General features: G+C 71.6%; 221 protein-coding genes, 1 tRNA gene and 1 pseudogene (2 of these 223 only partly in view). 130 read left to right on the plus strand and 93 right to left on the minus strand.

Annotated features, from left to right (window positions below; genetic code table 11):
• The 3 genes in view from BLW76_RS12750 to BLW76_RS12760 are tightly spaced (at most 30 nt apart) and all read right to left on the minus strand, a layout consistent with a single transcriptional unit that may run on beyond the window.
• Window positions 1–637: the 5' portion of a glycerate kinase gene (locus tag BLW76_RS12750; RefSeq protein ID WP_091306549.1), read on the minus strand. Its footprint begins 482 nt before the window's first position; 637 of the gene's 1,119 nt are visible here — the first part of the coding sequence; its start codon is at window positions 635–637; the stop codon falls past the left edge of the window.
• Window positions 634–1,578 (minus strand): 2-hydroxyacid dehydrogenase, encoded by a 945-nt coding sequence (locus tag BLW76_RS12755; protein WP_091306550.1) that lies wholly within the window; start codon window positions 1,576–1,578, stop codon window positions 634–636. Before BLW76_RS12755 ends, BLW76_RS12750 begins: the two co-directional genes overlap by 4 nt.
• A 30-nt stretch (window positions 1,579–1,608) precedes the next feature.
• Window positions 1,609–3,714, minus strand: coding sequence for an alpha-galactosidase (locus BLW76_RS12760; RefSeq protein ID WP_091306552.1), 2,106 nt, complete (start codon window positions 3,712–3,714; stop codon window positions 1,609–1,611).
• 76 nt (window positions 3,715–3,790) lie between these two features.
• Between BLW76_RS12760 and BLW76_RS12765 the strand changes: the two genes are divergently transcribed.
• The 24 genes from BLW76_RS12765 (at window position 3,791) to BLW76_RS12880 (ending at window position 27,475) form a co-directional block, all read left to right on the plus strand.
• Window positions 3,791–4,960 carry an ROK family protein gene (locus BLW76_RS12765; RefSeq protein ID WP_244170148.1) on the plus strand — a complete coding sequence of 390 codons (1,170 nt, stop codon included), beginning with the start codon at window positions 3,791–3,793 and terminating at the stop codon, window positions 4,958–4,960.
• Window positions 4,961–4,970: 10 nt separating this feature from the next.
• Window positions 4,971–6,233 carry an ABC transporter substrate-binding protein gene (locus tag BLW76_RS12770; RefSeq protein ID WP_091306557.1) on the plus strand — a complete coding sequence of 421 codons (1,263 nt, stop codon included), beginning with the start codon at window positions 4,971–4,973 and terminating at the stop codon, window positions 6,231–6,233.
• Window positions 6,230–7,132 carry a carbohydrate ABC transporter permease gene (locus BLW76_RS12775; protein ID WP_091306561.1) on the plus strand — a complete coding sequence of 301 codons (903 nt, stop codon included), beginning with the start codon at window positions 6,230–6,232 and terminating at the stop codon, window positions 7,130–7,132. The genes BLW76_RS12770 and BLW76_RS12775 overlap by 4 nt, the downstream gene beginning before the upstream one ends.
• On the plus strand, window positions 7,132–7,965 hold the full coding sequence (locus BLW76_RS12780; protein ID WP_091306563.1) for a carbohydrate ABC transporter permease: 834 nt from the start codon (window positions 7,132–7,134) through the stop codon (window positions 7,963–7,965). Before BLW76_RS12775 ends, BLW76_RS12780 begins: the two co-directional genes overlap by 1 nt.
• A 24-nt stretch (window positions 7,966–7,989) precedes the next feature.
• Complete coding sequence (locus BLW76_RS12785) at window positions 7,990–9,297, plus strand: glycoside hydrolase family 27 protein (protein ID WP_244170149.1); 1,308 nt, start codon at window positions 7,990–7,992, stop codon at window positions 9,295–9,297.
• 111 nt (window positions 9,298–9,408) lie between these two features.
• Entirely contained in the window at window positions 9,409–10,218 is an 810-nt protein-coding gene (locus tag BLW76_RS12790; RefSeq protein ID WP_091306566.1) for a CoA transferase subunit A, read from the plus strand.
• The gene (locus BLW76_RS12795; RefSeq protein WP_091306568.1) at window positions 10,215–10,973 is read left to right on the plus strand and encodes a CoA-transferase subunit beta; all 759 of its coding nucleotides are present in this window, start codon (window positions 10,215–10,217) and stop codon (window positions 10,971–10,973) included. Before BLW76_RS12790 ends, BLW76_RS12795 begins: the two co-directional genes overlap by 4 nt.
• A complete protein-coding gene (locus BLW76_RS12800) occupies window positions 10,970–12,151 on the plus strand; it encodes a thiolase family protein (RefSeq protein WP_091306571.1) in 1,182 nt (393 codons plus the stop codon). The genes BLW76_RS12795 and BLW76_RS12800 overlap by 4 nt, the downstream gene beginning before the upstream one ends.
• An 11-nt stretch (window positions 12,152–12,162) precedes the next feature.
• Window positions 12,163–12,900 (plus strand): protocatechuate 3,4-dioxygenase subunit beta, encoded by a 738-nt coding sequence (gene pcaH, locus BLW76_RS12805; RefSeq protein ID WP_091306573.1) that lies wholly within the window; start codon window positions 12,163–12,165, stop codon window positions 12,898–12,900.
• The gene (gene pcaG / locus BLW76_RS12810) at window positions 12,897–13,451 is read left to right on the plus strand and encodes a protocatechuate 3,4-dioxygenase subunit alpha (RefSeq protein ID WP_091306576.1); all 555 of its coding nucleotides are present in this window, start codon (window positions 12,897–12,899) and stop codon (window positions 13,449–13,451) included. Before pcaH ends, pcaG begins: the two co-directional genes overlap by 4 nt.
• 4 nt (window positions 13,452–13,455) lie before the next feature.
• Complete coding sequence (gene pcaD, locus BLW76_RS12815; protein ID WP_091306577.1) at window positions 13,456–14,232, plus strand: 3-oxoadipate enol-lactonase; 777 nt, start codon at window positions 13,456–13,458, stop codon at window positions 14,230–14,232.
• The gene (pcaC, locus tag BLW76_RS12820) at window positions 14,229–14,630 is read left to right on the plus strand and encodes a 4-carboxymuconolactone decarboxylase (RefSeq protein WP_091306580.1); all 402 of its coding nucleotides are present in this window, start codon (window positions 14,229–14,231) and stop codon (window positions 14,628–14,630) included. Before pcaD ends, pcaC begins: the two co-directional genes overlap by 4 nt.
• 10 nt (window positions 14,631–14,640) lie before the next feature.
• Window positions 14,641–15,474 (plus strand): IclR family transcriptional regulator domain-containing protein, encoded by an 834-nt coding sequence (locus BLW76_RS12825; protein ID WP_091306582.1) that lies wholly within the window; start codon window positions 14,641–14,643, stop codon window positions 15,472–15,474.
• Window positions 15,475–15,534: 60 nt separating this feature from the next.
• Complete coding sequence (locus BLW76_RS12830) at window positions 15,535–16,125, plus strand: nucleotidyltransferase family protein (RefSeq protein WP_091306584.1); 591 nt, start codon at window positions 15,535–15,537, stop codon at window positions 16,123–16,125.
• A gap of 18 nt (window positions 16,126–16,143) precedes the next feature.
• On the plus strand, window positions 16,144–17,013 hold the full coding sequence (locus BLW76_RS12835) for an AAA family ATPase (RefSeq protein WP_091306586.1): 870 nt from the start codon (window positions 16,144–16,146) through the stop codon (window positions 17,011–17,013).
• A gap of 268 nt (window positions 17,014–17,281) precedes the next feature.
• Window positions 17,282–17,358: transfer RNA gene (locus BLW76_RS12840), tRNA-Arg, on the plus strand.
• A gap of 34 nt (window positions 17,359–17,392) precedes the next feature.
• Window positions 17,393–18,505, plus strand: a complete 1,113-nt coding sequence (locus tag BLW76_RS12845) for a vWA domain-containing protein (protein WP_091306590.1) — start codon at window positions 17,393–17,395, stop codon at window positions 18,503–18,505.
• Window positions 18,498–19,610, plus strand: coding sequence for an XdhC family protein (locus BLW76_RS12850; protein ID WP_091306593.1), 1,113 nt, complete (start codon window positions 18,498–18,500; stop codon window positions 19,608–19,610). The genes BLW76_RS12845 and BLW76_RS12850 overlap by 8 nt, the downstream gene beginning before the upstream one ends.
• 203 nt (window positions 19,611–19,813) lie before the next feature.
• Window positions 19,814–20,338 (plus strand): (2Fe-2S)-binding protein, encoded by a 525-nt coding sequence (locus BLW76_RS12855; RefSeq protein ID WP_091306596.1) that lies wholly within the window; start codon window positions 19,814–19,816, stop codon window positions 20,336–20,338.
• On the plus strand, window positions 20,338–22,779 hold the full coding sequence (locus BLW76_RS12860; protein ID WP_091306599.1) for a xanthine dehydrogenase family protein molybdopterin-binding subunit: 2,442 nt from the start codon (window positions 20,338–20,340) through the stop codon (window positions 22,777–22,779). The genes BLW76_RS12855 and BLW76_RS12860 overlap by 1 nt, the downstream gene beginning before the upstream one ends.
• Window positions 22,776–23,630, plus strand: a complete 855-nt coding sequence (locus BLW76_RS12865) for an FAD binding domain-containing protein (RefSeq protein ID WP_091306603.1) — start codon at window positions 22,776–22,778, stop codon at window positions 23,628–23,630. The genes BLW76_RS12860 and BLW76_RS12865 overlap by 4 nt, the downstream gene beginning before the upstream one ends.
• A gap of 84 nt (window positions 23,631–23,714) precedes the next feature.
• Entirely contained in the window at window positions 23,715–24,626 is a 912-nt protein-coding gene (locus BLW76_RS12870) for an SRPBCC family protein (RefSeq protein WP_091306606.1), read from the plus strand.
• Window positions 24,627–25,019: 393 nt separating this feature from the next.
• Entirely contained in the window at window positions 25,020–26,246 is a 1,227-nt protein-coding gene (locus BLW76_RS12875) for a GGDEF domain-containing protein (RefSeq protein ID WP_091306609.1), read from the plus strand.
• Between the two features lie 170 nt (window positions 26,247–26,416).
• The gene (locus BLW76_RS12880; RefSeq protein WP_091306612.1) at window positions 26,417–27,475 is read left to right on the plus strand and encodes an NAD(P)-binding domain-containing protein; all 1,059 of its coding nucleotides are present in this window, start codon (window positions 26,417–26,419) and stop codon (window positions 27,473–27,475) included.
• A 133-nt stretch (window positions 27,476–27,608) separates the two neighbouring features.
• Here BLW76_RS12880 and BLW76_RS12885 read toward each other — a convergent pair whose 3' ends face one another.
• Window positions 27,609–28,658 carry an aldo/keto reductase gene (locus BLW76_RS12885; protein ID WP_091306615.1) on the minus strand — a complete coding sequence of 350 codons (1,050 nt, stop codon included), beginning with the start codon at window positions 28,656–28,658 and terminating at the stop codon, window positions 27,609–27,611.
• Window positions 28,659–28,750: 92 nt separating this feature from the next.
• Between BLW76_RS12885 and BLW76_RS12890 the strand changes: the two genes are divergently transcribed.
• The 4 genes from BLW76_RS12890 to BLW76_RS12905 all read left to right on the plus strand — a co-directional run bounded on the left by BLW76_RS12890 (window position 28,751) and on the right by BLW76_RS12905 (window position 33,331).
• Window positions 28,751–29,326 (plus strand): TetR/AcrR family transcriptional regulator, encoded by a 576-nt coding sequence (locus BLW76_RS12890; RefSeq protein WP_091306618.1) that lies wholly within the window; start codon window positions 28,751–28,753, stop codon window positions 29,324–29,326.
• Window positions 29,327–29,592: 266 nt separating this feature from the next.
• Window positions 29,593–31,149: a discoidin domain-containing protein gene (locus tag BLW76_RS12895; RefSeq protein WP_091319338.1), complete on the plus strand. Its 1,557-nt coding sequence runs from the start codon at window positions 29,593–29,595 to the stop codon at window positions 31,147–31,149.
• Window positions 31,150–31,160: 11 nt separating this feature from the next.
• Window positions 31,161–32,390 (plus strand): MFS transporter, encoded by a 1,230-nt coding sequence (locus tag BLW76_RS12900; protein ID WP_091306621.1) that lies wholly within the window; start codon window positions 31,161–31,163, stop codon window positions 32,388–32,390.
• Window positions 32,387–33,331, plus strand: coding sequence for a PD40 domain-containing protein (locus BLW76_RS12905; RefSeq protein WP_091306623.1), 945 nt, complete (start codon window positions 32,387–32,389; stop codon window positions 33,329–33,331). Before BLW76_RS12900 ends, BLW76_RS12905 begins: the two co-directional genes overlap by 4 nt.
• Here BLW76_RS12905 and BLW76_RS48455 read toward each other — a convergent pair.
• The 9 genes from BLW76_RS48455 to BLW76_RS12945 form a co-directional block, all read right to left on the minus strand.
• Window positions 33,321–33,467, minus strand: a complete 147-nt coding sequence (locus BLW76_RS48455) for a hypothetical protein (protein ID WP_167384588.1) — start codon at window positions 33,465–33,467, stop codon at window positions 33,321–33,323. The genes BLW76_RS12905 and BLW76_RS48455 overlap by 11 nt on opposite strands.
• A 144-nt stretch (window positions 33,468–33,611) precedes the next feature.
• Entirely contained in the window at window positions 33,612–35,474 is a 1,863-nt protein-coding gene (gene iolD / locus BLW76_RS12910; protein WP_091319339.1) for a 3D-(3,5/4)-trihydroxycyclohexane-1,2-dione acylhydrolase (decyclizing), read from the minus strand.
• A 38-nt stretch (window positions 35,475–35,512) separates the two neighbouring features.
• On the minus strand, window positions 35,513–36,403 hold the full coding sequence (gene iolB / locus BLW76_RS12915; protein ID WP_091306626.1) for a 5-deoxy-glucuronate isomerase: 891 nt from the start codon (window positions 36,401–36,403) through the stop codon (window positions 35,513–35,515).
• Window positions 36,400–37,125 carry a Cgl0159 family (beta/alpha)8-fold protein gene (locus BLW76_RS12920; RefSeq protein ID WP_091306628.1) on the minus strand — a complete coding sequence of 242 codons (726 nt, stop codon included), beginning with the start codon at window positions 37,123–37,125 and terminating at the stop codon, window positions 36,400–36,402. Before BLW76_RS12920 ends, iolB begins: the two co-directional genes overlap by 4 nt.
• Window positions 37,122–38,051 (minus strand): 5-dehydro-2-deoxygluconokinase, encoded by a 930-nt coding sequence (gene iolC / locus BLW76_RS12925; protein ID WP_091306630.1) that lies wholly within the window; start codon window positions 38,049–38,051, stop codon window positions 37,122–37,124. Before iolC ends, BLW76_RS12920 begins: the two co-directional genes overlap by 4 nt.
• Complete coding sequence (locus tag BLW76_RS12930; protein ID WP_091306632.1) at window positions 38,048–38,827, minus strand: ATP-binding cassette domain-containing protein; 780 nt, start codon at window positions 38,825–38,827, stop codon at window positions 38,048–38,050. Before BLW76_RS12930 ends, iolC begins: the two co-directional genes overlap by 4 nt.
• A complete protein-coding gene (locus BLW76_RS12935) occupies window positions 38,824–39,855 on the minus strand; it encodes an ABC transporter permease (RefSeq protein ID WP_208613531.1) in 1,032 nt (343 codons plus the stop codon). Before BLW76_RS12935 ends, BLW76_RS12930 begins: the two co-directional genes overlap by 4 nt.
• A gap of 77 nt (window positions 39,856–39,932) precedes the next feature.
• Window positions 39,933–40,931, minus strand: coding sequence for a sugar ABC transporter substrate-binding protein (locus BLW76_RS12940; RefSeq protein WP_091306636.1), 999 nt, complete (start codon window positions 40,929–40,931; stop codon window positions 39,933–39,935).
• A gap of 23 nt (window positions 40,932–40,954) precedes the next feature.
• The gene (locus BLW76_RS12945) at window positions 40,955–41,833 is read right to left on the minus strand and encodes a TIM barrel protein (protein ID WP_091306637.1); all 879 of its coding nucleotides are present in this window, start codon (window positions 41,831–41,833) and stop codon (window positions 40,955–40,957) included.
• Window positions 41,834–41,946: 113 nt separating this feature from the next.
• Here BLW76_RS12945 and BLW76_RS12950 point away from each other — a divergent pair, with 113 nt between their 5' ends.
• The 4 genes from BLW76_RS12950 to BLW76_RS12965 all read left to right on the plus strand — a co-directional run bounded on the left by BLW76_RS12950 (window position 41,947) and on the right by BLW76_RS12965 (window position 45,310).
• Complete coding sequence (locus BLW76_RS12950; RefSeq protein ID WP_091306639.1) at window positions 41,947–42,984, plus strand: LacI family DNA-binding transcriptional regulator; 1,038 nt, start codon at window positions 41,947–41,949, stop codon at window positions 42,982–42,984.
• An 81-nt stretch (window positions 42,985–43,065) separates the two neighbouring features.
• Window positions 43,066–44,064 (plus strand): Gfo/Idh/MocA family protein, encoded by a 999-nt coding sequence (locus tag BLW76_RS12955; RefSeq protein WP_143060616.1) that lies wholly within the window; start codon window positions 43,066–43,068, stop codon window positions 44,062–44,064.
• Window positions 44,065–44,562: 498 nt separating this feature from the next.
• Complete coding sequence (locus tag BLW76_RS48460; RefSeq protein ID WP_167384589.1) at window positions 44,563–44,706, plus strand: hypothetical protein; 144 nt, start codon at window positions 44,563–44,565, stop codon at window positions 44,704–44,706.
• A 106-nt stretch (window positions 44,707–44,812) separates the two neighbouring features.
• A complete protein-coding gene (locus BLW76_RS12965; RefSeq protein WP_091306643.1) occupies window positions 44,813–45,310 on the plus strand; it encodes a GNAT family N-acetyltransferase in 498 nt (165 codons plus the stop codon).
• A gap of 51 nt (window positions 45,311–45,361) precedes the next feature.
• On the opposite strand, the gene asnB is transcribed toward BLW76_RS12965, so the two are convergent.
• The gene (gene asnB, locus BLW76_RS12970; RefSeq protein ID WP_091306645.1) at window positions 45,362–47,203 is read right to left on the minus strand and encodes an asparagine synthase (glutamine-hydrolyzing); all 1,842 of its coding nucleotides are present in this window, start codon (window positions 47,201–47,203) and stop codon (window positions 45,362–45,364) included.
• 397 nt (window positions 47,204–47,600) lie between these two features.
• Between asnB and kdpF the strand changes: the two genes are divergently transcribed.
• From kdpF to BLW76_RS13000, 6 genes are read left to right on the plus strand one after another with little or no spacing between them, the layout of a single operon-like run.
• Window positions 47,601–47,693 (plus strand): K(+)-transporting ATPase subunit F, encoded by a 93-nt coding sequence (kdpF, locus tag BLW76_RS12975; protein WP_091306647.1) that lies wholly within the window; start codon window positions 47,601–47,603, stop codon window positions 47,691–47,693.
• The gene (gene kdpA / locus BLW76_RS12980; RefSeq protein WP_091306650.1) at window positions 47,693–49,354 is read left to right on the plus strand and encodes a potassium-transporting ATPase subunit KdpA; all 1,662 of its coding nucleotides are present in this window, start codon (window positions 47,693–47,695) and stop codon (window positions 49,352–49,354) included. Before kdpF ends, kdpA begins: the two co-directional genes overlap by 1 nt.
• A complete protein-coding gene (gene kdpB / locus BLW76_RS12985; RefSeq protein ID WP_091306652.1) occupies window positions 49,351–51,396 on the plus strand; it encodes a potassium-transporting ATPase subunit KdpB in 2,046 nt (681 codons plus the stop codon). Before kdpA ends, kdpB begins: the two co-directional genes overlap by 4 nt.
• Window positions 51,397–51,400: 4 nt before the next feature.
• A complete protein-coding gene (locus tag BLW76_RS12990; RefSeq protein ID WP_091306654.1) occupies window positions 51,401–51,991 on the plus strand; it encodes a potassium-transporting ATPase subunit C in 591 nt (196 codons plus the stop codon).
• Window positions 51,992–51,995: 4 nt separating this feature from the next.
• Complete coding sequence (locus BLW76_RS12995) at window positions 51,996–54,527, plus strand: sensor histidine kinase (RefSeq protein WP_091306656.1); 2,532 nt, start codon at window positions 51,996–51,998, stop codon at window positions 54,525–54,527.
• Window positions 54,524–55,222: a response regulator gene (locus BLW76_RS13000; RefSeq protein WP_091306659.1), complete on the plus strand. Its 699-nt coding sequence runs from the start codon at window positions 54,524–54,526 to the stop codon at window positions 55,220–55,222. Before BLW76_RS12995 ends, BLW76_RS13000 begins: the two co-directional genes overlap by 4 nt.
• Before the next feature lie 198 nt (window positions 55,223–55,420).
• Here BLW76_RS13000 and BLW76_RS13005 read toward each other — a convergent pair whose 3' ends face one another.
• Complete coding sequence (locus BLW76_RS13005; RefSeq protein ID WP_081655979.1) at window positions 55,421–56,554, minus strand: IS701 family transposase; 1,134 nt, start codon at window positions 56,552–56,554, stop codon at window positions 55,421–55,423.
• A gap of 124 nt (window positions 56,555–56,678) precedes the next feature.
• Window positions 56,679–57,278 (minus strand): hypothetical protein, encoded by a 600-nt coding sequence (locus BLW76_RS48465; RefSeq protein ID WP_167384590.1) that lies wholly within the window; start codon window positions 57,276–57,278, stop codon window positions 56,679–56,681.
• A gap of 201 nt (window positions 57,279–57,479) precedes the next feature.
• On the opposite strand from BLW76_RS48465, the gene BLW76_RS13015 reads away from it, so the two are divergent.
• Window positions 57,480–57,767: an acylphosphatase gene (locus BLW76_RS13015; RefSeq protein WP_091306664.1), complete on the plus strand. Its 288-nt coding sequence runs from the start codon at window positions 57,480–57,482 to the stop codon at window positions 57,765–57,767.
• Window positions 57,768–57,923: 156 nt separating this feature from the next.
• Window positions 57,924–61,526 carry a chromosome segregation protein SMC gene (smc, locus tag BLW76_RS13020; protein ID WP_091306666.1) on the plus strand — a complete coding sequence of 1,201 codons (3,603 nt, stop codon included), beginning with the start codon at window positions 57,924–57,926 and terminating at the stop codon, window positions 61,524–61,526.
• Here the strand turns inward: smc and BLW76_RS48470 are convergent.
• The 4 genes from BLW76_RS48470 to BLW76_RS13035 form a co-directional block, all read right to left on the minus strand.
• Window positions 61,519–61,686 (minus strand): hypothetical protein, encoded by a 168-nt coding sequence (locus BLW76_RS48470; protein WP_167384591.1) that lies wholly within the window; start codon window positions 61,684–61,686, stop codon window positions 61,519–61,521. The genes smc and BLW76_RS48470 overlap by 8 nt on opposite strands.
• 19 nt (window positions 61,687–61,705) lie before the next feature.
• Window positions 61,706–62,206 (minus strand): DUF3455 domain-containing protein, encoded by a 501-nt coding sequence (locus tag BLW76_RS13025; RefSeq protein ID WP_091319343.1) that lies wholly within the window; start codon window positions 62,204–62,206, stop codon window positions 61,706–61,708.
• 86 nt (window positions 62,207–62,292) lie between these two features.
• Window positions 62,293–63,858: a sodium:solute symporter gene (locus BLW76_RS13030; RefSeq protein WP_091306669.1), complete on the minus strand. Its 1,566-nt coding sequence runs from the start codon at window positions 63,856–63,858 to the stop codon at window positions 62,293–62,295.
• Window positions 63,845–65,071 (minus strand): anhydro-N-acetylmuramic acid kinase, encoded by a 1,227-nt coding sequence (locus BLW76_RS13035; RefSeq protein ID WP_091306671.1) that lies wholly within the window; start codon window positions 65,069–65,071, stop codon window positions 63,845–63,847. The genes BLW76_RS13030 and BLW76_RS13035 overlap by 14 nt, the downstream gene beginning before the upstream one ends.
• Window positions 65,072–65,210: 139 nt before the next feature.
• Here BLW76_RS13035 and ftsY point away from each other — a divergent pair, with 139 nt between their 5' ends.
• On the plus strand, window positions 65,211–66,509 hold the full coding sequence (ftsY, locus tag BLW76_RS13040; protein ID WP_091306673.1) for a signal recognition particle-docking protein FtsY: 1,299 nt from the start codon (window positions 65,211–65,213) through the stop codon (window positions 66,507–66,509).
• Window positions 66,510–66,805: 296 nt separating this feature from the next.
• On the opposite strand, the gene BLW76_RS13045 is transcribed toward ftsY, so the two are convergent.
• The 4 genes from BLW76_RS13045 to BLW76_RS13060 form a co-directional block, all read right to left on the minus strand.
• Window positions 66,806–67,105 carry a hypothetical protein gene (locus BLW76_RS13045; RefSeq protein WP_091306675.1) on the minus strand — a complete coding sequence of 100 codons (300 nt, stop codon included), beginning with the start codon at window positions 67,103–67,105 and terminating at the stop codon, window positions 66,806–66,808.
• Between the two features lie 61 nt (window positions 67,106–67,166).
• Entirely contained in the window at window positions 67,167–67,637 is a 471-nt protein-coding gene (locus BLW76_RS13050; RefSeq protein ID WP_091306678.1) for a hypothetical protein, read from the minus strand.
• Window positions 67,638–67,862: 225 nt separating this feature from the next.
• Window positions 67,863–68,183: a hypothetical protein gene (locus BLW76_RS13055; protein WP_091306682.1), complete on the minus strand. Its 321-nt coding sequence runs from the start codon at window positions 68,181–68,183 to the stop codon at window positions 67,863–67,865.
• 74 nt (window positions 68,184–68,257) lie between these two features.
• The gene (locus BLW76_RS13060) at window positions 68,258–69,034 is read right to left on the minus strand and encodes an IclR family transcriptional regulator (RefSeq protein WP_091306685.1); all 777 of its coding nucleotides are present in this window, start codon (window positions 69,032–69,034) and stop codon (window positions 68,258–68,260) included.
• Window positions 69,035–69,146: 112 nt separating this feature from the next.
• On the opposite strand from BLW76_RS13060, the gene aceB reads away from it, so the two are divergent.
• Both aceB and BLW76_RS13070 read left to right on the plus strand, forming a co-directional pair.
• Window positions 69,147–70,724: a malate synthase A gene (aceB, locus tag BLW76_RS13065; protein WP_091306688.1), complete on the plus strand. Its 1,578-nt coding sequence runs from the start codon at window positions 69,147–69,149 to the stop codon at window positions 70,722–70,724.
• Window positions 70,724–71,911 carry a DUF6986 family protein gene (locus BLW76_RS13070; protein ID WP_091306691.1) on the plus strand — a complete coding sequence of 396 codons (1,188 nt, stop codon included), beginning with the start codon at window positions 70,724–70,726 and terminating at the stop codon, window positions 71,909–71,911. The genes aceB and BLW76_RS13070 overlap by 1 nt, the downstream gene beginning before the upstream one ends.
• A gap of 60 nt (window positions 71,912–71,971) precedes the next feature.
• Here BLW76_RS13070 and BLW76_RS13075 read toward each other — a convergent pair whose 3' ends face one another.
• Window positions 71,972–72,313, minus strand: a complete 342-nt coding sequence (locus tag BLW76_RS13075; protein ID WP_091306694.1) for a hypothetical protein — start codon at window positions 72,311–72,313, stop codon at window positions 71,972–71,974.
• Between the two features lie 342 nt (window positions 72,314–72,655).
• Between BLW76_RS13075 and BLW76_RS13080 the strand changes: the two genes are divergently transcribed.
• On the plus strand, window positions 72,656–72,892 hold the full coding sequence (locus BLW76_RS13080) for a hypothetical protein (protein WP_091306696.1): 237 nt from the start codon (window positions 72,656–72,658) through the stop codon (window positions 72,890–72,892).
• Here BLW76_RS13080 and BLW76_RS13085 read toward each other — a convergent pair whose 3' ends face one another.
• A complete protein-coding gene (locus BLW76_RS13085; protein WP_244170150.1) occupies window positions 72,893–74,038 on the minus strand; it encodes a DUF2786 domain-containing protein in 1,146 nt (381 codons plus the stop codon).
• Window positions 74,039–74,130: 92 nt separating this feature from the next.
• Between BLW76_RS13085 and dctA the strand changes: the two genes are divergently transcribed.
• On the plus strand, window positions 74,131–75,411 hold the full coding sequence (gene dctA, locus BLW76_RS13090; RefSeq protein ID WP_091306701.1) for a C4-dicarboxylate transporter DctA: 1,281 nt from the start codon (window positions 74,131–74,133) through the stop codon (window positions 75,409–75,411).
• On the opposite strand, the gene BLW76_RS13095 is transcribed toward dctA, so the two are convergent.
• Window positions 75,408–75,896, minus strand: a complete 489-nt coding sequence (locus BLW76_RS13095; protein WP_091306704.1) for a MarR family winged helix-turn-helix transcriptional regulator — start codon at window positions 75,894–75,896, stop codon at window positions 75,408–75,410. The two genes, dctA and BLW76_RS13095, sit on opposite strands and share 4 nt — an antisense overlap.
• 89 nt (window positions 75,897–75,985) lie before the next feature.
• Window positions 75,986–77,305 (minus strand): PucR family transcriptional regulator, encoded by a 1,320-nt coding sequence (locus BLW76_RS13100; RefSeq protein WP_091306707.1) that lies wholly within the window; start codon window positions 77,303–77,305, stop codon window positions 75,986–75,988.
• 137 nt (window positions 77,306–77,442) lie between these two features.
• Here BLW76_RS13100 and BLW76_RS13105 point away from each other — a divergent pair, with 137 nt between their 5' ends.
• The 4 genes from BLW76_RS13105 to pucD are packed head-to-tail and all read left to right on the plus strand — an operon-like array spanning window position 77,443 to window position 82,356.
• Window positions 77,443–78,309: an FAD binding domain-containing protein gene (locus BLW76_RS13105; RefSeq protein ID WP_091306710.1), complete on the plus strand. Its 867-nt coding sequence runs from the start codon at window positions 77,443–77,445 to the stop codon at window positions 78,307–78,309.
• A complete protein-coding gene (locus tag BLW76_RS13110) occupies window positions 78,300–78,767 on the plus strand; it encodes a (2Fe-2S)-binding protein (RefSeq protein ID WP_091306712.1) in 468 nt (155 codons plus the stop codon). The genes BLW76_RS13105 and BLW76_RS13110 overlap by 10 nt, the downstream gene beginning before the upstream one ends.
• Window positions 78,764–80,104: an 8-oxoguanine deaminase gene (locus tag BLW76_RS13115; RefSeq protein WP_091306715.1), complete on the plus strand. Its 1,341-nt coding sequence runs from the start codon at window positions 78,764–78,766 to the stop codon at window positions 80,102–80,104. Before BLW76_RS13110 ends, BLW76_RS13115 begins: the two co-directional genes overlap by 4 nt.
• Window positions 80,101–82,356 (plus strand): xanthine dehydrogenase subunit D, encoded by a 2,256-nt coding sequence (pucD, locus tag BLW76_RS13120; RefSeq protein WP_091306718.1) that lies wholly within the window; start codon window positions 80,101–80,103, stop codon window positions 82,354–82,356. The genes BLW76_RS13115 and pucD overlap by 4 nt, the downstream gene beginning before the upstream one ends.
• Here the strand turns inward: pucD and BLW76_RS13125 are convergent.
• From BLW76_RS13125 to BLW76_RS13145, 5 genes are all read right to left on the minus strand, one after another.
• Window positions 82,343–82,915, minus strand: coding sequence for a TetR/AcrR family transcriptional regulator (locus tag BLW76_RS13125; protein WP_435792495.1), 573 nt, complete (start codon window positions 82,913–82,915; stop codon window positions 82,343–82,345). The two genes, pucD and BLW76_RS13125, sit on opposite strands and share 14 nt — an antisense overlap.
• A gap of 159 nt (window positions 82,916–83,074) precedes the next feature.
• Window positions 83,075–83,956 (minus strand): factor-independent urate hydroxylase, encoded by an 882-nt coding sequence (pucL, locus tag BLW76_RS13130; RefSeq protein ID WP_091306722.1) that lies wholly within the window; start codon window positions 83,954–83,956, stop codon window positions 83,075–83,077.
• A gap of 2 nt (window positions 83,957–83,958) precedes the next feature.
• On the minus strand, window positions 83,959–84,276 hold the full coding sequence (uraH, locus tag BLW76_RS13135; RefSeq protein WP_091306725.1) for a hydroxyisourate hydrolase: 318 nt from the start codon (window positions 84,274–84,276) through the stop codon (window positions 83,959–83,961).
• The gene (gene uraD, locus BLW76_RS13140; RefSeq protein ID WP_091306727.1) at window positions 84,273–84,722 is read right to left on the minus strand and encodes a 2-oxo-4-hydroxy-4-carboxy-5-ureidoimidazoline decarboxylase; all 450 of its coding nucleotides are present in this window, start codon (window positions 84,720–84,722) and stop codon (window positions 84,273–84,275) included. The genes uraH and uraD overlap by 4 nt, the downstream gene beginning before the upstream one ends.
• 55 nt (window positions 84,723–84,777) lie before the next feature.
• Window positions 84,778–85,254, minus strand: coding sequence for a helix-turn-helix domain-containing protein (locus BLW76_RS13145; RefSeq protein ID WP_091306729.1), 477 nt, complete (start codon window positions 85,252–85,254; stop codon window positions 84,778–84,780).
• 128 nt (window positions 85,255–85,382) lie between these two features.
• On the opposite strand from BLW76_RS13145, the gene allB reads away from it, so the two are divergent.
• Window positions 85,383–86,711: an allantoinase AllB gene (allB, locus tag BLW76_RS13150; protein ID WP_091306731.1), complete on the plus strand. Its 1,329-nt coding sequence runs from the start codon at window positions 85,383–85,385 to the stop codon at window positions 86,709–86,711.
• 13 nt (window positions 86,712–86,724) lie between these two features.
• Entirely contained in the window at window positions 86,725–87,726 is a 1,002-nt protein-coding gene (alc, locus tag BLW76_RS13155; RefSeq protein WP_091306734.1) for an allantoicase, read from the plus strand.
• Here alc and BLW76_RS48475 read toward each other — a convergent pair.
• From BLW76_RS48475 to BLW76_RS13170, 4 genes are all read right to left on the minus strand, one after another.
• The gene (locus BLW76_RS48475) at window positions 87,723–87,896 is read right to left on the minus strand and encodes a hypothetical protein (protein ID WP_167384592.1); all 174 of its coding nucleotides are present in this window, start codon (window positions 87,894–87,896) and stop codon (window positions 87,723–87,725) included. The genes alc and BLW76_RS48475 overlap by 4 nt on opposite strands.
• 114 nt (window positions 87,897–88,010) lie before the next feature.
• Complete coding sequence (locus BLW76_RS13160; RefSeq protein ID WP_091306737.1) at window positions 88,011–88,760, minus strand: MBL fold metallo-hydrolase; 750 nt, start codon at window positions 88,758–88,760, stop codon at window positions 88,011–88,013.
• Window positions 88,761–88,795: 35 nt separating this feature from the next.
• Window positions 88,796–89,272, minus strand: a complete 477-nt coding sequence (locus tag BLW76_RS13165; protein WP_091306739.1) for a CoA-binding protein — start codon at window positions 89,270–89,272, stop codon at window positions 88,796–88,798.
• Window positions 89,269–90,555, minus strand: a complete 1,287-nt coding sequence (locus BLW76_RS13170; protein WP_091306741.1) for an O-acetylhomoserine aminocarboxypropyltransferase/cysteine synthase family protein — start codon at window positions 90,553–90,555, stop codon at window positions 89,269–89,271. Before BLW76_RS13170 ends, BLW76_RS13165 begins: the two co-directional genes overlap by 4 nt.
• A 75-nt stretch (window positions 90,556–90,630) precedes the next feature.
• Here BLW76_RS13170 and BLW76_RS13175 point away from each other — a divergent pair, with 75 nt between their 5' ends.
• The gene (locus BLW76_RS13175) at window positions 90,631–91,068 is read left to right on the plus strand and encodes a VOC family protein (RefSeq protein ID WP_167384593.1); all 438 of its coding nucleotides are present in this window, start codon (window positions 90,631–90,633) and stop codon (window positions 91,066–91,068) included.
• Window positions 91,069–91,074: 6 nt separating this feature from the next.
• On the opposite strand, the gene BLW76_RS13180 is transcribed toward BLW76_RS13175, so the two are convergent.
• Window positions 91,075–91,893 carry an SDR family NAD(P)-dependent oxidoreductase gene (locus BLW76_RS13180; RefSeq protein WP_091306746.1) on the minus strand — a complete coding sequence of 273 codons (819 nt, stop codon included), beginning with the start codon at window positions 91,891–91,893 and terminating at the stop codon, window positions 91,075–91,077.
• 70 nt (window positions 91,894–91,963) lie between these two features.
• Here BLW76_RS13180 and BLW76_RS13185 point away from each other — a divergent pair, with 70 nt between their 5' ends.
• Together BLW76_RS13185 and BLW76_RS13190 are read left to right on the plus strand one after the other, a co-directional pair.
• Window positions 91,964–92,872: a LysR family transcriptional regulator gene (locus tag BLW76_RS13185; RefSeq protein WP_208613532.1), complete on the plus strand. Its 909-nt coding sequence runs from the start codon at window positions 91,964–91,966 to the stop codon at window positions 92,870–92,872.
• 82 nt (window positions 92,873–92,954) lie between these two features.
• Window positions 92,955–93,809, plus strand: a complete 855-nt coding sequence (locus BLW76_RS13190) for a sigma-70 family RNA polymerase sigma factor (protein WP_091319345.1) — start codon at window positions 92,955–92,957, stop codon at window positions 93,807–93,809.
• Here BLW76_RS13190 and BLW76_RS13195 read toward each other — a convergent pair.
• Window positions 93,806–94,432 (minus strand): (2Fe-2S)-binding protein, encoded by a 627-nt coding sequence (locus BLW76_RS13195; RefSeq protein WP_091306750.1) that lies wholly within the window; start codon window positions 94,430–94,432, stop codon window positions 93,806–93,808. The two genes, BLW76_RS13190 and BLW76_RS13195, sit on opposite strands and share 4 nt — an antisense overlap.
• Window positions 94,429–95,280 (minus strand): putative RNA methyltransferase, encoded by an 852-nt coding sequence (locus BLW76_RS13200; protein WP_341866486.1) that lies wholly within the window; start codon window positions 95,278–95,280, stop codon window positions 94,429–94,431. Before BLW76_RS13200 ends, BLW76_RS13195 begins: the two co-directional genes overlap by 4 nt.
• 173 nt (window positions 95,281–95,453) lie before the next feature.
• On the opposite strand from BLW76_RS13200, the gene BLW76_RS13205 reads away from it, so the two are divergent.
• The 3 genes from BLW76_RS13205 to BLW76_RS13215 are packed head-to-tail and all read left to right on the plus strand — an operon-like array spanning window position 95,454 to window position 99,493.
• Window positions 95,454–96,839 carry an ammonium transporter gene (locus tag BLW76_RS13205; RefSeq protein ID WP_167384594.1) on the plus strand — a complete coding sequence of 462 codons (1,386 nt, stop codon included), beginning with the start codon at window positions 95,454–95,456 and terminating at the stop codon, window positions 96,837–96,839.
• Window positions 96,836–97,174: a P-II family nitrogen regulator gene (locus BLW76_RS13210; protein WP_091306756.1), complete on the plus strand. Its 339-nt coding sequence runs from the start codon at window positions 96,836–96,838 to the stop codon at window positions 97,172–97,174. Before BLW76_RS13205 ends, BLW76_RS13210 begins: the two co-directional genes overlap by 4 nt.
• 9 nt (window positions 97,175–97,183) lie before the next feature.
• The gene (locus tag BLW76_RS13215) at window positions 97,184–99,493 is read left to right on the plus strand and encodes a [protein-PII] uridylyltransferase (protein ID WP_091306759.1); all 2,310 of its coding nucleotides are present in this window, start codon (window positions 97,184–97,186) and stop codon (window positions 99,491–99,493) included.
• A 166-nt stretch (window positions 99,494–99,659) separates the two neighbouring features.
• Here the strand turns inward: BLW76_RS13215 and BLW76_RS13220 are convergent, their stop codons facing one another.
• From BLW76_RS13220 to BLW76_RS13245, 6 genes are all read right to left on the minus strand, one after another.
• Window positions 99,660–100,988: an FAD-dependent oxidoreductase gene (locus tag BLW76_RS13220; protein ID WP_091306761.1), complete on the minus strand. Its 1,329-nt coding sequence runs from the start codon at window positions 100,986–100,988 to the stop codon at window positions 99,660–99,662.
• Window positions 100,981–101,637 (minus strand): VC0807 family protein, encoded by a 657-nt coding sequence (locus tag BLW76_RS13225; RefSeq protein WP_091306764.1) that lies wholly within the window; start codon window positions 101,635–101,637, stop codon window positions 100,981–100,983. Before BLW76_RS13225 ends, BLW76_RS13220 begins: the two co-directional genes overlap by 8 nt.
• Window positions 101,634–102,236 carry a TetR/AcrR family transcriptional regulator gene (locus BLW76_RS13230; RefSeq protein ID WP_208613282.1) on the minus strand — a complete coding sequence of 201 codons (603 nt, stop codon included), beginning with the start codon at window positions 102,234–102,236 and terminating at the stop codon, window positions 101,634–101,636. The genes BLW76_RS13225 and BLW76_RS13230 overlap by 4 nt, the downstream gene beginning before the upstream one ends.
• A gap of 70 nt (window positions 102,237–102,306) precedes the next feature.
• A complete protein-coding gene (locus BLW76_RS13235; RefSeq protein WP_091306768.1) occupies window positions 102,307–103,611 on the minus strand; it encodes a GGDEF domain-containing protein in 1,305 nt (434 codons plus the stop codon).
• A 433-nt stretch (window positions 103,612–104,044) separates the two neighbouring features.
• Window positions 104,045–104,797 (minus strand): glucose 1-dehydrogenase, encoded by a 753-nt coding sequence (locus tag BLW76_RS13240; RefSeq protein WP_091306770.1) that lies wholly within the window; start codon window positions 104,795–104,797, stop codon window positions 104,045–104,047.
• A gap of 23 nt (window positions 104,798–104,820) precedes the next feature.
• Window positions 104,821–105,408 carry a TetR/AcrR family transcriptional regulator gene (locus tag BLW76_RS13245; protein ID WP_091306772.1) on the minus strand — a complete coding sequence of 196 codons (588 nt, stop codon included), beginning with the start codon at window positions 105,406–105,408 and terminating at the stop codon, window positions 104,821–104,823.
• A gap of 121 nt (window positions 105,409–105,529) precedes the next feature.
• On the opposite strand from BLW76_RS13245, the gene BLW76_RS13250 reads away from it, so the two are divergent.
• Both BLW76_RS13250 and ku read left to right on the plus strand, forming a co-directional pair.
• Window positions 105,530–105,892, plus strand: a complete 363-nt coding sequence (locus tag BLW76_RS13250) for a hypothetical protein (RefSeq protein WP_086838928.1) — start codon at window positions 105,530–105,532, stop codon at window positions 105,890–105,892.
• Window positions 105,893–105,944: 52 nt separating this feature from the next.
• Window positions 105,945–106,817 (plus strand): non-homologous end joining protein Ku, encoded by an 873-nt coding sequence (ku, locus tag BLW76_RS13255; RefSeq protein ID WP_208613283.1) that lies wholly within the window; start codon window positions 105,945–105,947, stop codon window positions 106,815–106,817.
• A 278-nt stretch (window positions 106,818–107,095) separates the two neighbouring features.
• Here the strand turns inward: ku and BLW76_RS13260 are convergent, their stop codons facing one another.
• Both BLW76_RS13260 and BLW76_RS13265 read right to left on the minus strand, forming a co-directional pair.
• Complete coding sequence (locus BLW76_RS13260; protein ID WP_091306774.1) at window positions 107,096–107,575, minus strand: MarR family winged helix-turn-helix transcriptional regulator; 480 nt, start codon at window positions 107,573–107,575, stop codon at window positions 107,096–107,098.
• A 9-nt stretch (window positions 107,576–107,584) separates the two neighbouring features.
• On the minus strand, window positions 107,585–109,363 hold the full coding sequence (locus BLW76_RS13265; RefSeq protein ID WP_091306776.1) for an ABC transporter ATP-binding protein: 1,779 nt from the start codon (window positions 109,361–109,363) through the stop codon (window positions 107,585–107,587).
• Between the two features lie 194 nt (window positions 109,364–109,557).
• On the opposite strand from BLW76_RS13265, the gene ffh reads away from it, so the two are divergent.
• The 18 genes from ffh (at window position 109,558) to BLW76_RS13355 (ending at window position 124,473) form a co-directional block, all read left to right on the plus strand.
• Window positions 109,558–111,093, plus strand: coding sequence for a signal recognition particle protein (ffh, locus tag BLW76_RS13270; protein WP_091306779.1), 1,536 nt, complete (start codon window positions 109,558–109,560; stop codon window positions 111,091–111,093).
• The gene (locus tag BLW76_RS13275) at window positions 111,090–112,166 is read left to right on the plus strand and encodes an amidohydrolase family protein (protein ID WP_091306780.1); all 1,077 of its coding nucleotides are present in this window, start codon (window positions 111,090–111,092) and stop codon (window positions 112,164–112,166) included. The genes ffh and BLW76_RS13275 overlap by 4 nt, the downstream gene beginning before the upstream one ends.
• A 45-nt stretch (window positions 112,167–112,211) precedes the next feature.
• Complete coding sequence (locus BLW76_RS13280) at window positions 112,212–112,937, plus strand: CPBP family intramembrane glutamic endopeptidase (RefSeq protein WP_091306783.1); 726 nt, start codon at window positions 112,212–112,214, stop codon at window positions 112,935–112,937.
• A 101-nt stretch (window positions 112,938–113,038) separates the two neighbouring features.
• Window positions 113,039–113,833, plus strand: a complete 795-nt coding sequence (locus BLW76_RS13285) for a CPBP family intramembrane glutamic endopeptidase (RefSeq protein WP_091306784.1) — start codon at window positions 113,039–113,041, stop codon at window positions 113,831–113,833.
• Between the two features lie 159 nt (window positions 113,834–113,992).
• Window positions 113,993–114,436, plus strand: coding sequence for a 30S ribosomal protein S16 (gene rpsP / locus BLW76_RS13290; RefSeq protein ID WP_091306787.1), 444 nt, complete (start codon window positions 113,993–113,995; stop codon window positions 114,434–114,436).
• Window positions 114,433–114,672, plus strand: coding sequence for an RNA-binding protein (locus BLW76_RS13295; RefSeq protein ID WP_003103110.1), 240 nt, complete (start codon window positions 114,433–114,435; stop codon window positions 114,670–114,672). Before rpsP ends, BLW76_RS13295 begins: the two co-directional genes overlap by 4 nt.
• A 24-nt stretch (window positions 114,673–114,696) precedes the next feature.
• Window positions 114,697–115,209 (plus strand): ribosome maturation factor RimM, encoded by a 513-nt coding sequence (gene rimM / locus BLW76_RS13300; protein WP_091306789.1) that lies wholly within the window; start codon window positions 114,697–114,699, stop codon window positions 115,207–115,209.
• Entirely contained in the window at window positions 115,209–115,988 is a 780-nt protein-coding gene (gene trmD / locus BLW76_RS13305) for a tRNA (guanosine(37)-N1)-methyltransferase TrmD (RefSeq protein WP_091306791.1), read from the plus strand. The genes rimM and trmD overlap by 1 nt, the downstream gene beginning before the upstream one ends.
• Window positions 115,989–116,120: 132 nt before the next feature.
• Window positions 116,121–116,489 (plus strand): 50S ribosomal protein L19, encoded by a 369-nt coding sequence (gene rplS / locus BLW76_RS13310; protein ID WP_091306793.1) that lies wholly within the window; start codon window positions 116,121–116,123, stop codon window positions 116,487–116,489.
• A gap of 31 nt (window positions 116,490–116,520) precedes the next feature.
• Window positions 116,521–117,459 (plus strand): signal peptidase I, encoded by a 939-nt coding sequence (gene lepB, locus BLW76_RS13315; RefSeq protein WP_091306796.1) that lies wholly within the window; start codon window positions 116,521–116,523, stop codon window positions 117,457–117,459.
• Window positions 117,460–117,548: 89 nt separating this feature from the next.
• Complete coding sequence (locus tag BLW76_RS13320) at window positions 117,549–118,391, plus strand: ribonuclease HII (RefSeq protein WP_091306798.1); 843 nt, start codon at window positions 117,549–117,551, stop codon at window positions 118,389–118,391.
• Window positions 118,388–118,711 (plus strand): DUF2469 domain-containing protein, encoded by a 324-nt coding sequence (locus tag BLW76_RS13325; protein ID WP_003096226.1) that lies wholly within the window; start codon window positions 118,388–118,390, stop codon window positions 118,709–118,711. Before BLW76_RS13320 ends, BLW76_RS13325 begins: the two co-directional genes overlap by 4 nt.
• A gap of 267 nt (window positions 118,712–118,978) precedes the next feature.
• Window positions 118,979–119,356, plus strand: a complete 378-nt coding sequence (locus BLW76_RS13330) for a YraN family protein (RefSeq protein ID WP_091319350.1) — start codon at window positions 118,979–118,981, stop codon at window positions 119,354–119,356.
• Window positions 119,356–120,867, plus strand: a complete 1,512-nt coding sequence (locus BLW76_RS13335) for a YifB family Mg chelatase-like AAA ATPase (protein ID WP_091306800.1) — start codon at window positions 119,356–119,358, stop codon at window positions 120,865–120,867. Before BLW76_RS13330 ends, BLW76_RS13335 begins: the two co-directional genes overlap by 1 nt.
• Window positions 120,864–121,292 (plus strand): hypothetical protein, encoded by a 429-nt coding sequence (locus tag BLW76_RS13340; RefSeq protein WP_091306802.1) that lies wholly within the window; start codon window positions 120,864–120,866, stop codon window positions 121,290–121,292. Before BLW76_RS13335 ends, BLW76_RS13340 begins: the two co-directional genes overlap by 4 nt.
• Window positions 121,289–122,431 carry a DNA-processing protein DprA gene (gene dprA, locus BLW76_RS13345; protein ID WP_091306805.1) on the plus strand — a complete coding sequence of 381 codons (1,143 nt, stop codon included), beginning with the start codon at window positions 121,289–121,291 and terminating at the stop codon, window positions 122,429–122,431. Before BLW76_RS13340 ends, dprA begins: the two co-directional genes overlap by 4 nt.
• 103 nt (window positions 122,432–122,534) lie before the next feature.
• Complete coding sequence (locus BLW76_RS13350) at window positions 122,535–123,515, plus strand: tyrosine recombinase XerC (RefSeq protein WP_091306808.1); 981 nt, start codon at window positions 122,535–122,537, stop codon at window positions 123,513–123,515.
• A gap of 109 nt (window positions 123,516–123,624) precedes the next feature.
• Window positions 123,625–124,473 (plus strand): FliA/WhiG family RNA polymerase sigma factor, encoded by an 849-nt coding sequence (locus BLW76_RS13355; RefSeq protein ID WP_091306811.1) that lies wholly within the window; start codon window positions 123,625–123,627, stop codon window positions 124,471–124,473.
• Here BLW76_RS13355 and BLW76_RS13360 read toward each other — a convergent pair whose 3' ends face one another.
• Complete coding sequence (locus BLW76_RS13360) at window positions 124,474–124,968, minus strand: M23 family metallopeptidase (protein ID WP_244170651.1); 495 nt, start codon at window positions 124,966–124,968, stop codon at window positions 124,474–124,476.
• Window positions 124,969–126,059: 1,091 nt separating this feature from the next.
• Here BLW76_RS13360 and rpsB point away from each other — a divergent pair.
• From rpsB to BLW76_RS13385, 5 genes are all read left to right on the plus strand, one after another.
• On the plus strand, window positions 126,060–126,920 hold the full coding sequence (gene rpsB / locus BLW76_RS13365) for a 30S ribosomal protein S2 (RefSeq protein WP_091306814.1): 861 nt from the start codon (window positions 126,060–126,062) through the stop codon (window positions 126,918–126,920).
• An 88-nt stretch (window positions 126,921–127,008) separates the two neighbouring features.
• Window positions 127,009–127,824 carry a translation elongation factor Ts gene (gene tsf, locus BLW76_RS13370; protein WP_091306817.1) on the plus strand — a complete coding sequence of 272 codons (816 nt, stop codon included), beginning with the start codon at window positions 127,009–127,011 and terminating at the stop codon, window positions 127,822–127,824.
• A gap of 116 nt (window positions 127,825–127,940) precedes the next feature.
• Entirely contained in the window at window positions 127,941–128,684 is a 744-nt protein-coding gene (gene pyrH, locus BLW76_RS13375; protein WP_013223864.1) for a UMP kinase, read from the plus strand.
• A gap of 48 nt (window positions 128,685–128,732) precedes the next feature.
• Entirely contained in the window at window positions 128,733–129,290 is a 558-nt protein-coding gene (frr, locus tag BLW76_RS13380; RefSeq protein ID WP_003065592.1) for a ribosome recycling factor, read from the plus strand.
• Entirely contained in the window at window positions 129,290–130,492 is a 1,203-nt protein-coding gene (locus tag BLW76_RS13385) for a phosphatidate cytidylyltransferase (RefSeq protein WP_091306820.1), read from the plus strand. The genes frr and BLW76_RS13385 overlap by 1 nt, the downstream gene beginning before the upstream one ends.
• Here the strand turns inward: BLW76_RS13385 and BLW76_RS13390 are convergent.
• On the minus strand, window positions 130,489–131,334 hold the full coding sequence (locus BLW76_RS13390) for a VOC family protein (RefSeq protein ID WP_091306823.1): 846 nt from the start codon (window positions 131,332–131,334) through the stop codon (window positions 130,489–130,491). The two genes, BLW76_RS13385 and BLW76_RS13390, sit on opposite strands and share 4 nt — an antisense overlap.
• 114 nt (window positions 131,335–131,448) lie before the next feature.
• On the opposite strand from BLW76_RS13390, the gene BLW76_RS13395 reads away from it, so the two are divergent.
• A complete protein-coding gene (locus tag BLW76_RS13395) occupies window positions 131,449–132,258 on the plus strand; it encodes a class I SAM-dependent methyltransferase (protein ID WP_091306827.1) in 810 nt (269 codons plus the stop codon).
• Here BLW76_RS13395 and BLW76_RS13400 read toward each other — a convergent pair.
• Entirely contained in the window at window positions 132,198–132,818 is a 621-nt protein-coding gene (locus BLW76_RS13400; protein ID WP_091306830.1) for a PadR family transcriptional regulator, read from the minus strand. The genes BLW76_RS13395 and BLW76_RS13400 overlap by 61 nt on opposite strands.
• Window positions 132,819–132,923: 105 nt before the next feature.
• Between BLW76_RS13400 and BLW76_RS13405 the strand changes: the two genes are divergently transcribed.
• Together BLW76_RS13405 and BLW76_RS13410 are read left to right on the plus strand one after the other, a co-directional pair.
• The gene (locus tag BLW76_RS13405; RefSeq protein WP_091319354.1) at window positions 132,924–133,409 is read left to right on the plus strand and encodes an Lrp/AsnC family transcriptional regulator; all 486 of its coding nucleotides are present in this window, start codon (window positions 132,924–132,926) and stop codon (window positions 133,407–133,409) included.
• A 107-nt stretch (window positions 133,410–133,516) separates the two neighbouring features.
• Window positions 133,517–135,811, plus strand: coding sequence for a transketolase-like TK C-terminal-containing protein (locus BLW76_RS13410; protein WP_244170152.1), 2,295 nt, complete (start codon window positions 133,517–133,519; stop codon window positions 135,809–135,811).
• Here BLW76_RS13410 and BLW76_RS13415 read toward each other — a convergent pair.
• Complete coding sequence (locus tag BLW76_RS13415) at window positions 135,804–136,373, minus strand: hypothetical protein (RefSeq protein ID WP_091319356.1); 570 nt, start codon at window positions 136,371–136,373, stop codon at window positions 135,804–135,806. The two genes, BLW76_RS13410 and BLW76_RS13415, sit on opposite strands and share 8 nt — an antisense overlap.
• 152 nt (window positions 136,374–136,525) lie before the next feature.
• Between BLW76_RS13415 and rlmN the strand changes: the two genes are divergently transcribed.
• Both rlmN and BLW76_RS13425 read left to right on the plus strand, forming a co-directional pair.
• Complete coding sequence (rlmN, locus tag BLW76_RS13420; RefSeq protein WP_091306834.1) at window positions 136,526–137,632, plus strand: dual-specificity RNA methyltransferase RlmN; 1,107 nt, start codon at window positions 136,526–136,528, stop codon at window positions 137,630–137,632.
• Window positions 137,633–137,668: 36 nt separating this feature from the next.
• Window positions 137,669–137,935, plus strand: a complete 267-nt coding sequence (locus BLW76_RS13425) for a hypothetical protein (RefSeq protein ID WP_091319358.1) — start codon at window positions 137,669–137,671, stop codon at window positions 137,933–137,935.
• A 7-nt stretch (window positions 137,936–137,942) separates the two neighbouring features.
• On the opposite strand, the gene BLW76_RS13430 is transcribed toward BLW76_RS13425, so the two are convergent.
• Window positions 137,943–139,598: a DUF2079 domain-containing protein gene (locus BLW76_RS13430; RefSeq protein ID WP_091306837.1), complete on the minus strand. Its 1,656-nt coding sequence runs from the start codon at window positions 139,596–139,598 to the stop codon at window positions 137,943–137,945.
• A 332-nt stretch (window positions 139,599–139,930) separates the two neighbouring features.
• Here BLW76_RS13430 and BLW76_RS13435 point away from each other — a divergent pair, with 332 nt between their 5' ends.
• From BLW76_RS13435 to BLW76_RS13445, 4 genes and pseudogenes are all read left to right on the plus strand, one after another.
• On the plus strand, window positions 139,931–146,179 hold the full coding sequence (locus tag BLW76_RS13435; protein WP_244170153.1) for a PA14 domain-containing protein: 6,249 nt from the start codon (window positions 139,931–139,933) through the stop codon (window positions 146,177–146,179).
• A 3-nt stretch (window positions 146,180–146,182) separates the two neighbouring features.
• Window positions 146,183–146,686, plus strand: a complete 504-nt coding sequence (locus BLW76_RS47715; protein WP_143060617.1) for a hypothetical protein — start codon at window positions 146,183–146,185, stop codon at window positions 146,684–146,686.
• Window positions 146,687–146,753: 67 nt separating this feature from the next.
• Window positions 146,754–146,900, plus strand: a pseudogene (locus BLW76_RS47720) (dual-specificity RNA methyltransferase RlmN); the annotation flags it as partial.
• Window positions 146,901–146,931: 31 nt separating this feature from the next.
• Window positions 146,932–147,198, plus strand: coding sequence for a hypothetical protein (locus BLW76_RS13445; protein ID WP_091319360.1), 267 nt, complete (start codon window positions 146,932–146,934; stop codon window positions 147,196–147,198).
• Window positions 147,199–147,208: 10 nt separating this feature from the next.
• On the opposite strand, the gene BLW76_RS13450 is transcribed toward BLW76_RS13445, so the two are convergent.
• Both BLW76_RS13450 and BLW76_RS13455 read right to left on the minus strand, forming a co-directional pair.
• Window positions 147,209–148,417 carry a helix-turn-helix domain-containing protein gene (locus tag BLW76_RS13450; RefSeq protein WP_091306841.1) on the minus strand — a complete coding sequence of 403 codons (1,209 nt, stop codon included), beginning with the start codon at window positions 148,415–148,417 and terminating at the stop codon, window positions 147,209–147,211.
• Between the two features lie 70 nt (window positions 148,418–148,487).
• Window positions 148,488–148,994, minus strand: coding sequence for an NUDIX domain-containing protein (locus BLW76_RS13455; protein ID WP_244170154.1), 507 nt, complete (start codon window positions 148,992–148,994; stop codon window positions 148,488–148,490).
• Between the two features lie 233 nt (window positions 148,995–149,227).
• Here BLW76_RS13455 and BLW76_RS13460 point away from each other — a divergent pair, with 233 nt between their 5' ends.
• From BLW76_RS13460 to BLW76_RS13475, 4 genes are read left to right on the plus strand one after another with little or no spacing between them, the layout of a single operon-like run.
• Entirely contained in the window at window positions 149,228–150,301 is a 1,074-nt protein-coding gene (locus tag BLW76_RS13460) for a toll/interleukin-1 receptor domain-containing protein (protein WP_091306844.1), read from the plus strand.
• Window positions 150,288–152,549 carry a hypothetical protein gene (locus BLW76_RS48480; RefSeq protein ID WP_091306847.1) on the plus strand — a complete coding sequence of 754 codons (2,262 nt, stop codon included), beginning with the start codon at window positions 150,288–150,290 and terminating at the stop codon, window positions 152,547–152,549. Before BLW76_RS13460 ends, BLW76_RS48480 begins: the two co-directional genes overlap by 14 nt.
• Complete coding sequence (locus tag BLW76_RS48485; RefSeq protein ID WP_091306849.1) at window positions 152,546–153,598, plus strand: SPFH domain-containing protein; 1,053 nt, start codon at window positions 152,546–152,548, stop codon at window positions 153,596–153,598. The genes BLW76_RS48480 and BLW76_RS48485 overlap by 4 nt, the downstream gene beginning before the upstream one ends.
• The gene (locus BLW76_RS13475; RefSeq protein ID WP_091306852.1) at window positions 153,582–154,136 is read left to right on the plus strand and encodes a hypothetical protein; all 555 of its coding nucleotides are present in this window, start codon (window positions 153,582–153,584) and stop codon (window positions 154,134–154,136) included. Before BLW76_RS48485 ends, BLW76_RS13475 begins: the two co-directional genes overlap by 17 nt.
• Window positions 154,137–154,171: 35 nt before the next feature.
• On the opposite strand, the gene BLW76_RS13480 is transcribed toward BLW76_RS13475, so the two are convergent.
• Window positions 154,172–155,260, minus strand: coding sequence for an MAB_1171c family putative transporter (locus tag BLW76_RS13480; protein WP_091306853.1), 1,089 nt, complete (start codon window positions 155,258–155,260; stop codon window positions 154,172–154,174).
• Window positions 155,257–155,772: an ImmA/IrrE family metallo-endopeptidase gene (locus tag BLW76_RS13485; protein WP_091306856.1), complete on the minus strand. Its 516-nt coding sequence runs from the start codon at window positions 155,770–155,772 to the stop codon at window positions 155,257–155,259. Before BLW76_RS13485 ends, BLW76_RS13480 begins: the two co-directional genes overlap by 4 nt.
• A gap of 252 nt (window positions 155,773–156,024) precedes the next feature.
• Between BLW76_RS13485 and BLW76_RS13490 the strand changes: the two genes are divergently transcribed.
• Window positions 156,025–157,098: a serine hydrolase domain-containing protein gene (locus tag BLW76_RS13490; RefSeq protein ID WP_091306859.1), complete on the plus strand. Its 1,074-nt coding sequence runs from the start codon at window positions 156,025–156,027 to the stop codon at window positions 157,096–157,098.
• Here BLW76_RS13490 and BLW76_RS13495 read toward each other — a convergent pair.
• Entirely contained in the window at window positions 157,080–157,523 is a 444-nt protein-coding gene (locus tag BLW76_RS13495; protein ID WP_091306861.1) for a MerR family transcriptional regulator, read from the minus strand. The two genes, BLW76_RS13490 and BLW76_RS13495, sit on opposite strands and share 19 nt — an antisense overlap.
• 24 nt (window positions 157,524–157,547) lie before the next feature.
• Between BLW76_RS13495 and BLW76_RS13500 the strand changes: the two genes are divergently transcribed.
• Complete coding sequence (locus tag BLW76_RS13500) at window positions 157,548–158,927, plus strand: MFS transporter (protein ID WP_091306863.1); 1,380 nt, start codon at window positions 157,548–157,550, stop codon at window positions 158,925–158,927.
• Here the strand turns inward: BLW76_RS13500 and BLW76_RS13505 are convergent.
• Both BLW76_RS13505 and BLW76_RS13510 read right to left on the minus strand, forming a co-directional pair.
• On the minus strand, window positions 158,902–159,186 hold the full coding sequence (locus tag BLW76_RS13505) for a ubiquitin-like small modifier protein 1 (RefSeq protein ID WP_091306865.1): 285 nt from the start codon (window positions 159,184–159,186) through the stop codon (window positions 158,902–158,904). The two genes, BLW76_RS13500 and BLW76_RS13505, sit on opposite strands and share 26 nt — an antisense overlap.
• Before the next feature lie 3 nt (window positions 159,187–159,189).
• Window positions 159,190–160,272 (minus strand): WD40/YVTN/BNR-like repeat-containing protein, encoded by a 1,083-nt coding sequence (locus tag BLW76_RS13510; RefSeq protein ID WP_091306868.1) that lies wholly within the window; start codon window positions 160,270–160,272, stop codon window positions 159,190–159,192.
• 166 nt (window positions 160,273–160,438) lie between these two features.
• On the opposite strand from BLW76_RS13510, the gene BLW76_RS13515 reads away from it, so the two are divergent.
• A complete protein-coding gene (locus BLW76_RS13515) occupies window positions 160,439–160,810 on the plus strand; it encodes a YciI family protein (protein ID WP_091306870.1) in 372 nt (123 codons plus the stop codon).
• A gap of 122 nt (window positions 160,811–160,932) precedes the next feature.
• Complete coding sequence (locus tag BLW76_RS13520; RefSeq protein ID WP_091306873.1) at window positions 160,933–161,811, plus strand: M48 family metalloprotease; 879 nt, start codon at window positions 160,933–160,935, stop codon at window positions 161,809–161,811.
• Here the strand turns inward: BLW76_RS13520 and BLW76_RS13525 are convergent.
• The 3 genes from BLW76_RS13525 to BLW76_RS13535 are packed head-to-tail and all read right to left on the minus strand — an operon-like array spanning window position 161,777 to window position 163,427.
• Window positions 161,777–162,763 (minus strand): NAD(P)-dependent alcohol dehydrogenase, encoded by a 987-nt coding sequence (locus tag BLW76_RS13525; RefSeq protein ID WP_091306876.1) that lies wholly within the window; start codon window positions 162,761–162,763, stop codon window positions 161,777–161,779. The genes BLW76_RS13520 and BLW76_RS13525 overlap by 35 nt on opposite strands.
• Complete coding sequence (locus BLW76_RS13530) at window positions 162,760–162,984, minus strand: helix-turn-helix transcriptional regulator (RefSeq protein WP_091306878.1); 225 nt, start codon at window positions 162,982–162,984, stop codon at window positions 162,760–162,762. The genes BLW76_RS13525 and BLW76_RS13530 overlap by 4 nt, the downstream gene beginning before the upstream one ends.
• Window positions 162,978–163,427 carry a hypothetical protein gene (locus BLW76_RS13535; protein ID WP_091306880.1) on the minus strand — a complete coding sequence of 150 codons (450 nt, stop codon included), beginning with the start codon at window positions 163,425–163,427 and terminating at the stop codon, window positions 162,978–162,980. The genes BLW76_RS13530 and BLW76_RS13535 overlap by 7 nt, the downstream gene beginning before the upstream one ends.
• Before the next feature lie 105 nt (window positions 163,428–163,532).
• Here BLW76_RS13535 and BLW76_RS13540 point away from each other — a divergent pair, with 105 nt between their 5' ends.
• Together BLW76_RS13540 and BLW76_RS13545 are read left to right on the plus strand one after the other, a co-directional pair.
• Complete coding sequence (locus BLW76_RS13540; protein ID WP_091306883.1) at window positions 163,533–163,883, plus strand: YciI family protein; 351 nt, start codon at window positions 163,533–163,535, stop codon at window positions 163,881–163,883.
• A gap of 5 nt (window positions 163,884–163,888) precedes the next feature.
• Window positions 163,889–165,133 carry an RNA polymerase sigma factor gene (locus BLW76_RS13545; protein WP_091306886.1) on the plus strand — a complete coding sequence of 415 codons (1,245 nt, stop codon included), beginning with the start codon at window positions 163,889–163,891 and terminating at the stop codon, window positions 165,131–165,133.
• 87 nt (window positions 165,134–165,220) lie between these two features.
• On the opposite strand, the gene BLW76_RS13550 is transcribed toward BLW76_RS13545, so the two are convergent.
• Both BLW76_RS13550 and BLW76_RS13555 read right to left on the minus strand, forming a co-directional pair.
• Complete coding sequence (locus BLW76_RS13550; protein ID WP_091306889.1) at window positions 165,221–165,841, minus strand: enoyl-CoA hydratase/isomerase family protein; 621 nt, start codon at window positions 165,839–165,841, stop codon at window positions 165,221–165,223.
• On the minus strand, window positions 165,838–166,431 hold the full coding sequence (locus tag BLW76_RS13555; RefSeq protein WP_167384595.1) for a TetR/AcrR family transcriptional regulator: 594 nt from the start codon (window positions 166,429–166,431) through the stop codon (window positions 165,838–165,840). The genes BLW76_RS13550 and BLW76_RS13555 overlap by 4 nt, the downstream gene beginning before the upstream one ends.
• A 53-nt stretch (window positions 166,432–166,484) precedes the next feature.
• On the opposite strand from BLW76_RS13555, the gene BLW76_RS13560 reads away from it, so the two are divergent.
• Window positions 166,485–166,838: an arsenate reductase family protein gene (locus BLW76_RS13560; RefSeq protein WP_091306894.1), complete on the plus strand. Its 354-nt coding sequence runs from the start codon at window positions 166,485–166,487 to the stop codon at window positions 166,836–166,838.
• On the opposite strand, the gene BLW76_RS13565 is transcribed toward BLW76_RS13560, so the two are convergent.
• Window positions 166,835–168,046 carry a threonine synthase gene (locus tag BLW76_RS13565; RefSeq protein ID WP_091306897.1) on the minus strand — a complete coding sequence of 404 codons (1,212 nt, stop codon included), beginning with the start codon at window positions 168,044–168,046 and terminating at the stop codon, window positions 166,835–166,837. The genes BLW76_RS13560 and BLW76_RS13565 overlap by 4 nt on opposite strands.
• Window positions 168,047–168,112: 66 nt before the next feature.
• On the opposite strand from BLW76_RS13565, the gene BLW76_RS13570 reads away from it, so the two are divergent.
• Entirely contained in the window at window positions 168,113–168,892 is a 780-nt protein-coding gene (locus BLW76_RS13570; protein ID WP_091306899.1) for a DUF1295 domain-containing protein, read from the plus strand.
• The gene (locus BLW76_RS13575) at window positions 168,889–169,701 is read left to right on the plus strand and encodes a carbon-nitrogen hydrolase family protein (protein ID WP_091319364.1); all 813 of its coding nucleotides are present in this window, start codon (window positions 168,889–168,891) and stop codon (window positions 169,699–169,701) included. Before BLW76_RS13570 ends, BLW76_RS13575 begins: the two co-directional genes overlap by 4 nt.
• Window positions 169,702–169,716: 15 nt before the next feature.
• Here the strand turns inward: BLW76_RS13575 and BLW76_RS13580 are convergent, their stop codons facing one another.
• From BLW76_RS13580 to BLW76_RS13590, 3 genes are all read right to left on the minus strand, one after another.
• Window positions 169,717–170,463 (minus strand): SDR family NAD(P)-dependent oxidoreductase, encoded by a 747-nt coding sequence (locus BLW76_RS13580; RefSeq protein WP_244170155.1) that lies wholly within the window; start codon window positions 170,461–170,463, stop codon window positions 169,717–169,719.
• An 83-nt stretch (window positions 170,464–170,546) separates the two neighbouring features.
• The gene (locus tag BLW76_RS13585) at window positions 170,547–171,440 is read right to left on the minus strand and encodes a LysR family transcriptional regulator (protein ID WP_244170156.1); all 894 of its coding nucleotides are present in this window, start codon (window positions 171,438–171,440) and stop codon (window positions 170,547–170,549) included.
• Window positions 171,440–172,693 carry a cytochrome P450 gene (locus BLW76_RS13590; protein ID WP_091306903.1) on the minus strand — a complete coding sequence of 418 codons (1,254 nt, stop codon included), beginning with the start codon at window positions 172,691–172,693 and terminating at the stop codon, window positions 171,440–171,442. Before BLW76_RS13590 ends, BLW76_RS13585 begins: the two co-directional genes overlap by 1 nt.
• A 47-nt stretch (window positions 172,694–172,740) precedes the next feature.
• On the opposite strand from BLW76_RS13590, the gene BLW76_RS13595 reads away from it, so the two are divergent.
• Window positions 172,741–173,469: an alpha/beta fold hydrolase gene (locus BLW76_RS13595; RefSeq protein ID WP_091306906.1), complete on the plus strand. Its 729-nt coding sequence runs from the start codon at window positions 172,741–172,743 to the stop codon at window positions 173,467–173,469.
• 89 nt (window positions 173,470–173,558) lie between these two features.
• Entirely contained in the window at window positions 173,559–176,954 is a 3,396-nt protein-coding gene (locus BLW76_RS13600; RefSeq protein WP_244170157.1) for a tetratricopeptide repeat protein, read from the plus strand.
• An 82-nt stretch (window positions 176,955–177,036) separates the two neighbouring features.
• Here the strand turns inward: BLW76_RS13600 and BLW76_RS13605 are convergent, their stop codons facing one another.
• Window positions 177,037–177,819, minus strand: a complete 783-nt coding sequence (locus tag BLW76_RS13605; protein ID WP_091306911.1) for a methyltransferase — start codon at window positions 177,817–177,819, stop codon at window positions 177,037–177,039.
• Between the two features lie 28 nt (window positions 177,820–177,847).
• Between BLW76_RS13605 and pdxR the strand changes: the two genes are divergently transcribed.
• The 3 genes from pdxR (at window position 177,848) to BLW76_RS13620 (ending at window position 182,019) form a co-directional block, all read left to right on the plus strand.
• Window positions 177,848–179,302, plus strand: a complete 1,455-nt coding sequence (pdxR, locus tag BLW76_RS13610) for a MocR-like pyridoxine biosynthesis transcription factor PdxR (protein ID WP_091306913.1) — start codon at window positions 177,848–177,850, stop codon at window positions 179,300–179,302.
• 114 nt (window positions 179,303–179,416) lie between these two features.
• Window positions 179,417–181,186: an MFS transporter gene (locus tag BLW76_RS13615; protein ID WP_091306915.1), complete on the plus strand. Its 1,770-nt coding sequence runs from the start codon at window positions 179,417–179,419 to the stop codon at window positions 181,184–181,186.
• Window positions 181,187–181,212: 26 nt separating this feature from the next.
• Complete coding sequence (locus BLW76_RS13620) at window positions 181,213–182,019, plus strand: DUF6881 domain-containing protein (RefSeq protein ID WP_143060619.1); 807 nt, start codon at window positions 181,213–181,215, stop codon at window positions 182,017–182,019.
• A gap of 15 nt (window positions 182,020–182,034) precedes the next feature.
• Here BLW76_RS13620 and BLW76_RS13625 read toward each other — a convergent pair whose 3' ends face one another.
• Window positions 182,035–183,123 carry an acyltransferase family protein gene (locus tag BLW76_RS13625; RefSeq protein WP_091319368.1) on the minus strand — a complete coding sequence of 363 codons (1,089 nt, stop codon included), beginning with the start codon at window positions 183,121–183,123 and terminating at the stop codon, window positions 182,035–182,037.
• 189 nt (window positions 183,124–183,312) lie between these two features.
• Here BLW76_RS13625 and BLW76_RS13630 point away from each other — a divergent pair, with 189 nt between their 5' ends.
• Window positions 183,313–183,810, plus strand: coding sequence for an SUKH-4 family immunity protein (locus BLW76_RS13630; protein WP_167384596.1), 498 nt, complete (start codon window positions 183,313–183,315; stop codon window positions 183,808–183,810).
• Between the two features lie 27 nt (window positions 183,811–183,837).
• On the opposite strand, the gene BLW76_RS13635 is transcribed toward BLW76_RS13630, so the two are convergent.
• Window positions 183,838–184,497: a peptidylprolyl isomerase gene (locus BLW76_RS13635; protein WP_091306922.1), complete on the minus strand. Its 660-nt coding sequence runs from the start codon at window positions 184,495–184,497 to the stop codon at window positions 183,838–183,840.
• Between the two features lie 25 nt (window positions 184,498–184,522).
• Entirely contained in the window at window positions 184,523–184,780 is a 258-nt protein-coding gene (locus BLW76_RS13640) for a DUF2631 domain-containing protein (protein ID WP_091306924.1), read from the minus strand.
• 195 nt (window positions 184,781–184,975) lie between these two features.
• On the opposite strand from BLW76_RS13640, the gene dxr reads away from it, so the two are divergent.
• From dxr to ispG, 3 genes are all read left to right on the plus strand, one after another.
• The gene (dxr, locus tag BLW76_RS13645) at window positions 184,976–186,178 is read left to right on the plus strand and encodes a 1-deoxy-D-xylulose-5-phosphate reductoisomerase (protein ID WP_091306926.1); all 1,203 of its coding nucleotides are present in this window, start codon (window positions 184,976–184,978) and stop codon (window positions 186,176–186,178) included.
• A gap of 3 nt (window positions 186,179–186,181) precedes the next feature.
• Entirely contained in the window at window positions 186,182–187,408 is a 1,227-nt protein-coding gene (locus tag BLW76_RS13650; protein ID WP_091306929.1) for a M50 family metallopeptidase, read from the plus strand.
• A gap of 114 nt (window positions 187,409–187,522) precedes the next feature.
• The gene (gene ispG, locus BLW76_RS13655; protein WP_167384597.1) at window positions 187,523–188,674 is read left to right on the plus strand and encodes a flavodoxin-dependent (E)-4-hydroxy-3-methylbut-2-enyl-diphosphate synthase; all 1,152 of its coding nucleotides are present in this window, start codon (window positions 187,523–187,525) and stop codon (window positions 188,672–188,674) included.
• Between the two features lie 53 nt (window positions 188,675–188,727).
• Here ispG and BLW76_RS13660 read toward each other — a convergent pair whose 3' ends face one another.
• The gene (locus tag BLW76_RS13660; RefSeq protein WP_003057586.1) at window positions 188,728–188,982 is read right to left on the minus strand and encodes a hypothetical protein; all 255 of its coding nucleotides are present in this window, start codon (window positions 188,980–188,982) and stop codon (window positions 188,728–188,730) included.
• 83 nt (window positions 188,983–189,065) lie between these two features.
• Here BLW76_RS13660 and BLW76_RS13665 point away from each other — a divergent pair, with 83 nt between their 5' ends.
• Window positions 189,066–189,860 (plus strand): helix-turn-helix domain-containing protein, encoded by a 795-nt coding sequence (locus tag BLW76_RS13665; protein WP_208613285.1) that lies wholly within the window; start codon window positions 189,066–189,068, stop codon window positions 189,858–189,860.
• A 4-nt stretch (window positions 189,861–189,864) separates the two neighbouring features.
• On the plus strand, window positions 189,865–190,257 hold the full coding sequence (locus BLW76_RS13670; protein WP_091306933.1) for a VOC family protein: 393 nt from the start codon (window positions 189,865–189,867) through the stop codon (window positions 190,255–190,257).
• 12 nt (window positions 190,258–190,269) lie between these two features.
• Here BLW76_RS13670 and BLW76_RS13675 read toward each other — a convergent pair whose 3' ends face one another.
• A complete protein-coding gene (locus tag BLW76_RS13675) occupies window positions 190,270–190,476 on the minus strand; it encodes a DUF4177 domain-containing protein (RefSeq protein ID WP_091306935.1) in 207 nt (68 codons plus the stop codon).
• 99 nt (window positions 190,477–190,575) lie between these two features.
• Here BLW76_RS13675 and BLW76_RS13680 point away from each other — a divergent pair, with 99 nt between their 5' ends.
• From BLW76_RS13680 to map, 3 genes are all read left to right on the plus strand, one after another.
• Window positions 190,576–191,430, plus strand: a complete 855-nt coding sequence (locus BLW76_RS13680; RefSeq protein ID WP_091306938.1) for a GNAT family N-acetyltransferase — start codon at window positions 190,576–190,578, stop codon at window positions 191,428–191,430.
• Window positions 191,431–191,492: 62 nt separating this feature from the next.
• Complete coding sequence (locus BLW76_RS13685; RefSeq protein ID WP_208613286.1) at window positions 191,493–193,286, plus strand: penicillin-binding transpeptidase domain-containing protein; 1,794 nt, start codon at window positions 191,493–191,495, stop codon at window positions 193,284–193,286.
• A gap of 24 nt (window positions 193,287–193,310) precedes the next feature.
• Window positions 193,311–194,168: a type I methionyl aminopeptidase gene (gene map / locus BLW76_RS13690; protein ID WP_091306941.1), complete on the plus strand. Its 858-nt coding sequence runs from the start codon at window positions 193,311–193,313 to the stop codon at window positions 194,166–194,168.
• 3 nt (window positions 194,169–194,171) lie between these two features.
• Here map and BLW76_RS13695 read toward each other — a convergent pair whose 3' ends face one another.
• The 5 genes from BLW76_RS13695 to BLW76_RS13715 form a co-directional block, all read right to left on the minus strand.
• Window positions 194,172–194,975 (minus strand): ABC transporter permease, encoded by an 804-nt coding sequence (locus BLW76_RS13695; protein ID WP_167384598.1) that lies wholly within the window; start codon window positions 194,973–194,975, stop codon window positions 194,172–194,174.
• Window positions 194,975–195,931 carry an ATP-binding cassette domain-containing protein gene (locus BLW76_RS13700; RefSeq protein WP_091306945.1) on the minus strand — a complete coding sequence of 319 codons (957 nt, stop codon included), beginning with the start codon at window positions 195,929–195,931 and terminating at the stop codon, window positions 194,975–194,977. Before BLW76_RS13700 ends, BLW76_RS13695 begins: the two co-directional genes overlap by 1 nt.
• Before the next feature lie 26 nt (window positions 195,932–195,957).
• Window positions 195,958–196,800 carry a DUF4097 family beta strand repeat-containing protein gene (locus tag BLW76_RS13705; protein ID WP_091306948.1) on the minus strand — a complete coding sequence of 281 codons (843 nt, stop codon included), beginning with the start codon at window positions 196,798–196,800 and terminating at the stop codon, window positions 195,958–195,960.
• Between the two features lie 55 nt (window positions 196,801–196,855).
• Window positions 196,856–197,347 carry a hypothetical protein gene (locus tag BLW76_RS13710; protein ID WP_091306951.1) on the minus strand — a complete coding sequence of 164 codons (492 nt, stop codon included), beginning with the start codon at window positions 197,345–197,347 and terminating at the stop codon, window positions 196,856–196,858.
• Window positions 197,348–197,428: 81 nt separating this feature from the next.
• On the minus strand, window positions 197,429–198,112 hold the full coding sequence (locus tag BLW76_RS13715; protein WP_091306953.1) for a FadR/GntR family transcriptional regulator: 684 nt from the start codon (window positions 198,110–198,112) through the stop codon (window positions 197,429–197,431).
• A gap of 48 nt (window positions 198,113–198,160) precedes the next feature.
• On the opposite strand from BLW76_RS13715, the gene BLW76_RS13720 reads away from it, so the two are divergent.
• Window positions 198,161–199,378 (plus strand): CynX/NimT family MFS transporter, encoded by a 1,218-nt coding sequence (locus BLW76_RS13720; RefSeq protein ID WP_091306955.1) that lies wholly within the window; start codon window positions 198,161–198,163, stop codon window positions 199,376–199,378.
• A gap of 1 nt (window position 199,379) precedes the next feature.
• On the opposite strand, the gene BLW76_RS13725 is transcribed toward BLW76_RS13720, so the two are convergent.
• On the minus strand, window positions 199,380–200,534 hold the full coding sequence (locus tag BLW76_RS13725) for an epoxide hydrolase family protein (RefSeq protein ID WP_091306957.1): 1,155 nt from the start codon (window positions 200,532–200,534) through the stop codon (window positions 199,380–199,382).
• Window positions 200,535–200,634: 100 nt separating this feature from the next.
• Between BLW76_RS13725 and BLW76_RS13730 the strand changes: the two genes are divergently transcribed.
• Window positions 200,635–201,180, plus strand: coding sequence for a CGNR zinc finger domain-containing protein (locus BLW76_RS13730; RefSeq protein ID WP_091306959.1), 546 nt, complete (start codon window positions 200,635–200,637; stop codon window positions 201,178–201,180).
• 34 nt (window positions 201,181–201,214) lie between these two features.
• Here the strand turns inward: BLW76_RS13730 and BLW76_RS13735 are convergent, their stop codons facing one another.
• Both BLW76_RS13735 and BLW76_RS13740 read right to left on the minus strand, forming a co-directional pair.
• Window positions 201,215–202,609 carry a mycothione reductase gene (locus tag BLW76_RS13735; RefSeq protein ID WP_091306961.1) on the minus strand — a complete coding sequence of 465 codons (1,395 nt, stop codon included), beginning with the start codon at window positions 202,607–202,609 and terminating at the stop codon, window positions 201,215–201,217.
• A 96-nt stretch (window positions 202,610–202,705) separates the two neighbouring features.
• On the minus strand, window positions 202,706–203,584 hold the full coding sequence (locus BLW76_RS13740) for a M15 family metallopeptidase (protein ID WP_244170159.1): 879 nt from the start codon (window positions 203,582–203,584) through the stop codon (window positions 202,706–202,708).
• Window positions 203,585–203,749: 165 nt separating this feature from the next.
• On the opposite strand from BLW76_RS13740, the gene BLW76_RS13750 reads away from it, so the two are divergent.
• Window positions 203,750–204,574, plus strand: a complete 825-nt coding sequence (locus tag BLW76_RS13750) for a S1 family serine peptidase (protein WP_091306966.1) — start codon at window positions 203,750–203,752, stop codon at window positions 204,572–204,574.
• 17 nt (window positions 204,575–204,591) lie between these two features.
• Window positions 204,592–205,023: a GNAT family N-acetyltransferase gene (locus tag BLW76_RS13755; protein WP_091306969.1), complete on the plus strand. Its 432-nt coding sequence runs from the start codon at window positions 204,592–204,594 to the stop codon at window positions 205,021–205,023.
• A 10-nt stretch (window positions 205,024–205,033) separates the two neighbouring features.
• Here BLW76_RS13755 and BLW76_RS13760 read toward each other — a convergent pair whose 3' ends face one another.
• From BLW76_RS13760 to BLW76_RS13770, 3 genes are all read right to left on the minus strand, one after another.
• Complete coding sequence (locus BLW76_RS13760) at window positions 205,034–206,209, minus strand: 8-amino-7-oxononanoate synthase (RefSeq protein WP_091306970.1); 1,176 nt, start codon at window positions 206,207–206,209, stop codon at window positions 205,034–205,036.
• 99 nt (window positions 206,210–206,308) lie between these two features.
• Window positions 206,309–207,883 carry a DEAD/DEAH box helicase gene (locus BLW76_RS13765; RefSeq protein WP_091306972.1) on the minus strand — a complete coding sequence of 525 codons (1,575 nt, stop codon included), beginning with the start codon at window positions 207,881–207,883 and terminating at the stop codon, window positions 206,309–206,311.
• Window positions 207,884–208,206: 323 nt separating this feature from the next.
• Window positions 208,207–209,166 (minus strand): RIO1 family regulatory kinase/ATPase domain-containing protein, encoded by a 960-nt coding sequence (locus BLW76_RS13770; protein WP_091306973.1) that lies wholly within the window; start codon window positions 209,164–209,166, stop codon window positions 208,207–208,209.
• A 276-nt stretch (window positions 209,167–209,442) separates the two neighbouring features.
• Between BLW76_RS13770 and BLW76_RS13775 the strand changes: the two genes are divergently transcribed.
• On the plus strand, window positions 209,443–210,981 hold the full coding sequence (locus BLW76_RS13775) for a phytoene desaturase family protein (protein ID WP_091306975.1): 1,539 nt from the start codon (window positions 209,443–209,445) through the stop codon (window positions 210,979–210,981).
• A 72-nt stretch (window positions 210,982–211,053) separates the two neighbouring features.
• On the opposite strand, the gene BLW76_RS13780 is transcribed toward BLW76_RS13775, so the two are convergent.
• Window positions 211,054–211,938, minus strand: a complete 885-nt coding sequence (locus tag BLW76_RS13780) for an MBL fold metallo-hydrolase (protein ID WP_091306977.1) — start codon at window positions 211,936–211,938, stop codon at window positions 211,054–211,056.
• 83 nt (window positions 211,939–212,021) lie between these two features.
• Between BLW76_RS13780 and BLW76_RS13785 the strand changes: the two genes are divergently transcribed.
• Window positions 212,022–212,867: a LysR family transcriptional regulator gene (locus tag BLW76_RS13785; RefSeq protein WP_091306979.1), complete on the plus strand. Its 846-nt coding sequence runs from the start codon at window positions 212,022–212,024 to the stop codon at window positions 212,865–212,867.
• A gap of 50 nt (window positions 212,868–212,917) precedes the next feature.
• On the opposite strand, the gene BLW76_RS13790 is transcribed toward BLW76_RS13785, so the two are convergent.
• On the minus strand, window positions 212,918–213,472 hold the full coding sequence (locus BLW76_RS13790; RefSeq protein WP_244170160.1) for a suppressor of fused domain protein: 555 nt from the start codon (window positions 213,470–213,472) through the stop codon (window positions 212,918–212,920).
• A gap of 83 nt (window positions 213,473–213,555) precedes the next feature.
• Here BLW76_RS13790 and BLW76_RS13795 point away from each other — a divergent pair, with 83 nt between their 5' ends.
• On the plus strand, window positions 213,556–214,629 hold the full coding sequence (locus BLW76_RS13795) for an NAD(P)/FAD-dependent oxidoreductase (RefSeq protein WP_208613287.1): 1,074 nt from the start codon (window positions 213,556–213,558) through the stop codon (window positions 214,627–214,629).
• Window positions 214,630–214,664: 35 nt separating this feature from the next.
• Window positions 214,665–215,153, plus strand: coding sequence for a GNAT family N-acetyltransferase (locus BLW76_RS13800; RefSeq protein WP_143060620.1), 489 nt, complete (start codon window positions 214,665–214,667; stop codon window positions 215,151–215,153).
• Here the strand turns inward: BLW76_RS13800 and yaaA are convergent.
• Window positions 215,140–215,886 carry a peroxide stress protein YaaA gene (gene yaaA, locus BLW76_RS13805; RefSeq protein WP_091306987.1) on the minus strand — a complete coding sequence of 249 codons (747 nt, stop codon included), beginning with the start codon at window positions 215,884–215,886 and terminating at the stop codon, window positions 215,140–215,142. The two genes, BLW76_RS13800 and yaaA, sit on opposite strands and share 14 nt — an antisense overlap.
• Window positions 215,887–215,941: 55 nt before the next feature.
• On the opposite strand from yaaA, the gene BLW76_RS13810 reads away from it, so the two are divergent.
• Entirely contained in the window at window positions 215,942–216,907 is a 966-nt protein-coding gene (locus BLW76_RS13810; RefSeq protein ID WP_091306989.1) for a GNAT family N-acetyltransferase, read from the plus strand.
• On the opposite strand, the gene BLW76_RS13815 is transcribed toward BLW76_RS13810, so the two are convergent.
• From BLW76_RS13815 to BLW76_RS13830, 4 genes are all read right to left on the minus strand, one after another.
• Entirely contained in the window at window positions 216,888–217,790 is a 903-nt protein-coding gene (locus BLW76_RS13815) for a 2-hydroxyacid dehydrogenase (protein ID WP_091306991.1), read from the minus strand. The two genes, BLW76_RS13810 and BLW76_RS13815, sit on opposite strands and share 20 nt — an antisense overlap.
• 16 nt (window positions 217,791–217,806) lie before the next feature.
• Window positions 217,807–219,612: a S1 family peptidase gene (locus BLW76_RS13820; RefSeq protein ID WP_167384599.1), complete on the minus strand. Its 1,806-nt coding sequence runs from the start codon at window positions 219,610–219,612 to the stop codon at window positions 217,807–217,809.
• A 938-nt stretch (window positions 219,613–220,550) separates the two neighbouring features.
• The gene (locus tag BLW76_RS13825; RefSeq protein ID WP_091306995.1) at window positions 220,551–220,904 is read right to left on the minus strand and encodes a VOC family protein; all 354 of its coding nucleotides are present in this window, start codon (window positions 220,902–220,904) and stop codon (window positions 220,551–220,553) included.
• A 14-nt stretch (window positions 220,905–220,918) separates the two neighbouring features.
• Entirely contained in the window at window positions 220,919–221,974 is a 1,056-nt protein-coding gene (locus tag BLW76_RS13830; protein WP_208613288.1) for an IS110 family RNA-guided transposase, read from the minus strand.
• A 352-nt stretch (window positions 221,975–222,326) separates the two neighbouring features.
• Between BLW76_RS13830 and BLW76_RS13835 the strand changes: the two genes are divergently transcribed.
• From BLW76_RS13835 to BLW76_RS13845, 3 genes are all read left to right on the plus strand, one after another.
• The gene (locus BLW76_RS13835) at window positions 222,327–224,075 is read left to right on the plus strand and encodes a proline--tRNA ligase (RefSeq protein WP_091306996.1); all 1,749 of its coding nucleotides are present in this window, start codon (window positions 222,327–222,329) and stop codon (window positions 224,073–224,075) included.
• On the plus strand, window positions 224,075–224,971 hold the full coding sequence (locus BLW76_RS13840; protein WP_091307002.1) for a DUF8017 domain-containing protein: 897 nt from the start codon (window positions 224,075–224,077) through the stop codon (window positions 224,969–224,971). The genes BLW76_RS13835 and BLW76_RS13840 overlap by 1 nt, the downstream gene beginning before the upstream one ends.
• A 137-nt stretch (window positions 224,972–225,108) precedes the next feature.
• A protein-coding gene (locus BLW76_RS13845; protein ID WP_091307003.1) for a hypothetical protein crosses the window boundary here: on the plus strand, window positions 225,109–225,637 show its 5' portion. The gene runs 146 nt beyond the window's last position; the window shows 529 of its 675 coding nt (coding positions 1–529); its start codon is at window positions 225,109–225,111; the stop codon falls past the right edge of the window.

Raw genomic sequence — 225,637 nt, forward strand, 5'->3', positions numbered from 1 at the left:
CGGCGCCCTTCTGCGGCCCGAACACCGCCGCCGCGCCGTTCGGGCCCAGCAACGGGTTCGTCACGTCGGTCGCGACCGCCACGCTCACCCCGTGCAGCCGCTCCCGCACCGGTGCCAGCTCCGTCGACGCCACCCGCGCCAGCGTGCCGCCGCCCAGGCCGACCGGCGCGCCGAACGCGTCGAGCACGCCGGCGCCCAGCGCCCCCAGCATCCCGGCGCCGCCGTCGGTGCTGGCCGTGCCGCCGACCGTGAGCACGAGCCGCTTCGCGCCGTGCACCAACGCGTCCGCCAGCAGTTCGCCGACACCCCAGGTGTGCGCGGCCAACGCCACCGCCGGGGACGGTTCGACGAATTCGATCCCGCACGCGCGCGCCGACTCGATGTACGCCGTGCCGTCCAGCACCGCGTACCGCGCCTGGACCGGCTCTTCGAGCGGCCCGCGGACCGTCATCCGCACGATCCGCGCGCCCGCCGCCTCCAGGACGTCGAGGGTGCCTTCGCCGCCGTCGGCGACCGGGCAGGTGACGATTTCCGCGTCCGGCAAGGCATCCCGCACGCCGAGCGCGATGGCCTCCGCGGCCTCGACCGCGGTGAGACTGCCCTTGAACTTGTCGGGCGCGATGACGACACGGGTCACGGCTTCACCTCCGTCAGCGGGGGACGCCCGGCGAGCACCGCCGCGACGTTGCGCGCGGCCAGCACGGCCATCGCGGTGCGGGTCTCGACCGTCGCCGAGCCCAGGTGCGGGCTGAGCACGACGTCGTCCCGGCCGAGCAGCCGCGGCTCGACCTCGGGCTCCTTCTCGAACACGTCGAGCGCGGCGCCGGCGATCTCCCCGGCTTCCAGCGCGTCGGCCAGCGCGGCCTCGTCGACGACCGGGCCGCGGGTCGTGTTCACCAGGTACGCGCCCGGTTTCATGGCCCGCAACGCCGCGGCGTCGATGAGGTGCCTTGTTTCGGGCGTGAGCGGGCAGTGCAGCGAGACGACGTCCGCGCGCGCCAGCAGCTCCTCGAACGACACGTACTCGGCTTCGGTGTCCTTTTTGGACCGTCCGGAGTAGACGACCGACATCCCGAACGCCGCCGCCCGGCGAGCCATCGCCTGCCCGATCTGCCCGAACCCGACGACGCCCAGCGTCTTGCCCTGCAGCCCGGCGCCGAGCAGGAAGCCGAGGTGGAACGACCACGGCGTGCGCGAACGCAGCAGCCGTTCACCTTCGCCGAGCCGCCGGGTGACGGCGAGCAGCAGCCCGAAGGCGAGGTCGGCGGTCGCGTCGGTGAGCACGCCCGGGGTGTTCGTGACGACGATGCCGCGCGAAGCCAGCGCCGGGACGTCGACGTTGTCGTACCCGACGGCGACGTTCGCGACCACCTTCAGCTGCGGCCCGGCGGCGTCGGCCAGCGCGCCGTCGAGCCGGTCGTGCAGCATGCCCACGACCGCCGACGCGCCGCGGACGAGCTCGTGCAGTTCCGCAGGCGTCAGCGGACGATCGGCGGGGGAGACCTCCACGTCGCCTGCCTCGGCGAGGAGCTTCACCGCGTCGTCGGGAATCCATCGGGTCACCGCGATCTTGGCCACGACGACAGCCTAGGGCACCCCACCGACAATTCAGCCCACGCGCGTCAGCCGCACCACCGCACTGGCGTACCCGCTGCCGGGAAAATCAATGTCCAACCCGTGGCTTAGCAACACCGCCCCGTGGTGCTCGACGCCGTCCTGATCGCGGTACCGCCCCGCCGGATCGAGCCCCGCGAGCCGCGGCGGCGTGAACGGCCGCGCGAACTCCGTGGGCCGCCGCCAGAAGAAGACGACCGCGGAATCGCCGAGCACGTACTGCACCGCCGTCAGCGCCGAGACCGCCGGATCCGCCAGCCGGTACTGCGTGCCGTGCTGCACGACGGGCCGGATCTCCTTGTACAGCGCCACGAGCGACGCCGCTTCGGCGAGTTCGTCCGGTGTCCAGCGCGGCAGGTCGCCGCCGAGGCCGAGCACGCCGGCCATCGCCACGTGGAACCGGAAGCTCAGCGGCGCCTCCCGCCGCGTGGCCGGGTTGGGACTGTCGGTGACCCAGGCCGACATCGTGCCCGGCGGGTAGATCTGGCCGTAGCCGTGCTGGATGGTGATCCGGTCGGCGGCGTCGGTGTTGTCCGACGCCCAGATCTCGTCGGTGCGGGCGAGGATTCCCAGGTCGGTGCGCCCGCCGCCGCCCGCGCAGCCCTGGATCCGCAGCTGCGGGTGGTCGGCGCGCAGCCGGTCCAGGATCGCGTACACCGCCCGGATGTGCCCGACCCACAGCCGCTGCGCGTCCGGTCCGGCCTCGGGCCAGCCCGCCTCGGTGAACGCGCGGTTCATGTCCCACTTGAGGTAGTCGATGCCGTGCTCGCCGACCAGCCGGTCGAGCCACTTGTGCGCCCAGTCCGCGACGTCGGGACGCGCGAAGTTCAGCACCAGCTGGTTGCGCAACGTCGTCCGCGACCGGTTCGCCATGTGCAGCACCCAGTCCGGGTGCGCGCGGTAGAGGTCGCTGTCCGGGTTGACCATCTCCGGTTCGACCCACAGCCCGAACTGCATCCCGTGCGCGTGGACGGCGTCGGCCAGTGGCCGCAACCCGCGCGGGAAGCGCTGGTCGTTGGCGATCCAGTCGCCGAGCCCGGCCGAGTCGCCGGTGCGCGCGCCGAACCAGCCGTCGTCCATGACGAACAGTTCCGCGCCCAGCTTCGCGGCCGCCGCGGCGAGTTCGGTCTCGGTCTGCTCGTCGACGTCCCAGCCGGTCGCTTCCCAGGAGTTGTAGACGATCGGCCGCAGCTCGCTCGGATGCGGCTGCACGAACTCGCGGACGTACGCGTGCCACCGCCGGCTGGTGCCGCCGAAGCCGTCGGCCGCGTAGAGCCCGGCGAACACCGGCGTCTCCCACGTCTCGCCCGGCTGCAGCCGCCAGCTGACGTGGTCGTGCCCGAACCCGCCGGTCCACGTGACGCGGCCGGTGTGCGTGCGTTCCACCGTGATCCGCCAGCTCCCGCTCCACGCCAGCGCACTGCTCCAGACCTCGCCGGACGTCTCCGTCGCGTCGCCCGCATCGAGCATGACCCACGGGTTGACCTGGTGGCTGGAGGCGCCGCGACGGCTGGTGAGGGTGGTTTCGCCGACCGGCAGCGGTTCCCGCAGCACGGTGTACTCGGCGTTCCACGCGCCGGAGGTGTGGCTCAGCCGCGCGCCGTCGCGCCGGGGGAGTGTCCACGACGCGGAATCCGTGCGCAGCAAGGCGATCGGCTCTCCGGAGCCGGTGTGCCGCAGCGACGTCCAGCGCTCGACGACGTCGCCGCGGACGCGGTAGTGCAGGGACAGTTCGAGGGGGTAGTGCCGGTCCACGAGCCGGACGACGAGCGTGTCGTCTTCGAGCGCGAAGCCGTCGTAGCGCCACTCGAGCGCCGAAGTGCCGTCGGCGTACCGCACGGCCAGTGCCGCGACGCCGAAGAACGCGCCGCCTTCGGCCGGGAGTTCCTGCCGCTCGTCGCCGGGCTCGTCGAAGCTGCTGTCGGCCGGGTTGCGGCGCGCGGCGACCTGCGCGGCCTGCGCGGCCTGCGCCAGGGTCAGCGGCGGGCCCCAGTGGACGTGCCGCGGGCGGTCGTCGGCGTCCAGCCGGAAGGCGTACGAGCTCTCGGGGGTGCGCAGCAGCCAGAGCCGGCGCGCGGGGTCGTGTTCGACGAGCGACATGCCCGACAGCGTAGAGCTGACCAGCGCAAAAATAAATTCTTGACGAAGTTAATTAAATCTCCCTAGTCTTCCGGCCATGCCTCGCAGTGCACCGGCAAGGGCGCCGATCACCAGTCCCGCGGCGGCGACCGTGTTCACCACGGTCCTGACCGAGGGGCCGGTGTCGCGGGTCGACGTCGCCCGCCGCACCGGGCTCTCCTCGGCGGCGGTCACCAAGGCGGCCCGGCCGTTCATCGAGGCCGGCTACCTCGAAGAACTCGCCTCCGGCGGCCGGACGGCTCCGGGTGCCGGCCGCCCGGCGAACCCGCTGGCGATCCGGCCGGACCGCGAGTACTTCGTCGGCGTCAAGATCACCGGCGACGACCTGATCGGCGTGGTCACCGACCTGCGCGCCGACGTCCGGGCCAGCGCCCACCACGCCCTGACCGGCCACGACGTCGGCCACGTCGTCCGCGCGCTGGCCGACCTCGTCGGGGAGGTGCTCTCCGGCGACCTCCGCGAGCGCGCCTACTGCCTGGGCGTCGCGGTGTCCGGCGACGTCGACCGCTCGTCCGGCGTCGTCCGGTACTCGCCGTTCCTCGGCTGGCGGGACGTGCCCCTGGCCGCCCTGCTGGAAGAGGCCACCGGGCTGACCGTGACCCTCGAAAACGACGTCAAGGCCCTCGCCGTCGCCGAGCAGTGGTTCGGGGAAGGGGTCGGGGCGTCGTCGTTCGCGCTGGTCACCGTGGGTACCGGCATCGGCAGCGCGCTCGTGGTGGGCGGCGGGCTCGTCCGCGGCGCCCACGGCGTCGCCGGGGAGATCGGCCACGTCCCGGTCGCCGACGGCGGGCCGCCCTGCCACTGCGGCGGGCGGGGCTGCGTCGAGGCGATCGCGTCCACGGAAGCGATCGTGACCCGCGCCCGGCAGGTCACCGGCGAACCCGCCCTGACCATGGATGACGCCGTGACCCGTGCCCGTGGCGGCGACGAGCCGCTGCGGGAGGTCTTCGCCGCCGCGGGCCACGCGATCGGGCTGGGGCTGGCCGCGCTGGTCAACCTGTTCGGCCCGGAACGGGTGGTCGTCTCGGGCGAGGGCGTCGCCACCTACGACCTGTTCGAGGAGCAGATCCGCCGGACCTTCGCGGTCCAGGCGTTCGGCAGCGCGGCCCGGTGCGGCCTGGTGATCCGGCCGCTGCCGTTCGAGGAGTGGGCGCGGGGCGCGGCCGCCGTCGCCATCCAAAGTCTTTTCGTCGCCGAGAGCGTCTAAGGAGTCCCCCATGAATCGCCGAAGCTTCCTGGTCGGGTCCGTCCTCTTCGCCGGGGGAGCGGCCCTCGCGGGCTGCACTTCGGACCCGTTGAAGAAGAACGCCTCTTCGGGGGCGAAGGTCACGCTGCAGCAGTGGTACCACGCGTACGGCGAATCCGGGACGCAGCAGGCGGTCCAGCGGTACGCGCAGGAGTTCACCAAGGCCAACCCGGACATCGCGATCAACGTCAGCTGGATCGCCGGCGACTACGAGACCAAGCTGAACTCGGCGATGCTCACCGCGCAGGCGCCGGACCTGTTCGAGCTGGGCGACTTCCGCTACCAGAACGTCAAGAACGGCCTGCTCGCGCCGCTTGACGACGTTGTCAACCCGGTCAAGGCCGACTTCAGCCCGGCCGCGCTGGACACCGTCACCGTCGACGGCAAGGTCTACGGCGTCAAGATGATCGACGACGTCATGATGCTCTACTACCGCAAGAGCGCGCTGCAGGCCGCCGGCGTCCAGCCGCCGCAGACGTTCGCCGAGCTCCTGGAGGCGACGCGGAAGCTCAACACCGGCAAGCAGAAGGGCCTGTACGTCGGCACCGACGGCGTCGGCGAAGCGGCGACACTGCTGCTGTGGTCGTCCGGCGGGGACTTCTTCGACTCCAGCGGCAAGAAGGTCGCCTTCGCCTCGCCCGAGGCGATCGCCGCGATCGGCGGCCTCAAGCAGCTGCACGACACCGGCGGCCTCCTCCAGGGCTACCCGACCGACTGGTCCGACCCCGGCGCGTTCGCCAACGGCGCCACCGCCATGCAGTGGGGTGGCCTGTGGTCGCTGCCGGACATCAAGAAGGCACTGGGTGAGGACTTCGGCGTCGTCGCGTGGCCGAAGTTCGGCGACGCGGGCAAGCAGGTCGCGCGCGTCGGCGGCTGGTACCAGCTGGCGAACGCCAAAAGCCAGAATGTCGCAGCCGCCCTGAAGTACATCGACTGGCTGTGGATCAAGAACGCCGACCTGCAGAAGGACTGGTGCGTCAAGTACGGCTTCCACATCCCGGCCCGCAAGCCGGTCGCGGCGCGGACCACCGAGTTCTCCAGCGGGCCCGCGAAGGACGCCGTGACGATCTCGCAGCAGTTCGGCAAGTCCTACTCGGGGCTGTGGAACAAGGCGTCGGCGACGCTGTTCCTGCAGGCCGCGACGAAGATCGCGAACGGGAAGGCCGACCCGGCCGCGGAACTGGCCGACGCGGCGAAGAAGGCGCAGGCCGAAGTCGACAAGCAGCTGGCATGAGGCGGCGCGACTGGCAGGCGATCGGCGCGTTCGCGGCGCTCACCGGGCCGGTGGTGCTCGGGCTGGGGCTGTTCAAGTACGTCGCGATCGGCTGGAGCTTCCTGCTCAGCTTCAACGACGCCCGCGGCACCATCACGCTCGGGAGCTGGATCGGCTTCGACAACTACGCGTTCCTGTTGGCCGACGACGCGTTCCTGACATCGTTGTCGACGATCGCGATCTTCACCGTCTTCATCGTGCCGATCACCTTCGTCGCTTCGCTCGGTCTCGCGGTGCTGATCAACAGCATCAAGCGCGGCAAGGCGTTCTTCCGCACGGTGTTCCTCATCCCGGCCGCGGTGTCGTACGTCGTCGCGGCCCTGGTGTGGAAGATGGCGCTGTTCAACGGGTTGCCGTCCGGCGTCGCGAACGTCGTCGGCGGGCTGTTCGGCGCCGACCCGGTGCCGTGGCTGTCGACGACGAGCCCGCCGCTGTACTGGGTCGCGGTTGTCACGCTGCGGCTGTGGCTGCAGGTCGGGCTGTACATGATCCTGTTCCTGGCCGGGCTGCAGGCGATCTCGCCGTCGTTGTACGAGGCCGGTGAGCTGGACGGCACGACGAAGTGGCAGGCGTTCCGGTACCTCACGCTGCCACAGCTGCGGAACACGTCCGTCGCGGTGCTGCTGCTCATTCTCATCGCCGCCTTCCAGGCGTTCGACGAGTTCTACAACCTGTTCGGCACCGGCCTTTCCGGCACCGCGACCGCGCCGGTGAAGCCGCCGCTGGTCTACCTCTACGACTCCGCGCTCGGCGACCAGAACTACGGCGTCGGCTCGGCGGGGGCGTTCCTGCTGACGGTGATCATCGTGGTGATCACGCTGGTGCAGGGCCGGTTCGCCGGCTTCGGGAAGAAGGACTGATGGCCGTCCTGACCGCGTCTCGCAAGGCGCCGAAGTACGTCCTGGCGTCGGTGCTTTCGCTGATCTTCCTGCTGCCGTTCTACATCATGCTGCGCAACGCGCTGATGACGCGGCAGCAGGTCGGCTCGCCGGACTGGTCGTGGCTGCCGGACCCGCTGTCGTGGGTCAACTTCGGCGATCTGTTCGCCGACGCCTCGGTGCCGATGGCGCACTCGTTGTGGAACTCGTTCCTGGTCGCTGGAATCACCGCGCCGGTCGGCACGCTGTTCGGCTCGATGGCGGGCTACGCGCTGGCCCGGATCAACGTCCCCGGGCGGCGTGTCGTGTTCACGTACGTGCTGGTCACGTTGATGATCCCGCAGTCGGTGACGTTCGTGCCCACGTTCGTCGTCGTCGGCTCGATGGGCGGGGTCAACACCGAGTGGGGCATCATCGCGCCGAACCTGTTCAGCGCGTTCACCGTGATCCTCTTCCGCAACTTCTACCTGCGGTTCCCGGCCGAGATCGAGGAGGCCGGGCGGCTCGACGGGCTCGGCTACCTCGGCGTCTACCGGCGGCTCGTGCTGCCGAACTCGGGGAGCATGATCGCCTCGCTCGGGGCGCTGATGTTCATCGAAAGCTGGAACGCGTTCCTGTGGCCGCTGGTCATCGGGCAGGACCCGTCGTCGTGGACAGCGCAGATCGCGCTTTCGACGTTCCTGACCGCGCAGTCGGTCAACCTGCCGGCGCTGTTCGCCGGTGCTCTGGTCACCATCGCGCCGCTGGTCGCGATGTTCCTGGTCGCCCAGCGGTTCATCGTCCGCGGCATCGCGGCGAGCGGGCTCAAGGAGTAGGTCCCCCCTATCGAGGAGTGTTCGATGAAGCGCCTCCTTTTCGTTGTCATTGCTGTGCTCGCCTTCCTTTCCGTGGTGGTCGCCCCGGCCGGCGCGCGGACGCCGTTCGTCAAGCCGTTCATGGGCTGGAGCAGCTGGAGCCTCGAGTCGTCGACCCGCGCGGGTTACGGCACTTCGTGGCTGAACGAGTCACACATCCGTGACGCGGCTTCGGCCATGGCTTCGAAGCTCAAATCCGCCGGCTACACCTACGTCAACATCGACTCGGGCTGGAACGCTTCGCAGTCCTGGGTCTTCCACACCGACGTCAACGGCATCCCCGACCCCGATCCGACGCGCTTCCCGTCCGGGATCCCGGCGCTGGCTTCGTACGTCCACTCGCTGGGGCTCAAGCTCGGCCTGTACGCGGTCACGGGCCTGGAAAAGGAGGTCTACGACAAGAACGCGCCGATCCTGGGGACGTCGTGCCGCGCGCAGGACATCGCGTACCGGCCGCTGACGCCGTCGAACGGCTGGGGCGGCAACTGGAAGGTCGACTTCACGAACCCGTGCGCGCAAAAGTACTACGACTCGATCGTGGCGCGCTTCGCTTCCTGGGGCGTCGACTTCGTCAAGGTCGACGGGACGACCGCGGACAACGTCGCGGACATCGCGGCGTGGTCGGCCGCGATCGACCACTCGCGGCGGCCGATGTGGCTGACGGCGAGCGCGTGGCCCGTGCCGCGGTCCATCGGTGCCGCTCTTGCGCCTTACGCCAACGGCGTGCGCGTCGACACGGACATCGAGTGCTACTGCGAGACGGTGTCCACCTGGGACAGCTCGGTGAAGGCGCGCTGGGCGGACCTGCCGGGCTGGCTGGGCGTGTTCGGGCCGCAGTACCGGCCGGACCTCGACTCGATGCCGATCAGCAACAACACCGGCAGCGGCATCCAGGACGGGATCTCCGACGTCGAGCGGCAGAGCGTGATGACGTTCTGGTCCATGGCTTCTTCGCCGTTGTACGTCGGGGGAGACATTTATTTCCTGGACGCCTCCGCGGTGTCGATCCTGACGAACCCCGAGGTCATCGCGGTCGACCACGCGGGTACTTATCCGACCCGCGTCCGCGGCGGCGACCTGCAGGTGTGGAAGAAGCGCGCGCCGGACGGGCGGTGGTACGCGGCCGTCTACAACCTGGGTGCCACGCCCGCGGACATCACCGTGGACCTGGGGATTCCGGGGGCGCGGCCGGTGCGTGACCTGGTCGCGCGGAAGGACCTCGGGCGGTTCCGCGGCTCGTGGACGGCGGCCGCCGTACCGCCGCACGGCTCGCGGCTGGTCCGGATCGGCTGAACTCCGCGCGCGTCATCCATTGGGTGGAAGACGTCTGGCCGGGCGCGCGGTCTCCGTGCTATGTTCGCTGGCAGAACGAGTGTGCGTGATGCGAACAGTTCGGAGGGTGTGATGGCGGAGGTGCTGTCGCTGGAGGAGGCCGTGGCCCGGCTGGTGCACGACGGTGACACCGTCGCGCTCGAGGGCTTCACGCACCTCATCCCGGTCGCGGCCGGGCACGAGATCATCCGGCAACGCCGGCGGGATCTCACGCTGGTGCGGATGACCCCCGACATCGTCTACGACCAGCTCATCGGCGCGGGCTGCGCACGCAAGCTGATCTTTTCCTGGGGCGGCAACCCGGGGGTCGGCTCGCTGCACCGCTTCCGCGACGCCGTCCAGCACGACTGGCCCGTGCCACTGGAGATCGAGGAACACAGTCACGCCGGCATGGCGAACCGGTACGTGGCCGGCGCGTCCGGCCTGCCGTTCGCGGTGCTGCGCGGCTACACCGGCACCGACCTGCCGGCACAGACGGCCACGATCAAGCCGATCACCTGCCCGTTCACCGGCGAGAAGCTCACGGCGGTCCCGGCGCTGAACCCGGACGTCACGATCGTCCACGCGCAGCGCGCCGACCGCGCAGGCAACGTGCAGATGTGGGGCATCACCGGCGTCCAGAAGGAGGCGGTGCTGGCGGCGAAGCGCTCGATCGTCACGGTCGAGGAGATCGTCGACGAACTGGAACCCAGGCCGGGTGCGGTGGTCCTCCCGGCGTGGGTGGTCACGGCGGTGGCCGAGGTCCCGGGCGGCGCGAAGCCGTCGTACGCGGCGGGGTACTACGAGCGGGACAACGCGGCGTACCAGGCGTGGGACGAGGTGGGCCGCGACCGCGAAGAGTTCACGAAGTGGTTGAACGAGCTGACCGGGGTGAAGGCATGAGCGTCCAGTACTCGGCCGACGAGATGATGAGCGTCGCGGCGGCCCGCGCCCTCGGCGACGGCATGTCGTGCTTCGTCGGCATCGGCCTCCCGAGCAAGGCGGCGAACCTCGCCCGCCGGGCGCACGCCCCGAACCTCACCCTGATCTACGAATCCGGTTGCCTGGGCGCCAAGCCGTCGAGGCTGCCGCTCTCCATCGGCGACGGCGAGCTCGCCGACACGGCGGACGCGGTGATCAGCGTGCCGGAGGTGTTCAACTACTGGCTCCAGCCGGGCCGCATCGACGTGGGCTTCCTCGGCGCGGCCCAGCTCGACAAGTTCGGCAACATCAACACCACGGTGATCGGCTCGGACTACCACGACCCGAAGGTCAGGTTGCCCGGCGCCGGCGGTGCCCCGGAGATCGCGGCCTCCTGCGGCGAGGTGTTCATCGTGCTGCGCCAGAACCCCCGGGCGTTCGTGGAGAAGGTCGACTTCGTGACGTCCTTCGGCCACGGCTCGGGCAAGGGCGACCGCGAGCGCCTCGGCCTCCCCGGCCGCGGCCCCACGCTGGTGGTGACGGACCTGGGCCTGCTGCGCCCCGACCCGGACACGGCGGAGCTGACGTTGACGCAGCTGCACCCCGGCGTGGACCTCGACAGCGCCATCGCGGCCACGGGGTGGAAACTGAAGGTGTCCGAAGACCTCGAGACCACCCCGGCCCCCACGGCGCAGGAGCTGACCCTCCTGCGAGACCTGGAGAAGGCAAGCGCATGACCGACGTCTACATCCTCGACGCGATCCGCACCCCGTTCGGCCGTTACGGCGGCGCACTGGCCGGCGTCCGCCCGGACGACCTGGCGGCCGGGGTCCTGCGCGCTCTGGCGCAGCGCAACGATCTGGACCCGTCCACAGTGGACGAAGTCACCCTCGGCGACGCCAACGGCGCGGGCGAGGACAACCGCAACGTGGCCCGCATGGCCACCCTCCTCGCCGGCTGGCCCACCACCGTCCCCGGCAGCACGGTCAACCGCCTCTGCGGCTCCGGCCTCGACGCGGCGATCCAGGCCAGCCGCGCGATCCAGACCGGCGACGCCTCCCTCGTCGTCGCGGGCGGCGTCGAGTCCATGACCCGTTCCCCGCTGGTCATGCCGAAGCCGGAGAAGGCGTTCCCGGCCGGCAACCAGACCCTCTACAACACCGCGCTCGGCTGGCGCATGGTCAACCCGGCGATGCCCGCGCAGTGGACGGTCTCCCTCGGCGAGTCCACCGAGCAGCTCGCCGAGCGCTATGGCATCGGCCGCGACGAGCAGGACGCCTTCGCCGCCCGCAGCCACGTCACCGCCGCCAAGGCGTGGGACGAAGGCTTCTACGACGACCTGGTCGTCCCGGTCGAGGGCGTCGACCTGACCCGCGACGAAGGCATCCGCCCGGACTCCAGCCCCGAAAAGCTCGCCAAGCTGAAGCCCGTCTTCCGCAAGGAAAACGGCACCGTCACCGCGGGCAACGCCTCCCCGCTCAACGACGGCGCCTCGGCGCTGCTCCTCGGCGACGAAGCCGCCGCGGGCCGTCTGGGCAAGGCCCCGCTGGCCCGGATCGCCGGGCGCGGCGCGGCGGGCGTCGACCCGGACGTCTTCGGCATCGGCCCGGTGCGCGCGGCCGAGATCGCCCTCGAACGCGCCGGCATCGGCTGGGGCGACCTGGCCGCGGTCGAGCTCAACGAGGCCTTCGCCGCGCAGTCACTGGCCTGCCTGCGCGACTGGAAGGACCTCGACCCGGAGATCGTCAACACCCACGGCGGCGCCATCGCCATCGGGCACCCGCTCGGCGCGTCCGGCGGCCGGATCCTCGGCACCCTGGCGCACGACCTGCACCGCCGCGGCGGTGGCTGGGGCCTCGCCGCCATCTGCATCGGCGTCGGCCAGGGCCTCGCCGTCGTCCTCGAAGGCCGGTAAAGGAGAAAACCGTGGCCACTCCGACCGAATTCAGGCTGCCGCGCTACGGGGAAGACCCCGAAGGCACCCACCCGCCGCTCGACTCCAGCGGCTACCGCTCCACGGCCCTGCGCCACCCGAAGCAGGAGCTCGTCCTGCTCCCGCAGATGCTGACCGAGGTCACCGGCCCGCTGCTCGGCCCCGGCCGCCTCGGCGAGCACGACAACGACCTCACCCGGCAGCACGCCGGCGAACCACAGGGCCAGCGCATCATCGTCACCGGGCGGCTGCTCGACGGCGACGGCCGTCCGGTGCGCGATTCCCTCGTCGAGATCTGGCAGGCGAACGCGGGCGGCCGCTACCGGCACACCGGCGACCGCTGGCCGTCCCCGCTCGACCCGAACTTCGACGGCGTCGGCCGCACCCTGACCGACAGCGACGGCCGCTACACCTTCACCACCATCAAGCCCGGCGCGTACCCGTGGAAGAACCACGACAACGCCTGGCGCCCGGCGCACATCCACTTCTCGGTGTTCGGCTCGGCGTTCACCCAGCGGCTGGTCACCCAGATGTACTTCCCGGACGACCCGCTGTTCTCCCAGGACCCGATCTTCAACTCGATCCCGGACGAGAAGGCCCGGCAGCGGATGGTCTCCCGCTACGACCACGACGTCACGCAGGCCGAGTGGGCGCTCGGGTTCCAGTTCGACATCGTGCTGCGCGGGCGCGACGCGTCGGTGTTCGAAGAGGAAGAGGACGAGGACGAATGACCAAGCTGCTGCCCACCCCTTCGCAGACCGTCGGCCCGTACCTGTCGATCGGGCTGCCCTGGCCCGACGGCCCGCACGTCGTGCCCGAGGGCACGCCCGGCGCGTTCTGGATCCGCGGCACCGTCCGCGACGGCAACGGCGACCCGGTCCCGGACGCCATGATCGAGACCTGGCAGGCCGACCCGGAAGGCGGCTTCAGTCACCCGGACGACCCGCGCGGCGCGGCGAACGGCGAGTTCCGCGGCTTCGGCCGCTGCCCGACGGAGGCCGACGGCACCTACGGCATCTTGACCCTGCTGCCGGGCGTGGTTCCCGGCGAAGGCGGCACCACGCAGGCCCGGCACATCGACGTCTCGGTGTTCGCGCGCGGTCTGCTCAACCGGGTCGTCACGCGGATCTACTTCGAAGACCAGGACAACTCGGCCGACCCGGTGCTGGCGACGGTCCCCGAGGAGCGGCGCGGCACGCTGATCGCGGCGAAAACCGCAGACGGCTACCGCTTCGACGTGCGGCTGCAGGGAGACGGCGAGACCGTCTTCTTCCGGGTGTGACGCCGTGAGCGCCGTGAAACTGCATCGGGTCGAGCAGGGCCCGCGCGACGGGCCGGTGGTCGTGTTCGGCGGGTCGCTCGGCAGCGACCTGCGGATGTGGGAACCCCAGGTCGCGCCGCTGGTGGAGCGCGGGTTCCGGGTGGTCCGGTACGACACGCGCGGGCACGGCGCGTCGCCGGTCCCGCCGGGTCCGTACGAGCTCGAAGACCTGGGCGCCGACGTCCTCGCGCTGCTCGACGAGCTCGGCGTCGAACGGGCGCACCACGTGGGCCTGTCGCTCGGTGGCATGACCGGGATGTGGCTGGGCGTCCACGCGCCGGAGAGGATCGCGAGCCTGGTGCTGTGCTGCACGTCGGCGAGGCTCGGGCCACCGTCGATGTGGGCCGACCGGGCCCGCACGGTCCGCGCCGAGGGCACCGCGGCGGTGGCCGAGGCGGGCGTGGGCCGCTGGCTGACGCCGGGGTATCGCGAGCGTCACCCGGACCGGGCCGAGTTCCTCCGGGCGATGATCGCGGCGGTCCCGGCCGAGGGCTACGCGGCCTGCTGCGGCGCGATCGAGCGGATGGACCTGCTCGACCTGCTGCCGAAGATCACCGCGCCCACACTGGTCATCGCGGGCGCGGAAGACCCGGCGACCGCGCCGGCCGAGCACGCCCGGCCGATCGCCGAGGGCATCCCCGGCGCGCGGCTGGAGGTCGTGGCGGACGCCGCGCACCTGGGCAGCTACGAGCGGCCGGGGGAGTTCACCCGGCTGATCCTGGACCACTTGGAGCGAGCGTGACGGACCGCCACGAGCAGGGCATGAAGGTGCGGCGCGAGGTGCTCGGTGACGAGCACGTCGACCGCGCGGTCGCGGGCACCACGGAGTTCAGCCGCCCGTTCCAGGACTACATCACCGAGGGCGCGTGGGGATCGGTGTGGGCCCGCGAAGGCCTGGACCGCCGCACGCGCAGCTGCGTCACGCTGGCGGCGCTCACCGCGCTGCACGCGCACAACGAGCTGGCGATGCACGTCCGGGCGGCGGTCCGCAACGGCCTGACGGCGGCGGAGATCAGCGAGGTCCTGCTGCACACGGCGGTCTACGCGGGAGCACCGGCGGCGAACGCGGCGTTCGCCATCGCCCAGCGCACCCTGGCCGAGCTCGGCGAGCCGAGCGCCGTGCCGAGGGACGCCGGATAAGGTGCCGGACATGGACGTGACGAGGCCCGGGTTGGACGTCCGGCTGGACAGCGAGCCGGCGCACCGTGGTGCCCACCACGTGCAGTCGCTGGAGCGCGGGCTGGCCGTCATCAAGGCGTTCCACGCGGGCGCGGCCGAGCTGACGCTGAGCGACGTCGCCCGCGCCACGGGCCTCACCCGCGCGGCGGCGCGGAGGTTCCTCCTGACGCTGACCGACCTCGGCTACGTCCGCACGGACGGCAAGTACTTCTCGCTGACGGCCCGGGTGCTGGAGCTGGGGTACGCGTACCTGTCGAGCATGACGCTGCCGGAAGTGGCACAGCCGCACCTGGAGCACCTGTCCGCGCGCGTGCACGAGTCGAGCTCGGTGTCGGTGCTGGAAGGCACCGAGATCGTGTACGTGGCGCGGGTGGCGGTCTCGCGCATCATGACGGTGAGCATCAACGTGGGCACCCGCTTCCCGGCGCACGCGACGTCGATGGGCCACGTCCTGCTCGCCGGGCTCGCCGAGGCCGAGCTGGCGGCGTACTTCGTCCAGGCGAGCCTCGACCGCCTGACCGAACGCACGGTGACGGCCCCGCAGAGCCTGCGCGCCGAGCTGGCCAAGGTGGCCGGCCAGGGCTGGGCCATGGTCGACCAGGAGCTGGAGGAAGGCCTCCGCTCGGTGGCCGCCCCGATCCGCGACCGCACGGGCCGCGTGGTGGCAGCGGTCAACCTGTCGACGCACGCCAGCCGCACCACGGCCGAGTCGGTGCGGGAGGACCTCGTGCCCCCGTTGCTGGAGACGGCCCGGGCCATCGAGGCGGACATGGCCATCGCCGCCCCGAACCGCGCCCGTGTCTGAGCACCGCCACCCACCCCGCCGACCCACCCGGCCACCGCTCGCCGCTTCCGGAGCCGCCGTATGACCGTTCCGCCGGTGGCCGGCCTCCTCCTCGCCGCGGGTGCCGGCCGGCGCTTCGGCGGTCCGAAAGCCCTCGTCCAGGTCGACGATGAACCGCTCGTCCTCCGCGCCCTGCGCACGCTGACCGCCGCCGGGGTCGGCCCCGTGCATGTCGTCGTCGGGGCTGCGGCCGACGAGGTCCGTGCCCTGCTGCCCGAATCCGCCCACGCCGTCGTGGCCGAAGACTGGGCCACCGGCATGGGTGCCTCCCTGCGCGCCGGCCTCGCCGCCCTCGGCGCCCTCGAGGGGGCCGAGCACGTCGCGGCGCTCGTCCACCTCGTCGACCTGCCCTGGGTCGGGTCCGGCATCGTCGCCCGCGTCGCCGCCCTCGCCACCCCCGAAACCGTCGCCCGCGCGGCCTACGACGGCGTGCCCGGCCACCCCGTGCTGCTCGGCCGCCGGTGGTGGGGCGACGTCGCGAAAAGCAGCCGCGGCGACCGCGGTGCCCGCGACTGGCTCGCCGGCCGCGACGATCTGACGCTGGTCGAATGCGGTGATCTCGGCAGCGGCCGGGACGTCGATCGCCCCGGTGATCTGGCGGGGCCCGCCTGAACACCTACGATCGGCAGCGTGACGGACTCGCCCGAAGAACTCGCCGCCGCGCTCGACGCGACCGGTTACCTCGCCGATGACGGGCTCGCGACCGCCGGCTTCCTCGCCCTGCGGATGGGCCGCCCGCTGTTCTGCGAAGGCGAGCCCGGCACCGGCAAGACGTCGCTCGCGCTCGCGCTGGCCGCCGCGCTGGACCGGCCGCTCGTCCGCCTCCAGTGCCACGAAGGCATCGATGCCGCCCAGGCCCTCTACGAGTGGGACTTCCCGCGCCAGCTCCTGCACCTGCGCGCCCTCGAGGCGGCCGGGAACGGGCCGATCGACGTCGAGGCCGCGGAACGCTCCCTCTACACCGAGCGGTTCCTGCTGGCCCGGCCGCTGCTGCAGGCCCTGATCGACGCCCCGTGCGTCCTGCTCGTCGACGAGATCGACCGCGCCGACGACGAGTTCGAAGCCTTCCTGCTGCAGCTGCTCGACGAGCACGCCGTGACCATCCCCGAGTACGGCGAAGTCCGCGCCGCGCAGCCGCCGCTGGTGGTTCTCACCTCGAACCGCACCCGCGAGGTGCACGACGCGCTCAAACGCCGTTGCCTCTACCACTGGCTCGAACACCCGGACCTGGCGCGCGAGATCAAGATCCTCCACCGCCGGATTCCGCAAATCGGCGAAGTGCTGGCCCGGCAGATCGCCGAAGCCGTGCACCGGCTGCGCGAAATGGACCTGCTGAAACCACCGGGAGTGGCGGAGTCGCTCGACTGGGCCAGGGCGCTTTTGGCCCTGCAGCGCGACGAACTGGACGCGGCGACCGCGGCCCGGACCCTCGGCGCGGTCCTGAAATACAGCGAAGACCTCGACCGCGTCCGAGCCAAACTCGACGCCCTCTTCGCCTGACCGCGCGCGGCCGTTAATTGCGTTGCCCCGCCCGCGCGGCTGCGGCATGCTTTTCCCAGCACAGCAAGCACCACCCCGAAAGGAGGAGATCGTGAACCGACGGCAAGAACGGCAAGACCGGAACCGATGCGGCGCGATCTCCTGCGCCGTTCGCTGAATTCCGTTTCTTTCCGAAGGCTCTTCGCGCCCACCCGCCGCTACCTTGGGTCGGCCGCGGCGAAGAGCGCGGTCTGCGCACGCCCGGGGAGGGGCGCGTGCAGGCCGCCCCGTCCCGGTAGCTCAGCAGGACAGAGCGCGGCGCTACGAACGCCGAGGTCCGAGGTTCGACTCCTCGCCGGGATGCCAGCAGTGCCCCTGCGAACAGGCGCACAATGGAGTCATGACCACCGCCGCCGATCCCGTCGCCGGGTACGCCGGGTTCGCCGCCGCGCTGCGCGAAGCCGGTGTGGCCTGCGATGCGCGGCGCGTGCAGGCCTATCTCGCCGCCGTCGCGGAGATCGACGTCGCCGAGCCCGCGCAGCTCTACTGGGCCGGGCGGCTGACCCTCTGTTCCAGCCCCGACGACCTTCCGTATTACGAAGAGGCCTTCAGCCAGTGGTTTTCGATCGAGACCACCACCCCGCGGCGCGCAAGAACCGCCGCGCCCCAGCAGGCGAGGATCGCCCCGCTGGGCGAGGCCGAAGGCGGGGACGCCGACGGCGGGGCGGGCCACGACCAGCTGAAAGTCGCGGCCAGCGCGCAGGAAGTGCTGCGGCACCGGGATCTCGCCGAACTGACCACTGCCGAGCGTGAACACCTCCGCGAGCTGCTGGCCACGCTGAAACCCGCGCTCCCGCAGCGTGCGGCCGCCCGGCGGACGCCGGCGCGGCGCGGGCGGCTCGACCCGTCGCGCACGCTGCGCGCGATGCTGGCCGGCGGCGGCGAACCCCTGAAGCTCGTGCACGCCCGGCGCGGCCGCCGTCCGCGGCGGGTGGTGCTGCTCATCGACGTCTCCGGCTCGATGAGCCCGTACGCCGACGCCCTGCTGCGGTTCGCCCACGTCCTGACGCGGTCCGCGCCGCCGTCCGTCGAGGTGTTCACCCTCGGCACGCGGCTCACCCGCGTTTCGCGCCAGCTGCGGCAGCGCGACCCGGAACGCGCGATGCTCGCCGCGGGCTCGGCCGTGCCGGACTTCGCCGGCGGGACCCGGCTCGGCGAGACGCTCCAGGCGTTCCTCGACCGCTGGGGCCGGCGCGGTGTCGCGCGCCGCGCCGTCGTCACCGTGTTCTCCGACGGCTGGGAACGCGGCGACACCGGCCTGCTCGGCGAGCAGCTCGCGCGGCTGCGGCGGCTCGCGCACGCCGTGTTCTGGGTCAATCCGCACGCCGGTCGTGCGGGGTACGCTCCGGTCCAGTCGGGCATCGTGGCCGCGCTGCCCCACATCGACCGGCTCCTGGCCGGGCACACCCTGGCCACCTTGGAACGACTGCTCCGGGAGATTTCCGATGCGTGACGTACTGGACGACGTGTTCCGCCGCTGGTCCGCGGGGGAGACCGTCGGGCTCGGCACCGTGGTCGCCACCTTCTCCTCGGCCCCGCGCGCGCCCGGCGCCGCGATGGTCGTGGCGCCGGACGGGACCGTGGCCGGCAGCGTGTCCGGCGGCTGCGTCGAAGGCGCGGTCTACGAACTCGCGCAGGAGGTCGTCGCCGAGCGCAAGCCGGTGCTGCAGCGCTACGGCGTCACCGACGACGACGCCTTCGCGGTCGGCCTGACCTGCGGCGGGATCATCGACATCTACGTCGAGCATGTCGACCGCGAGTCGATGCCGGAGCTCGGCGAGGTCGTCGAGTCGGTGCGCGGCGGGGAGCCGGTCGCGGTCGTCACGATCATCGAGCACGAACGCGAAGGCCTGGTCGGCGAGCACATGATCGTCTGGCCGGACCGCACCGCCGGCTCCCTCGGCTCGTCGCGGATGGACGACGCGGTGGCCGACGACGCGCGCGGCCTGCTGGCCAGCGGCCGCACCGGCACCCTGCACTACGGCCCGGACGGGCAGCGCCGCGGCGAGGGGATGGCGGTGTTCGTCAACTCCTTCGAGCCGCCGCCCCGGCTGCTGGTCTTCGGCGCGATCGACTTCGCCGCCGCGATGGCGCGCATGGGCGCCTACCTCGGCTACCAGGTCACGGTGTGCGACGCGCGTCCCGTGTTCGCCACGACCAGCCGCTTCCCGGACGCGCACGACGTCGTCGTCGACTGGCCGCACCGCTACCTGAAGGCCGAGGCCGAGGCGGGGCGCATCGACCGGCGCACCGCGATCGCGGTGCTCACCCACGACCCGAAGTTCGACGTCCCCCTGCTGGAGGTCGCGCTGCGCCTGGACGTCGGCTACGTCGGCGCGATGGGGTCCCGCAAGACCCACGACGACCGCTTCGCCCGCCTGCGCGAAGCCGGGATCACCGAGGCGGAGCTGGACAGGCTGTCGTCGCCGATCGGCCTCGACCTCGGCGCGCGCACGCCGGAGGAGACGGCGGTGTCGATCGCGGCGGAGATCATCGCGCTGCGGTGGGGTGGCGGCGGCAAGCGCCTTGCCGAGCTCTCGGGACGCATTCACGGGTGACTGATCCAGGTGGCCGACAAAGTTCACCCATCCGGAATTCCGCACCTACGGAGTTGTGCCGCGTCTCGATGCGCATCTGCGGAATCGGTAGTTGAACGTGTGACATCAGGTCTTGAAGGCGCGAAGGTCGCGTAGCACGCTCGGGTCTTGTGAGCCCGATCACTGTCGGGCAGGCCGTTCCCGAACCGGCTTTTGGAGGCCTGATGCGCATCACCGTCACCGTCGACGGGACGAAGTACACCGACGAAGTCGAACCCCGCACCCTCCTCGTGCACCACCTACGGGAAAAACTCGGGAAGGTCGGCACCGTCGTCGGCTGCGACACCAGCAACTGCGGCGCCTGCACCGTCCACCTCGACGGGCACAGCGTGAAGTCCTGCTCCGTGCTGGCCGTGCAGGCCGACGGCTGCGAGGTCACCACCGTCGAAGGCCTCGCCCGCGACGGCAAGCTGCACCCGGTCCAGCAGGCGTTCCACGACAACCACGCCCTGCAGTGCGGGTTCTGCACCCCCGGCATGATCATGCAGTCGATCGACCTGCTGGCCGACAACCCGGACCCGGACGAGCAGGCCGTCCGCGAAGGCCTCGAGGGCAACCTCTGCCGCTGCACCGGCTACCAGAACATCGTCCGCGCGGTCCGCGACGCCGCCAAGCACATGAGCCCCGGCGCCGGCCCCGAAGCCGAGCGGATCGCCGAGAACAAGCACGTCGGCGTGGGTGGTGACTGATGACCGCCACGATCGAACCGGAGGTCGGGAAGTCCCGCCGCCGCAAGGAGGACGAGCGGCTGATCACCGGCCGCACCCGCTGGACCGACAACATCACGTTGCCCGGCATGCTGCACCTGGCCGTCCTGCGCAGCCCGTACGCGCACGCGAAGATCGTCTCGATCGACACGTCGGCGGCGAAGAGCGCTCCCGGCGTCATCGCCGTCTACACCGCGGCGGACCTCGACCCGGACGCCGCGATCGGCATGCCCTGCGCGTGGCCGATCACGCCGGACATGAAGGCGCCGCGCCGCCCGGTGCTCGCCGCCGGCACGGTCAACTTCGCCGGTGAAGGCGTCGCGGTCGTCGTCGCCCGGTCGTCGGCCGAAGCGCACGACGCGCTCGAGGAGATCGACGTCGAGTACGACGAGCTGCCGGTGATCCTCGACATGGAAGCCGCGCTCGCCGACGGCGCCCCGCTGGTCCACGAGGACCTCGGCACCAACACGAACGCCGTCTGGAAGTTCGACTCCGCCGAGGCGGGCACCGGCGGCAACGTCGAGGACGCGATCAGCTCGTCCGAGGTCGTGCTCAAGCGCCGCTTCCGCCAGCAGCGCCTGGTCCCGGCGTTCATGGAGCCGCGCGCCTGCGTCGTCGATCCGACCGGCGCGCAGATCACCGTGTGGTCGGCCACGCAGGTGCCGCACATCCTGCGCGTGATGTCGGCGCTGACGCTCGGCATCCCCGAGCACAAGCTGCGCGTGATCGCCCCGGACGTCGGCGGCGGCTTCGGCGGCAAGATCGGCGTCCTGCCGGAAGAGATGATGGCGCTGCTGATCGCGCAGAAGCTCGGCAAGCCGGTCAAGTGGAACGAGACGCGGTCGGAAACCATGCTCGCCGCCCACCACGGCCGCGACCAGATCCAGGACATCACGATCTCGGCCACCCGCGACGGCCGGATCACCGGGCTCAAGGCCGAGCTGCTCGCCAACCTCGGTGCGTACAACGGCCTGGTCGGCCCGGGCGTGCCGATCCTCGGCGCGTTCATGTTCAACGCGATCTACAAGATCCCGGCGTACCACTTCGCGTGCACCAACGTGTACACGACAACGACGCTGACCGACGCCTACCGCGGCGCCGGCCGTCCGGAAGCGACGTTCGCGATCGAGCGGATCATGGACGAGCTCGCCGTCGAGCTCGGCATGGACCCCCTGGAACTGCGCGAGAAGAACTGGATCAAGCACGAGGAGTTCCCGTTCACCACGGTGTGCGGGCTGACCTACGACTCGGGCAACTACGAGGCCGCGACCGAGAAGGCCAAGCAGCTCTTCGACTACGACGGCCTGCGCGCCGAGCAGGACAAGCGCCGCAAGGCGGGCGACAAGGTCCAGCTCGGCATCGGCATCTCGACGTTCACCGAGATGTGCGGGCTCGCGCCGTCGCGGGTGCTCGGCTCGCTGGCCTACGGCGCCGGCGGCTGGGAGTACGCGTCGATCCGGATGCTCCCGACCGGCAAGGTCGAGGTCACCACGGGCGCGTCCGCGCACGGCCAGGGCCACGAGACGGCGTGGAGCCAGATCGTCGCCGACCAGCTGGGCGTGCCGTTCGAGGACGTCGAGATCCTGCACGGCGACACGCAGTCCTCGCACAAGGGCCTGGACACCTACGGCTCGCGGTCGCTGGTCGTCGGCGGGATCGCCGTCGTCAAGGCCGCGGAGAAGGTGATCGCGAAGGCCAAGCCGATCGCGGCGCACCTGCTCGAATGCGCCGAGGACGACCTCGAGTTCACCGGCGGCAAGTTCACGGTGAAGGGCACCGACACGTCCACCACGATGGGTGACGTCGCGCTCGCGACGTTCTTCGCGCACAACCTGCCCGACGGGATCGAGCCGTCGCTCGACTCGGACGCCACCTTCGACCCGGAGAACTTCTCGTTCCCGCACGGCACGCACCTGTGCGCCGCCGAGGTGGACACCGAGACGGGCCGGATCAAGCTGCGTTCGTACGTCTGCGTCGACGACGTCGGCGTCGCGGTGAACCCGCTGATCGTCGAGGGCCAGGTGCACGGCGGGCTCGCGCAGGGCATCGCGCAGGCGCTGTTCGAGGGCACGGAACACGACGAGAGCGGCACGCTCACCACGGGCACGTTCGCCGACTACCTGCTGCCGTCGGCGGCCGACCTGCCGTCGTTCACCACCGACCGCACGGAAACCCCGTCGACGACCAACCCGCTGGGCGCCAAGGGCGTCGGCGAGGCAGGCACGATCGCGTCCACCCCGGCCGTGGTCAACGCGGTGATCGACGCGGTGCGCCCCTTCGGCGTGAACGACATCGAGATGCCGTTGACGCCGATGCGGGTGTGGCACGCCATCCAGCACGGCACCACCGACGCGGGCGGCCCCGGCCGCGACGAAGCCGGCGGTGGACTCGGTTCGATCGACGCCACCGGAGGTGCGCAGTGATCCCGGCTCCCTTCGACTACGTCCGCCCGTCCACAGTGGACGAGGCGGTCCAGGCACTGGCGGCGGCGGGCGAGGACGCCAAGGTGCTGGCCGGCGGCCAGAGCCTGCTGCCGGTGCTGCGGATGCGCCTCGCGGCGCCGACGACGCTGATCGACCTCGGCCGGATCCCGGAGCTGCGCGGCGTCCGCGAAGAGGGCGACTCCCTCGTGATCGGCGCGATGACCACGCACTACGACGTCCAGCGGGACGCGTTGGTGGCTTCGCACGCGGCGCTGCTCAAAGAGGCGACGGACACGGTGGCCGACCCCCAGATCCGCCACCGCGGGACGTTGGGTGGCGCGATCGCCCACGCCGACCCGGCCGGCGACCTGCTGGCACCGGTGCTCGCGCTGGACGCGTCGCTGGTGGTCGCCGGGCCGTCGGGGCGCCGGACGGTCCCGGCCGCGGACTTCTTCCGCGACCTGTTCACCACCGCGTTGGCGCCGGACGAGCTGCTGGTCGAGGTCCGCATCCCCCAGCACACGGGGTGGCGGGCGCACTACGAGAAGTTCAACCGCGTCGCCCAGGCGTGGTCGATGGTCGCGGTCGCGGTGACGGTGCGTACGGAAGCGGGGGTCATCGAGGAAGCCCGGGTGGCGCTGACGAACATGGGCTCGACCCCGGTCCGCGCCGCCGGAGTGGAGGCGGCCCTGGTCGGCGTCCAGGCCTCGGCGGACGCGATCGCCGCGGCGGCATCGCACGCCGCGGAGGGCACGAATCCGCCGGTCGACGGCAACGCCGACGTCGAATACCGCCGTCACCTCGCCAAGGTGCTGACGGGCCGCGCAATAGCGGCGGCGGCCGGGGCCTGAGCACGGTTCGCCACCCTGGCCGCCGGTGCCGCGGCGGCTAGGGTGGGGACCGGACCCGTCCGTTTTCAGGAAGGAGGTCGGCCCGTGCGGCTCGACCACGAATTCACCGTCCCGGCACCGATCGGCGAGGTCTGGCAGGCGGTCGTCGACCCCGAGCGCGTCGCCCCGTGCATGCCGGGCGCGACGCTGACCAAGGTCGAAGGAGACAGGTTCAGCGGCACGGTGAAGGTCAAGCTGGGGCCGATTTCGTTGCTGTACAAGGGAAATGGTGAGTTCCTCGAGAAGGACGAAGCCGCCCGCAAGGTGACGATCAAGGCATCGGGCAAGGACTCCCGCGGAGCAGGCACGGCGGCGGCAACGGTGACATTGACGTTGACGGAGACCGACGGCGCAACCCACGGAAAGGTGGCAACCGACCTCGCGATCACGGGCAAGCCGGCCCAGTTCGGCCGCGGGTTGATCAGCGAGGTGGGCGGCAAGATCCTCGACACGTTCGCGGGCTGCCTCTCGGGCAAGCTGGCCCCGGCCGAGGGCGCGGCACCGGCTGCGTCGACACCGGCCGCTTCGGTTGCTTCGACACCGGCTGCTTCGACACCGGCTGCCTCGGCTTCGGCCGCTGCGGCTGCTTCGGCGGCGACCGCCCCGGCCGAGTCCGCGGCGGCTGCGGCCTCCGCGGCGCCGGCAGCCGAACCCGCGGCCAAGCCGGCCCCGGACCAGGCAGCACAGCCGACCGAGCCGACGGCAACATCCGAGCCGCCGGCCAAGCCCCAGCCGACGGTGAAGCCGGCCCCGACGACAGCGGACATCAACACGGACCCGAAGCCCAAGCAGGCGGACCGCCCGGCATTGCACAGCGTCCCGGCACCCCCGGAGACAGAGGCGATCGACCTCCTCGACTACGCGGGCAAGTCGGTCCTCAAGCGGCTGGCCCCGGTGATCGCGGTGATCGCGGCGGTCGCCGGCGTGGTGGCGATCGTGCGGGCCTTGCGCAAGTGAGTGGTCCGGTCTGCGTGATCGGCTGGTGAGTTGCGGGCTGTGCCCGTGGGCGTGTGGTCAAGCGGTCCGCCGGTGGGTTGCGGAGGTGGGCCGGGGCGGCGACTTCGCCTGGGCCGGCCGGGTGGGCTCGTCGGTGATCCTCCCGTGTGTTGCTGAGCTGCGTTGATCTACCCTGCGCGGGTCTTCGAGCAGGACACATGCCCGCAATTCCCCCGGACCGGCGACGCGGCTCGTTGGAACGGCTACGCTGGGCTACCTGGTCGGCCGAACTTTGCGCAAGGGGTACGTCACGATGCCGGTTCGTCACGTCTGTGGCCTCGGCTCTTGAGAGCCCAGGCCGCCGTGCGCCGGGATGCGCTTTCCACCTGGGCGGGCTGGCCTGCACGATGGGCGATGTGGGGCGGGGGTGCGAAGACCCGCTGGATCGCCTATGCCCTCGGCTGTGAACTGCTCGCCGTCGTCGCGACCGGGGCCGCGCTCGCCACCGGGTTCGGGGGGCCTGTGCGTCCGGGGTGGTTCGCCGCGCTGGTGGCGCTCGGGGTCGTTCAGGCCGAGATGTCGCGCCGGATCGAGCGGTTGCGTCGGTGGATGAGCGGGCAGACGCACATCAACGTCACCTCCGTCTGGTACCTCGCCGGTGTCGTGCTGCTGCCGCCGGCTTGGGTGGCGCTGCTCGCCGTCGTGCTCTATGCCCACCTGTGGGTGCGCGTGTGGCGGCAGGTCCGTACGCGGCCCGCGCACCGTTTCGTCGCGAGCACGGCCTGGGCGATGCTCTCCTGTTTCGCTGCTTCCTCCGTTCTCGCCGTCCTCGGCCTGCACGGAACGCCGTTGCAGTCACCGCGCGGGTTGTTGGCTCTCTGCCTGGCCGCCGCGGTGTTCGAGCTGGTGAACGTCGGCCTCGTGGCGGCCGGGATCTACCTGTACACCAGCCAGCGCTCGGCGGCCGACCTGGTCGGTACCTGGGAGGACAACGCGTTCGAGCTCGCCACCCTCTGCCTCGGCGGGCTCGCCGCCCTCGCCCTGGTCGAACAGCCGGTGCTGGTGGTGTTCGTCGTCGCGCCGTTGTTGCTGCTCCACCGCTACCTGCTGCTGAAACAGCAGCTGCAGGTCGCGGCCGTCACCGACGAGAAGACCGGCCTGCTCAACACCGCGGGCTGGCACGAATCCGCGGTGCGCGAGCACGCCCGCGCCCAGCGCCGCGGCCCCGGTGCCGGCTTCGCCGTGCTGATGATCGACCTCGACCACTTCAAGCGGATCAACGACACCTACGGCCACCTGACCGGGGACGACGTGCTGGCCGCGGTCGCCGTGGCGATCTCCGGCGCGGTGCGCCAGGGCGACACCGTGGGCCGGTTCGGCGGTGAGGAGTTCGTCGTGCTGCTGCCGGGCATCGGCCGCGCGGACGTGCTCGCCATCGCCGAACGGGTGCGGGTGGCGGTGGGCGAGCTGAACGTCGTGATCTCGACGGGCAGCGGCACCGTGCGCGTGAACGGCCTCTCGGTGTCGATCGGCGTCGCGCGTCACCCGGATGCGGGCCCTGCCCTCGACGACGTTCTCCGCACCGCCGACGCCGCGCTGTACCGGGCCAAGGAGGCCGGCCGGAACCGGGTGGCGGTGTAGGGGCGTGGCCGGGTGGCGAGGTGTGCCGCCGCGGTGGTGGTGTGCGGGGTTGTGCCGGGTCGGGGGCCGGCCGTAAGGCGGTCGCCGGGGGCGCCGCGGTAGGCCGCCATACGCAGGCCGCTGTGACGCATCGCGCGAAATATGCCGCCGTGCCTGCCGTTGCATCTGGTATGAGCGGCGCTGATCACGAGACGGACGTGGTGGTGATCGGGGCCGGGCAGGCGGGCTTGTCCGCCGCCTATCACCTGCGGCGGGCCGGGTTTGCCAACCGGAGCGGGTTCGTCGTGCTCGATCACGGGAAGCGTGCCGGGGGTGCCTGGCAGTACCGGTGGCCTTCGCTGGTGCTCGGTAAGGTGCACGGCATCCACGACCTGCCCGGCATGGCCTTCGGGACGCCGGACGTGACGCGGCCCGCCTCCGAAGTGGTTTCCGAGTACTTCGCGCGCTTCGAAAGCGTTTACGACCTCCCCGTGCTCCGGCCCGTTGACGTCCGCTCGGTGACGCGGGCGGGGGAGCGGCTGGTGGTTTCGAGCCCCGCGGAGTCGTGGGCCGCGCGGGCCGTGATCAGTGCGACCGGGACCTGGGACCGGCCCTTCTGGCCGCGCTACCCGGGCCAGGAGACCTTCGCCGGCCGCCAGCTGCACACCGCCGACTACGCCGGGCCGGAAGACCTCCGCGGCCGGCGCGTGGTCGTGGTCGGTGGCGGCGCGTCGGCCGTGCAGCTGCTCATGGAGTTCGCCCCGCTCGCCCGCGCGACGGCGTGGGTGACCCGCCGGCCGCCCGTGTGGCGGGACGAGCCCTTCAGCGAGAACTGGGGCCGCAGCGCCGTCGCCAAGGTCGACGTGCGGGTGCGAGCCGGGCTGCCGCCCGAAAGCGTGGTCAGCGTGACGGACTTGGCCGTGACGCCGGAGGTGCGCGCCGCTCGCGCCGCCGGCATCCTCGACCGCCGCCCGATGTTCGACCACATCACGCCCGACGGCGTCGTCTGGGCGGACGGCTCCCGCTTCGACGCCGACGTGATCCTGTGGGCCACCGGCTTCCGCGCGGCGATCGACCACCTCGCGCCGCTGCACGTCCGCGAGCCCGGCGGGGGCATTCGCATGGACGGCACGCGGGTGGTGCTCGAACCGCGCCTGCACCTCGTGGGGTACGGGCCGTCGGCGAGCACGGTCGGCGCCAACCGGGCCGGCCGGGCCGCGGTGGCGGAAATCCGGAAACTGCTGGGCTGAGGGTCTTCGCCGGACTGTGCCGGCGCGGGTCGAAGGCGTCATAGGAACCACGCTACCGAACATCTGTGCGAACGACATCGCTGAATCGGGTGATCTTCCGAAGAAGTCGATTTCCGTTGAGGCACAAGGTAAATCACGAAAGCGCCATCCCGGGAACCCGGGCGCGGATCGCGGCCATGGTCGCTTCGTCCGAGACGCCCTGCCAGTCGTACCGCGGCGTGTACGGCGCCGTGAGAAGGCGAACGTCCTCATCGGACAGTTCGACGTCCAGTGACGCCACGGCGTCGTCGATCTGCCGCACCGACCCGGCACCGACCAGCGGCGCGGTGACGACGGGCTGCCGGTGCAGCCACGCCAGGGCGATGGCCGCGCGGCTCACGCCGTGGGCGGCCGCGACCGTCCCGACCGCGTCCACGATCGCGCGGTTCGACGCCTCTTCCGCGGGGGAGTAGAGCAGGTCCGCGTAGGCGCCGTCGGTGCCGGACCGGGTGGTCGACTTCGCGTCGTCCCAGGCGCGGGCCAGCCGGCCGCGGGCCAGCGGGCTCCAGACGATGGTGCCGACGCCCTCGTCGAGGCACAGCGGGATCATCTCGCGCTCTTCCTCGCGGGCCAGCAGGTTGTAGTGGTCCTGCATGGTCGCGAACCGCGCCCAGCCGTGCTGCTTCTGCAGGTGCAGGGCCTTGGCGAACTCCCACGCGAACATCGACGACGCGCCCAGGTAGCGCACCTTGCCCGCCTTGACCAGGTCATGCAGCGCTTCGAGAGTTTCCTCCAGCGGCGTGCTGTGGTCGTTGCGGTGCACCTGGTACAGGTCGACGTAGTCGGTCCCCAGCCGCCGCAGGGAATGGTCGATCTCGGTCATGACGGCCTTGCGGGACAACCCTTTCCCGTTCGGCCCGGGCCGCATCGGGTGGCGCAGCTTGGTGGCGATCACGACGTCGTCGCGGTCGGCGAAGTCCCGGAGCGCGCGGCCCAGGATCTCCTCACTGGACCCGTTCGAGTACATGTTCGCCGTGTCGAAGAAGTTGATGCCCGCTTCCAGTGCGTGCTTGATCAGCGGCCGGGCCTCGTCCTCGCCGAGTGACCAGACGGGGTGGCCGCGGTCGGGCTCGCCGTAGCTCATCGCGCCGATCGCGACGGGGGAGACGTCCAGGCCGGTGGTGCCGAGCTTGACATAACGCATGAGTGGCTCCTGACTTGCGGAGGATTCTCCGGATGTGCGACCGAAACTAACGGAGGATTCTCCGCATGTCAACGATGGGGCATGATCGGGGCATGACCGACGGGACGTACGGCACCCAGCGCAAGGCCGCCGCGCGCAACCGGGTCGCGATCATCGAGGCGGCCCACGAGCTGTTCGCGCAGAACCCCCTGGTGCCGCTGAGCGAGGTCGCCAAGCGCGCCGGCGTCGGGGCCGGGACCCTCTACCGCCACTTCCCGACCCGCGAGGACCTGATCCTCGGCGCCTACCAGCACGACATCGAGCGCCTGACCGCCACCGCGGACGACGTGCTGGCCCGCCACTCCTCCGCGAAGGCCGCGTTCGTCGAGTGGTTCGAGACGCTGTCGGCCTACATCCGCATCAAGCACGGCCTCGGCGACGCACTGCACAGCGCCGCGGCCCAGGAGCTGATCAGCGCTTCCTGGGCGCCGGTCACCGCCGCCGTGAAGAAGCTCGTCGACGCCTGCGTGGCCGAAGGCGCCATCGCGCCCGGGCACGACCCCGCCGACGTCATCATGCTCATGAGCTTCCTGTGGCGCGTCGCGAACAACGACGAGGGTGCGGCCCAGGGGCGACGGCTGATCGCTGCCGTTTTCGACGGGTTGCAGTCGCCGCCGAAGCCCGCCTGAGGGAGTCCCGGGCCGCGGAGCAGTATGCCGCTCATCGGCACATGGTCTGAGCAGCGAAAATCGTGAAAAACTCACCCTCTTGACCGATTCAAGGGCAAGACAAGTCTTGTCAGCCGGATCTTCCTCTCGTTACAGTCCGAGTTATTAGTTAGGAAACTTTCCTAACAGTTTGATTCCCGACGCCGCAGCCCACCAGCCACCGCCAGGCCCGTAAGGAGCGCGACGTGCCGTCGACCCGACTACGTCCATTGACCCGTCTCACCCCCGTGCTCGCCGCCGTGGTGCTGTTGCCGTCCGCGATCGCCGCGGCCGCCAGCGCCGAAGCCGCCGATGTCCTGCTGTCGCAGGGAAAGCCCGTCGCCACCTCGACGATCGAAAGCTCGTCCTACACCGGCGCCAAGGCCGTCGACGGCAACACCAGCACCCGCTGGGCCAGCGCCGAAGGCGCCGACCCGCAGTGGCTGCGGATCGACCTCGGCCAGACCGCGACCATCCACCGCGTCGTCCTCAACTGGGAAGCCGCCTACGCGAAGAAGTACCGCATCGAGGTCTCCGCCGACGGCACGACGTTCACCACGGCCGCCACCATCGACACCGGTGACGGCAAGATCGACGACCTCGGCGGCCTCACCGCCCGCGGCCGCTTCGTGCGTTTCGTCGGCCTCACCCGCGGCACCAGCTACGGCTACTCCTTCTGGGAGATGCAGGTCTTCGGCGGCACGGACTCCTCCGGCGACACCCAGGCCCCGACCACCCCGGCCGGCCTCGCCGCGGGCGCGGCGACCGCCACGAGCGTCCCGCTGACCTGGGCCGCGGCCACCGACAACGTCGGCGTCACCGGGTACGACATCCTCCGCAACGGCACCGCCGTCGCCACCAGCGCGACGACGTCCTACACCGACACCGGGCTCACCCCGGAGACGAGCTACACCTACGCGGTCCGCGCGCGCGACGCCGCAGGGAACGTCTCGGCCGCGAGCACGCCGATCACGGTGAAGACGGCGGCCGGGAGCGCGGGATTCGTCCTCGCCGCGGCCGGTGACATCGCCGAACAGTGCACCGCGAGCAGTTCCAGCTGCGTCCACCCGAAGACCGCGAAGCTCGTCGAGAACATGAACCCCGCGGCCGTGATCACCATGGGCGACAACCAGTACGACGACGCGCACCTCTCGGACTTCAAGTCCTACTACGACACGACGTGGGGCAAGTTCAAGAGCAAGACCAAGCCGATCCCCGGCAACCACGAGACCTACGACGACACGCCGTACAAGGGCTACGACGACTACTTCGGCGCCATCGCGAAGCCGCAGGGCAAGCGCTACTACAGCTGGGAAATGGGCAACTGGCACTTCATCGCCCTGGACTCCAACGACTTCGCCACCCACGAGTTCGGCCCGAGCGAGCAGCTGGAGTGGCTGAAGCAGGACCTGGCCAACAACCGGAAGGGCTGCGTCGCCGCGTACTACCACCACCCGCGCTGGAGCTCGGGTGACCACGGCGACAACCCGGACAGCATCGAGCTGTGGAACCTGATGGTGGCCAACAAGGTCGACCTCGTCCTCAACGGCCACGACCACGACTACGAGCGGTTCGTCCCGCAGAACGCCGACGGCAAGGCCGATCCCAACGGCCCGGTCGAGATCGTCGGCGGGTCCGGCGGCGCCAACCTGTACGACCTGAGCCCGGCGCACCCGACCACGGCCAAGCTGCTGAAGACCTTCGGCGTCCTGAAGCTGTCGATGACCGACACGTCGTTCCAGACGCAGCTGATCGGCGTCGACAGCAAGGTCCTCGACAGCAGCCCGACCTACACCTGCCACTAGGAGGCGCGGGCATGTACATCGCGGCAAGCCGTACCTCGGACCTCGCCTCCGGGACCGACCGCAAACCGGCGCTCAAGCGGGTGTCCGCCAACGTGGTGGCGCTCGGCATGGTCAGCCTGGTCACCGACGTCTCGTCGGAGATGGTCACCGCCGTCCTCCCGCTCTACCTGGTGCTCGGCCTGGGCCTGAACCCGCTGCAGTTCGGGCTGCTCGACGGGCTCTACGCCGGTGCCACCGCGGTCGTGCGGGTGCTCGGCGGGCACCTCGCCGACCGGTGGCGGCGGCTCAAGGCGGTCGCCGGGTTCGGGTACGGCTTGTCCGCGGTGTGCAAGCTCGGCCTGGTCGCGGCCGGATCGTCGGTCGCGGCCATCAGCCTTGTCCTGGCCGCCGACCGCACCGGCAAGGGGCTGCGCACCGGCCCGCGCGACGCGCTCATCTCGCTCAGCAGCGAGCCGGCCACCCTCGGCCGGTCGTTCGGGGTGCACCGGGCGATGGACACCGTTGGCGCGTTCCTCGGCCCGCTGGTCGCGATGGCGGTGCTCGCACTGAGCCTCGGCAGCTACGACAGCGTGTTCGTCACCAGCTTCTGCATCGCGGCGATCGCTGTCCTGCTGCTCGCCCTGTTCGTCCGCGACCGGCCCGGCAATGTCGACCGCGCGGCGGTGTCCGCGCGAGCCGCACTCGGCCTGCTGAAGCAGCAGGACTTCCGGCGCTTGACGCTCTGGGCGGCCCTGCTCGGCCTGGTGACGGTCGGCGACTCGTTCGTCTACCTCGTCCTGCAGCGCCGCTGGGAGATCGCGGCGACGTACTTCCCGCTGCTGCCACTGGGCACCGCCGGGGTCTACCTCCTGCTCGCGGTACCGCTGGGCAAGCTCGCCGACCGCGTCGGCCGCTGGCCGGTGTTCCTGGGCGGCCACGTGGCGCTGTGCCTGGCCCTGGTCCTGCTGTGCGGCCCGGTTTACGCGGTGCTCCCCGTCGTCGCGCTCGCCTTGCACGGCGTGTTCTACGCGGCCACCGACGGCGTCCTGATGGCCGCCGCCGGCCCGATCGTCCCGGCCGGCCTGCGCGCCACCGGGCTGGCCGTGGTGCAGACGGGCCAGGCCGTGGCCCGGATGCTCTCCTCCGTGCTCTTCGGACTGGCGTGGACGCTGTGGGACCTGCAGCCCGCGGTGCTCGTCGCCGCGGCCTGCCTGGCCGTCGTCGCCCTCGCCGCCGCCTTCGCGAAACCGGTGCGCCCGTGAAGAAACTCGTCCTCGCCCTCACCGGCACGGCCCTCCTGGTCGCCGCCGCCGTCACGTACACGGTCAGCGCCCGCCACGGCACGGCCGACGCCGAACCCGCGGCCGCGGTGACCCTCGCGCCGGGCCAGCTGCTGTTCCGCGACACCGCCACCGGCCGCGTCGGCACCGTCCCGCTCGGCCTGGCTGACGGGAAACCGCAGCTCAGCGGCCTGAAGTGCGATCGGTTCGCGGTGGCGAAGCAGACGGCGGTGTGCCTCGCCGTCCGGCCCGGCACGCTCCCGGCGATCACCGACGTCCTCGTCCTCGACGACCACCTCGCCGTCCGCCACGCCGAAGCCCTGCCCGGCACGCCGAGCCGCGCGCGCGTCTCGCCGGACGGCAAGCGCGTCTACTGGACGCTGTTCGTCACGGGTGATTCGTACGCGCAGACCGGCTTCTCGACCCGCGCCGGGCTGTACGAGGTCGAGACCGGACGGCTGGTCAAGACGATCGAGGAGCTGCCGGTGTTCGTCGACGGCAAGCGGTACTTCTCGCACGACGTCAACTACTGGGGCATCACGTTCGCCCCCGACGGCAACCGCTTCTACGCCACCCTCGGCAGCAAGGGCCGGACGTACCTGGTCGAGGGCGACTACGGGCGCTACCGGGGCAGAACGCTGCGCGAGAACGTCGAATGCCCGTCACTGTCCCCGGACGGCAAGCGGGTCGCCTTCAAGAAGAAGGTCGCCGAAGGTGTCTGGCGGCTGGCCGTCCTGGACCTCGCGAGCATGCGGGAGACCGAGCTCGCCGAGACCCGCAGCGTCGACGACCAGGCCCTCTGGCAGGACGACCGGACCATCCTGTACGGGCTGGAGAACGCCGTCTGGGCCGTGCCGGCGGACGGCACCGGGACGCCGCGCCGGCTGGTGGGCGGGGCGGCGTCGCCGGCCGTCACGGGGTGACGTCCACTGCTTGTTCGCACGGCGTGGTGGAGCCGGTGCCCAGCCTGAGGTAGGTGCTGTAGGTGAAGCCGACCGTGTTGGTGCCGTGGTCGATGCTCAGGTAGGTCGAGTCGAGGAAGGCTGGACGTGGGCCCACACCTCCGCGTAACGCAGGTCGGTCCGCTGTCCGATGCCGAGAATCGACGCTTCGCCGGCCGAAGCGGCAGGGATCGTAAACGCTTGATCAAGAGAGCCCCCGGCGAGTAAACGTGAGCGGGGCGCTCCGGTCTTGTCAAGGAGTTCAGGATCCGAGGTAACGCACCTGGCCGCCCTTCCCGCGCTCGTAACCCTCCCGCCCGGCGAGGTGTTCGGGCACGCCGACCTCCCACCACGCCCCGGCTTCGGTCCAGCTCGACGGCTGCGTCTTCACCACGACCACGGCCGGACGCTGCTCCGAGACAGCGGCTTCGCGAGCCGACGCGTAGGCCGCACGCAGGGAGTCCACAGTGGACGCGGTGAACACCACGCAGCCCAGTGACTCCGCGTGGCGCGCGAAGTCGACCCGCGGTGGCGAAGCGTGCGAAGTCGTGCAGTCGGCGTAGAAGTTGTTGAACGGCTTCCCGCCCTGACCCTCCTGCAGCCGCGCGATGACGGCGTACCCGTCGTTGTCGCAGACCACGGCGACGAACGGGTGACCGGCGAACGCGGCCGAGAACAGCTCCGAGTTCAGCATCAGGTACGAGCCGTCGCCCAGCAGCGTCGTCACCAGGCCCGGGTGCGCGATTGCCGCGCCCCACGCGCCGGACAGCTCGTAGCCCATGCAGGAGAACCCGTACTCGACGTCCATCGACACCGAACCGGACCCGCGCCAGCCGCCGATCAGCTCGCCCGGCAGCCCGCCCGATGCCGTCATGACGTAGTCGTCGGCGGCCGAGAGGTCGTTGACCACGCCGACGACCTGCGCGTACGACGGCAGCTCGCCCGCCGGGGAGCGCAGCGAGTCGATGTGCGCGTCCCACGACGCCCGCTCGGCCGCGGCCCGCGACGTCCACGACGGGTCCACCCGCCAGCTCTCCAGCTGCGCGGCGAGGTCCGCCAGCCCCGCGTCGGCGTCCGCGACCACCGACAGCGCGCCGTGCTTCACCGCGTCGAACCGGGCCGCGTTCAGCGACACCAGCCGGACTTCGGGGGAGAAGACGGTCCAGGACGCCGTCGTGAAGTCCTGCAACCGTGTGCCGACCGCGAGCACGACGTCCGCGGCCGCCGCGACGACGTTCGCCGACGTCGAGCCGGTGATGCCCAGCGGCCCGGCGTGCAGCGGGTGCCCGTGCGGCACGAGCGTCCGGCCCGCTGTCGTCTCCACGAGCGGGATCCCGTGCCGTTCGGCGAAGTCCAGCGCGCGCTGCCCGGCCCCGGAGTACCGGACGCCGCCGCCGAGCACCATCAGCGGCCGCTTCGCCGCGCGCAGCACCCCGGCTGCCTCGGTGAGCGACCGCCGGTCCGGGCGCGGGCGCAGCGGCCGGTGCGTCACCGGCTCGAACAGCGCTTCCGGGAAGTCGTACGTCTCCGCTTGGACGTCCTGCGGCAGCGCGAGGGTCACCGGCCCGGCCTCGGCCGGGTCCGTGAGCACCCGCGCGACCTGCGGCAACGTCGAGATCAGCTGTTCGGGCCGGGTGATGCGGTCGAAGTAGCGCGAGACCGCGCGGAAGGCGTCGTTCACCGTTGCGGTCGCGTCGCCGAACGGCTCGATCTGCTGCAGTACCGGGTCCGGCGCCCGGTTGGTGAACGTGTCGCCCGGCAGCAGCAGCACCGGCAGCCGGTTCGCGTGGGCGACACCGGCCGCGGTGACCATGTTCAGCGCGCCCGGCCCGATCGACGACGTCACGACGCCGACCTGCCGCCGGTGCGTGGCTTTCGCGTACCCGACCGCGGCCAGGGCCATGCCCTGCTCGGTGTGCCCGCGCCAGACGGGGATGTCGCCGCGGTGTTCCTCCAGCGCGGTGCCGAGGCCGAGGACGTTGCCGTGCCCGAAGATCGCGAACACCCCCGGGAACAGCGGGACTTCGCGCCCGTCGAGGGTTTCCGAGCGCTGGGCGAGGATCCAGCGGACCAGCGCCTGAGCGGTTGTCAGCTTCTGTGTTGTGCGGGGGCCAAGCCCCCGCACCCCGGCCGGGGGCTCTGCCCCCGGACCCCTGAAGTTGTTCACAGCACACGCCCTTCGTGACTCGTGACGGGACAACGCGGATCGAGCTCCTGCGTTGCCCACGTGTCGCGGACCCAGCCGTGCGCCGGGTCGTCGCAGAACGCCATGGACCGCTCTTCGGCCGGCCCGGCCAGGACGTTCAGGTAGTACATCGGGTAACCCGGCGCGGCCACGCACGGCCCGTGGTAGCCGCGCGGGATGAGGAAGACGTCGTGGTCGCGCACGGCCACGTCCTCGTCCAGCTCGCCGTCGCTCGTGTACGTCCGGTGCAGGCCGAAGCCTTCGCGGGACGGCGTCACGCCGTCGCGGCCGGCGATGCGGAAGTAGTAGATCTCCTCGTTGACGACCTCGCACTCGGTCGCTTCGTCGTGCTTGTGCGGCGGGTAGGACGACCAGTTGCCGCCCGGGGTGATCAGCTCGCACGCGTTGAGCTTGGCGGCGTGGTCCCACACGCCGGGCACGCCGAAGTTGGTCACCTGCCGCGTGGCCTGGCCCGCGCCGCGGACCTCGACCGGGACGTCCTCCGCCGGCCCGTACATCGGCGTGAGCCGCCGGGTGCAGCGCGCCATCGGCAGTGCCACCTCGAGGCCGTCCTTTGTCGACAACTCGACTTCGGCGTCGCGCGGGACATACGCGAAGTCCGTGACGCGCGTGAAGACCGAGTCGCGGCCCTGGAGTTCGAAGACCTCGCCGTCGACCCGGACCGTCGCCGAGCCGGACAGGGGCAGCACGAACGCCTCGAATTCGCCGGTGTGCAGGATCCGCGTCTCGCCGGGGGCGAGGGAGAGCACCCGCAGGCCGGAGTACCGCCAGCCCGCGGTGTCCGGGGTCAGCCGGACCGGGTCGGCGTCGTCGGACAGTGTCCCGAGTGGACGGTGCAGCTTGCTCACTTCGCGGCCTCCAGTGCCTTTGCGGCGGCTTCGACAGCAGCCTTGACGTTTCCGCCGAGCAGGGTGGTGTCCATCACCAGGCCGCGGACGACCCCGTGGGACAGCGTCCAGTCCGGCGGCAGGCCGCCGAGCACCACCGGCAGAGTCGTGGCGCCCAGGACGGCGGCCGGGCTGGTGGCCGGCAGCTTCAACCAGGTGTGCGCCGACGTCGTCCCAAGGGCGGACGCGACCGTGATCGCCCGCCCCAGCGACGCCGGGTCCTCCGGCAGCTCGATCATGGCGACCAGACCGTATGCGGCCAGCTCGGTGACGGCGTCCGCGCAGGCCTGGGCGGTGTCGGCCGGACGCAGCCGCATTTCACCGCCGTCCAGACCGCAGTCGACCAGCGTGCGGGCGTCGTAGCCGGTGAAGCCGTCGTCGGGGTTCATCGATCCGAAGACGACCTTGTCGTGCAGAGCGTGGAGCAGGAGCAGTTCCTCGACGACGTCCGGGGTGCCGATGATGCCGTCGACGGCCGGGTTGGCCAGCGCGACCAGCAGCCGCTCCAGCAGCGTCCGCCGGTCGAGCAGGTCCTCCTGATCGGCGGTGACCAGGAACAGCGTGCCCTGGTCGGACTGCAGCTGCGGACGGCGCTTGCGGGTCGCGTACACCTGCCGGACGGCGCCCGGGTTGGTGGCGCGGGTGTGCAGGAGGTGTTCCCAGCGTTCGTCGGTGAGGATCACAGCAGCTCCTCGATCTCCCCGGCGGTCGGCATGGCGTCGGCGCAGGCCAGCCGGGACGCCACCAGCGCGCCCGCGGCGTTCGCGTACTCCGCGATCCGCACCGGGTCCCAGCCCGCCAGCAGCCCGTGGATCAGGGCCCCGCCGAAGCCGTCACCGGCACCGAGGCCGCAGACGACCTCGACGCGCTGCGGCGGGACGGTCGACCGGCCGTCCGGGGTCGCCACCAGCACGCCTTCGGCGCCTTTCTTGATCACGGCCAGCCGGAGGCCGCGTTCGAGCAGGGCGTCCGCCGCCGCGTCGGGGTCCGCGGTGCCGACGGCGACCTCCACCTCCGTCCGGTTGCCGACCGCGACCGTGACGTGGTCGAGCAGCCCGCCGATCTCGGCCCGCGCCTGCTCGACGGACGGCCAGAACATCGGCCGGTAGTCCAGGTCCAGGACGGTGTGCTCCCGGCGGCCCCGGGCTTCGAGGATCTTGCGCTGGGTGGTCCGCGCGGGTTCGGCGGAGACACCGGTGCCGGTGACCCACAGCAGCGGCACCGACTCGACGACGTCCCACGGCACGTCTTCGTCGGTGAGCGTGAGGTCGGGGGCGATGGGGGAGCGGTAGAACAGCAGGGGCGGGTCCGCGGGCGGGTTCAGCTCGCAGAACACGACCGGCGTCTGCAGGTCCGGCGAGGTGCCCACGAACTCCGGCGAGACGCCGAAGCCGTCGAGGGCCTGCCGGACGTAGTCGCCGAAGCCGTCCGGCCCGACCTTGGTGAGCACCGCCGTGCGCCGGCCGAGCCGCGCGGCGGCGACCGCGACGTTGGTCGCGGTCCCGCCGAGCGACTTGGCGAACGTGCTGACCCCGGCCAGGGGCACGCCGCTCTGCTCCGGGTAGAGGTCGACGCCCACCCGGCCGATCGTCAAGGCCTCCAGAGTCACGCCTTTTCCACCTGCCGCAGCTCGTGTTCGAGGGCTTCCAGTTCGGCACCGCCCGCCATCTGCCGGGTCAGCTCGTTGATGTCGATCTCGGACTTCTCGTAGTGTCCGAGCGCGGCACCCCGCTTGAGCAGCAGGAACCGGTCGGCCACCGGATAAGCGTGGTGCGGGTTGTGTGTGATGAGCACGACGCCGAGCCCGCGGTCACGGGCCTGGGCGACGTACTTCAGCACCACCCCGGCCTGCTTGACGCCGAGCGCCGCCGTCGGCTCGTCGAGGATCAGCACCTTCGCGCCGAAGTACACCGCGCGGGCGATCGCGACACACTGACGTTCACCGCCCGAGAGCGTCCCGACCGGCTGCTCGACGTCCCGCAGGTCGATGCCCATGTCGGACAACGCCTTCTTCGTCGTCTCGCGGCCCTTCTTGCGGTCGAGCATCTTGAACGGCCCGAACCCGGTCGTCGGCTCGGAGCCGAGGAAGAAATTGCGCCAGACGCTCATCAGCGGCACCACGGCGAGGTCCTGGTACACGGTCGCGATGCCGTGGTCAAGGGCCTCGCGGGGCGACGAGAACCGCACCGGCTCGCCCTCGACGAGGAACTCGCCGCGGTCGTGCTGGTGCACGCCGGCCAGGATCTTGATCAGCGTGGACTTCCCGGCGCCGTTGTCGCCGAGCACGCAGGTGACCTCGCCGGCATTGACCACAGTGGACACATCGCGCAGGGCGATGACGCTGCCGTAGGTCTTCCCGATGTCGCGAACTTCCAGCAGGCTCATCGGCGTACCCTCTCCGCGCGACGCCGGAAGGCGTTGTTGACCAGGACCGCGGCCAGCAGCATGACGCCGAGGAACAGCATGAACCAGTCGCTGTTCCACTGCGCGAACACGATGCCCTGGCGAGCCATGCCGAAGATCAGCGCACCGATCGCCGCGCCCACCGCCGAGCCGAACCCGCCCGTGAGCAGGCAGCCGCCGATCACCGCCGCGATGATGTACTGGAACTCCAGCCCGATGCCCTGGTTGGCCTGCACGCTGGCGAACCGCAGGATGTTGATCGAGCCGACCAGCCACGCGCCGAGCGCGGTGCCCATGAACAGCAGGATCTTCGTGCGCACCACCGGCACGCCGACCGAGCGGGCCGACACCTGCGACCCGCCGACCGCGAAGATCCAGTTGCCGAAGCGGGTCCGCACGAGCAGCCACGCGGCGATCGCCGTGACGACGATCCACCAGACGATCGACGACTGGAACTCGGTGCCGCCGATGTCGAACGTCGAGGCGAACAGCCCGCCGGCCGACTCGTAGCCGCTGGTCGAGCGCATGCCCGAGACCTGGACGGTGTTGGTGACCAGCCGCGTCACGCCGAGGTTGAGGCCCTGCAGGGCCAGGAACGACCCCAGCGTGACGATGAAGCTGGGCAGCCCTGTCTTCATCACCAGCCAGCCGTTGAACGCGCCGACGCCGAGCGCGAAGGCCAGCGACGCGAGCAACGCGAGCCAGACGTTCCAGCCCGCCTGCGTCGCCAGGATCGCCGTGACCAGCGACGTCGACGCTGTCATCACGCCCGCCGACAGGTCGAACTCGCCGCCGACCATGAGCAGCGCGACCACGACGGCCATGATGCCCAGCGTCGAGGAGTCGTCGAGCCAGGTCGCCACGCCCAGCGGGCTGAGGAACTGGCCGGTGACCACGGAGAAGAAGACGAAGACCAGCACCGCGCCGAGGAGCGCGCCGATTTCGGGGCGGACGACCAGGCGGTCGGTCAGCCCTTTCCTGGCGACGCGCTCGTCGGGCTGGGCCTGGATCACACCCGCCTTTGGGGGGCCCAGGGGGGCTTGCCCCCCGGCTGGGGTCTGGGGCTCGGCCCCGGAAGATGGAGCGGTCATCGCGTGCCGCGCTGCGCGTACGGGGCCACGGTGTCGATGTTGGTCTTGTCGACGAAGCCGGGGCCGGTCTGCACGGGCTTGCCGCCGCCGATGGTGTTGCCGTTTTCCTTGTACAGCTTGAGGAACACGATCGGCAGGTAACCCTGCTCGTACTGCTGCTGGTCGACGGCGAAGAGGATGCTGCCGTCCTTGATGGCCGCGACGACGTCGGCGTTCAGGTCGAAGGTGGCCACCTGGGCCTTGGAGCTCGCTTCCTTCGCGGCGGCGACGGCGCGAGCCGCGACCTGGGAGTTCAGCGCCAGCACGGCGTCGATCGACGGGTCGGACTGCAGGGCGCCGCGGATCCGGGCCTGCGCGTCGGTCGGGTTGGAGATGTCGACCTGCAGCGTGGTGACGTTGCCGAAGGTCTGCTTCGCGCCGTCACAGCGCTGGTTCTGGCCGATGTTGCCGGCTTCGTGGATGACGCACAGCAGCTTGGTCTTGCCTGCCGCCTTGAGCCGCTGGCCTGCGCCCTGGCCCGCGAGGCCCTCGCTCTGCCCGACGTGCGCGATCGCGCCGAACTGGGCGCTGAAGTCCTCGCCGGAGTTGATGGTGATGACCGGGATGCCGGCCTTCACCGCGTTCTGGATCGACGTCTGCAGGGCCTGCGGGTTGGCCATCGAGACGACCAGGCCGCCGACTTTCTGCGCGACCGCGTTGTCGATCAGGCGGGCCTGGTTGCCCGGGTCGCCGTCGGAGAAGTAGTCGACGCCTACGCCCAGGTCCTTGCCCGCCTGCTCGGCGCCGTTCTTCACCACGTTCCAGAAGGCGTCACCGGCGCTGCCGTGGGTGACGACGGCGACCTTGAGCGGACCGCTCGAACTCGGCGCCGCGGCCGCGGAACTGCCGCTGGCGCTGGTGCTCGAGTTGTCGGCCGTGGGGCCGCTGCAGGCGGAGAGGACCAGCCCGGCGGCGGCGATCGCCGCCACGCCGGCCAGCTTCTTGAAAGACAACACAGTCACTCCTTTGGGACCAGGTTTCAGAGGGAGTCGGTGATCTTCGCGAGGTGGGCCAGGCTGCGCTCGGTGTCCCGCCGGGGTAGGTCGTCGGGGCTGTCCTCGCCGAGGGCGGTGTCCTGTTCGAGGACGTACCAGCCGTCGTAGCCGGCGGCCTGGACGGAGCGCACCATCGCCGCCACGTCCACGTCGCCCTCGCCGAGCGGGGTGTAGATGCCCCGCCCGACCGCGTCGGTGTAGCCGAGCCGTCCCGCGCGGACCTCCGCCGCCAGGTCGGCCCGGACGTCCTTGAGGTGCACGTGTCCCACTCGTTCGGGGTACCGCTTCGCCAGCTCGACCGGATCCGTCCCGCCGATCATCAGGTGCCCGGTGTCGAGGCACAACCCGAGATCGGAATCGGCGAGGAAGCGCTCGACCTCGGCCTGCTGCTCCACGTGCGTGCCGACGTGCGGGTGGAGCACCGTGCGCAGGCCGTGGCCCGCCGCGATGTCGCGGATCTTGCCCGCGGTGTCGACGAGCGTCGCCCATTCGGTGTCGGTGAGCTGTGGACGGTCGTCGTAGCCGTCGAGGCCGGTGGCGGCGGCGAGGACGAGGACATCGCCACCGCAGGCGGCGAAGAGCGCGGCCGATTCCTCGGCTTCCTTGAGCGCGTTTTCCTGGTCGGCGTGGAGGACGACGGCGAGGAAGCCGCCGACGAGCGTGAGGTGATATCCGGCCAGCAGCGTCCGCAGCTCTTCCGGGTCGCGGGGGAGGTACCCCGGCGGGCCGAGTTCGGTGGCCTGCACGCCCAGCCCGGCCATCTCGCCGAGCACGGTCGCCGCGTCCAGCACCCGGCCCCAGCCCGGGACTTCGCAGACGCCCCAGGAGATCGGGGCGGCAGCCACGCGGATCGTCGCTGTCACAGGAGGCCCTCCGTTGGTCCGTTGGAGCGCTCTATTGATTAGAGCGCTCTAATCATGTAGCGTCCGTCACAGCAAAGTCAAGGCCGAGTTTTCCGAGATCAGGGGAGGTGCGCATGGTGCGTCCGACCATGGAGGACGTCGCCGCACGGGCGGGAGTTTCCCGCGCGCTGGTCTCCCTGGTGATGAACAATTCACCGAAGGTGTCCGAGGCGCGGCGAGCGGCGGTACTGCGCGCGGCCGAGGAACTCGGCTACCAGCCGCACGTGATGGCGCGGTCGCTGGCCAGCCGCACGTCCACCGTGCTCGGCGTGATGGTCAACGACCTGCGCAACGCGTTCTTCGCCGACGTCGTCGAGGGGCTGGACGCGGCCGCGCAGGCCGCGGGCTTCGACCTGATCCTCAACACGGGCGGCCGCAGTCCCACCCGCGAGTGGAACGCCCTGCACAACCTGCTTTCCTTCCGCCCGGCGGGAATCATCCTGCTGTCCCCGGTCGTCCCGGCGGCGTCGATCCAGGTCGCGGCCAAGCAGTGCCCGGTCGTGCTGGTCTCGCGGACGATCCGCTCGTCCACTGTGGACACGGTGAACGACGACGGTGAGGCGGGTTCGGCGCTGGCCGTCGACCACCTCGTCGGGCTGGGGCACCGGCGCATCGCCCACCTGGACGGCGGCGGCGCGGCCGGGGCGGCCCAGCGGCGGCGCGGGTTCCAGTCGGCGATGCGGCGCCACGGGCTGGAGCCCATCGTCGTGCCCAGCGAGCACACCGACACCGGCGGCGAGAAGTCGGTGCGCGAGCTGCTGGCGACGTACTCGCGCGCCGATCTGCCCACGGGGCTGGTGGCCGGCAACGACTTCAACGCCGTCGGGGCGATCTCGGCCCTGGAGGAAGCCGGGCTGCGCGTGCCCGAAGACGTCTCGGTCGTCGGCTACGACAACACGTCGCTTGCCGCGCTGCGGCACCTCTCACTGACCACAGTGGACCAGCCGCGCACCGAAATGGGGCGGCTGGCCTTCGAAGCGCTGATCGAGCGCGTCCGCGGGGAGCGCACGGAGCCGGTCCGGCACCTGCTGCACCCGTCCTTGGTGGTCCGGGCGACCACCGCCGAGTTTCTGATCCGGCCAAAAGAAGGCCGTCTCCCGGGCGGCCCGTAACCGTTGCCGCGAAGTCATTCGGCCGTGGCTGTGGCCGGATCGGAAACCATCAACACAGTCTGCGACAGGAGGAGCACCACGATGAGGTTGGGACTGGCGGGCACCGGCCGGATCGGCACCGCGCACGCGGAGACGCTGAAGGGCTTCGAGGAGGTCGGATCGGTCGTCGTGGCCGACGTCGACCCGGCGCGGGCTCAGTCGGCCGCCGCGAAGCTCGGCGTCGAGTCGGTATCCCTCGACGAGCTGTTCGCCGCGGGGTTGGACGGTCTGGTCGTCACGGCGGCCACCGACGCGCACCCCGGCCTGATCATCGCGGCGGTCGACGCGGGCATCCCGGTGTTCTGCGAGAAGCCGGTGGCCGCGGACATCCCGGGCACCCTGGCGGTGATCGACCGGATCGGCGCGTCGGACGTCCCCGTCCAGATCGGCTTCCAGCGCCGCTTCGACGCGGGCTACGCGGCGGCGCGGGCGGCGGTCGCGTCCGGTGAGCTGGGCTGGCTGCACACGCTGCGCGCGACGACGTTCGACCCGGCACCCCCGCCGGCGGAGTACGTCGCCCACTCGGGTGGGTTGTTCCGCGACTGCGGCGTCCACGACTTCGACATCATTCGCTGGGTCAGCGGCCGGGAGGTCGAGGAGGTGTACGCGATCGGCTCGAACCGCGGCGAGCAGTTCTTCGTCGACGCGGGCGACGTCGACACGGCGGCGGCGACGCTCACCTTGGACGACGGAACCCTGGCGACGGTGTCGATGACCCGCTACAACGGCGCGGGCTACGACGTGCGCCTGGACGTGCTGGGCTCGGTGTCGGGCGTGGTGGTCGGGCTGGACGACCGGGCGCCGCTGCGGTCGGTGGAGCCGGGGGTGGCGCCGCTGCCGGGGCCGGCATACCCGGGTTTCATGGAGCGCTTCCGCGCGGCCTACACGACGGAGCTGCGCGCGTTCCTGGACGTCGTCGCGGGCCGGGCGCCATCGCCGTGTGGAGCGGCGGACGCCTTGGAGGCGTTCTACATCGCGGAGGCTTGCGAGGTTTCCCGCCGGGAACGGCGTCCGGTGAAGCTGGCGGAGGTCCGCCGGTAGCCGGAACTCGCGTGATTGAAGGCGGAAGTCGCGTGATTGGAGCCGGAACTCGTGAGTTACGGCCCTGATCACGCGGGTGACGGCTCTGGTCACGTGAGTTACGGCCCTGATCACGGGCGGAGGCGCTTGCGGGCCGTGCGTTCGACGAGGGTTGCGGCCTTCGGCGAGGGCGGCGTTTGCCTCGGCCGACCAGCCGGCCGGGTCGAAGGCCTGCTTGCCCGCGTCGAGGACCCGGGCGCCGTCGGGGTGCTTGCGGCGCCAGTGGACGACGCTCGTCGCCGCCGCGACGGCCGCGTTGCCGAGTGCGGTCGTGAAGGTGGCCTGGAAGTCGCGCAGGGTGCGGAGCCAGAGCTGGGCCGGCAGGGCCGGGCGGTCCGGGAAGCGGTGGTAGATCGAGCCGTTCGGCGCGCCAGCGGCCTTCGCCGTCGCGGCCATCGTGACCGCGCGGCGCCTCCGGCGGCGAACAACGCCGCCGCGGCGTCGAGGAACTGCGCTGTGGTGTGCGCCGCCGACCGGCTGCGGTTCCGCTTCACCGCCCCGGCGGGCGTCCACGGCCACCACGAGTTCACGATCGGCGGCGGCGCGCTCACCCACGTCCTGGTGACATCCCTGCACGGCTGGGCCCGGCTGACCTGGCGCTGACCGGCCGGGGCGAGCGGCCGGTCCGCTGGTCGCCGTACGTCCGGTTCCTGCGCGGGCTGGGCGAAATCCGGTCGCGCGGCCGGCCGCCGGCGGTGAAGATCCGGGCATGATCACGCTGACGCCGTTGGACGAGGCCGCCTTGGCGCGGCTGCTCGAAGCCGCCGTGGCCGGGGCCGATCCGCTGGAGGTCATGCCCCCGGTCGACGGTCCGCCCGGCTGGACGCCCACCCGCCGGGAGGCGTTCCTGGCGTTCCACCGCGCCCGGTCCCTGAACCCGGCGACGGCGGTGGAACGCACGTGGGTGATCGACGCCGACGGCACGGCGGTGGGCGCGGCCCGCCTGGAGCCCCACGGCGACGCGGTCGAGGCGGGCATCTGGCTGTCCCGCGACGCCCGCGGCCGCGGGATCGGCAAGCAGGTGACGGCGTTGCTGCTGGCCGAAGCCCGCAAAAGCGGCGCGGCGAGGTTCATCGCCTCGACGACGGCGGGCAACCACGGCGCCCGCGCCCTGCTGTCCGGCACGGGCGCGGCGCTCACCGCCGAGGGGGACGAGGTCGCCGCGGAGCTCCGGCTCGGCGGGGCTGCCGCGGCTGGTCGTGAGTGAGAAACAGTGTTCTGACACTGTTTCTCACTCACGACGGGTGGCCGGCGTACCTCAGTCGAGCTGCAGCTCCGGCGAGTACATCTCGATCCAGTGGTACAGATCGAGCAGCCGGTCCAAGCCGATCCGGTCCGCCGGGTCCATGGTCGCCGAGTCCACTTCGGATGCTCGGTGCGTCCACGACCGGTCGACCAGGTCGAACACCGCGTGGCCCGGCTCGGCCAGCACCTCCTTGGCCTGCTGCTGCAACGCCGCCGCGTAGCCCGGGTCCTGGGTCGACGGGTACGGGCTCTTCACCCGCTGGGCCACCGACTCCGGCAGCACGTGCGACGTCGCGTGCCGCAGCAGGCTCTTCTCGCGGCCGTCGAACGTCTTCAGTGACCACGGGGTGTTGTACACGTACTCCACCAGCCTGTGGTCGCAGAACGGGACGCGGACCTCCAGGCCCACCGCCATCGACGCGCGGTCCTTGCGGTCCAGCAACATCCGGACGAACCGCGTCAGGTGCAGGTGGCAGATCGTCCGCATCCGGGCTTCGAGCGCGGATTCGCCGTCCAGGTGCTCCACGGCCGACACCGCCGAGCGATACTCGTCGCGCAGGTAGGACTCCAGGTCCATCTTGCCCATCAGCTCGGGCGTGTAGATCGACGTCCGGTCGCTCATCATCGCGCTGCGGAACGCGATCCACGGGAACGTCTCCGCGTTGACCGACGCCTCGTCGAAGAACCAGCGGTAGCCGCCGAACACCTCGTCGGCCGACTCGCCCGACAGGGCCACCGTCGACTCGCCGCGGATCGCCTTGAACAGCAGGTACAGCGACGTGTCCATGTCGCCGAGGCCCGCCGGGATGTCCCGGGCCCGCAGGACCGCGCGCCGGACCTCGGGGTCGGTCAGCTCGGCCGGGTTGAGCACGACGTCCTGGTGCGCCGAGCCCACCAGGGAAGCGACATCACGCACGAACGGCGAGTCCGCCGTGTCGCGCATCTCGTCCGGCTTGAAGTTCTCCTCCTGGCCGAAGAAGTCGACCGAGAACGTCCGCAGCTGCTCCCCTTGCGAAGCGAGCCGGGCCGCGGCGAGGCCGGTGACGGCGCTCGAATCCAGGCCGCCCGACAGCAGCACGCACCGCGGGACGTCGGCGACCAGCTGCCGGTTCACGATGTCCGTCATCAGCTCGCGCACGCGGGCGACCGTCGTCTCCTGGTCGTCGGTGTGCTGCTTCGCGTCGAGCTTCCAGTACGTGCGGGTGCGGACGCCTTCGCGGGACACCGTCACGATCGTCCCGGGCTGGACCTCCTCCATGTCCTTCCACAGCGACCAGCCGGGCTTCTTGGTGAACGCCATCAGCTCGCGCAGCCCGGCGGTGTCGACGACCTTGCGCGCCAGCGGGTTCGCCAGGATCGCCTTGGGCTCCGAGCCGAACAGGACGCCGTCGCGGGTCGGGTAGTAGTAGAACGGCTTGATGCCCATCCGGTCGCGGATCATCACGAGCCTGTCGTCGCGCTCGTCCCAGATCGCGAAGGCGTACATGCCGTTGAGGTGGTCGACGACGGCGTCGCCCCACTGCAGGTAGCCGTGCAGCACCACTTCGGTGTCGCTGTCGGTTTCCCACGTGTGGCCGAGCTTCGTCAGCTCTTCCTTCAGCTCGGTGAAGTTGTAGGCCTCACCGCTGTAGACCATCGCCACTTCGCCGTTCGGCGTGGACACCGTCATCGGCTGACGGCCGCCCGGCAGGTCGATGATGGCCAGCCGCCGGTGGCCGAGCGCGACGTGCCGGCGCACCCAGGTCCCCGAGTCGTCCGGCCCGCGGCAGGCCATCGTCCCGGTCATGGCGTCGACGACGTCCTGGCGGCGGGTGAGGTCGGCGTCATAGGAAACCCAGCCGGCGATACCGCACATAGCCCCTCCCAAATATTGCTTAGCTGATACAACTATCGGTAACACAGGTGTAACACCTCACGAGGATCTTGTCTGCCCGAATTGCACGTTCCGCACTTGTTCGGTCACGCCGTGTGGTGCTTGTCACTGAGCCACTACGTGCCGTGAGAACAGGGCAAACGCTTGCGTGACCGCCGCCACCGGCCATCAAGGCGGCGTAAATGCGTGTCAGGAACGCATCAAGGCGCCATCAGCCGGTCTTCGGCCGGGTGTCTCAGGGCCGCACAGTGACGTCGTCCCCGGTCACCGAACCCGGTGACCTGTCCTGAGAGGTGCCTGTGGCCGACTTGCTCTACGCCGTTCTGCTGATCGGCATTTTCGTGGTGCTGGCGCTGGTGCTGCGCGGCTTGGAGAAGCTGTGAGCGCCGCGGCCGACATCGTGGGCGGGCTGCTCGCGCTCGGCCTGCTCGTCTACCTGTTCGTCGCGCTGATCAGGCCGGAGAAGTTCTGATGTCCGACACGACTGCCGGGCTCATCCAGCTCGGCCTGCTCCTCGCCGCCCTCGCCGCGGTCTACAAACCGCTCGGCGACTACCTGGCGCGCGTCTTCTCCACCGAGAAGCACCTGAAGCTCGAGAAGGGCCTCTACCGGCTCTTCCGCGTCAACCCCGACTCCGAGCAGCGGTGGCCGACCTACGCCGCGGGCGTGCTCGGCTTCTCGTTCGTCTCGGTCGTGCTGCTCTACCTGCTGCAGCGCCTGCAGCCGCTGCTGCCGTGGAACCTGGGCCGCGGCTCGGTGAGCCCGGCGGTCGCCTTCAACACGGCGGTCTCGTTCGTCACCAACACGAACTGGCAGTCCTACGTCCCCGAGACGACGATGGGCCACTTCGTCCAGATGGCCGGGCTGACCGTGCAGAACTTCCTGTCGGCGGCCGTCGGCCTGGCCGTGGCGATCGCGGTGACGCGGGGCTTCGTCCGGGCGAAGACCGACCGGCTCGGCAACTTCTGGGTCGACCTCACCCGCGGCACGGTCCGCGTCCTGCTGCCGATGGCCTTCGTGTTCGCGCTCGTCCTGGTCGCGCTCGGCGTCGTGCAGAGCCTCAAGGCCGGCGTCGCCGTGACGAACCCGGACGGCAGCCCCGGCACGATCGCGCTGGCGCCGGCGGCGAGCCAGGAGGCCATCAAGGAACTCGGCACCAACGGCGGCGGCATCTTCAACGCCAATTCCGCGCACCCCTTCGAAAACCCCACCGCGTGGTCGAACCTCGTGCAGCTGTTCCTGATCCTGGTGATCCCGGTCAGCCTGACCCGCGCGTTCGGCAAGCTCGTCGGCAACACGCGCCAGGGGTACGTCCTGCTCAGCGTGATGGGCCTGCTGTGGGCGGCTTCGCTGGCGCTCATCTGGTTCTCCGAGGCCAAAGCGAACAACCCGGCGGCGCTGGCGGCCGGCGCGAGCATGGAAGGCAAGGAGCAGCGGTTCGGCATCGGGCTGACGTCGATCTTCGCCGACACCACCACCGGCACTTCCACCGGCGCGGTCAACGGCGCCCACGACAGCCTGTCCGGCCTCGGCGGTGGGGGACCGCTGCTGAACATGCTCTACGGCGAGATCTCGCCCGGCGGCGTCGGCACCGGCCTCTACGGCATCCTCGTGCTGGCGATCATCGCGATGTTCCTGGCCGGCCTGATGGTCGGCCGCACGCCGGAGTACCTGGGCAAGAAGCTCGGCAAGCGGGAGGTCACCTGCGCGGCCATCGCGATGCTGGCGATGCCGACGGTCGTGCTCCTCGGCTCCGGGATCGCCCTGCTGCTGCCGGGCACGGCGGGCGCGCTGGGCAACACCGGCGCGCACGGGCTGTCCGAGATCCTCTACGCCTACGCGTCCACCGGCAACAACAACGGCAGCGCGTTCGGTGGCCTGACCGCGACCAGCGACTGGTTCCAGTCGTCGTTCGCCGTCGCCATGGCGTTCGGCCGGTTCGTGCCGATCGTCGCCGTGCTCTGCCTGGCCGGTTCCCTGGCCGCCCAGCGCAAGGTGCCCGAAACCGCGGGCACCCTGCCGACCACCGGGCCGCTGTTCGCCACCCTGCTCACCGGCACGGTGGTGCTCGTCGCGGCCCTCACGTTCATCCCGGCGCTCGCGCTCGGGCCCATCGCGGAGGCACTCGCATGACCGTCACCGAAGAACGACCGCAGGTGACTCCCACCGAAGACCAGGGCCGGGTCGGCGCCGGCGTCTTCAGCCCGCGCCAGCTCTGGACGTCGCTGCCGGAGGCCGTCCGGAAGCTGAACCCGAAGCACCAGCTCGGCAACCCGGTGATGTTCGTGGTGTGGGTCGGTTCCGCGCTCACCACCGTCTTCGCGGTCACCGACCCGAGCGTGTTCAGCGTCCTCATCGCCGTGTGGCTGTGGTTCACGGTCCTCTTCGCGAACCTCGCCGAGGCCGTCGCGGAAGGCCGCGGCAAGGCCCAGGCCGAGAGCCTGCGGCGGTCGAAGAAGGAAACCGTCGCCCGCCGGCTCACCGAAACCGGAGAGGAACAGGTCCCCGGCGTCGAGCTGAAGGTCGGCGACCTGGTCGTCGTCGAAGCCGGCCAGGTGATCCCGGGTGACGGCGACGTCGTCGAGGGCATCGCGACCGTCGACGAGTCGGCCATCACCGGCGAGTCGGCCCCGGTCATCCGCGAGTCCGGCGGCGACCGGTCCGCCGTCACCGGCGGCACGACCGTGCTCTCCGACCGGATCGTCGTCCGGATCACCACCAAGCCCGGCGAGTCCTTTGTGGACCGCATGATCGCGTTGGTGGAAGGCGCCTCCCGGCAGAAGACGCCGAACGAGATCGCGCTGACCATCCTGCTCTCGACGCTGACGATCATCTTCCTGCTCGCCGTCGTCGCGCTGCAGCCGATGGCCCGCTACTCCGGGTCCGAGCAGCCGGTGATCGTGCTGACCGCGCTGCTGGTCTGCCTCATCCCGACGACGATCGGCGCGCTGCTGTCCGCCATCGGCATCGCCGGCATGGACCGCCTGGTGCAGCGCAACGTCCTGGCGACCAGCGGCCGCGCGGTGGAGGCCGCGGGCGACGTCTCGACGTTGCTGCTCGACAAGACCGGCACGATCACCTTCGGCAACCGCCGCGCCACCGAGCTGATCCCGGTCGGGACGTCCACCCCGGACGAGCTCGCGCGGGCGGCCCGGCTCGCCAGCCTGGCCGACGAGACACCCGAGGGCCGCAGCGTCGTCGAACTGACGGCAGGCCACGCGGACCGGGACGAGCCCGGCGAGTTCGTCCCCTTCACCGCGCAGACCCGGATGAGCGGCATCGACATCGGGAGCAGGCGGATCCGCAAGGGCGCCGCGTCCGCGGTCCGCGCCTGGGTCCGCGACAACGGCGGCGAGTTCCCCGACGAGACCGAGCGGGTGGTCGACGAGATCAGCGCCCAGGGCGGCACCCCGCTGGTCGTCGCCGAGGACACGGTCGTCCGCGGCGTGATCCGGCTGTCCGACGTGGTCAAGCCGGGCATGAAGGAACGCTTCGGCGAGCTGCGCTCGATGGGCATCAAGACGGTGATGATCACCGGCGACAACCCGCTCACCGCGAAGGCCATCGCCGCCGACGCCGGCGTCGACGACTACCTCGCCGAGGCCAAGCCCGAAGACAAGATGGCGCTCATCAAGCGGGAACAGGAAGGCGGCCGCCTGGTCGCGATGACCGGCGACGGCACCAACGACGCCCCCGCCCTCGCGCAGGCCGACGTCGGCGTGGCGATGAACACCGGCACCTCGGCCGCCAAGGAAGCCGGGAACATGGTCGACCTCGACAGCGACCCGACCAAGCTGATCGAGATCGTCGAGATCGGCAAGCAGCTGCTGATCACCCGCGGCGCGCTGACCACCTTCAGCGTCGCCAACGACCTGGCCAAGTACTTCGCGATCCTGCCCGCCATGTTCACCGGCATCTACGCCCAGCTCGGCGGGCTGAACATCATGCACCTGGCCACGCCGAAGTCGGCGATCCTCTCCGCCGTCATCTTCAACGCGCTGATCATCGTCGTGCTCATCCCGCTGGCCCTGCGCGGCGTGCGGTACAAGCCGTCGTCGGCCTCCGCGCTGCTGCGCCGCAACCTGCTCGTCTACGGCCTCGGCGGGATCGTCAGCCCCTTCCTCGGGATCTGGCTGATCGACCTGCTCGTGCGCCTCATCCCCGGAATCGGGTGACACCGTGAACACACTCGTCAAACAGACCTGGGCCGGGCTGCGCGTCCTGCTCGTCATGACCGTCCTGCTCGGCGTCCTCTACCCCCTCGCGGTGTGGGCCGTCGCCCGCATCCCCGGCCTGGAGGGCAACGCCGAAGGCTCGGTCGTCACGCAGAACGGCCAGGCCGTCGGCTCGTCGCTCATCGGCGTCGACCCGGTGCCCGCCGACCCGGCGCACGACCCCTGGTTCCACACCCGGCCCTCGGCGGCCACCCCCGAGGTGCCGTCCGGTGCCTCCAACAAGGGCCCGTACAACGAGGACCTCGTGAAGACCATCGGGGAGCGCAAGGACGCCATCGCGAAACGCGAAGGCGTGTCGCCCGATCAGGTACCGCCGGACGCCGTCACCGCGTCCGGATCGGGCCTCGACCCGGACATCAGCGTCGCCTACGCCGAGCTCCAGGCCGCGCGGGTCGCGCGGAACACCGGCCTGCCGCTGGACCGGGTGAAGCAGCTGATCGAGCAGAACACGAGCGGTGCCGGGATCGGCGTTCCCGGCGTGGCTGTGCTCCCGCTCAACTTGGCCGTGCGCGCCGCGGCCGGAGGGGCACACTGACAGCGTGACCACCGAAAACGCGAGGCCGCGCCGGGGAGAGCTGAGGATCTACCTCGGCGCGGCCCCGGGCGTCGGCAAGACGTTCGCCATGCTCGGCGAAGCGCGCCGCCGGCTCGACCGCGGCACCGACGTCGTCATCGGGCTGGTGGAGACGCACGGTCGCGAGAAGACCGCCGCCCTCCTCGAAGGCCTCGAGACCGTGCCGCGGCGGCACGCCGAGCACCGCGGCCGCGCGTTCGAGGAGATGGACGTCGACGCCGTCCTGGCGCGCGCGCCCGAGGTCGCGGTGATCGACGAGCTGGCGCACACGAACGTCCCGGGCTCGCGCAACGCCAAGCGCTGGCAGGACGTCGAGGAGCTCCTGGACGCGGGCATCGACGTGCTCTCCACGGTCAACGTGCAGCACCTGCAGAGCCTCAACGACGTCGTCGAGCGGATCACCGGCGTCACCCAGCAGGAAACCGTCCCGGACGAGGTCGTCCGCCGCGCCGAGCAGCTGGAGCTGGTCGACATCACCCCGGAGGCGCTGCGGCGGCGGCTCGCCCACGGCAACGTCTACCCCGCCGAGCGGATCGACGCCGCGCTCGGCAACTACTTCCGCCCCGGCAACCTGACGGCGTTGCGCGAGCTGGCGCTGCTCTGGGTGGCCGACCAGGTCGACGTCGCCCTGCAGCGCTACCGCGCCGAGCAGCGGATCACCGACACGTGGGAGGCGCGCGAACGGGTCGTCGCCTCGATCACCGGCGGGCCGGAGAGCGAGACGCTCATCCGCCGGGCCAGCCGGATCGCCACCCGGGCCGGCGCCGAGCTGCAGGTGGTGCACATCCTGCGCGGCGACGGCCTGGCCGGCATCAGCCCCGCCTCGATGGCCCGCTACCGCAAGCTCGCCGAGGAGGTCGGGGCCACGTTCCACACGGTCGTCGGCGACGACGTCCCGGCCGCGCTGCTGGACTTCGCCCGCGGCGTCAACGCGACCCAGCTGGTGCTCGGGACCTCGCGGCGCTCCCGCGTGGCGCGGCTGTTCGACGAGGGCATCGGCGCCGCGGTGGTCCGCCGGTCGGGGCCGATCGACGTGCACATGGTCACCCACTCCGAGGCCGGCGGGCGGCTGCGGACGCGGCTGATCGCGAGCCCGCTGGGGCTTTCGCGGCTGGTGACGGGCTGGGTGCTGGGCATCGTGCTGCCGGTGCTGGTCACCCTCGTCGGCGTGTTCGTGCCGAGCGGGCTCGACTTCGCCACCGACGTCATCGCCTACGTCCTGGCCACGGTCATCGTCGCCCTGGTCGGCGGCCTCGGCCCGGCGCTGGTCGCGGCCGTGCTCGGCGCCGGGCTGCTCAACTTCTTCTTCACGCCGCCGCTGTACACGCTCAACGTGCACACCCCGCAGAACCTCGTGACATTGATCGCGATGGTCGTGGTCGCGGTGCTGGTCGCGCTGGTCGTCGACCAGGCCGCGCGCCGGGCGGCGCAGGCGGCGCGGGCCCGGACCGAAGCGGCGTTGCTGGCCTCCTACGCCCGGACCGTGCTCACCCACGCGAACCCGATCGAGCGGTTGCTGGCGAAGGTGCGCGAGAACTTCGCGCTGACGTCGGTGACGTTGCTGGAGAAGCAGGACGGGGTGTGGCAGTGCGTGGCGACCTCGGGGGAGCACCCGTGCGCCGACCCGGACGAGGCCGACGCCGACATCGCCGTCACCGCCGACGTCCACCTGACCCTGCGCGGCCGGGCACTGCCGGCGGCCGACCGGCGGGTGCTGGAAGCCGTGGCGGGACAGGCGTTCCTGGCCCTGCGGCAGCAGCGGGCCGCGGCCGCGGCGGCGCGCGCCGAGCGCAAGGCCGAGGCGACCGAGCTGCGCACGACGCTGCTCTCCGCCGTCGGGCACGACCTGCGGACGCCGCTGACGTCGATCAAGGCGTCGATCGGCAGCCTGCGCGCGCCGGACCTGGCCCTGTCCGAAGAGGACACCGCGGAGCTGATGGAGGCCATCGAGCTGTCCGCCGACCGGCTGGCCGGGCTGATCGACAACCTCCTGGACTCGTCGCGGCTGGCCACCGGGGCGGTCCGCCCGCACCTGCGTCCGGTGGGCTACGACGAGGTCGTCGCGCACGCCCTGTCCAATGTGGACAACTCGGACGACGTCGTGGTCGCGGTCGACGACCAGCTGCCGTCCGTGCTGGCCGACCCCGGCCTGCTGGAACGGGTGGTGGCGAACGTGCTGGACAACGCCCTGCGCCACGGCGGCGCGCCGGTGTCGGCGCGGGCCAGCGCCCACTCCGGCCAGGTCGAGCTGCGGATCGTCGACCACGGCAAGGGCCTGCGGAAGGGGGCCGCGGACTCGGCGTTCGCGCCGTTCCAGCGGCTCGGCGGCGACCGCGACACGACGCCAGGCGTCGGGCTCGGGCTGTCGGTCGCGAAGGGGTTCACCGAGGCGATGGGCGGCACGATCCGCGCCGAGGACACCCCGGGCGGCGGGCTCACGGTCGTGGTTTCGCTGCCGGCGTTCAGTGTGGAGTACGAAGAGGAGGGGGTGCGATGAGCGACCTGGGCGCCACCGTGCTGGTGGTGGACGACGAGCCGCAGATCGTGCGGGCACTGCGGATCAACCTGACCGCCCGCGGCTACAAGGTGATCACCGCGCACGACGGCACGGCCGCGTTGAAGGCGGTGGCCGAGACCAAGCCGGACGTGGTGGTCCTGGACCTCGGCCTGCCGGACCTGGACGGCACGGAGGTGATCGCGGGCCTGCGCGGCTGGACGACGGTGCCGATCATCGTGCTGTCGGCCCGCGGCGACTCGGCGGACAAGGTCGAGGCCCTCGACGCGGGCGCCGACGACTACGTGACGAAGCCGTTCGGCATGGACGAGCTGCTGGCTCGCTTGCGAGCGGCGGTCCGCCGTTCGGCGGTGGCGGGCGCGGACGGCGCGGACGCGGTGGTCGACACGGCGTCGTTCACGGTGGACCTGGCGGCGAAGAAGGTCCGCCGCCACGACGGCGAGGAAGTCCACCTGACGAAGACGGAGTGGGGCGTGCTGGAGCTGCTCGTCCGCAACCGCGGCCGGCTGGTGGCGCAGAAGCAGCTGTTGCACGAGGTGTGGGGCCCGTCGTACGAGACGGAGTCCCACTACCTGCGGGTGTACCTGGCCCAGCTGCGGCGGAAGCTGGAACGGGAGCCGTCCCGGCCGCGGCACCTGCTGACCGAGCCGGGGATGGGGTACCGCTTCGAGGTCTAGTACTACAGGGCTAGATCTCTAGCATTTGGAGTCGGAGGCGTCGCCTGAAGTGGCTTCGTCGTGCGTCTGCCTGGTGTCCGCGGCGCCAGGCGGACGCACGAAGACCGTGGTCGATGATGTGGTCGTCTTTGCCGATGAGGTTGAACAGGCGTCGGATCTCGGCGATGGAGAGTGCGATCAGGCGACGGGTCCGGGTGGTCATGGTGTGCGGCTTGCCCGCAGGTCGCGCTGATCTTTTTTTGCCTGGTGTCTCATCACTGCGAGGAATGCCATGGCCAGCATCGACAGGGTGATATGCCGGTACCAGGCGTGGTAGAGGCGGACTTGGTAGTTGTCCAGTCCTGCTTCGCTCTTGGCTGCTTCGAAACATTCCTCGATTGGCCAGCGGGCGCCGATGACACGGACAAGTTCCGTCAGTGATTCTCCGCGCGGGTTGTAGCAGTGGAAGTAGCCGAGTTCGCCGTCTGAAATGTTTCGGCGGAACACGTACTGATGGCCGTCACCGGCATCGACCATCGCCCAGTCGTAGACCCGGAAACCCTTGGCGCCGATCCCGCAGGCACGACGGGACCAGTCGTGGCCTGTCAGGCGGGATTGGGCATGTTTGACCAGTGTCGGCAGGCCGGCCGCGGAGGAGATACCGCCAGTTGTGATGTCGGTGTTCTTCGGCACGGCCATCGCATACGCGATTCCTTCGGCTTCCAGATACGTGCGCAGCCCCGGGTTCTGCCCGAACTCCTCGTCCGCGGCGAACCACGCGAACGGCACCCCGGCCGTCACCGCTCGCGCGATCATGGCCTGCACCTGCTTCGGGCGGGTAGCGAACGTCACCTTCTCCGGCACGTGCGCCTCGGCCCGACGCCCGGGATCAGCACACCACGACGCATCGGGCAGATACAGTTCTCGGTCAATGAGTACCCGATCGCCGGCCGTGTTGGCATAGGCCAGGAAAACCCCGATCTGACAGTTGTCGATCCGCCCCAGGGTCCCCGAATACTGACGTTGAACACCGGCCGACTTGTTGCCCTTCTTGGCAAACCCGGTCGGGTCCGCGATCAGCACGCCACGGGGATCAGCGAAATGTTCCATCGCATAGTCGCGTACCAGGTCTCGCGCCTCGGCGGCATCCCACGGCGACAGATTCAGCAACCGCTGGAGCGCCTTCGGCTCCGGATCTCCGGAATACTCCGCGATCGTCCAGCCGTTCTTCCGTTCCAGCGGGGCGATCAAGCCGCGCAGATAATGCCGGGCATGCGCACGCGAATCCGTCCGATAGAACAACCCGTCCAGTCGCGCGCACACGTCCCGAAACTCCCGATCCCACACGGCCAAATCTTCCCGCGTCGCACCGCCCGAGAGGTCGGCCCGCCCGACAGAAGGAGTGCTCACTCGCCAACACTCGCACAATCAGCAGTCGATATCACGAACCGACACGCAAAGATCTAGCCCTGTAGTACTAGGCCGGGGTGCTGGTCCCGGTCGTGCTCGACGTGGGGGCGCCGGCCGAGCTGGAGCCGCCACCGGACGGCGGCGGCTCCGACGAGGTGGAGGTCGTGGGCGGTGGCGACGACGTCGTGGTCGGCGTCGTCTTGGTGGTGGTCGGGGGCTGCGTCGGGTGCTGGCTCGTCGCCGGAGGCGGGTTGCCGCCCGTGTCGCCGCGCGGCGGCAGGGGCGGTGACGTCTGCGTGACGACCGTCGTGGTCGTCTTGCCGTCCGGGCTCACCGAGACCACCGTTGTCGGCGTGCTGGTCGACGTGGGGCTCGACGTCGTCGGCGCGCCGCTGGAGGTCGACGGGTCGGTGGACGACGGCGTAGCCGGCAGCGTCTGGACGCCGGCCGGGAGGGTGCCCTGGCCGCCGGGGCCGCCCGTGCCGCCCGCGGTCGACGCGGGACCCGGCCCGGCGAGCTCGGCCACGGCGGCGAACGCGGTCGCGACGACCAGCCCGGCCACCCCGAGCACGACGTACCCGGTGCGGTTCGGTTTGCTGCTCTTGGGCGGCGCGGTGTCGATCCTGGTGATCCGAGAGCTCGAATCCGACCCGGCGGGGCGGGGCATACGGGGCTCCTTGGGGAATGGGGAGGCGCGGTCGAGGCCGGGAACGGGGCTGTCTCGGGAGAGAGCGTCTCGTGAAAGACACAGCCACGGCGGGGGAGCGACCTCGGCGGGGAGGTTATCACCGTCGTGCGGGTATTCGCCCAGGTAGTGGCCTTGATCCGTTACTGTGCGCGGTCGGTTGACCCGGAAGGGAGGAACGGCGTGAGTGAGGAAGAAACGCACACCCGGCTGACGGCGTGGGTGCGCGGCCGGGTCCAGGGCGTTGGTTTCCGCTGGTGGACGCGCAGCCGTGCGTTGGAACTGGGCCTGGTCGGGAGCGCGAGCAACCTCGCCGACGGGCGTGTCGAGGTCATAGCGGAGGGTAGCCGCGACCACTGTCAGCGGTTGTTGTCCGCGTTACGGTCGGGAGAATCACCCGGACGTGTGGAGCACGTCGCCGAGCGCTGGTCTGACCCGAAAGGGGGACTCAGGGGGTTCGTCGAGCGGTAGGCCGTCCGGGGCCGGTGTGGCTCGTGATGTTGCTGAGGCCGCCTCCGGTGTGCTAGGCGCGCCGAGGAGGGGGCGCATCCGGCGGACCCGCCGGGCCCCCAGGTAGCCTGGGACGATTGAACCGCCAGTACCCGCGGCCAGAGGGGTCAGCACCACGTGCACCTGAAAAGCCTGACGCTCAAGGGCTTCAAGTCCTTCGCCTCGGCCACCACGCTGCGCTTCGAACCCGGCATCACCTGCGTGGTCGGGCCGAACGGCTCGGGCAAGTCCAACGTGCTCGACGCCCTGCGCTGGGTCATGGGCACCCAGGGCGCCAAGGACCTGCGCGGCGGCAAGATGGAGGACGTCATCTTCGCCGGCACCGCGGGCCGCGCCCCGCTCGGCCGCGCCGAGGTCACCCTCACCATCGACAACGCCGACGGCGCGCTGCCCATCGAGTACTCCGAGGTGTCGATCACCCGCCGGATGTTCCGCGACGGCGCCAGCGAGTACGAGATCAACGGCGACCGCTGCCGCCTGATGGACGTCCAGGAACTGCTCTCCGACTCCGGCATCGGCCGCGAGATGCACGTCATCGTCGGGCAGGGCCAGCTCTCGGCGATCCTCGAGTCCAAGCCCGAAGAGCGCCGCGCCTTCATCGAAGAGGCCGCCGGCGTCCTCAAGCACCGCAAGCGCAAGGAACAGACCCTGCGCAAGCTGGCCAACATGCAGGGCAACCTCGACCGCCTCGGCGACCTGACGACCGAGCTGCGCCGCCAGCTCAAGCCGCTGGGCAAGCAGGCCGAGATCGCCCGCAAGGCCCAGACGGTCCAGTCCGAGCTGCGCGACTCCCGCCTGCGCCTGCTCGCCGACGACCTGGTCACCCAGCGGGAGGCCATCGCGCGCGAAGAGGCCGACGAGAAGACGGCCCGCGCCCGCCGCGCCGAGGTCGAGCAGACCCTCGAGATCGTCTCCGCCGAAGAAGCCGAGCTGGAGGCCTCGCTCGCCGAGGACGCGCCGCTGCTGCAGACCGCCCAGGAGACCTGGTACAAGCTGTCCGCGCTGGCCGAGCGCCTGCGCGGCACCGTCCGCCTGGCGATCGAGCGCCAGCGGCACCTCTCCGCCGACGTCTCGGCCCACACCGGCGGCCGCGACCCCGAGGAGCTTCTCGAAGAGGCCGAGCGCGTCGCCGAGCAGGAAGAAGAGCTCAACGAGGCCGTCATGGAGGCCCGGGAGCTGCTCGCCCAGACCGTGCTGCGCCGCGAGGACCTCGAACAGCGCGTCCAGGCCGCCGAGCGCGCGCACTGGGCCGCCGTCCGCGCGATCGCCGACCGCCGCGAGGGCATGGCCAAGCTGACCGGCCAGGTCGAGGCGCTGCGCAGCAAGAACGGCGCGACCACGGACGAGATCGACCGGCTGAGCGTCTCCATCGAAGAGGCCGCCGAGCGCGCCGAGATCGCCGTCGAAGAACTCGAGCTGGCCAAGGCCGAGGGCGGCGCGGAGGAGTCCGACGACGCCGGCCTGATGGACCGCCACGACCGTGCGGTCGAGGCCAACAACGCGGCCAAGGCGCGCGTCGAAGAGCTGGTCAAGGCCGAGCGCGCGGCCGAGCGCGAGATCGCGTCCGAAAAGGCGCGTGTCGAGGCGCTGTCGATGGGGCTCAAGCGCAAGGACGGCGCGGGCGCGCTGCTCGGCGCGTCCCACGAGCTGCCGGGCCTGCTCGGCTCGGTCGCCGCGCTGCTGACCGTCGAGCCGGGCCACGAGGTCGCGCTGGCCGCGGCGCTCGGCCCGGTGGCCGACGCGGTCGCCGTCGCGGGCGGCGAAGACGCCCTGCGCGCGCTGAAGTACTTGAAGGACACCGACTCCGGTCGCGCGGGCATCCTGCTCGGCGGTCCCGAGTCCACTGTGGACACCTATTCGTGGCCGTCGCTGCCGGAAGGCGCGCGCTGGGCCCGCGAGGTCGTCACGGCGCCGGCGCAGCTGCGGCCCGCGGTCGAGCAGGCCCTCGACAAGCTCGCCATCGTGCGCGACCTCGACGCGGCCCGGCACCTGGTCGCGGTGCACCCGGACGTCCGCGCGGTCACCGCCGAGGGCGACGTCTTCGGCGCCCGCTGGGCGATCGGCGGGTCGGGCCAGCGCGAGAGCGTCATCGAGGTCCAGGCCGCCGTCGACGAGGCGGGGGAGCGGCTGCGGCTGGCCGAACGCTCGCTGGAGCGGTACGCGGCCGAGCTGGAAGGTGCCCGCGCCGAGCAGCAGGCACGGCGTGAAGAGGTTTCGCAGGCCAAGGACGCCCTCGGCGAGGCAAAGGTCCGGAAGGCCCGCTCGTCGGAGCGGCTCAACCGGCTGCAGCAGGCCGCCCGCCAGGCCCAGGCCGAGGTCGAGCGGCTGACCGGGCAGCGCGCGAAGGTCGAGCAGAGCCGCGTGCAGGCGCTGGCCCAGCTCGCCGAGCTGGAGGAACGGCTCGCCGCCGTCGCCGAGCAGCCCGTCGAGGACGACCCGGACACCGCCGAGCGCGACGCCGCGGTCGAGGAACTGGCCGTCGTCCGGCAGGAGGAGATGGAGGCGCGGCTCGCGCAGCGCACCTCCGAAGAGCGGGCGCGCAGCATCGCCGGCAAGGCCGAGGGCCTCCGCCGCGCCGCCCACGCCGAGCAGCAGGCCCGCGAACGCGCCGAGCGCGCCGCCGCGGCCCGCAAGCGCGGCGCCGAGATCGCCACCGCCGTCGTCAACGCCGGCGAGCTGGCGCTGGAGCGCATCGAGCACTCGGTGCAGCGCGCGGCCACCGAACGCGACCAGGTCCAGGCCCGCCGCCAGAGCCGCGAGCAGGCACTGACGAGTGTCCGCGCCAAGGTCCGCGAGCTCACCGGCGAGCTGGAGAAGCTGACCGACGCCGTCCACCGCGACGAGGTGCTGCGCGCCGAGCAGCGGCTGCGGCTGGAGACCCTCGAAGCCAAGATCGCTGAGGACTTCGGCATCGGGCTGGCCGACCTGGTCCAGGAGTACGGCCCGGACGTCCCGGTCCCGCCGAGCGCGGGCGAAATGGCCGAGTACGAGGCGGCCAAGGACCGCGGCGAAGACGTCACCCCGCCGCCGCCGATGCCCTACGACCGCGAAACCCAGGCCCGCCGCGCCAAGCGCGCCGAGAAGGACCTGTCCCTGCTGGGCAAGGTCAACCCGCTGGCCCTGGAGGAGTTCGCGGCGCTGGAGGAGCGGTACAAGTTCCTCTCCACGCAGCTGGAGGACCTCAAGGACACCCGCAAGGACCTCGAAGCCGTCATCAAGCAGGTCGACGAGAAGATCCTCGAGGTCTTCGCCTCGGCGTACGCGGACGTCTCCCGCGAGTTCGAGACGGTGTTCGGCGTGCTCTTCCCGGGCGGCGAGGGCCGGATGGTCCTCACCGAGCCGGACGACCTGCTGGCCACCGGCGTCGACGTCGAAGCGCGCCCGCCGGGCAAGAAGGTCAAGCGGCTGTCGCTGCTGTCGGGTGGCGAGAAGTCGCTGGTCGCGGTGGGCATGCTGGTCGCGATCTTCCGCGCCCGCCCGTCACCCTTCTACGTGATGGACGAGGTCGAGGCGGCGCTCGACGACACCAACATGCGCCGGCTGATCGGGCTGCTGGAGCAGCTGCGCGACTCGTCGCAGCTGATCATCATCACCCACCAGAAGCCGACCATGGAGATCGCCGACGCCCTCTACGGCGTGAGCATGCAGGGCGACGGCATCACGAAGGTGATCTCGCAGCGGCTGCGCACGACCGAGGAAGAGCCGGTTCCGGTCAGCTGACGTCGTCTTCGCGCGGTGCGCGGCGGTCCTCGCCGCGCACGCGCGGCTCGTAGTGCCTCAGGTCGCTGCCGGCGTCGCCGATCGTCGGGCGCCGCCCCAATGTGGCGTTCGGTGCGTTGGACGCACCGAACGCCACATTGGGTGCGTTGGACGCAACCAACGCCACATTGGGGCGCTGGTCAGCCCGCGACCCAGAAGGCGTAGTCCGCCGAGTAGCGGACCGCGGTCTGCGCGCCGGCCGTGCACGCCCCGGCCGGGGCCACGCCGCCGCGGGTGTTGAGGCGCTGGATGTACGTCACCTTGCCGAAGACGCCGTCGCCGGTGTTGAGGTTCGCCTTGAGCAGCAGTTCCGGGATCGCGTCCTTCCGCGGCGACGACGCGGCCGCCGCCGCGCCGACCGTGCTGCCGTCCACAGTGGACGTCCAGACCGGGCCCTTGCTGTGCAGCGCCACCGGCTTCCCGTGGCGCGTCAGCACCGCGGCGGGCTGGACCAGCGCCCACGCGCCGTTCGTGCAGCCGTAGATCTGCACGCCTTCGGCCGGGTACGTGGTCAGCGGCCGGTTGCCCGCGGGGACCTTGATCGCGTCCGGCACCTTCGAGGCCGCCGGGGTGGCCGAAGCCGTCGCCGCGCCGCCGACCAGGAGGGCGCCGATCGCGAGCGCCACCGTCATCCGCTTCATCGAATCCACCTTCGAAATCCTCCCGCCGCTTTTCGGCGGGCTCCCGCCATCCGACACGGGAGCCCGCCGGAAACGGTTCAGAAGGATCAGGCGGCGCGCACCTCCGCGGTCTCGCCGGCGGCTTCGGCTTCGGCCGCCTTCGGGTCCGGCGTGCGGTGCCGCAGCGCCAGCAGACCGCCGACGACCAGCGTGATGACCACGCCCATCAGCGTGTACCACGGGTAGGCGAGCGCCACCTTGTCGCCGGCCGCCTTGCTGAAGTCCACGCCGATCAGGCCGCCGGTCTTCGCGTTGAACTTCACCCCGAGGATGACGAACGCCATCACCACGACCGTGACGACGAACGCGATGATCGCGTCCGCCTGCCGCGCCTTCTTGACCAGCAGGCCGAGCAGGAACGACCCGAGCAGCGCGCCGTAGGTGTACCCGGTGATCGCCAGCCCCAGCTCGATGACCGAGTTCTTCGTGGTGGAGAACATCGACGCGAACACCGCGAACACGACGGCCCAGATCAGTGTCCACATGCGACCGTGCCGCAGCAGCTTCGAGTCCTCCGGCGAGCGCTTGGTGAACCGCTGGTAGAGGTCGGCCACAGTGGACGTCGAGAGGGCGTTCAACGCCGACGCCAGCGCACCCATGGTCGAGGCGAGCACACCCGCGATGAGCAGGCCGGACACGCCGACGGGGAGGTCGTCGATGATGAACCGCGAGAACACGTCGTCCGGGCTCTGCATGCCGAGCTGCGCCACCGGCTTGCGGCCGTTGAACACCCACAGCATCGCCCCGACCAGCAGGAACAGTGCGAACTGGATGGTGACGATGATGCCGCTGCCGATCAGGGCCTTCTGCCCGTCACGCAGGCTGCGCGTGGCCAGCAGCCGCTGCGCGATCAGCTGGTCGGCGCCGTGGGAGGCCATCGACAGCGCCGCGCCGCCGAGCACCGCCGTCACGAACGCGTACGGGCTGGTCAGCAGGTTCTTCGTGAAGTCGACGAGCATGAACTTGCCGTCCGCGGACGCCTGGGCGGCCCAGTCGGCGGGCAGCTTGTTCAGCAGCACGATCGCGGCCACCGCGGCACCGCCCAGGTACAGCGACAGCTGGATGACGTCGACCCAGACGACGGCCTTGATCCCGCCGATGTAGGCGTAGACCAGCGTCAACGCGGTGAGAATGACGACGATCAGCCAGTAGTCCAGGTGGATGCCGTAGTGGGCCAGGATCACCTTGATCGGGATGGCGCCGGCGAACAGCCGCACGCCTTCGGCGAGCAGCCGCGTGATCACGAACGTCACCGACGCGGTGCCCTGCAGCCCGGAGCCGAACCGCCGCCCGAGGAACTCGTACGCGCTGACGAGGTTGCCCCGGAAGTACCGCGGCAGCAGGACGAACGCGGCGATCGTCCGGCCGATGATGTAGCCGAAGGCCAGCTGCAGGAACAGGAACGCGTTGCCGAAGACCAGCCCGGGCGTGCTGATCACGGTGAGCGTCGAGGTCTCCGTGGCCACCACGGACAGCATCACCGCGCCCCACGGGAGGCTGCGCTCGCCGACGAAGTAGTCGGCCGCCGACCGTTGTCTCCGGCCGACGAGCACGCCGATCAGCGGCATCGCCGCCAGGTAGATCACGATGATGGCGAGGTCAACACCGCGCATGGATCTCTCCTCCGGTCTTCTCCGCGACTCGCAACCGCGTCACGGTGCCCCCCAGCGGGGCGGGAAGGGTCAGGGGGCCGCGGCCCGGGATCAGGGCGCCCAGCAGGCGCGGCCCGCGGGCGCCGGTCGCCGACGGCACCGTACCGGGCACGCCGCACCAGGTGAGCCAGCCCAGCAACGCCGTCAGGTACGCCTCCTTGCCTGCGCCGGGCAGGCCGAGGTCGGCACTGGTCTTGACCACCGCCGGGCCCACCGCGCGGATCAGCGCGGCCATCAGCGCCGGGTTCGCGACGCCGCCGCCGGAGGCGATCACGGTCGTGACGCCGTGGCGGCGGCACTCCCCGGCCACGGTGACGGCGGTCAGCTCGGTCAGCGTCGCCAGCAGGTCGCCGGGTTCGACCGGCTCGAGGCCCGCGAGAGCCGCGTCGAGGAAGTCCGCGTTGAAGTGCTCCTTGCCGGTGGACTTCGGCGGCGCGGCGGCGAAGTACGGGTCGGTCAGCAGCCGCGCGAGCAGGTCGGAGCGCACGGACCCGCCGAGGGCGAGCTTGCCGTCGACGTCGCTGCGCTGCCCCGAGACGCGGTGGGCGGCCAGGTCGAGCAGGGCGTTGGCGGGCCCGGTGTCGTAGGCGATCACCGGCCGTCCCTCGGCCACGACGGTGATGTTGGCGATGCCGCCGAGGTTCAGCGCGGCGACCGGGCGGCCGGTGTCCTCCGCGAGGCCGCGCAGCCACAGCTGGTCGAGCGTGCTCGCCAAGGGCGCCCCGTGGCCGCCGGCGGCGACGTCGCGGGCGCGCAGGTCCGCGCACACCGGCAGCCCGGTGCGTTCGGCGATCCAGGCGGGCTGGCCGAGCTGGAGGGTGCCGCGGACGTGGCCGTCTTCGACCCAGTGGAACACCGTCTGGCCCAGCGACGCGACGAGATCCGCGCTGCCGCCCAGTTCCGCGACGCCGCGCACGGCCGCGTCGGCGAACGCCTGGCCGACGCCGGTGTCGAGCCGGGTCAGCTCGCCCGCGGTGCAGGGGTTCGGCGGCAGGGCGGCGAGCAGGGCTTCGCGCAGCGGCTCCGGGTAGGGGACCTCGAGCTCGCCGAGCGGGGTCAGCACGACCGTGCCGGCCTCGGCGTGCAGGTCGGCGGCGGCCACGTCGATGCCGTCGAGCGACGTGCCCGAAATCAGGCCGATCACCCGATAGCCGTGGCTTGCGCGGTTCCCCATCCGGAGGGGTTTAGTGGAGCCTCCCGTGTGACGCAACCCACGTGGTTAAGTCTTGGCCCAATCGGGATCTAGGTTGTGATGAATTGCCTGTGCGGACGGGGTGTCCGGCGCGGCCGGGCGCGGATGAAAGGATGGGCGCGTGTCGAGCACCTGGTTCCTGTTCGTAGTCGTCGCCGTCGTCGTCCTGGTCGCCCTGCTGGTGACCGGCCTGCTGGTCGCACGCAGGCGGCGGATCAGCCTGGACGCCCAGCGCGAGGTCGAGGCGAAACCGAAGGGTGGCTCGTACGCGGCCAGCGGGGGCATCGCGCTCGCGCCCGGCGGCACGGCCGAGGCCGAAGCCCCGGAGCACCCGGTCGAGGACCGGCCGGAGGTCGACGGCCAGCCCGCGGTGGGCGACGACGCGGCCGTGCCGCGTGACTCGGCGCAGCGCACGGTCCGGGACGTCAAGCTGCCCGAGGCGCCCGAAGCGCCCGCGCCGGCCGAGCCCGCGCCGGCCGAGGAGATCGAGCCGGCGACCGGCCGCATGGAGCGGCTGCGCGGCCGGCTGTCGAAGTCGCGGTCGGTGTTCGGGACGAGCCTGCTGGGCCTGCTCGGCGCCGGCGACCTCGACGAGGACTCCTGGCAGGACGTCGAGGACACGCTGCTGATGGCCGACCTGGGCGCGGCCACCACGAACCAGATCGTCGAGCGGCTGCGCGACGAGCTCTCCCGGCGCGCGGTGCGGTCGTCGGCGGAGGCCCGCGAGGTGCTCCACGAGGTGCTGACGGCGCAGCTGTCGACCGACGGCCACCGCGCGGTCCGGGCGCTGCCGCACACCGTCGACGGCAAGAAGCAGCCGGCGGTGGTGCTGGTGGCGGGCGTCAACGGCACGGGCAAGACGACGACCACGGGCAAGCTCGCCCGCGTCCTGGTGGCCCAGGGCGGCACGGTGCTGCTGGGCGCGGCGGACACGTTCCGCGCGGCGGCGGCCGACCAGCTGCAGACGTGGGCCGAGCGCGTGGGCGCGGAGGTCGTCCGCGGCAAGGAGGGCGCGGACCCGGCGGCGGTGGCGTTCGACGCGGTCAAGCGCGGCGTGGACACCGGCGTGGACGCGGTCCTGGTCGACACGGCGGGCCGGCTGCACACGAAGACGGGCCTGATGGACGAGCTGGGCAAGGTCAAGCGCGTCGTGGAGAAGCAGGCGAAGGTCGACGAGGTGCTCCTCGTGCTCGACGCGACGACCGGCCAGAACGGGCTCATGCAGGCCCGGGTGTTCGCCGAGGTCATCGACGTGACGGGCATCGTGCTGACCAAGCTGGACGGCACGGCCAAGGGCGGCATCGTGTTCCAGGTCCAGAAGGAGCTGGGCGTCCCGGTGAAGCTGGTCGGGCTGGGCGAGGGCCCGGACGACCTGGCGCCGTTCGAGCCGGGTGCCTTCGTGGACGCGCTCCTGGGCTAGGTGATCTGCTCCCGGGTGGCCCAGTCGTGGCCCGGGCACAGCCCGTTCCAGCCTCGCCGGCCGACCGGGATCGTGCAGCGTGGCCCGAACCGGAACACCTCGGCCCGGCAGTTCGAGTCGCCCGCCGGCGAGCGCGGGGCGGCGCCCCGCTCGGCGGCGCGCGCGATGATCGAGGCGGCGGCCGACGGGGCCGGGAACCCGCCGGGTGCGGCCGGGAGCTGCCGGGGTGCGATGGGCGCCCGGCGGTGCCGGGTCGAAGGGACCCGTGCCGTCCGCCGCCTGCAGCCCCAGCTTCTTCAGCAGGCTCTCCGTCGGCTGCTCGGTCGCGATGGTGAGCCGGTCGGTCCCGCTGCTCGCGACCCAGTGCCGCACCCAGCCGATGCCGTACAGCACCGGCCGCCGAACCGGACGGTGATGTCGAGGTCGCTGGTGACGTCGCCGAGCCGGTGCCGGCGCGGCTCGGCGACCGGGGGCAGGACGAGCTGCCGCGGCCCGTCGAGCAGCCGGTCGACGCCGCGTTCGGCGAGACGGCCGATGACGGCGGCACCGGCCGTCTGCCCCAGCCAGAGGAGCGCCAGGGTGATCGGTTCGGCCACTTCGGCTCCCTCCGCGAGCGCGTGCTGCAGGGAAAGAGGCGCCTGGGCCCCGAGCTGATACCTAAAGCCGGAACAGCGGCGTTCCGTCGGCCTTCCGCAGGCCCAGCTGCAGGATCACCGGCGCCGACGGGCGGTTGACCGCGATCAGGCACGGCGACGTCCGGCGGGCCGCGACCGTCAGCCGCGACCAGCCGATGCCCTGCAGGGTCCGCCGCGTGGGGTCGACGACCATGGCCGCGCCGAAGTAGCGGCCGCCCGGGAGCGCGATGCGGGCGGTGTGGCCGAGTACCGCGGAGAACGCGGTGCCGGTCCGGCTGCCGTCCTCCTGCAGCGTGAGGATCACCGGCGTCCGGCCCTTCGCGGCGAGGTGGTGCCGGACGCCGATCTCGACGGTCCCGGCCGCGGTCTTGGCCGGCCGCGGCCAGGCGGGCGGTGCGGCGGGCCCGTCGAGCGCCCGGTCGACGAGCCGGTCCAGGAGGTTCGAAGCGGCGCCCTGTGCGAGCCAGGCCAAGGCACCGGTGTGCGTGTCCATGCGCGCCTCCGGCGATGTTCGATGACGGCGGACGCGCACCGGCGCAGAATCCGGGCATGCCCGGTTGACGCACGTCCGCTCGTGCCCCTCCTCGTAGCAGACGCTTCGAAGCCGTCATTCGCTACGAGAGAGGCCCCATCATGACCGCCAATCGCGGAGATCGGGTGCTGCTGCGTCCGATCGGCGCAGCAGCACCGCGTCCGAGCCGGACGCCGGGGAGCTGAGTCAGTCCTTGTCGATGACCTGCTGAAGCAGCCGGCTCATCTGCTCAATGCCGATGTTCACCTTGGTGAACCCGCGGTCGACCTTGGCGTCGAGCTGATCGAACTTCGACTCGAGCAGGTCGAGTCGCTGGCCCTGCTCGACCTGCGTCTCGCGCATGGCGTTGAGCACCTTGGTGTGGCCGTTCAGGATCTGCTTGAACTCGGACACATCGCGGTCTGCCGTTCCGGCGAGCACGCGGGCGGCCGCGGCGTCCTGCCGGATGCGCTGCATCTGTTCCTCCAGTGCGGTCACTCGGGTTTCGAGGTCTTCGAGGCTTGCCATGCCGCGTACTTTACCGGCGCAGGTTTCGCTCGCCGCAGGGGGGTCACTTTGTGTCACCCTAAATTCACCCAGTGTCACACTTGTGCGACGGCCTGGGACAGGCTGGCCCCGAGGGCGTCCGCCACCCGCTGCACCGCCGGGGCGATGTGCGCCACCGCCTCGGCGGTCAGCCGCCCGGACGGGCCCGACACCGACACGGCCGCCGGCACCGGCGCGCCCGGCACCGCCACCGCGACGCACCGCACTCCCAGCTCCTGCTCCGCCTCGTCCAGCGCGTACCCCTGCGCGGCGATCCGCGACAGCTCCACCGCCAGCGCGTCCGGGTCCGTGAACGTGTGCTCCGTGTACGCCGGCATCCCCGTCCGCGAAAGCAGCTCACGGACATCGGAAGACGGCAGGTGCGCCAGCATCGCCTTCCCGACCCCCGTCCCATGCGGCAGCAGCCGCCGGCCGACCTCCGTGAACATGCGCATCGAATGCTTCGAGGGCACCTGGGCCACGTACACGACTTCGTCGCGCTCCAGGACCGCCAGGTTCGCCGTCTCGCCGACCTCCTCCACCAGCTCGGCCAGCAGCGGCCGGGCCCACGCGCCGAACTGCATGCTCGCGTTCTCGCCCAACCTGATGAGCCGCGCGCCCAGCGCGTAGCGGCGGTTCGTGTTCTGGCGGACGTACCCCAGGTCCACGAGCGTGCGGATCAGCCGGTGGATCGTCGGCATCGGCAGCCCGGACAGCGTCGCCAGCTCGGACAGGCTCGCCTCGCCGCCGGTGTCCGCGAGGTGTTCCAGCAGCTCGAAGGCGCGCTGCAGGGACTGGACGCCGCCGTCGCGACCGTTCTTCTCCGCCGGCACGGTGGCCCTCCTTACGTCGGCGTTGAGCTTCCGCTATGCAGAAACTATAGTCCGGCTGGTAGAAAACCGTAGGGACGTTATCCAAAGATCCGAACCCTCGAGGTGTTTCCCCATGTCTTCTGAAGTCCAGGTGCTGGGCGACCCGGTCGAGCGCGGCGACGAGATCCTCACGCCGGAGGCGCTCGCCTTCCTCGCCGGCCTCCACGACGCCTTCGCCGGCCGCCGCGACGAGCTGCTCCAGGCGCGGAGCAAGCGCCGCGAGGAGGCCCGGACCACCGGCCGGCTCGACTTCCTGCCGGAGACGAAGGAGATCCGCGAAGGCGACTGGCAGGTCGCCGGCGCGCCCGCCGCGCTGCGGGACCGCCGCGTCGAGATCACCGGGCCGACCGACCGCAAGATGACGATCAACGCGCTCAACTCCGGCGCGAAGGTGTGGCTGGCCGACCTCGAGGACGCCAACACCCCGCACTGGCACAACGTCGTCTCCGGCCAGGTCAACCTCTACGACGCCATCCGCGAGACGATCACCCTGGAGAGCGGCGGCAAGAGCTACGCGCTCTCCGGCGACGTCGAGCACGCCACGATCGTGGTCCGCCCGCGCGGCTGGCACCTGCCCGAAGCCCATCTGTCCTTCGGCGGCCGCGAGGGCGTCGGCGCGCTCGTCGACTTCGGCCTGCACTTCTTCCACAACGCCGCCGAGCTGCTCAAGCGCGGCAAGGGCCCGTACTACTACCTGCCGAAGATGGAGAGCCACCTCGAAGCGCGGCTCTGGGACGACGTCTTCACGCACGCCGAGAAGACCCTCGGCATCGAGCACGGCACCGTCCGCGCCACCGTGCTGATCGAGACCATCCCGGCCGCGTTCGAGATGGAGGAGATCCTCTACGAGCTGCGCGAGCACGCGTCGGGCCTCAACGCCGGCCGCTGGGACTACCTGTTCAGCGTCATCAAGTACTTCCGCGACGCGGGCGAGAAGTTCGTGCTGCCGGACCGCAACTCGGTCACCATGACCGCGCCCTTCATGCGGGCCTACACCGAGCTGCTGGTGCGCACCTGCCACAAGCGCGGCGCGTTCGCGATCGGCGGCATGGCCGCGTTCATCCCGAGCAAGGACCCCGAGACCAACAAGGGCGCCTTCGAGAAGGTCCACGCGGACAAGTCGCGCGAAGCCGGCGACGGCTTCGACGGCTCCTGGGTCGCCCACCCGGGCATGGTCGAGCTCTGCAAGGAGGAGTTCGACAAGGTCCTCGGCGAGCAGCCGAACCAGCTCGGCCGGACCCGCGACGAGGTGAGCGTCACCGCCGACCAGCTGCTGGACGTCGCTTCGACGCCGGGGAGCGCGACGGCGGCCGGCCTGCGTGCCGCGGTCGACGTCGGCGTCCGGTACATCGCCTCCTGGCTGGGCGGCAACGGCGCGGCGGCCATCCACAACCTGATGGAGGACGCCGCCACCGCCGAGATCTCGCGCTCGCAGATCTGGCAGTGGGTCAAGAACGGGACCACTTTGGACAGTGGCGACACCGTGACGGCGGAGCTGGTGCGCGGCGTGCTGGCCGACGTCCGCGGCGAGCTGGCCGGCGAGCTCAAGCCGGAGCTGCTGGAGCCCGCGGTGGAGCTGTTCGAGCAGGTCGCGCTGGCCGAGGAGTTCCCGGACTTCCTGACGCTGCCCGCGTACGAGAAGATCAAGTAGTGCGCCTGCCCGAGGACGTCTACGCCGCCGCCGACGCGCGCTTGGCCGAGGCCGACGCGCGCGTCGCGGCGGCGTACCCGGGGGAGCGGCCGGGACGCCGGCCCGTGCACACGGTCTACGTCCCGGCTTCGCAGTACAAGACGCGCCTGGTGGCCGACTGGGGCAAGCAGGCGATGCGCGTGTTCATCGAGCACGGCGACCTGCTCGGCGTCGACGCCGACGTGTACGAACGCGTCCGGGCCAAGCTGCTGACCGAGCCGATCGAGGACCTGCGGATCGACTTCGAGGACGGCTACGGCCGCGTGCCGGACGACGTCGAGGACGCCGCCGCGCGCGCGGCCGGCCAGACTCTCGCGACGACCGGCGGGACACCGTTCTGCGGCATCCGCTTCAAGAGCTTCGAGGCGGCGACGCGCCGGCGCGGGATCCGCACCCTGGACCTGTTCCTCGGTTCGCTGCTGGACAACGGGCCGCTGCCACCCGGATTCGTCGTCACGCTGCCGAAGGTGACGGCGGTGGACCAAGTTGCTGTCGCCGCGGAAGTACTGGCGCACTTGGAATCCGCGTACGAACTAGCTTCGGGGACGCTGCGCTTCGAGGTCCAGATCGAGACCTCCCAGTCCATTGTGGACCTCGATGGAACGCTGTCGGTGGCGCGGATCGTGCAGGCCGCGGCGGGCCGCTGCTCGGGGCTGCACTACGGGACGTACGACTACAGCGCGGGCCTCGGCATCGCGGCGGCGTACCAGAGCATGGAGCACCCGGCGGCGGACCTGGCCAAGGGTTTGATGCAGGTCGCGGCGGCGGGCACCGGCGTCCGCCTCTCGGACGGCTCGACGAACAAGCTCCCGATCGGCGACGCCCTGCCCGCGGCGTGGGCCGAACACCTCCGGCTGGTGCGAAGGTCACTGGAGCGCGGCTTCTACCAGGGCTGGGACCTGCACCCCCACCAGCTGCCGACCCGCTTCGCGGCGACGTACACGTTCTACCGTTCGGGGTTCCCTGAGGCGGTGGAGAGGTTGCGCGCGTACGCGGAGAAGACGGCCGGGGGAGTGCTGGACGAGCCGGCGACCGCGCAGGCGCTGGCGGTGTACCTGCTGCGGGGGCTCGACTGCGGGGCGTTGGACGAAGGTGAGCTGCCGTTCGGCCGGGCTGAGCTGGAGAAGTACGCACTGCGGCTCGCGTGAGCAGTGGCAGAGCGGGCGCTCAAGGGGAAGCGCCCACTCAGCCACTGCTCACGGTGACTGCTACGACGGCAACCGGCCGGGGTGTTCCGGCCGGTGTGCGATCACGGCAACCACGGTCAGCACGGCGAGCTGACCCGCGATCGTCCCGGCTGTCGCCCACGTCGGAAGAGCCGCCGCAGCCGCCTTCAACGTCAGCGTCGGCCCGAGGACCGCGCCGAGCACCACCAGCACGTCCAGGACCGTGGTGAGCAGCCGGCGGGTCTGGCTCGACGGCACCGCCATCTCCGCCTTCACCTCCGACGTCTCGATCCGGACGTGCGCGAACCGGCTCGGGCTGTCGTCCCGGTCCGGTTCTCCTCCGTGAGGTGCGGATGGATCCGCACGCTCGATTTCGGCACCCATGCTCGTGCCCGTTCCTTTCCGGGCCCGGCCAGGCGTCCTCGGTGGCACGCTGGACCGGGGACCACTTTTCGTGACCGCGGCTCGCGCCGCGGCCGGTTTACCGGCCGGCGATTCCCCCCGACAATGGGCAGTCGCCGCCCGGTTCCCCCGGAGTCCCTGCCGCGAGGAAGCGTGGTCCTGCTTCCCGATCACTCGGCCCGCCTGCATGAAGACGAGTCCGCGTCAAGGGTGCCGTTCGACTGTAGAACCCCGCAGGCTAGATCGCAACACACTTCTGCTGCGAAAAATGTGTGCTTCCGGTGTCGAACATGTCATGATGGTGTGGCAAGCAGAGGAGGAAGCATGCCCGCAGGTGAGGAGAACCGGTCCGCGGTGGTCGACCGCGTCAACGTTGCGTTGATTGCCGAAGCGGTCGAGGCGCTGGCGAAGCTCCAAGAGCGCACCGGCCTGAAGAAAGTCGACCTCGTCAACCGGGCCCTCCTGGTCTACGAGTTCCTCGATGCCGAGCTCAAGGCGGGCAAGCAGGTCTTGTTGCGCGATCAGGACGGCCGCGACCAGCTCGTGAAGATCTTCCTGTAGTTACTCGCCGAGGCGGGCGCGGTCGGCGGCGGCCCGGCCCGCGCCCCAGCCTTCGTGGCTCCGGACGGTCACCGACTTGTTCACCACTTCGGGGAACAGCTCGGTGAACGCCGCCGCCACCTGCTTCTCGTGTGACGCCAGCACCGGCAGCAGCTCCGGCGATTCCGCGATCGTCGCCTCCGTGGCTCGCTCGAGCCGCTCGCCGATGCGGGTGGCGTAGGAGACGAGGAACGACTTGCGGAACGGGCGGGACCGGCCGGCCGGGTCGGCGATCATCGCCCGCGTCGCCTGGACGAGCAGGGACGTCGTCAGCAGCTCGACGGCGGCCAGGTCGTCCTCGTCGCCGACCGCCGTGACGAACTCCCAGCGCGGGTCGAAGACCGCGCGGCAGCGGTTGGCCTTCGCGACCACGTGGACCAGCAGCGACTTCGCGTCCGTGTACGGCGTGTCGAGCCAGATCCGGCGGGCCGCGGGCCGCTCGGGCACCTCGTCCGCCTCGACCAGCACTCGGTCCAGGGCGTGGCGGGTCATCAGCTCCTGCGCCTTCGCCGAAAGCGCCTCGGCCTCCTCCGGGTACGTGCTCGACTCGGCCTTGGCCAGCAGGGCGCGGACCCGGCCCAGCTTCTTCTCGTCGACGGCGTGGTGACCCGCCGGACGCCCGGGCGCGGTCCCCGGCGCGGGCAGGACGACGGTGACCGGCGGCAACGTCTTCAGCAGGCCGAAGGCTTCGATGGCCGCCGCGACGGCTTCGGACGGCGTCAGGATGTGCTTCGCCGCCCACTGCGGCAGGTGCGGCTCCGTCGTCGTCCACCAGCGGCCGGTGCTCACCGCGTCGAGCTGGGCCTGCCAGTCCGGGTGGACGACCGCGAACTGCCCGGCGTACGCGACCAGGGTGTCGAGCAGGTACGAGCCGGCGAACTCGTCGAGACGGCGGCGGGCCGCCTGGTGGAGGTCGGCGGGCAGCCAGCCGCCCCGGCACGCCCGGCCGATCAGCTGCCGGGCAATCAGATCGGCAGCCGAGGCGAGTTCGGCCGGCAGCGTGAACCCCGGCGCGAGCCGTCGGGCGTCGCCCGGTGCGGCGGCGAGCAGCGCGTCGCCGAACTCTTCGACCGTCGTCGGCGGCGGGCCGACGGGAACCTTGCCCACCCGCCCAGTCTGCCGCAGTGTCCTTTCCGGGCGTCGGGTACGTCACTGCGAGCGTTAACACCGCTGGAACATCCGATGCCTAGGGTCGCGCCATGGCGGAGAACAAGAAGCGCTGGTGGACGTCCGTGTTCGTGCAGCTGCTCGTCGCGGTGGTCGCGGGCGTGCTGGTCGGGCACTTCTGGCCGGTGCTCGGTGCGCAGCTCAAGCCGGTCGGCGACGGCTTCATCCGGCTGATCAAGATGATCATCGCGCCGCTGATCTTCTGTGTCGTGGTGACCGGGATCGCGGCCGTCGGCGACATCAAAGCGGTCGGACGAATCGGACTCAAGGCCATCGTCTACTTCGAGGTCGTCACGACGTTCGCGCTGCTGTTCGGCCTGGTCGTGGCGAACGTCTTCCGGCCCGGGGCCGGGCTGGACATCAACCCGGCGACCCTCGACCCGAAGGCCGTGGCGAGCCAGACGAAGGGCGGACAGCTGCCGTCCGTCGGCGACTTCCTCCTCCACACCATCCCTGACAGCGTGGTGAACGCCTTCGCGCAGAACCAGCTGCTCCAGGTGCTGGTGTTCGCGGTGTTCTTCGGCGTGGCACTGGCCGCGATCGGGCGCGAGCGAGCCCCGCTGGTGCTCGGCTTCGTCGACCAGGTGCAGCAGGTCATCTTCAAGGTGATGGGCTGGATCATGCGGGTCGCGCCGCTGGGCGCGTTCGGCGCGATGGCGTTCATCATCGGCCAGTACGGTCTGTCCACTTTGGGCACCTACGCGAAGCTGATCGCCGCCTGCTACGGCGCGGCCGTGCTCTTCACGCTGGTCCTCGCCGCGATTTCCCGGTTCTACGCCGGGGTTTCGGTCTGGAAGTTCCTCCGCTACGCGCGTGAGGAGTTCCTGCTCGCGCTGGGCACGGCCTCGACGGAGTCGGTGATGCCGCGGATCATGGTCAAGCTGACCGACGCGGGCTGCTCCCGCGCCGCGACGGGCCTGGTGGTGCCGACCGGGTACTCGTTCAACCTCGACGGCGCCACCATCTACCTGTCGATCTGCACCGTGTTCCTGGCGCAGGCGTTCGGCGTGGAGATGACACTCGGCCAGCAGCTCCTGGCCGTGCTGATCCTGATGCTGACGTCGAAGGGCATGGCGGGCGTGCCGGGCTCGAGCTTCCTGGCCCTGTCGGCGACGGCCGCGGCGATCGGGGCGTTCCCGGTGGCGGGCGTGGCCCTGCTGCTGGGCGCGGACCGCCTGATGGACTCGATGCGCGTGTTCGTCAACCTGCTGGGCAACTGCGTGGCGACGTTCGTGGTGGCGAAGTCCGAGGGCCAGCTCGACCGGGAGAAGCTGCGGGAAACCCTGGACGGAGCGACGCCGGTCGCGGCCTAACGCAGCCGCGGGAGCGCGTCCCGGGCGAAGTGGCTCAGCGTGCGCAGGTCTTCGGTGAACCGCTCCCGGTGGTCGTCGGGCAGGGGCCGGAAGAAGAACTGCTCGACGTTCGCCACGTGCACGCGGCTGGCGCGCACGGTCGTCTCTTCGCCGAACGAGGTCAGCCGGACCAGCTGGACGCGGCGGTCGGCCGGGGACGCCGTGCGGGTCACCAGCCCGAGCGCCTCCATCCGGTCGACCAGCCGGGTCGCCCCGCCGGTGGTGAGCACCTGCTCCTGCGCGATCGAGCGCATGGTCAGCCCGTCGTCACCGGTGCGGCCCACGATCAGCAGGACCTCGTACATCAGGTGGGTGATCCCGCATTCGCGCTCCAGTGCCCGCCCGAGCAGGTAACCGAGCCGGTTTGCGGCGCCCTGGAGCTGCCCGAAGGCCAGCACGCGGGCGTCGTCCGCCGCCTGCCGGGCCGAAGTTATCTCGGGGTCCACGCCCTCAGTCTCCTCCCGGCATGCGGCCGCGCAACGCGAGACGGCGGCCGGTGGGGTGCGAGGCACGTCCCCTGCGCCGAGCGGCGTTTCTAGTCGCCGGCGCGCAACGCCAGGTACACGTCGAGCTGGTCGGCGAACTCCGTCAGATCCACCCCCAGCAGCTCACCCGCCCGCCCGATCCGGTAGCGCAGCGTGTTCACGTGGACGTGCAACGCCTTCGCCGCCCGGGTGGGCGAGCCCGAGCACTCCAGGAACACCCGGACCGTGTGCACCAGGTCCGTGTGCTGCTCGGCGTCGTAGGCCAGCAGCGGGCCGAGCACCCGGCGCCGCAGTGCCGCGCGCAGCCCGGCCGGCGCACCCGCCAGCAGCAGCTCGTGCGCCGCCACTTCACCGGCCCGGACCACCGCCACCCGGCCCGGCTGCCGTGCCGCCACCGCCAAGGCGTACCGCGCGCTCTCCGCGGCCTCCGCCCGCGGTCCCGGATCGCCGACCCCGCACAGGAGCCGCGCCGCCCGCAGCAACGGCTCCACAATGGACAAGCCCGCGGGCTGGAACCGCGCGACAGCCGCGTAAGACGTGTCACCCGCGGAATCGAACACCACCGCGTCCGGCAGCCACTCGGTCAGCACGTCCCGGCTCTCGTCGCTGCCCTCGGTCCGCAACGCGACGACGCACACCTCCTCGGGCAGCGACACCGCCGGCGGCACGGCCCGCGCCCGGGTGACCCCGACGAGCCCCGCCACCTCCTCGGTCAGCTCCGCCTGCGCGGTGCTCACCGGCCCGCCGACGGCGATCAGCCACGGCACCGCGTGCCTGCCCTCGACCGGGAGCACGGTCAGCGGTCCCGGCTCGCGTGCCGCGTACCGGCGGACCACCTCCTCGGGCGGCATCGGCAGCGGGGCCGTCCCCGCGACGAGCCGGCCGAGGCCCGACAGCACCCAGCAGGGCAGCCCGAGTTCCGCCGCGGCGCGCTCCACCAGCGTCTCCACCGGGGCCTCGGCCGCCGCCTGCAAACGTTTGCGCGCACTGTCGGACGCCGCCGCCAGCGCCAGCACGACCTGCTCGGTGATCACCGAAAACGACAGGTCGGCCGGCACTTCCAGGAGCGGGATCCGGTGGCGGACGCAGGCGTCGACCACGTCGTCCGGGATGCCGCCGGAGTCGGCGCCGGACGCGGCCAGCGCCGCCGCGCCCGACCGGGCCAGCGCGGCCACGAACGGTTCGGCGTCCCCGGGCGCGTGCCACCAGAGCAGGCCGGACAGCACCAGCTCACCGGCCGACAGGTACCGTCCGGGGTCGGACAGCTCCGTGACGTAGATGCGCGTCACCGGCCGGTCGAGCAGGTCGGTCCCGGCCCGCGGGCGCAGCCGCAGCCCCGGCAGGTCCAGCAGAGTTTTCACGGTCGTCATGAGGCTTGTAGGAAAGCACAAACGCGCCCGGGTCCGCTCCCGTGCGGTTCATGCGTGCTGCCGTTGCCGCCCGGCCGTGATCCGTCGTCTACTGGTCTATCGCACCCGCGAAGGAGCACCTCTCTGAAGGAGAACCAGTGGAGTTCCTGCGTCCCGCGACGCTCGCCGAGGCGCTGGCCCTCAAGGCCGAGCGGCCGGACGCGGTGCCGATCGCCGGCGGCACCGACGTCATGGTCGAGCTCAACTTCGACCACCGGCGCCCGGCAGCCCTCCTCGACCTGACCCGGGTCCCCGAGCTGGCGCAGTGGTGGTCCACATCGGACGGCACGGTCCGGCTCGGCGCCGGCGTCCCCTACTCCCGCGTCATCGCCGAACTGGGTGAATCCGTCCCCGCGCTGGCCATGGCCGCCCGCACGGTCGGGTCGCCGCAGATCCGCAACCGCGGCACGGTCGGCGGCAACCTCGGCGCCGCCTCGCCCGCCGGCGACACCCACCCGGTGCTGCTCGCCCTGGACGCGCGGGTCGAGGTCGCGTCCGTCCGGGGGACCCGGATCCTCCGCGCGGAGGATTTCTACGTCGGCGTGAAACGGCACGCGCTGGCCCCGGACGAGCTGATCACCGCCGTCCACCTGCCCGGCCACGCCGGGCCGCAGCAGTTCGCCAAGGTCGGGACGCGCAACGCGATGGTCATCGCGGTCTGCTCCTTCGCGCTGTCGCTCCGGCAGGGCGAGGTCGGCGCGGCGATCGGCTCCGCCGCCCCGACCCCGCGCCGCGCCCGGGAGGCCGAGGCCTTCCTGGCCGCCGAGCTGCCCTGGACGTCACCCGAACCGCTGCCGGACTCGCTGAAACGCCGCTTCGGCGACCTGGTCGGCGCCGCCGCCCGGCCGATCGACGACGTCCGCGGCAGCGCCGCGTATCGGAAGCACGCGCTGGGGGTACTCGCGCGGCGTACGTTGACCTGGGCCTGGGACGAACACCGGACGGGGGAGCGCGCATGCGCCTGAATGTCACGATCAACGGCGAGCAGCGCCAGGCGGACGACGTCTGGGAAGGCGAAAGCCTGCTGTACGTGCTGCGGGAACGGCTCGGCCTCCCGGGCTCCAAGAACGCCTGTGAGCAGGGCGAATGCGGCTCCTGCACGGTCTACCTCGACGACGTCCCGGTGTGCGCCTGCCTGGTCGCGGCCGGGCAGGCCGAGGGCCGCGTGGTCCGCACGGTCGAGGGCCTCGCCGACGGCGACGCGCTCGACCCGGTCCAGCAGTCCTTTGTGGACGCGGGGGCCGTGCAGTGCGGCTTCTGCACCCCCGGCCTGGTCGTCGCCGCGCACGACCTGCTGAACCGCGTCCCCGATCCGAGTGACGAGGAGATCCGCGAAGCGCTGGCCGGCAACCTCTGCCGCTGCACCGGCTACGAGAAGATCCTCGACGCGGTGCGTGCCGCGGCCAAGGGAGGTGTGGCGTGAGGACGCTCATCGCGAACGCGGCGATCGCCACCGTCAGCGGTCCCGAACACAAGTCCGGGCACGTCGTCGTCGAGAACGACCGGATCGCCGAAGTCGGCGAAGGCGTCTACACCGGCGAGTTCGACGAGCGCGTCGAGGCCGAAGGCTGCCTGGTCACGCCCGGCCTGATCAACACCCACCACCACCTCTACCAGTGGGCGACCCGCGGGATGGCGGCCGACCACACGCTCTTCGAGTGGCTGGTCGCGCTCTACCCGGTCTGGAGCCGCCTCGACGACGAGATCACGCACGCCGCGGGCACCGCCGGGATGGCGCGGCTGGCGCTGACCGGCTGCACCACCGTCGCCGACCACCACTACGTCTTCCCGCGCGACGGCGGCGACCAGGTCGCGGCGCTGGCCGCGGCCCGCCAGCGCGTCGGCGTCCGGCTGCACGTCGTGCGCGGGTCGATGGACCGCGGCGAATCCGACGGCGGCCTCCCGCCGGACAACCTCGTCGAGACGACCGAGGGCGCGCTGACCGGCACCGAAGCGGCCATCGACCGCTTCCACGACGACTCCCCGGCCGCCCACCTGCAGATCGCGGCGGGGCCCTGCTCGCCGTTCTCGGTCACCGAGCGGCTGATGTCCGGCGCGGCCGAGCTGGCCCGCCGCAAGGGCGTCCGGCTGCACACGCACCTCGCGGAGACCGTCGACGAGGAGCGCCAGTGCCTCGCCGAGGTCGGCTGCACGCCCGCCGAGTACGCCGACAAGCTGGGCTGGCTCGCCGACGACGTCTGGCTCGCGCACACCATCCACCTCGCGCCCGAGGCGATCCGCCGGTTCGGCGCGACCGGCACCGGGTCGGCGCACTGCCCGACGTCCAACGGCCGCATCGGCGCCGGCATCGCGCCCGTCCGCGACCTGCTCGACGCCGGGGTCGCGGTCGGCCTGGGCGCCGACGGCGCCGCGTCCAACGAGTCCGGCGGCCTCGGCGAGGAGCTCCACCAGTCGCTCCTGCAGGCCCGCCAGCGCTGCGGGCCCCGCGGCCTGACCACGCGGGAAGCGCTGTGGATGGGCACGATGGGCGGCGCCCGCTGCCTCGGCCGCGCGGCCGACCTCGGCTCGCTCGAGCCGGGGAAGCTCGCCGACCTCGCCGTCTGGGACCTGACCGGGCTCAACTACGCCGGCATCACCGACCCGGTCGCGGCGCTGGTGCTCGGCACCACCCCGCCCCTGCGCCGCCTGTTCGTCGGCGGCAAGGCCGTCGTCGAGGACGGCACCCTGCGCGAAGCCGACGAGTCCGCGATCGCCCGCGAGCTGGCCGCCGCGAGCGCCCGGCTGAGGGAGAGCAGATGACGACGTCCGTCACCTCGCAGACCGCCAACGGCATCGGGACCTCGCCGCGGCGGCCCGACGGCACGGTGAAGGTGCGCGGCGAGTTCGCCTACTCCTCGGACCTGTGGCACGAGGACATGGTGTGGGGCGTGACGCTGCGCAGCCCGCACCCGTACGCGCGGATCACCGGCATCGACATCGCGGAAGCCCTCGCCGTGCCCGGCGTCCACGCGGTGCTGACGCACGAGGACGTCCCCGGCGTCAACCGGTACGGCCTCGAGCACGCCGACCAGCCGGTGCTCGCCTCTGACGTCGTGCGCTACCAGGGCGAGCCGGTGGCGCTGGTCGCCGCCGACCACCCGGAGACCGCGCGCCGCGCGATGAAGCGAATCAAGGTCACCTACGAAGAGCTGGAGCCGGTGACGGACTCCGAAGCGGCCGTCGCGGGCGAAGGGCCTTCGCTGCACTCCGGTGGCAACGTCGTGCGGCACGTGAAGATCCGCCGCGGCCCGCAGGACCTCGACGCCGACGTCGTCGTCTCCGGTGTCTACGAAGTCGGTATGCAGGACCAGGCGTTCCTCGGGCCGGAGTCCGGGCTCGCCGTGCCGGACACCGAAGGCGGCGTCGACCTGTACGTCGCCACGCAGTGGCTGCACGTCGACCAGCAGCAGATCGTCGCCGCGCTGGGCCTGCCGGTCGAGAAGGTGCGGCTGACGCTCGGCGGCGTCGGCGGGGCGTTCGGCGGCCGCGAAGACCTGTCGATGCAGGTGCACGCCTGCCTGCTGGCGCTGCACACCGGCAAGCCGGTGAAGATGGTCTACAACCGCGAAGAGTCCTTCTACGGACACGTCCACCGCCACCCGGCGAAGATGTACTACGAGCACGGCGCCACCCGCGACGGCCGGCTCGTGTACGTGAAGACGCGCCTGTACCTCGACGGCGGCGCGTACGCGTCCTCGACGGGCGCGGTGGTCGCGAACGCGGCGACACTCGGCGTCGGACCGTACAAAGTGGACAGTGTCTCGGTGGACTGCTGGGGCACGTACACCAACAACCCGCCGTGCGGCGCGATGCGCGGCTTCGGCGCGGTGCAGGCGGCCTTCGGCTACGAGTCGCAGATGGACAAGCTGGCAGCCGCCTGTGGACTGGATCCCGTCGACATCCGCGTCCGCAACGCGATGAGCGAGGGCGACCTGATGCCCACCGGCCAGGTCGTCGACGCGGAAGCGCCGGTCGCGGAGCTGCTTTCCCGGGTGCGGGAGATGCCGCTGCCCCCGGAGCGGCCCTTCGACCTGCGGCACATGCCGGGCGGGGTGTCGAACACGACGCACGGCGAGGGCGTCGTCCGCGGCGTCGGGTACGCCGTCGGGATCAAGAACGTCTGCTTCTCCGAAGGCTTCGACGACTACTCGACGGCCCGCGTGCGCCTGCAGGTGGTCGGCGGCGAGCCGGCCGCGACCGTGCACACCGCGGCCTGCGAGGTCGGCCAGGGCCTGGTGACGGTCATGCAGCAGATCGTCCGCACCGAACTCGGCGTCGACCGGGTGACGGTGCTGCCGATGGACACCTCGATCGGCAACGGCGGCTCGACGTCGGCGTCCCGCCAGACGTACGTCACCGGCGGCGCGGTGCAGGCCGCCTGCGTGGCGGTGCGCGCGCGGCTGCTGTCCCGCTTCGACCAGCGGGTGCGGGTGGTCGGCGGCAAGGTCGTCGCGGCCGACGGCCAGGTGGTCGCGGACCTGGTGGACGTCCTCGGCGACGACGTCCACGACGAGACGGTGGAGTGGCGGCACCGCCCGACGTCCGCGCTGGACCCGGAAACCGGCCAGGGCACCGCGCACGTGCAGTATGCGTTCGCCGCGCACCGGGCGGTCGTGGACGTCGACACCGAGCTGGGCCTGGTCAAGGTGGTCGCGCTGGACTGCGCCCAGGACGTCGGCAAGGCAGTGAACCCCCAGGCCGTGCTGGGCCAGATCCAGGGCGGCTCGGCGCAGGGGCTCGGGCTCGCGGTGATGGAGGAGATCCAGACGTCCGGCGGGAAGATCCGCAACCCGTCCTTCACCGACTACCTGATCCCGACGGTGCTGGACATGCCGCCGATGACCATCGACGTCCTGGAGCGCCCCGACCCGCACGCGCCGTACGGCCTGCGCGGGGTGGGCGAGCCACCGACGATCTCCTCGACCCCGGCGATCGTGGCGGCGATCCGGGCCGCGACCGGGCTCGCGCTCACCCGCGTCCCGGTGCGGCCGGAGCACCTCACCGGGACATGAGCGTCTTGGCCACCTCGACGGTCGCGGCGCCGGCGACGGCCATCGCTTCGGTGTCGCGCAGCGACCGGCAGAGCACGAACGCGCCTTCGAGGTTGTTGACGGCGGTGATGGTCAGCGTCCGGGCGGCTTCCGCGCTGAGCCCGAAGGCCGCGAACTTTTCGGTCCCGGCGTCGATCCAGGCGGTGAAGACGTCGGCGGTGGCCTGCCGCAGCGGCTCGTTCGTGGCGGCCGCCTCCAGGGCGACGGTCGCGATCGGGCAGCCTTCGACGTAGCCGGTGGCTTCGAGCGTGGCGATCCCGGCGGCGAAGAAGGCCTCGATCCCGCTGACGAGGTCTTCGGCCGGTGTGATGAAGAGGTCGAACAGCGCGATGTACGCCAGACCCGAGGTGCGGATGACCTCCTCGCCGAGCTGTTGCTTGCCGCCGGGGAAGAAGTGGTAGAGCGACCCGAAGGGCGCGTTGGCCTCGGAGACGATCTGCTTCAGCCCGGTGCCGGCGTAGCCGTTGCGCCGGAACAGCTCGGCGCCGGCGGCCATGATGCGGTCCTTGGTCCCTGCCACGGAGCCGAGGATACGCGGCCGGTAGAGCGTTCTATCAAATCCGGGTTGTCCACAGGTTGGCCGGGCTGTGGGCGCGGGTCCGAAACGTCATGAAAGAGTCGTTCATGACGTCGGACGTCATGAACGACTCTTTCAGTGCGTCGGCGACGGCTCCACCGCTCAGTGGAGGTCCCAGGCCGGGCCCGGGTCCTCGGCGTCGTCGCGCAGGATGGTGCCCTCGATCAACCCGTACGGCCGGTCCGCCGCGTAGAACACCTCGTTGTCGTTCTTCAGCCCGAACGGGCTCAGGTCCACCAGGAAGTGGTGCTTGTTCGGCAGCGACAGCCGAACCTCGGCCACCTCCGGGCGGGCCTCCAGCACCGCCGCGCCCATCGCGTACAGCGTCTGCTGCAGCGAAAGGCTGTGCTTCGTCGCGAACGTCTCCAGCATCACCCGCCGGACTTCGCGGTGTGATTCCGCCCAGTCGGCTTCCTCGCCCTGGTAGCGCCACCGGGCCGTGACGGCCGTGGCCAGGATGCGGTCGCCGGTCTCGGCGAGCGTCGTGTACTGGTCGCGGGGGAAGCCGTGGAACTCCGAGCCGGTCGACTTGAGCAGCGTCAGGCCGTCGATGCCGGACACCACCCACGCGCGGCCGCCCTGCACCGTCACCGCGGTCGTGCGCCGCTCGTTGCCGGAGCGGCTGAACGCGTGGTCGTGCGGCGAACCACCGACCGCGATCCGGTCCCAGCCGTGCTCGTCGATCTTGATCCGGGCGCCCGTGATGTTCTCCTGCGTGCCCACGAAGTGCCTGGCCAGGCGCAGGCCGAAGTCCTCGATCTCGCCGACCGGTGCCTCCTTCGCGAAGGCGTACACCGTGTTCTTCTGCGTGTCGGTCGCCAGCACGCCGGCGTTGTCGCCGGTCAGGTGCGTCGCGGCCAGCTCGCCGCGCAGCGACGTCGACACCGTCAGGTCCTTGAGGTGGTGCACCGGGCCGTCGCGGCGCACCGTGACCAGGCGGACCTCCGCCTTGCCGTACTGGTTGGGGCCCAGGGTGATGGCCACGGTCAGCTCCCTCGGTAGGTCGAATAGGCGAACGGGCTGAGCAGGAGCGGCACGTGGTGGTGCGCCGCGGGGTCGGAGATCCGGAACGTCAGCGCGACCTCCGGGAAGAACGCGGCCGGGCCCAGGTAGGCGCCGGTGTCGAAGACCAGGCGGTAGCTGCCAGGGGCAAGGGTTTCCGGGCCGAGGTCGCGGATGCGGCCGTCGGCGTCGGTGCGGCCCTCGGCGATCAGCTCGCCCTCGGCGGTCTCGAACCGGACGGCGATCCCCGCGGCGGGGCGCCCGGCCGCCGTGTCGAGGACGTGGGTCGTCACGAGGCTCACGCCGCCACCGCCTTGGTCAGCCGCAACGAGGCGATCTTCAGCAGCTCCCGGCCGGCGACGGCCAGTTCGGTCGCCGGGTCGTTGTGCAGCCGTTCGCGGAGGATCTTCAGCAGCTCGTCGCCGCTGCGGCCGCCGGCGCAGACGAGGTAGACGTGGCCGAACTTGGCTTCGTACTCGGCGTTCGCCGCGGCGAACGCGTCCGGATTGTCCACACCGGACTGTTCGGAACGCGCGAAGCCGCCCGCGGGTTTCTCTCCGATCCGCGGGTGCGCGGCCATCGCCTGCCGGATCTCGTCGCTGTTCAGCGGCAGGTCGGCGGCGGCTTTCAGCGCGTCGAGATCGGCGTACGGGCGCCCGGCGAGCACGGCGTCGACCCACCGGGGCACGGCGAGGCACTCCGTCAGCAGCGGCCGGACGTCGGTGGTGTTGAACTCGGTGAGCAGCACGGGCTGACCGTACGTCGGCGCCGGAGTTCCGTCAACATTTTGTTGAAAGACCTGGTCAGTCGGCTTCCCGGTTGAGGTAGTTGTAGACGGTGAACCGCGTGACGCCCAGCGCGTCGGCCACCGACGAGACGGATTTCCGCAGGCCGAAGGCGCCGCGTTCGCGCAGCAGCCGCACCGCGCGCTGCTTGCCCGCGCGGTCGAGTTCGCCCAGTCTGGCGCCCAGTTCCCGTTCGACGTCGGCGATCAGCCGGGCCAGGGCGTCGTTGAGCTCGACGACGGGCGCGCTGCCCGGGTCGTCGGCCCGGCGCAGCTGCAGCGTGACCCGCGTGGCGCCACCGTCCAGCGCCGCCTTCGCGATGGCCGGGAGGGCTTCGAGCAGCTCCTTCGCGTCGCCGCGGGCGAGGGTGCCGAGCGGGCCGAAATCGGTGTCCAGCCCGGCTTCCGCGGCGGCGTCCCTGGCGGCGACGGCGTGTTCGGGCGGCGAACCTTCGCCGTGGAACGGTTCGCTGGTGAACTCCGCTTCTAGCCGCACGAAGATGACCGTAACGCGCGACGTCCGTCGTTGACGAGCGGCGCGCGCCGTGGTTACTGTCGTTGTGCGAAACCGCCTTTCCGTTCTGTGAAATCGGCGGTGTCATTCCTCCCGACGAAGGGCTTCGGATGGATCTTGTGGTGCGCGCCGCCCGGGCCGTGACGCCCGAGGGCGAGGTCCCGGCGACCGTCGGCGTCGACGGCGGCCGGATCGTCGCGGTCGAGCCCGCCGGCACGGCGCTGGCCGGCGACCGCGTCCTCGACCTCGGCGACGACGTCGTGCTGCTGCCCGGACTGGTCGACACGCACGTTCACGTCAACGACCCCGGCCGCGCCGAGTGGGAAGGCTTCGAGACGGCGACCCGCGCGGCCGCGGCGGGCGGGGTGACCACGATCGTGGACATGCCGCTGAACAGCCTGCCGCCGACCGTCGACGTCGCGGCCCTGGAGGTCAAGCGCAAGGCGGCGGCCGGCCGGGTGCACGTCGACGTCGGGTTCTGGGGCGGCGCGATCCCGGGCAACGTCGGCGACCTGCGGGGCCTGCACGACGCCGGGGTGTTCGGCTTCAAGTGCTTCCTGCTGCACTCCGGCGTCGACGAGTTCCCGCCGCTCGACCCGGCCGGGCTCGACGAAGCGTTGCGGGAGCTGAGTTCCTTCGACGCGCTGATGATCGTCCACGCCGAAGACGCGCACGAGATCGACGACGCACCCGAACCACACGGCGGTCGCTATGTCGACTTTCTGCAGTCGCGGCCGCGCGAAGCCGAGAACCTCGCGATCTCGCAGGTGATCGACGCGGCCCGGCGCCACTCCGCGCGGGCGCACATCCTGCACCTGTCCTCTTCGGACGCTTTGCCGCTGATCGCGTCGGCGCGGCGTGACGGCGTCCGGCTGTCGGCGGAGACCTGCCCGCACTACCTCAGCTTCGTCGCCGAGGAGATCCGCGACGGCGCCACGCAGTTCAAGTGCTGCCCGCCGATCCGCGAGGCGGCCAACCGCGAGCTGCTCTGGCAGGGCCTCGCCGACGGCGTGATCGCCACGATCGTCAGCGACCACTCGCCGTGCACGCCGGAGCTGAAACGCTTCGACAGCGGCGACTTCGGCCAGGCGTGGGGCGGGATCTCCAGCCTGCAGCTGGGGCTGCCGGCGATCTGGACGCAGGCGCGGCAACGCGGGTTCGCGCTCCCCGACGTCGTCCGGTGGATGGCCGAGCGCCCGGCCGCGCAGGCCGGGATGCGCCGCAAGGGCCACCTCGCGGTGGGCTACGACGCCGACTTCTGCGTGTTCGCGCCGGACGAGGCGTTCGTGGTCGACGTCGCGAAACTGAAGCACCGCAACCCGGTCAGCGCCTACGACCGGCGGCCGCTCGCCGGCGTCGTGCGCTCGACCTGGCTGCGGGGCACCGAAATCACCGGCGACGAGCCGCGCGGCGCGCTGCTCACCCGGGGCAACTGCTGAAAGGGAGACCGTCGTGTCCGACCGTCCGGAGTGGACAGAACTGCCCGACCTCGCCTCCCGCCGCTTCGGCGGCACGGTGATGTGGGCGACCGACGAGCTGTTCGCCGAGAAGGAGAACCTGGTCAACCCGTGGGTGCCGGCGCACCGCGCGGAGACGTTCGGCCCGAAGGGCCAGGTCTACGACGGCTGGGAGACCCGCCGCCACCGCGAACCGGGCGACGACCAGGCCATCGTCCGGCTCGGCCTGGCCGGTACGGTCACCGGCGTCATCGTCGACACGGCGTTCTTCAAGGGCAACTACCCGCCGTTCGTCTCGGTCGAAGCGACGTCGCTTCCGGGCTACCCGTCGGCGGCGGAGGTGGCCGCGGCGGAGTGGGACGTCCTGGTCGACCGCGCCCCGGCGTCAGGCCACACGGAGAACTTCTACGCGGTCAACGGCTCGCGGCGCTACACGCACGTCCGGCTGACGCAGCACCCGGACGGGGGAGTGGCGCGCCTGCGCGTCCACGGCGCGCCGATCCCGGACCCGGCCCTGCTCGACCTGGACGCCCTCGACCTGGCGGCGCTGGAGAACGGCGCGATCGTCACGGGCTGCAGCAACCGGTTCTATTCGTCGCCGAACAACATCCTGTCGCCGGGCCTGGCTGCCCACCAGGCGGAGGGCTGGGAGACGGCCCGCCGTCGCGACGACGGCAACGACTGGGTGACGCTGCGGCTGGCGGGCGCCGGGATCGTCCGGTTCGTCGAGCTGGACACGAGCAACCTGAAGGGGAACGCGCCGGGCTGGGCGTCGGTGAGCGGCCGGGAGACGTACGGCGAGTGGGTTCCGCTGCTGCCGAAGACGCGGCTGCAGCCGGACACGCGCCACCGGTTCGCGCTCCCGGACGGCCCGGAGGTGTCGGAGGCCCGCCTCGACATCTACCCGGACGGCGGCCTGGCACGGCTGCGGTTGTTCGGCCGGCTCACCGAAGCGGGCCGGACGAACCTGAAGGCCCGGTTCGACAAGACGCGCTAGTTCGCGCCGGGCCGGTTGAGGTAGGCGGAGGCCAGCGACAGCACGCAGGCGCAGCCGACGATCGCGCTGACCCACCACTGCATGCCGACGACAACGCTCCAGACGAAGCCCGCCGCCGCAAGGGCGGCGACGAGGAGGTTCCGGAACTGCAGCGGGGTCGGCTTGGCCATGCCGCCAGCCTCTCACGGCCCCTGTCCGGCCCCGCGTTGTGCCCTGTTCTCCGACCCTATGGCCAACTGCGACATCGATGAGGCACTTAGCCATAGGGTCGGAGAACAGCCGCGTCAGACCTCCGCGCGCTGCCCGGGTTCGAGCAGCACGAGCCGGTCGGCGAGCCCCGCCGCGTCGAAGGCTTCCCGCAGCGTGTCCGGTCCCTCGCTGAAGTGTCCCCAGCCCCGGAAGTGCAGCGGAACCACCTTCGCCGCCCCGAGCACCTTCGCGGCCTCGACCGCGTCCACGCTGGTCAGCGTCAGCGGTGCCCCGTCGAACAACGGCGTCCGGGCCGCGCCGGCGAACAGCACCGCGATGTCCACCCGGAACCGTTCCGCGATCTCTCGCACCAGGCCGACCGACGCGTTGTCCCCGCTCACGTACACCGTCGGCAGCCCGTCGCCGGTCAGCACGAACCCCGTCACGTCCCCGGTGAGCCGTGCCGCTCCGGCGGGCCCGTGCAGCGCCGGAACCGCAGTCACGGTGAGGGCCCCGACCTGCGTCGACTCCCACGGCTCCAGGCCCCGCGCCGTCCCGCCGAGCCGCTCGGCCCCGCTCGGCGTGATCAGCGTCAACGGCACCGTCGCCAGGTACGCGCGGCCGCGGTCGTCGAGGTTGTCGGGGTGCTGGTCGTGCGACAGCAGCACCGCGTCCACCGCCCCGACCGCCTCCTCGGTCAGTGCCGAATCCTCGGTCTTGACCAGCACGCGCTCGCCGATCGGGTGGTCGCCGGGCGGGTCGAACGTCGGGTCGGTGAGCAGCCGGACGCCGCCCAGCTCCAGGAGGGCGGTCGGGCCGCCGGAGAACGTGATCCCGAAAGTCATACCCGGGCCAACAGCGGCAGCCGCCGTGGTCTTCCCTACGGCGCCGACTGCCGCCGCGAGCTGATCACGCCCGTGTTGAACCCGGCCAGGTGCAATCCACCGGCGAACCGCGCGTGCTCGATCTTGACGCACCGGTTCATCACGACGTCCAAGCCCGCCGCGCGCGCCCGGTCGGCCACCGGCTCGTGCCACAACCCGAGTTGCAGCCACAGCGTCCGCGCGCCGGCGTCGATGACCTCCTCGGCCACCTGCGGCAGGTCGTCGTGCCTGCGGAAGACGCTGACCAGGTCCGGTTCGCCCGGGACGTCCTTCAGCGACGCGTACACCGGCTTCCCGAACAGCGTGTCCAGCCGCGGGTTGACGAAGGTGACCTCGTAGCGCGTCGACGACAGCAGGTAGGTCGCGACGAAGTAGCTGGGCCGCGCCGGGTTGGCCGACGCGCCGACCAGCGTCACCGACTTCGTCCGCCGCAGGATCGCCCGCCGCTCGACGGCGCCGACGTCGTACGTCATCCGGCCACCGCCTTGCCGAGCGCCTGGTCGAGGTCCCAGAGGATGTCGTCGACGTCCTCCAGGCCCACCGACAGCCGGATCAGGTCGGGGCCGACGCCCGCGGCCGCGAGCTGCTCCTCCGACAGCTGGGCGTGCGTGGTCGACGCCGGGTGGATGACGAGCGTCCGCGCGTCGCCGACGTTCGCCAGGTGCGACAGCAGCTCCACCGACTCGACGAACTTCTCGCCCGCCGCGCGGCCGCCGTCGATGCCGAAGGAGAACACCGCACCGGGTCCCGCGGGCAGGTACTTCCGCGCGAGGTCGTGGTGCGGGTGCGACGGCAGCCCGGCGTAGGACACCCAGGCCACCCGTGGATCCGAGTGCAGGTGCTCGGCGACGGCTTTGGCGTTCGCGACGTGCGCGTCCATCCGCTGCGGGAGCGTCTCGACCCCTTGCAGCAGAAGAAAAGCCGAGTGCGGCGACAGGACCGCGCCGATGTCACGCAGCTGCTCGGCGCGCAGCCGCGTGCAGAAGGCGTACTCGCCGAAGTTCTCCCAGTAGCGGAGGCCGCCGTAGCTGTCGACGGTCTCGGTCATCCGCGGGAACTTCCCGTTGCCCCAGTCGAACGTCCCGGACTCGACGACGATCCCGCCGAGCGTCGTGCCGTGGCCGCCGAGGAACTTCGTCGCCGAGTGCAGCACGATGTCGGCGCCGTGCTCGATCGGGCGGCACAGGTACGGCGTGGCGAGGGTGGCGTCGACGACCAGCGGGATGTCGTGGGCGTGCGCGAGGTCGGCCAGCGCGGCGAGGTCGGCGATGCCGCCGCCGGGGTTGCCGATGACCTCGGTGTAGAGCAGCCGCGTCCGGTCGGTGATCGCGGCGGCGTAGTCGTCGATGCCGCCGCTGACGAAGGTGGTCTCGACGCCGAAGCGCCGGAGCGTGCCGGTGAGCTGGGTGACGGTGCCGCCGTAGAGGCCGCTCGCGGACACGATGTGGTCGCCGGCTTCGGTGAGCGCGCTGAAGGTGAGGAACTCGGCGGCCTGCCCGCTGGCGGCGGCGACCCCGCCGATCGCCCCTTCGAGACTGGCGATCCGCTCTTCGAAGGCAGCCACGGTCGGGTTCCCGATCCGGCTGTAGACGTTGCCGTACTTCTGCAACGCGAACAGGTTCGCGGCGTCGGCGGCGTCTTCGAAGACGAAGCTCGTGGTCTGGTAGATCGGGACGGCCCGGGCGCCGGTCGCGGGGTCGGGCGTGCCGCCCGCGTGCAGGGCGCGGGTGCGGAAGCCCCAGCTGCGTTCACTCATCGCAGCCCACGGTAACCGCAGAATCCCCCGGATGACACGCCTCTCAGGGCGTGGGCGCGGCTACGCTCTGAGTCCGTGACGGTGCGCTGGAGCGTGACGATCGACTGCGCGGACCCCCGCGCGCTGGCGAGGTTCTGGGCGGTCGCCCTCGGCTACATCGAACGGCCGCCCCCGGCCGGGTTCGCGAGCTGGGAAGCGTGGTTCGCCGAGCACGGCGTGCCCGAGGCGGAGTGGGACGACGGCGCGTACCTGACCGACCCGGAGGGCGTCCTGCCGAGCCTGAGCTTCCTCAAGGTGCCCGAAGGCAAGGTCGCGAAGAACCGCCTCCACCTGGACGTCCAGGCCGGCGGCGGGCGCGACGTGCCGTGGGAGACGCGCTGGGAGCGGGTCGTCGAGGCGGTCGCCCGGCTCACCGCCGCGGGGGCGAACGTCCTGCGCGAACACCGGCTGGACGGCCGTCCCGACCACTTCGTGATGGCGGATCCGGAGGGCAACGAGTTCTGCGTGCTGTGAACCGGGTCAGCTCCGCCACGGCAGCACCCGGCCGAACCGGACCAGCTCGCCGTAGGTCGCCGGATCCGGCTCCGCGAACACCAGGTCCAGCACCGCCCGTGCGGCCTCGTCCGGCGTCTGCGCCTGGCTGAAGTCGCTGAACCAGGGCCGCGACGCCCGCGTGTCGACCAGGCCGGGGCAGACCGCCGCCACCAGGGTGCCCTCCGCCAGGTCGGCGTCCCGGCGCTCGGCCGCCACCGCGCGGACCGCCGCGACCTGGGCCACCTTCGACGGCACGTTGATCCACTCCGGCCAGCCCGCCGCGGCGGCCGTGCCGTCGTGGATCGCCGCGCGCCAGTCCTCGACCGCCTTCTCGACGTCGTCCAGCGAGACGCCGTCGAAGCGCGGCCGCAACGGCTCGGGCAGGTGGTTCAGCGTGCCCAGCGAACTGGCCACGACCAGCAGCCGCCCGCCCGGCCGCAGCACCGGCCCGAACGACCGCAGCACCGCGTGGGTGCCGCCGTTGGCGACGTCGATGAAGACGTCGGCCTGCTCGGCCTGCGGGCGGCCCGGGTCGAGCGGGCCGATGGCGTTCGAAATCACGATGTCGGCCGGCTCGGCGAAGCGCGCGACCGCGGCCGCGTCGGAGACGTCGAGGACGTGGCCTTCGACGCGGCTGCGCGTCGCGGGATCGGCGGCGACGGCGGCGGCCGCCGCGGCCACCCGGCCGGCGTCGCGGCCGGTGAGCAGCACGACGTCTTCGGGCGCGAGGCGGGCGGCGAGCCCGCGGACGAGGGCGAAGCCGAGGCCCTGGTTGGCCCCGGTCACCACGGCGATGCGTGTCATACCCGCACGCTAAGCCGGTCCGAGCCATGCGAACAGCGAGAATCGAGCAACCCTGGTATGCGTGAACGTCATGGACTTCGGCGACGTCACCCTGCTCGCCCTGCGCGTGTTCCGCGAGGTCGCCGAGCGCGGTACCCTGACCGCGGCCGCGACGGCGCTCGGCTACACGCAGTCCGCGGTGTCGCGGCAGATCGCGTCGCTCGAACGGGTCACCCGGACGCCCGTGCTGGAACGGCGGCCCGGCGGCGTGCGCCTCACCGCCGCCGGGAACGTCGTGCTGCGGCGGGCCGTCGCGGTGCTCGACGAGATCGACGCCGCCGGGCGCGAGCTGGCCGGGCTGCCCGCCGACGCCGGGACGGTCCGGCTGGGCTGGTTCCCCAGCGCGGGCGCGGTGCTGGTGCCCCGCGCCGTCGCCGAACTGCGGCGGACACACCCCGCGGTCACCGTCGTCACCCGGGAAGGCACGACACCGGTCCTCGTCCGGGCGCTGCGCGCGGGCACGATCGACCTGGCGGTGCTCGGCTCGGCCCCGCCGTTCCGCCCGCCGGACGCCGAGACGCCCGCACTGCGCCTGGAGACGCTCGCCGAGCGCACCCTCTGCCTCGCCGTGCCCGCGGGCCACCCGCTGGCGGGCGCCGGCCCGGTCGACGTCGCGGACCTGCGCGGGCAGCGCTGGATCGCCGCGCCGTCGGCGGGGGAGGGGACGCTGATGGGCGTGTGGCCGGGCCTCGACGAGCGTCCCGAGATCGCCCACACCGCCCGCGACTGGCTGGCGAAGCTGAACCTGGTCGCCGCGGGCTGCGGGCTGACGACGTTGCCCGCCTCGCTGGCCGAGGCCGTGCCGCCGGGGGTGCGGGTGCTGGCCGTGCGCGGTGGCCCGGCCGAGCGGCGGCGGGTGGTGCTGGCGCGCCTCCCCGGCCCGGTGCCCGAACCCGCGGCGCTGCTGGCCGACGTCCTGCGCCGCGTCGCCGCCGGATGACCCGGATCACTCCCGTTCCGGTCACATCGGCCGCCGCCGTGGGGTCTACTCCTACGACGGCGAACGGAAGGAACCGGACACAGTGGACGCGTTGACCGAGCGGTTCGAGCAGGAGCGGCCGCGGCTGCGGGCGGTCGCCTACCGGATGCTGGGTTCGGCGGCCGAAGCCGACGACGCGGTCCAGGAGGCCTGGCTGCGGTTCCACCGCACCGACGCGAGCGAGATCGACAACCTCCCCGCGTGGCTGACCACGGTGGTCGCCCGGATCTGCCTGTCGCTGCTGCGCACCCGCCGCACCCACCGCGAGGAGCCCCTCGACGGGCAGCCCGAGCCGGACGACGACCGCCGCGACCCGGAGCAGGAGGCCGAACTCGCCGACTCCGTCGGGCTGGCGCTGCTCGTGGTCCTCGACGCGCTGGGCCCGGCCGAGCGCGTCGCGTTCGTGCTGCACGACATGTTCGCGGTGCCCTTCGACGAGATCGCGCCGGTGATCGGCAAGACCCCGGCCGCCACCCGGCAGCTCGCCAGCCGCGCCCGTCGCCGGGTGAAGGGTGGCGAGGCGGCCGACGCGGACCTGCCCCGGCGCCGCAAGGTCGTGGAAGCCTTCCTGGCGGCGTCCCGCGGCGGTGACTTCGAAGCCCTCCTGGCCCTGCTCGACCCGGATGTGGTGCTGCACGCCGACCGGTTCGCCGGCCCGAGCCCGGCGCCGATCGTGCTGCGCGGCGTCGAGAGCGTGCGCCGCGGCGCGATTCTGGCGTCCGAACGGGCCCGTGCCAGCGAGCTCGCCCTGGTCGACGGCACGCCGGGCCTGCTCATGGTCCGCGAGGGACGGCTCGCGGTGGTCCTGAAGTTCCAAGTCGACGCCGACCGCATCACGGGCATCGAGGTCATCGCCGATCCGGAGCGGCTGGCCGCGCTGGAGCTGGCGGTGCTCTAACCCAGTGCGGCGCGAAGGCGTGCTTCGCGCTCTGACGGTGTCTGACGCGGGCAGCTCACGCACTTGGGGTTGCCGACTTCGTAGATCAGGCAGCACGAAGCGCGCCGTACGGCGGGGGTGCGGCCGACGCGCACGAAGCGCGGCTTCGGCAGGCCCAGGTCGATCGCGGCGACCAGGGGCTCGGCGAGGGCCATCGCGCGTTCCGGGTCGGGCGTCCAGAGCAGCCGGTTGCCGATGGAGTCGGTGGCGATCGCGCCCAGCGCCCGCTCCCGCGCCCCGCTGACGGCGGCGATGGTGGCGATCGCCGTGCCGAGGGCGCCGGTGAGCGCGGCGCCGAGCTCGGGGAGGCCGCCGTCGAGGGCGCGGGTGGACCGGGCGCCCAGGAACCGCCCGTCGGCGACGAGGTCGAGCTCCACGGCGTCCAGCGACGGATCCACCGGCTGCCCGGCCACCAGGCCTGCCACCGCCGGGGCCACGAGGACCGACGACAGCGAGTACCACCAGATCGTCCCCAGCACCTCGGGCCGCGCGCAGCCGTAGAGCTTCGCCGCGCCGCCGATGCGGGCCCGCACCCAGTCCTCGTCCGCGAGCCGGGCGGCCGACACGGTCCAGTCGGGCTTCACCCCTTCCTCCGGTACGTGGAGACGGTGAACGACAGCGTGACGGCTTGCGGCTCGCTCAGCGCGTCAAGGCGTTCCCGGCGGCCGTCGCGGTCCAGGTGGAACCCCGCCGGCCCCATCTCGACGGCCTGGCGCACCTGCCGCGGCGTCAGCTCGACCTCGCGCCGCACCTCGGTGCGCCCGGTGCGCGTGAAGTACTCGCCGAGGGTGGCGTCGAGACGCTCGTCCTTGCGCTCGTCGACGGCCAGGACCAGGTCGCCGAGCTCGCGCAGGTGGTCCGGGGCGGGCGCGGCGACGACCAGGAGGCCGTCCGGCCGCAGCACGCGGTGGAACTCGGGGCCGTTGCGCGGCGCGAAGACGTTCAGCACGACCGACGCCACGCCGTCGCCCACCGGCCACGGCTCCCACAGGTTCCACACCGCCGCGCCCAGCCGCGGGTGGGCCCGGGCCGCCCGCCGCAGGGCGACCGCCGAGACGTCCAGCGCGAGGCCGTACGCCTCCGACGCCTCCAGCACGCGCGCGAGGTAGTAGCCCGTGCCCGCGCCGGCGTCGACGACCAGTCCGCCGGCCTCCGCGCAGACGCGGGCCAGTTCGTCGGCGAGGGGTGCGTAGGCGCCCGAGGCGAGGAAGTCCGCGCGCGCCGCCACCATCGGCGCGGTGTCCGCCGTCCCGGCCGGGATTCGCGCGTGCAACAGGTTCACGTAACCCTGTCGCGCTAGATCGAAAGAGTGGCGGTTCCCGCAACGCAGCGTGCGTCCCGCTGCGCCGATCGGGTCACCGCAGACCGAACACCGCAAGGCCGCCACCACCGGGGGTGGCAGTGGGTCATTCCCGTGGTCGGCCGGTGTCATGGAGGTATTCGACCACGACGTTTCGCAACCGGACACTCCAGGAGGGGTCCTGGGAAACCTGGCCGTAACAACGGGGCGCGGACAGTTCACGCGGGCGAAACCTCACGAGCCGCCCCGTGAAACACCGCGCGCCAAAACTGCCAACGCACGAACCCAGGGCACGGGAGGACGATGTGCTGAACGCAGGAGACACCGCGTGGGTATTGGCCAGCGCCGCGCTGGTCATGCTCATGACCCCAGGACTGGCGTTCTTCTATGGCGGCATGGTCCGCGCGAAGAGCGTCCTGAACATGCTGATGATGAACTTCATCGCGCTGGCCGTCGTGGGGGTGCTGTGGGCCCTCTACGGGTTCACGATGTCCTTCGGCGACGACGCGTTCGGAGGCTTCCTCGGTAACTTCCACTTCGCCGGGCTGGAAAACACCTTCGGCAAGCTCGCCGGCTTCGCGGTCGCCGCGACCGACACCACGCCGGCGGTCGCCTGGCCGGGTCCGGACGGCCTGCCCGTCCTCGCGTTCGTGATGTTCCAGCTGATGTTCGCGATCATCACGCCCGCGCTGATCTCCGGCGCCATCGCCGACCGCGCGAAGTTCTGGGGCTGGACGCTGTTCGTCGTCGTCTGGGTGACGGTCGTGTACTTCCCGGTCGCGCACTGGGTGTTCTCCTTCAACGGCTTCATCGGTGAGAACTCGGTCGGCGGCTGGATCGCCAACAACCTCAAGGCACTCGACTTCGCCGGTGGTACCGCGGTCCACATCAACGCCGGTGCCGCGGGTCTCGCCCTCGCCATCGTGCTCGGCAAGCGCAAGGGCTGGCCGAAGGACACCGGCCGTCCGCACAACGTGCCGTTCGTGCTCCTCGGTGCCTCGCTGCTGTGGTTCGGCTGGTACGGCTTCAACGCGGGTTCGGCGCTGGCCGCCAACGACCTCGCCGCCGTCGCGTTCACCAACACCACCGTCGCCACCGCCGCCGCGGTGCTTGGCTGGCTGGTCGTGGAGCAGATCAAGTTCGGCAAGCCGACCACCCTCGGCGCGGCTTCCGGCGCGGTCGCCGGCCTGGTCGCCATCACCCCGGCGTGTGGTTTCGTGAGCCCGCTCGGGGCCATCGCGATCGGCCTCATCGCCGGCGCGGTCTGCGCACTGGCCATCTCGCTCAAGTTCAAGTTCGGCTTCGACGACTCGCTCGACGTCGTGGGCGTCCACCTGGTCGGCGGCATCGTCGGCACGCTGCTGATCGGCTTCTTCGGCACCACGAGCGTCAACGCGCTCGGCGCGGACGGCCTGTTCTACGGCGGCGGGCTCACCCAGCTGGGGCGTCAGGCCGCGGCTGCCGGTGCGGTGCTCGCGTACTCCTTCGTGCTGTCCTTCATCATCGGCTTCGTGATCAAGAAGGCCGGCGGCTTCCGCGTCAGCGCCGAGGACGAGGTCAGCGGCATCGACGAAGCCCAGCACGCGGAGAGCGCCTACGACTTCACCGGGACGGGCGGTGGTCTCGGCCACCCGAACACCATCCCGGTCAAGTCCACCCCGGCCGCGAAACTCGAGGAGAGCAAGGCATGAAGCTCATCACGGCGATTGTCAAGCCGTTCACGCTCGACGACGTCCGCTCCGCGCTGGAGCAGCTGGGCGTACTGGGCATGACGGTCAGCGAGGTCCAGGGCTACGGCCGGCAGAAGGGCCACACCGAGGTCTACCGCGGCGCGGAGTACTCGGTGGACTTCGTGGCCAAGCTGAAGGTCGAGGTCGTCACCGACGACACGAACGTGGAGAAGGTCCTCGAGGCCATCACCACGGCCGCCCACACCGGCAAGATCGGTGACGGCAAGCTGTGGGTGACGCCGGTGGAGACCGTCATCCGGGTACGGACCGGCGAGCGCGGCACGGACGCTCTATAGGCGTCTGGGATGGCCGACGGGGGCGAACTGGTCAAGGCCACCGAGCGCTTGCTCGAGGGCAGGCACGGGAGGCTGGGGGCGTCCGCACTGCGGGCGGCCCTGGTCGACCTCTACGAGTTCTGGCTGGGCAGGGGAGCTTCGGCGGCCGGCGTCGACACCGCGGAACCGGGTGTCGCGCTGGTCGCCGTGGGCGGGCTCGGCCGCCGGGAGCTGGTGCCGTTCTCCGATCTCGACCTGCTGCTGGTGCACAACGGCAACAGCGGCGTCGGCGAGATCGCGGACGCGCTCTGGTATCCCCTGTGGGACGCGAAAGTCGGGCTCGACCACTCGGTCCGCACGCCGGGTGAGGCGCTGAAGGTCGCTTCGGAGGACCTGCGCGTGGCCATGGGCCTGCTCGACGCCCGGCACCTCGCCGGGGACGCCGAGCTGAGCGGCCGCCTGGTGTCCGCGGCGCGCGACCAGTGGCGGCGCACGGCGCGCAAGCAGATCCCGGACATGACGGCGTCGGTCCGGCAGCGCTGGGCGCGCAGCGGCGAGATCGCGCAGTCCGCCGAACCGGACCTCAAGCACGGCCGGGGCGGGCTGCGGGACTTCGCCGTCCTGGAAGCACTGGCCGCGGCGCAGCTCACCGCGCGTCCGGGCGAGGAACTCCTGGAAGCGAAGGGACTCCTCCTCGACGTCCGCACCGAGCTGCGGCGCGAGATCCGGCGCGAACGGGACGTGTTGTCCGCGCCGGAGGCCGAACTGGTCGCCGCCGAGCTCGGCTTCGGCGACCGGTTCACGCTGGCCCGCAAGCTTTCCGGAGCGGGCCGCACGATCGCGTACGCGCTGGACGTCGCGCTCCGGTCCACTGTGGAGCCTCCACGGTCGCGCTTCGGGCGGCGTCCTTCGCGGACGCCGCTGGCGGAAAACGTGGTGCTGCACGGGAACGAGGTCGCGCTGGCCCGCGACGCGGTTCCGGCGAAGGACCCGGCGCTGCTGCTGCGCGTCGCGGCGGCGTCGGCCCGCACGGGCAAGCCGATCGCGCTCGGCACGCTCAAGGCGCTGGCCGAGTCGGCGCCGGAGCTGCGCGCGCCGTGGCCGGCCGAAGCGCTGAACGCGCTGGTCGAGCTGCTGGGCGCGGGCGAAGGCCTGGTCGACGCGGTCGAGTCGCTCGACCGCACGGGCCTGTGGTCCCGGCTGTTCCCGGAGTGGGGCGCGGTCCGCGACCTGCCGCCGCGCTCGCCGGTGCACCAGTGGACGGTCGACCGGCACCTGATCCGCACCTGCGTCGAGGCGGCCAAGCTGACCACCACGGTGTCGCGGCCGGACCTGCTGCTGATCGGCGCGCTGCTGCACGACATCGGCAAGGGCCGCGACGCGGACCATTCCGAGCTGGGCGCCAAGATCTCGGCCCAGGTCGCGGCCCGGCTCGGGCTGTCCGCGGCCGACGCGGCCACGGTGTCGTCGATGGTCCGCCACCACCTGCTGCTGCCGCACACGGCGACGCGGCGCGACATCAGCGAGCCGGCGACGGTGGCGCGCGTGGTGAAGACCCTGGACAGCGACATCGTCCTGGTCGAGCTGCTGCACGCGCTGACCCAGGCCGACTCACTGGCGACCGGCCCGGGGGTGTGGACGGACTGGAAGGCCCGGCTGCTGGCGGAGCTGGTGTCGGGCTGCGAGGAAGTGTTGCACGGCAAGGGGTTCACGGCCCCGTCGCCGATGGACGACGAACAACGCGAGCTCGTCGCCTCGGCGGCGGCGTCGGGCACGGGCGAAATCCGGATCAGCTCGCACGGCAAGGTGGTGACGGTCCTGCTGGCGGTCCCGGCCCGGGCGGAGCTGCTGGCCCCGGCGGCGGGCGTGCTGGCCTTGAATTCTTTGGAGGTCCATTCGGCGGTCCTGCGCGGCCACGACGGCGGCCGGGCGGGGGTGTTCACGGCGTCGCCGAAGTTCGGGTCACTGCCGGACGCGACGTTGTTGCGCGAGCAGTTCGCCCGCGCGGTGGCGGGCACTTTGCCGCTGACCCAACGCCTGGCGGCGAAGGAGCGCGACTACGGGTCGCCGGCTCCGGTGGCGCCGAAGGTGCTGTGGTTCGACGACGAGACGACGGGCCCGGACACGGTGGTCCTGGAGCTTCGCGCGGCCGACCGGATCGGCTTGCTGTTCCGGGTGGCGGGCGCGTTGCGCCGCTGCGGCGCGGAGGTCCGCTGGGCCAAGGCATCAACGCTGGGCGGCGCGGTGGTGGACTCGTTCGCGGTGACACCGAAGAGCGGCCGCATCGAACCGGGCTGGCGCCGCGAGGTGGAGCAGGCAGTACTGGCCGCAGCTTCCTGACCGGCTCGGCCCCAAACGCCCCAATGTGGCGTTGGTTGCGTCCAACGCACCGAACGCCACATTGGGTGCGCTGGATGCACCGAACGCCACATTGGGTGCGTTGGATGCACCGAACGCCACATTGGGTGCGCTGGACGCACCGAACGCCACATTGGGGCGCATGGGGCTAGGCGGGCGCTCCGACCCAGCGGCGCAGGGCCTCGTCGAGGCCCGGCCCGCCGTCCCACACGACGTACCCGTCCGGCCGGACGAGCCGAGGTGCCGCCCCCTCGCGGCCCTCGACCCGTCCGGTCCACCCCGCCGGCACCGCGGCGCCGACCAGGACCGCGCGGCCGTCCGGGCCCGCCGGGTCGTCCGCCCGTCCGATGACCCCCGCGTACGTCACGCCGAGGCCCGACAGCTCCGCGGCGACCGCGCGGCGGGCCTCGGGCACCGCCAGCAGCTCCGTGACCACCGCCCGGACCGCCGCCGCGTCCGGGTCGGGCACGCCCAGCACTGCCTGGGCCCTCGTGCTGACCAGCACCCGCGCCGCGATCGGGTGGCGTTCGTCGTGGTAGCTGTCGAGCAGCCCGTCCGGTGCCGTGCCGTGGACCGTCGCCGCCAGCTTCCAGCCCAGGTTGGCCGCGTCCTGCAGGCCCAGGTTCAGCCCCTGGCCGCCGACCGGGAGGTGGATGTGCGCCGCGTCGCCGGCGAACAGCACCCGGCCGTGGCGGTAGCGCTCCAGCTGCCGGGACGCGTCGCCGAACCGCGACGCCCACAGCACCTCGCCCAGGACGACGTCCGGCCCGTGCGCCGCGGTCAGCGCCCGCTGCACCTCGCCGGCCGTGACCGGCGCGTCGCGGCCCAGCCGGTGCTGCTCCTCGCCGTACACGATCGTGCGGTAGCGGCCCCCGGACAGCGGCAGCAGGTAGCCCGACCCCGACGACGGCAACGTCCAGTCCTCGGCCAGCCTGGCGGGCTTGGCGGCCAGGGTGACGTCGGCGACGACCAGTGAGGTCCGCGCCGGGCGGCCGGGGAACGCGGCACCCAGCAGCGTCCGGACCGTGCTGTGCCCGCCGTCGGCGGCGACCAGCCAGCCGGCCTGGTGCTCGCGGCCGCCCGCGGTGACCGTCACACCCGCGTCGTCCTGGGCGACGGCGGTGACGGCCGCGCCGCGCAGCACCGGTGTGCGCAGCCGGGCCTCGATCGCCGCCGTGACGTGGACCTGCTCCACGCCGAGCTGGTACGGGAAGCGCGTCGGCAGGTCGCGGTAGTCGATCGGGACGCCGGAGAAGTGCCCGGCGGGCAGCTTCGCCCGCACGTGCGGCTCGATCGCCGGGAGCAGGCCCCGGTCGGCCAGCACCTCGACCGACCGCGGCTGCAGGCCGAGGGCCTTCGACTGCGTGGCGGGCTCCGGGGCGCGTTCCAGCACCAGGACGTCGACCCCGGCGCGCTCCAGCTCGAACGCCGTCAGCAGGCCGGTCGGCCCTGCGCCCGCGACCAGGACGTCAGGCATCGAGGTTCTCCTTGCGGAGGTACCAGACGTGCCAGGCGATCAGCAGGCCCAGCGCGCCGAACCAGGCCAGGTTGGTGACCAGCGCGATGAGGTCGATCGGGAGCGCGTAGACGAGCACGACGTGCAGCACCGCGCTGCCCAGCAGCACCGCGCCCCAGGCGGCGGTGTCGATCCGCAGCCCGCGCCGGAACCGGGCGTCGGTGTCCCAGCGGGCCGCCCACGCGTCCGCGCCCTCGGCGCCGCGCTTGACCTCGGCGATCGTGCGGCCGAGCGTCAGCTGCGCGGGACGGCCGACGAAGACCGACACCAGCATCCACGCGCCGAAGAGGCCGCCCAGCGCCGCCGTCCAGCCTTCGCGGATCACCAGCGTGCGCGGGTCGTCCGACAGCAGGCCGAGCACGACCGACAGCACCAGGACGCTGAGCGTGACCAGGGCGACCAGGTCGATCCTGCGGTTGCGGGCGATCGTCCACACCACGTACGGCGCGGCCACCACGATGCCTGCCATCAGCGCCCACCACTGGCTCACGCCCGCGGCACGCAGGCCGTAGAACAGGGCCATCGGCACGATCACTTCGAACACGACGTTCCGCACGTTGGCGCGCACGACCCGCCGCAGCCCGGCGTCGGTTTCCTGCTCGGTCGTCATTCGGGTCCCCCGGTGGATTCGGGTGCGGTCGCCCGCACGTAGAGGTCGGCGAGCTCGCGGCCGATGCGCGTGAGTTCGGCGGGCTCGGGCACGTTCGCCGCCGCGGTGGCGACGACGGCGTCGAGCCCGGTCGTCAAGGCGAGCGCCGTGATCCGGGCGTCGAAGGCGCCGAAGACGCCGGCTGCCTGCCCGGTGCGGAAGTGCTCTTCGAACAGCGCGAGCCGCCCGTCGACGGCGTCGCTCCGGGAGCCGGCGTTCTTGACGAGGTCGATCAGGGCCCGCAGCTCGGTGGCGTGCTCGCCGACGAGCTCGACGTTCGCCTCGACGAAGGCGCGCAGCTGGGCGACGTGCCCGACGGCGGCGTCGATGCGCGGCTGCATGAACGCCCCGGTGATCTCTTCGATCTCGGTGACGCACGCCTTGAGCAGGTCGTCCTTGCCCGCGAAGTGGTAGCTGATCATGCCGGTGCTCGACAGGCCCGCCTGCTTCGCGATCCGGCTGAAGGACGCCTTCGCGTACCCGGCCTCGGCGATCACGGCGATCGCCGCTCGCACGATCTGTGCTCGCCGGCCGGACTCGGTGAAGGTTCTTGCTCGCATGAGCAAAATTTAGCTCAATCAAGCAAATTCGACAAGTCGCCAGGTCAGAGCCCGGATTCGGGGGCTTTGCTCAGGCGGATGCGGTGCCTTCGACGACCTGGTTGCGGCCCGCGTCCTTGGCCCGGTACAGGGCCTTGTCCGCGGCCTGCAGCAGCCGGTCGACGGCCGTGCCGCCGTCCGGGTAGGTCGCGACGCCGATGGAGGCGGACAGGCCGTCGATCGCACGGACGCGGCTGTCGTCCTCGTATTCGACCCGCAGGCCCTCGATCGCCGAGCGGATGCGTTCCGCCACCGCCAGCACCGCGGCCGGGCCGATGTCCGGCAGCAGGACCACGAACTCCTCGCCGCCGAAGCGGCCGACCGAGTCGTAGTCGCGGACGGCGCTCTTGATCGTCGCGGCCACCGCGCGCAGCACCGTGTCGCCCGCCAGGTGACCGTGGCTGTCGTTGATCAGCTTGAAGTGGTCGAGGTCGATCATCAGCACGCCGAACGTGCCGTGCGTGTGGCGCTGCGCCCTGGCCAGTTCGCGTGAAGCGAGCAGGTGCCACCCGGTCGTGTTGAACAGGCCGGTCTTTTCGTCGGTCGTCGCCGCGATCTCCAGCTGCTTGATCAGCACCGCCCGGTGCAGCACCAGCAGCGGCGGCACGATGGCCAGGGTGAGCGCGGGCAGCGTCGCCAGCGTCAGGGCCGTCAGCATGCCCAGGCAGAGCGTCGCGACTTCGAGCAGGTTGTCGCCGAGGCCGCCGAAGAACGCCTTCACCGAGCGGGTCGTGATCGTCAGCGCCGGGATGATGGTGATCGCCGCGACCAGGAAGTACGTCACCGCGGCGAGCGCGATCGCGGTGACCCCGCGCCACCCGGCCGTCAGCGCGGCGGACATGTCGCCGACCCCGAGCCACGCGAGCACCAGGTCGGCCGAGTAGCAGGTGACGACGACGAGCGTGGCGTTCAGCGTCGTCCGGAACGGCGGGACGCGCTTGATCCGCGCCAGGCTGCGCGTGGCGAGGTGCACGTACAGGACGGCGACCAGGGCGGCGCCGAGCGCCGGCGGCAGGAGCAGCACCCCGGCGAACGTCCAGACCGACGTCAGGTTGATGTGCGGGGTGTCCGACACGAGCCGCCGGACGCGTTCGACCTGCCGGCCGAGTTCGGCCTGCAGCACCCCAAGCCCGGCGAGGACGCCGAAGACGGCCAGGTCCCAAGCCCGCACGGGCACGGCCAGCGCCGTCCAGACGGTGGCGGCGAGCGCGACCGACTCGACGAGGAAGCAGTAGAAGATCAGCGATCCGCGCTGCTGCCAGAGGGTCCAGTGAGCAGGGTTCAACGCCCCACGGATCCGTCCCGCGCGGGGTTGGGCCGGACGGGCGCCGTCCATACTCAAGGCGGTGCAACTCCCCTGGGTGATCCGACGATCCGCATCCACCCCACCACACCGGGCGCCCGCGATCGACGGTTGCCACACGTTCGGAGCAGTGAAGGGAGGCCGCCGCCATGCGCAACCGCGAGTCCTGAGCCGTCGTGACCCCCTGTCCGTCCGTGCCGGGAAGGAGAGCCGTCGTGCGCAATCGCGAGTCCTGAGCCCGCTGTGTGTCCTGTTCGTCCGTGCTCGAGAGGAGAGCTGTCGTGCGTAACCGCGAGTCCTGAGCCCGCTGTGTGTCCTGTTCGCCCGCGCCCGAGAGGAGAGCGTCGTGCGCAACCGCGAGTCGTGACCCCGGCCGTACCCCCATTCCGTTCCCGTCCGAGAAAGGAATCGTCACCATGCGCAACCGTGAGTCGTGAACCCTCGTCCGCCGGCCGGGTGGGACGCCTCAGGCGGTCGCGCCGCCGTCGACCACCAGGTCGTGCCCCACGGTGAACGCCGCTTCGTCCGAAGCCAGCCACAGCACCGCGGCGGCCACCTCGGCGGTGGCACCCACCCGGCCCAGCGGAATCGCGTCCTTCAGCCGCTCGGCGCGATCGGCGTCCGTCTCGCCGGGGCGCCGGGACATGTCCGTGTCGGTCGCGCCCGGGCTGACGGCGTTGATTCGGACGCCGTCGGCGATGTGGTCGCGCGCCGCCGTCCTGGTCAGCGCGCTCACCGCGGCCTTCGACGCCGCGTAGGCCGCCATGTTCGGCAGCCTGCCGTGCGCGCCGATGTTCGACGCCATGTTGACGATCGCGCCGCCGCCGTGTGCCCGCATGTGCGCGACCTCGTGCTTCAGGCACAGCCATGTCCCGGTGACGTTCGTGTCGAGCACGGCGCCGAAACCGGCCTCGTCGAGGTCCGCGGCCGGCGCCGGCGCCCCGAGGACGCCCGCGTTGTTGAACGCGACGTCCAGCCCGCCGTGCCGCGCGACGACCGTCTCCACCATCCGCGCCACATCCGCGGAGTCGGTCACGTCGACGGTCACCGCGCTCGCGCCGCCGCCGATTTCCTTGACGGCCGACGCCAGCCGCTGCTCGTCGCGCCCGGCGACGACCACCGTGGCGCCCTCGTCCGCGAACGCCCGCGCCGTCGCCCGTCCGATGCCCGAGCCGCCGCCCGTCACCAGGACGACTTTGCCCGCGAAACGTGCCCCCATCGTGTACCTTCTTTCTGGTCTGATCATTCTCGAATAAGCAGGCGCAGGGCCTGCGAGACGGCCGCGTGCACCCGGTTCGCCGCGTCCGTGCCCTTGCCGAGGACGCGCAGGCCCTGGAGCACGGTGAGCAGGAAACGCGCCAGTGTCGCCGGGTCGCTGTCCTGGGGGAGTTCGTCCTGGGCCTTCGCGCGTTCCAGAGCCATGGTCAGTGCGACCTCGAGGGTGTCCCAGCTGCGTTCCACCACCCGCGCGACTTCGGGATCGTGGGGGAGCAGCTCGATCGCCGCGTTGACGACGAAGCAGCCCATTTTCGTTTCGTCGCCGAGGATCTCCGCCGTGTAGCCGTCGAAAAGACGGCGCACCGCGCCCACCCCGGACCCCGGCTCCGACAGCTGGGCCATCACCCGTGCGTCGGTTCGTTCCGCGTAGCGCTTCAACGCCGTGACGTAGAGGTCGTGCTTCGTGCCGAAGGTGGCGTACAGGCTGGCCTTGGCGACGCCGAGGTGCGTGACGAGGTCGCTGACCGACGTCGCCTCGTACCCCTGCTGCCGGAAGAGCGTGAGCGCGCCGTCGCACGCTTCGCCGACGTCGAACTCCTTGACCCGGGACATGATCGAAACCCTAGCCGTATTGAGAATGATCGGTCAAATATGCGGGCGGCGGTGTGTCGCGTCCGGTGACGCGGCGTGCGGTGGCACTATGGCTGCTTCGACCGGCCCGAGGGGGTGAGCGATGCAGGATCGGCTGACGCTGCCGCCGACCGTCGTCGCCACCCACTTGCGCTCCTGCGCTGAGGAACTCGCCGCCGGACTGCGCTGTGGTGGTCCGGGTGCCACGACGGCCGAGCTCACCGACGTCGTCGCGCAGCTGGTCGCCGGCCAGGAAGCCATCTCCCACGCGCTCGCCGGGCTCGCCGCCCGGGTCGAGGGTGGTTCGGACGCCCTGGCCGCGGCCCCGCCGCTGGATGTCGAGGTGGTCACCGAGGTGCTCCGCGCGGCCGCGATCGCCTCCCGGTGTTCCGCGGAGGCGCTCGACGAGGTCACGCCGTCGTTCGAATGTGTGAGCGAATCCGTCGCGCCTGACACCCGTTTGTAGCTGTCGATCCGCCGCGGCCGCTGTCTAGCCTGGAGCTGCGGAGGTGGCACGGATGCGCGCGGTGTGGACGGGCACGATCGGGTTCGGCAGTTACGCCATCCCGGTGAAGGCGTACAGCGCCACCGAGGAGCGGGAAATCCCGCTGCACCAGGTGCACGAGCCCGACGGCGGCCGCATCCGGGTCAAGCGCGTGTGCGAGGTCGACGGCGCCGAGGTGCCGCCCGAGGAGATGATCCGCGGCTACCCGGTCCCCGGCGGCGACGTCGTCCTGCTGTCCGACCACGAGCTGGCGTCGCTGCCGATGCCGGGCCGCACGATCGCCATCCGCTGCTTCGCGCCGGTGTCCGACGTCGACCCGCTCTGGTTCGCGAAGAGCTACTACCTCGAACCCGAGCCGGCGGGCACGAAGCCGTACGTGCTGTTCAGCGAGGCGCTCCAGCAGTCGGGCCGGCTCGCGCTGGTGACGGTGGCGCTGCGCCGCCGCGAGACGCTGGGTGCGTTGCGGGTGCGCGACCAGGTGATCATCCTGGAAACGATGCGGTGGCCCGACGAGGTGCGCACCCCGGACTTCCCGTTCCAGCACGCCGACGTCGACATCCGCCCGGGCGAGCTGCGGCGCGCGGCGAACCTGGTCGAGGAGCTGACCGGCGAGTTCGACCCGGGCCGCTACCCCGACCGTTACCGCGAGGCCTTCCACGCGTTGGTCCAGGCGAAGATCGACGGCGCCGAGGTGGTCCAGCCGACGGCGGCCGAGCAGGCCGAGGGAGTAACCCGCCTGCTGGCGGCGTTGCAGGAGAGCGCGGCCGACGCGGAGGACGCGCGCAACGCGGCGGTCACGAAGGCCAAGGCGGCGGCGGCGAGGGCCGCGAAGGCGCGCACGACGGCGAAGCGAGCCGCGACACGCACCCGGTCGAAGACGTCCTGAGTATTACTACCCACGGGTAATTGAGGGTTCTCACACTCAACCGGCCGTCCCCGGCGCGGCAGACTTCTCCCTGTCAGCGGATACCGGATCGCTGGCGAGGGGGGAAGTCGGGACGGCCCCTGGGGAGGTGAGCCGTCCAGACGCCAGGGTTCCGGGGCGGGCCGAAGGAGGAGCGGCCCGTTTCCGGAACCCGTCCCGCACCACGGGGAGGTGGCGCGGGGCGCAAGGGGGTGTCCGAAGGCTGCCGTGGAGGGATCGAGGGGTCTCCACGGCAGCTTTCAGGCGTCCGCCACCCGGATCAGCAGGTCGGCGGCCAGCCGGAGCAGCTGCTGCTCCGTCGGCGAGAGCGTCGCTTCGAGCGCGCCGGCCAGCCAGCGTTCGCGTTGGGTGGTGTACCGGCGCAGCACGGCCAGGCCGTCCTCGGTGATGCTGACGCGCGACCGGCGCCCGTCATCGGGATCCGGTGTCCGCTCGATGTGGCCGCGGAGGTCGAGCGAGGCCAGGATGCGGGTGAGCGACTGCGGCTGCAGCCGTTCCGCTTCGGCCAGCTCGGTCGGCGTCTGCGTGCCGGCGCGGTAGAGCCGGCTCAGCACCGCGAGCACCGCCGGGCCGGGGATGTGCCGGTCCGCCTCGGCGCGCATCCGCCAGTTCAGCCGCCCGACGCCTTCGCGCACCCGCCGGGACAGGTCGGCGAGTTCGGCGTCCGCGGTGACCCGCGCGGCGGTCTCGTCAAGGGTCCGGGCCGGTTCGGTCTGCATGGCCCCACATTAGGTGGTTCCCCGCACCAGCCGGGCATAACGCCCTTCGCGCGCCAGGAGCTCTTCGTGTGTTCCTCGTTCGGCGATCCTCCCTTCGTGCAGGACGACGATCTGGTCCGCATGCTCCACAGTGGACAACCGGTGCGCGATCGTCAGCGTGGTGCGGCCCGCGGCGAGCCGGTCGAGCTCGGCTTGCACCGAGCGTTCGGTGCGGGTGTCGAGCGCGCTGGTCGCCTCGTCGAGGATGAGCACCGGCGGGTTGCGCAGCAGGATCCGGGCGATCGCGATCCGCTGTTTCTCGCCGCCGGAGAAGCGATAGCCTCGCTGGCCCACGACCGTGTCGTACCCCGCCGGCAGGCCGGCCAGGGTGTCGTGGATGTGCGCGGCCTTCGCCGCCCGCTCGATCTCGTCGTCCGTCGCGTCCGGCTTGGCGAAGCGCAGGTTTTCCCGCACCGTGTCGTGGAAGAGGTACGTCTCCTGCGACACCAGCCCGACGCCGGCCGCCAGGGAAGCCAGCGTGACGTCCCGGACGTCGGCGCCGTCGATCGTCACCGAACCGCCGCTCACCTCGTACAGGCGGGCGACGAGGTAGGCGAGCGTCGTCTTGCCCGAACCGGTCGAGCCGACCAGGGCCGTCGTGGTCCCGGCCGGGATGTCGAGATCGATGTCCCGCAGTGTCGGTGGGCCGTCTTCGTCGTAGCGGAACGAGACGCCGCGCATCAAGACGTCGCCGCGGCGCACCTCCAGCACGCGCGCACCCGGCTTGTCCGCAATCTCCACCGGCAGGTCCATGACCTCGAAGATGCGGCCGAACAGCGCCTTCGACGTCGCCACGTTCTGCCCGATCGTCTGCATCGCGCTCGCCGGCGCGACCAGCCGGTTGAGCATGCTGGTGAACGCCACGACGGTGCCGAGCGAGAACGGCGTCGCGCCGCCCGCCAGCGCCAGCCCGGCGATCCAGTAGACCAGTGCCGGGATCACTGTCAGGCTCATCGCCCGCGACGCCGTCTGCCAGCGGCCGGCCAGCGCGGCGGCCCGTTCCAGCGACGCGATCTCCCGCGACTCCGCGCCGAACCGCTCGCGCATCGCCCGCTCGTTGCCCATCGTCTTGGCGAGCAGCACCCCGGTGACGGACAGGGACTCCTCGACCATCGTCGTCAGCCGGGCCATCCGGCGGGTCCGGCCGCGGGCCAGGGTCCGCCGCTTCTTGCCCAGCCGCAGCGTGAACAGCAGGAACAGCGGCACGACGATCAGCGACAGCGCCGCCAGCTGCCAGTCGAGCAGGACCAGCGCCACCGCGATGGCGATCGTCGTGGTCGCGTTCTGCACCATCGACCCGGCGGTCGTGGTGATCACGTTGTCCACCCCGCCGATGTCGTTGAACACCCGCGAGAGCACTTCGCCGCTCTTCGTCCGCGTGAAGAAGCCGAGCGACATCCGCTGCAGGTGGCCGTAGACCGACACGCGCAGCTCGTTCATGACCCGCTGCCCGATGGTGTTGGACAGCCCGGTGGTGGCGACACCGAGGGAGCCGCTGCCGACCGCGCAGACGATCATCCCGGCGGACAGCAGGCTGATGAGCAGGGTGTCGCGGTGCGGCAGGGCGTCGTCGAGGATCTCGCGCAGCAGGAACGGCGAGACGACGCCGAGGCCGGCCTGCACGACGATCAGGGTGAACAGCGCGCCGAGCGGCCCGCGGTGCGGGCGGAACAAGCCCGCGATCCGCCGCAGCGGCACCGGTTCGTCGGTGTCGCCGGCCGGTTCGCGGAGGACGGGCGCGGTGGTCATGCACCTATGTTTACTAAAATCCGGCCGAGGCGCCAGCGATTTTCTTGAAATCAACCGGAAGCGTGTCGAACACTGGTTAACGCATGCGTACTAACGTGTGCGTACCCGCGAGGCAGGGACCCGGAGCGACTACCCTCGACAAGGCCGGCCGCGTCCGGCGCGCCACCATCGACCCAGCTGGAGCGTGCACACCCGTGTTCGACACCCTCTCCGATCGGCTCACCGCCGCCCTGCAGACGCTCACGCGCAAGGGCAAGCTGTCCGACGCCGACATCGACGCCACCGCGCGCGAGATCCGCATCGCGCTGCTGGAGGCCGACGTCGCCCTCGGCGTGGTCAAGACCTTCATCGCGAGGATCAAGGAGCGGGCGAAGGGCGCCGAGGTCTCCCAGGCGCTCAACCCCGCGCAGCAGGTCATCAAGATCGTCAACGAGGAGCTCGTCGGGATCCTCGGCGGCGAGACGCGCCGGCTCAACCTGGCCAAGACCCCGCCTACGGTCATCATGCTCGCCGGTTTGCAGGGTGCCGGTAAGACGACGCTCGCCGGCAAGCTGGCGATGTGGCTGAAGAAGCAGGGCCACGCGCCGATGCTGGTCGCCTGCGACCTCCAGCGCCCGAACGCCGTCACGCAGCTGCAGGTCGTCGGCGAGCGCGCCGGTGTCGTCACCTTCGCGCCCGAGCCCGGCAACGGCGTCGGCGACCCGGTCGACGTCGCCCGCCGCGCCATCGCCGAGGCCAAGCACGCGCAGCACGACGTCGTCGTGGTCGACACCGCGGGCCGCCTCGGTGTCGACGAAGAGCTGATGAAGCAGGCCGCGGACATCCGCGACGCGGTGAACCCGGACGAGGTCCTGTTCGTCGTCGACGCGATGATCGGCCAGGACGCCGTCACGACGGCCGAGGCGTTCCGCGACGGCGTCGGCTTCAGCGGCGTCGTGCTCACGAAGCTCGACGGCGACGCCCGCGGTGGTGCCGCGCTGAGCGTCCGCGAGGTCACCGGCCAGCCGATCCTCTTCGCCTCCAACGGCGAGAAGCTCGAGGACTTCGACACCTTCCACCCCGACCGGATGGCGTCGCGGATCCTCGGCATGGGTGACGTGCTCACCCTGATCGAGCAGGCCGAGCAGGCCTTCGACCAGAAGCAGGCCGAGAAGGCCGCCGAGAAGCTCTCCAGCGGCCAGCTCACCCTCGAGGACTTCCTCGAGCAGATGCTCGCGGTCCGCAAGATGGGCCCGATCGGCAACCTGCTCGGCATGCTCCCGGGTGCCGGCCAGATGAAGGACCAGCTGGCCCAGGTCGACGACAAGCACCTGGACAAGCTGCAGGCGATCATCCGCGGCATGACCCCGGCCGAGCGCGAAGACCCGAAGATGATCAACGGCTCGCGGCGGCTGCGCATCGCCAACGGCTCCGGCGTCACCGTCCGCGAGGTCAACGACCTGGTCAACCGGTTCTTCGAGGCCCGCAAGATGATGGCCCAGATGGCCGGCCGGTTCGGCTTCGGCGGCGGAGGCGGCTCGAAGTCCCGCAAGGGCAAGAAGGGCAAGAAGGGCCGCGGCCCCACGCCCCCCAAGGTGCGCGGCGGCTTCCCCGGCGGCATGCCGATGCTGCCCCCGGGCGGGCAGATGCCGGGCGGGATGCCCGACCTGTCGCAGCTCGGCGGCATGAACGACGTCCCGGGCTTCGACCCGTCGAAGTTCAAGCTGCCCAAGAACCCCAAGGACAATTGAGCACCGCGCTCCACGCCGCCGGGGTGATCCTGCCCGGCGGCGAGCCGGGGGAGCTGTGGATCACCGGCGGCCGGATCTCGTTCGAGCCGGTGCCGGACGCCGAGACGCTCGGCCGGGACGTCTTCCTCGTGCCCGGCCTGGTCGACGCGCACTGCCACCCCGGCATCGGCGTCGGCGGGCCCGTGTCGCTGGACGAGGCGACCGAGCAGGCGATCGCCGACCGGAACGCCGGGACGCTGCTCATCCGCGACTGCGGCCTGCCGATCGACGTCCGGCCGCTGCAGCGGCGGGCCGACCTGCCGACGATCATCCGCGCCGGGCGGCACCTCGCACTGGCCAAGCGCTACATCCCCGGCCTCGGCATCGAGCTCGAGGACCCGGAACAGCTGCCGGACGCCGTGGCCGAGCAGGCCCGCGACGGCGACGGCTGGGTCAAGCTCGTCGGCGACTGGATCGACCGCGGGGTGGGCGACCTCGCGCCGCTGTGGCCGGACGACGTCCTCGCCGAAGCCGTCAAGGTCGCGCACGACAACGGCGCCCGCGTCACCGCGCACGTGTTCGGCGAAGCGGCACTGCCGGGCCTGATCGCGTCCGGCATCGACTGCCTGGAGCACGGCACCGGCCTGAGCGCCGGCCAGCTGGCCGAGCTGGCGCGTCACGACGTCGCCCTGGTCCCGACGCTGATCAACATCGAGAACTTCCCGGGCATCGCCGACAAGGCGGGCAAGTACCCGACGTACGCCGCGCACATGCGCGCGCTGCACGCCGGTGTCGGCGAGATGGTCGCTTCGGCCATCGAAGCGGGCGTACGCGTCTTCGCAGGCAGCGACGCCGGGGGCATGGTCGAGCACGGCAGGCTCGTCGACGAGATCGAGGCGCTCCACCGCGCCGGCATGACCCGCGAGCAGGCCCTCGCGAGCGCGTCCTGGGCCGCCCGCGACTGGCTCGGCCACCCCGGCATCGCCGACGGCGCACCCGCCGACCTGCTCGTCTACCCGAGCGATCCCCGCGAGGACCTGGGCGTCCTGCGGCATCCTTCGCACATCGTGCTCGGCGGGGTCGTGTACGCCTAGACCCCGCTGATTTCCTTGCGGGGGCGGCACTTTAGCGTGGGGCGCGTGACGGACGACGACGGCGCACGGCGCGTGCTGAAGGCGCACTGGTGTTTCGTGGCGTTCTTCGCGGGGATCGCCGGCTACTACCTGGCCAACCTGATCATCGCCGCGGCGGTCAACCGCAACGTCGGCGAGTTCGACCCCCTCGAACTGCACGACATCGGCCCGCTGCTGCTCCTGGCGTTCGTGCCCAACCTGCTGCTCGGCCTCGGCCCGGCGGCCGGCTCGTGGCTGTGGGGCGAGGGGCTGCGCAGGGACTTCGGCCTCAAGCCGACCTGGCGCGACGTCCGGATCGGCCTCGCCTGCGGCGTGCTCGCGCTGGTCGTCGGCTACCTGCTCAACCTGATGCTGATCGCGGTCTACGGTGCCGACGACGTCTCCGACAGCCCGCTGACCGACCTCGCCGACACCTTCGACGGCGACACCGTGTGGCTGGTGCTCGCGGCCGTGATCGTCATCGCCGGCGCGCCGATCACCGAAGAACTGCTGGTCCGCGGCACGCTGTGGAACGCGCTGTCGGTCCACCGGGTCCCGCCGTGGGTGGTGCTCGTACTCACCTCGCTCGTGTTCGCCCAGCTGCACGGCGAGCCGACCCGCACCATCGCGCTGTTCGGCCAGGGCATCGCGATGGGCCTGGCCCGGTACCTGTCCGGCCGGGTCGGCGCCGGGGTGATCGCGCACGCGGCCAACAACCTGCCGCCCGCGGTGCTGCTGTTCGTCGCGCACTGAACGTTGCGAAGTTCGATGGACAGTAGCTGGACGGATACTGTGCGATCACATCCCGGCGGCTAGGCTCGACACCTGGAGCCGAGCGACGCGGAGGGCAAGGCGTGACCACTTCCCAGCCCCGGGACCCGGCTGCCGACGCGACGCCGTTGCCCGAGCCAGAAGAGCCCGTCTTCCTGCCGCCCGCGCCGCGGCACCGGTGGGGCTTCGGGGCGTTCCTGCTCGTCGAGGCGGTGCTGCTGGCGTCCGCGGCCTTCGTGTCCGTCCTCGTCGGCGACACCGGTCCCGGCCCGCTGCCGATGCGCGTCGTGCTGCTCGGCACGATGCTGCCGACGATGATCGCGGCCGGCGTCGCCGTGCTGATCACGTACGTCCGCGGCAACGGGCCCGTCGCCGACCTGCGGCTCGAATGGCGCTGGGCCGACGTGAAGACCGGGCTGCGGTACGGCTGCGTGGGGCTCGTCTTCACCACCGTCGCCGCCTACCTGTGGACGCGGCTGGTGGGCGACGCGAACGCGACGTCGGCGATCAGCGCTCTGGTCGAAGACCGCCGGATGTCGATCTCGGCGGCCCTCGTGATGTTCGTCTACCTCTGGCTGCTCGGCCCGATCTGCGAGGAGATCATCTACCGCGGCCTGCTCTGGGGCGCGGCGGAGCAGCTGCAGTGGCGCAGCGAGCGCTGGGGCCGCGTCGCGGCGTTCCTGCTGTCTACGGCGGTGTTCGCGGCCAGCCACCTCGAGCCGCTGCGGACGACGTTGCTGCTGGTCATCGCGGTGCCGATCGGCCTGGTCCGGCTGGTCACCGGGCGGCTGCCGGGCAGTATCGTCGCGCACCAGGTGAACAACTTCCTGCCGGCGCTGACCATCCTGCTCGGGGCGCTCGGGGTGGCCTCTTTCTGAGTGCGCGGGTGCCATCTGGCAGAATGGTGCACTGCCTGCTTCCGCCGGACCCTCTCACCGCGCGAAAGCTCCTGACCTTCGGGTGCCCGCGTCCGTGTCCCCACTCGGCCCGCGTGCGCCCAGCCCAGCACCAGAGAGACTCGAGGAGAACCCACACCCGTGGCCGTCAAGATCAAGCTGCAGCGCCTCGGCAAGATCCGTGCGCCGTACTACCGCATCATCGTCGCCGACGCGCGCACCCGCCGGGACGGCAAGGCCATCGAGACGATCGGCAAGTACCACCCGAAGGAAGAGCCGAGCCTGATCGAGGTCGTCTCCGACCGCGCCCAGTACTGGCTGGGTGTCGGCGCGCAGCCGACCGAGCCGGTCCAGCGCCTGCTGGAGATCACCGGTGACTGGCAGAAGTTCAAGGGCCTGCCGGGCGCCGAGGGCACCCTGAAGGTGGCCGAGCCGAAGCCGTCCAAGCAGGACCTGTTCAACGCGGCGCTGGCCGCGGCCGGCGAGGAGCCCTCCGCCGACGCCACCACGCCGAAGAAGAAGTCCGCCCCGAAGAAGGCCGAGGCCGAGAAGGCGGAGGCCGCTGAGGGCGAGAAGTCCGAGTGAGTTTCCTCGCGGACTCCCTCGAGCACCTGGTGCGCGGGATCGTCGACAACCCGGACGAGGTCCGGGTCGAGCTGCTGACCACCCGCCGTGGCCGCACGCTCGAGGTGCACGTGCACCCCGATGACCTCGGCAAGGTGATCGGCCGGGGTGGTCGCACGGCGACCGCCCTGCGCACCGTCATGGGTGGCATCGGTGGCCGCGGCGTCCGCGTGGACGTCGTCGACACCGACCGCTGAGCCTTTCTTTCGGAAACGGTCAGGATGGACGTCGTAGTCGGCCGCATCGCGAAGGCGCACGGAATCCGCGGGGAACTCGCGGTGGACGTGCGCACGGACTCGCCGGAAGAGCGGTTCAAGATCGGTGCGGCCGTCACGACGAAGCTGCGTGACGGCAGCAAGAGGGAACTCACCATCGCAGCCGCCCGCGAACACAGCGGGCGGCTGCTGGTGCGTTTCGAGGAGGTCCTCACCCGCGACGTCGCCGAGACGCTGCGGGGCGCGCTGCTCGTGGCCGACACGGCCGCGCTGCCGCCGACCGCGGACCCCGACGAGTTCTACGACCACGAGCTGGCCGGCCTGCGGGCCGAGCTGACCGACGGCACGGTCGTCGGGAAGGTCGTCGAGGTCGTCCACTCGCCCGCCGGCGAGCTGCTGGAGCTGAACGTGGACGGCCGTTCGGCGCTCGTGCCGTTCGTCCGCGCGATCGTCCCCACCGTGGACGTCGCCGGTGGCCGCGTCGTGCTCGACCCGCCGGAAGGGCTCCTGGACGCCTGATGCGGATCGACGTCGTCACGATCTTCCCCGAATACCTCGACCCGCTGCGCGCCGCGCTGTTGGGCCGGGCGATCGACCGCGGCCTCATCGAGGTCGGCGTGCACGACCTGCGCGACTGGACCCACGACGTCCACCGCGCGGTCGACGACGCGCCGTACGGCGGCGGTCCCGGCATGGTCATGAAGCCGCAGATCTGGGGCCCGGCCCTGGACGACGTCTGCACGGCCGAGACGCGCCTCGTCGTCCCGACGCCGGCGGGGAAGCCGTTCACCCAGGAGCTGGCGCACGCCTACGCGGCGGAAAAGCACCTGGTGTTCGCCTGCGGGCGCTACGAGGGCATCGACCAGCGGGTCGTCGACGACGCCGCGCGCCGGATGCCGGTCGACGAGGTGTCGATCGGCGACTACGTGCTGGTCGGCGGCGAGGCGGCGGTGCTGGTCATCGTCGAGGCCGTCGTCCGGCTGCTGCCCGGCGTGCTCGGCAACGCGCGTTCGGCCGCGGAGGACTCCTTCTCCGACGGCCTGCTCGAGGGGCCCAGCTACACGCGCCCGGAGGTGTGGCGCGACCTGGCGGTGCCGGACGTGCTGCGGTCGGGCAACCACGCCCTGATCGACCGCTGGCGGCGTGACCAGGCCCTCGAGCGCACGGCCCGCCGCCGCCCCGATCTCCTGGCGGCGCTGCCGGAAGGTAGTCTCGACAAGCACGATCGCGGGGTCCTGGAGGGCTTGGACCCCGAGCAGGCCGAGGGCCGGTTCTCCCGGCCCGATCCCGGTCTGTAATACTTGACAGGTTGGCGTGAGTGGACCTCCTCGTCCACGAGCCCGCCATCAGCCCCCCGGGTCGCCCGCAGCGGCACCGTTGCGCGCCCGGGATCTGTACGCAAGCCATACGAAGACGAGGACGGACCACCGATGAACACCCTGGACGCGCTGGACAAGCAGTCGCTGCGTTCCGACATCCCGGACTTCCGCCCGGGCGACACGCTCAAGGTGAGTGTCCGCGTCATCGAGGGCAACCGCGAGCGCAACCAGGTCTTCCAGGGCGTGGTCATCCGCCGTCAGGGCGGTGGCATCCGGGAGACCTTCACCGTGCGCAAGGTTTCGTTCGGCGTCGGCGTCGAGCGCACCTTCCCGGTGCACTCGCCGAACCTGGCCGAGATCGAGGTCCACAAGCGCGGCGACGTGCGGCGCGCGAAGCTGTACTACCTCCGCGACCTGCGCGGCAAGAAGGCCAAGATCAAGGAGCGCCGCGAGAACCGCGAGACGGCCTCGGCTAACTGAGTCACCACCCGGTTACCGGTAGCCTGACGACGTGGCCGAACCCGTGTCCCAGAACGCTCCCGAGGATGACCCCGATCGCTCCGCGGAGGACAAGCCCAGGCTGTCACGCTCCGAGGAGCGCGGGGGATCCCGCCGGCGGCGCGCCAAACCCGCCAAGAAACGGTCGTTCTGGAAGGAACTGCCGATCCTGCTCGTGATCGCACTGGTGCTCACGATCCTGATCCAGACATTCCTCGCGAAAGTCTTCATGATCCCTTCGGGGTCCATGGAGGCCACGCTGCACGGGTGTCCCGGGTGTACCGGAGACCGGATCCTCGTGGACCGGGTCACCTACGACTTCACCGAGCCCGCCCCGGGCGACGTGATCGTCTTCAAGGGCCCGCAGGCGTGGATCAACAACGAGATCCCGCCGCAGGAGTCGAGCAACATCGTCGTCCGCGGCCTGCGGGGTCTCGGCTCGCTGGTCGGGTTCGCCCCGCCGGACGAGCGCGACTTCGTCAAGCGGGTGATCGCGGTCGGCGGCCAGACCGTCCAGTGCTGCGACCAGCAGGGCCGCATGATCGTGGACGGCAAGTCGCTCGACGAGCCGTACATCTACTGGGAAAACCTGTCCAAACAGGAGCAGCAGTCCTTCGAACCGGTCAAGGTTCCCGCGGGGATGCTGTGGGTCCAGGGCGACAACCGCAACAACTCCGACGACTCCCGGTTCCAGGGCGGCGGCGGCGTGAACGGCGCGGTCCCGGTGGAGAACGTCATCGGCAAGGCCCGGATCATCGTCCTGCCGCCGAGCCGGTGGGGCGGGATCAGCGACCACAACCCGCAGCAATCGGCGCAGCCCGTGGCCCTGGGCGCGCCGGCCTGGCAGAGCGGGCTCCCGCTCGGCGCCGGGATCGCGGCGGCGTGGCCTGCGTTGTTCGTCGGGCGCAAGCTCAAGTCCGGACTGCGCCGGGCGGCCGGGCGGAAACCCTAGCCACCCGACCTTGCCGGCAGACGGGTGATCCAGCCTTGACACTTCCCGTTCCCCTGACGGCGGCCGAGCCGATCCGGCCACCGCGAGCCGTGGTGCGTGGCGACCTCTTCTGGGGGTTGCAGGGCGCGCTCGACCGCCGTGGCCTCGGCCCGGTCGCCGGTGTGGACGAAGCCGGTGCTGGCGCGTGCGCGGGGCCGCTGGTGGTCGCGGCCTGCGTGCTCAAGCAGGGCGACGCGGCGAAGCTGACCGACCTCACCGACTCCAAGATGATGACGGCCAAGGCGCGTGACCGGGTCTACGACCTGGTCCTCGCCCGGGCCGTCGACTACTCGGTGATCGTCATCCCGACCGAAGAGGTCGACCTCTACGGGATCCGGGTGATGAACCTGGAGGGCATGCGCCGCGCCGCGGCGGCCCTGCGCGTGTCGCCGGGCTACATCCTCACCGACGGGTTCCGCGTCCCCGGCCTCACGGCTCCGAACGCGGCGGTCATCAAGGGCGACCGGTCGGTGGCCTGCATCGCGGCCGCGTCGGTGCTGGCGAAGGTGACGCGAGACCGCATCATGGCGGGTTACCACAACGAACTCCCGCACTACGGGTTCGACGTGCACAAGGGGTACAGCACGTCCGACCACCTGGCGGCGCTGCGCGAGCACGGCCCCAGCGACGTCCACCGCTGGTCGTACACGAACGTGGCCACGGTCGCCGTCAAGCGCGGCCTGCGTCCGAGCCGCCCGGTCCTGCTGACGTACGCGGCGCTGGAAAAGGCCATGGAACCGCCCGCCGCGGCCGGCCTGTCCGCCGTCCTCGACGAGGCATTGGAGCCGCAACTCAGCCTGCCGCTGCATGCCCCGGCCGCGGGTGTGGGTCACAATGAACGCTCCGCCGGCGGAGCAGCAGCACGATCCCGAGGAGGGGCGCGGATTTCATGAGCGCAGAGGATCTCGAGAAGTACGAGACCGAGATGGAGCTCTCGCTGTACCGCGAGTACCGCGACATAGTCGGCCAGTTCTCGTACGTGGTGGAGACCGAGCGGCGGTTCTACCTGGCGAACGCGGTCGACGTCCAGGTCCGCGACGGCGGCGGCGAGGTGTACTTCGAGGTCCGCATGTCCGACGCGTGGGTCTGGGACATGTATCGCCCGGCCCGCTTCGTCAAGCACGTCCGGGTCATCACGTTCAAGGACGTCAACGTGGAGGAACTCGACAAGCCGGATCTCCGGCTCCCCGAGGACGGCCCCTTCTCGGGCTGACGTTCGTCTTCGTCCCGCGCCGGCTCACCACCTCGGTCGAGCCGGCGCGGTTTTTCGTGTCGTCGGTCCGGTAGCACATCCCACCGACACTTCGGGTGGTTCGCCGGTACTCCGTGGACCGGTTGTCCACAACACCCCGGTTGTCCACAGCTTCGCGATCCGGCTCTGGTGAGCCCCCTCCGTGGGCTGGCATCGTCGAATGCGCACGCACCGTGATCGCCGGGACCGTCCCGGTGACCAGTGCGGACCGACGAGGGGGCGAACACGATGACGGGCACCGACGAGCTCGCCAGACACCGCCAGGATCTGGGCGCCTGGGGCGAAGACCTGGCGCTCCGGTACCTGCAGGACCGCGGGCTGGTCCTGCTGGCCCGCAACTGGCGCTGCCGCGAAGGCGAGCTGGACCTGGTCTTCACCGACCGCACCCGCGTCATCGTCTGCGAGGTGAAGACCCGCTCCGGAACCGAATTCGGCCTCCCGGGCGAGACGGTCACGGAGGAGAAAGCGGGCCGGGTCCGCCGCGCTGCCCAACGCTGGCTGCGCGAGTTCCGCATCGGCTGGTGTCCCGTCCGCTACGACGTCGTCACGATCCTCGCGGAACCGGGCACCCGGCCCCGCCTCCAGCACATCGAGGCGGCGTTCTGATGCCCATCGCCAAGGCCTGGTCGGCCGGCCTCCTCGGCATCAACGGCCGGGTGATCGAGATCGAGGCCGACCTCGGCGGCGGCCTGAGCCGGATCACCCTCGTCGGCCTGCCCGACGCCGGGCTGCGCGAGGCGAAGGACCGCGTCCGGTCCGCCGTCCGCAATTCCGGGCAGCCCTGGCCCGACGGCAAGATCACCCTCGGCCTGTCGCCGGCGAACCTGCCCAAGATGGGGTCCGCTTTCGACCTGGGCATCGCGGCGGCGGTGCTCGCGGCGTCGGGCGCGGTCCCGGCGACCCGGCTGCTCGGCACCGTGCTGCTGGGCGAGCTCGCCTTGGACGGCCGGATCCGCGCGGTCCGCGGCATCCTCCCGGGCCTGCTCGCGGCTCGGGCGGAGGGCTACGGACGAGCCGTCGTGCCGACGGACTCCCTCGTCGAGGCCGCCCTCGTGGACGGCATCGAAGTCGCGGGCGCACCGCACCTGCGCGAGTTCGTGGCCTGGCTGAACCGCGAAGCGGAGCTGGCCCGCCCGGAGCCACCCGGCCCGGTGCCACCGCCGGAGGTACCGGACCTCGCGGACGTCATCGGCCAGCCGGAAGCACGCTGGGCGCTGGAGGTCGCCGCGGCGGGCGGCCACCACCTCCTGCTTTCCGGTCCGCCCGGGGTGGGCAAGACGATGCTGGCGAAGCGGCTCCCCGGCCTCCTCCCGCAGCTGACACCGGAGGAGTCCCTGGAGGTCACCGCGGTGCACTCGGTCGACGGCTCGTTGTCGAAGTCCTCACCGCTGGTCACGGTCCCGCCCTTCGTGGCCCCGCACTATTCGATCTCCGTCCCGGCCCTGATCGGCGGCGGCAGCGGAATAGCCTCGCCGGGCGCGATCAGCCGAGCCCACCGCGGAGTCCTGTTCCTCGACGAGGTGTGCGAGTTCGGCGGGCAGTGCCTCGAGTCGCTCCGAACCGTCCTGGAGGAGGGCGAGGTACGCATCGCCCGGGTCAAGGGCGCGATCACGTACCCGGCGCGCTTCCAGCTGGTCCTGGCCACCAACCCGTGCGCATGCGCACCGCCCAAGGACGCCGACTGCGTGTGCTCCCCGACGGCCCGGCGCCGCTATCTGGCCAAGCTGTCCGGACCCCTGCTGGATCGCGTCGACCTGAGAGTCCGCCTACGGCCCCTGAGCGCGATCACCGCCCACGACACAGGCCCGGCAGAGCCCTCGGAGGCGGTGCGTGAGCGGGTGCTCGCGGCACGCGAGCGCGCAGCCCAACGCTGGAGCGACCACGGCTGGCTGTCCAACTCCGAGGTCCCCGGCCCGGCCCTGCGTCGCGAGTTCGCCCTCCCCGCCACCGCAACGGCGGTGCTGGACCGAGCAATGGAGAGAGGAGCCCTGAGCGGCCGCGGAGCCGACCGTTGCCTACGCATCGCCTGGACACTGGCCGACCTCGACGCCGAGCCTCGCCCCGGAGCAGACCAGGTAAGTGCGGCCCTGGCATTCCGAGAGCGGGTGGCGGCATGACCGCGGACGAGGTGCGGCAGGCTCGTGCGACCGTGTCGCGCGCAGCCGAGTCCCCGGCGTCCATCGCCGGGCTCGGGCGCGTGGTTTACCTGTTGCCTGCAGCAGAGCCCTCGGCGCCGGCGGTGGTCGCCTCCCGCGTCCGGCGCGGTTTCGCGGCCTCCCGAGTTCTGGCGGTCTCGCCCCCGGCGCCGGCCGGCGTGACATTTGTCGGCGACGTTAGGTCGACACGGATGCCGGTCATCGGGGATCGGATGGCCGAGCGGCCGGTGTTGGCGGGTGTGGCCTTTGCTAGCGATGGCAGGTCGGCGCCGGTGTCGGCCCGCCGCGATCGGATGGTCGAGTTGCCGGTGCTGGCAGGCGTCTCGTTTGCCGGCGGCCGCGGGCCGGTGCGGGTGCCGGCCCTTCGGAAGCAGGTGGTGGCATGACCGCGGACGAGGTGCGGCAGGCTCGTGCCTACCTGTTGCGCGTGGCGGAACCTCCCGCACCCGCGCTCGTGGAGTTCGTCGCCGAGCACGGTCCGGTCGCGGCAGCCGCGCGGGTCCGGCGTGGCGATTGCCCGGCTGAAGTAGTCAAGGTGACCGAGGCGCGTCGCGGCTACGACCTCGTCGCCCAGGACTTCGCCCGCGCCGCCGCGGCAGGCGCTCGGCTGGTCGTGCCCGAGGACGAGGAGTGGCCCCGCTGGCCGCTGCACGCCGTGGACCTCGCCGCCCAGCATGGGGTGGCCGAAGCCGTGCCGCCCTTGGCCTTGTGGGTGGCCGGTGAGGGTGCGCTCGGCGCCGCTGCCGATCGGGCTGTGGCCATCGTCGGTGCCCGGGCCGCGACCGCCTACGGCGAGCACCACGCCGCCGAGTTCGCGTTCGGGCTGGCCGGCCGCGGCGTGCCGATCTTCTCGGGCGCCGCCTACGGCATCGACGGGGCAGCCCACCGTGGCGCGCTCGCCGCCGAGGGCGTCACCGTCGCGGTGCTGGGATGCTCTGTCGACACCGGCTATCCGGCGGGGCACATCAGCATGCTGAACCGGATCGCCCGCTCCGGCGGCAACGTCGTCAGCGAGTACCCGCCCGGCACCCCGCCAGGGCGGCACCGCTTCCTCGTCCGGAACCGGCTCATCGCCGCCCTGACCGAGGGCACCCTGGTGGTCGAAGCGGGGCGCCGCAGCGGTGCCCGCAACACCGCCAGTACCGCCGGTGCCTTCGGCAAGGTGGTGATGGCCCTGCCTGGACCCGTGTCGTCCGGGATGTCCGTCGGCTGCCATGAACTGATCCGCGACGCCAAAGCGACGCTGGTGTCGACCGTCGACGAGGTCCTCGAGACCGTCGGCCGCTTCGGGACCGCCGAGGACACCGCCACGAGCCGGCCGAAACGGCGTACGGACCGGCTGGGGCCCGAGGCACTGCGCGCCTTCGAAGCACTCACTGTGCGCGCCGACCGGTCCGACACCGAGGTCGCGGCCGAGTCGGGCCTCCCACTGCGGCGGGTGCGGGCACTGCTGCCCGAGCTGGAGATCGACGGATTCGCCGTCCGCGGGGACTCCGGTTGGCGACGACGAAAGGAAAGCGCATGACGGCCACGAAATCCGGGCGAAATCGTCGACGGCGTTCGGCCGGTCCGGTGGGGCCGCGTGGCGATCCTTGACCGGAGGCAATTGTTCGCGCAGCGTGACAGCCATGCCGTCACCACGCTCCGGCCGGGCCCGCCGTCCCGACTTGCGCGCGGTCCGGGCCGCGTTGCCCGAGCCCGTGCGGGCCGTCGTGACCGCCTACGAACGGCACCTCGGGCTCGAACGCGGCCTGTCCGCGCACACCGTCAGGGCGTACGTCGGCGATGCCGTGTCGCTGCTGGGGTTCGTCGTGGACGGCGGCGGCGAGGTCACGGAGCTCGACCTCGCCCGGCTGCGGGCGTGGCTCGCCGCGCAGCAGTCCGGCGGGGCGAGCCGGACGACGCTGGCGCGGCGGGCTGCCTCGGCTCGGACGTTCACCGCCTGGGCGCACCGCACCGGCGTGCTGGCGACGGACCCGGGTGGCCGGCTCGCCGCCCCGCGGGCGCATCGCACCCTGCCCGGGGTGTTGCGTGCCGGACAGGCGGGGGAGGTCATGCAGGCGTCGGCCGCCGGCGCGGCGCAGCGCGATCCCGTCGCCCTGCGTGATCGCGCGATCGTCGAACTGCTCTACGCCACGGGCATCCGCGTGTCCGAGTTGTGCGGGCTGGACGTCGGCGGGGCCGACTTCTCCCGTCGTGTCGTGACGGTGCTGGGCAAGGGCGGTAAGGAACGCGTCGTCCCGTTCGGCGTTCCGGCGGCGGAGGCGCTCGCCGACTGGATCGACGACGGACGGCCGAAGATCGTCGCCGAAACCGGTGGTGAGAGCGCCGAGCCCGCGCTTTTCCTCGGTGTCCGGGGCAAACGCGTCGATCCGCGCACGGTCCGGCGCGTCGTCCACGACGCCGTCACGGCGGTGCCCGGAGCGGCCGACATGGGGCCCCATGGCCTGCGGCATTCCGCCGCGACGCATCTGCTCGAAGGGGGTGCCGATCTCAGGAGCGTTCAGGAACTGCTTGGTCACGCTACGCTTGCCACGACGCAGCTCTACACTCATGTGACCGTCGACCGGTTGAAAGCGATCCATGACCGAGCGCATCCCAGGGCCTGAGGCGGTCCGGGGAGGCTCGCCGGGGTCGGCACCAGCAGGTCCGGCGGCGCACGCGCATCCGCACGAGCACGGAGACGACACTGAGCCGCATGCCGAGAACGACTGTGCAATGACCGCAGGCCCGCACGTGACCGAAGCCGCCGGAGTGAGCACTCACGGTGAGGCTGGCGCGCCCGCGGAAACCCGCGCCGGCTACGACGTCGACGCCGGGATCGCGGCTCTGTGGCAGCAGTTCGCCGACAGTCCGGACCAGGCGTCGCGCGATCGGCTCGTGCTCCACTACGCCCCGCTGGTCAAGTACGTCGCCGGGCGGGTCGGCACCGGCCTGCCCACCCACATCGACGTGGGCGACCTCGTGCAGTCGGGCATCTTCGGGCTCGTCGACGCGATCGAGAAGTTCGACCCCGAGCGCGGCCTGCGCTTCGAGACCTACGCGATGCAGCGCATCCGCGGCGCGATCCTCGACGACCTCCGTTCGCAGGACTGGGTGCCCCGTGCGGTCCGCAGCAAGGCGAAGGAGGCGGAACGCGCGATGGAGCGCCTCGGCGCCCGCCTGCACCGCACCCCGACCGACGCGGAGCTCGCCGCCGAACTCGGCATCGGCCTCGACGACCTGCGCGACTTCTACGGCCAGCTGCAGCTCACCAGCGTCGTCGCGCTGGAGGACCTGGTGGCCGCGGGCAAGGACAGCGGCTCACTGGTCGACACGCTGCCCGACGACGACGCCGTCGACCCGGTCGCGGTGCTCGTCGACCAGGACAACCGCCGCCAGCTCGCCCAGGCGATCGCGCAGCTGACCGAGCGGGACAAGATCGTGGTCAGCCTCTACTACTTCGAGAGCCTGACCCTCGCCGAGATCGGCAAGGTCCTCGGCGTCACGGAGTCGCGGGTCAGCCAGCTGCACACGCGGGCGGTCATGCGGCTGCGCGCCAAGCTGGTCGAGCAGACCGGCACCTGATCACCGACCACCTCCCCACGGCTTGAGCCGGTACTCGCCGGCCTCGCCGGTCAGGGCGAGGGGATCGACGTACTCCTCGCCCCGCCGCACGCCCCAGTGCAGGCACGCCGCCACCGCGCAGCCGGGATGCCCGGCGAGGACGGTGCCGAGCACCTGGCCCCGGTAGACCTGCTCGCCCACGGCCACCTTCGCCGCGACGGGCTCGTAGGTGGTCCGCAGCCCACCGTCGTGATCGACGGAGAGCACGGGCCGCCCACCGACCAATCCGGCGAACACGACGACGCCCGCATCGGCGGCCAGCACGTCCTGCCCGGGCACGGCGGCCAGGTCGACTCCGCGATGCCCGGGACCGAACGGTGTTTCGGGGGCGTCGAAGTACTTCGTGATCACCGGAACGGGTGATAGGGGCCAGGAGAGCCGCGCATGCCGCACGGCGCGCGAGCCGCCCGGGCCAGGCCCGGGGGCAGCCGAGGGTGGCCACGCCGGAGCGATCATGAGCGCGACCGCCCACGGCACGGCCTGCCCGCGCACGGCACCGGGGAGGACCTCCGGTGCGGCCGGCGGGAAGTCGACGGTGGCGAGCCGACCGGCTCGAGGCTCGGCCGCGGTCCAGGTCGAGGTTGCAGGCGAGGCGAAGTCGCGCGCCCATGGCTCGGCCACCGCCGGCTCTGCGGGCCACCAGGTTGAGGTGGGCGCGTGCGCGGTGAGGTCGCCGGTCCGTGGCTCGGCCACCGCCGGCTCGGTGGGCCACCGGGAGTTCGTTGCGCGCCGGGTGAGGTCGGCTGTCCGTGGCTCGGCCACCGCCGGCTCCGCGGGCCACCAGGGCGAGCCGATTGTGTGCGAGGCGAGGTCACGCGCCCGTGGCTCGGCCACCGCCGGCTCTGTCAGCCGCCCGTGCGATTCCGCTGCCGCTGTGACCGGACCACCCGGATCACCTCGCCGAGGCTCGGCCCACGACCCGGCGCTCCACACACCCGCCTCGGGTGGTGCGAGGCCGCCCGTCCACTGCTCCGGTGCCGTTCGCGCCGGGCTGGATCCGGCCGCACCTGTCCACAGCTTCGCCGCCGATGCCGGCACCTCGCCTCGCCCAGCCGCCGAGCCCGGCGCGCCGACACTCGTCTCTCCGCTCGCGAACCCACCTCCCAAAACCGTCATGACCAGGGCAAACGTGCCCCATAACCACCCCGGCGCCCACGGCCGGGAACGCTTGATCGACTCCATGTCTCCAGACTGCGGTACCCCGATGCCTCGTGGGCCGCCGTCGCCGAATCTGTGGATAACCGGACCCGATGTGGACAACTGCGTCGTCCGGTGGCCGCCGGTGGGGGAGGGGGTGGTGGGAGGGGGTAGAATCTTCTGCGCAGTCCGTTTCAGCGGGCTGACTTCGCGTGCACGTGCGCGTTTCCCCTTCTGGACACAGCCGGGGGAGCGCACGGGGTCCGGCGGTCTTCGGGAGTTCTCACTCGCGGGGTCCGGGCACCGGCGCGGGCACCAGGGCGAACGGCCACCCGGCCGCGAGCGACAACCGAGCAGCGCGTCCGGCCGAGGCAGGGCGCGCACTACACAGAAGAGGTGTGATTCCGGCAATGGCCGTCGTCACCATGAAGCAGCTGCTCGACAGCGGCGTGCACTTCGGGCACCAGACCCGCCGGTGGAACCCGAAGATGAAGCGCTACATCTTCACCGAGCGCAACGGCATCTACATCATCGACCTGCAGCAGACGCTGACCTACATCGACCGTGCGTACGAGTTCATCAAGGAGACCGTCGCGCACGGCGGCACCATCATGTTCGTCGGCACCAAGAAGCAGGCTCAGGAAGCCATCGCCAACGAGGCCGCGCGCGTGGGCATGCCCTACGTCAACCAGCGCTGGCTCGGCGGCATGCTGACCAACTTCCAGACCGTGCACAAGCGCCTCCTCCGTCTCAAGGAGCTCGAGGCCCAGGAGCAGACCGGTGGCTTCACCGGCCTCACCAAGCGCGAGATCCTGACGCTGACCCGCGAGAAGGAAAAGCTGGAGAAGACCCTCGGCGGTATCCGCGACATGGCCAAGGTGCCGAGCGCGGTGTGGATCGTCGACACCAAGAAGGAGCACATCGCCGTCGGCGAGGCTCGGAAGCTGAACATCCCGGTCGTCGCGATCCTGGACACCAACTGCGACCCGGACGAGGTCGACTACCCGATCCCGGGCAACGACGACGCCATCCGCTCGGCCGCGCTGCTGACCAAGGTCGTCGCCGAGGCCGCGGCCGCCGGTCTGATGGCGCGCTCCAGCCGCAACGGTGCTTCGGCCGACGCGAAGCCGGAGCCGGGTGTCGCCGCGGACGAGCCGCTGGCCGAGTGGGAGAAGGAGCTGCTCGCCGGCTCCGAGACCGCCGCCGCCGACGCGAACGAGGCCGCTGCCGCGACCGAGGCCGCCACCGAGCAGGCGACCGCCTCCTCCTGATGCTCCACCGCCCGTGCGGCCGGCCCTCGTGGCCGGCCGCACCGGCGTAGCAACCCACAGATTTCCTGCAAAGGACGGATTTACCAGAATGGCGAACTACACCGCCGCTGACGTGAAGCGCCTGCGCGAGATGACCGGCGCCGGCATGATGGACTGCAAGAAGGCCCTCGAGGAGAACGGCGGCGACTTCGACAAGGCCGTCGAGTTCCTCCGCATCAAGGGCGCCAAGGACGTCGGCAAGCGCGCCGAGCGCGCCACCGCCGAGGGCCTGGTCACCGGCGACGGCGGCGTCCTCATCGAGCTCGACTCCGAGACCGACTTCGTCGCGAAGAACGCCGACTTCCAGGCGCTCGCCGCGAAGATCGTCGAGGTCGCGAAGACCCTCAAGACCTCCGACGTCGAGGCGCTGAAGGGTGCCGAGCTCGACGGCAAGACCGTCAACGAGGTCGTCCAGGAGCTGTCGGCCCGCATCGGCGAGAAGCTCGAGCTGCGCCGCGTCGTGGCCTTCGAGGGCCAGACCGCCACCTACCTGCACCGTCGCGGCTCCGACCTGCCGCCGGCCGTCGGCGTGCTCGTCGAGTTCACCGGTGACGACGCCGAAGCCGCCCGCGGTGCCGCCATGCAGGTCGCCGCGCTGCGCGCGAAGTACCTGACCCGCGAGGAGGTGCCGGCCGAGATCGTCGAGAACGAGCGCCGCATCGCCGAGCAGACCGCCCGCGAGGAAGGCAAGCCGGAGCAGGCCATGCCGAAGATCATCGAGGGCAAGGTCAACGCCTACTACAAGGACAACGTCCTGCTCGAGCAGCCGTCGGTCAAGGACAACAAGAAGACCGTCAAGGCCCTGCTCGACGAGGCCGGCGTGACGCTAACCCGCTTCGCGCGCTTCGAGGTCGGCCAGGCCTGAGGTCAGGCCAGGGCGTAGGTTTCACACCCACAGTGCCCCGTCTCCGTCCATCGGGGACGGGGCACTGTCGGGTCCGGAGAAGAAAAGCACGCTCGAGGGCGTAGGAGGCGACATAGATGGGTGACCGGGTCGAAGGTGGCTACCGGCGGGTGCTGCTGAAACTGGGCGGCGAGATGTTCGGCGGTGGTTCGATCGGCGTCGATCCGGACGTCGTCCACTCGGTCGCGCAGCAGATCGCCGACGTCGCCCGCACCGGTGTCCAGGTCGCGGTCGTGATCGGCGGCGGCAACTACTTCCGGGGCGCGGAGCTGTCGCAGCGCGGCATGGACCGCGACCGCGCCGACTACATGGCGATGCTGGGCACCGTGATGAACTGCCTGGCGCTGCAGGACTTCCTGGAGAAGGAGGGCCTGCCCACCCGCGTGCAGACCGCCATCACGATGGGCCAGGTCGCCGAGCCCTACATCCCGCGCCGCGCCGAGCGGCACCTGGAGAAGGGCCGCGTCGTGATCTTCGGCGCCGGGGTCGGCATGCCGTACTTCTCCACCGACACCGCGGCCGCGCAGCGGGCGCTCGAGCTGGGCTGCGAGGCCGTGCTGATGGCGAAGGCCGTCGACGGCGTCTACACCGCGGACCCGAAGGCCGACCCCACCGCCGAGATGTTCCGCGAGATCACCCACCGCGAGGTGCTGGAGCGGGACCTCAAGGTCGCCGACGCGACGGCGTTCAGCCTCTGCATGGACAACAACATGCCGATCATCGTGTTCAACCTGCTCACCGAGGGGAACATCGCCCGCGCGGTGAGTGGTGAAAGAATCGGCACGTTGGTCAGCACCCCCACTGCCGGGGTGCCGGCCTAGACCTGCTGGGATCAGCAAGCGCCACCCATCACAACTACGGGAGTGACCGTGATCGACGAGACCCTCCTCGATGCCGAGGAGAAGATGGAAAAAGCGGTGTCCGTCGCCAAGGACGAGCTGCAGTCGGTTCGCACCGGCCGGGCTTCGTCGGCGATGTTCTCGCGGATCGTCGTCGAGTACTACGGCTCGCCGACCCCGCTCAACCAGCTGGCCAGCGTGAACGTGCCGGAAGCCCGCATGGCGCTCATCAAGCCGTACGACCAGTCGCAGCTCGGCGCGATCGAGAAGGCGATCCGGGAGTCGGACCTCGGGGTCAACCCGAGCAACGACGGTCAGGTCATCCGCATCGTCATCCCGCAGCTCACCGAGGAGCGGCGCAAGGAGATGGTGAAGGTCGCCAAGGGCAAGGGCGAGGACGCCCGCGTCTCGATCCGCAGCGTCCGGCGCAAGGCCAAGGACGAGCTCGACCGCATCGCCAAGGACGGCGAAGCCGGTGAGGACGACGTCGCGCGCGCGGAGAAGGAACTGCAGAACCTGACCGACACCTACGTGCACAAGGTCGACGAGCTGGTCAAGCACAAGGAAGCCGAGCTGCTCGAGGTCTGATGGCACAGGTGAGCGAGGAACGCGAGGACCGGGTGGACGCCACCGGAGCACACCCGGCGGCCGCGCCCGGGACGCCGGAGCCGGGTGACGCCGGCACCCCGGCCACGCCGGAGTTTCCGGGAACCGCCGGGGCTTCGGCGACCTCGGAAACTCCGCACGCGGCGGGGACGCCGGTCGTGCCGGAGACGCCGGGCACCGGCGAGGCGGCGCGGTTGTCGGCCGCCGGCACCGCCGCGGCGGAGACGCCGGCGGCCTCGCGGACCGATGAGGCCGGCGGCGCTTCAGCGGAAACGGCGGCGGCCTCGGCCAAGGGCGCGGCGGCGGAGACCTCGGCAGCCGCGGAGACGGGTGCGTCGGACACGCCGGCACCGCCGGAGGCCGTCAAGAAGGCCTCCAAGGCCGGCCGGAACCTGCCTGCGGCCATCGGGGTTGCGTTGCTGCTCGGTGCCGCGATCATCGTTTCCCTGCTCACCGTTCGCTACCTCTTCATCGGGATCATCGCGGTCGCGATCGCGGTCGGCACCTTCGAATTCGCCGGGGTGCTGCGCCGGGTCGCCGGTATCCGGGTCGCGGTGATCCCGGTGATCGTCGGTGGGCAGGCGATGATCTGGCTGGCCTGGCCGTTCGGCCGGGAGGGCGCGCTCACCGCGTTCGTCCTCACCGTGCTCGCCTGCCTGCTCTGGCGGCTGCCCGGCGGTGCGAAGGGCTATCTGCGCGACATCAGCGCGTCCACCTTCGCCGCCGCCTACCTGCCGCTCTTCGCCGCCTTCGCGGCGATGCTCGTGCCGCCGGCGGACGGTGTCGGGCGTGTCCTCACCTTCCTGATCGGTGTCGTCGCGTCGGACACCGGGGGCTACATCGCCGGCGTGCTCGGTGGCAGGCACCCGATGGCGCCTGCCATCAGCCCGAAGAAGACCTGGGAAGGCTTCGCGGGCTCGGTGATCGGCGGTGTCGTCGCCGGGGCGCTCACCCTCAGCCTGCTGCTCGACGGCCACGTCTGGCAGGGCGTGATCTTCGGTGTCGCCATCGTGCTCACCGCGACCCTCGGCGACCTCGTCGAGTCGCTGATCAAGCGCGACCTCGGCGTCAAGGACATGGGCACGCTGCTGCCCGGGCACGGCGGGATCATGGACCGCCTCGACTCGCTGCTGCCCTCGGCCGTCGTGTCCTGGCTGCTGCTTTCCGCTTTCGTTCCGGTCTAGTCGTCGTACGGGTCGTCGACCTCGGCGCGGCCCCAGCCTTCCGTCACGCGCGAGTGGTCGATCACCGCGAAGACCGCGCCTTCCGGGTCGGCGAGGATCGACATCCGGCCGAACGGGGTGTCGTAGGGCTGGATCACCACCGTGCCGCCGTGCATGATCGCTTCGCCCGCGACCGCGTCGACGCCGCGGGCCGGGTCGATGTCGAAGTACACGAGCCAGTGCGGCGGGGTGTCCCGGCTGTACTCCGAGCCCATCACGTACCGGTAGAGCACCGGCTCGTGCTCGATGAGCCATTCGACGTAGTCGAGCGTCTCGCCGTCGCCGATCTGATGGCTGCCGTAGGTGAACAGCTTGGTGTAGAAGTGATCCGCCGCGACGCCGTCGTGGGTGTTGAGGTCCGCGCCGCTGAAGGTGTTCGGGATGCCGGTGACGAACTCCCAGTTCGGCGGCACCTCCCAGAACACCACCGGCGCGCCGCACGCGTCGAGGGCGTGCATGATCGTGCCGCGGTCCGGGATGGCGACCGGCCCGAGGGTGATCCGCCCGCCGAGGTGCTCCACCCACTCGGCCGCGCTCGCCGTGTGCGGCACGGAGATGTGCGGCATCCAGCCCAGCGGGGCGCCCTGGGCCGCGCGGTAGAGCCCGCCGACGGGGACGGTGTTGAGCGCCGCGATGGCGTACCGGCCGTCGGAGGTCGCCGGGTCCCGTTGAGTGGTGTACTCCCAGCCGAAGAGGGCACCGTAGAATCGCTCCGCCACGGCCTGCTCGCGGCAGGCCAGCTCGATCCAGCACGGAATTCCGGCCGGAACCGGGGACGGGGTACTGGACGGGCCGATTGCCATGGGTGCTCCTCCCGATACCCACCGGATTCTAGGCGTGATCGGGGAGTTTTTCCGACAGGAATCCGCCACCGGGAGAGCACGGGCCGGCGACGAGGACCCGGAAGGAGCAGCGGGGTGCGGTGGTCGTCGCGGCGCGCGGAGGTCGTGCCCAGCCCCAACATCTGGTACTACCAGGCCGATTACGAGCTGGAGAACCGCGCGCAGGACAGTACCGGCGAGATCTGGCGCGTGCTGCGCGAGGAACACGACTGGACCGGCCGGGACGTGCTGGACGTCGGCTGTGGTGACGGGTTTCACTTGCCGCGCTTCGCCCGTGACGCGCGCTCGGTGCTCGGGGTGGAGCCGCACGAGCCGCTGGTGCGCAGTGCGCTGAAACGCATCGAGAGACTGTCGAACGTGGACGTCCGGCTGGGCCGGGCCCAGCGGCTGCCGGTCCGCAGCGCGAGCGTCGACGTCGTGCACGCGCGTACCGCGTACTTCTTCGGGCCCGGGTGTGAGCCGGGGCTGGCGGAGGCCGAGCGGGTGCTGCGGCCGGGCGGCGCGATCCTGATCGTCGACCTCGACGTGACGAGCGAGCCCTACGGCCGTTGGATGCGCGCCGATCTACCGCACTACGACCCGGCCGCCGTGGAACGGTTCTTCGCCAGGGCCGGCTTCGGCTGCCGCCGCGTGGCGACCGAATGGCGCTTCGCGACCGCCGCGGACCTCGAAGCGGTGCTGAAGATCGAGTTCAGCCGGCCGGTGGCCGAACAGGCGATCGCGGAGTCCTTGCAGCGTAACGGGAATCGCGGCGAAGACCTGACGCTGCCGGTGGGCTACCGCGTGCACGCGCGGATCAAGCCCACCGGCCTCGTCCTGCCAGGTCACTCGGCCGCCGCCTCGCCCGAAGCGGACTCGTCCTCGTCTTCGCCGAGGATGCCGTAGAGCGAGCGCCGGGCGTCGTTGAGGACCTCGGCCGCGCGGGCCTGCTGGCTCTCGGAACCCGCGCGCATGATCTGCACGACGGCGGCGGCGAGGTTCTTGCCCGCCTTCGCCAGCCCGACCTCGACCGGGTCGACGTCCTGGGCGATCTGCTCCCACGGCGGCGTGCTGTCCTGCTGTTCCGCGGCGGCGCGGCCGGCGTCGGTCAGCTCGAACAGCTTCTTGCCGTGCTCGTCCTTGCTGATGACCAGGCCTTCGTCGGCCAGCAGCTGCAGGGTCGGGTAGACCGAGCCGGGGCTGGGCCGCCAGAAGCCGCCGGAGCGCTCGCCGATTTCGCGGATGATCTCGTAGCCGTGCCGGGGCTGCTCGGCGAGCAGCGCCAGGATCGCGGCGCGGACGTCACCGCGGCGGCTGCGCCGTCCGCCGTGACCCCGCCGGTGCGGGCCGTGGCCGCGACCGCGTCCACCGGGGCCGAAGCCCGGGGGGAACTCGCCGAAACCACCGAAGGGCCCGAAAGGTGCGCGCCCACGCTCGTGGGCGAAGGGGTGTCGTTGCCTACGCATGTCGTGTTCCTTTCTCGAACTGTTGCGACACGTTCACGATATATCGGAAACGGTCGGGTTGGCAACCGGTCTTCGGTGACGCCGGTCACCTGGGAAGATCGGCGGGTGCCGGAAACCATCGACGAGATCGACGCGCGCCTGCTGGCAGCGCTGGGCGAGGACCCCCGGGCGACGGCGGTCGCGCTGGCCGAGCGGCTGGGCCTGTCCCGCAACACGGTGCAGGCCCGGCTCGCGCGGCTCGAGCAGCGCGGTGTCCTCCGGTCGTTCGAACGCCGCATCGACCCGGCGCGGCTGGGCTACCCGCTGCGGGCGTTCGTCAACGCCCAGGTCGACCAGCGGCGTCTCGCCGAGATCGGCACGGCCCTCGCCGGGATCCCCGAGGTCACCGAGGTGTGCGGGCTGACCGGGGCGAGCGACCTGATGGTGCAGGTGGTCGCCGTCGACGCCGACGACCTGTACCGGATCGCCGGGCACATCCTGGCTTCGCCCGGCGTGGAGCGGACGAACATCTCGCTCGTCATGCGCGAGCTCGTCCCGTACCGGCTGACGCCCCTGCTGGACCGGGTGCATTCTGCGCAGCCGGACGCCTGAGCTCTGCGGCTCCACTGCGCATTCTGCGCACTTTCCACGGCATCGGTTGTGCGATGCGCCCACCGGTGCTGTTCTGGTGTGCGCTTCCTGCACGAAAGGTGTCGACGATGACCCATGCCCCCGTGACCGCCCCGGCGCTCACCGCGATCGAGCAGCGGGCCCTCTGGCTCGCCACCGCGATCGTGCACCAGGCCAACCGGGTCCGGCCCAACCCGTCCGGGCTGAAGGTCGGCGGGCACCAGGCGTCGTGCGCGTCGCTGGTCTCGATCATGACGTCGCTGTGGTTCCGGCACCTGCGTCCCGAGGACCGGGTCTCGGTGAAGCCGCACGCGTCGCCGGTGCTCCACGCGATCAACTACCTGCTCGGCGAGCTGGACGAGGCGTACCTGCCGACGCTGCGCGAGTTCGGCGGCCTGCAGAGCTACCCGAGCCGCGCCAAGGACCCGGACCCGGTGGACTACTCGACCGGCTCGGTCGGCATCGGCGCGACCGCCCCGATCTGGGGCGCGCTGGCCCGCCGCTACCTGACGACCCGCGGCTCGGACGCGGGCACCGGCCGCCAGTACTCGCTGGTCGGCGACGCCGAGCTCGACGAGGGCGCGATCTGGGAGGCCATCCTCGACCCGGCCGTCGCCGAACTGGGCGAGATCGTCTGGATCGTCGACCTCAACCGCCAGTCCCTCGACCGGGTCGTCCCGAACATCGCGGCCGGGCGGCTGCAGGGCATGTTCGACGCCGCCGGCTGGCAGGTCCTGACGCTGAAGTACGGGCGGCTGCTGGAAGAGCTGTTCACCCGGCCCGGCGGCGCCGAGCTGCGGGCCCGCATCGACGCCATGCCGAACCCCGAGTACCAGCGGCTGCTGCGCTGCGACGCCGGCCAGCTGCGCGACCGGCTGCCCGCGGGCAACGCGGCGCTCGCCGAGCTGGTGGCGTCGCTGGACGACGAGACGCTGCTGGCCGCGATCCGGAACCTCGGCGGCCACGACCTCGGCTCGCTCGACGAGGTCTTCGCGTCCATTTCGGACGATCGGCCGACGGTGATCTTCTGCTACACGGTCAAGGGCCGCGGCCTGCCGACGCAGGGGCACCCGCAGAACCACTCGTCGCTGCTGACCGTGGCGCAGATGGAAGAGCTGGCTGCTTCGCTGGGTACGGACCTCGCTTCGCCGTGGGAGGGCTTCGCGCCCGGGTCGCCCGAAGCCGCGTTGTGCGCTGAAGTCGCTTCGCGCCTTCGCCGTCCGGATGTTCCTTCGGCGCCTTCGCTGAAACTGCCCGTCGACATCGGCCGTACGCCGTCCGGGACCGCGACGACGCAGGCGGCGCTGGGCCGCGTCCTGCTCGACCTGACGCGCGAAGCGCCCGAAGCGGCGAAGCGCGTGGTGACGGTCAGCCCCGACGTCAGCTCGACGACCAACCTCGGCGGCTGGGTCAACAAGGTCGGCGTCTGGTCGGCGACCGAGCGCCGCGACTGGTTCGAGGACGACCCCGAGACGATCATGCACTGGCGGGAGAAGCCGACCGGCCAGCACGTCGAGCTGGGCATCGCCGAGACGAACCTGGTCGGCCTGCTGGGCGAGCTGGGGGCGACGTGGAGCCGCTGGGGCGAGCCGCTGCTGCCGATCGGCGTCATGTACGACCCGTTCGTCGAGCGCGCCCTGGAGCCGTGGTCGTTCGGCATCTACGCGGGCGGGCAGTCGATCCTGATCGGCACGCCGTCCGGCGTCACGCTCGCGCCGGAGGGCGGTGCGCACCAGTCGATCACGACGCCGTCGATCGGCATCGAGCAGCCGGGCTGCGTCAGCTATGAACCGGCGTTCGCGATCGACACCGAATGGACGCTGCTGGCCGCGCTGGGCCGGCTCGGCAAGCCGGGTGGGACGTCGTCGTACTTCCGGCTCTCGACGCGTCCGGTCGACCAGACCCTCGCCGCGGTGCCGACGGACCCGGCGGCGCGCGAACGCCGTCGCCGCCAGGTCGTCGCGGGCGCATACCTGCTGCGGCGCGCTGCTTCACCTGCCGTCACCCTGGCGGCGATGGGCGCGCTGGTGCCGGACACCCTGGCGGCGGCCGAGCGGCTGGCCCAGGTCGGCGTGGAGGCCGACGTCGTGTGCGTGACCAGCCCTGGCCTGCTGTTCGAGGCGGTCCAGGCCCGGTCCGGCCGGGGCGGCGCCGAATCGTGGATCCTCGACCAGGTGTTCCCGGCTTCGCGAGCGAAACCGCTGGTCACGGTCCTCGACGGCCACCCGCACACGCTGGCGTTCCTCGCCGGGATCAACCGGGTCCCGTCGGTCGCGCTCGGCGTCACCGGCTTCGGGCAGTCGGGGTCGCTGGAGGACGTCTACCGCCACCACGGCATCGACACGGACGCGATCATCCGCGCCGCGCTCGACGCCGTCAGCTGAAGGTCGCGCCGGCGAGCAGGGTGTCCAGCTTGGCGTCCCAGCCGGGGAACGAGCCGTACTGGACGATCAGGATCCGGCTCGTCGGCAGCCACCACATCCGGACCTGGTTGTTCTGCGCCGAGTTCTCGCAGGTGACCTGCCATCGAGCGTACTCGGCCTTCTTCGGCCCGATCGGCGCGAAGCCGGCGTCGAGGAGCTTGCTGCCGGTGGCCTCCGCGGCATTCCCCGGTGGCGAGGCGGGCGTGATGCAGGTCGGGGTGTCCGTGCCGGTGTACCAGCCGAAGGGGCGTTTCGTGCTCGGCGGGTTGATCGGCGCGGCGGGGTCCGCCGTCCGCAGGTCGAGGATGCGCGCTTCGCAGACAACGGTGCCTTCGGCGATGCAGCCGTCCAGCAGGCCGTCCGGGCTGTGCGCGGTGTAGGTGGCGCCCGGCGGGAGCGGCAGGTGCAGCGGCCCGACGTTCGCCTGCGGCCCGCTCGGCGCGGGCGGGTTCTCGGGCTGGGTGCCGCAGGCGGCGACGCCCAGGGCGACCGCGACCACCAGGACAAGGTGCCGGAAGGACACGCGCTCACCCCTTTCGCCGGACGCGCTGTGCACGATGGATCATCCCGGTGGGTGAGGCGGCCCCGGTGACCGGGGCCCGCCCGTGACCTGGGGTACACCTCGCGGGGGCACCGGGGGCGGCCCGGGTGGGCACGTGGGACACTGGGCCGGTTATGACTGCCCTTCCCCTCGTCTTCGACGCGCCCAAGCGCGGCCTGCCGCCGCGCCACCTCGCCGACCTTTCGGTGTCCGAGCGCGCGGCCGCCGTCGCCGAGCTGGGGGAGAAGCCGTTCCGCGCGAAGCAGCTGTCGAACCACTACTTCTCCCGCCTGACGGTCGACCCGGCGGAGATGACGGACATCCCGGCGGCGTCCCGCTCACGGCTCGTCGAGTCGTTGATGCCGACCCTGCTGACCGAGGTCCGCGCGCTGGCGGCCGACGACGGCGCGACGCGCAAGACGCTGTGGCGCGCGCACGACGGCACGCTCCTGGAGAGCGTCCTGATGCGCTACCCGGACCGCGCGACGCTGTGCATCTCGAGCCAGGCCGGCTGCGGCATGGCGTGCCCGTTCTGCGCGACCGGCCAGGGCGGCCTCGACCGCAACCTGTCGACGGCGGAGATCGTGGACCAGGTCCGTTCGGCGGCGGCGGTCATGCGCGACGGCGCCATGCCGGGCGGCCCGGGCCGGCTGTCGAACATCGTGTTCATGGGCATGGGCGAGCCCCTGGCCAACTACAAGCGCGTGGTGGCGGCGGTCCGGCGGATCACCGACCCGGCGCCGGGTGGGCTGGGGATCGGGCAGCGGTCGGTGACGGTGTCGACGGTGGGGTTGGCGCCGGCGATCCGGAAGCTGGCCGACGAGAAGATGCAGGTGCGGCTGGCGGTGTCGCTGCACACGCCGGACGACGAGCTGCGGGACACGCTGGTGCCGGTGAACAACCGGTGGTCGGTGGACGAGGTTCTGTCGGCGGCGCGGTACTACGCGGACACGTCGGGGCGGCGGGTGTCGATCGAGTACGCGCTGATCCGCGACATCAACGACCAGCCGTGGCGGGCGGAGCTGCTCGCGAAGCGGCTGCGGCAGCACCTGGGCCAGCTCGTGCACGTGAACGTGATTCCGTTGAATCCGACGCCGGGTTCGAAGTGGGATGCGTCGCCGAAGCCGGTGGAGCGGGAGTTCGTTCGCCTGGTCAATGCCGGCGGCGTCGCCTGCACGGTCCGGGACACGCGGGGTCAGGACATTGCTGCGGCGTGTGGTCAGCTGGCGGCTGAAGGCTGAGTTCGTGTTCGTTTCGATGATGGAGTGTTTGTCGTGATGTATGCCCCCAGCCTGTTGGATCCGGCTGCGGAGGAGCTTCGGCTCGCGGATTTCACCGGTGCGACGGACGTCGCTCGCGAGGCGCGGACTCTGCTGGGTGAGCGGTTCAGCTCGGTGACGTTCATGTACGTGCTGATGCGGGCGTTCGAGGTGGAGTACGCGGCGGCGTGTGACGCGGCGAGGTGGCATGAGTTCCATGGTGGGCCGCGGGCGCTGTCGGACGCCGACCTGGAGAAGCTGCTGGCCCCCTGGCTCACCCGCTGATCTCGGCTCAGTTGAGCCGGTAGAGGCGTCCAGCCTGGACGGCAAGCACGGTGAGTGGTCCGTTGGTGGGTCCGGCCGTTGCCTGCCACGCCGTCGCGCCGGGTGCGGCTGTCGTGGTTTGCCCGGCGGTGAGGGGTAGGCCGGTGATGCCGCCGCCGATGACCGTACCGGTGTAGTCGGTGATGAGGATGCAGTCCGGCCGGGTGCCGTTGATGGCGGCCCAGCCCATGGTGACGGCGCCGGCGTTGGTGGCGGGAGCGTCGAGTGCTCCGGCTGCGTTGGCCGACGTCGGTTGGGCGGTTGCCAGGTCGAGGTGGCTGCCGAGTTCGGGGCCGTGGCAGCCGAGGGTGAAGTCGCCGGTGAACGGATAGGCCTGCAACGCGCGGGCGGCGGGGCCGGCGGTCCGCTGGATGTGCAGGGCGTCGAGCGCGGCGGGCGCGTCGACACGCAGGGCGATCGCTGACAAGGCGAGTGGCGCGTAGCTGCGGCGGACTTGGTCGGCTTTCCCGCCGCCGATGGCGTGGGTGACCAGGGACAGCGCGACGACCGCCACGACGAGGTATCGCTTCGGCCACTGTGGACGGTGCAAACTGGTCAGGACGATTGCTGCGCTGGTCGCCAGCGCGGCGACCAGGACGTATCGGCTGATCAGCCCGACGTTGCCCCCGGGGACGTTCGTCGTCGTCCGGCCGAGGGCGAGCATGAAGGCCAAGGCGACGGCGTAGCAGGCCAAACCCGCCCACCCCGCATCGGTCACCGCGGGCCGGTCGAGGACGGTGTGGCGCAGCAGCAGCGCGAGCAGGGCGATGGTGAGGCCGCCGGCGATTACCGCGAGGACGGCGATGTCCGTCGACCACAGTCCGCCGACCGCGGCGGCGACGACGGATAGCCGTCCGTCCGGGTCGAAGGCGTCCGTCGCTCCGGACTGGGTTCCGGCAGGTTTGGTGAGCCACCAGGCGATGAGGATGACCAGCCCGGCCACTGCGGGGAGCAATACGCGGAGCCGGGATTCCCTGCGCAGCCAGGCAATTCCAGCGATCACGAACCAGATCGGCAACGCCGCACCGAAACTCAGGCAGCCCAGCGCAGCGGCCGTGTACGCGCCGACCCGGCGACCGTGGTGCGCGCAGGCGATCGCGATCGTGCAGAACATGATCGCGGGAACCCAGCTGATGCCGTTCGTGCTCTGCAGCCACAGTTCGGTGGCGTGGGAGCTGAACAGCAGCCAGCACATCGCCGCGGTCAGCGCCGTCCGCGTCGTCGGGTTCAGGTGCCGCGGCAGCATCGTGCTCAACGCGAACACCGAGACGGCGAGCAGGGCGATCGTCAGGACGGTCAGGACGCGGTTGTCCCCGCCGAACCACGCGGCGTCGGCGTAGAACAGCAGCGAGGGCACGACGAACGGCTGGTCGAGGTGATAGGTGAAGACCTGGCCGAGCAGGAGGTGGCCGTTGTCGTCGGTGATTTTGGCGAAGACGTGCCAGTAGTCGAGCAGCACGTGCATCTTCGGCGCGCGCACCGCGGCCAGCAGCGCCAGCGCGGCGGGGACGACGGCGAAGCCCCAGAGTGCGACTAGGCCGAGCCGAGGCGCGCTGTCGCGGCGGACATTCGCGGTCGTGCGCGGGATCGGTGCGGTGATGTCCGGTGCGTCGAGCGCGGGCATGGTTCTCCTGCCGAGGGCGATATGTGGTCCGGCGACGGCGGGACCGGCAGCCGATCGTAGCCGGTGGGCCGGTCTCTGCAGACGGGTGGTGACCAGGGCTTTTACTTGATAGGTGATCGCCTGGCAACTGTGTGCTTCCTCTCAACTGGCCGTGTAACGACCGTGTGAGGTTCCATCGATGCAGAGTGCGGGCGAGGGACGAGATTTCCCGACCCCGGGCAGGCCGGGCATGACGTGCGCGGTGTGCTCGCACCATCCCGCGGCGGCAGTTGCGCTCCGCGGGCCATTGGGGCGGTCGTGGCGATGCCGGGCCGCCGGGGGAGGAACTGGTCGTGCTGCGCTTGTCGCGTCCTGTCCAACTGGTCCGCTGGGTCCGAGCGGTCGTGCTCGCTCTGACGATGACCCTTGTCGTCGGCAGCGCCGAAGCCGTCGCGGCGCCGCCATCCGCGCTGAAGCCGATCGATCCTCGCGACGTCGGGTTGTTGTCTTCGGCCGCGCCGGCGCCCGTCGTGCCGCAGGCGCCGTCGAAGGCGGATTTCGCAGCTCAGAGCCGGTTGGACGGTGGCGCCGGAACGCACTTCGATCCGCAGCGGTCGACACCGGTGTCGCGATCGATGTTCGTCACCGAATACGTCAATGCCGACGGCACGCACTCGGTGCGGCAGTCGAACCAGCCGCAGAACGTCCAAGACGAGCACGGCCAGTGGCAGCCGGTCCAGACGACCCTGGCCACCGACACGGCGACCAAGCGAGCCGACGCCGACCACCACCCGCTCAGCCCGTCCATGGCCACCAAGGCCAATGACGCCGCAGTGTTGCAGGTCGAGTCCGGCGGCCACGCCGCCAGCCTGGCGCTCGACCAGGCCGCACCGGTGACGGCTGCAGTGAAGGGTGATTCGGTCACTTACCCGGAGGTCGCCGCAGGCACGGACCTGGACTACGAAGTCACCCCGGGTGCGGTGAAGGAAACCATCAAGCTCAAGCGCCCGCCAGCCGACGGCCGCTCGTCGTGGAAGTTCAAGCTCACCACCGGTGACCTGACGCCGAAGCTGGAGCGCAGCGGCGCCGTCACCCTCGCCGACAAGAGCGGCGCGGCGAAGATCGTGCTGCCGCCGATCGAGACCTGGGACTCCGCGGGCAATGACGAGACCGCGCCAGCGATGACGGGCGGAACTTACACTCTGGACAAGGCTGGCGCGGACTGGTGGCTGACTGTCGCGGTTGACCCGAACTGGCTGCGCGACCCCAAGCGCGTCTACCCGGTGTTCGTCGACCCGACCTTCACCTACGGCGTCACCGAGTCGCACTCCTACCGCTCCGACGGCACCAACTGCGACGCCTGTGGTCTGCGGATCGGCAACAGCCAGGCCAAGGGCGACACCTACAACCGCAGCGTCTTCCACATGGACTACTCGCCGCTGTTCGGTAAGACCGTGGTCGGCGCGCGGATGGACCTCACGCGCAACACCAGCGTCGTCGGTTCGCTGAAGACGTGGAACGCGAACTTGTACCACGCGTCGGCGTTCAACTACAACGGCGTTGGCGGCTACATGACCAGCGCCCTGGTCGGTGACGTTGGCAGCTTCGTCGGCGAGGGCATGACCGGGTTCATTCGCGACCGCGTCAACGCCCGCGACGGCTCGGTGTTCTTCATGATGATCGGCGCCGAGAACCCCGGGACGTGGACGTACAAGAACCTCAACGCCACCCTCACTGTGGACACCGGCTCGCCGGCGCCGGCGACCACGCTGGTCGGCCCCGCCGATGGCGCGGTGACGACGTCGCTGACCCCGACGCTGGCGGTCAACCCGGTCACCGACCCGGACGGCGAGCAGGTCAAGTACTGCTTCCGCATCGCCACCGGCGCCGACGCGAAGTCCGGCGTCGTGGTCGAGTCCGGCTGCCTGACCACGCCGACCTGGACGGTCCCGGCCGGGATCCTGCAGGACGGCGTCGCCTACACCTGGCAGGCGATGACCTACAGCGGCACGACAACGATCACACCGACGTGGGTCGGGCACTTCAAGATCGACCAGCGCATCGGCGACCACGGCCCCTCACCGACCGACGACGCCGGTCCGGTCACGGTCAACCTGGCCAACGGCAACGTGTCGACCGCCGAGCAGACCCCGACGTTCACCACCGTCGGCGGCAACGCCGGACTGTCGTTCACCTACAACTCGCAGCAGGTCGAGAACAAGGGCCTCAAGGCGTCCTACTTCGTCGACCTTTCCCACAACGGCATCATCAGCGACGCCCAGCAGCCGGTCCTGGTGCGCACCGAACCGCAGGTCAACGTCGACTGGGGCACCGACTCCCCGTTCGCGCCCGCGCTGCCGGCCGACTGGTTCGTCGCCCGTTGGGAAGGCTTCTTCCAAGCCCCCGTCACCGGGACCTACCAGTTCGCCGGTGTCCACGACGACGGCGCCACCGTGTGGATCAACGGCGGCAAGGTCTACGAGGTCAACACCGCGAGCGACCTGAACTGGACGCAGGCCACCAACGTCTCGCTCACCGCGGGTCAGCGGGTGCCGATCAAGGTGGAGAACGCCGAAGCTACCAGTGCGGCGAAGATGCGGCTGTTCGTCCGGACCACCGACAACACCACCGTCGCCCCGCAGATCGTACCCGCCGACTGGCTGTTCACCAGTGATCTGCCGGTCCTGCCGCAGGGCTGGACCCTCTCGGCCGACCTCGACGGCGACGGCTCGAGCTACACCGAAGCCAAGGTCACCGACCAGAACATCGTCATCACCGACGCCACCGGCGCCAAGCACACCTGGACCAAGAAGAGCACCGGCGGCTACACCTCGCCGTCGAACGAAGACGGTGTCCTCGCGGTGGACACGGCCGGTAAGGTGACGCTCACCGACGGCGGCCAGGTCTTCGCCTTCCGGGCCGACGGGAAGCTCGAAAGCCAGACCGCCACCACGGACTCGCGGAAGCCTGCGGCGCTCCAGTACATCTACGACGGCAACCCGTCGCGGTTGCGGGAGATCAAAGACCCGGTTTCGCAGCGGTCCCACGTCCTGCACTACAACCGCTCCGGCGACGACTGCTATGGCGGCGCCACCCCGCCGGCGGGAGCCGCGAGCCTCCCGCCGTCGCAGATGCTCTGCCGGATCACCTACTGGGACGGCTCCGAGACGAGGCTGTGGTACGTCGGAACCGGCCAGCTCGGCCGGATCGAGGACCCAGGTGCGGAGATCAGCGACTACGGCTACAACGCGCAGGGCTTGCTTGCCGGAACGCGGGGAAGCCTGGCCAACGACTGGATCGCCGCGGACAGTGCCAATCGCAAGTCGTACGAAGGCGACCTGACCAACCTGATCACCTACGACACCGGCGCCAAGCCGAAGGTGACGACGGTGGCCTCGTCGGTGCCGTCGATCGGTCAGGCTCGTCCCAGCCGGTCGTACCGGTACGACCCAGCCAACCGTCAGACCTTCACCGACGTCGCGGGCATCACGCCGCCATCCGGGTTCTTCTCGAAGGTCACCTATGACGATGCGGATCGTACGCTTTCGGTGACCGACAGCGCCGGCAAGACGTCGGCACAAGAGTGGAACCAGAAGGATCTGCAGGTTTCGGTAACCGATGCCGCCGGACGCAAAACCACCACCGTCTATGACTACGCGGATCGTCCGGTCGACACTTACGGTCCCGCGCCGGCTTCGTGCTTCAACGGGCAGCTGCCCTCAGTGTGCCCAGGCGGCATGGGGCACGCGCACAACGGTTACGACGAGGGTATCAACAGCCTGTCGGTGGCCTGGTACGACAACGACCAGCTCACCGGCGCGCCGAAGACCTACACCACGGGCCTCGGTACCGCTGACGGGACGCTGGTCAAGAACTGGGGCACCGCAGCGCCGGCGGCAAACATCCCGGCCGACCACTTCGCCCTGCGCGCCACCGGCGACATCGCGTTCCCAACGGCCGGCGACTACACCTTGCGCCTTCTCGCCGACGACGGAGTCCGGGTCTGGATCGACGACCAGCTGATCATCGATGACTGGCGCAACACGACGCCCGCGTGGCGCCAAGGTGTCGTGCACAGCGACAGCGCGGGCCAGACGAAGCGAATCCGCATCGACTACTACGAATTCGATCAGACCGCGCAGCTGGAATTGCACTGGACTACGCCGTCCGGCACCCAGCAGCCGGTCCCGGGCAGCCAGTTGCTCCCCCGTTACGGGTTGAAGACGTCGACCAGTTCGGCGGAATCGGACGGCGTCCAGGACAAGAGCGGTGCCACCAAGTACGGCGAGGACGGTCTTGACCCGATTTACGGCTTGGCGAGTTCCAGCCGGGCGAACCCGAGCGGTCTCAACCTGTCGGGAGGGGCTTCCTACGAGGTCCCCGGCGCTGGCTACCTCCGCAAGGTCGGCAAGACGATGCCGACCGGGGCGAAGACGACCTACACCTATTACGGCGACACCGAAACCCGCATCAATCCCTGCCAGCCGGGGATACCTGCGATCAACCAAGGCGGGATGCCGAAGCTGACGACGGCTCCCACGCCCGCGGCAGGACCGGCCCGGGTCGACGAACAGGTCTACGACGCGTCCGGACGTGTGGTCGCCGAGGCGACCGGCGGTCCCTGGACCTGCACGAGCTACGACGCGCGCGATCGGCCGCTGGAGGAGAAGGTGCCGGCGGGCCAGGATGCGCCCGCTCGCATCGTCAGCCACGACTACGCGGTCGGGGGTGACCCACTGACGACTTCGGTTTCCGACGACAAGGGCGTCATCACGACGACGACGGATTTCCTTGGTCGGGTGACCGGGTACACCGATGTCAACGGTGTACGCACCACGACGGCCTACGACCGGGTCGGCCGGGTCAGCTCCTCCACGGTCACACCTCCGAACCAGGCTGATGCAGCTCACACGATCACGCCCGCCTACGACGATGCAGGCCTGGTCGTGACTCAAAAACTCGACGGTCAAGTGCTGGCCACCGCCGGCTATGACTCTGCAGGCGAGCTGTCGACAGTCACGTACGGCAACGGGAGTGCGCTCGCGTCCGTCACCAAGGACAACGGTGCCCGAGTCCTGGGCCTGGGTTGGCGGACCGGAGACGGCCGGGACGTGGTGTCCCAGGTCGGCAGGACCGCCGGTGGAACCATCATCGACGAGTCGCTCGCGGGAAGCGATGCGCGGCCAAACGCGCCGAATTACCTCTACGACGGTGTCGGACGGCTGACCGAGGCCTATGTCCCCGGGCACCACTACACCTACGACTACACCGCGGCCGCGTCCGCTTCGTGCCCGACGGGGACGCAGGCGAACGCGAGGCTGAACACCAACCGCGTGCGGCTGGTGGACGAAACCTCGACCGGATCGGCCGAGACGCGCTACTGCTATGACGCCGCCGACCGGCTGATCGCCACCGAAGGGGCCACCGCACTCGGCTCGTTCGGCTACGACGCGGACGGCAACACTACGGGCTGGAAAGCCGCGGACGGCAGCACGACCTCCCTGACCTGGGACGGCTCCGACCGCAACATCGGCGTGAAGACCGTCGGGCCGAACGCTGCCCTCAACGCCGACATCAGCTACGTCCGCGACGCGACGAGCCGCATCGTCCGCCGCGATCCGCGCGACTGCGACAACAACACAGTCGTCCGCTTCGGCTACACGGGCGACGGGGACACCGCCGATCTGACCATGAACGCCGACGGCAGGCTCACCAGCTTGTCCCTCACCCTGCCGGGTGGCGTTCTGTATGTCAGCAAGGTCGGCTCGGATGGGGCGTTCACTCCGACCTACGATCACCCATCTGTTCGCGGCGACCTGGTCCTGACGACTGATGCGGCCGGCCGGCAGGCCGGTGGCCTGCGCACCTTCGATCCCTACGGCCAGCCGCTCGACGCAGCGGGTGGCGTCGACACGCAGAACGTGCCCGACAACTCGCCGGGCGCGATGGATTACGGCTGGCTCGGCCAGTACCAGCGGCCCTACGAACACACGGGGGCATTGTCGCTGGTCCAGATGGGAGCACGTCCCTACAGCCCGCTGCTCGGGCGATTCCTGTCCGTCGATCCGGTCGACGGCGGATCCGCCAACGACTACGACTACGTCGTAGGCGATCCGATCAACGCGCAGGACCTCGACGGCAAGATGTGGGGTTGGCTCAAGGCCGCGGTGAGCGTCGTCACCAAGGTCGCCGAAGTCGCCTCCTTCATCCCCGGCCCGATCGGAGCCGTCGCCAGCGCCGTGGCGTCGGCCGGCAACTTCGCCCAGGGGAACGTCGCGGCCGGTATTTCCTATGCGCTGGGGGCGGTGACGTGGGGTGTGACGCGGTACACCCGGCTTGTCGGCAACATCGTGGCCAAGACGCGGACGATGGGTTTCATGAGCCGGAGGTTCGGTTCGAGTTCGGCCATGCCGAACGAGATCCGTAACGCCTACCGGGGTGCCGGCCATTCCGGAACGTGGAACAAGAGGACGGCCAAGGTGTTCAGGATAGGCTGGAGCGTAGGGAAGCATCCCAAGAACTCGACTTTCCGGGTCGGCCTGCCGTTCCTCAGCAAGCGGTTCCGGCACTACCACATCATGAAGGGGCCCAGGCGTTACTGACTCATGGCATGGACAGATCTCGATCCCGCCGGACAAACTCACGAGTGGGCGACCGCGCTAAGAGCCGCCCTGGACGTACGGCTCCCGGATGCCGCTTTTCGGCTCACCGCGCAGCCGGCGAATTCTGATGGCCTGCAGGAGATCCTCACGCTCTCGCGCACGGAAGGAAAAGCTCATCGGGTCGAGGTGGTCGTCGAATCGTCGCTGGGCATCATGCTGGTCGGCGGCGCAGAAGTTCTGTACGAGTTCGACGGAACGCCCGCAGAACTCGAAAGCAGGCTTTCGTCTGTCGAGGAGCGCGGCGACGCGGGCGCCAAACCCGTCCTGGACGAGGTCGCGCTCGTTCACCACGCCCTGGCCGCGCTCCGGGCCGGTTACTCGTACTTGAGGCTTCCGCTTTACGAAAGACTCACCATCCCTGCCTACCGTGGAAGCGCGGCGCTGAACTGGGGAACCTACGATCTTGGCTGGCCTCCAGTGGTGTACAGGCGGTTCAAGCCAGTCTGAGCAGGCTCCGTCGGGACGACCTGCAGCGGTGGTGCGCTTGGTGGCTCAGTGATCGTGATGGCACGGGCCGGGCAGCAAGTGGGACGCGTCGCCGAAGCCGGTGGAGCGGGAGTTCGTGCGGCTGGTGAACGCGGGCGGGGTAGCGTGCACGGTGCGGGACACGCGCGGCCAGGAGATCGCCGCCGCCTGTGGGCAGCTTGCTGCCGAAGGCTGAGTTTCGTTTCGGTTATGGAGAAATCGTCGTGATGTATGCCCCCAGCCTGCTGGACCCGGCTGCGGAATCGTTGAAGCTGTCGGACGTGTGCGGTGCCACGCAGGTGGCTCGTGAGGCCCGGACGTTGCTCGGTGAGCGGTTCAGCTCGGTGACGTTCATGTACGTCCTGATGCGGGCGTACGAGGTCGAGTACACCGCGGCGCGGGACGCCTCGCGGTGGCACGAGTTCCACGGCGGGCCGCGGGCGCTTTCGGACGCCGATCTGGAGGAGCTGCTCGCTCCGTGGCTCGACCGCTGACCCGGGCCGGTCAAGGGGTGTAGCGGGGCTTCAACCGGAGCAGGGTGGCCAGTTCGAGCCGCAGCTCGCGCACTCCGGGATGCCCGTGCCACCGGGCGAAGACCTTCGCCAGCTCGCGCAGGTCGGTCCGGATCGTCGCGGAGTCGACGTACCGCGCGTCTTCCAGCACGGCCGGTGCCAGTGCCAAGGCGTGCTCGATTTCCCCGCTGCCCGCGTGCGCGAGCACGCGCCGGGCCCCGAACCGGGCCCGTGCGCGGCGCGCGCCCGCCGCGATCCCGGTGACGTGGGCGTCGAGCACTTCGGCCGCCTCGGCCTGACGTCCGAGGTCGTACAGGGACCAGCCGTGGCTGAGCGCGATTTCGTCGGCAACGCTGGCAGAACCCAGGTGTGGCGTGCCGGCCACGACCGGATCCCGCTCGGCGAGCAGGTTCGTCGCGCGTTCGAGGGCGCGGTGGTATCCGTCGGCGTCGCCGACAAGGGCGCGCCCCTGCGCCTCGCACCGCGCGGCGAGCCCGCGGATCCGCGTCCCGGCGCTGCGCACGGCCTGTGCCTGCATCGCCAGGTCGATCGTGGTCAGGGGATCCTGGCGGTACATCGCGATTTCGGCCTGGCGGACCAGCGCGTAGCCGGCGAAATGGCGGTCTTCGGCTTCCTCGGCGATCGCGACCGCGCGGTGGGTCCACCACAGGGCGGCCGCTTCGTCGCCGGCCTCCTGGCTCATCCAGCCCACGTACTCCGCGGCGCGGGAGGCCAGCAGGAGCACCTGCCGGCGGACCTGCTCCGGTTGGCCGTGCGCGGCGGCGCGCAGGACGTGCAGCTGCGCGACCACCGGCCCGAGCACCGCGCCCGGGGTGCTGATCGTGCCGAGGTGGCGGAACTGGTCGAAGGCCGCACGCAGGCCCTCGAGCACGGGCTCGTCGATCGCGGCGGGGTGTGCGGCCCGCCCGGCCAGCGGAAGCTCCGGTGACGCGTCGAATCCGTCTTCCCGGCTTTCGGCGCCGGGCTCGGCTTCGGATTGCCCGACAAGCGAAGAAAGCAGGCCGGCGGTGCCGAACACGGCGTCGCATCGCCGGGCGATGTCCGGCGTCGGCGGCTTCAGGTCGTTTTCGATCTTGCTCAGGTAGCTTTTGCTGTAATTGATCTTCGTGGCGAGTGCGCCCAGGCTCATTCCGGACTGTTCACGGGTCCGTCGCAGGTGCGCGCCGAACGAGCCGGTCATGTCCCCTCCCACGGTCCGGTATGCAGTACAACACCCGCCGTAGCGCAAGGCAACAACGGAAAACGCGTGCTCAGCCGAGTCCGAGAGTCCGGGCCATGAGGAGCGCGTACGAACTGCCGGCGTGGGGCATTTCCCCCTGCACGACCAGCGACAGGGCCTGGTCGAAGGGAATCCGCCGGATCTCCAGATCGCTTTCGCCGGGGTCGAGGTTCGGAGTGCCCTGTGTGAGCCCGGTGGCGAAAAAGGCGTGATCGCGGTGATTGGTGAACGAGTCGGCGCAATTGATCACGCCCAGGGGCTGCCACGTCCGCGCGGAAAGCCCGGCCTCCTCCTGCAGTTCGCGCCGGGCCGCGGTCTCGGCGTCCTGGTCGGCGGGCTCGATCCGGCCGGCGGGCAGCCGCCACTGGACGCCTTCGTGCGTGTAGATCCACTGCCGCGTCACCGCCACGAAGCCGGCTTCGTCCACGGCCACCACCGTGACCGAGCCGGTGGAGATGACGTGGTCGTAGTTCCCGGTGGAGCCGTCCGGGCGGAGCGCGGTGTCGCGGCGCGTCTCGAACCACGGCGAACTGAACACACTGGTCGAAGTCAGGCGGGACCAGGAACCGCGCCGGGCGTCAGCCGCGTCGTGAACCACGGGGGTGAGTCAACCACAACGCGGCGCCGCACGGTGCCGTCCACTTTTCGTCCACGGCCTATCCACCGGTGCGGTCCACACTCCGTCGTACCCGAATCGGCGGGTGTAACGACGGCGACCGGTGCCGCGACCCTCATGGCGTCGATTTCCGGGGACCCGACGAGGGAGTGCACATGGGTGGTCCCGCAGCCGAACCGTACGACTTCTGCCTGTCGTTCGCGACCGAGCAACGGCCTTATGTCGAAGAAGTCGCGGAGCTGTTGCGAAAGGCCGGGCGCACCGTGTTCTACGACGCCTACGAGACGGCGAAACTGCTCGGCGAGGATCTGTACACGCACCTCGACGAGATCTACAACCGCGGATCCCGCTTCTGCGTGTTGTTCGCTTCCGAGGCGTACGTGCGCAAGGTCTGGACCAGGCACGAGCGGCGGTCCGTGCAGGACAGGGCGATGCGCGAAGCCGGCGCGTACCTGCTGCCGGTGCGGTTCGACGACACCCCGGTGCCCGGGTTGCGCGGCACCACCGGGTACGTCGACGCGCGGGTCACGTCCCCGGCCGAGCTCGTGCGGATCCTCCTCGAAAAGCTGGCGGGGGAACCGCAGGCGGCCACTGTTTCCGCGTCGATTCTGGCCGTGAAGGCGGATCCGCACACTGACCTCGAAGATCTTGTACGGAAAGCGCTGTCACACTGCCGGGTTTCCGTGGCGCCGGAGCTGATTTCCGCCCGCGGTTCGTCGGTGACGGCGGTCGTTCCGGAAGCGGTGCTCTCGGTCGCCGAGGTGGTCGTGGATGTCACGGCCACGATCGCCGACCTCGCCCGGAAGGGGTCCGTGCCGGCACTCAGGATCGCCGTGCACCGCGGTCAGGTCCCGGCCGGGCAGCCGGGGGAATCCGTCGACCTCACGGAAGCGGCCGAGGCCGCGGCCTCCGCCGCCGTGGCGGACGTGTTCGACCGGGTACCGGAGGCCGGCTGCGTGATCGTGGCGACCCAGCGGGTGTTCGACACGGTGATCCGGCCGGGCCGCGGTGGGTGCAACCCCGCTCAGTTCTCCTGGACCACGACAGCCGACGGACGCGGCCTCTACGTCAAGGTACCGGGGTTTCCCCAGTACGGGCGGCCCGCGCGCCCGGCCGGGGCCACCCCGGCCGGGGCAGCCGCGCCGCGGACGTACCACTTCGGCGGACCGGTGACCGCCGGCCAGATCGGGGACGTCAACTTCTTCGGGAGCGACGATGACCGACACTGACCCGGACCCCGCCGAGTCCGGGGGCGACACCTCCGACGCGCCACCCGAACCCGAAGGGGAGGAGAAGCCGGACAAGGGCGCGGCCGACGACCGGAAGCCCCAGGACGAGGGACAGGACAAGGAGAAGGACAAGGAAAAGGCCGAGGAGGAGGAGAACGTCCGGTCCGCGCAGGACCGCGCCGCCGACCCGGAGAGCGCCCAGCAGTGGGGCCTGTTCGCCAGCCGGATGGACACCGCGTTCCAGGCCATGTTCGGCGTCGGCGCGAGCGGGTTCGCCGCCGCGGGCGGCACGGCCAACTTCTTCCTCGGCGACACCGCCGTCGGCCAGGTCGGCGACCAGAACTTCGCCGGGAGAAGGCGTTCGCTGGAGATCCGGGTCCGCAGTGGCCTGGTCGCGAAGGACGTGCTCGCGCAGATCGACGAGGCGTACGTGGAGCCCGACGACTACCGCGAGCTGACCCGGAAGCTCGAGCAGCACCAGCTGCTGTTCATCAAGGCGCGCGGGGGCACCGGCCGGACGATGACCGCGTTGCACCTGCTGCACCGCAGCTGCCACGAAGGCGTGCGCAAGCTCGACCCCGACGCGCGGCTGAAGAGCTTGCAGCCGAAGGAATTCGAGCCCGGACACGGCTACCTCCTCGAATCGCTGGACCCCGACCAGGCCGCGACCCTGAAGGCCTTCCACGCCGAACGGCTCGGGCAGTACATGCGCGACCGGGGCTGCATGATGGTCGTCATCGTCGACGAATCGACACGCCTGCCAATGCACGAGATCGGCGACCTCGTCAGCACCGGCTTCACCCGGGTGAAGCCCGACCGGCTGCTCGAACGCTACGTCGAATGGGGCCTCGTCGGCTCCGCTCCCGAAGCCGACCACGAGGTGCTGTCCCGCCCCGAGGTGAAGGAGATCATCGCTCAGCTCACCGAGGAGGTCCCGGCCCGGGAGCTGGCGAAGCTCGGCGACCTGCTGATCGAGGTCGCCCACGACCGGATCGGGTTCGAGACGGTCCGGAACCGGTACTCGGCGGCGGGCAAGGCGGGCTTCGGGGAGTGGTTCGACGCTCAGGCCGACCTCGAGCAACGCGCCTTCGTCATCGCCCTCGCCGTCTTCAACGACGAACCGGTGCAGCTGGTCTCGACCGCCGCCACGATGCTGGCCGACCGCTTCAAGAAGCTCGCCATCCCCCGGCGCGGCGACCGGTCCCGTGACGTGTTCGCGGTCTCGCTCACCCAGCGGGTCCAGCAGGCGCGCGCCGAGCTGGCCAACGGCTCGCAGGAGACGGAGTTCGGCGATGTGCCGGTGACGAAGGCCCGTTTCCAGGACGAGCGGTACCCGCAGCTCGTGCTGGACCACGTGCGCACGCAGTACACCCAGGCGCTGGACGTGGTCCTGGACTGGCTCCTCGCCCTGGGCAGCATCCCCAACCCGCAGGTCTACATCCGGGCCGGGGTCGCCGCGGGACTGCTGAGCCAGTACGACTTCGTCAACGTGTACCGCCGGATCATCAACCCCTGGGCGGTCTTCGGCGACGCCGACCAGCGCTGGGCGGCCGTCGCCGCCCTGCAGGTCCCGGCTCGGCTGCCGGACTACGGCCTGCAGATCTCGAAGCTCCTCCGCCACTGGTCCCGCCACACGCTCCCGCAGCTGCGTTCGGCGGCGGCGCAGGCCCTCGGCACGACGACCTCGATCAGCCCGGAGGCGGCGCTCAAACAGCTGAGGTACCTCGCCCGCCACGCCGACTGGGTCATCGCCTACCGCGTGGGCGAAGCCATCAGCGACCTGTTCGTGCGCGCCGACCCGGGCCTGGTCCTGCGGACGCTGGTGCGCTGGTCGCGGGACGACGAGTTCGTGGAACGCCGGCTGACGGCGTTGCTCGCGGTCCTGATCACCTCGCACTACGTAGAAATCCAGGCCGACGGCTCGGAACGCTGGCCCGCGCTGGTCTGGTTCGCCGAGCACCGGCCGGATCTGCGGCGCCACATCGTGCTGCTCTTCGCCCGGCTGCTGGTGACCATCGACTTCAAGCGACGCACGTACGTCCACATGAAGCAGTGGGTGCGGATCACCCGCCGCGAACCGGCGGTGACGCGGCCGCTCGCGCGGCTGCTGCGCGACATCGGCGCGCGCTCGGGCGAAACCGCGAGCATCCGCACCCACCTGGCGGACTGGGCCGAAGACCCCGACGGGCCGGTCACCGCCGCCCGGACCGTGCTCGAACACTTCGACCAGGAAGAGGGACCACAGTGACCGATCGAGCTCCGGAACCGGATGACCGGCCGGACACCGGCGGCGCCGGCACAGCCGTGCAGCGGCTCGAGGTGACCCGCTCCAGCCTGCGCAAGAACAACCCCGCGTCGTCCGGCCACTCCGCGGTCGTCTACGTCACGAAGCGAGGCGACTACCAGGTCGGCGCCGGCCGGCTGACCGCCGGCGAAGTGTGGCTGGCCACTCCGCGCGAGATGTACCTCGTCGACATCACCCCGCACGAAGAGGTGTTCGAACTCGGCCTTCCGTCGGCCGAAGAAGCGTTCACCTACACCGCGAGCGTGCGCGTCACCTGGCGGATCAGCGACCCGGTCGCCGCGGTGAAGGCGGGCAAGGTCGAACCGCGGGAGGCGATCGGCCGGTTCCTGGAGGAAAAGCTGCGCGAAGTCACGCGTCAGTTCGGCGTGGAGGACAGCGCGAACGCCGAGCGCCGGATCGCGCACGAGTTCGGCGACCGCGAGGTGCGGATGTCCGACGCGGTGGTTGTCACGCGCTGCACCGCAGTCCTGGACCTGGACGAATCGACACGCAAGCACATCGCCAGCCGGACCGAGTTCGCGCGCAGTTCCGAGACCGAACGGCTCTCGCACGAGGTGCGCCGGCTGCGCGCGGAGCACGCGCGGGAAATGCAGCGGCTCGAGCAGCAGCACGAACTCGAGCTGAAGCAGCAGCGCATGAAGGTCTACGCCGACGCGATCCGCGAGGACGACGCGAACGTGCTGGCCCTGCGGCTGGCCGGGCACAAGGAGGACATCCAGGACGTCATCGGGCTGCTGCAGGAGCAGAAGAAGCTCAGTCTCGAAAACGCGAAGGGCATCCTCCAGATGGCGCTGGAGAACAAGGCGGTGACCCTGACCGAGCTCAAGCCGCTGCTGAACGACGCCAGCCGGACGATGCTCGGGCTGCCGAAGAACCCCGGCTCGCCGCCCCGGGTCACGGCGGACGCCACCCGCGCCGACCTGCACGACGACGAAGCCGACCTGCACGACGACGAAGACGACGAGGACGAGGACGATGGCGGCGAGCGGTGAAGTGCTCAACCCGGTGAGCGACGTTCCGGTGTTCGGCGACCTGATCGGCCTGGTCGACACCGCGGCGACCCAGATCGGGTTCTCGCTGCCGTTCCGGGCCTTCGGCGAGCTGATCATCGTCGGGGTGCTCGCCTTCGTCCTGCTGCGGCTGGTGACGGCGCGGCTGCTCCCGTGGGCGGGCAACGCGCTCGTCCGCCCGGTCACGATGCTCACGCAGGCGCTCCTGGTCCTGCTCCTGCTGCCGGACCTGGGTGTCGCCCGCCTGACCCGGCACTTCGGGCGGAAGCCGCCCGAGGCGGTTTACGGGTACGGCGCGGCGGTGCTGGCCGTGGTCGAGTCCGCCGAGGAGCTGATCCGGCGCGGGCTGCCGAAGCTGGGCCTGACCCGGGCGTTGCGGCCCTGGGCGCTGATCGTCCTGCTGGTCGCCGGCTTCCTGCTCTGGAACCAGCAGGACTGCGCGGCGGGCGCGGCACCCACGTGCGCCAGTCCGGTCGAGGTGTGGCTCGCGTCGTTCGGCGCACCGGATCCGAAGGGCTGACCCCGCGGCCTCGGCTGACGAGCAGCGCGCCACGGTCAGGCGGCCGCCGCCTTCAGGGACTCGGACAACGTCACCAGCTCGCGGGCGTCGTCGTCCAGACCCCCGCCGTCCGGGATGGCGATCGGCGTGCCCTGCTCCGGGACCTGCTCACGCCGGGCGTGGGCGCGCAACGCCTCCACGAGCCGGACCGCCAGCGGGCCGTCCAGGCGGGCCACGTACGGGCTGATCCGGACCAGCCCGTCCCGGCATTCGATCACCCGCCGGTAGTACCGGCGGTGGACGCCGCGCACGCTCAGCGTGTCCCAGCGGCCCAACGGCGTGCGGCTCAGCGCGTCCTCCGGGAACGCCTCGTGCAGCTTCGTCCACAACGGACGGAGGCGGTGGTAGGTCCGCAGGTGCTGCCACCACACGCGGGCCGCCGCCAGCCGGGTGGCCACGCCCGGGTACGACAGGCCGACCACCAGCAGGATCGCGCTCGGGAACACCAGCCAGACCGTGGCCTGGACCAGCAGCCAGGGGATCGCCGCGCCCGCCCAGTGGACCAGGACCACCGCGATCAGCGTCGCGCCGCCCACCGCGCCGAACGCGAACCCGACCGACGCCACCGAGAGCCCGCGGGCCAGCCGCGGGGCCGCGCCGCGGGCGTAACGCCGGGCGAAGAAGCAGGAGCTCGCGATGCCGTACGTCAGGTACAGGTCGGCGGCCAGGTAGAACACCGAGACCGCGCCGCGGGGGTACTGCGCCGGCGGGACGTCCGGCATGAACACCGTCACGGTGGCCATCACCAGGATCGCGGCGCCCAGCGGGATCGCCTCCAGCCGGGCCCGCCGCCGCGCGCGGGAGCCCGGGCGGGCCGAGAACAGGAAGAAGCACGCCAGCGAAAAGACCAGCCCGCAGAGGAAGACGTGCTGGAACAGCAGCGGCACGATCGACCCGGGGTACGGCTGGTTGACGTCGCCCGCCAGCAGGCCCAGCGGGTACGCGGCCGCGAAGCAGGCCAGGCAGGCCGTGACCATCCAGCGTGCGACGTCACCCGGGGCGCGGGTGAGCTGGTAGATCTTCCACAGCAGCGCCGGGAACAGGATGACGCCCTGGACCACGATCAGCGTGATCTTGCTGTTCACAGCCAGCCCAGCCGTTCGTCCAGCGCGGCGTCGAGCCGCCGCGCGGCACCCGCGTCCGACGACGGCGGGGCGACCCGGTCGAGGACCGAGGCCCACTCGAGGATGATCGTCGCCACCGTCTCGGCCTCCCGCTCGTGGTCGGTGTCGTAGGAGGTGCGCAGCAGGGCGCGCCCGACCGCCTCCGGTTCCAGGCCCGGCGCCAGCTTGCCGACCAGGTCCTGGTTCTCCGCGGTGGCGCCGTGGCCGGCCAGGATGTGGCCCAGCTCGTGCAGGATGATGTGGCGCTGGTGGGCCTTGCTGGTGTCCTGCTGGTAGACGATGTAGTCGGCCTCGGCGGTGGCGATCCAGGCGCCGAACGGGCCCGGCACCGGGATCCGGTGCGGCAGCAGCCGGATCGGGCGGCCGCGCTGCGCACCGACGCTGCGGCACAGCTCGAGGACGTCGAGCGGCGGGCGGATGCCCAGTTCGTTCAGCAGCCGCCTGCAGCGGCGCCGCAACTCGCGTTCCTTCACCAGCCGCCTTGCCATCACCGTCGGAGCACCCAGACGCTCTTACGGTAGTTGACGGCACCCCAGTCGATCATCGCCCGCCCCGGGGACCCGTCGCCGTCAGCTGTGCTCCGGCGCGATCTCGCAGAGTGACGCGCGCCGGCGGTGCACGCGCCCCTCGTCGACGGTGGCGGTGGCCCGCACCGGGACACGCACAGCGGGCAGCCTCCTTAATTCGGTGGCGCGGTCGACGAGGGTGGAGTTGAGTCGGCTCCCATGGTCGAGGTGCGCGGAACGTGCGACGAGCGGTTCGGAGAGGTGCGCGACGCGCTCGCGGAGTCCTTGGCCAAGGACGACGTCGGCGCCTCCGTTGCGGTGTTCCACCACGGCGAGCCCGTCGCCGACCTGTGGGGCGGCTACGCCGACGCCGGGAAAACCGTGCCCTGGCAGGAAAACACGATCACCAACGTCTGGTCCACCACCAAGACGATGATCGCCCTGTGCGCCTTGGTCCTCGCCGATCGGGGAGACCTCGACCTCGACGCTCGGCTCGTCCGGTACTGGCCCGGGTTCGGCGCCGCGGACGTGCGGGTGCGGCACGTGCTGTCGCACACCGCGGGACTGCCCGTCTGGGACACGCCGATCACCCTCGACGACCTGGCCGACGCGCCCAAGGTCACCGCGCTGCTCGCCGCGCAGGAGCCGCGGTGGACACCCGGGGAAATCGGGTGTTATCACGCGGTCACGCAAGGCTTTCTGCTCGGTGAGGTCGTCCGCCGGATCACCGGCCGGACGATCGGGGCGTTCTTCGCCGCCGAGATCGCCGGGCCGCTGGGCGCCGATTTCCACATCGGGCTGCCCGACGCGCAGCACCACCGCGTCGCGCCGCAGCTCGCGCCGCCCGGCGGGCTGACCGTGCCGCCGCCCACCGAGCTCTTCGACGCCGCCCCCAATCCCGTCATCGAGCCCGCGGACACGAACACCGCGGCGTGGCGGCGTGCGGAGATCCCGTCGGGTTCCGGCTACGGCAACGCCCGCTCGGTCGCCCTCGTCCAGTCGGTCCTCACCTCGGGCGGTGCCGGGCTGCTGTCGCGGGCCGGGTGCGAGCGGGCGCTGGAGGAGCAGTACCAGGGTCTCGACCACGGCCTGGGCGTGCGGATGCGGTACGGCCTTGGCTACGGCATCAGCGGCCGCACCTGCTTCTGGGGCGGCATGGGCGGTTCGCTGGTGTTCAACGACCTCGACGCCGGTCTCACCGTCGCCTACGCGATGAACCAGATGCTCGACGCCGTCGTCGGTGACGGCCGCGGCATGACCATGGTCGCCGCGGCCTACAGCGGCTTGGGCTGATCCGGCACCGGCGCCCAGAGCCCATCCGCGTCGCCCGCCTCGAGCCGGCCCCGGTACACGCCGATCTTCCGGTCGATCAGCTGCAGGTTCTCCTGCAGCTCCGCCAGCCTCGCCAGCACGTCGGCGCGGTGTTCCTCCAGCAGGGCCAGGCGCTCCCGCTCGTTGCCGCGGCCGGCGGCGACCAGGTCCGCGTACCGGCGGATCGTCTTGATCGGCATACCCGTCGCGCGGAGCTTGGTGCAGATCTTGATCCAGTCCAGGTCCAGCTTCCGGTAGCGGCGGCGGCCGCCGCTGGTGCGGTCGACCCGGGTCACGACCAGGCCCGCCCGTTCGTAGTAGCGCAGCGTGTGCGCGCTGACCCCGGTGCGGCGGGCCGCGTCCGCGATGGTCAGGCCCTCCGCGGGGATCGGGTTGACTTCGAGCACGCTCTAAATCCTAGCGTCGGAAGCATGACCACCAACCGTCCCGGCCTTGTGCTCGCCATCTGTTGCGCCAGCATCGTCGTCGTGGTGATGGACATCTCCATCGTCACCGTCGCCCTGCCTTCGATCCGCCGTGACCTGGGCGCTTCCGTCTCGAGCCTGCAGTGGACCGTCGACGCCTACACGCTCGTCCTGGCCGCGTTCCTGGTGCTCGCCGGCTCGGCCGCCGACCGGTTCGGCCGCCGTCGCGTCTTCCGGTGCGGGCTGGCCGTCTTCGGCCTCGGGTCGCTGCTGTGCAGCCTGGCCCCCGGCATCGGCTGGCTGATCGCCGCCCGCGCGCTGCAGGCCGCCGGCGGCACCATGCTCAACCCGGTCGCGATGGCGATCGTCGCCACCACCTTCCCCGCGCCGGCCGAACGCGCCCGCGCGATCGGCGTGTTCGGCTCGATGTCCGGCCTGGCGCTGGTGCTCGGGCCGATCCTCGGCGGTGTGCTCGTCGACGGCTTCGGCTGGCGGGCCGTCTTCTGGGTCAACGTGCCGATCATCGCGGCCGCGCTCGTCGCCACGACGTTGTTCGTGCCCGAGTCGCGGGCGCCGCGGGCCCGCCGCTTCGACCCGGTCGGGCAGGTCCTCGTGCTGCTGGTGCTCGGCAGCGTCGTCGCCGCCCTCATCGAGGCGCCCCGGCTGGGCTGGACGTCGCCGTGGATCCTCGGCCTGCTCGCCCTCGCCGGCCTCGGCGTGCTGGGCCTCCTCCGCTACGAACCGCGGCGCGCCGACCCGCTGCTCGAACTGCGGCTGTTCCGCAGCATCGCGTTCAGTTCGGCGATCCTCATGGCACTGCTGGCCCTGTGCGGGTTCGGGGTGTTCCTCTTCGTCGCCACCCGGTACCTCCAGGAGGTGCGCGGGATGACGGCGCTGGCGGCCGGGCTGTGCCTGCTCCCGGTCGGGCCGGCGGTGCTCGTGCTGTCCCCGCGCACCGGACGGGTGGTCGGCACGCGGGGTCCACGGGGGCCGCTGGTCGTCGCCGGGACGGCGCTGGCGGCGGGCGGCGCCGCGGCCGCGTGGCTCGGCCCGGCGACCCCGCTGCCGCTGGTGCTCGCGACCTTCCTGCTGTTCGGAGTCTTCCTCGGCACGGTGAACCCGCCGATCACGAACACCGCCGTCGCCGGGATGCCGGGCTCGATGGCCGGGGTGGCGGCCTCGCTGGCCTCCTCCGGCAGGCAGACCGGCACCACCCTGGGGGTCGCGCTCGCCGGGTCCGCGTCCGGCGTGTGGTGGCTGGTCGCCGGGCTCGGGGCCGGTCTGGTCGCCTTGGCGCTGGCCGGCACCGGACGCCGGGCGGCCGCGACGGCGCACCGGGCGGCCGCCCTGTTCGACGAGCTCAGCCGCCCGCGACCGACGGGATGATCTGCACCTCGGCGTCCGCCCGCAGCGGCGTCTCGGTGCCTTCGCGACGGCGGCACTCCTCGCCGTCGACGTAGAAGTTGACGTACCGGCGCAGCCTCGCCTGCTCGTCACGCAGCCGCCGCTCCAGCGCCGGGTACCGCTCGGCGAGCGCGTCGAGCAGGGCACCCAGCGTGGCCGGCTCGCCGACCTCGACGTCCAGCTTGGCTTCGCCGCCGGCCTTCTCCCGCAGGGTCCCGGGCAGCAGCACGGTGATCCGCACGGTTCACACCCTCGCGGCGCGGACGCTCAGCACGTCGGGCAGGTGGGCCGCGACGAGCTGCCAGCTGTCGCCGTCGTCGCGGCTGGCGTAGACGTCACCGGTCCGCGAGCCGAAGTACACCCCGGCCGGGTCGGCGTCGTCGGTGCACATCGCGTCGCGCATGACGCCGGCCCAGTACCCGTCCGGCAGGCCCGGCCCGAGCGCCTCCCACGACTTCCCGGCGTCCTCGCTGCGGTACACCCGGCAGCGGCCGTCCGGCGGGAACCGCATCGCGTCGGCGACCAGCGGGAAGGTGTAGATCACCTCGGGCCGGTGCGGGTGGACGACGATGGGGAAGCCGAAGTCGCTCGGCAGGCCGTCGGCGATGGACTGCCAGGTCGCGCCGGCGTCGTCGCTGCGGTAGACGCCGTGGTGGACCTGGGCGAACAGCCGGTCCGGCTCGGCCGGGTGCCGCGTGACCTTGTGCACGCACTGGCCGTACTCGGGGTACGGGTCGGGCACGTGGACCGCCTTGATGCCGGTGTTGCTCGCCGCCCACGACGCGCCGCCGTCCGCGGTGCGGTAGACGCCGCCGGTCGACATCGCCACGGTGACGCGGGCGGGGTCGGTGGGATGGGGGAGCACGGTGTGGATGGCCTTGCCGCCGCCCCCGGGCGTCCAGTGCTCGCGGTGCGGGTGGTCCCACAGGCCGCGGACGAGCTCGTAGGTGCGGCCGCCGTCGGTGGAGCGGAACAGCGCGGACGGCTCGGTGCCGGCGTAGACGACGTCCGGCTCGCTCGCCGGGCCGGGCACGAGCTGCCACGCCCTGGCCAGCGATTCGCCGGTGTCCGCCGGGAACGCGATCGGGGCGTGGTCGGGTTCGGCCCAGGTGGCGCCCAGGTCGTCGCTCGTGGCCACGCTCGGCCCGAAGTGCTCGCTGGTGACCCCGGCCAGCAGCCGCGGGGTGGCGCGGCGGGTGTCGATGCCGACCGCGTACACCTCCGTCATCGGGTGGTGCGGGCCGGTGACGTCCCAGGTGGCGCGGTCGTCCGTGCTGGTCGCCAGCCACAGGCCCTTGCGCGTGCCGATCGCGAGCAGGACGGGCATCCTTCCTCCCCTTCTCCGGGTGATGCGGGTCACAGGTACTCTGCCCGAAAAATCTCTCCGGGGAAATGTCGAACGCCGGTCGCGGCCGTTCGACGCGGGGGTGAAGGCCGGTCACCGCGTCCGGGAACGCACCGGACCCCGGCCGTAAAACACCAGGGAGGACACCATGCGGTTTCTCATGATGCACCGGGTCGACGAGCAGGACCCGAAGAGCTGGAACCCCAGCCAGGAGTTCATCGAGAAGATGGGCGCGTTCATCCAGGAGTCGGCGGAGAAGGACATCCTGATCACCGCGGAGGGCGTGCACCCGACGGAGAAGGGCTCGCTGGTCCGCAAGCCGCGCGGTGCCGCGATCCGCGTGACCGACGGCCCGTTCGCCGAGGCCAAGGAGGTCATCGGCGGGTTCGCGCTGATCAACGCGGCGGACCGGGCGGAGGCCGTCGAGTTCGCCAAGCGGTACGTCGAACTGTTCGACCAGGACATCGAGGTGGAGATCCGCCAGGTCGTCGAGTTCGACGAGCTGCCGACGCAGGACTGACGCCCCTCCGGTGGCGCCGGGCAGTGGCTCCGCTGCTCCGGCGCCGCCGTCCGGTGGACGACCGTTGTGCCCGGGTGCGGTTCGGGCCAGGGTGGGTTCCTGCCGTCGGGGAGGGAGCGGACTTGAGCGGAGACCGGACCCGGCCCGACCTGTCCGCCGTGCTCGCCGTCGTGCTCGCCGTGCCCGTGGTGGCCAGCAGCCTGCTCGTGCTCGGCCTCGCCGGGAAGCTCGCCTGGCCGCCGTACTTCTGGGTCCTGCCCGCCGGCTGGGCGCTGCTCGGCGGGATCACCTTCGTGCCCGCCTTCGAGCACTTCCTGCTGCCGCTGACGTTCGGCATGCGGCAGCCGACCTCGCGGGAGCTCGCGCGGCTCACCCCGAGCTGGGAGGCAGTCTGCACCGCCGCGGGGGTCGACGGCGCTCGCTACCGGCTGTGGGTCGACCGCTCCCGCGCACTCAACGCGTTCGCCGCGGGTGGCCGGACCGTCGCCGTCACGCGGACCGCGCTGGACCTGCCGCCACCGAGCCTGGAGGCGATCCTGGCGCACGAGCTCGGCCACCACCTCGCCGGGCACACGCGGCTTTCGCTGTACGTCTGGTGGCTGGAGCTGCCCGCCCGGCTGCTGACCCGCCTGCTCCGGCTGCTCGCGCTGGCCGTCCCCCACGTCGGGCGCGCGTTCGCCGCCTTCGGGCGGTCGGTCGCCGTGCTCGTCACCGTACTGCTGACGCTGGGCGTGCTGACCGCGCTCGCCTTCCTCGACCCGTGGCTGCTGCTGGCGCCACTGCTCGGTCCGGTGCTGGCCTGGTCGAAACGGCTCGGCGAGTACCGGGCCGACCTGATGGCGGCGCGGCTGGGCTACGGCCCGGAGCTGATCTCCCTGTTCCGGGAGTGGATCCGGGCAAGCGGCGGCGACGAGCGGCGGCTGTGGGCGCGGCTGCTGGCCGGGCACCCGGCCCACGTCGACCGGATCAAGAAGCTGCAGGACCGCGGCTTCCGAGCGTGAGCACGACCTTGCCCGCCGAGTGTCCCCGGTGGACGTGGTCGATCGCGGCCACGGCGTCGGCGAGCGGGTACGTGCGATCCAGCACGGGAGTCAGCGGGCCGGCCTCGATCGTTTCGCGCAGGACTTCGAGGTCCGTGCCGCGGACGGTGGAGATGAGCCCGCGCAGCCGCTGTTTCACGAACGGGTTCAGCACCGCGGCCCGCAGCACCCGCTGGATGCCGCCCAGCCACTTGCCGCCTTCGCCGCCGACGATGACGAGCGTGCCGCGCGGGGCCAGCGCCCGGCGCAGGTGGGCGAGCGAGCGCAGGCCCGCCGTGTCCAGGATCAGGTCGTGGCGCCGGTCGGTGAAGTCCGCGCACGTGTAGTCGACGACGTGGTCGGCGCCGAGTTCGCGGACCAGGTCCACCTTGCCCGTGCTGCACACCGCGGTGACTTCGGCGCCGAAGGTCTTGGCCAGCTGCACCGCGAACGACCCGACCCCGCCCGCGGCGCCGATCACCAGCACGGACTGGCCCGGCCGGACCCCGCCCGCGTCACGCAGGCCCTGCAGGGCGGTGCAGCCGGAGATCGCGACGGCCGCCGCCTGCTCGAACGAGAGCCGGGCCGGTTTCCCCGCGACCCGGTCGGCCTTGGCGACGGCGTACTCGGCGAACGCGCCGGCGCACTCGCCGAACACCTCGTCGCCGGGGTGGAACTTCGTCACGCCTTCGCCGGTCTGCTCGACCGTGCCCGCGAAGTCGAGGCCGCGCACGGAGTTCTTCGGCCTGCGCAGGCCGAAACCGAGCAGGCGCACCAGGTACGGCTGCCCGGTGGTCAGGTGCCAGACGCCCGGGTCGACGCCGGCCGCGTGCACGCGCACGAGGACCTCGCCGGGCCCGGGCGCCGGTCTCGCGATGTCGCGCGGTTCGAGAACGCCGGGATTTCCGTAGCGGTCCTGGACGATGGCTTTCACGACGACTCCTCCGGGTACTGGAACACTTCTTCGAGCGGGACGCTGAACACGTGCGCGATCTGGAACGCCATCTCGAGCGAGGGCGAGTAGCGGCCCTGCTCGATGGCGATGACGGTCTGGCGGGTGACGCCCAGCCGGCCGGCGAGCTCGGCCTGCGTCATCTGGCCGTGCGAGAACCGGAGGGCGCGCAGCGAGTTCGTGACGCGGGTCGGCTTCACCACGGCTGGAAACCCTTGCGGTAGGCAAAGATCCGGGCGATCGACCCGAGGAGCGCCGAAAGCGTGAAGGCCAGGTAGATGACGTTGGCGATCCAGAAGTGGGGCGCCTCGGCCATGGCCAGCAGCAGCGCGGCGACGGCGCCGATGACGACGAACGAGTGGCCGACGTGCTCGCCCAGCCTGCCGATTTCGTGGTCGCGCTGATCCTTCGCGCCGTCCTTCGACACGATCGCGACGACGATGCTGAGCACGATCGTCGCGACGATGGACGTGCCGACCGTCCAGAGCAGCGCCGCGACGTAGGGGACTTCGGCCAGCGGCCGCCCACCGGCCCGGCCGAGGACCAGCACGAGGTACACCGCGTAGCTCACCACCGCGGCGAACCCGAGGATCCAGGCGTTCTTCTCTTCGTGGGTCACCTCGCCAAGGTAAAACAAACCAGACATCGTGTCAAAGTTTCTTGACATGAGAAAATGTGCCCGCGGGCCTGTCCAACGGGCCGGCCGCCGTTCGTAGTGCTGGCGTACGGCAACCGAGCCACTGGAGGAACCGTGAAGTACCTGATGCTGATCAACGCCGCGCTCGACGCCGACGGCGCGCCCACCGGCTGCAGCACGCCCGACGACTGGATGCTGTTCGACAAGTCGCTCAAGGAAGCCGGGGTGTACGTCGGCGGCGACTCGGTCGCCGACTTCACCACGGCGGCCACGGTCAAGGTCGACGAGCGCGGCGAGCGGCTCGTCACCGACGGCCCGTTCGCCGAGTCCCGGGAGGTCCTCGGCGGCTACTTCGTCGTCGACGTGCCGGACCTCGACGTCGCGCTCGACTGGGCGGCGCGCTGCCCGGGGTCCCGCGACGGCGGGTCGATCGTGGTCCGGCCGCTCGCCGGCTACGAGGGCTGACGCCGGTGACCGGGCGGGCGCAGCCCTGGCCGGCCATCGAGGCGGTGTTCCGGGAGGAGCGCGGGCTGTTGCTGGCCGCGCTCGTCCGCCGGTTCGGCGACCTCGACCTGGCCGAGGAGGTGACGTCGGAGGCGATCGAGGCGGCGCTGGTGCACTGGCCTGCCGAGGGCGTGCCGCCGAAGCCGGGCGCCTGGCTGATGACGACGGCCCGGCGCAAGGCGGTCGACCGCCTCCGTCGTGACCAGGCTTACGCGGCCCGGCTCGCGGTGCTGCAGGTCGAGGCCGAGCGCGCGGCGCCCGCCCCGCCCTTTTCGGAGGGTGGTCTTCCCGACGAGCGGCTCCAGTTGTTCTTCACGTGCGCGCACCCGGCGCTGCCGGCGGAGGACCGCGCGGCGCTGACGTTGCGCTGCCTGGCCGGGCTGACGACGCCGGAGGTGGCGCGGGCGTTCCTGGTGCCGAGCGCGACGATGGGCAAGCGGATCGTGCGGGCGAAGAACCGGATCCGCGCGCTGCGGATCCCGTTCCGGGTCCCGGACGCGGCCGAGCTCCCCGGGCGGCTGCCGGGCGTGCTGCAGGTGGTGTATTCGATCTTCACCGAGGGCTACGCGGCGAGTGCGGGCCCCGACCTGCAGCGGCCGGCCCTGGCGGAGGAGGCGATCCGCCTGGCCCGCATCCTCCGCCGCCTGCTGCCGGACGAGCGGGAGGTGGCGGGCCTGCTGGCCCTCATGCTGCTGATCCACGCCCGCCGCGAAACCCGGACGGGCCCGGACGGCGACCTGGTGCTCCTCGACGACCAGGACCGCACCCGCTGGGACGGTTCGATGATCGAGGAGGGCGCGGCACTGGTGGTGGCGGCCCTGACCGGCGGACCCCCGGGCCGCTACGGAGTCCAGGCGGCGATCGCGGCCCTGCACGACGAGGCCGCGGACGTGGCGAGCACGGACTGGCCGCAGATCGTGGGGTTGTACGAAGTGCTGCGCGGGCTGGCGCCGTCACCGGTGGTGGAGCTGAACCGCGCGGTGGCGGTGGCGATGCGGGACGGACCGGAGGCGGGGTTGGCGTTACTGGGGGAACTGGCGGCGGAGCCGAGGTTGCGCGAGTACAGCCCGTTCGCGGCGGCCCGGGGTGACCTGCTCAGCCGCCTCGGCCGGGGTGAGGAGGCGGCGGTGGCGTACCGGGAGGCGTTGTCGCTGGCCGGAACGGAGCCGGAGAGGCTGCACCTGCGGCGGCTGGCCTCCGGCCCCCGGTGATCATTCTACCGGTCGCCACCGACAGTTCCGGCGGAAAGCGGGAACTGTCGGTGGTCCCCGGTAAGCTGGATACCGGGGGCCGGAGGCCTACCCCGCCCGCAGAGCCGCCACGGCCGGCGCGAACATCGTCGTCTTGATCGCGCCCAGTGTTCCGCGGTCCTTGCCCACCAGGCCTTCCACTCGCGTCCGGGCCACCTTCACCACTTCGCCCTCGGCCGCGGTCTCGTCCACCAGCCCGATCTCCGCCGCCTCCGGGCCGCCGAACCGTCGCGCCGTCGTCATCGATGCCACCGCTGCCGCGGGGGTCAGTTTGCCCTGGATCAACGCCGCCATGCCCGGGGTGAACGGGATGTTGATGTCCGCTTCCGGGAAACAGAAGTAGCCCCGGTCCGCGCGCATCACGCGGAAGTCGTGCGCCATCGCCAGCATTGCGCCCGCCCCGAACGCGTGGCCGTTGATCGCCGCGATCGTCGGGACCGGCAGTGTCAGCACGCGGGCGAACAGCTCCTGCACCTGCGCGACGTACTCCGAAGCCCGGTCACTGTGCGCCGTCAGCCATTCGAGGTCCAGGCCGTTCGAATAGAACTTGCCGCCGCCCGTGGTCAGCAGGGCTCCCTCGACACCGTCCAAAAAGGAATGGACGCGCTGCAGCCAGTCCGGTGAGAAGCGGTTTTCGTCGTCGCCGAGGTCGAGCACGGAAACGGTCACGGTCGGTCCTTTTCTCGAGGGGGCACGGTCAGCACCGCCCGCACCGCGGCGGCCAGCCTCTCCCGCACCAGCGGATCGGTGATGTCGCGCCGGAAGAAGGCCGTCGGCAGGTCGACGACGCACGTCGTGATCACCTCGACCGCCAGGCCGTCGCCGCGGTCCCACAGCTGCCTGGCGAGCCGGACCAGCAGGGCGACCAGGCGTTTGTCCACCGCGTGCAGGGCTTCCGCCAGCTCGTCGGGCAGCTCCGGCCCGAACAGCCGGTCGCCCCGCACCTTCAGCAGCATCCGGGCGCCGTCGGGGCGCAGCAACGCGAACTCCGCGGGCGTGTCCGCCGCCGCGACGACCGCCTCCACCGGGGAAGGAGCCTGGTCGACGAGCGAGGTCTGCAGGTCGAGGAACGCCGTTGCCGCGCGTAGCCACACCTGGGCCAGCAACGCGCTGAGCGACCCGAACGCGTGGTAGATCGTCCCGTTCGGGACGCCCGCGGCCGCCGCCAGGCCACGCACCGTCACGTCCGTCGAGGACGCGACGAGCCGCTCGGCGACGTCGAGGAGCGCGTCGAGGTCGTGGACGCGGGGGCGGGGCATGCCGCGACCGTAACAGAACACGTGCTCCAAAACCAGGCCGGTAGGCTGAAGACGTGGAGATCTGGATCAACCCGGCGTGCTCGAAGTGCCGGTCCGCGGTGTCGCTGCTCGACGAGGCCGGCGCGGAGTACACCGTGCGCCGCTACCTCGAAGACCCGCCGACCGCCGCGGAACTCGAAGCCGTCCTGCAGCGCCTCGGCCTCGAACCGTGGGACATCACGCGCACCGCCGAGCCCGTCGCGAAGGAGCTCGGCCTCAAGACCTGGGGCCGCACGCCCGAAGACCGGCCGAAGTGGATCGACGCCCTCGCCGCGCACCCCAAGCTCATCCAGCGCCCGATCATCACGGCCGACGACGGCACCACGGTCGTCGCGCGCGACCCGGAAACCGTGCGTTCGGTCCTTTAGGGAATCTCGTCGGTCGTCGCCAGGAGCGGGACGTCCAGGGACACCGTCTCCGGGTACTTGATCCCGGCGCCGGTGTTGAGCACGACGACGTCTTCGTCGCCCTCAAGCCACCCCGACTCGCGAAGGTGCTTCAACGCGGCGAAGCACGCTCCGCCTTCCGGGCAGACGAAGGTGCCCTCGTGCGAAGTCAGTTCGCGTTGTGCCGCCAGCAGTTCCTCGTCGGTGACGGCGATCGCGGTGCCACCCGTCTCGTACACGGCGTCGAGCACGAGGAAGTCGCCCAGCGCCTTGGGCACGGTGATGCCGAAGGCGACCGTCCGGGCGTCCGGGAACGGCTCGCTTTCGCGGGCCCCGCGCGCGAACGCCGTGACGATCGGCGCGCACCCGGTGGCCTGGACGGCGACGAGCCGCGGCAGCGGGCCGGAAACCCAGCCCAGCTCCCGCATTTCCAGCAACGCCTTGTAGATCCCGATGATGCCGACACCGCCGCCGGTCGGGTAGAGGATGACGTCGGGCAGCCGCCAGCCGAACTGCTCGGCGATCTCGTACCCCATCGTCTTCTTGCCCTCGATGCGGTACGGCTCCTTCAGCGTCGAGACGTCCTGCACGCCGGGACGCCGCCCGGCCGCCGCCGCGACGAGCTTGCCCGCGTCCCCGATCAGACCGGCCACCCGGTACAGCTCGGCGCCCGCCGCGACGCACTCGCGCATGGTGATCGCCGGCGCGTCGTCCGGCATCGCGACCAGGCTCGACAGCCCCGCGCGCGCCGCGTACAACGCCCACGCGGCGCCGGCGTTGCCGTTCGTCGGCATCGCGATCCCGCGCACGCCCAGCTCGGCCGCCCGCGAGACGCCGACCGCGGCGCCGCGCGCCTTGAACGTGCCGGTCGGCACCAGGCCTTCGTCCTTCATCCACAGCCGGGACAACCCCAGCTCACGGCCGTAGCGCGGCAGCCGCAGCAACGGCGTCATACCTTCCCCGAGGCTGACGACGTGCTCGGGCGAGCGCACGGGCAGCACCTCGTGGTAGCGCCACAGCGTCGGTTCCCGCCCGGCGATCTCCTTCGGCGTCACGGCTTCGCGGACGCCGTCGAGGTCGTAGCGCGCGAGCAGCGGCGCGCCCGCCGGGGAGAGGCCCTGGACTACGTCGGCGGCCAGGCGTTCGCCGGTCCGCGAGCACTCGAGATGGCTGAGGAACGAGTACGGCACAGTGCCGATCCTAGGTCCCCGGCCGATCCTAGGTCCCCGGCCGATCCCAGGTCCTAAAGTGAGCACATGGACGCGCTGCGGGTGTGCCTGTACGTCTTCGCCGGGGTGACGCTCGGTACCTGGCTGGTGTCGGTGCTGACCAGGGAGTACTCCTGGGTCGACCGGATCTGGTCGATCGTCCCGGTCGCCTACGTGGGGATCTTCGCCGGCGCCGCCGGGTTCGCCGACGCGCGGCTCGACGTGATGTTCGCGCTGGTCGCGCTGTGGGGCATCCGGCTCACGTTCAACTTCGCCCGCAAGGGCGGCTACGCGCCCGGCGGCGAGGACTACCGGTGGGCGGTGCTGCGCGAGCGGATGGCGCCGTGGCAGTTCCAGCTGTTCAACTTCTTCTTCATCTCGCTGTACCAGAACGTGATCCTGCTGCTGATCACGCTGCCCGCGCTGACCGCGCTGGAGCACCCGGGCGGCTTCGGCGCCGCGGACGTCGTCGTCGCGCTGGTCTTCGCCGCCTTCCTGGTCGGGGAGACGGTCGCCGACCAGCAGCAGTGGGCGTTCCACCGCGAGAAGCACGCGGGCCGGGCGCCGACGCGGTTCCTGCAGGCCGGGCTGTTCCGCTACTCACGGCACCCGAACTTCTTCTTCGAGCAGGCGCAGTGGTGGGCGATCGCCGCGTTCGGCGTGGTCGCCGGCGGTCCGCAGTGGACGGTCGCCGGCGCGGTCCTGCTCACCCTGCTGTTCGTGGGCTCGACGCGGTTCACCGAGAGCATCACGAAGTCGCGGTACCCCGAATACGCCGACTACCAGCGGCGGACGTCGGCCGTGGTCCCGTGGCCGGTGCGCGGATGACGGTCGTCGCCGCGCTCCAGATCGCCGCGGGCGTCCCGATCGAGCGGATCCTGGCGTTCGAGGACGAGATCCGGGGCGCCGACCTGGTGGTGCTGCCGGAAGCCGTCCTCGGCGGGTACCCGGGCCGGGTGCCGTTCACCGAGTACTTCCACGCGGCGGTGACCGTGCCCGGTCCGGAGGTGACGGAGCTGGCCGGGCTCGCGGCGCGGACCGGCGCGTCGCTGGTGGTGGGCGTGATCGAACGCGCCGGCTCGACCCTCTACAGCACGGCGGTGTTCCTCGACCCGGAGCAGGGACTGGTGGCCAAGCACCGCAAGCTGGTCCCGACGGAACGGGAGCGCCTCTTCTGGGGCCGCGGCGACGGTTCGACGCTCCCGGTGGTCGCGACGGCGGCGGGCCGGGCGGGTGCGGCGATCTGCTGGGAGAACCACATGCCGTTGCTGCGGGCGGCGATGTACGCGAAGGGCGTGGAGATCTGGTGCGCCCCGACGGCCGACGACCGCGACGTCTGGCAGGCGTCGATGCGCCACATCGCCGACGAGGGCCGGTGTTTCGTGGTTTCGGCGTGCCCGTACGAGGCCGAAGGCGACGACCCGTTCCGCGGCGGCAGCGTGATCGCCGGCCCGCTGGGGGACGTCCTGGCCGGCCCGCTGCGCGACGCGGAGGGCCTGATCACGGCGGAGATCGACCTCGAGGAGATCGTCACCGCTCGCAAGAGCCTCGACGTGTCCGGGCACTACTCGCGGCCGGACGTCTTCTCGCTGACCGTGGACGAGCGGCCGAGGGAGGGCGTCACCTTCGTGAGGTGACGCCCTCCCGCGCGCTCACACCGCCAGCCGGCCGCCGTCCACCGGGAGGATCGCGCCGTGGACGAAGCTGGCGTCGCCCGCCGCCAGGAACGCGATCGCCGCCGCGATCTCCTCCGGGGACGCCACGCGCCCCGCCGGGCCGGCCGCGGCCAGCGCGTCGAGGCCGTCGCCGAACACCGCCGTGCCCTCCGTGCGGGTCGGGCCCGGGCTGACCGCGTTGACCCGGACGCCCGACGGCCCGAACTCCGCCGCCCACGCCTTCGTCATCAGCTCGACCGCCGCCTTCGACGCGCCGTACACCGCCATGCCCGCCATGCCGCGCAGCGCGACCATCGTGGACACGTTCACGATCGCGCCGTGGCCCCGGGCCGCCATCTCCGGCCCCAGCTCGGCGACCAGGAAGAACGGCACCTTCACGTTCGTCGCGAAGACCGTGTCGAAGTCCGCCTCGGCGAACGACGCGGTCGGCCCGGTCGGGAACACGCCGGCGTTGTTGACCAGCACGTCGATCGGCCCGCCCACCTCGCGCGCCCGAGCCGCGAGCGCGCGCGCCGACGCGGCGTCCGTCAGGTCCGCCGCGACGAAGTCGGCCTTGCCACCCGCCGCGCGGATGGCGTCGACGACCTCGGCGCCGCGCCCGGCGTCCCGGCCGGACAGCACCACGTGCGCGCCGAGCCGGGCCAGCGCGATCGCCGTCGCGCGGCCGATCCCGCTCGTCCCGCCGGTCACCAGCGCCGTCGACCCGGCAAGTTCTGCAGTCATCGTTCGAACTCCTTTGCGTTCTCGGTCGCAGAGTTCAAGCGAGACCGCCCGGAGAAGACTTCCGGATCCGCGTTCGGCCCTCCTTATACCTCCGATCCGTTCCGCCGATGGTCTTCCAGCGCCGCGACGAACTCCGCGACGTCACGCCGGTGCGACGTCGCCGGCCAGACGGCCCAGGTCCGCCGGACGATCGGGGTGCCGGCCAGCGGCACCCACCGGACCGTGTCCGGCAGCGGGTACGGCCACTCCGGCGGTGCGAAGGCGTACGCCCCGCCCGCGCTGACCGCCGGGATCTTCAGCTCGACGATCAGCCGCTGCTCCTCCGGGACCTCCGGGCCGACGTCGAGACCGTGGCTGCGCAGGATCGCGGCCAGCTCGTCGTACCAGGCCGGGCTGCCCGCGCGCGGGAAGGCGAACCACTCCAGGCCGGCCAGGTCCTCCAGCCGGACCGGCGAGCCCAGCTTCTCGGCCAGGTCCGCGGCGAGCAGGACGCCGACGTCCTCGGTCACCACGAGGACGGCGTCCAGGTCGGGGCCGGCCGGGCGCTCCCGGACCAGCCCGACGTCCAGTTCGCCGGCCCGCAGCGCGGCCACCTGCGCCACGGACGACAGGTGCCGTGCCTGCACCCGCGTGTCCGGCAGCCGCGCGAGCGCCGACGGCAGCAGGTCGGGTGGCAGTTCCAGGGGGACGCCGACGCGCAGCACGCCGCTGCCGGTCGCGGTGTGCCGGGCCATCGCGGCGAGCGCCTGGTCGTGGCGGGCCAGCACGGCGCGGGCCTCGCCGAGCAGCGTCGCCCCGGCGTCGGTGACCTGGACGCCGGTGCTGGTGCGCACCAGCAGCCGGACGCCGAGCCGCCGTTCGAGGGCCGTGATCGTCTGCGACAGCGCCGGCTGGCTCACGTGCAGCTGCCGTGCCGCCTTCGACATCGCGCCCGCCTCGACGACCGCGACGAACGCCTTCAGCTCCCGGATCTCCATCAGGCCGCCCACCGGACTGGCAGTGACTTGAGGCCGTTCTGGAAGTTCGACCGCAGCCGCACGGGAGTGCCCGCCAGGGAAACCTGGCCGAGCAGGTCGAGCACCGCCTCGAACATGGCCCGCAGCTGCACCCGCGCGAGGTGGGCGCCGAGGCAGAAGTGCGGGCCGTGGCCGAAGGTCAGGTGGTCGTTCGGCGTCCGGCCGACGTCGAAGCTGTCCGGCGAAGGGAACACGGCCGGATCCCGGTTGGCTGAAGAGAACCAGACCACCACCTTGTCACCGGCCCGGATGTCCACATCGGACAGCCGGACGTCGGAAGCGGCCGTGCGCCGGAAGTGCATCACCGGCGTCCACCAGCGCAACATCTCTTCGACGGCGGACGGCAGCAGCGACCGGTCGTCGAGGAGCCGCCGGTATTGCTCGGGGTGGGACAGCAGCGCGAGCAGCCCACCGGGCAGGCCGTTGCGCAGCGTTTCGTTACCGGCCACGGAAAACAGCCAGAACAGGTTCTCGAACTCGGCGAGCGAGACGCGCCCGCCGTCGTCGCCGACTTGCCGCATCAGGTTGCTCATGACGTCGTCACCCGGATGCGCACGCTTGTACTCGCCCAACGCGTTCGCGTACGCGTAGAGATCCGGCATGCCCGCGCGGGTCCGCGGGTCCGGCATCGACCCGTCCGGCCCCGGCGCCGGGCGGACGGCGAGCGCGGAGCGGGCGAGCTCGCTCACCTCGGTGACGGAAACCGTCGAACTGACCGCGTATTCGGCGTCCTGGTAGCCGATCACGCGGTTGCTCCAGTCGTACATCAGCCGCCGATCCTCCTCCGGCACGCCGAACACCCCGGCCAGGGTGCGCAGCGGCAGGTCGGCGGCCACCTGCGCGAAATCGCACCGGCCATCGGAGGCGACCTCCGCAACCAGGTCCCGCGCCCAGCTCTCGATCTGTGACGTCAGCTTCGCGATCGCGCGCGGAGTGAACGCCTTCGTGAGCAACCCGCGCAGCCTGCCGTGCTCCGGCGGGTCCATGTTCAGCATCATCCGCCGCACGTACGCGAGGTCCGCCGCGTCGCGGATCTGCGTCCCGCCGAGCTGGGACGAGAACACTCCCGGGTCACGCAGCACCCGCCGGACCTCGGCGTGGCCCAGCACGGCCCAGAAGTCGTCGACGCGCACCACCGGGCCGGCGCGCCGCAGCCGCGCCAGCTCCTCGTACGGGACACCGCGCACGTAGGTGTCCGGATCGGTGATCGTCACGGGGCCGACCCTAGCCGCGGCCACCGACAATTTGGGAGGCTGCGCTGATGGACACGCTCAACATGCGCATCGGCGGCAAGGGCGAACCGGCCGTCCTCCTCCTGCACGGCCTCGGCGCGACCGGCGCCGTCTGGAACCACTTCGCCGTCCTGCTGGACCGGCGCGTCCTCGTGCCCGACCTGCCCGGGCACGGCCCGTCCGCGCCGCTGCCGCACTACAGCTTCCGGACGCTGGCCGAGGCGGTCGCGCGGGCGCTGCCGGACGGCGGGCCGCTGATCGTCGCGGGTCATTCACTCGGCGGGGTGCTCGCGCTGGAACTGGCGTCCGACCGGTTCGACGTCGAGGTCGCCGGCGTGCTGGCGCTCGGGGTGAAGGTCGAGTGGAGCCAGGACGACCTGAACCGCGCGGCCTCCTTCGCGGCCCGGCCACCCCGGGTGTTCGCGACGCAGGAGGAGGCCGACCAGGCCTACCTGAAGGTGTCCGGGCTGCTCGGGATCGCGCCGGCCGACCCGGCCGGGCTTCGCGAGACCGAGGGAGGTTGGCGCCTCGCGATGGACCCGGCCGCGTTCGGCCTCGGCGCACCGGACATGCCGGCCCTGCTGGCCGGGGCGCGCTGCCCGGTCGTGCTCGCCGCGGGGGAGAACGACCCGATGAGCCGTCCGGAGCAGCTGCGGGCGCTCGATCCCGGCGCCGTCACGCTCGCCGGTCTCGGGCACAACGCCCACGTCGAGGACCCGGCCGCCGTGCGGGCCCTGCTCAAGCGCTTCGGCGTGTGAAAGTCCGGGTGCAGCCGTCGTACCCCATGCGACGGCTGCTCCGCGAACCCCTCGCCACCACCGGACGCGGAAAAGCCTAGGAAAGCGCGGTGGACGAGCGCCTGTACCCGGGCTCGCCGCCGCCGTCACCGTCCGTACCTGCGGAAACGGTTATCTTCGCCGATCGGTGGTACATCTCGGGCGGCACGATCGTGATGCTGGAGAGGTACGTTCCGCTCGGGACGCAGGAGAGGACGCCTGTGGACGAAGGCCTGTCGTTCGCCGGATGGCTGCGTGACCGGCGTGTGCTCGCCGGCCTCACCCAGGCCCAGCTCGCCGAGCGTGCGGGACTGAGCCTGCGCGCGGTGCGCAACGCCGAGCTCGGCAGCGTCCGGCGACCCCGTCCGGAGACGGCCCGCAAGCTGCGGGAGGCCCTCGCCGAAGCCCCGCCGGAACCCGTGCGGATCGGCGTGCTGGGCCCGCTGACGGTGGCGCGGGGCGAGGAGGAAGTGGAGATCGGCGCGGAGAAGCAGCGCCTGCTCCTGGCGATGCTGGCCCTGCAGCCGAACCGGACCGTCCGGCGCGAGGACCTCGTCGACGTCATCTGGGACGAACCGCCGCCGTCGTGCCTGGAGCTGCTCCACACCTACGTGGCGCGGCTGCGGCGGGCGCTGCGGCCCGCCGACCTCATCGCCACGGACAAGGGCGGCTACCGGCTCGCGGCCGGCGAGGACGAGCTCGACCTGCTGCGTTTCGAAGCCCTCCTCGCGCAGGACGCGCTGAAGGAAGCGCTCGGGCTCTGGCGCGGCCCGGCGCTCGCCGACGTCGAACGGCTGCGCCAGCACCCGGCCCGGCTCGCGCTGGCGATGCGGCGCGCCAAGGCGGTCATGGCCTACGCCGAGGTCGCCCATCCCGAGGACGCGGCGGTGCAGCTGCGGGTGCTGACCGCCGAGGAACCGCTGAACGAGTCCGCGCACGCTCAGCTGATGCGGGCGCTCGCCGCGTCCGGGCGGCAGGCCGCCGCGCTGGACGTCTTCGACGAGGTGCGCCGGCGGCTGGCCGGGGAACTGGGCCTGGAACCGGGCCCCGAGCTGCGGGCGGCCCAGCGGCAGGTGCTGCGGCAGGACTTCGCCGCCCCGGAGCCGCCGGCCCGGGTGCCCACGCAGCTGCCCGCCGACGTCCCCGGCTTCCGCGGCCGCGCCGCCCAGCTGGCCGAGCTGGACGCGCTGCTGCGCCGCGACGAAGGCGACACGAGCGCGCGCATCGCCGTCCTCTCCGGCACCGGCGGGGTCGGCAAGACCGCACTGGCCGTCCATTGGGCGCAGCGCTCGCCAGGGGAGTTCCCGGACGGCCAGCTCTACCTGGACCTGCACGGCTACGGCGCGGTCCGGCCGGTCGACCCGGGCGACGCGCTGTCGGGATTCCTGCGTGCCCTCGGCGTCCCCGGCGCGGACATCCCCGCCGAGCCGGACGAGCGCGCCGCCAAGTTCCGCACCGCGCTCACCGGGCGGCGGATGCTCCTGGTGCTGGACAACGCGAACGCCGTCGGGCAGGTCCGCCCGCTGCTGCCCGGCTCGCCGACCTGCCTGGTCCTGGTGACCAGCCGGGACGCCCTCCCCGGGCTGGTCGCCCGCCACGGCGCCCGGCGCGTGCTCGTCGACCTGCTCACCGACGCCGAAGCCCGCGACCTGCTGCGCGCGCTGCTCGGGCCGCGCGTCGACGGCGAACCCGAGGCCACCGCGGCCCTGATCGGGTACGCCGCCCGGCTGCCGCTGGCCCTGCGGCTGGTCGCGGAGCTGGCACTGAGCCGGCCGGGGGAGCGGCTGGCCGCGCTCGCAGCGGAACTCGCCGACGAACGGCGGCGGCTCGACCTGCTCGACGGCGGCGGCGACCCGCTGACCGCGGTCCGCGCCGTGTTCTCCTGGTCGTACCGCCACCTCGCGCCCGACGCCGCCCGCGTGTTCCGGCTCTGCGGCCTGCACCCGGGCCGCGACCTGACGCCGCCGGCGCTGGCCGCGCTCGCGGGCGTCCCCCTGCCGGAGGCCGAACGGCTGGCCGGCGCCCTGGTGCGCGCCCACCTCGTGCAGCAGACCGGCGACGACCGCGTCCAGCTGCACGACCTGCTGCGCGTCTACGCCGCCGAGCTCGCGGCCGCCGATACCGCCGAGAGCCGGGAGGCGCAGCGGCGGCTGTTCGACTTCTACGTCTCCTCGGCCGGGCAGGCCATGGACGTCGTCCTGCCGCACGAACGGCACCTGCGGCCGCGCGTGCCCGACCCGGACGTCAAGGTGATCGACGCGCAGGCGTGGCTCGAGGCCGAGCGCCGCAACCTGCTGGCGGTCGCGGCGCACGCCACCCGGCACGGCTGGCCCGACCACCTGCGGCTGCTGTCCGGGATCCTGTGGCACTACCTCGACGTCGGCGGCTACCACGAGGAAGCGCTGGTGCTGCACACGCACGCGTCGGCGCTGGCGCACGACACCGGCGACCGGGTGGCCGAAGCCGAGCCGCTCATCCTGATCGCGCTGGGCCACTGGCGCGTCGGCCGGTCGCCGGAAGCACTGCGGTACCTGGAGGAGGCGCTCGTCCTGGCCCGGGAGACCGGCGACTGGCGCACCGAGCTCCACGCCGTCAACACCCTCGGGCTCGTGTGCCGCGCCCTGGGCCGGTTCGCCGACGGGATCCGGTATTCGACGGAGGCACTGGAGCTGGCGAGGAAGACGGGCGACCGTACCAGCGAAGGCCTGGTCCTGGTCGTGCTCGGCTGTTCCTGCCGCGGCATCGGCCGCTACGGCGAAGCGCTCGGACACCTCGAAGAGGCGCTGGCACTGGCACGGGACATCGCCGACCGCACGAGCGAGGGCTACGCGCTGGTCAACCTGGGCGACACGCTGTCGGCGCTCGGCCGCCACGACGAAGCTGTCCAGGCCCTGGAAGAGGGATTGGCGCACCTGCGGGCGATGGGTGTCCGGGTGAGCGAGGGGTACGCGCTGGGCATCCTCGGCGACGTCGAACACGCGCGCGGCCGGTACGCCGAAGCCGCGGCGCACCTGGCACGGGCGCTGGAAATCGCGCAGGAGACCGGAAGCCCGCCCAACCGCAGCGTCTCGTTGAAGCACCTGGGCGACGTGCGGCTGGCGGAAGGCCGGCACCCGGAAGCGGCCCAGCACCTCGAAGAGGCGCTGAGCCTGGCCCGCGAATGCGGCGACCGCGGCGTGGAATCCCGCGTGCTCAACAGCCTGGGCAGCCTCTCCGCCGCTCGCGGCGCCACTTCGGAGGCGCTGCGCTACCACCGCGAAGCGCTGGCCGTGGCGAAGGAAACGGGCTGCCGTCCGGAACAGGGCCGCGCCCACTGCGGGCTCGGCGAAGTCCACAGTGGACTCGGTGACGCGGAACCCGCGCGCTCGCACTGGGAGCGCGCGCTCGCCTGTTACGCCGAGGAAGGCGTGCCCGGCGCGATCCGGGTCCGGAACCACCTGATGGCCTTGGAACGCGTCTCGCGGTGATCGGGTTCGCGGGTGGCCAGGTCGTGTTCGAGCCGCTGGAGGTCGCGGTCGACGACGTCGGTGCTGCCGGCGAGCCGGGGCCTCACGGCCTGCTCCCGGTGGCCTTGAAGAACGTGTAGTGGAAGGTGCCGTCTGCGCGGGTGGTCCGGTGCAGGTCCGCGACGCCGTGCTCCCAGCGGTCCCGCGTGATCAGCCCGCGGGCGACGGCGGTTTCGCCGACCCCTTCGACCATCGCGGTGAAGGTGTCGCGGGTGAACCCGGTGACCAGGTCGGGCCGGGACGCGTCGGCGTAGACGGTCCGCGGTTCGACGGCGACGTCGCCGAACCCGGCTCCGGTCAGCAGCGGGTGGAGGCGCCGTCCGATGAGCGCGTCGCCGCCCGCGTCGGCCTGGAGCCGGACGAGGCAGTCGATCGCGGCCTGGGCGGGCCGGCTGCGCGGGTGGAAGAACGCCGACCCGTGGTCGCCCTCGATCACCGTGATCGTGCCACCGGGCCGCAGCAGGGTCTTCAGGTGCGCGAGGGCTTTCTCCGGCTCCGGCAGGTGTTCCAGGACGAAGCAGACGAAGACGTGGTCGTACTCGCCGTCGAGGTCGAACAGGTCGGCCCGCCGGAAGTCGACGCCGGGCACGCGTTCCCGGGCCTGGGCGAGGGACGCTGCTTCGACGTCGACCGCCGTCAGGTGCGCGCCCGGGCTGCGGGCGGCGAGGTGGACGGTCTGGGCGCCGACGCCGCAGCCTGCCTCGAGCACGCGGCTGCCGGCGGGGTAGGCCGTCCCGGCGTGCAGGAGGTCGGCGAGGGCGTCGGCCTGGTCGCCGAGGCGGCGGGCCTCGGGTTCGGTGTACCCGTGCACGTAAGCGGTGTCCATGAGGCCAGCGTGCTGCCACAATGGTCCGATGGACAGAGCCAAAACGACGTCCTCCGAGGGGTCCATAGGCTCGGACTTCCTCCAGCTGGACGTCCGTGAGGCACCGCCGGGCGGGCTCGCGGACTGGCTCGCCGGGCAGCTGCGCGCCGCGGTCGCCGACGGCAGGCTTCCGGTCGGCGGCCGGCTGCCCGCGTCCCGGGTGCTGGCCGCCGAGCTGCGGGTGTCGCGCGGAGTGGTCACCGAGGCCTACCAGCGGCTGATCGACGACGGCCACGCCGAGGGTCGCGGCCGGGCGGGGACGGTCGTCGTCGCCGCGCCCGTGCTGCCGCCGTCGCCGTCGCCCACGCGGTTTTCCGCGTCCCGGGTGATCACGCCCTTGCCCGGTGCGGAGGTCTTCGACGCGGTCCGCGCGGTCCCGGCCCGGATCGACCTCACGCCGGGCGTCCCGGACCTGACGGCGTTCCCGCGGGCGGCGTGGCTGCGGGCGGAGCGGGCGGTGCTGGACGAGCTGGAGCCGTCCCACTTCGGCTACGGCGACCCGCGCGGCGCGCCGTCGATGCGGCTGGCGGTGTCGCGCTGGCTGGCGCGCAACCGCGGGATCCGCGTGGACCCGGGCGAGATCATCGTGGTGGCGGGGGTCGCGCAGGCGTTGACGCTGGTCGGCGAGGTGCTGCGGCAGCACGGCGTGCGTTCGGTGGCCGTCGAGGACCCGGGGTCGCTGGGTGCCCGCCAGCACCTGCACCACTGCGGCCTGGCGACGCCGCCGGTGCCGGTGGACGACGACGGCCTGGTGGTCTCGTCGCTGGCGGCCCCGGCGGTGCTGCTGACGCCGGCCCACCAGTTCCCGACGGGCGTGGTCCTGGGCGGCTCGCGGCGCCGGGAGCTGCTGCGCTGGGCGGCGGCCGGCGGCATCGTCATCGAGGACGACTACGACGCCGAGCACCGCTACGACCGGGCGCCGGTGCCCGCGGTGCGGTCGATGCTGCCGGAGGTGTGCTACACGGGCAGTGTGTCGAAGCTGCTGGCGCCGGCGTTGCGGGTGGGCTGGCTGCTGGCGCCGCCGCGGTTCTTCCCGGATCTCGTGGCGGCCAAGCGGTTCGCCGACCTGGGGAACCCGGTGCTGGCCCAGCTGGTGCTGGCGCGCCTGATGGAGACCGGCGAGCTGGAGCGGCAGCTGCGGGTGGTCCGGGGGCGGCACCGGCGTCGCCGGGACGCGATGATCCGGGCGCTGGCTTCGGCGTTGCCTTCCGCCGTCGTCCACGGCGCGGCGGCGGGGTTGCACCTGACGGTGACCTTCGAGGGCGAGGTGGACGACGTCGCGGTGGCGGCGGCCGCGCTGGCGGAGGGGGTGAAGGTCCAGCCCCTGTCGTGGCACCGGCAGCTGCCGGGACGTCCGGGGCTGGTGCTCGGGTACGCGGCGCGGACGGTGTCCGAGATCGAGGAGGGCGTGGCGGTACTGGGCGCCCTGGTAAAGAGTCCCTAAAGGACAGTCAAGCGGCTGTGATCATGCTCTCCCATGCATTTCGCGCTGTTGGTTGCCATACGCAAGCAAGTTGCTTAGCCTAGCTAAGGGACTGGCGAGCAGAAGGGTTGCACAGTGGCGGAACGCCGGACGTATTCGATCGCGGAACTGGGGCCGCGGTACAAGTGGATCGCGCTGTCCAACACGACGCTGGGCATGCTGATCGCCACGATCAACTCCTCGATCGTGCTGATCGCGCTGCCCGACATCTTCAAGGGCATCGGCATCAACCCCCTGGAACCGGCCAACACGAGCTACCTGCTGTGGATGATCATGGGCTTCCTCGTGGTCACCGCGGTGCTGGTGGTGAGCTTCGGCAGGCTCGGCGACATGTACGGCCGCGCGAGGATGTACAACCTCGGCTTCGCGGTGTTCACGGTGTCGTCGATCATGCTGGCCATCACGTGGTTCGACGGCGACGCGGCCGCGTTGTGGCTGATCGGCTGGCGGATCGTGCAGGGCGTCGGCGGCGCCTTCCTGATGGCGAACTCGTCGGCGATCCTCACCGACGCCTTCCCGGCCAACCAGCGCGGCCTCGCGCTCGGCATGAACGGCGTCGCGGCGATCGCGGGTTCGTTCCTCGGCCTGGTCGTCGGCGGCGTGCTCGCGCCGGTCGACTGGAACCTGATCTTCCTGGTGTCGGTGCCGTTCGGCGTGATCGGCACGGTCTGGGCGTACCTCAAGCTGCACGACACCGGCGTCCGCAAGCACGCCCGGATGGACTGGTGGGGCAACATCACCTTCGCCGTCGGCCTGATCGCGGTGCTGATCGGCATCACCTACGGCATCCAGCCGTACGGCTCGTCCCCGACCGGCTGGGGCAGCCCGTTCGTGCTGAGCTGCCTGATCGGCGGGATCGCGGTGCTGGTCGCGTTCGTGATCATCGAGTCGAAGGTGGACAACCCGCTGTTCCGCATGTCCCTGTTCCGGATCCGCTCGTTCACCTGGGGCAACATCGCCAACCTGACGGCGTCCCTCGGCCGCGGCGGGCTGCAGTTCATCCTGATCATCTGGCTGCAGGGCATCTGGCTGCCCCAGCACGGCTACACGTTCGAGCAGACCCCGTTGTGGGCGGGCATCTACATGCTCCCGATGACGATCGGCTTCCTGGTGTCGGCACCGGCGTCGGGCGTCCTGTCCGACCGCATCGGCAGCCGCCTCCTTGCCTCCGGCGGCCTGTTCATCACCGCGGTGACGTTCCTGCTGCTGATCCTCCTGCCGGTGAACTTCGACTATTGGGCGTTCGCGGCGATCCTGCTGCTCAACGGAATCGGCATGGGCATGTTCGCCTCTCCGAACCGTGCCGAGGTGATGAACAGCCTCCCGGCCGACGCGCGCGGTTCCGGCGCGGGCATGATGACGACGTTCCAGAACGCGGCAATGGTCCTGTCGATCGGGTTCTTCTTCAGCTTGATCATCGCGGGCCTGTCGTCGAGCCTCCCGTCGACGATGAGCGCGGGCCTGATCGAGCACGGCGTCCCGGCCTCCTCGGCGGCGCAGATCGCCGACCTCCCGGCGGTGGCGGTGCTGTTCGCGGCATTCCTGGGCTACAACCCGATCCAGCAGTTGCTGGGTGGTCAGCTGTCGTCCCTGCCACCGGACCAGGCATCGTTCCTGACGGGCCGGAGTTTCTTCCCGAACCTGATTTCGGGCCCGTTCCAGTCGGGCTTGGCGGTGGCGTTCGGCTTCGCGATCGTGGTGTGCCTGATCGGCGCGGTGGCATCGTTGCTGACAAAGAACACCCGCCCGGCGGATGGCGAATCGGTGGGGGAGGAGCTGGCCGCGGTGGCCGGGGAGTCGAGTGGCGGGCCGAGCGAATTGGTGTCGCCGTCGAGGGAACGCTGACGGTAGTTTCGGAAGCCGGGTGCCGGGTGCCGGGTGGCACCCGGCTTTTCCGTTGGAGGGCTCGTGACAACCGCAGCGATCCTCGACGACGCGCTCGCCGCGGTACGTCGGGCGGCGAAGTGACGCACCTTCGAGTCGGCTGGCACCACGACGTGTCCGGCGATCCGGTCCTGCTCTACAGCGAACTGGACGCCGCTCGTCACGAGATTCGCAAGGTCGAGGTCTACCGTGACGGCCGAGGCGACCGTGCCGGCCCGGGCGAGGCGACCGGCTCGACGAGACTGGGCTCCGAGCCGGTCCCCGAGTCGGCGGAAATCGCGGCCCAACCGGAATTCACTCCCGAGCCGATCTCCGCGGAGGTCTTCGAAACGGCCTGGCGAGCCGCCGGGATGAACGCCCTCGCCACGCAATTCACCGCAAGCTTCGAGGAGCGATGCGGCTACCGGCCGGACGTGAACCGGGTGGTGCTGGCCACCGCGCCCGCGAAAGGCTTTTCCGGCGAGCTGGCCGTGCTGTACGACGTGGTCCGCGAGGTTTCGCTTCCGGACGTGGGAAACGGGTACTTCATCCACGCCCCGGAGATGGTCCTGCTCGGCATCCAAGGCGATTCGCCGACCCGGCTCATCGGAACGGTCGAGGACAGCATCGTCGTGTTCGGTTCGGACGGTGGTGGAGGTTTGTTTGCGCTGAGCATGAGCGGCCGTGGCGTCTACCGGCTGGCGGACGGCTCGTTCTTCGCACGCGGCGCACCGTACGACGGTGGCGACGTCACGGTCGTCGCCCCGGACATCGGGCGGTTCCTGGACTTCCTGGGTGCCGAGCTCGCCGGTTGAGGGGTACCGGCTTCGTCAGACTGTGGCGAGCGCGGGCTCGGCCGCCGGGTTGGCCTTCTTCGCCCGGCGACGGGCGATGATCCGGCGTCCGGCGTCGATCATCGGCACCTCGACCCAGCGGTAGAGGAGATCGGCGGCCAGCAGTGCGACGATCGCCACGGCGACAGCGGTGAGCGTGCCGCGCGTCGCGAACCGGGGGATGGCACCGGCGACTGCCATCGAGGCGACCGCTTGGACGAGGTAAAGCGAGTACGACCGCTCCCCGACGAAGCGCATCGGCCGCAGCGACAAGGTCCATGCCAGCGGTCCGCGTCCCGTGACCAGCGATGGCACCAGCAAGGCGACGAGCAGGACGTATCCGGTGCCGGTGATCGAGCCGCCGTCGTCGTGCAGGAAAGCGGTGATCTCCTTGAACATGATCTGAACCGTGACCAGCGTGGCGGCGACCAGCAGGCCGACGGCCGGACGGGTGAACACCCGGAGTGCGGCGAAGCCTTTGCCGTGGTGCAGCACGATGGCCAGCGTGCAGCCGATGAGGATCGGCGAGTAAGCGCCCGCGTACTGCACGAAGGGGATCAGGGCGAGCATGACGGCGACGAGGCCGACGGAGAGGCTGAGGCGCTTGACGAAGCTGAGCGCGCCGAGGCCGAATGCCAGCAGCGGCCACACGAGGTAGAACTTCTGCTCGACGCCGAGCGTCCAGGAGTGCCCGTACAACGGCATGAAGTGGTACTCGCCGAGAAAAACGACGTTCCACGGCAGCGTGGCCACGATGCCGCTTTGCCGCAAGCCCATGCCACGGAAGTAAGCGAAGACGACGACCACGCCCATCACGACGTAGTAGACGGGAAGGATGCGAAAGGCGCGGCGGATGTAGAAGTCGGTCAGGGAGAGCCGGCCGTTGCGGGCCTCTTCCCGCAGCGCCAGTGTGGTGATCAGGTAGCCGGAGAGCACGAAGAACAGGTGCACGCCGATCCAGCCGTTGGTCCTCGTCCAGGTGGGGCCGCCGTAGTGGAAGACAACCACGAGCAAGGCGGCGACGGCGCGCACGCCGTCGAGGGCCGGGAATCTTCGCGTCGCCAGGTATTCGTCGTGCGTCATCATCGCCTGGTCCCCCACGAAGCTCAGCGGCTGAACCTGCACAATGTAGTCGGGCGATCCGGGCATACCGCCTGGGGGCGAAGGTTCGGAGCACGCGTCGGTGCGCGATGTGACTCGGCGTTACCGTTCAATCGGGGTGACCGAATAAAGGTGGGCGGCAGGATGAGCGTGTGTCGACAGCGCTTGGGGCAAATGCTGCTGCTGCCTCTTGATCGCCTGGTTCTGGCATCGGACCAGGTATTGCCCGGGCCGGGGCAGATCCAGGAGTGGAGCATGTCGGACGGCGATCGTGCTGCGCTGACCCGGTGGGGGCTTCCGGTCGTCGACGAATGCCGTATGTGCGGCGATGTCCAGGTTGGTACTGCGCCGGCCATCACGGCTGGAGGCCGGCCACTGTACGGCCTGGGGCTGCTGGCAGGCTTGGAGGTCGGTGCGGAGCCGGCGACCGGCGCAGTGTGGGGTGTTTCCGGTATGTCTGAAGTCCCGGACTCGTTCGTCAACTCTTCGGTGGCGAACTTCGTCGAATCAGCTTGGCGCTGGTACTGGGCGTGGCAGGAGATCAAGCCGCTGCGGCACAGCATCGAGCAATACGATCTTCTCGACGACTTCCTCGCGTTCGTGGTGCGGCTCGACGTGGCGACCGAGCAAGCCGAGATTTCGTTCTGGCGAGAGTACGTCGAGTCGTGGTAGCCGCTGACGGCAAAGGCTACGGGCGACCTACCAGCCGACCGTGGCTCGCTGGATCTTCACCGGCTTCGCCGGCGCCCCGTCCAGCGGCCCGTTCGGATCCGTCGGAATGATCCCGTCCTCGACCATCCGGTCAAGAGCTGACATCCCCCGAACCACTCGCCCCATCACCGAGTAGTTCGCCGGGATGTTCGCGAACGAGTGGACGATGAAGAACTCCGACCCATTGGTCCCCGGCCCCTGGTTCCCCATCGCGATCGTCCCGCGCGGGTACGTCTCGGAACCCGAAACCTCATCCGGGAACCGATACCCCGGCCCGCCCTTCTCCACCTCGTAAATGTCCCCACACTGAAGAACACCAAGACGAGCGGAGTTGGACAAACGCCAGCACTGCGACCGGTCATAGAACCGCTGCAGAACCAGCGAAACCATGTTGTGCACGGCACAAGGCGCAGCCCCACCGCGATCCAGCCGCACGGTCACCGGCCCGTAGTTGAACCGGAACGTCACATCGACAGTCCCGCGCGTCAACGCGAAGGGCAAAGGACGCACCACCGGCCGCGCAGCCGGGTTGTCCGGAGTGGGCGTGAACTCACACCGGACCAGCGGCACCGACGCCGAGGCCGGTGCCGGAGCCGCCACCAGGGCACCCAAAACGGACAGAACAGCAAGTCCCCAGCGCAGCTTCATGCCGGGGACGTTAGCGAAAAACCGACTACTTGCGCCAGGCTGTGCGCTGCTTGCGGATGTCCAGCACCAGCAGCAGCACGAGGAACGCCGACAGGCCGACGAGCCACACGTTCTCGGTGTTGTTCTCGTGGTTGCCCTTGATCATCACCAGCAGGATGATCGCGCTGACCCAGCCGGCGATGCGGGTGGCCTTCGGGAACGAGCCGTGCCAGCCCCAGGCCGCGGACGGCTCGTCGCGCGGGTCGACCTCGGGCCGCCTCTTCTCGACCGCCTTGCCTGCCACGATGAACTCCTCAAACCCCGTGAACCTCGGACCCGCCGATGATCCCACACCTCCGGGTGCGCCGCGGAGACGCCCCGAGTGGTGGCGGCCACGCGGGAGGGCCCCCGAACCGGGCCGGCCGCGGGGAGGAGCGCCCGGCGGCCGAGGGAGCCTCCGGGTGCGCCGCGGAGACGCCCCGCGCGACAATGACCGGCGATGACTACCTCGCGAAGCGTTCTCGTGCTCGGCTCGACCGGGTCCATCGGTGTGCAGGCCCTCGACGTCGCCGCGCGCAACCCGCACCTCTTCCGGGTGGCCGGGATCGCCGCCGGTGGGGCCGATCCGGCCGCGCTCGCCGCGCAGGCCATCGCCCACGGGGTCGAGGCCGTCGCCGTGACCAAGGCCACGGCCGCCGAAGACGTGCAGCTCGCGCTGTACGCCGAGGCGCAGAAGCGCGGGTACGCCCGTGGCGAGTTCAAGCTCCCGCGGCTCTTCGCCGGCTCCGACGCCGTCACCGAACTGATCGACTCGGTAAAAACGGACACCGTTCTCAACGCCCTCCCGGGCTCCCGCGGCCTCGAGCCGACGCTCAAGGCGCTCGCCACCGGCGCCACCCTCGCCCTGGCCAACAAGGAGTCGCTCATCGCCGGCGGGCCGCTGGTGCTCGCCGCCGCCAAGCCCGGGCAGCTCGTGCCCGTCGACTCCGAACACTCCGCCATCGCGCAGGCGCTGCGGGCCGGCAAGGAAAGCGAAGTCGCGCGGCTCGTCCTCACCGCGTCCGGCGGCCCGTTCCGCGGCCGCAAGCGCGCGGAGCTGGCCGGCGTCACCGTCGAGCAGGCGATGGCGCACCCCACCTGGTCCATGGGCCCGCTCATCACGATCAACTCCGCCACCCTGGTCAACAAGGGCCTCGAGCTGATCGAGGCGGCCCTGCTGTTCGACATCGCGCCGGAGCAGATCGACGTCACCGTGCACCCGCAGTCGATCGTGCACTCGATGGTGACCTTCACCGACGGCTCGACGATCGCCCAGGCCAGCCCGCCCGACATGCGGCTGCCGATCGCGCTCGCGCTGCACTGGCCCGACCGCGTTCCCGGCGCCGCCGCCGCCTGCACCTGGGACACCGCCGCGACCTGGAGCTTCGAGCCGCTGGACGACGAGGCCTTCCCCGCCGTCGAGCTCGCCCGGCACTGCGGGAGCGCGGGCGGCTGCCTGCCCGCGATCTACAACGCCGCGAACGAAGAGCTCGTGGCCGCCTTCCTCGCGCAGAACACCAGCTTCACGTCGATAGTGGACACTGTTTCCGAGGTGGTGGGAGCCGCCGACGAATGGCGTCGCGAACCACGCGACGTCGAGGACGTTCTCGCGGCCGAGCGGTGGGCTCGTGCGCGGGCCGGTTCGATCATCGAGGGGAAGTAGCGGGTGCTCGCCTACATCATCGGGGTGGTGCTCTTCGCGCTGGGGATCTGTGTCTCCGTCGCACTGCACGAAGCCGGTCACATGCTCACCGCGAAGGCCTTCGGCATGAAGGTCCGCCGGTACTTCGTGGGCTTCGGGCCCACGGTGTTCTCCTGGCGCCGCGGCGAGACCGAGTACGGCCTGAAGTGGATCCCGCTCGGCGGGTTCTGCGACATCGCCGGCATGACCGCGCTCGACGAGGTGACCCCGGACGAGGCGCCGCGCGCGATGTGGCGGTTCAAGACCTGGAAGCGCACCGTCGTGATGTCGGCCGGGTCGATCACCCACTTCATCCTGGGTTTCCTGGTCCTGTACCTGATGGCCGTGACCATGGGGCTGCCGAACCTGGCGGCCTCCGAACCGGTCCAGCCCGTGCTGGCCTCGACCTCCTGCGCCGTCTCGACCACGACGAAGGCGCAGGCCGACGCCCAGGCCAACAACCCCACCTGCCCGCCGGGCGCGCTGACGCCGGCGAAGACGGCCGGGCTGCAGGCCGGCGACAAGGTGCTCGCGGTCGGCGGGAAGCCGGTCGCGACCTGGGCGGAGATGCTCACCGCCGTGCAGGCCACCAGCGGCCGGACGGTGTTCGAGGTGCAGCGCGGCAACCAGCAGCTGTGGCTCGTCGTCGACGTGCCGAAGGTCGAACGCTGGTCCGCGAACGGGACCAAGGAAGTCGGCATGATCGGCGCCTCGCCCCAGCCGCCGTCGTTGACCACGCAGTACGGCCCGGTCGCCGCGGTCGGCGCCACGGTCAGCTTCACCGGCACGATGTTCGCGGAGACGGCCCAGCGGCTCATCGAGTTCCCCGAGCGCATCCCCGCCGTCGTCACCGCGATCTTCGGCGGCGAGCGCGACCCGAACACGCCGGTCAGCGTCGTCGGCGCGAGCCGGATCGGCGGCGAGGCCGTCGAGCAGGGCATCTGGGTGCTGTTCTTCTTCCTGCTGGCCAGCCTGAACTTCTTCATCGGCGTGTTCAACCTGCTGCTGCCGCTCGACGGCGGGCACATCGCGGTCGTCTGGTACGAGCGCGTCCGCGACTGGATCCGGGCCCGGCGGGGCAAGGCGGCCGCCGGTCCCGTCGACTACACGAAGCTGTCCGGCATCACGATGGTGCTCGTGCTGATCGGTGGCGCGGTGACCCTACTCACGGTGACGGCCGACATCGTCAACCCGATCCGGATCGGCCCGTAGCTCTCACGGAGGGGTGGCGGCCCGTTCGCGGCCGCTCACCCTCGCCGTAATGCTGCTCACCGTGACGGTTGACATGGTGAAGGTGGCCCAGTAGGGGTAGGTACGCTGGAAGCCGTGACCGTCGCACTCGGTATGCCAGCCCTGCCCCCGCCCGTTCTCTCCGAGCGCCGCAAGACCCGCCAGCTCCAGGTGGGCCCGGTCGGTGTCGGCAGCGACCACCCGATCTCCGTCCAGTCGATGACGACGACGCTCACCTCTGACGTCAACGCCACGCTGCAGCAGATCGCCGAGCTGACCGCCGCGGGCTGCGACATCGTCCGCGTGGCGTGCCCGTCGGCCGACGACGCCGAGGCCCTGCCCGCGATCGCGCGCAAGTCGCAGATCCCGGTGATCGCCGACATCCACTTCCAGCCGAAGTACGTCTTCGCGGCGATCGAGGCCGGCTGCGCGGCGGTGCGCGTCAACCCGGGCAACATCCGGAAGTTCGACGACCAGGTCAAGGAGATCGCGCAGGCCGCGAAGGACCACGGCACGCCGATCCGGATCGGCGTCAACGCCGGCTCGCTCGACAAGCGGATCATGGACAAGTACGGCAAGGCGACCCCCGAGGCGCTCGCGGAGTCGGCGCTGTGGGAGGCGTCGCTGTTCGCCGAGCACGACTTCCACGACATCAAGATCTCGGTGAAGCACAACGACCCGGTGGTCATGGTGCGCGCCTACGAGATCCTCGCCGAGCAGTGCGACTACCCGCTGCACCTCGGCGTCACCGAGGCCGGCCCGGCGTTCCAGGGCACGATCAAGTCGGCCGTCGCGTTCGGCGCGCTGCTGCGCCAGGGCATCGGCGACACGATCCGCGTCTCGCTGTCCGCGCCGCCGGTCGAAGAGGTCAAGGTCGGCATCCAGATCCTGCAGTCCCTGAACCTCAAGCAGCGCAAGCTGGAGATCGTCTCGTGCCCGTCGTGCGGGCGCGCGCAGGTCGACGTCTACACGCTCGCCGAGCAGGTCACCGCCGGGCTCGAGGGCATGGAGATCCCGCTGCGCGTGGCGGTCATGGGCTGCGTCGTGAACGGCCCCGGCGAAGCCCGCGAGGCCGACCTCGGCGTCGCGTCGGGCAACGGCAAGGGCCAGATCTTCGTCAAGGGCGAGGTCATCAAGACGGTGCCCGAGCACGCGATCGTCGAGACGCTCATCGAAGAGGCCATGCGCATCGCCGAAGAGGCGGGCGAGTCCTTGGGTGAGGGCGCGCCGGTGGTCACCGCCGGCTGAGTTCTTCCGCCGAAGCCCTCCGCACCCGGGTGGTGCGGAGGGCTTCGGCGTCTTCAGCCCTGGAGGTGGTGCTGGGCGGCGTCGCGGATCTGCAGGCGCACGTTCTCGAGCGCGGCCGCGACCTCGTCGATCTGCTGCGAGGCGAGCTGGATGGCGCCCTGGATCGCGGTCGCGGTGGACGTCTCCCCGAGCAGGCCGAGCACCTGCGCCTGGAGGTCTTCGAGGTCGCTCTTGGTGGCGAGCGCGATGCCGGTCGGCACCTGGTCGGCGAGCAGCTCCAGCTGCTGCGCCTGCTCCTGGATCGTCATCGGGTGGTTCCTTCCGCGGTGGGGACGCACCCTCCGTGTTATCAGACCCGAAACTGTCGGTGGTGACGTTTACCCTGGCATTCGTGACTGTGACCTGGGCAATCCGCGAGCCGCACCCGGTGGTGCGGCCCCTGGTCACGCGCTACGTCGGCTATGCCAACGACGAGGTCACGCTGGCCGTCCACCGCGGCCTGCCGTCCCGGCACGTGACGCTCGTCATCAGCCTCGCCGGGCCGGTGCGGATGGCCGGGCGGAGCCTCCAGGCGCTGGTCGGCGGGCTCCACACGCGCGCGGTGCTGATCCGGCAGGACAGCGCGCAGGAGGGGATCCAGCTCGAACTCGACCCGCTGGGCGTGCGCACGCTGTTCGGCGTCACGGCGGCGGAGCTGAGCGGCGAGGTGGCCGACCTCGCCGACTTCGGCCTCGGCTGGCTGCCGGAGAGGCTGCGAGAGCTGCCTTGGCGCGAGCGGTTCGCGCTGCTGGACGACGTCCTGGCCACCCGGGCCGTCGAGCCGGTGGTGCCGCCGCCCGAGCTGGGGGCGGCGTGGCGCCGGCTGCGCGGCGCCGGCGGCCAGGTGCGCGTCACGGATCTCGCCGAGGAGGTCGGCTGGAGCCGGCGGCACCTGGGCGAGCGGTTCCGCACGGAGCTGGGGCTGACGCCGAAGCAGGCGGCGCGGGTCCTGCGGTTCGAGCGGGCCGGCAGCCTGCTGCGGCAGGGCCGGACGGACCTGGCGGCGCTCGCGGCCGAGTGCGGGTTCTACGACCAGGCGCACCTCACCAACGAGTGGCGCGCGCTGGCGGGCTGCACGCCGGGCACGTGGATCGCCGAGGAGCTCCCGTTCCTCCAAGACCAGGAGACGGAGGTGGCGCGAAGCTGACGGCATGACTCCTGAACCGAACGTCTGGCCCGCTCTCCGGTACGACGACGCCCCGGCCGCGGTCCGGTTCCTCGTCGACGTCCTGGGCTTCACCGAAGCCTTGGTGGTGCCCGAGGGCGACCTGATCGCGCACGCCGAGCTGCGCTGGCCCGAGGGCGGCGCGGTGATGCTGGGCAGCGTCCGCCCGCCCGACGGCGTCCACGACGCCATGAAGCCGGGTGCGTCCGCGGTGTACGTCGTGTCGGACAAGGTCGACGAGGTCTACGCGCGGGTGAAGGACGCCGGCGCGGAGATCACGGCCGAGCTCACCGACACCGACTACGGCTCGCACACGTTCAGCCTCCGCGACCCGGAGGGCAACTCCTGGACGGTCGGCACCTACCGCGGCGCGGCCTGACCGGGCACCGGGCTACTGCACCGGCCGCTCGAAGGTGACCAGCAGGCCGTCGACCCCACCGGGGCCGACGCGCCCCTTCACTTCGGTGGCGGTGATCGCCTTGAGCTGCCACCCGTCGGCCGCGTGGTCGTTGAGCAGCTTCTCGAGCTTGGCGCCCGACATCTTGCCCCCGACCAGCTTTTCCCGGACCTCGACGACCTTGTACGTGTACCGCTGCATGCCTCCGATTCTGCCCGGGACGCCCGGCGCGGGTGTTCATCTCAGCGTGTCGACCGCCTCGCGTTCCGTTTACCGGCCGAATCTGGCACCCTGGAGCCCGTGTTGCGGCTTGCAGGTGCACGGCTGCTCGACGATCGGGACTATCCGGCGGTTCGTGCCGCGCTGGCCGCCGACCCGGTGGGCAGCTGCATGGTCAGTGCCCGGGTCGAGGCCGCGGGTCTCGACCCGTGGCGGCTCGGAGGCGAGCTCTGGGCCGCCGACAGCCGTCCGGTCCGGGCCGGACGGCTCCAAGGGCTGTGCTTCTCCGGGCCCAACCTCATCCCGCTGCGCGGCAACGCGCCCGCGTTGCGCTCCTTCGCCGATCGGGCACTGAGAAGGCAGCGCACCTGTTCCTCCCTCGTCGGCCCGGCCGAGCAGGTCCTCGGCCTGTGGGACGAGCTCGAAGGCGAGTGGGGCCCGGCCCGCGAAGTGCGGGACGACCAGCCGCTGATGGCCCTCGACAGCATGCCGCTCGTGGCTGCCGACCCGCTGGTCCGGCCGGTTCGCCCGGACGAGCTCGAGCGGTACCTGCCCGCGGCCGTCTCGATGTTCATCGAGGAGGTCGGCGTCGACCCGCGCAGCGGCGACGGCGGCGCCAGCTACCGCGCCCGGGTCACCGAGCTGATCGGGGCCGGCCGCGCGTTCGCCCGCTTCGAGGACGGCGAGGTCGTCTTCAAGGCCGAGATCGGCGCCATGTCGGCGACCGTCGGGCAGATCCAGGGTGTCTGGGTGCACCCCGAGCGAAGGGGCGACGGGCTGGGCACCGCCGGCACGGCCGCGGTGGTCAACCGGCTCGTCCGCGGCCTCGGCCGCACCGCCAGCCTCTACGTCAACGCCTTCAACACCCCGGCCCTCGCGGCCTACCGCAAGATCGGGTTCAAGCAGGTCGGCCAGTACGCGACGGTGCTGTTCTAACCACTCTTCCGTGGCGGTGTTTCGTCAGCCGCGACACCGCGCTGACCAGGCATCATCCGGCCATGAGTGCACGTCGACGTCGCGGTGCGCTCGCGGTGCTGCTGCTCGCCGCCGCGACCACGGCCGGGTGTTCGGGCGACAGTCCCGAGGACGCCCTCTCCGCCTTCCTGGACGCCGTCGCGTCCGGGGACGTCGCCGCCGCGGCGGCGAACACCGACTCGCCCGAAGCCGCGAAGACCGTCCTCGGCCAGGTCCGCGGCGTGCTCGAACCCGAGGGCCTCGACGTCGACGAGGAAGACGTCAAGCAGCCCGAAGGCGACGTCGTGACCGCCGGCTACCGGCTGACCTGGCACCTGCCGCACGGCCGCACCTGGTCCTACCGCGCCGACGCCCAGCTCCGGGCGGCCGAGAACGGCTGGCAGGTGCACTGGCAGCCGACGGTCGTGCACCCGCAGCTGGCCGTCGGCCAGACCCTGGGCATGCTGCCGCAGCTCCCGGAGACGGCGCCGGTCCTCGACCGCGACGGCGTGCCGCTGATGCGCCCGCAGACCGTGATCGGCGTGGTCGTCGACCCGCAGAAGACCGGCGACGCGAGTGCCGTCGCCGGCACCCTCGCCAAGGCGCTGCACCGCTACGAGCCGTCGGTCACCGGCCGGTCGGTGCTCGACGGGATGAACAAGACGAAGCCCGGTGACGCCTACCCGGTGATCACCCTGCGTGCCGGCGACTACCAGCGGGTCAAGCCGGCGATCTACGACCTGCCCGGCGTCCGCTTCGCCAGCCAGGAGCGGCTGCTGCCGGTGACCCGCGGGTCCGGGCAGCAGGTCCTGCCGGGCATCCGGGCGCTGGTCGAGCAGCAGCTGGCCGGGGCGGCCGGCTGGCGGATCGTCACCCGCGACGTCACCGGCGGCGAGGTGTCCGAGCTCAAGGCCGAGCCGCCGCGGCCCGCGCCCGCCGTCACCAGCACGCTCAGCGCGAAGCTGCAGGCCGCCGCCGAAAAGGCGCTCGAGACCGAGCCCTACCCAGCCGCGCTCGTCGCGATCCAGCCGTCGAGCGGGGACATCCTCGCCGTGGCGCAGAACGACGCCGCCGACGAGGAGGGCTCGCTGGCGCTGTCCGGACGCTATCCGCCGGGGTCGACGTTCAAGATCGTCACGGCCGCGGCCGCGCTGTCGGCGGACGAGGTCGACGCGGGCAGCGCGGTCGACTGCCCCGGGACGACGACGATCGACAACCGCGTCGTGCCGAACGAAGGCCGGTTCGACCTGGGCCGGGTGCCGCTGAAGACGGCGTTCGCGCGGTCCTGCAACACGACCTTCGCGCGGCTCGCCGCCGGCCTGCCGGGGCCGTCGCTCACCGACACCGCCCGCTCGTTCGGGCTCGGTGCCGACTTCGTCGTGCCGGGCCTGACCACGGTCACCGGGGACGTCCCGGCCAGCGACTCGGCCGTCCAGCGGGCGGAAAACGGCTTCGGCCAGGGCCGGGTGGTGGCCAGCCCGTTCGGCATGGCGCTGGTCGCGGCCACCGTCCAGGCCGGGAAGGTGCCGTCGCCGTCGATCGTCAAGGGCATGCCCGCGACCACCGAGAACGTCGGCGACCCGCCGTCGCAGGAGGTCCTCGACGCGCTGCGCCCGTTGATGCGGGAGGTTGTCACCGCGGGTACCGCGACCGGGCTGCGGGACATCCCCGACGTCGCGGGCAAGACCGGCACAGCCCAGTTCGGCGACGGCTCCCGCTCGCACGGCTGGTTCGTCGGCTACCGCGGCGACCTGGCGTTCGCCGTGCTGCTGACCGACGCGGGGTCGTCCAAACCGGCGGTGCAGGCCGCCCACCGGTTCCTGGCGGGGGTCGGCTGACCGGGCCGTCGTAAGGTGGGGGGCATGTCCGTTCGTGCCCCGCTCGTTCCCGGCGTCCAGACGCCGCGCCGTGACGTCCCCAGTTCCATCGCCCGTCCCGAGTACGTGGACAAGCCGGCGCCGAAGCGGGACACCGGCAACGGCGTGCGCACGCCCGAGGTGATCGAGAAGATGCGGGTCGCCGGCCGCATCGCGGCCCAGGCGCTGGAGGAGGGCGGCAAGGCCGTCAAGCCGGGCGCCACCACGGACGACATCGACAAGGTGGTGCACGAGTTCCTGCTCGACCACCACGCCTACCCCTCGACGCTGGGCTACCGCCGCTTCCCGAAGTCGTGCTGCACCTCGCTCAACGAGGTGATCTGCCACGGCATCCCGGACTCGACGGTGATCGAGGACGGCGACATCTGCAACATCGACGTCACCGCCTACATCGGCGGCGTCCACGGCGACACGAACGCGACCTTCCTGGCCGGCGACGTCTCCGAGGAGGCCCGCCTGCTGGTGGAGCGCACCCGCGAGGCGACGCTGCGGGCGATCAAGGCGGTCCGGCCGGGCCGTCAGCTGAACGTCATCGGCCGGGTGATCGAGTCCTACGCCAAGCGGTTCGGCTACGGCGTGGTCCGCGACTTCACCGGCCACGGCGTCGGCCCGGCGTTCCACACGCCGCCGACGATCCTGCACTACGAAGAGCCCTCCGTCGACACGATCATCGAGGAGGGCATGACCTTCACGATCGAGCCGATGATCACCCTGGGCACCATCGACTACGACATCTGGGCCGACGACTGGACCGTCACCACGAAGGACAAGAAGTGGACGGCCCAGTTCGAGCACACCCTCGTAGTGACGGCCGACGGCAGCGAGATCCTCACGTTGCCCTGAGCGTCAGTGGCTCGTGGCCTTCTTGTAGCAGCGCACCGAAAGGGGCACGAAGATCGCCAGCAGGAGCGCGATCCACAGCACCGAGGCGAGCACGGCGTGCTGCATCGGCCAGGCGTCGTGCACCGGCATGGCGGCGCTCGTGTTGCCGAACAGTTCGCGTGACGCCTGGGTGATCGCCGAGACCGGGTTCCAGTCGGCGATCACCCGCAGCGGCGTGGGCAGGCGGCCGCTGTCGACGAAGGTGTTGGCCAGGAACGTCAGCGGGAAGATCGCCACGCTCGAGACGTTGTTGAACACCTCGGGCTTGCGCACGGCCAGCCCGAGCGTCCCCATCACCCACGACAGCGCGTAGGCGAAGGCGAGCAGCAGGAGCACGCCGCCGAGCGCTTCGAGCGGGCTGGTGTGGATGCGCCAGCCGACCAGCAACCCCACGAGTCCCATGATCAGCAGGCTCGTCACGTTGAGGATCAGGTCGGCGGTGGTGCGGCCGATCAGCACCGCCGCCGGGGACATCGGCAGCGAGCGGAACCGGTCGATGATGCCCTTCTGCAGGTCGTCGGTCAGGCCGTAGCCGGTGACGATGCTGCCCATCGCCACCGCGAGGACGAAGATCCCCGGCAGCATGAACTCGCGGTAGGACATCCCGGGGATGTCGATCACGCTGCCGAACACGTAGCCGAAGAGCAGCACGAACATCACCGGCATGAACACGATGGACCCGAGCAGGTCCAGCGACCGGACGATCTTGATCGAGTTGCGCTTGGCCACCGTCACGCCGTCGGTGACGGCCATCTGCACCGCGTTCATCACACGGCCTCCTTCGCGGGTTCGGCCGTCTCGTGGCCGGTCAGGGTGAGGAAAACGTCGTCGAGGGTGGGGCGGCGAACACCGACGTCGCGGACGTCGACGCCCTCGGCGGCGAGGATCGCCAGTGCTTCGGTAAGCGCTTTCGCGCCGTGGGTCACGGGCACGGTGAGCCGGAACGCCTCAGCCTGCGGCTCGCCGCTGGCCAACCGGGTCAGCGCCCGCCGGGCCACGAGGACGTCGTCGTGGGTGCCGACGCTCAGCTCGATCCGCTCGCCGCCGACGAGGTCCTTGAGCTCGTCGGCCGTGCCTCGGGCGATCACACGCCCGTGGTCGACGACGGCGATGCTGTCGGCCAGCCGGTCGGCTTCCTCCAGGTACTGCGTGGTCAGCAGCAGCGTGGTGCCGCCCGCGACGAGCTCGGTGATGACGTCCCACAGCTCGGTGCGGGCCCGCGGGTCGAGCCCCGTGGTGGGCTCGTCGAGGAACAGCACCGGCGGGTTGGCCACCAGCGCGCCGGCCAGGTCGAGCCGGCGCCGCATGCCGCCGGAGTAGCCCTTCACCGGGCGGTCGGCGGCGTCCTCCAGGCTGAACCGGGCGAGCAACTCCCGGCCGCGGGCCTTGGCCCGCTTGGTGCCCAGGTGGTAGAGCCTGCCGACCATCTCGAGGTTCTCGGCCCCGGTCAGCTCCTGGTCGACCGCGGCGTACTGCCCCGAGGCACCGATGTGCGAGCGCAGCACGTGCGCGTCCTTGACGACGTCGTACCCGGCGACCGTCGCCCGGCCCGCGTCCGGCTTCTGCAGCGTCGTGAGGATCTGGACGGTGGTGGTCTTGCCCGCGCCGTTCGGCCCGAGCACCCCCAGCACCGTGCCCTCGGGCACCCGCAGCGACATCCCGTCGAGCGCGGTGACCTTCCCGTACTTCTTGACCAATCCCTCGGCCACGATGGCATCTGGCATGGATCTTCCCCTGTCTGTGTGGAGTTTCAGGCCCGGCGGATGACGATGTCGCCGGTGTAGGTGTGGGCCTTGACCTCGACGGTCTCGGTGGTGCCGCCCGGCCCGTCGGACGGCGTGAGCGTGTTGCGCACGGACCCGGTCAGCGAGTTCAGCTCGAGCCACGCGGCACTGCCCTCGCGGATGCCGACCTCGATCTCGCCGACGGCCGTTTCGAGGACGACCCGGTCGCGGATGACCTCGCCGAGCCGGATGTCTCCGGCGGCGGTCTTCGCGTTGACGCCGGCGTGGGCGACGTCGACCAGGATGTCGCCGTTGGCGGTGCTGACGCGCAGGTCGCCGGTCACCTCGCCGACGCGGGTCTCGCCGTTGGAGTTCTTCAGCACCGCGGTGCCGTCGATCTCGCGGACCCGCAGCTCGCCGGAGCCGGTGTGGAGTTCGGCGTGCCCGGTGGCCCGGTCGACGAAGACGTCCCCGGTCGCGGTGTTCGCTTCCAGCCGTGAGGTCTCGTCGAGGTGGATGTTGCCCACGGACGTCTTGAGCCTGCTGTCGCCGAGGCGGCCGGTGACGTGGAGGTCGCCCATCGCGGACGTCGCCTTGACGCGGGAGCCGGCCGGCAGCTCGACCGTGACGTGCAGCGCGCCGCCCTTGCCCCACAGCTTGGTGGTGTACTTCGGGCCCTTGACCAGCAGCTCGCCGTCGGCGAACTCGACGCGGGTCTTGGCCGCGGCCTTGACGTCCTCGTTGTCGCCCGGGTCGGCCGGCTGGACCTCGACGGTGGTTTCGGTGCGGTCGCCGGCGACGATCCGGACGTCGGCCATGCTGACGTCGAGCGTGGCCGTGATCGGCTCGGGGGTGGCGAAAAATGGCATGGCTGCGCCCTCCTGGGGTGCGTTGGGAGTGTTTTGGCTGGTCAGGGACGGCGGGTCAGCGGACCCAGCCGGTGTACTTCTCGCCGTAGACGGACCGGCGGTGCGGGGGTCGGCTCGCGTCGGCGCCGAGCGCGGTGTTCGCGGCCCGGACGAGCCAGGCGTTGATGGAGAGCCGGTCGCGGCTCGCGGCCTCCTCGACCCGCTGCTTCAGCTGGTCGGGGAGCCGCAGGTTGATCCGCGAGACGGTGCCGTCGTCGGCCTCGGGCGGCGGCGGTGGTGCTTCGGCGGGTGCCGGTTCGGGCGCCGTGGGCAGGGCGACCGCGAACTCCGCTTCGCGGCGGCGAAGGCGTACTTCGACGGAGCCGGGGGCGAGGTCGCGGGTGATCTCGTCGGCCGCGGCCGACAGCGCGTCGAGCAGGGTGAGCCGGATGGCGGACTCCAGCGGGGAGGCCAGCCGTTCGGCCAGGGCGACAGCGTCCTCGCCGGCCGCCTCGGCGGCTACCGCGAACTCGCGGCGGAGGCTGTCCACGAAGGGCGTCAGGTCCATGGCATTACTGTGGCACCACGGTGGTGCCACGACAACCCTGAAATGGCACCCTTAGGGGACGGCGACAGGTGAAAGCGCTGGTCAGGAGCGTTCGATGCGTTCCAGGAGCTCGTCCAGGAAGCCGCAAGCCTCCGCGGCGGCGCGGTCCGGATCCCGGTCGGCGATGGCCTGCGCGAGGCCTTCGTGGCCGATTTCCGGCGCGTGGTCGACGCCCGGCGTGATGCGGGACGTCGTCGCGATGCTCGCCGCAATGACTTCCGTCAACCCTCGGTAGAGCTCGGTCAGCAGCCGGTTGTGCCCGGCGCCGACCACGGCGAAGTGGAACTCCGCGTCGGTGCGGGCGAAGTCCTGCCAGTCGCCTTCGTGCAGTGTCGCCTCGCGGCGGGCGAGCAGTGCCCACAGCTCCGCGACCTCTTCTTCGGTCCGCTCAACGGCCGCGAGGCGCGCGCCCTCGACCTCCAGGGTGCGCCGGACCTGCAGGACTTCGCGCAGCTCCGAGCCGCAGAGCCGGCGGATCGCACCGGAGACCTCGCTCGTCGCGCGCACGTAGGTGCCGTCGCCCTGCCGGACCTCCAGGAGCCCGGTGTGCGCGAGCGCGCGGACGGCTTCGCGGACGGTATTGCGCCCGACGCCGAGCTGCTCGACGAGCTCCGTCTCGGTCGGGATGCGTTCGCCGATCGGCCATTCGCCCTGCGTGACCGCGGTCCGCAACTGCTCGATGACCTGGTCGACGAGGCCGGTCCGGCGCGTGGTGGCCAGAGGCACAGGATTATCCCTTCATCCAATCATCCTACGTATGAGAGAGTAGCGGGTATGCCCGTCGAACAGCGTGAACTCGAACTGGACGGGGCCGTCGAGGTCCGGACGCCCGGCGTGGTCGCCGCCGGCGCACTGCTCGCGGTCGCGGTGGTGCTCACCGCCCTCAACCTGCGCCCGGCCATCACCGGCGTCGGGCCGATGCTCGCCGAAATGCGCCAGGACCTGGGCACGGCCGGCGTCTGGGCCGGCGTGCTCACGACGTTGCCGACGCTCTGCTTCGCCGGCGCCGGGCTGGCCGCGCCGCTGCTCGCGCGCCGGGCCGGGATCGGCGCGGCCATCGCGCTCGCGCTGGGCGCCCTCGCCGCCGGCCTTGTGCTGCGCGTGCTCGACGGCCCGGCCGTGGTGCTCGGCGGGACGCTCGTCGCCACCGCCGGGATCGCCCTGATCAACGTGCTCATCCCGGTCGTCATCAAGGACTCCTTCCCGGCGCGCATCGGCGCGCTGACCGGCGTCTACACCGCCGCGCTGCAGGGCGGCGGCGCTCTCGGGTCGGCGGTGACCCCGCGGCTCGGCGACGCCCTCGGCGGCTGGCGCCCGGCGCTGGGCAGCTGGGCGGTGCTCGCCGTCGTCGCGCTGCTGGCGTGGATTTTCGCAGCCCGTGGCACCGGCCGGGCACCGCGACCCGCCGACGGGGCCGGCGGCGGCCGGTCGCTGCTGCGCAACCGGCTCGCCTGGATCGTCACGGGCTTCTTCGGCCTGCAGGCGTTCTACGCCTACGCGGCGATGGGCTGGTTCCCGCAGGTGCTGATGGACGCGGGCGTCCCGCGCGACGACGCCGGCCTGCTGTTCGGCCTGGTCTCGCTGATCGCCGTCCCGATCAGCCTCGTCGTGGCGCCGATGGCGGCCCGGCAGCGCGGGCAGAGCCCGTGGATCGTCGGGCTGGGCGTGTTCGGCGTCGTCGGCACCGCCGGGCTGATGCTCGCGCCGTCGTGGTCGCCGCTGCTCTGGAGCATCCTCGTCGGGCTGGGGATGAGCACCTTCTCGCTGGCTCTGACGGTCATCGCGCTGCGCGCGCGGACCGGCGCCGACACCGCCCGGCTGTCCGGGATGGCGCAGGGCTTCGGCTATCTGTTCGCCGCGCTCGGGCCGTTCCTGTTCGGCCTGCTGCACGACCTCGCGGGCGGCTGGACCGTGCCGCTGGCCATGCTGCTCGGCCTGCTCGTGGTCCAGTTGACCTTCGGTGCCCTGGCCGGCCGCCACCGCTTCGTCTGATTCAGCGGCGAGCGGCCAGCACGGCCGCGAGACCCGCGCGCAGATCCTCGACGAAGTACCCGGGGACCTCCAGCGACGGGAAGTGCCCGCCGCGTCCGGGCTCCCGCCAGCGGACGATCTGCCGGTACCGCTCCTGCGCCCAGGGCCGCGGGTACTTCTCGATGTCGCGGGGGTAGGTCGTGATGGCCGCGGGGACGTCGACGCGGAGGTCGGGGTCGAGCGAGTTGTGGCTCTCGTAGTAGATGCGGGCCGCCGAGGCACCGGACCGCGTCAGCCAGTACAGGGTGACGTTGTCGAGAATGCGGTCACGGGAAATCGTCTCGAACGGGCTGTCCTCGGTGTCCGACCACTCGGCGAACTTGTCGAGGATCCAGGCGAGGAGCCCGACCGGCGAGTCGACGAGCGCGTAGCCGATGGTCTGCGGCCGGGTCGCTTGCTGCTTCGCGTACGCCGCGCGGTGGTGCCAGAAGTCGTGGGTTTCTTCGGTCCACTGGCGCTCGGCCGCGGTCAGCCCCTCGGTCGTCGCCGTGGGCAGCCCCTGCGCGAACGTCGTGTGGATGCCGAGGACGTGCGCCGGGAACCGGCCGCCGAGCACGGTGGTGATGTTGCCGCCCCAGTCGCCGCCGTGGGCGGCGAACTCGCGGTAGCCGAGCCTGTCCATCAGTTCGACCCAGGCGGCCGCGGTCTTTTCGGTGCCCCACCCGGTGGTGGCGGGTTTGTCGCTGTACCCGAAGCCGGGCAGCGAGGGAGCCACGACGTGGAACGCCGGCGCGGCGGCGTCATCGGGGTCGGCCAGTTCGTCGACGACGTCGACGAACTCGGCGACGCTGCCCGGCCAGCCGTGCGTCAGGAGCAGGGGAGTGGCGTCCGGACGCGGGGACCGGCGGTGCAGGAAGTGGATGCCCAGGCCGTCGACGGTCGTGCGGAACTGGCCGATCTCTTCGAGGCGGTCTTCGAACGAGCGCCAGTCGTATCCGGTGCGCCAGTAGGCCACGACGTCGGCGAGGTCGGCGAGCGGCACGCCCTGCTCCCACCGGCGCTGCGTCGTCTCGGCTTCCGGCAGCCGCGCGGCGGCCAGCCGGGCGCGCAGATCGTCGAGTTCGGCTTCGGGCGCGCGGGCTTCGAACGGGTGCACCTCGCTGGTGAGACGGGACATGAGACCTCCAGACATCGCGAACCGGCTAAGGCGGTTCAGAACCGGCTAAGCTGGTTCTAACACGACGCTGTGTCGGTCTGCAACCGGCTAAGGTGGTTCCATGCGTGCTGAGTTTCCCGAATTCCGCCTCGGTAGCGTGCTGGCGACCAGCTTCACGGCGACGCTGACGGAGCGTCAGGGCGACTCGGTGGAGCGCATCCCCACGCCGGAGCGGCTCGTCGACTGGCTGGCGGTGAGCGGTCTCGCCGTGGACTCCTGCACTCCCGCGCAGCACGACCTCGCCCGGGAGCTGCGGGAGTCGATCCACGCCGTCGCGACGGCGGCCGCGGCCGGCGACCCGCTCCCGGCGGCCGCGGTGCGGGTCGTCAACGACCGGAGCGGCCGGGGCCGGGCCGCGGCCGTCCTGACGCCCGAGGGCAAGCGGCAATGGCGGATCGGCGGCGTGGAAGATGCCCTCGGCGTGATCGCCGCCGACGCGATCGAGATCGTCGCCGGCGAACGCGACGGGAAGCTGGCCTTGTGCGCCTCGCCGACCTGCCGGGCCGCGTTCTTCGACACGAGCCAGAGCCGCAGCCGCCGGTGGTGCGAAATGAACACGTGCGGCAACCGCCAGAAGAAGGCGCGGTTCAACGCCAAAAAAGCCTGATCGGCGGGCCGGGGGTCGCCCGGCCCGCTTCGGTTCAGTCCAACGGCAGGTTCAGGAGGGCGTTCTCGATCAGCTCCGGCATCGCCGGGTGGATCCAGTACTGGCCGCGCGCCATGCTCCGCGCGTCGAGGCCGAAGCTCATCGCCTGGATGAGCGGCTGGATCACCGACGACGCCTGCGGGCCGATGATGTGCGCGCCGAGCAGCTGCCCGGTCGCCGGGTCGGCCAGGAGCTTCGCGAAGCCCGTGGTGTCCTCCATCGCCCAGCCGTAGGCGATCCCGGCGTAGTCCTGCTTCGAGACCACATAGGACACGCCGAGCTCGCGGGCCTTCTGCTCGGTGAGCCCGACCGAGGCCACCTGCGGGTGGGTGAAGACCGCGTGCGGCACGAACCGGTGGTCGGCGGTGATCCGCTCGTCCGGGTGCAGCAGGTTGTGCTGCACCACGCGGGCTTCGTGGTTCGCGACGTGCTTGAGCTCGTGCGGCGAAGACAGGTCGCCGAGGGCGTAGATGCCGTCCACCGCGGTCTGCTGGTAGTCGTCGACCACGACGTGCCCACTGTCCATTGTGGTCACGCCGGTGGCGGCGACGTCGAGGAGGTCGGAGTTCGGCTTGCGGCCGGTGGCGATGAGCAGCACGTCGCCCTCGACGGTCTCGGCGCCCTGCGGGCCCTCGAGGTCCAGCGCGACGCCGCCCTCGGTCCTGCGCGCCCGCACGGTCTTGCGGTCGAGGCGGACGTCGAACCGCTCGGCGGCCAGCTCGGTGAAGCGGGCGCTGACGTCCTCGTCCTCCGAGCGCAGCAGCCGCCCGGAGCGGTTGACCAGCGTGACCTGCACGCCGAACGACGCGAAGACGTGCGCGAACTCGGCCGCGATGTACCCGCCGCCCAGGATGACGATGCGCTCGGGCAACTCGTCGAGGCGCATCACCGTGTCGGAGGTGTGGTAATCGACGGTGTCCAGGCCAGGGATCTCGGGGATGACCGGTCGCCCACCCGCCGCGAGCACGAACCTGTCGGCGGTCAGCACCTCGTCGGGGCGCCCGTCGGCGAAACTGACGCGCAGCTCCTTGTGCCCGGTGAAGCGGCCGCTGCCCTCGTAGACGTCGACGTTCGCGTTGTCCTCGTGGCTGCGCCGGTACTCCGCGCCGCCCTCGGCGATCGGGTCGATCCGGCCGAAGATGCGGTCGCGGATGTCGCGCCAGCGCACGCCCTTCAGCTCTTCGTCGACGCCGTACTTCGAGCTGTGCGAAGGCGTGTACGCGACGTCAGCGGCGTACACGAACATCTTCGTCGGGATGCAGCCCACGTTGAGGCAGGTGCCGCCGAAGGTGCCCTTCTCGACGATCGCCGTCTTCTTGCCGGCGAAGCCCGGGCCGAGGATCGAGTTCCCCGATCCCGTCCCGACGATCACCAGGTCGTAGTGGGGCACTGCATCCTCCGCGGGTCCGGTTCCGGTCGTTCCACCCTAGCCAACCGTGTCGCACAGGTGGGTGTTCCCCGTTGTGCTTAACGTCGTATTACGTGGTCAGTGGCCGGTCGCGGTGAAGTGCATCCGGTCGACCGGGCCGCGCCAGTTCCCGCCCCAGCTCCACCCGATCGCCGCGAACGCGCGCACGGTGGCGTCACCGGCCAGGACCATGCCGGGCCGCTTGCGCGCGCGGTCGACGTACGCCGAGGCCAGCTCGGGCAGCACGAGGTCGCCCTGGGTGTAGGGGTTGCAGAACGGGTTGACGTCGACGGCGAGCCCGAAGGCGTGCGCCGACCAGGTCGTCTGCCCGCGCGCCGGGCGGCAGACGAACGCGCTGGTCGAGTTGCCGTCGCCGGTCGGTGGAGCGGTGAGCTCGCCAGCGCTGGTCACGCGCATTTCCTCGAGCGGGAAATGCGCGGCGAAGAGCTGTCCGAAGACCTGCGTGATCGCGGCCGCGCCACGGGCGTTCACCAGCATTTCGCCGGTGTGCGCGCGGCCGTCGAAGCCCCAGAAGGACATCGTCAGGTAGCGGAGGTCGCCGGGTTTCACCGGACAGGCGGGCTGCCAGGTACTGCGCGCGAGGACGTCGGCGGGCACTGCGGTGTTTGTCGAAGCGTACCGCCCGCCCGCAGGCGGCGGGAGGACGTCTTTTGTCGGAAGTGCCCGATTCACCAGTTCGGGTGGTGTCGGCTCGATCTCGCCGAAGCCGTCGGGACGGCGGGGGAGCGGCCGGGCACCCACCTGCCAGGTGACGGCGAGGGCGCTCGGCGACGGTGGCGGCGCGGTCGTGGTGCCTGCCGCGATCGTTGTCGATGTCGGGGCTGACGTCGGCGTCGACCTCGGGGCCGACGGCACGGGCGGGGGCGGCTCCGCCGAGCACGCCGCCAGCGCGAGAGCGAGGGCCGCCCACCACGCCGCCGTCGCTCTCCGTCGCATCCGGCCAGCTTGGCAGAGGCGGCGGGTGAGCGCGGAGTCCACCCGTTCCAGTGACACCGTTTTGGGCCCCCTCGGATTAGGGTAATGAGCGCACGTCGTTCACGCACCGGAGTTGTCCGGGTGCCGAGTGCTCTGCCCTGTGCTGTGCCGAAGAGGGGAAGACCCATGTCCGTGAAGTCCCGCCGTTCCCTGCTGTTCGCAAGCGGCGCGCTCCTCGCGGTCGCCGCGATCGCCGTCCCGGTCGTGGTGGGCACGGCGGCGGCCGATTCCGGCGCGGCAGGCTCCGGCACCCAGGCGCGGATCGTCGGCGGCGAACGGGCTTCCCTGTCCGACCACCCGTACGCGGTGTACCTGACCGACGCGGGCGGCAACCAGTTCTGCGGCGCGGTGATCGTCAGCTCCACGTCGGTCGCCACGGCCGCGCACTGCGCCAAGGCGGTGGCGAAGCAGGACATCCGGGTGGTGGCCGGCCGCGAGGACAAGCGCACTGCCGAAGGCCAGGCCCTCGGTGTCTCGAAGGTCTGGGTCGCCCCGGGCTACACCGACCCGACGCAGGGCGGCGACATCGCCGTGCTCACCGTCCGCGGCCAGTTCGACTACCGGCCCGCGAAGCTGCCCGACGCCAACGACGCGCGGCTGTACGACAAGGGCACCCAGGCGACCGTGCTCGGCTGGGGCCGCATCGCCGACGGCGGCCCCCGCTCCGACTACCTGCGCAGCGCCCAGGTCCCGGTGGTCTCGGACAGCGAATGCCGCGCCGACTACAACGTCTACGACCAGCGGACCATGGTGTGCGCGGGCTACGCCGAAGGCGGCGTCGACGCCTGCCAGGGCGACTCCGGCGGCCCGCTCGTGGTCGGCGACACGCTGATCGGCATCGTCTCCTTCGGCGACGGCTGCGCGAAGGCGAACCGGCCCGGCGTCTACACGCGCGTCTCGGAGTACGCCGACGAGGTCGAGGCCCAGGCCAGGCCCCGCCTCCTCGGCTGAGCGTGCTAAGCAGGGGTATGCCGACCCTGCACGACGCCACCGGTCCCGAGCTGACCGCCGCCCAGCTGCACGACATCCTCCGCCTGCGCGTCGACGTGTTCGTCGTGGAGCAGAAGGCCGCGTACCCGGAGCTCGACGGCCGTGACCTGCTCCCGGACACCCGCCACCTGTGGTTCGAGGAAGCCGACGCGGTGCTGGCGTACCTGCGCGTGCTGCTCGATCCGGGCGGGATCCGCCGCATCGGCCGCGTGGTGACGGCCGCCCCCGCCCGCGGAGCCGGCCTGGCGGCCCGGTTGATGGAGGCGGCCCTGACGGTCCCGGGCGAGTACGTTCTCGACGCCCAGACCTACGTCCAGGGCTTCTACGCCCGCTACGGTTTCGTCGCGGAAGGCGCGGAGTACATGGACGACGACGGAATCCCGCACATCAGGATGCGCCGCCGCCCGTGAAGCCCGCCGATCACGCGAGGGCGCCCCGCGGCGCCGTCGCGGTGATCACCTTCACCGCGCGGTCCACATCGGCTTCCGTCAGGTCGGCCCGTGCCGTCAGCCGCAGCCGCGAGATGCCGTCCGGCACCGACGGCGGGCGGAAGCACCCGACGCGGATGCCCTGTTCCGCACACGCCGCGGCCCACGCCACGGCCGTCTCCGCGGACGGCGCCTGAACCGAGATCACCGCGGCGTCCGGCACGCTCGCCTTCAGCCCGGCCGCCTTCAGCGACATCGCCAGGTTGCCCGCGTTCTCGATCACCTTCTCCGCCAGCCCCGGCTCGTCCTTCAGCGCGTGCAACGCCGCCAACGCGGCCGCCGCGCTCGCGGGCGCCAACGCGGTGTCGAAGATGAAGCTCCGCGCCGTGTCCACGAGGTGCTTGATCACCCGCCGCGGCCCCACCACCGCGCCGCCCTGGGCGCCGAGGGACTTCGACAGCGTCAACGTCGTGACGACGTCGGGCGCGCCCGACAGCCCGGCCGCGTGGACCGCCCCGCGGCCACCCTCGCCCAGGACGCCGAAGCCGTGGGCGTCGTCCACGAGCAGCGCCGCGCCGTGCTCACGGCAGATCCCGGCGAGCTCGCCGAGCGGGGCCAGGTCACCGTCGACCGAGAACACCGAATCGGTCACCACCAGCGCCCGCGGCTTGCGCCGGGTCGAGAGCGCGTGCTTGATCGCCGACGGCGTCGAGTGCGCCACCGCGGCGACGTCGGCCCGCGACAGCCGGCAGCCCTCGATCAGGGACGCGTGGATGTACTTGTCGGTGACGATCGCGGACTCGGAGCCGGACAATGCCGTCACGGCGCCGAGGTTCGCGGCGAACCCGGAGGAGAACACGAGCGCCGCCTGCGCGCCGCAGAACCGGGCGAGCTCCAGTTCCAGCTCGGTGTGCAGCTCGGTCGATCCGGTGACCAGCCGGGACCCGGTCGCCCCGGCGCCCCAGCGCAGCGCGGCGGCCGCGGCGGCCCCGGCGACGCGCTTGTCGCGGGCCAGCCCGAGGTAGTCGTTGCCGGCCAGGTCCAGTTCGTCGGCCTGCGCGGGACGCGGCCGCAGCTGCCGCACGAGTCCGGCGTTCGCCCGCTTCTCCGCCTCGGCGTCGAGCCAGTCGAAAACCTCGTCGGGCGGGGGCGTCGGCGGCGTAGTCACGTCCCGCAGTCTCCCATCCGGCCCTCGAAGCTCCGCCAAGCGGGCCTGGAAACGCCGGAAGCCCCGGACCACGCGGTCCGGGGCTTCCGAAGGGAACGATCAGCTGTCGTAGCCGCGACGCGGGCCACGGCTCGGGCGGCCGTAGCCACCGCCGTTGCCCGAGCGGGGCTGACGGGCGCGGCCGCCGAAGCCGCCGGGACGGCCTTCGCGGTCGCCGCCGCGGTAACCACCGCGGTCGCCGCCACGCTCGCCGCCGCGGTCACGGTCGCCGTGGCTGCCGCGGTGGGAACCGCCGCGCTCGCCACCCCGGCCGCCGCCGAAGCCGCGGTCACCGCGGAAGCCGCCGCCGCGACGCGGGTTCTCGCGCCGCCGCTCGACGACCGGCTCGCCGCTGGGCTCCTGGGCACCGGTGATGCGGGACAGCTCGGCGTCGCCCGGGCGGACCGTCGTCGACTCCGCACGCACACCGGCGCGGTCGGTCAGCCGGCGGACCATCCGGCGCTGGTCGTGCGTCGCCAGCGTGACGACGACACCCGACGCCCCGGCGCGCGCGGTGCGGCCGGCGCGGTGCAGGTAGTCCTTGTGGTCGGCCGCCGGGTCGACGTGCAGCACCAGGGAAATGTCGTCGACGTGGATGCCGCGCGCGGCGACGTCCGTGGCGACCAGCACCGGGGTGAGGCCGTCCTTGAAGTCGGCGAGGACGCGGTTGCGCTGCCCCTGGGTCTTGCCGCCGTGCAGCGCCGCCGCGTGCACACCCTGCTCGCGCAGCCGCTCGGTGAGCCGGTCGACGTGGTGCTTGGTGCGCACGAACATGATCGTGCGGCCATCGCGGGCGCCGATCTGCGTGATGACGTCCTGCTTGTCCTGGTGCGAGACCTGGAGCACGTGGTGGTCCATGGTCGTGACGCTCGCGGTCGACGGCGCGACCGAGTGCGTGACCGGGTCGGTCAGGTACTGCTTGACCAGGCGGTTGACGTCACCGTCGAGGGTCGCGGAGAACAGCAGCCGCTGCCCGCCCGGCGGGGTCAGGTCGAGGATCTCGCGGACCTGCGGCATGAAGCCCATGTCCGCCATCTGGTCGGCCTCGTCGAGGGCGATGAAGTTGCAGTCGCCCAGGTGCGCGGTGCCCTGTCGGACGTGGTCCGACAGCCGGCCCGGCGTGGCGATCAGCAGGTCGACGCCGCGGGACAGGGCGTCCGCCTGGCGGGCGAAGGCCATGCCGCCGACGGCCGTGCGGCACCACAGGCCGAGCGACTTGGCCAGCGGGGTCAGCGAGTCGGCGACCTGCATGGCCAGCTCGCGGGTCGGGACCAGGATCAGCGCGCGGGGGCGCTTCGGGCGGGCCTTGCCGCCGTCGAGCCGGGCCAGCATGGCCAGGCCGAAGGCGAGGGTCTTGCCGGAGCCGGTCTGGGCGCGGCCCAGCACGTCGCGGCCGGCCAGCGCGTCCGGGATGGTCGCGGACTGGATCGGGAAGGGCTGGTTGATGCCCGCCTCGGCCAGCGCGCGGAGCAGCGGCTCCGGCAGGCCCAGCTGGGCGAAGGTCTTGGTGGCCACGGTCTCGACGGCGTCGTCGCGCAGCATGTCGCCGCCCGCAGGCCGCTGGCGCGGCTTGTGGTCGGGACGGCCCGCGCGGGCGGACGTCGAGGAGTGGCCGGAGTTGAACGTGACTGTCACAAATGCCTCTCGGACGTGGTTCGTCGCAAGGGAGGCCCGGGCTGCCCGCGCGCAGGCAGGGCAAGATGGTGTGCGATGGGCGTTCACAGGGACGGACCCGGCACACCGTGTCATCGCTTGCCGACACTGCGCGCCGCTTGGGTTACGGATCACCGCGAGCCATTCGGTGGCTCTGGAGGCGACGGACACCAACTCATCCACGCCGCCGGTTGCGGTCTGTGCTCACTGTACCCGAGCCGGAGCTGGGACTACGCATCGAGGTCGCCGGTTGTGGGCGGCGTCGCAGGCGTGTTCCACACCACACCCGCGACGCCGCCCCGGTGTCAGCCCAACCCGGCCGCGGAAACCAGCTCCGCCAGCAGTTCTCCGGTGTTCGTGACGTGCTCGCCGAGGCCGCGGCCGTGGAACCAGCCGGCCAGGTTGCGCACGTCCCGCGCCAGGAACTCGGCGCCGCCGGGGTTGGCGACGACGTCGACGACCTGGGGCAGGTCGATCACCATCAGCCTGCCCCGGTGCACGAGCAGGTTGTACGCCGAGAGGTCGCCGTGCGCGAGCCCCTCGGCGGCGAGCAGCTCGAGCGCCGCGGTGGCCTGGAACCACAGGTCCTTCAGCTCGTCCGGGTCCGGGCGGAGCTGGGCCAGCCGGGGTGCCGCGGTGCCGTCGTCGTCGCCGAGGAACTCGAGCAGCAGTTCCGTTCCCTCGCGCTGCACCGGGTAGGGCACCGGCGCGCCGAGCGTCCACAGGCGACTCAGCGCGGCGAACTCGGCGACCGCCCACTGCTCGGCGATGAGGTTGCGGCCGAACGCGCTGCGCTGCGCCATCGCCCGCATCTCGCGGGAACGGCGCATCCGCCGTCCTTCGAGGTAGCCCGCGTCGCGGTGGAACAGCTTGTGTTCGTCACTGCGGTAGCGCTTCGCGGCAAGCAGCGTGCCCGGCGTGCCGGGCAGTCCCCGCCGCAGGAGGTGGACGTCGGCCTCCTTGCCGGTCTTGAGAACGCCGAGGTCGGTGTCGACCGCGGCGAGTTCGGTGACGACCCAGTCCGGCCGCGGTGACGGACCGTGTTCGGCGTCATCCCAGGTGGACCAACGGTCGGCACCATCGGGTAACTGGTTTTCGGTGTAGGCGTCGTCGCGCAGCTTCGCGAGGCGGACGCGTTCGGCCTCGGTCAGCCGTCCGCTGCGGGTGGGTTCGGGTTCGTCGAACCGGCCGCGCCGCGGGCTCTTCCGGCGGCGGGTTGGCTGCTCGTCGAACAGGTCGAAATCTTCGAAGTCGTGCTGGCGCACTGGTGGGTTTCTCCTTGGTCAGGGATGCCCCACCGGGCGCGTGATCAGCCTCGGGGGGCGGGTGGGTGAGGGCGCGAAAGGGCCCGGACAGTCATCACGACAGGCACCTCCCGTTCTCACCACACCGGCTCCCTGCCGGCTGCGCCCAGGATGCCGGACCGGTCACGCTCCGCGCAACCGAATAGCGCGAACGGTCCGTTCGTGACGTTTCCTTGAATTCGCTCCCGCGCCGCGGTCACGATGAACGGGCAGGCCGAAACCCAAGGAAGGCGGCAGATGGACAGCTACGACGTGGTGATCGTCGGCGGCGGGCACAACGGCCTGGTGGCGGCCGCGTACCTGGCGCAGGCGGGCCGGTCGGTGCTCGTGCTCGAACGACGGGAAGAGACCGGTGGCGCCGCCGTCTCGTTCCGCGCGTTCGAGGGCGTGGACGTCCGGCTTTCTCGCTACTCGTACCTGGTCAGCCTGCTGCCGAAGAAGATCGTGGCCGATCTCGGCCTCGACGTGGAGCTGCGACGGCGCCGGATGTCGTCCTACACCCCGTCGGGCGGTTCCGGTCTCCTGGTCGACACGGGCGACGACGGCCGGACGTCGGCGTCGTTCCGTGCGGTCACCGGGTCCACTTCGGACTTCTCGGCCTGGCAGCGGTTCTACGAGCTGACCGAGCGCGTCGCCGGGCGCGCGTTCGGGACGCTCACCGAGCCGCTCCTGTCCGAAGTGGACTTCCGCGAGCGTGTCGGCGACGCCGAGGCGTGGTCCCTGCTGTTCGAACGGCCGATCGGCGAAACGCTCACGTCGTGGTTCGGCCACGACACGGTGCGCGGCGTGGTGCTCACCGACGCGCTGATCGGCACGTTCGCCCCGGCGGACAGTGCGGACCTGCGGCAGAACCGTTGCCTGCTCTACCACGTCATCGGCAACGGCACCGGCGACTGGGACGTCCCGGTCGGCGGCATGGGCGCGGTCACCCGTTCGCTCGCGGCGGTGGCGACCGCGGCGGGCGCGCGCCTGGAGACCGGTACCGAGGTGCTCGCGATCGACCCGGACGGCGAGGTGCGGTGTCGGCGCGCCGACACCGAGTTCGCCGTCCGGGGCGGGCACGTCCTGGCGAACGTCGCGCCGGCGACGCTCGCGCGCCTGCTGGGCGAAGATCCGGCCGAACGCCCGGAAGGCGCACAACTGAAGGTGAACATGGTCCTCACGCGGCTGCCGAGGCTGCGTGACCCGGACGTCGATCCGGCCGACGCGTTCGGGGGCACCTTCCACGTCAACGAGAGCTACACGCAGCTCGACACGGCGTACCGCGAGGCGGCGGCGGGGCGGATCCCCTCGCTGCCGCCCTGCGAGATCTACTGCCATTCGTTGACGGATCCGTCGATCCTCGGCCCGGCCGAACGCGCGGCCGGCACGCACACGCTCACCCTGTTCGGCCTGCACATGCCGGCACGCCTCTTCGAGGGGCGCAACGAAGAGGCACGCGAAGCGGCGTTGCGCGCGACGCTCGCTTCGCTGAACAGCGTGCTGGCCGAGCCGATCGAGGACTGCCTGCGCACCACGCCGGACGGAAAACCCTGTGTGGAAGCCAAAACCCCGCTGGACCTGGAAGCCGAGCTGGGTCTGCCGGCGGGGCACATCTTCCACCGGGACCTGTCCTGGCCGTTCGCCGAGGACCCGGCCCGGGCCGGGTCCTGGGGCGTGGAAACACCGCACGAGCGCATCCTGCTCTGTGGTGCGGGAGCCGCGAGAGGAGGTGGTGTCAGCGGCATCCCGGGCCACAACGCGGCGATGGCGGTGCTGGGTGTCCGGCCGGGCTGATCGGATGCACCCCTGATTCGATGCCACCCGTTCGCGGGTCAGGGGTGTTTCCGGAACCCGGCCGAACGGCAGTCAGCCGTGCTCCGCGCACAGGCACGCGACGCCCGGTTCGATCCATTCCCGGCCGGCCCATTCCGGGTGGCGCTCGACGAGCAGCGCCCGGACCTCGGCGGCGACCTCGTCCACGCCCATCGCCGAGTCACGCCGTCGCCAGGTCTCGTCACGCAGTTCCCGCAGGTAGTCGCGGACGTCGGTGAGCACCGCCCCGCCGCCGACCGTTCCGTGCCCGGGGACGACCACCCGCGGTCCGGTCGCCACCAGCCGGTCCAGCACCGCGAGCCAGCCCACACCCGAAACGTCCGTGTCGTGCGGCGGGAACCACGGGAAGATGGCGAACTGCCCGGTCTCGGCCAGGTCGCCGGTGAACAGCACGCCGGCGTCCGGCACCTCGACGACCTGGTCACCGGCGGTGTGCCCCCGGCCGGTGGGCCGCAGCCGGACGGTCCGGCCACCCAGGTCGAGGTCCCGCGAGCCGTCGTAGACGACGTCGGGTGCCGGCAGGCGGACGCCGTCGAGCCGGCGGGCAATCGTTTCGCCCAGGCCGCGGAACATCTCCAGGTAGCCCGGGCCCTTGGTGGCGAGGTCCGCCGCCTGCGCCCGGTTGACGAGGTAGGTGGCCTCGCCGGCGAACACCTGCGCGCCGAAGGCGTGCTCGGGGTGGAAGTGCGTCGTGGTCAGGTACAGCCGGCGGCCCTTCGCCACTTCGCGGGCGAAGGCAAGTACCTGCATCGCGTTGGCGGTGCCGATACCCGTGTCGACGACCAGGACGGCCTCGGTGCCGCCGACGACACCGATGTTGGGCACCAGGTCGACGTGGTCGTTCGGGATCACCAGCAGGTCGGGGGCGATCTCCCGGGCGCCGGAGACGCGCACGGCAGGATCGGTCAGCTCGGTCATGCCCCCGATTCCACCGCCGCCCGGGCGCGGCCGTCCAAGACCGGTTCGGTGGTGCCGATACCGGGCGAATATCGTCGCCGGTCATGGAGCTGCGCACGCTGCGGTACTTCGTCGCGGTCGCCGAGGAACTCCACTTCGGCCGGGCCGCCGCACGGCTGCACATGAGCCAGCCGCCGCTGAGCCGGGCGATCAAGCAGCTCGAAACCGACGTCGGGGCCGTCCTGCTGCTGCGGTCCGCCGCCGGCGTCACGCTCACCCCCGCCGGGACTGCGCTGCTGGCCGAGGCGCGGGCGCTGCTCGACCAGGCCGACCAGGCCCGCGTGCGCGTCGCCACGGCAGCGGGCGCGCCGACCCTCACGGTCGGCATCCTCGGCGACGGCGCCGACCCGGCCGCGAACCGGCTCGCCGACGCATACCGGCGGCAGCACCCGGACGTCGAAGTCCGCGTCCGCGACACCGACCTGACCGACCCGACCTGCGGACTGCGCGCGGGGCTGGTCGACGTCGCGCTGACCCGCGGGCCGTTCGACGAGACCGGCCTGACGGTGCACCAGTTGCGCGCCGATCCGGTGGGCGCGGTGCTGCGCGCGGACGACCCCCTCTCCGGCCGCGACCGGCTCGCGCTCGCCGACCTGGCCGGACGGCGCTGGTTCCGGTTCCCCGACGGCACCGACCCGGTCTGGCAGGCGTACTGGCACGGCGGCGAACCCCGCGAGGGGCCGGTCGTGCGGGCGGTCCAGGAGTGCCTGCAGGCGGTGCTCTGGAACGGCACGGTCGGGCTGATGCCGCTCGGTCACCGGCCGCCGGGGGAGCTGGTCGTGGTGCCGCTCGCCGGCCTGGCGCCGAGCCCCGTGGTGGTCGCCTGGAAGGACACCGGGCCGCTGGTCCGGTCGTTCGCGCAGCTCGCGGCGGCCGCCTACCGGGCCTGAGCGGCGGCGGGCAGCGTTCGGCGCCGCGTGCACGAGCTTGCCGAGGGGCGCTAGACCACCGGCGCGCGGCGGACGTCGTACAGATCCCAGTCCAGCTGCCAGAACGCGTCGATGCCGTGCTCGCGGATGTACTTCCGCTCGGTGTCGTGCACCGGGTAGCAGCCGGCGATGCTGATCGGCGGGCCGCCGATGTCGATGAGCGTGTACTGGTGCGCGTCGAGGGCCGCAGGCGCCGAAACGGCGAACGCGGTCATCGCCGACTCCGGCGCGATGGGCTGCCCGAAGTCGATGGTGTCGCCGTAGACGAACGGGCACGTACCCCGCAGCTGCTCGGCGAGGTAGCCGATGGCCAGCACCCAGACCGGGTCGTCGGACCGGACGCTGATCCACAGCTCGGGTTTCACCCCGTGCCACTCGGGGTGGTCGGCCAGCGAAAGTCCGTAGGTCGCACCGGTGAGGTACCGGGGTTCGGGCTCGTTCGCGTAGACGAACGCGATGACGTCGTCCAGTCCGGGCTGGGTCGACGGGATGGGCTGCAGCCGGGGCTGGGTGGACCCGGTCAGGGTGTCGAGATGGGCGAGATACCGCTCGGCACGGCTCGGCATGGCGCGCAGCATACGACCGGGCGGGTGCCGGCGTGGCGCATCCCGTTGGCCCGGGCGTGCCAAGATCGGGCAGGGTGGAGAGCATGCGAGTGCTCGTGATCGGCAGCGGAATCGGCGGCGCGGCGACGGCCTGGCACCTCGCGGGCCGCGGCGCGGAAGTGGTCGTGGCGGACGCGGCCCGCCCGGGGACGGCGACCGAAGCCGGCGCCGGGATCGTCAGTCCGTGGACGTCACGCTGGGAAGACGCGCTGTACCCGCTCGCGGCCGCGGCCGGCCGCCACTACCGGGAGTTCACCGCGGAGCTCGGGGATTCGTCGTTCGAGGTCGTCGGCGGGATGATCGTGTCCGCCGACGACGCGGAGCTGGCCGAAGCGCACGAACGGCTGACCGAACGAGCGGCGGAGGCGCCCGAAATCGGCGAGGTCCGGCGCCTCGACCCGGCGCAGGCCCGCGAACTGTTCCCGGCGCTGGCACCCGGCCTGGGCGCGGTGCACCTGGCGGGAGCGGGCCGTGTCGACGGGCACCGGGTGCGCCGCGCGTTGCTGGCGGGGGCCGAGCGCCGGGGCGCGAAGTTCGTCGAGGGCGAGGTCGCGTTCCGCGCCGACGGCACGGTGGTGGGCCCGGACGGCCCCCTGGCAGCGGACAGCGTCGTGGTGGCGGCCGGTGCCTGGACCCGGGAACTGCTGGCACCGCTGGGAATCGACCTGCCGGTGACGCCGCACCGCGGCCAGATCAGCCACTTCGACCTGCCGGGCACGGACACGTCGGCGTGGCCGGTGGTCCTGCCGCGCGGCAGCAGCCACTACCTGCTCGCGTTCGGCGGTGGCCGGGTGGTGGCGGGCGCGACCCGCGAGGCGGACGCGGGCTTCGACTACCGCGTGACGGCGGCCGGCCAGCGCGAGGTGCTGGACAACGCGTTGGCAGTGGCGCCCGGCCTCGCGGACGCGACCCTCGCCGAAACCCGGGTCGGCTTCCGCCCGGGGACACCGGACGGCCTGCCGGTGCTGGGCCTGCTCCGCCCGGGCCTGGCGGTGTCGACGGGCTTCGGCGCGGGCGGGCTGACGAACGCACCGTTCGCGGGGAAGCTGGTGGCGGCGCTCGCACTGGGCGAGGACCCGGGCTTCGACCTGACCCCGTTCGCCCCGGACCGGTTTTGAGGGGATATCGCCTCCGCCCGGCAACGGAGGCGGACTTGGCAGCCTTGCTCACGATCCTCGACGGCGCGAGCGAATGGCTCGGCACGCAGGGCACCGACCAGTGGTCGGGCTCGCCGTGGCGGGCAGAGGAACTGCGCCCGGACCTGGCGACGGGCGGGCTCCGAGTGGCGGAGAAGCTGCCCGACCCGCCGCTCGAAAGGAGTGAGGCGGCGACCGGCGCCCGCACACCACCTCGGCACCAGCCCGTTCCAGTCGCCACCATGACCCTCGGCGAAACCGCCTCCTCGCTCCACCTCAGCCACTTCGCCGTCGACCGGCGCTTCGCCGGGCTCGGCGTCGGAGCGTGGCTGATCCGCGAAGCCGCCGACGAAGCCGCGCGGCGCGGGAAACGCTCACTGCGGCTCGATGCCTGGACCACCAACACCCGGCTGCACGACTACTACCGCCGGCAGGGCTTCCGGCTCGTGCGGATCGACGGCGGCAACTCGGGGGCCTTGCTCGAACGGCTCGTCAGCCCTCGGTGACCAGGTCCAGGGCGTGCTCGCCGGTGCGCTCGACCACCAGGCCCGCCTTGGTGATCACCTTCGCCAAATGGTCCACAGTGGACGGCTCGGCGCGCGTCGCCACCAGCACGCGCGCCAGGCGCCCCTTGTACGCCTTGTTGAAGTGGCTCACCGTCACGCGCTCGCCGCGGGCGTCCTCCGTCACCACGCGGACCGTCACCGCGTCCGGGCGCAGCTTCGCGAAGGCCGAATACGTCCCCGACCGCAGGTCGACTACCAGGCCCTCGACGCCCTGCAGCACCGGCTCGAGCACCGGCTTCCACAGCCCGCGGACGGTGCCCAGCGACGGCAGCGAGTTGCCGCCGGAGAGCCGGTACGCCGGGATCGGGTCGGTCGCCGAGACGACGCCGAACAGCGACGACGTCACCGCCAGCCGCCGGTGGGCCTTCTCCCGGTCCGCCCTCGTGAAGCTCTTCACGTCCAGCGCGTCGTACAGCACGCCGGTGTAGCGGCGCAGCGCCGGCATCGTCGGGGACGTCCACAGCTGCGCGTTGCGCGCGACCTCCCCGGCCTGCCGCTCGGTGAGGCCCAGGGTGGCGATGCTCGCGGGGACGTCGGCGGCCAGCTCGGCCAGCGCGTCGGCGAGCTTCGCGCGCGTCGGGTTCAGCTCGGGGAACGACAGCGTCGCGAGGTCGAGGGGCCCGCCGCGGCCGCCGTCGGCCTTGGTCTCGGATGGGGGGAGCAGCACCAGCACGCGCCGAGCCTAAATCGGGATGCGCGGGCGCCGCCGCCCGGCCTAGCCTCCCGGCATGGACCTGACCTGGCGCCCGTTGACCCTCGACGACGCTCCCGCCCTCGCCGGGCTGTACGCGGCGGCCGAGGAAGTCGACCGGACGGGTGACCACTTCAGCGCGGAAGACCTCCGCGACGAGCTGGCGGCCCCCAACGTCGACCTGGCCCGCGCCACCGTCGGCGCCTGGGCGGGCGACCGGCTCGTGGGCTACGGCCTGGTCCTCCGCCGCGCCGCCGCCGACCCCGTGCACATGATCCGGCTCCAGTCGGTCGTGCACCCGGAGCACCGCACCGACGCCGTCGGCGCTCACCTGGCCGAGTGGCTGGCGCGCACGAGCCGCGAGGTCCACGAGCGCGCCTTCCCGGACGCGCCCCTCGAACTGCACCACGGCAGTCACCAGAACGAACACTGGATCGCCGGCGTCCTCACCCGCGCGGGCTACACGCACGGCCGGACGATGGTGAACATGCGGGCCGGCCTCGCTGACCTGCCGCCGCAGCCGCCGCTGCCGGACGGCTTCGAGGCGGTGCCGTTCGACTTCCGGTACGACCTCGCCACGCTCGACGCCCGCAACGACACCTTCGCCGGCCACTGGGGCAGCACGATGTACGAGCCCGACGTCTGGCGCCACCTGGTGACGGGTTCGAAGGACTTCCGTCCGGACCTGTCGTTCCTCATCATCGACGACGACAAGGTGCTGGCGTTCGTGCTGAGCCACCACTACGCGTCCGAAACGGCGGCGACGGGCGTCCGCGAGCACTACGCCACCTGGGTGGGAACGCGGGCCGCGCTGCGCGGCCGCGGCGTCGCGTCCGGGCTGCTGGGGCACACGCTGCGGGCGGCGAAGGACGCGGGATTCGACCGGTCGGCCCTGAACGTCGACGTCGACAACGCACACCGCGCGCTCGGTGTCTACGAACGGTGCGGTTACCGCGTCGAAGACGAATGGCACGTCTACGTGCTCAAATTTCCACGAGGTTGAGCAGGTCCTCACCCTGCACGTACCTCCGCAGCTGCTCCGCGACGAGCTTCTTCGCGCGCGGGTAGAACGACGCCGACCCGCCCGCGATGTGCGGGGTGACGACCACCCCCGGAACCGTCCACAGTGGATGGTCGGCGGGCAGCGGTTCCGGGTCGACGACGTCGAGGCCGGCGCGGAGACGCCCGGTGCGGGTCTCGGTGACGAGCGCGTCCGTGTCGATCGCCGTGCCGCGGCCGACGTTGATCAGCAGGGCGTCGTCGGGGAGGGCGGCGAGCTCGTCCGGGCCGATGAGGCCGCGCGTTGCGGGGGTGTCCGGCAGGATCAGCACCACGATGTCGGCACCGGGCAGCAGGTCGGGCAGCTCCTCGACGCCGCGGACGTCCTCGGCCGGTCGGGGACGGCTCGCCACCCGCGTCACGACCGCCTCGGCGGCGACGAGCTGGCGTTCGATGGCCTGCCCGATCGAGCCGTACCCGACCAGGAGAACCCGGCTGTCGGCCAGCGAGCGCGTGTGCTCGCGGACCCACTCGCCGCGCGTCTGCTGCGCGAACCAGCGCGGCAGGTCCCGCTGCGCCGCGTGGATGAGCGCGAGAGCGTGCTCGGCGACGCTCAGGTCGTGCAGCCCGCGCCCGTTCGCGAGGCGCACGCCGCCGGGCAGCAGGGGTACGAGCGTCTCGACCCCGGCGGACAACGACTGCACCACCCGCAGCGAAGGCAGTTCCTTGATCAGCTGCGGCGGCTCCGGCCCGCGGTCGTAGGGCAGCACGTAGAACTCGACGTCGCCGAGATCAGCCGGAGGGGCGCCGACGCCGTCGTAGCAGGCGGCGCCGATCCCCTCCGGCACATCGATGTCGGTCCACGGCAGCAGTACGCGAGCGCTCATGCCGCCTTTCTACCCGCTACCGCGTGTAGTAGCCCTGCAGGTCGACGACCGCGTCCGTCGAGCCCGCCGAGTTGCGGACGTCGAACCGCGCCCCCGAGCCGAGCTTGACCGTCGCGGCGTTGGACGTGTTCTCGCCCGCCATGACGTTCACCGTCGAGGGAACACCGCTGTAGGGCAGGTCGTGCGACCAGGCGGCCAGGAACGTCGAGATGCTCGGCTGCACGCCCGTGATGTTCAGCGCGGCGGCGGTCGCGCCCGACGGCAGCCCGCCGGCCGTCACCGTGACGATCCCACCCTGGCCGAGCGGCGCCGCCGCCGTGCCGACGCGGGTGTCGAGCAGGCGGGTGGGCGTGCTCAGCGCCGCGTACCGGCTGCCCGCGTCGCCGGGCACGAACGCGCCGACGACCGACAGCAGCACGTGGCCCTGGCCGTGGTGGAGGAAGATGCGGATGGCGCCGTCGTCGCCGATCCGCACCAGCGACTGGGTCGCGCGGTGCTCGTCCGGCCGGATGTTCAGCGTCGACGGGCCGGGCGTGCCCTGGGCGAAGACGCTGAAGTAGGTCTCGGAGTCGGCTTCGGTCCCGGTGAGGTTGACGGCCACGGCGACGGCGTCGGCGGGCACGCCCGCGATGCCGCGGACCGGCACCGTGACGACCTCGCCCGCGGTCAGCCTGCCCGGGTGTCCGCCGAGCGAGGTGCGGGTGTCGAGGACCAGGTCGGGCTTGTCCTTCGGCTGGTAGGTCGACTCGCCGGAGGCGCTGTAGTAGCCGAGGTAGTCGACGATGACCTCGATGTCGCCGGCGTTGTTGCGGACCTTGATCTTGCCGTCCGGGCCGACCGGGACCACGGCCATGACGGCGGCGGTGCGACCGGCGCCGATGTTGAGGTTCGACGTCGTGGGCAGGGCGTCGCCGTAGGCGGTCAGGAAGGTGCTCCGGGTGCCCCCGGTGCCGACGAGCCCGACCGCGACGGCGCTCGCGTTGGCCGGCAGGCCGGGGATGGCGACGGACACGGATTCGCCTGCCGCCACCGGCTTCTTGTGGCCGCCCAGGTCGGTGCGGGTGTCGAGGACGCGCTGCGCGGCGGGCAGCGCGGTGTAGGCGTCGCCACGGAGGCGCAGGCCGATCCAGTCGGCGATGTCGTCGACGCGGGTCTCGACGGTGCCCTGCCGGGTTTCGTTCGAGCCGAGGCAGCCGGCCTGCCAGGACGCGTGGTGGAGGCCGGCGAGCTCGACGACACCGTCGCGCTCGCGCAGGAGAGGACCGCCGGCGTCGCCCTGGCAGGTCGTCGCGGTCGCCGGGTCACCGAGGACGGCGAGGGTGGTGGCGGTGACGCTCTGCACGGAGACGGGAACGGTGTGGAGCTTGTCGGGCACCCATTCGGTGGCGGTGCGCCCGTAACCGGCGACGCGCAAGCGCTCGTTCGGCGCCGGGGCGGCGGTGCCGATGGCAACCGGGGTGACGTCGGTGACCGGCGCGGCCAGCTTCGCGAGGACGACGTTGCGGTCGGTCCGGAAGAGGAGATCGACGATCGCGCGTTCGGCCCCGGCGCTGCCTCGTTGGCCGACGATGGCCTTGCTGGCGAGCTTCGGCGGACCGGCTTGGGTGCCGTTTTCCGGGAAACAGCTCGCGGCGGTGACGACCCACTGCGGCGCGACCAGGGCACCGCTGCACCCGTGGACACCGCCGACCTCGACCTTGGTGGCAAAGGTGTAGGCCCCCTCGGCGGCCGGGCTGCCCCCGGTGACGGCGGCCCCGGGAACGGCCCCGGCAACGCCGGCGACCACCACTGCGGCGAGCACGAGGCCGGCTCTTCCGGGCATGGTGAAGGCACCCTTGACGGGCGGCATGGATCCCCCTGTGAACGGAAATTCATCGCGAACGGGATATGTCGAGGTCACCCCGCACCAAGGACCCTCCCGTTCCTGGTCGCGGCGATGCTAGCGGGTCGCGTTGGCGGGTGGCCAGTAGCCGAAAGGCGGGGTTTACGTGGGAATGGGCCGAACGGACGATCATGGGGCGGGTGGGGGAATCGGTGGGGGACAGGGGATCCGGCCCGCGGCCGGCGGCGGCGCTCCGGGCGGGGCTGATTCGGGGCGGCTGCTTCGCGGCGGCTGGGTGACGCGGATCGGGCTGACGGCGGGGACAGCCGGCGCAGGTTTGGCCTGGTTCGCTCGGGCCAGACTGGTTGCGGACGTGGGGTACGCGGATCGGCCGGTCGCGGGGAATACCCGGCGCACGATTGCCGGGCCGGGGCGGGTTGGCTGGGTCGGCGAAGGGCCCGGTCACCTCGGACCAGGCTGTTTCGTCGCAGCGGGCGGCGGCCGACCCGCGGGCGGCGGGCGAACTGGCCGCGGCAGCCAACCTGCGGGCGGGTAGGCGAGTTGGCTGCGGGGGCCGACCTGCGGGCGGGTAGGCGAGTTGGCTGCGGGGGCCGACCCGCGGGTGGGCAGGCGAGTTGGCTGCGGCGGTCGACCCGCGGGTGGGCAGGCGAGTTGGCTGCGGCGGTCGACCCGCGGGCGGGTAGGCGAGTTGGCCGCGGCAGCCGACCGACCGGCGGGCCAGCGAATTAGCCGCGGCAGCATCGGCCAGGGCGGGCAAGCGCGGGCCAGGGCGCGGCCGGCACGTGGGCGTGGCCGGGTCGGCGACCAGCCCGGCCACCTCGACTCACTCCCGGGCCACCGAACCCCGCGCCCGACCTTCCCTTTCTCCCTCCCCCCGCCCCCGCCCACCCCCACCTCCACCGCCGGTCAGGCGTTGCTCAGTGCACTCCGGCTGACACGCAGAACTCGTTGCCCTCCGGGTCGGTCAACACCGTCCACGCCAAGCCCGGCACCTCGTGCTCCGACACCTCCTTCGCGCCCAGCTCCACGAGCCGCTTCACCTCGGCTGCTCGGTCCTCTGTGCCGAAGTCGATGTGGACCCTGTTCTTGCCTGCCCTCGGCTCCGGTACCTGCTGGATCCCCACCATCAGCCCGCCCTCGGGGGGCGGTGCGAGCATCACGAACTCGCCGTGGTCCTGCTCCACCCTTGTGCCCAGCGCCGCCGTCCAGAACTGCGTCAGGACCTTTGGGTCCGCGCAGTCGATCGTGATCATGCCCATTCGGATCGTCATGTGTTGCTCCTATGTCAAGCCGCTGCGGGGAGCGTGGTTGGTTGTTGGGTCGTGTCGTGGTGGAGGGTGTTGTAGACGACGCGGGCGAGGCGTCGTTTGAGGGCGCGGAGTGCTTCCATGGTGGTGTCTCCGGTGGTTCGGCGTCGGTGGATGTAGTCGCGGCCGGGGCCGGCCAGGCGGGTTTGGGTGACGGCGATGCGGTGCAGCGCGGCGTTGAGTTGTCGGTTGCCGCCGCGGGCGAGGCGGTGTCGGTTTGTCTTGCCGGAGGAGGCGGGGATGGGGGCGACGCCGGCGTGCATGGCGAAGCAGGCTTCGGAGCGGAACCGGGTCACGTTGGCGGTTTCGCCGACGATTTTCGCTGCGGTCAGGGCACCGCAGCCGGGTATGGCGAGCAGGCGGGGTGCGAGGTGAGCCATCCGCTGGGCGAGTTCCCGCTCCAGTGCGTTGGCGCGGACGGTGAGTGCCCGGATGTCGGTGACCAGCTCGGTGGCGATGCGCACCACCATCGATGCCGGCTGCTGGGCCAGCCAGGCGGTGAGCCGGTCGAGTTCGCAGAGCCGGTCCAGGCTGCGGGCGGTGGGGTCGAGTTCGGGGTCGAGTTCGTGTAGGTGCCAGCGCAGCCGGTTCTGCACCTGGGTGCGGGTGTTGACCAGGTCTTCGCGGTGGTCGACGAGCAGTTTGACCTCGCGGGAGACGCTGTCGTGTGTGGCGGCCGGCAGGTTCGGTTCGCGCAGCGCGGCCCGGGCGATGGCCAGTGCGTCGATCGGGTCTGACTTGCCGCGCGTGCGCGCCGAGGAGCGAGCTCCGGCCATCAGCTTCGGCGGGACCCGGACCACGGTCTGGCCTGCGGCGAGCAGCGCTCGTTCCAGCCGGGTCGACACGTGCCGGCAGTCCTCCACCGCGAACGTCAGCTCGGTGTCTGGCCAGTTGCGCAGTGCCCAGCGCAGCAGCTGCCGGTGACCGGCATCGGTCGCGCGCACCGTCTTCTGGTCGAGTTTGCGCCCTACCTGCTCGACCGCGACCGCGGTGTGGGTGTTCTTGTGGACATCGATACCCAGCATCACCACCATGGGGATGGTCTCCTTCCAGCTCGAAGGGACGGCTGGGCCGGCCGGCGGACACACCTCAGTGGGGGCGCTGCCACGCTCCTATCAAGTCACGCCGGTCGGCCCTGGCTCACCGGTGACCGGCACAACGCATGATCGCCAACCCGCAAGCAGGTGGCAGCGACGCTACGAGCCAGGTCACCAGCGGCCAGGATCCCAACCACCGCAACAGCGGCAACACCACCCTGACACTGACCCGACGCTAGCGGTCACCACCGACAAAAACGGGCCGCCGAGTAACCCGTTGGAGTCACGGCCGGGTGGTTGACTACCCTGAGCGGGACTTTCACACCCGCCCGGAGCAGGGAGCCCCGCAGTGATCACCAGGACTTCGTCGTTGTTCCTTCGCACGTTGCGCGAGGATCCGGCGGACGCCGAAGTACCGAGCCACCGGCTCCTGGTACGCGCCGGCTACGTCCGCCGGGTCGCCCCGGGCGGGTACTCCTGGCTGCCGCTCGGCCTGCGCGTGCTGCGCCGCATCGAGGCCGTCGTGCGCGAGGAAATGAACGCCATCGGCGCGCAGGAAATCCAGTTCCCCGCGCTGCTGCCGAAGGAACCCTACGAGGCCACCGGCCGGTGGACCGAGTACGGCGACGGCCTCTTCCGCCTCAAGGACCGCAAGGGCGCCGACTACCTCCTCGGCCCGACGCACGAGGAGCTCTTCGCCCTCACCGTCAAGGGCGAGTACAGCTCGTACCGCGACTACCCGGTCACGCTGTATCAAATCCAGACCAAGTACCGCGACGAGGCCCGCCCCCGCGCCGGGATCCTGCGCGGCCGCGAGTTCGTCATGAAGGACTCCTACTCCTTCGACCTCGACGACGACGGCCTCGCGCGCTCCTACCAGGCTCACCGCGACGCCTACACCAAGCTGTTCGACCGGCTCGGCCTCGAGTACGTCGTCGTGAAGGCGACGTCGGGTGCCATGGGCGGCTCGGCGTCCGAGGAGTTCCTCGCCGTCGCCGAAACCGGTGAGGACACCTACGTCCGCAGCACCGAGTCCGGGTACGCGGCGAACGTCGAAGCCGTCGTCACGCCCGCGCCGGCCGCGCAGCCGATCGAGGGCCGTCCCGAGGCGCAGGTGCACCACACGCCGAACACGCCGACCATCGAGACGCTCGTCGACTTCCTCAACAACGCCGGCCTGGGCCGCACCTTCACCGCCGCGGACACGCTGAAGAACGTCATGCTCAAGACGCGTCAGCCGGGCTCGGACGAGTGGACGCTCGTCTGCGTCGCCGTCCCGGGCGACCGCGAAGTGGACATGAAGCGCCTCGAAGCGTCGCTGGAGCCGGCCGAGGTCGCGCTGCTCGACGAGGCCGACTTCGCGAAGAACCCGTTCCTCGTCAAGGGCTACATCGGCCCGAAGGCGCTGCAGGACAACGGCGTGCGCTACCTCGCCGACCCGCGGATCGTCCCCGGCACCGCCTGGGTCACCGGGGCCGACAAGGTCGACCACCACGTCGTCGACCTGCTGGCCGGCCGCGACTTCACCCCGGACGGCACCATCGAGGCCGCCGAGGTCCGGGAGGGCGACGCGTCGCCGGACGGGCACGGCACCCTCGTCGCCGCGCGCGGCATCGAGATCGGGCACATCTTCCAGCTCGGCCGCAAGTACACCGATGCCTTCGAGGTCGACGCGCTCGGCCCCGACTCCAAGCCGATCCGGATCACCATGGGCTCCTACGGCGTCGGCGTTTCGCGGCTGGTCGGCGTGCTCGCCGAGCAGAACCACGACGACCTCGGCCTGATCTGGCCGCGCGTCGTCTCGCCGTTCGACGTGCACATCGTCATCGCGGGCAAGGACGAGACCGTCGCGGCCGGCGCCGAGAAGATCGCCGCCGAACTGGACGCCGCCGGGGTCGAGGTCATCCTCGACGACCGCAAGGCGACGCCCGGCGTCAAGTTCGCCGACGCCGAGCTGGTGGGCGTGCCGACCATCCTGGTCGTCGGGCGCGGCCTGGCCAACGGTGTGGTCGAGGTGAAGGACCGGCGGTCCGGCGAGCGCGAGGAGATCGCGGTCGACGCCGTCGTCGAGCACTTGGTCAAGCTCGTCCGGTCCTGATGGGACTGTTCTCTCGGCGGGGCGAAGACGCGACGCCGGGGTATGAGGACAACGCGGCGCTTCGCGGGTTCGGCGGTTACGAACCCGCGGACGCGCCGCGCGCGCAGCCGAAGCGGATCCGTCCACGGCCGAAACCGCTGAAGTGGCGCCGGGCGCCGTGGTTCGGCCTGGTGTTCATCGCTCTGGTCGCCGGCGTGCTGAACGCGCTGGGCGTCGGCAAGCCGCGCCCGGCGTCGTCGTCGCCACCACCCGCGCCGGTGGTGGTGACACCGTCGCCGCGCGCGGCGGTGCCGGCGGCGGTCGCGGGCTGGCAGTCCGTGGCGGGACGCGACGGCTCGTACGCCTACGACGTCCCGCCGAACTGGGTGCCCGCGCCCGGCACGCTGCACGGCTGGGAGAAAACCGCCGCGGTCCCTGGGCTCCGGCTGATCACGAGCGCGTTCCTCGGCGAGGACTTCTGCGGCGAAAACACCATCGGTGGCGCGGGAGTGACCACGGAACCGCCATCCGGCCTCGACGCGGCGGCACGCAAAGCTGTGACCGACCTCGGGGTGAGCGCCTACAGCCCGGACAACGGCCCGCTCGCCGCCGTCACCCCGGACGCGGGCGCGGACGCGCAGATCACGAAGGCCGACGGCACCGCGGTCCCGGCCAGGATCGTGGTCGCCGAAGTGGTGCCGACGGAAACCGGGGAGTGCGCGGCACGGCACGCGCTGGTCGCGGCGCTGGCGTTCGGGGACGGCTCGGGCGCGCCGGGCGTGGTGGTGGCGTACGCGGACAGCGACCGCGGTGGGCCTTCGGTGCGGGACGACCTGGTGCGGATCGTGCGCAGCTACCGGTTCGTGCCGGAGTCGGCCCGGAGCACGACGACTCCGCCGCCGACGACTTACCGCTAGCGGCTTTCGTACGCTCCAACGGTTGCCGGCGATCCGGCCGCGGACCGGTGACCGCCGTCCGGGGATGTTCCTTCGAAGCACGGGCGTTTCGCCGTTCTGCTTCCGCCGACCGCCGGAATTCGGCAGGCTGTGACCCCATGAGCGGTGATGCGGACAGACGGCTCGGGCGGATCCGGACCGGAGCGTTCGGCGTGCTCGGCGTCGCGGGGTTCGTGCTTCTCTTCGGGCCGTTGCTGGCCAAGGCCTGGATCTGGCTCGTCGAGCCGCGTGACCCGGACTGGTGGGGAGCGTCCGGCCAGTGGGTCGGGGGCATCGGCACGATCGCGGCCGTCGTGGTGGCGCTGTGGATCGCCATCCGCGACGGCCGGCTCGCGCAGGCGGACCGGCGGGAACGGGACCTGCGGGAACGGCAGGAGCAGGCCGCGAAAGTCACCGCGTGGATCGAGTACGCCGACGGGCAGGGCTACATGGTCGTCTCGAACGCAAATGCCGAGGCTGTGAACCACGTTGTCGTTTCGTTCGATCTGGTGCACAACCTGCCGATGACCGGATCGACGCTGCACCGGGGGCCGAACATCGAGGACGACGAGTACCTCTACGCCATCCTGCCGCCCGGGAAGTGGCGGATGCCGATCCGCGAGGAGTGGCAGCGGCCGGACATGACGC

Source organism: Amycolatopsis tolypomycina (assembly GCF_900105945.1).
GTDB lineage: Bacteria > Actinomycetota > Actinomycetes > Mycobacteriales > Pseudonocardiaceae > Amycolatopsis > Amycolatopsis tolypomycina.

Bases quoted from the DNA above. Each gene is read 5' to 3' on its own strand.
- BLW76_RS12760 (WP_091306552.1), bottom strand. From the start codon at position 3,714: ATGTCGCTCGTCGAACACGACCCCGCGCGCCGGCTCTGGCTGCTGCGC.
- BLW76_RS12765 (WP_244170148.1), top strand. From the start codon at position 3,791: ATGCCTCGCAGTGCACCGGCAAGGGCGCCGATCACCAGTCCCGCGGCG.
- BLW76_RS12770 (WP_091306557.1), top strand. From the start codon at position 4,971: ATGAATCGCCGAAGCTTCCTGGTCGGGTCCGTCCTCTTCGCCGGGGGA.
- BLW76_RS12775 (WP_091306561.1), top strand. From the start codon at position 6,230: ATGAGGCGGCGCGACTGGCAGGCGATCGGCGCGTTCGCGGCGCTCACC.
- BLW76_RS12780 (WP_091306563.1), top strand. From the start codon at position 7,132: ATGGCCGTCCTGACCGCGTCTCGCAAGGCGCCGAAGTACGTCCTGGCG.
- BLW76_RS12785 (WP_244170149.1), top strand. From the start codon at position 7,990: ATGAAGCGCCTCCTTTTCGTTGTCATTGCTGTGCTCGCCTTCCTTTCC.
- BLW76_RS12790 (WP_091306566.1), top strand. From the start codon at position 9,409: ATGGCGGAGGTGCTGTCGCTGGAGGAGGCCGTGGCCCGGCTGGTGCAC.
- BLW76_RS12795 (WP_091306568.1), top strand. From the start codon at position 10,215: ATGAGCGTCCAGTACTCGGCCGACGAGATGATGAGCGTCGCGGCGGCC.
- BLW76_RS12800 (WP_091306571.1), top strand. From the start codon at position 10,970: ATGACCGACGTCTACATCCTCGACGCGATCCGCACCCCGTTCGGCCGT.
- pcaG (WP_091306576.1), top strand. From the start codon at position 12,897: ATGACCAAGCTGCTGCCCACCCCTTCGCAGACCGTCGGCCCGTACCTG.
- BLW76_RS12825 (WP_091306582.1), top strand. From the start codon at position 14,641: ATGGACGTGACGAGGCCCGGGTTGGACGTCCGGCTGGACAGCGAGCCG.
- BLW76_RS12830 (WP_091306584.1), top strand. From the start codon at position 15,535: ATGACCGTTCCGCCGGTGGCCGGCCTCCTCCTCGCCGCGGGTGCCGGC.
- BLW76_RS12845 (WP_091306590.1), top strand. From the start codon at position 17,393: ATGACCACCGCCGCCGATCCCGTCGCCGGGTACGCCGGGTTCGCCGCC.
- BLW76_RS12850 (WP_091306593.1), top strand. From the start codon at position 18,498: ATGCGTGACGTACTGGACGACGTGTTCCGCCGCTGGTCCGCGGGGGAG.
- BLW76_RS12855 (WP_091306596.1), top strand. From the start codon at position 19,814: ATGCGCATCACCGTCACCGTCGACGGGACGAAGTACACCGACGAAGTC.
- BLW76_RS12860 (WP_091306599.1), top strand. From the start codon at position 20,338: ATGACCGCCACGATCGAACCGGAGGTCGGGAAGTCCCGCCGCCGCAAG.
- BLW76_RS12875 (WP_091306609.1), top strand. From the start codon at position 25,020: ATGTGGGGCGGGGGTGCGAAGACCCGCTGGATCGCCTATGCCCTCGGC.
- BLW76_RS12880 (WP_091306612.1), top strand. From the start codon at position 26,417: ATGAGCGGCGCTGATCACGAGACGGACGTGGTGGTGATCGGGGCCGGG.
- BLW76_RS12885 (WP_091306615.1), bottom strand. From the start codon at position 28,658: ATGCGTTATGTCAAGCTCGGCACCACCGGCCTGGACGTCTCCCCCGTC.
- BLW76_RS12890 (WP_091306618.1), top strand. From the start codon at position 28,751: ATGACCGACGGGACGTACGGCACCCAGCGCAAGGCCGCCGCGCGCAAC.
- BLW76_RS12900 (WP_091306621.1), top strand. From the start codon at position 31,161: ATGTACATCGCGGCAAGCCGTACCTCGGACCTCGCCTCCGGGACCGAC.
- BLW76_RS12930 (WP_091306632.1), bottom strand. From the start codon at position 38,827: ATGAGCCTGCTGGAAGTTCGCGACATCGGGAAGACCTACGGCAGCGTC.
- BLW76_RS12950 (WP_091306639.1), top strand. From the start codon at position 41,947: ATGGTGCGTCCGACCATGGAGGACGTCGCCGCACGGGCGGGAGTTTCC.
- BLW76_RS12955 (WP_143060616.1), top strand. From the start codon at position 43,066: ATGAGGTTGGGACTGGCGGGCACCGGCCGGATCGGCACCGCGCACGCG.
- BLW76_RS12965 (WP_091306643.1), top strand. From the start codon at position 44,813: ATGATCACGCTGACGCCGTTGGACGAGGCCGCCTTGGCGCGGCTGCTC.
- asnB (WP_091306645.1), bottom strand. From the start codon at position 47,203: ATGTGCGGTATCGCCGGCTGGGTTTCCTATGACGCCGACCTCACCCGC.
- kdpA (WP_091306650.1), top strand. From the start codon at position 47,693: ATGTCCGACACGACTGCCGGGCTCATCCAGCTCGGCCTGCTCCTCGCC.
- kdpB (WP_091306652.1), top strand. From the start codon at position 49,351: ATGACCGTCACCGAAGAACGACCGCAGGTGACTCCCACCGAAGACCAG.
- BLW76_RS13000 (WP_091306659.1), top strand. From the start codon at position 54,524: ATGAGCGACCTGGGCGCCACCGTGCTGGTGGTGGACGACGAGCCGCAG.
- BLW76_RS48465 (WP_167384590.1), bottom strand. From the start codon at position 57,278: ATGCCCCGCCCCGCCGGGTCGGATTCGAGCTCTCGGATCACCAGGATC.
- BLW76_RS13025 (WP_091319343.1), bottom strand. From the start codon at position 62,206: ATGAAGCGGATGACGGTGGCGCTCGCGATCGGCGCCCTCCTGGTCGGC.
- BLW76_RS13030 (WP_091306669.1), bottom strand. From the start codon at position 63,858: ATGCGCGGTGTTGACCTCGCCATCATCGTGATCTACCTGGCGGCGATG.
- BLW76_RS13035 (WP_091306671.1), bottom strand. From the start codon at position 65,071: ATGGGGAACCGCGCAAGCCACGGCTATCGGGTGATCGGCCTGATTTCG.
- BLW76_RS13050 (WP_091306678.1), bottom strand. From the start codon at position 67,637: ATGGACACGCACACCGGTGCCTTGGCCTGGCTCGCACAGGGCGCCGCT.
- BLW76_RS13055 (WP_091306682.1), bottom strand. From the start codon at position 68,183: ATGGCAAGCCTCGAAGACCTCGAAACCCGAGTGACCGCACTGGAGGAA.
- aceB (WP_091306688.1), top strand. From the start codon at position 69,147: ATGTCTTCTGAAGTCCAGGTGCTGGGCGACCCGGTCGAGCGCGGCGAC.
- BLW76_RS13075 (WP_091306694.1), bottom strand. From the start codon at position 72,313: ATGGGTGCCGAAATCGAGCGTGCGGATCCATCCGCACCTCACGGAGGA.
- BLW76_RS13080 (WP_091306696.1), top strand. From the start codon at position 72,656: ATGCCCGCAGGTGAGGAGAACCGGTCCGCGGTGGTCGACCGCGTCAAC.
- dctA (WP_091306701.1), top strand. From the start codon at position 74,131: ATGGCGGAGAACAAGAAGCGCTGGTGGACGTCCGTGTTCGTGCAGCTG.
- BLW76_RS13100 (WP_091306707.1), bottom strand. From the start codon at position 77,305: ATGACGACCGTGAAAACTCTGCTGGACCTGCCGGGGCTGCGGCTGCGC.
- BLW76_RS13110 (WP_091306712.1), top strand. From the start codon at position 78,300: ATGCGCCTGAATGTCACGATCAACGGCGAGCAGCGCCAGGCGGACGAC.
- pucD (WP_091306718.1), top strand. From the start codon at position 80,101: ATGACGACGTCCGTCACCTCGCAGACCGCCAACGGCATCGGGACCTCG.
- allB (WP_091306731.1), top strand. From the start codon at position 85,383: ATGGATCTTGTGGTGCGCGCCGCCCGGGCCGTGACGCCCGAGGGCGAG.
- BLW76_RS48475 (WP_167384592.1), bottom strand. From the start codon at position 87,896: ATGGCCAAGCCGACCCCGCTGCAGTTCCGGAACCTCCTCGTCGCCGCC.
- BLW76_RS13160 (WP_091306737.1), bottom strand. From the start codon at position 88,760: ATGACTTTCGGGATCACGTTCTCCGGCGGCCCGACCGCCCTCCTGGAG.
- BLW76_RS13165 (WP_091306739.1), bottom strand. From the start codon at position 89,272: ATGACGTACGACGTCGGCGCCGTCGAGCGGCGGGCGATCCTGCGGCGG.
- BLW76_RS13170 (WP_091306741.1), bottom strand. From the start codon at position 90,555: ATGAGTGAACGCAGCTGGGGCTTCCGCACCCGCGCCCTGCACGCGGGC.
- BLW76_RS13180 (WP_091306746.1), bottom strand. From the start codon at position 91,893: ATGACACGCATCGCCGTGGTGACCGGGGCCAACCAGGGCCTCGGCTTC.
- BLW76_RS13185 (WP_208613532.1), top strand. From the start codon at position 91,964: ATGGACTTCGGCGACGTCACCCTGCTCGCCCTGCGCGTGTTCCGCGAG.
- BLW76_RS13200 (WP_341866486.1), bottom strand. From the start codon at position 95,280: ATGACACCGGCCGACCACGGGAATGACCCACTGCCACCCCCGGTGGTG.
- BLW76_RS13210 (WP_091306756.1), top strand. From the start codon at position 96,836: ATGAAGCTCATCACGGCGATTGTCAAGCCGTTCACGCTCGACGACGTC.
- BLW76_RS13215 (WP_091306759.1), top strand. From the start codon at position 97,184: ATGGCCGACGGGGGCGAACTGGTCAAGGCCACCGAGCGCTTGCTCGAG.
- BLW76_RS13220 (WP_091306761.1), bottom strand. From the start codon at position 100,988: ATGCCTGACGTCCTGGTCGCGGGCGCAGGGCCGACCGGCCTGCTGACG.
- BLW76_RS13225 (WP_091306764.1), bottom strand. From the start codon at position 101,637: ATGACGACCGAGCAGGAAACCGACGCCGGGCTGCGGCGGGTCGTGCGC.
- BLW76_RS13230 (WP_208613282.1), bottom strand. From the start codon at position 102,236: ATGCGAGCAAGAACCTTCACCGAGTCCGGCCGGCGAGCACAGATCGTG.
- BLW76_RS13235 (WP_091306768.1), bottom strand. From the start codon at position 103,611: ATGGACGGCGCCCGTCCGGCCCAACCCCGCGCGGGACGGATCCGTGGG.
- BLW76_RS13240 (WP_091306770.1), bottom strand. From the start codon at position 104,797: ATGGGGGCACGTTTCGCGGGCAAAGTCGTCCTGGTGACGGGCGGCGGC.
- BLW76_RS13245 (WP_091306772.1), bottom strand. From the start codon at position 105,408: ATGTCCCGGGTCAAGGAGTTCGACGTCGGCGAAGCGTGCGACGGCGCG.
- BLW76_RS13250 (WP_086838928.1), top strand. From the start codon at position 105,530: ATGCAGGATCGGCTGACGCTGCCGCCGACCGTCGTCGCCACCCACTTG.
- ku (WP_208613283.1), top strand. From the start codon at position 105,945: ATGCGCGCGGTGTGGACGGGCACGATCGGGTTCGGCAGTTACGCCATC.
- BLW76_RS13260 (WP_091306774.1), bottom strand. From the start codon at position 107,575: ATGCAGACCGAACCGGCCCGGACCCTTGACGAGACCGCCGCGCGGGTC.
- BLW76_RS13265 (WP_091306776.1), bottom strand. From the start codon at position 109,363: ATGACCACCGCGCCCGTCCTCCGCGAACCGGCCGGCGACACCGACGAA.
- rimM (WP_091306789.1), top strand. From the start codon at position 114,697: ATGGACGTCGTAGTCGGCCGCATCGCGAAGGCGCACGGAATCCGCGGG.
- trmD (WP_091306791.1), top strand. From the start codon at position 115,209: ATGCGGATCGACGTCGTCACGATCTTCCCCGAATACCTCGACCCGCTG.
- rplS (WP_091306793.1), top strand. From the start codon at position 116,121: ATGAACACCCTGGACGCGCTGGACAAGCAGTCGCTGCGTTCCGACATC.
- BLW76_RS13325 (WP_003096226.1), top strand. From the start codon at position 118,388: ATGAGCGCAGAGGATCTCGAGAAGTACGAGACCGAGATGGAGCTCTCG.
- BLW76_RS13330 (WP_091319350.1), top strand. From the start codon at position 118,979: ATGACGGGCACCGACGAGCTCGCCAGACACCGCCAGGATCTGGGCGCC.
- BLW76_RS13335 (WP_091306800.1), top strand. From the start codon at position 119,356: ATGCCCATCGCCAAGGCCTGGTCGGCCGGCCTCCTCGGCATCAACGGC.
- BLW76_RS13340 (WP_091306802.1), top strand. From the start codon at position 120,864: ATGACCGCGGACGAGGTGCGGCAGGCTCGTGCGACCGTGTCGCGCGCA.
- dprA (WP_091306805.1), top strand. From the start codon at position 121,289: ATGACCGCGGACGAGGTGCGGCAGGCTCGTGCCTACCTGTTGCGCGTG.
- BLW76_RS13350 (WP_091306808.1), top strand. From the start codon at position 122,535: ATGCCGTCACCACGCTCCGGCCGGGCCCGCCGTCCCGACTTGCGCGCG.
- BLW76_RS13355 (WP_091306811.1), top strand. From the start codon at position 123,625: ATGACCGCAGGCCCGCACGTGACCGAAGCCGCCGGAGTGAGCACTCAC.
- BLW76_RS13360 (WP_244170651.1), bottom strand. From the start codon at position 124,968: ATGATCGCTCCGGCGTGGCCACCCTCGGCTGCCCCCGGGCCTGGCCCG.
- rpsB (WP_091306814.1), top strand. From the start codon at position 126,060: ATGGCCGTCGTCACCATGAAGCAGCTGCTCGACAGCGGCGTGCACTTC.
- tsf (WP_091306817.1), top strand. From the start codon at position 127,009: ATGGCGAACTACACCGCCGCTGACGTGAAGCGCCTGCGCGAGATGACC.
- pyrH (WP_013223864.1), top strand. From the start codon at position 127,941: ATGGGTGACCGGGTCGAAGGTGGCTACCGGCGGGTGCTGCTGAAACTG.
- BLW76_RS13385 (WP_091306820.1), top strand. From the start codon at position 129,290: ATGGCACAGGTGAGCGAGGAACGCGAGGACCGGGTGGACGCCACCGGA.
- BLW76_RS13390 (WP_091306823.1), bottom strand. From the start codon at position 131,334: ATGGCAATCGGCCCGTCCAGTACCCCGTCCCCGGTTCCGGCCGGAATT.
- BLW76_RS13400 (WP_091306830.1), bottom strand. From the start codon at position 132,818: ATGCGTAGGCAACGACACCCCTTCGCCCACGAGCGTGGGCGCGCACCT.
- BLW76_RS13410 (WP_244170152.1), top strand. From the start codon at position 133,517: ATGACCCATGCCCCCGTGACCGCCCCGGCGCTCACCGCGATCGAGCAG.
- rlmN (WP_091306834.1), top strand. From the start codon at position 136,526: ATGACTGCCCTTCCCCTCGTCTTCGACGCGCCCAAGCGCGGCCTGCCG.
- BLW76_RS13425 (WP_091319358.1), top strand. From the start codon at position 137,669: ATGTATGCCCCCAGCCTGTTGGATCCGGCTGCGGAGGAGCTTCGGCTC.
- BLW76_RS13430 (WP_091306837.1), bottom strand. From the start codon at position 139,598: ATGCCCGCGCTCGACGCACCGGACATCACCGCACCGATCCCGCGCACG.
- BLW76_RS47715 (WP_143060617.1), top strand. From the start codon at position 146,183: ATGGCATGGACAGATCTCGATCCCGCCGGACAAACTCACGAGTGGGCG.
- BLW76_RS13445 (WP_091319360.1), top strand. From the start codon at position 146,932: ATGTATGCCCCCAGCCTGCTGGACCCGGCTGCGGAATCGTTGAAGCTG.
- BLW76_RS13450 (WP_091306841.1), bottom strand. From the start codon at position 148,417: ATGACCGGCTCGTTCGGCGCGCACCTGCGACGGACCCGTGAACAGTCC.
- BLW76_RS13460 (WP_091306844.1), top strand. From the start codon at position 149,228: ATGGGTGGTCCCGCAGCCGAACCGTACGACTTCTGCCTGTCGTTCGCG.
- BLW76_RS48480 (WP_091306847.1), top strand. From the start codon at position 150,288: ATGACCGACACTGACCCGGACCCCGCCGAGTCCGGGGGCGACACCTCC.
- BLW76_RS13475 (WP_091306852.1), top strand. From the start codon at position 153,582: ATGGCGGCGAGCGGTGAAGTGCTCAACCCGGTGAGCGACGTTCCGGTG.
- BLW76_RS13490 (WP_091306859.1), top strand. From the start codon at position 156,025: ATGGTCGAGGTGCGCGGAACGTGCGACGAGCGGTTCGGAGAGGTGCGC.
- BLW76_RS13500 (WP_091306863.1), top strand. From the start codon at position 157,548: ATGACCACCAACCGTCCCGGCCTTGTGCTCGCCATCTGTTGCGCCAGC.
- BLW76_RS13510 (WP_091306868.1), bottom strand. From the start codon at position 160,272: ATGCCCGTCCTGCTCGCGATCGGCACGCGCAAGGGCCTGTGGCTGGCG.
- BLW76_RS13515 (WP_091306870.1), top strand. From the start codon at position 160,439: ATGCGGTTTCTCATGATGCACCGGGTCGACGAGCAGGACCCGAAGAGC.
- BLW76_RS13535 (WP_091306880.1), bottom strand. From the start codon at position 163,427: ATGTCTGGTTTGTTTTACCTTGGCGAGGTGACCCACGAAGAGAAGAAC.
- BLW76_RS13555 (WP_167384595.1), bottom strand. From the start codon at position 166,431: ATGCCCCGCCCCCGCGTCCACGACCTCGACGCGCTCCTCGACGTCGCC.
- BLW76_RS13570 (WP_091306899.1), top strand. From the start codon at position 168,113: ATGGACGCGCTGCGGGTGTGCCTGTACGTCTTCGCCGGGGTGACGCTC.
- BLW76_RS13575 (WP_091319364.1), top strand. From the start codon at position 168,889: ATGACGGTCGTCGCCGCGCTCCAGATCGCCGCGGGCGTCCCGATCGAG.
- BLW76_RS13580 (WP_244170155.1), bottom strand. From the start codon at position 170,463: ATGACTGCAGAACTTGCCGGGTCGACGGCGCTGGTGACCGGCGGGACG.
- BLW76_RS13585 (WP_244170156.1), bottom strand. From the start codon at position 171,440: ATGGAGATCCGGGAGCTGAAGGCGTTCGTCGCGGTCGTCGAGGCGGGC.
- BLW76_RS13595 (WP_091306906.1), top strand. From the start codon at position 172,741: ATGGACACGCTCAACATGCGCATCGGCGGCAAGGGCGAACCGGCCGTC.
- BLW76_RS13605 (WP_091306911.1), bottom strand. From the start codon at position 177,819: ATGGACACCGCTTACGTGCACGGGTACACCGAACCCGAGGCCCGCCGC.
- pdxR (WP_091306913.1), top strand. From the start codon at position 177,848: ATGGACAGAGCCAAAACGACGTCCTCCGAGGGGTCCATAGGCTCGGAC.
- BLW76_RS13625 (WP_091319368.1), bottom strand. From the start codon at position 183,123: ATGATGACGCACGACGAATACCTGGCGACGCGAAGATTCCCGGCCCTC.
- BLW76_RS13630 (WP_167384596.1), top strand. From the start codon at position 183,313: ATGCTGCTGCTGCCTCTTGATCGCCTGGTTCTGGCATCGGACCAGGTA.
- BLW76_RS13635 (WP_091306922.1), bottom strand. From the start codon at position 184,497: ATGAAGCTGCGCTGGGGACTTGCTGTTCTGTCCGTTTTGGGTGCCCTG.
- dxr (WP_091306926.1), top strand. From the start codon at position 184,976: ATGACTACCTCGCGAAGCGTTCTCGTGCTCGGCTCGACCGGGTCCATC.
- BLW76_RS13660 (WP_003057586.1), bottom strand. From the start codon at position 188,982: ATGACGATCCAGGAGCAGGCGCAGCAGCTGGAGCTGCTCGCCGACCAG.
- BLW76_RS13670 (WP_091306933.1), top strand. From the start codon at position 189,865: ATGACTCCTGAACCGAACGTCTGGCCCGCTCTCCGGTACGACGACGCC.
- BLW76_RS13675 (WP_091306935.1), bottom strand. From the start codon at position 190,476: ATGCAGCGGTACACGTACAAGGTCGTCGAGGTCCGGGAAAAGCTGGTC.
- BLW76_RS13685 (WP_208613286.1), top strand. From the start codon at position 191,493: ATGAGTGCACGTCGACGTCGCGGTGCGCTCGCGGTGCTGCTGCTCGCC.
- map (WP_091306941.1), top strand. From the start codon at position 193,311: ATGTCCGTTCGTGCCCCGCTCGTTCCCGGCGTCCAGACGCCGCGCCGT.
- BLW76_RS13695 (WP_167384598.1), bottom strand. From the start codon at position 194,975: ATGAACGCGGTGCAGATGGCCGTCACCGACGGCGTGACGGTGGCCAAG.
- BLW76_RS13700 (WP_091306945.1), bottom strand. From the start codon at position 195,931: ATGCCAGATGCCATCGTGGCCGAGGGATTGGTCAAGAAGTACGGGAAG.
- BLW76_RS13705 (WP_091306948.1), bottom strand. From the start codon at position 196,800: ATGCCATTTTTCGCCACCCCCGAGCCGATCACGGCCACGCTCGACGTC.
- BLW76_RS13710 (WP_091306951.1), bottom strand. From the start codon at position 197,347: ATGGACCTGACGCCCTTCGTGGACAGCCTCCGCCGCGAGTTCGCGGTA.
- BLW76_RS13720 (WP_091306955.1), top strand. From the start codon at position 198,161: ATGCCCGTCGAACAGCGTGAACTCGAACTGGACGGGGCCGTCGAGGTC.
- BLW76_RS13725 (WP_091306957.1), bottom strand. From the start codon at position 200,534: ATGTCCCGTCTCACCAGCGAGGTGCACCCGTTCGAAGCCCGCGCGCCC.
- BLW76_RS13730 (WP_091306959.1), top strand. From the start codon at position 200,635: ATGCGTGCTGAGTTTCCCGAATTCCGCCTCGGTAGCGTGCTGGCGACC.
- BLW76_RS13740 (WP_244170159.1), bottom strand. From the start codon at position 203,584: ATGCGACGGAGAGCGACGGCGGCGTGGTGGGCGGCCCTCGCTCTCGCG.
- BLW76_RS13750 (WP_091306966.1), top strand. From the start codon at position 203,750: ATGTCCGTGAAGTCCCGCCGTTCCCTGCTGTTCGCAAGCGGCGCGCTC.
- BLW76_RS13755 (WP_091306969.1), top strand. From the start codon at position 204,592: ATGCCGACCCTGCACGACGCCACCGGTCCCGAGCTGACCGCCGCCCAG.
- BLW76_RS13775 (WP_091306975.1), top strand. From the start codon at position 209,443: ATGGACAGCTACGACGTGGTGATCGTCGGCGGCGGGCACAACGGCCTG.
- BLW76_RS13780 (WP_091306977.1), bottom strand. From the start codon at position 211,938: ATGACCGAGCTGACCGATCCTGCCGTGCGCGTCTCCGGCGCCCGGGAG.
- BLW76_RS13785 (WP_091306979.1), top strand. From the start codon at position 212,022: ATGGAGCTGCGCACGCTGCGGTACTTCGTCGCGGTCGCCGAGGAACTC.
- BLW76_RS13790 (WP_244170160.1), bottom strand. From the start codon at position 213,472: ATGCCGAGCCGTGCCGAGCGGTATCTCGCCCATCTCGACACCCTGACC.
- BLW76_RS13795 (WP_208613287.1), top strand. From the start codon at position 213,556: ATGCGAGTGCTCGTGATCGGCAGCGGAATCGGCGGCGCGGCGACGGCC.
- BLW76_RS13810 (WP_091306989.1), top strand. From the start codon at position 215,942: ATGGACCTGACCTGGCGCCCGTTGACCCTCGACGACGCTCCCGCCCTC.
- BLW76_RS13815 (WP_091306991.1), bottom strand. From the start codon at position 217,790: ATGAGCGCTCGCGTACTGCTGCCGTGGACCGACATCGATGTGCCGGAG.
- BLW76_RS13820 (WP_167384599.1), bottom strand. From the start codon at position 219,612: ATGCCCGGAAGAGCCGGCCTCGTGCTCGCCGCAGTGGTGGTCGCCGGC.
- BLW76_RS13825 (WP_091306995.1), bottom strand. From the start codon at position 220,904: ATGACGATCCGAATGGGCATGATCACGATCGACTGCGCGGACCCAAAG.
- BLW76_RS13830 (WP_208613288.1), bottom strand. From the start codon at position 221,974: ATGGTGGTGATGCTGGGTATCGATGTCCACAAGAACACCCACACCGCG.
- BLW76_RS13840 (WP_091307002.1), top strand. From the start codon at position 224,075: ATGGGACTGTTCTCTCGGCGGGGCGAAGACGCGACGCCGGGGTATGAG.